Origin of the sequence: Yersinia rochesterensis (assembly GCF_003600645.1) — a bacterium.
Taxonomy (GTDB): domain Bacteria; phylum Pseudomonadota; class Gammaproteobacteria; order Enterobacterales; family Enterobacteriaceae; genus Yersinia; species Yersinia rochesterensis.
Genome location: NZ_CP032482.1, coordinates 576,716 through 807,401 on the forward strand (window position 1 = coordinate 576,716; position 230,686 = coordinate 807,401).

Sequence of the window (230,686 nt, forward strand, 5' to 3'; positions counted from 1 at the left end):
CGGGTGATGGTCATATCGCCCAGAATAAATCGGCGGCCAGTACCGCCCATCCGCGCCTGCAATTGGTTTAAACCAATTTCGGGAGCGCGAATGACTTGATATTGCGGTGATAGATTCAAAGGTTGCCAATGGGCAAGTAATTGCGCCGGTTGGCTGTGGGCCAACACTGACATCCAGCCTTGCCGCGTGTTCGAGGTACTTTCCATTTAGTGCTCCATGGTCAGTTCAATCATGTCAGCGCGGGTCAGACTGACGGAATACTCCGCCACCTGCTGGCTAGCAACTCCAATATTCAAGGTGCGCACACAGAGCAATGGGGCGTGGGTGGCGATTTCCAGCAAGCGGCTCTCTTTGGCTTGAGCACGGCGTGCGCTGATGCGAGTTTGGCTACGGCTTAATGGCTGTTGTAGATGTTGGGCGATGAATTGATGCAGTGAGCCGGAGTTAAACTGCTGTAATGCAGGCCACCAATTCAGGTCTGGCAGGTAGTGATCAATAACACAGACTGGGACACCATTGACTCGGCGCAAGGTGCGCAAATGAATCACTGTCGTCCCTTCATCCAAAGACAGAGCTTTGGCGACATGCTCAATACAGGGGCGTAAAACCGCGAGTAAGCGCTCACTGGTGGGGTCACTGCCCTGATCTAATAAGTTTTGGCTAAAGCGCGCATTGGCATGCAGCGGATAATCATAAGGGCGCATCAACACCAGAATGCCGATGCCCTGCCGGCGTTGCAGCCAGCCGCGCTCGACCAGTTCATCGACGGCGCGGCGCAGAGTATGGCGATTCACCTGATAGCGTTCAGCCAATTGTTGCTCGGAAGGCAGATAGTCGCCACAGCGATAAGCGCCGCGCAACTCTTGCTCTAACTGGGCCGCAATTTGTTGATAGCGGGTGGGATAACTGGTCGGTGGTCTAGATAAGTGCATGGCAGATAACCCTTCTCTGTGTATCAACACTCCCGACAGCCATCCACACTGAAACAACAAAAGTAGCAATATTGATGAGCAGGTGGCGGAGGGTCATGGTGATAGCCCGTAAGTTTTCTCACCGCTATGCTGGCGGTTTTTAATGACAGTAGGGTTAAGCTGAGATGGCAGAACGATGAAGTTTTACGCGGTTGATAACGCGATTTTTACAAGGGAAAGTGTATTTTGGGGGGAGATATGAACAGCGATAGCCACCACCATTCTGCGCATTGGAAAGCACAGAATGGAATAGTGAACAGAATGGCTAAAATAAATTACCGCAGGTGATGGATAACTTGGTTACCGCTGCCGCGCCAGATAAGTGAAGGGTCTTTTAGGTCTTGCACAAATTTACCATCGACCAGTACATTAATTAAATCAACCACTTGTAGCTGCTCGATGGTCAGTTCAGCCAGTGTATAGCCGGTCCAGACCCAAATATCTTTGCCGTCGCACTCTTGGCGTACACGTTTTACCAATTGCAGAATGGCGGGCAGATTTTGCGGATGTAGCGGATCACCGCCGGAGAGGGATAACCCTTGCCGATGGATGCGCGAGTCATTCAGATCCGCAACTATCCGATCTTCCATTTCTTGGGTAAATGGTTTACCCGAATTCAGTCGCCAGGTGCTTTTGTTATAACAGCCCACACACTCGTGCACACAGCCGGAGACAAACAGTGTGCAGCGGGTGCCGGGGCCGTTGATGACATCGACTGGATAATATTGGTGATAATTCAATGTGATAATCAGCCCAGTTGTCCGTTTGCCAAATGCTTAACGCGGCGCTTCACTTCTTCTTGTTTACCGGCGTTAAATGGCCGTGCATCCGGGCTGCCTAAATAACCACATACCCGACGGGTGACCGACACTTTCGACGGCTCATGATTACCACATTTCGGGCAGGTGAAACCCTTGCTGGTACAAGAGAATTCGCCGGTAAAACCGCATTCATAACATTCATCAATCGGCGTATTGGTGCCGTAATAAGGCACTCGGCTGTAGCTGTAATCCCAGACATCCTCTAGCGCTCTGAGGTTGTGCTGCAAGTTCGGGTATTCGCCGTAACAAATGAAACCGCCGTTAGCCAATGGTGGATAAGGCGCTTCGAAGTCCAGTTTGTCATACGGATTAACTTTCTTTTCAACATCCAGATGGAAGCTGTTGGTGTAATAGCCTTTGTCGGTGACACCCTCGACCACACCAAATTCTGCGGTATCCAGACGGCAGAAACGATCACACAGGTTTTCACTTGGCGTGCTGTACAAACTAAAGGCGTAGCCGGTTTCTTCTTTCCAGTTATCAGTGGCTTGTCTCATGCGTTCGACGATAGCCACGCCTTTTTCACGTAATTTTTCGTCATCAAAGACATGTGCATGATGACCAAACAGGGCATTAACTGTTTCATGAATACCAATGAAGCCCAGAGAGATAGATGCGCGGCCGTTTTTAAAGATTTCTGAAATATTATCATCCGCTTGCAAGCGCACCCCACAAGCCCCCTCCATATATAGGATAGGAGCCACGCGAGCTTTGATCCCTTCCAGACGCGCAATGCGGGTCATCAGGGCCTTCTTGGCTAGCAACAGGCGCTCATCCAGCAATTGCCAGAATTTTGCTTCATCGCCCTGGGCTTCCAATGCAATACGCGGCAGGTTAAGACTAATAACCCCAAGGTTATTACGGCCATCGTGGATTTGCTTGCCATCTTCTTCATACACACCCAAGAAGCTGCGGCAGCCCATTGGCGTTTTGAAAGAGCCAGTAACTTTAACCACTTGATCATAATTGAGAATATCTGGATACATGCGCTTGGTTGCGCACTCTAGCGCCAACTGTTTGATATCGTAGTTGGCATCGCCAAATTTATGGTTTAGACCATCACGGATAGCAAAAACCAGTTTCGGGAACACTGCGGTTTTGCGATTTTTGCCCAAACCGGCAATGCGATTACGCAGAATCGCCTGCTGAATCATGCGCGATTGCCAGCTAGTGCCCAGCCCGAAGCCGAAAGTGACAAACGGCGTCTGGCCATTGGCGGTATGCAGGGTATTGACTTCATATTCCAGTGATTGGAATGCGTCGTAGCACTCTTTTTCAGTACGCGACATAGCATAACCGGCGGCATCGGGGATCTGCCACTCTTCGGCTACCGCCTTATGTTTGTTAAAGCTTTCCGTGACAAATGGCGCCAGGACTTCATCAATACGGTTAATGGTTGTGCCGCCATAGATATGGCTGGCGACCTGCGCAATAATCTGAGCGGTCACTGCGGTGGCGGTAGAAATGGATTTTGGCGGCTCAATTTCCGCATTACCCATTTTAAAACCTTGGGTCAGCATGCCATTAAGGTCAATCAGCATGCAGTTGAACATGGGGAAGAACGGCGCGTAATCCAAATCGTGGTAGTGAATTTCACCGCGCTCATGAGCCAAAACCACATCCCGTGGCAAAATATGTTGTTTGGCGTAATGTTTCGCGACAATACCGGCCAGCAGATCCCGCTGAGTTGGGATGACTTTGCTGTCTTTATTCGCATTTTCGTTCAGCAGCGCTTGGTTACTTTGCTCTACCAGACCGCGAATTTCCTGATTCAGGCGACCACGCAGTTCGCGCGAGATATCCCGGTCATGGCGATACTCGATATAAGCTCGGGCGAGCTGCTTATATTGACCGGCCATCAGTTGGTTTTCTACCGCAGTTTGGATGTCGCGGATATCAACTTTCGACTGGTTCTCCATCGTCTGAGCGACCACACGAGCAACAGTTGCACAATAATCTGCGTCTACCACGCCAACTGCCAGCGCTGCGCGCTCGACCGCTTCCTTGATTCGCACCTCATCAAAAGGTACCTGACAACCGTCCCGTTTAATCACTACTGTTTTCACAATGTCGCTCCTGTTTACTGCCGCAAAGGTTATCCACAAGACAACCCGCAGCACATCAGGGTTGCGAGGGGGTGTGGATGATTTTGTGGATAACTACTACATATGGGTTTTTAAATCACTAGAAGCACTATATATAGGTGGCGGTAAACAAGTTTGACTTAGGACAAGGAAAACAGCGTTAGGTTACTCCCTGTTCAGAGCACCCCAAAATAGGCATTTTTATGCCGCCTTTTTGTACAGGACGACATAAGTCAGCGCCACTGCGGATTGGTGGCGGTGATTAAGGGGTTTTAGTTGATGTGATTGTGTGTACAAATTCAGTATAAATTTGATATTTCGCAAGCTGCTGTTAGCTTACTTGAAGCATGATTGGCAATTGAAGGAGAAATGTTACCCCATAAAATGTTCCGCTAACTCAAGATCCCGCCGCGTAAACTCTCTTACAATCTTCCCACTCTCCATCATGGCTGCGCGCTCGGACATGTGTGCGACCACATCACTGTCATGGCTAACCAGCAAATAGGTCATGCCGTGTTCGCGTTTCAAGTGATTGAGTAAGTTGAGAATTTCTGCCTGAACTGACATATCTAATGCTGAAGTCGGCTCATCCAGCAGCAACAGTTTGGGCCGCAATAACAGGGCGCGGGCGATGGCAATCCGCTGGCGCTGGCCGCCGGAGAATTGATGAGGGTAGCGCTGTGCCGCAGAAGCCGGTAAGCCCACTTGCTCTAAAGCTTGATCAATTCGCTGCTGAATATGTTGCTCGCCATGAATCTTTAGCGGCTCACCCAATGTGCGCTGAATATTATGCTGAGGATGGAGAGAAGCATAAGGGTCTTGGAACACCATCTGCACCTCTTTGCGCAGTTGGCCGGTAAAACGGTGCCCTGGTTGCAAAGGTTGGCCCAGCAAGGTTATCTCGCCTTGCCACTCGCGCTGCAAGCCCGCCAGAGTGCGTAATACGGTAGATTTACCACAGCCAGATGCGCCAATCAGACTGAAAGTTTCACCCTCTTCAACGGTAAAACTGACCGACTCAACCGCCGTTTTCAACTGATTTTTTTGAGCAAAACTGACCCGTAGATTTTTGACTTCAATCAGTGCCACGGGAACCTCCAGAGAAATCAGCGCTGCGATCTAATACTGGTAAATCAGTGCCATAGGTGCTGGCGTTCGGGCGGCAGGCCCACAAAGTATGGGTATAAGGGTGGGTTGAATGGGGTAAGTCAGCCGCCGCGCCTTGATCCACCAGTTTCCCCTGATACATCACTAACACCCGATGGCAATGCTCGGCAACCAGCGGAAGATCGTGGCTTATCAGCAACAAACTCATATTGCGCTGCTCAGTCTGCTCGACAATCAACTCCAATATTTGGTTGCGCAGTTTGGCATCCAATGCGGAGGTGGGTTCATCAGCAATTAATACCCGTGGGTTATTCACCAAAGCGATGGCTAACATCGCCCGTTGGCCCATGCCACCCGAAAGTTGGCCGGGATAACTGTGCCAGGCACTGGCATTTAGCCCGACCGAGGCGAGCGCATTTAATACCCGCTCGCGGGTATCCGCACCGGAAAGCGCATTATGCAGCAGCAGAGATTCTTCAATTTGTTTCCCCACGGTGCGCACCGGATTCAGTGCATAGCGCGGGTCTTGCAGCACCATGGCAATTTCACTGCCACGTAATGCGGCCCATTGCTTTGGTTTCAACTGCAGTAAATCGTGTTCAGTAACTTGACCAGCATTGCCCTGTGCGTCGGTGTTATCCGCATAATAACTCAGCTTTTTGGCACTGACTTTGCCCGGCGTGCGCACTAACCCCATCAACGCTCTGGCGGTAATGGATTTGCCCGAGCCGGACTCTCCCACCAACGCAACCCGCTCGTGGCCGAGATGGAATGAAATATTATCCACCACCCGCTGTTGTTGGAAATCGACACAGAGATTGTCGACGGCAAAAATTTTATCAGTCATGGTGAGGGTCCAAAATATCGCGCAGGCCATCGCCTAACAGATTAAATGCCATGCTGCTCAGTAAGATAGCGCAGCCCGGAATCGCGGCAATCCACCATTGGTCAAAAATAACCTGCATGCCGTCGGCGACCATAGATCCCCATTCTGACATCGGCGAGCGAGCACCTAACCCAAGGAAACCAAGCCCGGCAGCGGCTAAGATGATCCCGGCTAAATCTAATGCCAGCCGCACCACTGCCGAGGGGAGGCACATAGGCAGAATATGGCCCCACAGCAGCCGCAACCCTTTGATTCCCATCATTTCAGCGGCGGCCAGATAATCACTTTTACGCAGTAATTGAATCTCTGCTCTGGCCTGACGGGCATAGGCCGGCCAGGTGGTCAGCGCCAATGCCAGTGCGCCGTTAATTAAACCGGGGCCGAGCATGGCGACGAAAGCAAAAGCCAGAATCAGACGCGGCATCGACATCACCACATCAGTGACGCGCATCAGAATACGTTCGAGCCAGCCGCCGTAATAGCCGGAAAGCACCCCGACCAGCAAACCCAGCGGCAGGGTTATCACGGTCACCAGCAGCACCAGCCCCAAGGTTGGGCGCGTCCCGTAAATCAGGCGCGACAGCATATCGCGGCCATAGCTGTCAGTCCCCAACCAGTGGTCGCGACCCGGTGGTAGCAGGCGGTCAGCCGCGTTTTGCCAGTTGGGATCAAAGGGTGCCAGCCACGGGGCGAAAATCGCGATGAACACCAGCAAGGAGAGAATAAACAGCCCGATGCTGGTGGAGGGCGAACGTTTCAGTGCATGGAAGAATTTTGTCATTGGCATATCAGCGCGTTCTCGGATCCAGCAAGCGAACCAGCAGATCCGTCACATTGTTAATCAAAATAAAGCACATACCGAGCAACAGTGTCCCGCCCATAATGGCGGTGGTATCGCCGGCAAACAGCGCGCTGGTGAGGTAGCGGCCAATGCCCGGCCAGGCAAAGACAGTTTCGGTTAACACTGCGCCCTCCAACATGCTGGTATAGGCCAGCGCAATCACTGTCAGCAAAGTGCCGCGAATATTCGGCAACACGTGCGTGAGTAAAATGCGCATCTCACCCGCGCCTTTGGCTCTTGCCAACGTAATGTACTCTTTATTCAGCTCACTCAAGCAGGCCGAGCGCGTCAGGCGAGTAATACTGGCCAGCGCGTAGTAAGAGAGCAGGGCAACCGGCAAGATCAAATGAGCGACGGCATTGCCAAAGGCACCGGCATCACCGGAGCGCCAGGTATCAATCAGGGCAAAACCGGTTTTTGCTTCCACGGTATATTGATAAATATCATCGAGGCGGCCAGGGCCGGGGCTCCATTGCAGCCGGGCATAAAATAGCAACAGCATCAACAGACCGAGCCAGAAGATGGGCACGGAGTTCCCCAGCAATGTCATAAAGCGGATAGTGGCATCCAGCTTGCTACCGGCCCAGCGGGCGCACAACAAGCCGAGGATAACCCCCAGTGCGGCACCAATCACCAGTGATAATGTTGCCAGTTCCAATGAGGCTGGGAAAACGGTCAGCAAGTCTTGCAACACTGGCTGACCGCTAGCGCTGGCAATGCCGAGATCGCCATGAGCCAGCCGCTCGAGATAATGCCAGAACTGCACGGGTAGCGATTGATCCAGCCCAAGCTGGTGTTTAACTTGCTGATAAGTGGCTTCACTGGCGTGGTCGCCCACGATTTGCAACACCCGGTCCACCGGCGACAGCGCCGACAGGAAAAAGGTGATAACCAGTAGACCGAACAAGGTCAGGGCCAGGGTCAATAACCCCTGTAAAAACCCCCAAAGACGACGCCGGGATAGCGTTCCCGGCGTTTGATTTAGTGCTACAGACATTAACTAGCAACTCACTATTTCATGATTACATTTATCTATATATCAACCCGTTATGCCAAGTATGAAAGGCATAGGCTATTTGCTCACTCGATCATAATAGACCATATCGGCATTTAGACCTTGTTGATAGCCTTTTACGTTATCTCGCAGCACAACTTGTGCTTTGGCTTGATCAATAAAGATATATGGCGAGTTCTTTTGCAGTTCTTCCTGCAACTGAGTGTAAAGTTCGATACGTTTGGCCGGATCGGACTCGGCGACTGCCGCCAGTGTTTGTTTATTCAGCTCAGGAATAACCCAGCCGTTTAAACCGGCAACCGTGCTGCTCTTGCCGTCATTATAGGCAAAGGCACTGGCGTTAGAGTGCGCATCAAAATAATCCGGGATCCACAGACGGATAGCCGATTGATGCTGTTTGGCACGTACGCGGCCATAAACTTGGCTACCCGCGGCTGGCAGTAATACCAATTTCACGCCACCTTGGGCAAAGCTGGCTTGCAACGACTGAGCAATGGTAATGAATGGCGGTTTGTTCTCAACATCCAGTGTCAGCGTGGCATCTTTAATTCCGGCCTTTGTCAGAATCTCTTTGGCTTTAGCTGGGTCAAAGGTGTACGGATTGCTTTCCAACGCGCCCGGCAAACCGACTGGCAGGAAGCTTTGATGCACAAAATACTGGCCTTTCAGCAAATCTTTGGTAATGCCCTGATAATCAACCAAATAGCGGGCAGCCTGCCAGAATTCGGGTTTGCTTAACAGCGGATTCGCCTGGTTGGCGGTGTTAAAGACTAAATAGTTTTGTTCGGCAGACGGGATTTCGACAACTTTAACACCGGCCTGAGTTTTCAGTGCTGCGGTTTGGTCTGGCCCTAATTCACGGGCGATATCAGCATCACCTTGCTGAATCAGCAAACGGCGAGCACTTGGGTCGGGCACGTTTTTAATAATGATATTTTTAATCAGTGGCTTACCGCCAGGTGACGTCGGGTTAGCATCCAGTACGATGGCCTGATGCGGCTGATAAACACGCATTTTGAATGGGCCACTACCGGCTGAATGCATTTTCAACCAAGCATTGCCGTAATCGTCGTCTTTAACATTGGCGGTCACGGCTTTTTTATCAACAATGGAGGCGATCGGCGTTGATAAAATATTCAGTGCCACCGCAGGGCTGACATCTGCGCCCCAGCTCAGTTGCACGGTATTGTTATCGATCTTTTTCAAGTGTTGGTCGATATTACTCGGATCCCAGCCTAATACATTCAGGATAAAGGCAGGTGAACGGTTCATTTTGACCGCGCGAGTAAAGGAGAAAATCACGTCATCCGCTTTCACCGGATTACCGGATGAGAATACCGCGTCTGGACGCAATTTCACTGTGAGAGTTTTGGCGGCGGCATCACCCTGCCAACTTTCAGCAAGAATAGGCACGACTTTTGCCGGATTATCACGATCGGCTTGCACCAGGCGTTGATAGAGACTTGGCACGGTCTGAATACTGGAGAGTTCATTACTTTCAGCTGGATCAAGGCTAACAATATCATCCAGGGATTGCACGACAACCAGCGTATCTGGTGGCGTTGCTGCAAAGGCACTGCCAGATAGTGCTGTCAAAACCAATAATGACAGAATTTTAGCTTTCATTGAGACTCCCTGAAATGGATCATGACCATCGATATATAAGTATGGATAGCGGGTGGAAATTATAAACATTGCGCGGAACTTATTGTTTTTAAAACTATTTCATCGCATTTTCTCACGATAATAGCTTTGCTGTCTGTGGTCAAAGTCTCAACAGTTATTTGTTATAACAATTAGTGATAAAAAAACTTTACAAAAAAGTAATGATTCTGAGGTGATTCAAACCTGTGGTCGGTATGAATAAATGTCAGAGACTTCTCACTCAATAAAGAATGAAATGGTTATAATGAAACGTCATTTCATTTAATTTATAAGAAAGGGAATAGCATGATCACCGGAAACATTCATCATTTGGAATTAGTACCTTATTTACCTGCGCAATTAAAAGAAGCTATTGAATATGTGAAAAGCCACATCACCGCAGAAACCCCATTGGGCAAACTCGATATTGATGGCAATAATATGTTTGTATTGATTTCCAATGACTGCACCGACTATTTGGAAAATCGCCGAGCGGAATATCATGCTAAATACTTGGATATTCAAATCATCCTAGAGGGTGTCGAGGGGATGACTTTCAGTAGCTTACCTGCTGGCAAACCTGATACCGACTGGTTAGCAGATAAAGATATCGCCTTTTTACCGGCGGGGGTTGATGAGAAGCAGTTTGTGATGAAAACCGGTGATTTCGTGGTGTTTTACCCAGGGGAAGTGCATAAGCCATTATGTGCGGTGGGCGAACCGGCAAATGTGCGTAAAGCAGTAGTGAAGATATCTGTAAAATAAGCTATTTCACTTGCCAACTTGAGCTTCGGGCAGTGCTCGCCGCCGTCACATACTCCGTGTATGCTCCGTTGGCTGCGCGCTGTCCGCACTCAATCTGTCTGCGCCAATAACGCTTATTGATTAGGTGTGAAAATAATCAAAAGCCGGCACTTCGGATGGCCGGCCCTGTTATGTTTAGTGTTGACCCAATGTCGCAACCATCACGGCTTTGATGGTGTGCAGGCGGTTTTCTGCTTGATCAAACACAATACTATGTGTGGATTCAAACACTTCGTTGGTGACTTCCATGCCGCCCGGTAAGTCATAAAGCTCCGCCATTTGTTTGCCGACGGTGGTTTGGTCATCGTGGAATGCGGGCAAGCAGTGCAGGAATTTAACCTGCGGATTGCCGGTCAGTTTCACTACATCCATATTGATTTGATAAGGTTTCAAGAGAGCAACACGCTCTTGCCACACTTCTTTCGGTTCGCCCATTGAGACCCAAACATCGGTATACAGGAAGTCGGCACCTTTTACACCTTCGGCAATATTTTCTGTCAGTGTGATTTTACCGCCGGTCTTTTTGGCCTGCGCCTGACAAGCCGCCACCAGTTCGGCCTCCGGCCAGCATGCTTTTGGTGCCACTAACCGCAAATCCATCCCGACCAGTGCAGCAGCTTCCAACATAGTGTTACCCATGTTGTTGCGGGCATCACCCAAGTAGGCAAATGTCATTTCACTCAATGGCTTACCCGGTAAGTGTTCCTGCATGGTCAGCAAGTCGGCCAGTAATTGAGTTGGGTGAAATTCATTTGTCAGGCCATTCCATACCGGTACGCCCGCAAATTCTGCCAGTGTTTCAACCACTTTTTGGCCGTGACCACGATACTGAATGCCGTCATACATGCGGCCTAATACTCGGGCAGTATCTTTAATTGATTCTTTATGCCCAATTTGGCTTCCTCCTGGGCCGAGGTAAGTCACGCGCGCACCTTGATCATATGCGGCAACTTCGAAAGAGCATCGAGTACGAGTCGAGTCTTTTTCGAAGATGAGCGCGATATTCTTACCTACCAGTTTTTGTTGCTCACAGCCGGATTTCTTGGCTTTCTTCAGCTCAACAGCCAAATCGAGCAGAGCTATAATCTCGGTGGGAGTAAAATCTAATAACCTTAGAAAGTGACGTTTATAGAACTGACTTATCGTGTTCATCTTTTTCATCCTGAAGGGTTAAACTGAATTTAAATTCAATTTATACGGATAAATATTCAAATACAACCCTAATCAATAAATCTTTCTCGTTTATAGTGGAGGCAATAGCGTGGGTGTGGGAAAATAGCGCCATACTAAGCCCATTGACTGAGGATAAAGGCATGGCAAACCGCGAAATGCTTGACGAACAACGTGACGAAACCCGCCTGATCATCGAAGAACTGCTGGACGATGGCAGCGATCCAGATGCGCTGTACACCATTGAGCACCATCTTTCTGCGGAGAAATTCGAAGTTCTGGAGAAAGCGGCTGTTGAAGCATTCAAGCTGGGTTATGAAGTGACAGATGCTGAAGAGCTGGAAATAGAAGACGGCTCAATGGTGATGTGCTGTGATGTGATTAGCGAAGTTGCTCTAAATGCTGAAATTATTGATGCGCAGGTTGAACAGCTGATTGCTTTGGCTGAAACCTGTGGCGTGAATTACGACGGTTGGGGCACTTACTACGAAGATCCAAACGCAGAAGATGATGAAGACGGCGAGTTCGACGACGAAGAGTCGGTGGATGAGGATGACGACGGCAAGCGCCATTAATTCCCCGTCGTCCTTGACGCTATAGCGGTGTTAGCGGCACTCACTCACCCGAATCACTGACTTGTGTCAGCTCATCGGGATTTGCTTGTTTGCTGCCTTGCTATAGCGCCAATGACTTTGGGTCATGTGAAGCTATAGGTTTCCGCTAATTATTCAGGGCGCTTGATACGCCCTGAATTATCATAACGTTTTCAACATCGTGACTTCGCAATCAACATGACCGGTGTTTCCCATCGGGCCATTAATATGCTCAAAACCCAATCTTTCATATAAGCCGACAGCACTGGTCAGGCTCGCTGTCGTTTCCAGATAACAGTGACTAAAACCCTGCTGGCGGGCAAACTCAAGTGCTTGTAATGCCAATTGTTTTGCCAACCCTTGACCACGTAATATCGGCAGAAAATACATTTTCTGCAACTCACAAAGGGAAGCTTCGCCACCAGACAACGGTGCCACGCCACCGCCGCCCGCAATATTTCCATCCACTTCAATCACCCAGTAAGCACTGCGTGGCTGGCTGTACAGCTCATACAAGTGATCCAAATTAGGATCGGACACGGTATAGCCTTTGTCGGCGGTTAAGCCGAACTCAGCCGAAACGTCGCGGATGACATTAGCGATAGCGAGATTGTCTGCGGCGAGGATGGGGCGCACCAACAGGCGGATAGGTGTGGCTGTGGTCATGCTCTATAAACCCAAAGGTAATAACTTAGTTATAATCTGTAATACCATCTATACCCGCCATACTTCAAGTTGTATGTGCGTTGGCCGCCTTCCGACAACTCGAATTAAATGCAATGGCAAAAAAAAACTGGGGGCCAAATTATTATGGCCCCCAGTGAGTGCTTACTTCATGTCAGATTGAATTACAGTGCGGCGATAGTCGCCTGTTGTTCAATTAACTTCTGCTTAGCTTCGGCACAGGCCGCCATTCTTTCGCGCTCTTTGGCAACCACGGCTTCTGGCGCGCGCGCCACAAATCCTTCATTACTCAATTTACTTTCGATGCGTTCAATCTCGGCTTCCAGCTTCGCTACTTCTTTTGCCAGCCTCTCCAGTTCGGTGGCCTTATCAATCAGGCCAGCCATTGGGATCAACACCTCTGCACCTTCAACCAATTTGGTCACAGATATCGGGCCTTTATCACCGTCAGCTAACAGAGTGAGAGAAGACAAACGGGCTAGCGACTGGATGAAACTCTGGTTTTCCAGCACACGGCGTTGAGCTTCAGCATTGGCTCCGCGCAGCATCACTTCCAGCGGTTTACCTGGCGCAATATTCATTTCTGCCCGGATATTACGCACCGCAATAATGGTTTGCTTGATCCATTCCAAATCGCTCAGGGCTTTTTCATCCACCTGACTGGCATCATATTCTGGGAAAGGCTGCAACATAATAGTGTCCGCAGTAATGCCTTTCAGGGTTTTAACCCGCTGCCAGATAGTCTCTGTGATGTAAGGAATGATAGGGTGCGCTAAACGCAGCAATGCTTCCAGAACTTCAATCAGAGTATGACGAGTCCCGCGTAATTCAGCTTCAGAACCGCTGTTCATCACCGGCTTGGTCAGTTCCAAATACCAGTCACAGAACTGGTTCCAGGTAAATTCATACAGAATACCGGCCGCCAAATCGAAGCGGTAAGTGTCCATTGCTTCGCGGTAGGCTTTGATAGTCTGATTGAATTCGGCCAGAATCCAGCGGTCAGCCAGTGACAACACCATCTCGCCGCCATTCTGCCCGCAATCTTGCCCTTCGGTGTTCATCAGCACGAAACGGCTGGCGTTCCACAGCTTGTTACAGAAGTTGCGATAACCTTCCAGGCGCTTCATATCCCAGTTGATATCACGGCCAGTCGAGGCCAAAGCGGCCAGCGTAAAGCGCAGGGCGTCAGTACCGTGCGGCTCAATGCCGTTCGGGAACTGCTTCTCGGTGCGCTTGCGGATTTTGTCTGCCAATTGCGGCTGCATCATGTTACCGGTACGTTTTTCCAGCAACTCTTCCAGCGAGATACCGTCAACCATATCCAGTGGGTCGATAACGTTACCCTTCGACTTGGACATTTTCTGCCCTTCGTCATCGCGGATAAGGCCGGTCATATACACGGTTTTAAACGGCACCTGCGGCTTACCATTTTCATCTTTCATAAAGTGCATGGTCAGCATGATCATGCGGGCAATCCAGAAGAAAATAATGTCGAAGCCACTGACCACAACACTGGTCGGGTGGAAAGTTTTCAGTGCTTCAGTTTGCTCTGGCCAGCCCAGTGTGGAGAAAGTCCACAGGCCAGATGAGAACCAGGTATCCAGCACATCTTCATCCTGACGCAAGGCCACATCGGCGCCCAGATTATTTTCGCGGCGCACTTCGGCTTCATCGCGGCCGACATACACTTTACCCTGCTCGTCATACCAGGCCGGAATGCGGTGACCCCACCACAATTGGCGGGAAATGCACCAATCCTGAATGTCGCGCATCCATGAGTAATACATGTTTTCGTACTGTTTCGGTACGAATTGGATCTCGCCGTTTTCAACCGCTTCGATGGCCACTTTAGCCAATGGCGCGGTGCGAACATACCATTGGTCAGTCAGCATCGGCTCGATAACTACGCCGCCACGGTCGCCATAAGGTACGGTCAGGTCATGGGCTTTAACTTCTTCCAGCAGGCCGAGTTTATCGAATTCAGCCACTACAGCTTTACGGGCAGCAAAGCGCTCAAGACCTTGGAACTGTTCTGGAATTGCGCCGCTGCAAGCATCGGACGCTTCGCCATTAGTATCAAACACTTCGGCTTCTGAACGGATATCGCCGTCAAACGTCAGAATGTTGATCATCGGCAGCGCGTGGCGCTTACCCACTTCATAGTCATTAAAGTCGTGCGCTGGCGTGATTTTCACACAGCCGGTGCCTTTTTCCATATCGGCGTGTTCATCACCGAGGATCGGAATGCGGCGGCCCACCAGTGGCAGAATCACTTCTTTACCAATCAGATCTTTATAACGCGGATCTTCTGGATTTACCGCCACGCCGGTATCACCCAGCACCGTTTCCGGACGGGTGGTGGCGACCACCAGATAATCTTTGCCTTCGGCTGTTTTGGCACCATCGGCCAGCGGATAACGCAGATGCCACATAGAGCCTTTGGATTCGCGGTTTTCCACTTCCAAATCAGAAATAGCGGTGCGCAGTTTCGGATCCCAGTTCACCAGACGTTTGCCACGGTAAATCAGATCTTCTTTATGTAGGCGAACAAACACTTCTTTAACGGCATTGGACAGGCCATCATCCATGGTGAAACGCTCGCGTTCCCAATCCACAGAGTTGCCCAGACGGCGCATTTGGCGAGTAATGGTGCCGCCAGATTCGCCTTTCCACTGCCAAATTTTGTCGATAAATGCTTCACGGCCATAATCGTGGCGAGTTTTGCCTTCTTCAGCCGCAATTTTGCGCTCAACCACCATTTGGGTCGCGATACCGGCATGGTCGGTTCCGGCTTGCCACAAGGTGTTTTTGCCCTGCATGCGCTGGTAGCGAATCAAGGTATCCATGATGGTTTGTTGGAACGCATGACCCATGTGCAGGCTACCGGTCACATTCGGTGGCGGGATCATGATGCAGTAACTTTCTTTGCTGGTATCGCCGTTCGGCTTGAAATAACCCTGTTTTTCCCAGTGTTCATACAGCGGCTGTTCGATTTCCTGCGGGCTGTATGTTTTATCGAGGGACGGCTCAGTTTTGTCGGTATTAGAAGGTGTGTTTTCCATTTTCTTTTTATTTCAATTAGTTGGCGGCGTTGCCGTGGTCAAGTGGAAGCCGACGCTGCGATAAGACTTATATCGGTCGCGCGCCAACTGTTTTAAATTTTCTTCGTAAGGCACGAAGTCTACCACTTCATGGAAAGCGGTGGCAAAACCTGCGAACTCTGGCAGTAGGCTAATCAGGAGGTCGCGAGGAGAATTTCCACGTCGTTCCGGCCACGCCAGTTCGACTGGCGCACCATACTTTGGCCCTTCACCGGCTAGATTATGGGGCACAAATTGCTCAGGTGCCCGTTGCCACAGGGCTTCATCTAGCCGCTGGGCTTGTTCCTGACTTTCACAGGCGATCAACACCCGTTTGCCCGCCCGCCAACGTTCAGCCGCAACCTCGCAGGCCAATGCTTCATGAGCACGTAGCTCACCCGCGGGCGTGTCGTGTTCAAGCAGATAAAAGGTGGCGTTCTTCATAGGTTCTCAGCACCCTTCGTCCTTGACGCCGCAGGGGTGTTGGCTGCACTCACTCACCCGAATCACTTACTGATGTAAGCTCATCGGGATGAGTTCGTTTGCCGCCTACCTGCAACCCCAATTACTTTGGGTGTATATCAAATGGAATACATCAAACGATTAATCGTCGCCGTTTAGCCCTGCGCGGTTAAGCAAGAACTGGGATAGCAACGCGACCGGCCGGCCGGTTGCACCTTTGTTTTTGCCCGAACGCCATGCCGTACCCGCGATATCCAGGTGCGCCCAGCTATATTTACGAGTAAAGCGCGACAAGAAACAGCCCGCGGTAATGGCACCACCAGCACGGCCACCAATATTCGCCATGTCGGCAAAATTGGAATCCAACTGCTCATAGAACTCATCACCCAGCGGCAAGCGCCATGCACGGTCACCGGCCTGTTCAGACGCCCCAATCAGCTCGTGAGCCAGTGGATTGTGATTCGACATCAAACCGGTGATGTGATGGCCCAATGCCACAACGCAAGCACCGGTCAATGTCGCGATATCAATCACCAGTTCTGGATCGAAACGCTCGACATAGGTCAATGCATCACACAGCACCAGGCGGCCTTCGGCATCGGTATTCAACACTTCAACTGTCTGGCCAGACATGGTGGTGAGGATATCACCAGGGCGATAAGCACGGCCACCTGGCATGTTTTCACAGCCCGCCAGCACACCAATGACATTCAATGGCAATTGCAGCTCAGCCACCACGCGCATCACGCCATAGACAGTTGCAGCGCCGCACATGTCGTATTTCATCTCGTCCATACCTTCGGCCGGCTTAATCGAAATACCGCCGGAGTCGAAGGTCAACCCTTTGCCCACCAGCACAATTGGCTTAGCGTCCGGGTTTGGATTACCCTTATATTCTATCACTGACATCAATGATTCATTCTGCGAACCATGGCCAACAGCGAGATAAGAGTGCATTCCCAGCTCTTTCATTTGCTGCTCACCAATCACGCGGGTGATGATATTGGTGCTGAATGCATCGGCCAACTGGCGCGCTTGCGAGGCCAGATAGGCGGCATTACAAATATTGGGTGGCATATTACCCAAATCTTTAGCCGCTTTAATGCCGGATGCCACTGCCAGACCATGCTGGATAGCGCGCTCACCGCTGGTTAGTTCGCGGCGGGTTGGCACATTGAACACCATTTTGCGCAATGGGCGACGAGGCTCGATTTTATTACTTTTAAGCTGATCAAAGGTATAAAGCGTCTCTTTCGCTGTTTCTACCGCTTGGCGCACTTTCCAGTAAGTATTGCGGCCTTTAACATGCAGCTCAGTTAGGAAGCAAACAGCCTCCATTGAGCCGGTGTCATTAAGGGTATTGATGGTCTTCTGGATCACTTGCTTGTACTGGCGCTCATCAAGCTCACGCTCTTTGCCACAGCCAATTAACAAGATGCGCTCGGAGAGAATATTCGGCACATGGTGCAGTAATAGCGTCTGCCCGACTTTGCCTTCAAGTTCACCACGGCGCAGTAAAGCGCTGATGTAGCCATCACTAATTTTGTCGAGTTGTTCGGCAATGGGAGATAGACGGCGGGGTTCGAAAACGCCGACTACAATACAGGCACTGCGCTGTTTTTCCGGGCTGCCGCTCTTTACACTGAACTCCATGCACTCTCCTGAATCTTAAAGACAAAGGCGGGAGCTACCGCTAGAATGTAGCACTCCGCAACGATCTCTCTCCGTTGTGTTAACGACGTGTGTTAACCTTAACGGCATAAGTTGTTTTGTTTTGGCGACTATAAGCATGTTCCTATAGGACACCTAAACGCTAGATGTTGTAATACTATTTTAGCTGTGAAGGTTGCCATATGATGAGAATAAATGGCGGATTAACGATGAAACTATCGATTTTCCTGCAAAAAGACAAGTTTTCACAGGCGTATTAGCGTGATCATCATTAGATATCTGGTACGGGAAACACTTAAGAGCCAAATTGCGATTCTGTTCATCCTGCTATTAATCTTCTTTAGCCAGAAGTTAGTACGGATATTGGGCGCTGCGGTCGACGGTGAAATCCCAACAAACTTGGTTTTATCCCTTTTAGGGCTCGGTGTGCCTGAAATGGCACAACTTATCCTGCCATTAAGCTTATTCCTTGGCTTATTGATGACGCTAGGTAAATTGTACACGGAGAGTGAAATCACCGTGATGCATGCCTGCGGCATGGGCAAAAAGTCCTTGATTATGGCTGCATTAATTTTGGCACTGATAACTTCAGCGCTGGCGGTAGTCAATACTATCTGGCTTGGCCCTTGGTCTTCTAAACATCAAGACAAAGTGCTGAATGACGCCAGAGCTAACCCTAGCTTGGCTGCTCTGGCTGGTGGGCAGTTTAAGTCTTCAACTGATGGCAATTCAGCCTTATTTATCGGTAATGTGACGGGCAAAGAGTTTAACCGTGTATTTTTGGCACAATTGCGGCCAAACGGTAATCAACGCCCCTCGGTCGTGGTAGCAGACAGCGGCCATATGACTGAACGGCCTGATGGTTCGCAAGTGGTTATCTTAAATAAAGGTACCCGCTATGAAGGCACTGCATTGTTGCGCGACTTCCGTATTACTGATTTTGTCGATTACCAGGCTATTATCGGTCATCAGGAAGTACAGCAAAACAATAATGTCGCTGAGCAGATGACCATGAAACAGCTGTGGGACTCTACCAAACCTGATGCGCGTGCGGAGTTTCATTGGCGTTTAACACTGATTGTCTCTGTGGTCATTATGGCATTGCTGGTGGTGCCGCTCAGTGTAGTCAACCCGCGTCAGGGCCGTGTTCTGAGTATGTTGCCCGCCATGCTGCTCTATTTGATTTTCTTCCTGTTACAAAGCTCCCTGCGCTCTAATGCAAGTGGTGGCAAGTTGGACCCCTTGATTTGGATGTGGACTGTGAACGGTGTTTACTTTGCAGTGGCGGTGATATTGAACCTGTGGGATGGCCTGCCGGCTCGTAAGTTACGTGCTCGACTGAGAGGGGCTGCCTGATGTTTGGTGTATTAGACCGCTATATCGGACGGACTATCCTCAATACCATCCTGATGACCTTATTCATGCTGGTATCGTTGTCCGGCATTATCAAGTTTGTCGATCAGCTACGCAAAGTCGGGCAGGGCGATTACTCTGCGGTTTCCGCGGGTATGTACACCTTGCTAAGTATCCCTAAGGATATCGAGATATTCTTCCCGATGGCAGCGCTGTTAGGTGCCTTATTGGGCCTGGGCACCTTGGCCACGCGCAGTGAATTGGTGGTGATGCAAGCATCAGGTTTTACCCGCATGCAAATCGCCGCTTCGGTGATGAAAACCGCGATTCCATTAGTGTTGCTGACCATGGCTATTGGTGAGTGGGTTGCCCCGCAAGGTGAGCAGATGGCACGTAACTTCCGTGCACAGCAGATGTACGGGGGGTCATTGTTATCGACGCAATCTGGTTTGTGGGCAAAAGATGGCTCCGACTTTATCTATATCCAGCGAGTTTCGGGTGATAACGAGCTAACCGGGGTCAATATTTATCATTTTGATAAACAGGATCGCCTGCTTTCGGTGCGTTATGCCGCTACCGCGACGTTTGAAGACAATCTGTGGCGCTTATCGCAGGTTGATGAATCTGATTTAAGCAATCCAAATAAAGTGACTGGCTCACAGACACTAACCGGTGAGTGGAGAACTAACTTAACACCAGAGAAGTTGGGTGTGGTTGCTATGAACCCAGATTCACTTTCTATCAGCGGATTGCATGATTACAGCAAATACCTGCGACAAAGTGGGCAAGAGTCGAGCCGATACGAACTGAATATGTGGGGCAAGATATTTGCGCCATTCTCAGTTGCCGTGATGATGCTGATGGCGCTGTCATTTATTTTTGGTCCATTACGCAGTGTACCAATGGGGGTTCGGGTGGTTACCGGTATCTTCTTTGGTTTTGTTTTCTATGTATTGGATCAGATTTTCGGCCCACTTAGCTTGGTTTACAGCATCCCTCCGGTCATCGGCGCGCTGTTACCGAGTATACTTTTCCTCCTAATCAGTGTTTATTTGCTGCTAAAACGGCGTTGATGGCGGTTTTTTCAACACTTAGACTAAACTTAGTGGGATAACAGTTGCATGCGGACTTCGGGTAGGTATAATTCACCTCGTTCTCCGCATACTACTTCAGTGCCGAAGTGGCGAAATCGGTAGACGCAGTTGACTCAAAATCAACCGCCGCGAGGCATGCCGGTTCGATTCCGGCCTTCGGCACCAACAGTATGTAAATAGACCTCAACTGAGGTCTTTTTTTATGCCTAAAATCCAGTCCCCGCAAGGCTTCCCTCGCTTTTTCAGTCAACATAAGTCAACCTGATTCAATCTACATCAACTTACTGATGCGGGTACAAATGCGGGTATATCCCGGTTCGATAATGTTTGTACCCACACAGACCCCTTGAAAGGATACTCAACATGGCTCTGAGTGATGTGAAGGTTCGTACAGCCAAGCCTGAAGAAAAAGCCTATAAGCTTACCGATGGTGATGGCATGGTGTTGTTGGTTCACCCGAACGGTTCTAAATATTGGCGGCTGCGTTATCGCTTCGGCGGGAAAGAAAAGATGCTGGCATTGGGGAAATATCCTGAAGTGTCATTGGCTGATGCCAGGGCACGGCGTGAAGAAGCCCGCAAGCATTTAGCTAATGGTGTCGATCCCAGTGAGAATAAGAAAGCCGTTAAGGTAGAACAAGAGCAAGAAGCGATAACTTTTGAAGTGGTAGCTAGGGACTGGCACGCCAGCAATCAAAAGTGGTCTGAGTCGCACAGTGCTAGAGTGTTAAAAAGTCTGGAAGACAATTTATTTGCCGCAGTAGGGAAGCGAAATATAGTAGATATTGGTACTCGCGATTTACTGGTTCCAATTAAAGCTGTGGAGAAGTCAGGACGTCTTGAAGTAGCTGCGCGTCTTCAACAGCGGACAACGGCAATAATGCGCTTTGCGGTACAGAACGGTTTAATCGATTACAACCCCGCACAAGATATTGCTGGGGCGATAGCTACTGCTAAACGGCAGCATCGCGCTGCGCTAGACCTCAGTCGTATTCCTGAATTGCTTCATCGTATTGATACATATACTGGAAGACCATTAACTCGGCTGGCTGTGGAACTCACGCTGTTAGTTTTCATTCGTTCAAGCGAACTGCGTTTTGCGCGCTGGTCAGAAGTGGATTTTGAAACCGCTCTGTGGACGATTCCGGGAGAGCGTGAACCACTGGAAGGCGTTAAACACTCTCAGCGCGGTTCTAAGATGAAGACTCCGCATCTTGTTCCCTTGTCGCGACAGGCTCTCGCCATTTTGGAAAAGATCAAAAGTATGAGTGGAAACCGAGAGCTGATTTTCGTTGGCGATCACGATCCACGTAAGCCTATGAGTGAGAATACATTGAATAAAGCACTGAGGGTGATGGGTTACGACACTAAGGTTGAAGTATGTGGTCATGGTTTCAGAACCATGGCCTGTAGTTCACTGATTGAGTCAGGGTTGTGGTCGAGAGATGCGGTAGAGCGGCAGATGAGTCATCAAGAGCGTAGCTCTGTGCGGGCAGCTTACATTCATAAGGCTGAGCATCTTGGGGAGCGTAGGTTGATGGTGCAATGGTGGGCAGATTTTCTTGACGCTAATCGTGATAAGGGGATTAGTCCGTTTGATTTTGCGAAGTAGGGCAGCAGTGCTGGTCGATTAATGAAAATAATAGAAGAAATGTTAAGAATATGCTTTCCGTTATTCCCAAATAAAAACCATGACCGATAGACGCGGCTACTTACTATCAGTGAGCAGTAAATCATTAGTTTTTATAAAATAATCAATTTTATTGTGAACATAATAATTATACAGTCTTTACCCCCAAGAAGGGGGATGGTCTAAAGAGGCTATGTAGGATTAATTCAGACCATTTTGTCCCATATACTGGACCGGGACTGGCCCAGTATATGGTCATATTTTTATTAGCTATTAATTACTCAATGATTCGACAGGAACTACAACACCAAATTTTTCCAGCTTAAGGAATTTTGAACCCATAACTTGTGAAGGGATCTTGCGCTGAAGCAAACTAAAGAAGTTATCATCATGTGTTGAGATTATAATCTGCTTATTAAAACGAACAGAAATGCTTCGTAGGAGATCAATTGTGGCTAAGACATTAATTGAGTCCATTGATTGTATCGGGTCATCAATCATAATGACATCTATTGGATCACCATTATCATCCTTGGCATGAAGTGCACTAGCCAAAAATACGCTTAAACTGAGAATATTCAACTGAGCAGCGCTGAAAAAAAGAATTGGCGACACAGTTTTCCCTTCCTCATCGCTGAGGACAATATTTAATCCAGGACGATCTGATGTCTCAAAATCTGGACGGAACTCAACCTTTTTGAGGGATGGATGTGGATCGATTTTTCTGTAAATAGAATCAATAAGATCTTCATAGAAGAACTCTCTTATGAGCTTTCTAAGTTCATCAATAACATTTTCTCTCTCAGCCAACAGCACTTTATCAACTTGATTTCTCTGAGTTAAGCGTTTCTCCACGGTGGTAAGGTTTTCACGGAGCACTTGATTTGTTAAATACAACTCTGTTGCTTTCAATAGTTCTGATAACAGTTCAAATTTTTTCAGTTTGCTATCAATTCCTCGATATTCCAGTATCTGGAGATTAATGGTTTCGGTTATAGTATTTCCTATCTCATCGGCAGTCTTGCCATCCTGCGGGCCAATCATTTGATTTAAAGACGCAACGAAAGACTGTATAAATGATTCATACTCAGCGATATGATTCTCTGCCTGCTTTTTCTCTGCGGATAATACCTCAATATCAGTCACAGTTTCGTTAGCAATCATAGTCTCTTTCAGGGATTTTGACTGCTCAGCAATTTTTTTTGCATCAGATAAATTTTCTTTTCTGCATTTTTCAATTGCCGCTCGCTTTTCGACGTAATATTTTTTAAATTCATGTGGCTGCAAGCTATTTTCAATAAGGTAAACATTTACCTTTTGATAAGCTGATTTAGAGGAAGTGGTTTTAATTTGTAAATTGAGCATTTTAATCGATGACTCAATCTGCGTTATGAGCAATTTTTTTTCATCAATATTTTGGCTTAACACTGTTTTACTATTAAGCAATTCTTCTTTCTTTAAAGTAAGATCTTTGAGTTCGGCTTCTGTCCGAGATATGAGTTCTTCTTTAGTAAGTTCCCAGACAGAAAGTTGAAGGGATTTGATTTGCAACTGCAGAGAGTTGACCTGTGCCTGAAGTAATGATTTTTGCTCTTCTAGTTTAGATACTTGCAAACCAAGGTCGTTAAGTTTAGTTCTTAGATCAGAAAGGCGATCCATCTGAATCCTAACGGCCTCTTGGACGATTGCATCCATCTTGGCTTTGAGTAAGCTTTGTCGTTTAGTGGAAGCATTGAGTTTTTCTGCATTCTCCTTACTTAGAATTGACAATAGTTCTGTATTCTTTACTTCTTTTTGGAGAGCCGACTCAGAATCATGCGGCTTGTTACATAAAGGGCAAATATTAGTGGGCCATATACTCAGATACTCTAGACCAGAGGTAACCAGACGTTCATGAAGTCCCATTTGTTCGGCTAAAGAAATTTGAGTTTTCTTAACAGATTGATCGTGCAGCAGTAACGCATTCAGTTCTTCAGAAATGTGTCCTAATTCATCCAGTTTAAGCTTATCAAAATTAATTGCGCTTAAATCAGAATTAAGCAATGATTCCGCATTAACCGTGAGGGAAGATATCGTTGTTAACTCAAGCTGAATATTATCTCGCAGATTCTTATTTAGAGCTAATGACAAATTTGTATTTACAACTTGAGCACTAAGTTTTTTTAGCCGTTCTTGTTGTACATTTATTTCAGAGTAAATAGAGGAACAATTATCTAACGCTGTACGTAGAAGCAATGAGCGATTATCAGCCTCGGTTAAGTCTGAATCAAGTTTGCTGAGTGACTGCTGAAGATCAACAAGTATGGTTGCTTCATAAGTGTGTTGCCTAGAAAGCGAGGAGCATTTTTCAGTGACATTTGTTATTTCTGATTGAGTATCTAGAAAAATTTTTAAGTATTCAGCTACTTCATTTAGAGTTAGCAATTGCTGGCTTGCATACTGGTATTCGTTCTGAATAGTCGAGTATGAAGTTAATAATGACTGATATCGTTCGGCCTCCTGCAATCCTTTACTAAATTTAAGCAGCTTGTGTTGTTGCTCCTTGATTAGGCTAAGATTAAGTTTTAATTCTGGCAATTTAGAAAAATATTTAGTTAGTGATTCTCGCAAATTGATATTAGCAGAAGCTTGTTTTTTTAGTTCTTGAGTACGGGTTATGATGGCTGAAACCATGTCATGTTGAGTATTTAATGAGAATTGATCATCCACCAAGATCAAATTTTCATCGTTTTTATTCAATTCAGACACAATTTTATTAAATTGTTCGAACATATATACATCAACTGGTTCCTGTAGTTGATCTAGAAGTTTGTTTCTCTCTTTTTCCAGATCAGCTAGTACAACCTTGTTATCATTAATTAAAACTGTTAACTCCTGACGGGCAATCTCGGCATCACACCCAAAGCTTTCCATGAAACTATTATATCGATCCTGCGGTTTAGCCTCCCTTAAAAATCGATCAATTTCATCTTGGCTTAGGATAATCTTTCTAAAGTATTCATTTTCTTTATTCTTATTTACACCGATTCTGATATCACTTGAATTTGAACGTGGCGCTCTAAGGTTTCGGTTGAATGGTTTTGGGAGAGTGGTGGTAACTGTAACGCGTGTTGGTATACTGCTATCAACATCCTTATTGCGTAGGATTTTTTGAGCTATGCCTTTTTCTTTAGTACTTTTAGCTGCGAGTTCATGATTTGAACGATTATAGTCACCACCAAGCCTTTCCAAATGATTCGTAATCGCCCATTCAACTGCATCATAAAAGGAGCTTTTTCCAAAACCATTAGGAGCATAAATTGCAACAAAGTTAGAAGGCATTTCATCATCGTTTGTAAAATCGAAAATTCCATCCTCCTTATATTTGTAGGCACGGAAACCTTCGATCTCAACTTTTTTTATTTTCATTTTGGCTCAGAAATTCAATTATGTTATCGATTCTTCGGGCTCGAGTCTCTCTTGATTCAAAAGTTGAATCTAAAGGAGTACCTCGAACATAATCACCCAAAGATAAGGAAAACTCATCCTCTGTACCCTTGTTTCGTTCGGTAAGCTCCAGATCAGCACCTAACAAGTGGTTGTTTAGAAGAGTCAGGGATTCAGCATTAGGAAGAATGGTTCCAGTTCCATCGAGTACCAACTTTCTGACAGCATACTTATCATTTTCAATTTTATATTTCTCCCATATTGGAAGCGTTTCTGTACAAAAAAATGCCAGGTAAATATTCCATAGCGCTATATCCCCCGGGGGCTGATAAAAAACAGATAAATAGTTTTGGATGGCACTCCAGTTGTCAACAACTTGGGAAGCACTTTCACACCAACATGCAACACAAGAGATATATGAACCTTCATCATTTGAAACAAAAAGCTGAAAGCTCATCTCTTTGAATTTTGTATGCAGGAAATTTAAGTCGTGTTCTTTATTTAATAAATGCATTGAAGTACTCCTTAAACGCACGCAACTGAGCAATACCAGGTTCGGTATTTGCAAAAAGTCTTTCATTACGTACGACGCATTGTTTACGAAGTCCCTCGAGGTGCGTCAATACAAAACTTTTGTACATCGCCCGTTCAACCTGATCGATAGGGGCAAGAGGTCCGGCTCCCGGAACCAGTGCGATATTTTGTATAACTCTGTCCACTTCAAATCCATCTGGCAATAAATCAGCTCCCTGTTCTGGAGAAGCAACAATCACAGTTCCGTCTTTATCAAGAAATTTTCTAGCGGCTTTTAGAATTATGTCTAGCTTACCAACCCAGTTAGAACCATCATTTGTATATAGAATTCTTCGGCGTCGCTCTAATTCTTTAATATAGCGATAGTCAGTGGCGCTTACATTATCCAGAATTGCGCAAATTATCAAAAATTCGAAATAAGCAACCCATAACCTTTTATCTTTTATATCAGCAGGCTGAAAAGGTCCGATTATTAAGTCGTCTTTATATTTTGTCATGAGCTCGAACGGAGGCGGTATCCCTTGAGCGACAAGGCTATCAGCAAAGTTAAGTAACTCAGTCTTTAAACCAATAATAGTATTTTTATTAATAACATTAAAACTGAATATCTGTTCTCTCAGACGCGAAAAGCATTCCAAATAGGCTGGTATAATGGGAGCTTTGTTATTTGCCTCGATGATTTCTTCAAATCTCACTAGCCCTTGGCATTGAACACGGCCATATTGTTGATGCTTGTTGATACTATCCATACCAAATTCAACCCCCACCAAATAGGGACGTTCATTGGCTACATGATAAATACCACCACCAGACATACCTTCAATTGCATCTTTCCCTGGTGTGCCACTGACTGTGAAGACAATCAAATGGTCCCTTACGCTTGTCATATGTCCGTCTTGGACTTTCATTGGGTCTGTACTTCCTCTCTCTGTTCCCGGAAAACCGACAAGCTTTAGAGGTGCCATATCAGGCAATGATGAGGCTGGGAATGATTGTTGTGCAACTGTTGGAATATACTCAACCTGTATCACGGCACAGTCATATGTGTCTGAATGACTTTGATCGGTGTGATTCAGAACTGATAAAACCTTGAGCTCTCTACCTTGAACGTCTGTGACGACAAGTTTAGCGTTGGCCTCTGTTAACACGTGCCTTGCCGTAAGAACGTAAGAATAATCCTGAGACATAGCATTGACCAGAACGCCGCTGCCCTTATTTACAACGACGCAATAGGAAGCCATTAATTCTGATGCGGTCATTTTATAGCCTGATTTTTCCGTCAAGTGCTACGAGTCGTGAGGAATAGGTTTCGGTCTCATGTTCATGCAGTAATGGCGAAATAATTTCAGAGTAATTAAAGCATATATTCCCACTACCAGAGGCCAAAATTCGGGCGATAGTTCTTTTATTAGGTAGCCCGTGCATAGCTCCATTGGTAGATATAATGAACCGGTGTGTATTTATCAATGAAAGAAATTCTGAACTGGTATTGTATTGACTGCCATGATGAGAAATCTTTACAAAATCAAGCGGCAGTTTTCTCGTCTCACTATATCCAAGTGCCCGGAGACTACGCACAATAATTTTGTCATGAGCATCGCCGAGAAAAAGCATTCTTTTCCCCTCAGCTTCAAGAATGAAAGCAATAGAACTGCCATTGTAATCAGAAGGATCATTTTCAAATATATCATCAGCCAAAATTTCATCAAGGCTCAAGTCGTAATCAGTAGAATGCCCTGAGGTAGTAGTTGGCTCAGGGTCATCAGGCCACTTATGAAGAAGTTTCCTGAGTTTGTCTTCATCGGGAGATAATATAGTAAATGTGAAAGGACCTTTTATGATTTTTTGAGAAGCCATTACGACAGGTTGCCGCGCGCAACTGATTTCATTCAACAGTGTTTCCAGGTTTTTACCTTGCCTGACGCTCGTCAGGGGCGAATCGTCCCGGAGATGAATATCGTTGTCTGAAATTTCGGCAACATTGAAGTAGTCAGTAATGAACCGCGATGAATTGAACCAGATTGACGACACCATTTCACTCAGATAGCCCGGTGTCTCAAATGCTCTTAACAGGCCGCCAATGTGGTCATCATCGATGTGAGTTAAAATCGCTAAATCAATTTTTTGCCCTTTCTCCTTCAGTTCATCAAGCACACAGCGAAGAGCACCGCTATAACGACCTCTTTGGCCGAACTGAAAGGTAGCAGCGTTGCCTCCATCAATTAGTAAGTTCCATACGCCATTCAGACTTTCATGTGTTACTAGGATGCAGTCACCATGATTGGCTTGTAGAACTTGCACACTGATACCCATTTGAACTCCTTGTGTAATATCCAGATATCCCCGAATGACCACATTTTCACAATGACTTTAACATACCAGTTGTGCTGTTTATATTCCAAACTCTTGATTGTTAGACTACAGAGAAATTTACGGAGCCAATAGTAAATAATTCATCTGGATCTTACATTTAGAGAGCTCTGTCACTGATCTGCTCCCCGTTGATCAATACCCCCAGTGATTATAAGCCAAGGGCATCTTATTCAACTTAGCTCTGTGTTCACGCCAGTTCGGTAGGTACATATTCATCAGGCCGATAAAACGCTCGTTATGTTTGCGTTCGTGTAGATGAACGAGTTCGTGAACCACAATGAATTCAAGGCATTCAGGAGGCTTTTTAACCAGTTCGAGATTGATCCAGACACGCGCAGACTGAGGGTTACAGCTACCCCACTTAGTCTTCATACGCTTGATACCAACGAAGCTCGCTTCAACCTTCATCTCGGGCTGCCATTTGGCAATCAACTTGGGCAGTCTATGTTTTAAAATACTGCGATACCATTGGTTGAGAACTGCTTCCCGTTGGGCTGTGTCGTAATGTGGAGGTACTTTCATGCGTATCCAACCGCCCTGAAGTTTCACTTCAGAGGACTTATCTACCAAAACTACATCCAGCCGATATCCTCTTCCCCAGAGGTAGTGGGTCTCTCCACTGCACATCTCTCGTTCACTTTGGCGAGGCTGAGCCTGAAATTGTGCCTGTTGCTGGCGGATCCACACAAGCCTTCTGACAACAGCCATTCTGATTGCGGTATCTGATAGCGATACGGGGGCCGATACCCTTACTCGGCCATCCGGAGGTAGAACGCTGATATGCAGGTTTTTAATTTTTTTTCGCTGTAAATCCAAAGTGAGTTCACCAAAGGTAACCAATGGCATTAGCGGTACTCCTTCTGAGCTTTCACCAAGGCCATTACATCGGCGACTGTCACTGAATAACCTTTGAGCTCTTCCGCAATAGCGAAGCTGATCTCGCGCTCTTTAAAACGATCTCCATACCAGTCAGCTTTTTTTGTATGACGTACTGCAGTATCTATCTTTATTACTAACACTTCATCCTGCCCGAGGTTGTCATACAACGCTTTCTTGGCGAGAGTATCAATGCTCACTGGATAATTATTTTTATTACCTGACTGTGGATGTTTCACCTGCTTCGCTAGTTCACGTACGTGCTCCAGATACTCTTGATAGGAGATAGCCTGTTGACGGCGAAGAGCGATCAGTTCATCAAGCAACACCGACATTTTTTCGTAGTATTTCGGGTTGACCGGATTTTCATCAACAATGGTTCTGCGAACGTTATTTTCAATCGCTTCAGCCATGGCCTCCTGATTGCCACGCATGTCGGCTGGAAGTCCATCCAGTGCATCTTCTCCGCGTTCAATAATCAACTCAAGCAGCCCTAGCTGCTCAAAGTCCATCAGCGTTTCACTAGGATCGGCATCTACCCAAAGATCTAGCATCTGCCGCATACCTGGCTCGAACTGCTTCATATCCACGAGATCGCCACTGGCTATTTTGATTTCATCGCGAACTTTCGAGTAAAACTCAACTTCGAGGCGGATTTTCTCTGCCTGCTGCTCACTATAGCCAGCATCTGTCAGTTCACCTGCCAGACCAGTAAAAGTGCGGATAAGCCTCGCCACAGATTGATAAAGTGTTAGTCGTAACGCTTCTTTCTCGGATATTTGTTCTACTACTGCACCGGGTTCACCACAGAAATAGTGCTGATAATCTAGCTGATGTCGTGGCATGCGAACTGGTTCGCAAAGAGTGCGAACTGCATCAAGCGCGCCATCTAAATCAATTTTGGCCTGTTGCAAACGATCTTTCAGTAACCCGGCTACATCTTCTTTGTCGTAGCCATCAAAAGCTTCTGCAGTGTAGTCCTGAACTGTTTTTTCAAGTGAACGGAAAAGATCTTTATAGTCGACAATATAACCGTATTCTTTGTCCTCCCCATCCAGTCGATTAACCCGGCAGATCGCCTGGAAGAGGTTATGGTCAGCCATTTTTTTGTCGATATAAAGGTAAGTAGCAGAGGGGGCATCAAACCCCGTCAATAACTTATCAACGACTATCAATAGGCGCATCTGGCCAGGTTCTTTGATAAAGCGTTGTTTGACCTCTTTTTCAAAATCACTCACGCGTTTAGCTGCCTCAGCCTCCGGTTGCTCAAAATACTCCGCAAGCATTTTTCGATAGATGTTGTACTTGGCTAGTTTCTCAGTCAGCCCTTCACCACTTTCCTCGCCTTTAATCTCACTGGCATTTGGCTGGTAGCTCGTCACAATCGCACATTTACCGGCAAAACCAGCTTCGCTAAACATCTCATAGCATTTGCAGGCCTGATAGACGCTGGAACAAACCAACATGGCGTTACCTCGGCCGTCGGCGAGTCGCGGTTTTTGTTCGAAATCGAGAAGGATGTCAGCCACAATCTGTTCCAGCCGCGAGCGACTCGACAACAATTTCTGCATCGAAGCCCATTTCTGCTTGAGTTGCTGTTGACCAAGGCGAGAAAGTTTAGATGTCTTAGCATCAAACCACTGGTCGACTTTTTTCTGAGATTTCACTCGTTGATCGATGTCACGAGCCTCGTAGCGCAAATCCAGCACAACCCCATCATTCACTGCTTCGTCGAATTTATAAGTGTGAATATAGGGCCCGAAGATTTCGACTGACTTCTTCTTATCTTTCTTCATTAGTGGGGTGCCAGTGAAGCCGATAAACTGCGCATCTGGAAGTATGCTTTTCATTGCCGAATGCAATTTGCCGGACTGGGTTCTGTGGCACTCATCCACAAATACGAACAATTTTCCCTTCGGGCTAAAATCGGCAGGAATATTTCGTTTCATTTGTTCGATGAAATCGTCAGTGTCGGCCTCTATGTCATCCTCTTCGTGACGGCCAAATTTATGTACTAGCGAACATATAAGCCAGGGTTTGGTTTGATTAAGACGAGTTACCAAATCTGCTCCGCTTCGGGTGCGAAGGATTTCCTCTTCCACGCCGTTGAAGACTTTTTCGATTTGTTCATCTAGCTCTGTGCGGTCGGTTATGATCAGCACTCTACTATCAGTGATATTTTCTCTGATCCATTTTGCCAGCCAAACCATAGTCAGACTTTTACCGCTGCCCTGTGTATGCCAGATGATCCCGCCTTCATTGCGCTGAATAAAAGGTTTCGTTGCAGCGACACCAAAGTATTGGTTATGGCGGCAGGTTTTTTTCACCCCAGCATCAAAGACGATAAAGTCGTGGATCAATTCCAGCAGGCGCTGTTTATTACATATCTGGGCCAGATGACGATCTAGCATGTTGGAATGGGGGGACTCAGCGGCTTCTTTCCATTGGAGATAATATTTCTCCGGCGTTTCGATTACGCCATAGCGAAGCCCTTCTAAATCATTACCGGCCATCACCAATTGGATAGTGGTGAAGAAGTTACGGATAAATGCTTTTTGCTGGTTATCGAGGTTTTGGCGTATACCTTCTGAAACTGAAACTGTAGAACGTTTCAGCTCAATCACACCAAGTGCAATGCCGTTAACATACAGAACCAGATCCGGGCGTTTCTTATTTTCGCCTTTGTGTGTCACTTCTTCAGCAATAGCAAAATCATTCGCTTCTGGATTTTTCCAGTCCACCAGCCAGATGGTCTGGTTCTGCTCGCCTGCACCTTCCTTATCCTTCACACCGTAGCGCAACAGGCGATAGACCTCCTTGTTGGCATCATAGAGGATACGGCCTTCACCGAGACTTGCGGCTCGGTCAAGTTGTCGCAATACACGGTCGATAAGCACTTCTGAAACGCCACATTTTGTTAGCCAGGCAGAGACTAAGCTAGGTTCGATGTTGCGGTTGTCTTCGCGTTTATGCCAGTTTCCCAGATAGCGATAACCTAAGTGCTCGGTGAATAGTTGGATAACACGTTTTTGTGTTATGCGTTCACGCTGGCCGACATTATTCATAACACCTCCTTAAATACGCTATCCATACCACCGGCACCGGTTAACACTGCCAGCATTTCCGCTTCGTGAGTGACGATTTCCTCCTCGCCCCACTGATTGTTCTTCTTCATCAGCTCGATCATTGCGAGCAATTTCAGGCTATCAATTTCATTACGTTCAAGGCTCGCTTCGAAATGCTCTTGCTTTTGTTTTGGCTGGAAGTTGCTAAGTCGTGAATTTTTGCTGTGGCTAATCAGACTGAGGTTGCCGAAGGTATGCAACGATGTATCTGGAAATGTCCTGTAGCCATCCATGGGGTGCTGAGGATAGAAATGCTCTACCGAACTTCGGAAGGTAAATTCAAAACGTTTGACTATCTCAGCTTTATTTCTGTCACGACACCAGAGTAAGTAGTCTAGGTAATTGAATACCAAGTTGTTTGCTATCGTACCAAAGCGCATCTTCTTCTGAATCTGATCTGACAGTACAACAGGTTGGATATGTGACTCATTGCCGTAGATAATCTCAAAATATGATTTTGGCGTTTCTTCTGCCAGGAAGTTCTGAAAGACAAATGCGGAGGCAAGATGCTCCAGATATTCGAGATATTCCCTTGCTTCGATCTGGCTTACAGCGGAATGGGCATTAAACAGATAGAACAAAGCCCCATTCAACCAGTGTTTGTAAACCAGAGTAGGGGTTGAAACGTGGAATGCGGAAAGCAGCATCAAGATCTGTCGGTTGATGTCTACATAGCTACCATCATCTTCATTAAACGTATTGGTATAGCTGGTGCTCTTTTCCGAATACCAACGCAGGCGCTTAAGGCTCCACCCATCGCTACCTTTAGCGAATTCTCGTTTTATCACGAACTGATCAAAAAGATATTTGCATTTGAGAAGTGCAAAGGTGAAATTCTGTACCGCTTTAACCGGGTCATTCTGCTTTAATAACCGAAGTTCGAACTGGTCGATTAATTGTTTGTCATCAAGCGGAACATCCACTCTGTCCTTTCCAGTTTGCCTACAGACACGCAACACATGGAGCAGGAAGTTGGAGAAATTGATAACACTATTAAAACGCTCTGAGCTACCTTCATCTTCTTCACCTCTATCACCACTTATGGTTGAAGATGACTTGATAATGTCAGCCAGTGTGCGGTTTGTTTGGTTCTCTCTTGTGCCAAGCTCCGAAGCCGATGGGATAAGCATGTCAGCTAGAGAATTAAAATCAGCAGGCACAAATTGCCCCCAATTTTCCTGCCCAAATAATTGATGACGTTCGGCTGGCGAAAAACCGTATTGGACATAACGTTCCATGTTGGAGCAAGCATCCCAAACTCGTGAGAGGGTGTTCAGGCTGCTCTGCCGATCTTGCTGGTCCGTTATCTCGTTGAGCACAGCCATCAGTCGCGCTTTCACCACCTCATGTTTTTCAAGTTGCTCGCCTCGGTTGTTCATCACCTCAAAAAAATGATTGAGGTCGGTATCGGCAGGCACTTCTATTCGGGCAATTTGTACATAGTCGAATAGATAGGTACAAAAATGGTTTAATGGCTCTCCAACTAGCTTCAAGTCGCGCAGCACTTTGCCAATCAGCTCATAACCATTAATCAACCCTTCGTTAAACTCCTTGCTTCGAAGTTTATGTGGTTCGACGCCTTGCCAGAGGCGTGCAAAGGTCTCACTGGATTTTGGTCTACTCTCGAATCCCAGATTAATACCCTGGTACCAGCTCATATCCAGCGTGGATCCCGCATGTTTTTTTAACCAGTTAGCAAGAAGGGATAGGGTCGTGAAACGCTGCTGGCCGTCGATTATCTCTGACTGCCCATCAGGGCGAGTGAACACGACCAACGTACCGATGTAGTAAGTTTGAGGGTATGGGCTATGCAGGCTTTTTTGCTGGTAGTCGAGTATGTCCTGTACAAGTTGAGTGATTTCACCCTCTCCCCAGGCATAATTACGCTGGTACATGGGGATAAGATAACGAGATGCATCACCCAGTAATGATCTGACCGTAAAGGATGTTACCTGTGCATCACTCATAGTAGTTCATCTCCTTGAACAGCCTCACCAGCTCATCTTGCTCATGGTTACCGGTACGGCGGTTATTATTATTTTCTGAAGCCCGAATTGTGAGTAGCGGCATAGATAGTACATCACTAGGTATTCTGGCTTCTTTGATTACCCGGAGCAGATTATTTTCCAGCACATACTTATCCATGGTTGCAAGTTGTACCACTTGCTGCCGAATTCGGCATCTGTAGGCCCAGATAAAGCTTTTTTCAATCGCTGCAGATAAGGACTGCCCACCAAATTTGTCGATATAAAAGATCAGAGCACAATCAAACATAGTGCGTATATATTGATCTCCTGTGCGATAGCGATTTCTATAGCTATTTAACGTTCTTAGTATCTGACTTGCCATTTCACCAAGGATTACGCCCTGAATCATTAACGGCTTTTGAGTATGAGTGCTGACATGCTCACTGGCGATAATTGCCGATACCTGTTGCTGGTAGTGTTCTGCCATTTCGAAAAAGCGTCTTCCATTGATAATCATCTGATCGAGATGGAAAGGGAAACGCATTTTCTGGCCATCAATCTTGCGCTGGTACTGATTGTTATAGTCATCCACAAAATGGTGAGCCATGCGCAAAGATTCCACATAAGGGAACTGGCCAATCTGGTCAATATTGATCCCTTTAAATAGGCCGACTTCATCCTTACCAAAGAAACGAGCGGAATTCCCCTGCGACCACTGACGTACCCTGTAGAGATAGGATGCGAAAAGATTAGCTAGGTCATCACTGGGCAATCCTTCCCAATGGGCAACGGATGCAGCTTTTAATTCTACCTCATGGCTAGCGAATTCACGTAGATGGAAGGCTTTAAGCAGATCGTGAGGATCCAGATCCCGTCCACGGGCATTTTGTGAGTCGAAGAACTGAAAGGCTTCAGACAGATCCGTCAGCACAAAGACCACCATCTGGCAGCGATTGAGAAGAAAATCAATATGCTGCTCGCTGAATTCTCGGTGGTTAACCCTGCGTTTTAGCTCCTGATAATTTTGGTACAGATTGTATTCCGACACTTGGCTAGCAAAGCGTTGCCGTACCATAAAACCTTCAACGGAGGGCCTTAGCTGGGTTAGAGTTTCTTGCAAATCCTGACGTTCCAGCCCAGCAAGCCGGGTTTCGATAAGGGCCCATACGGCCAGTATTAATGTCAGTGTTCGTTGCTGGCCATCGACGATATCAAGTCTGTTTTCTTCATCGCCCTCAGCTTGATGAAACACTACTGAGCCCAAGCGGTAGGCCGATTTATCGAGATGACTGTTTATGTCCGCAAACAGTTCGCTGATATTTTTCACCGTCCATTTATAAGGGCGCTGATAGGCCGGAATTGTTACGTCAGTCAGGTTAAGAAGACCCTTGACCGACACAACTGTCTTATCAAGGGTATGTTTCATGGCTGCTGATCCAATGGCAGACGAATACGCCCAGTCAGCAGTTGTTGCATCATCCCTTGTTTTATATCGCGGACCTTGACTAGTTTTTGTTCCAATTTCGTGAGCTCCGCATCCATATCTGAGAGGATGTTGGCGATTGCGGTTTGTTCTTCATTTGTAGGTGGCATCAAGAATTTAAAACTTCTAATATCCTGAGGGCTTATATGGGGAATTGCTGTGACTGTTTTTACTGCGTCACAATGTTCAGTGAAAAATTGACTGCAAATCCATTCTTTTAAAAAAGCTTGATCAACGAAACTAGTTCTAACCCTAGCTACCCGCTGTAACAACACTGCAGGTAAATCGCTATCGGATAATTGAGCAAAGCTTCTGCCGACTAATGAACCATCCATGGAAATAACTATATCTCCAGCATACAGCTCATATTGTTTAATGTCGGCACTGATCTCAGGCCAATACTGAGTAATACCATCACTCCAATCAGTGATCCCACGCTTAACATTTGATCCGCGAAGTAATCTAATACCAGAGTCAGAATATTTATTGCTGGAGAAAGGGAATCCTGTTAGTAAATCGCATACCTGACCAACACTCAAAACTTTCCAATCTTCCGGAATCGACCCCATTTCGCTGGCCTTATAGCTTATGCTAGTACCATCAGGAAATTTAGTAAATTGTGGGAGGCGAGTGCGACCAGTCAGCAACTGCCGCATGGCGGCGGTTTTAATAACCCTTTTTTTGGTGATTAATTGTTCAAGTGCAGTAATTAGCTCGTCGGCATTGGAGAGCGCGTCTGCGATGGCTATTTGTTCTTTCTTTGTGGGACAAGGAATCAAATAAGGAGTTATATGTTTATTATTTATTTGAGGGATCGAAGTTGTATCCGCTACAGAGTCAAGTCCCAAGTAACTGAGTTGATTATATAAATATAGATTATTTAGCTCTGAATGACATGTAAGTGTCATCAGGTTTGTGTCCATATATGAATCTTGCTTCAATACTCTAATTTTATTAGAAAGTATTGATGCACCTCTTTTGGGAAATATTACACTTCCAGCCGGTATTGTTTTCGCTGTATGAATTAAGTACGGCGTTATAGCTGCATATACTCTGCCATTATTCAATTGTTCCACTTTAAAATATGGAATACCTGTAGTATGAAATTTGTACTTTGACGGGCTATCACCACTGCAAATTTCTACCAGCGTTCCTAACTGTTTTACCTCCCAGTCATCAGGGATTACCCCAACTTCCGTATGCTTATAGCCGACAGGAGTAGCTAACGGTGGCGCTTTTATCATCATCTCATTTAGCTGCTTGCTTTGCGCCGTCATAATGACCACTCCAGACCCATTGCTTTTAGATATGAGGAGACTTTAGTTTCTAACTCATCCACATTTTGGGATATTTCCTTCAAGGTAGAGCAATAGCGTTCTTCCAGTTCTTTCACGCGATCTGCCAACCGCTGCGTAACACGCTCAATCTCCGCGTCCAAGGCACTTGCCAGGCTGGCCTTCCATTTATCCTGTACCAGCAAAATTTTAATGTCGTTATCATTGAGCTTTGGATATTGAGCAAATACCGCAAGATCCAGTCGTTCCTGTGCTTCTTTATGCGCTTTTTTAGCTTTGATTTCAGCATCGAACAACGTCTGAGTGGCTTTCAGCATCGCCTTTTCTTCTTTATCCGTGGCGACCTTAAGTCGTGCTTTAATACTGGCAGCGGTCACTTTTTCTTTGTCGTTCATTGCATCAGCAAGTAATCCATCTTCGCCGCTGTTCTCTTCAAGGAAGCTTTCCAGCGCTTGAACAGCTTCGTCATAAGCGACTTGTAGTTGATCGAGCTCTTGCTGCTCGGTAGCAAAATAGCGAGCGACTAAAAGGGCTGTCGGCAACAGTTCAGCCTTATACTTCTTCTTACCAATTATCAGATCCGGTGTTTCTTTTAGTTTTTCGCCTTTTTCCACAACCAGCTCACGTAGCACTTTGCCTGCCTGCCAGCCATCTTGACTCAGAACATAAACATCGTCCTGCATGACATCCATCCAGTAGTCCATCAGTAACTGATAGATGGCGTAGTTCTCAAGCAGAGGGACGTCAGCTGTGGCTTCAGAAGCATAGGCAGCGAGGAGACTCTCGCCAATCTCTTCAATAAGCTGTTTCGGCGAATCACCACGAGCAATTTCATCAAGTCGACATTCTGCAAACCAATTTTCAAAGGGTATTAGTGCTGCAGTTCTGAAGGCGGCAAATTCCGGATGCGCCAGAATAGTGCTCTTAACTTTACCTGCTTCGACCCGAGCATTGTTGTAGCCAGGCCGGGCGGGTTCGAACAGATCCTGACATAAAGTTGGGAAAATTTTCCAGTAAGCACTAAGAGCATCAATATCGCGATCAGGGATACCACCAGCCAAATGGCCAGAAAGGTCGTGCAGATCTTCCGGATCACTGCTGTCGATATAGCGAGGGATATTGAGGTTGTAGTCGTTGGCAGCAATTTCAGACAGCAGCACCTGGCGGCTGAAGCGGGGAATTTCCTGCTCCCGATTAAATGCATCGACAATTTTGTGGATATCTTGGGCACGTAGGCGGTTTTTATTACCATCCTTAATAAAGCCTTTACTGGCATCGATCATAAAGATGCCTTGTTGACTATCGCCATTAGCGTTGAACGCTCTGGTTTGTGCGCATTCTTTATCGATGACGATGATGCATGCCGGGATGCCCGTGCCGTAGAACAAGTTAGCAGGCAGGCCAATAATGCCTTTAATGTAGCCCTGCTTGAGTAGATTTTCACGAATACGTGCTTCAGCATTGCCACGGAACAGAACGCCGTGAGGTAAGATCACTGCCCCCTTTCCGGTGCTCTTGAGGCTTTTGATAATGTGCAGCAAGAAAGCATAGTCGCCGTTCTTTTCTGGCGGTGTCCCCCAGACAAAGCGGTCAAATGGATCGTTCGCAGTATCCAGCCCGCTGGTCCAGTTTTTGTTGGAGAAAGGGGGGTTGGCTACAGCAAAGTCGAAGGTTCTCAGATTGTCGTTGCCATCTTTCCAGTGTGGATCGGCCAGGGTGTTGCCTTTCCAGATTTTAGCGGTAGCGTTGTCATGCAGGATCATGTTCATGCGTGCCAGTGCGCTGGTCGCATAATCCATCTCTTGGCCATAAATGGTCAGCCCCTTCGGGCCTGCTTCGTCACTAGCTTTTAACAATAGTGATCCTGAACCACAGGTCGGATCATAAACGGTAGCATCTTGTGGTGTCTGTTTGCTGATGCCAATCACTTTCGCCAGAATGCGTGACACCTCTGCAGGGGTATAAAACTGCCCCTTGGATTTACCTGACTCCGTAGCAAAGTGGCGCATAAGATATTCGTACGCATCACCCAGCAAATCATCTCCTTCAACGCGGTTGGCAGAGAGATCCAACCCTTCGAAGATTGCCACCAGCTTGGAAAGGCGGTCGATCATTTCCTTGCCTTTACCCAGCTTGTCTTCATCATTGAAGTCAGCGATGTCAATAACGCCCTTCAGGTCATTAGCTTCAGCCAGTAACCCGATAGTTTTGTTAATCTTCTCGCCAATTTCTTTATTGCCCTTGAGGGCCACCATATCGGCAAAACTCGCCCCTTCCGGAACTTCAATCATCGCGTAAGGGTTGCCTTTGGCTTTGTCAGAGACGTACTTCATAAACAGTAGAGTCAACACGTAGTCTTTGTACTGTGAAGCATCCATTCCGCCACGCAACTCGTCGCAGCTCGCCCAAAGGGAGGAGTAAAGTTCGTTCTTCTTGATAGCCATATGGTGTCCGGTGAAAACAATACGGAGAACGCGACAGGGTGGGTAACAAGCACCAGTGCTGAAACGCTGCCTGTCGCGTGAGAAATTGGGTGAGAGTTTACCAAGTTGGAAGCGTTGAGACTATGTCGGTGAGGGTAAAGTACGATGTAACAAGTGCATTAAACTTGGTCAAAACCAATGATTATCGTGTTGTAATATCGAGCCTATTAGCTTTGGCTGCATCCAAAAGACCGTTCCTCCCTGTTGTAATCTTTAGTGCGTTCTTTCGCAAAATAACTTAACCGAAACGTCAGTTGATCATAAACCTTTTTGTAGCCAGCGGAATTTACATCCAGGTAATAAAGCGGATTATCAGGAAAGCGGGCCAAAGTTCGGTATTCTGGCCCGTAACCCAACTGTAAGGCACTCAGCCAAGCTTCCCGTATCAGAGATGCTAACCCCGTTCCCTCTTCACCGTAACTACCCAGTCCATTGAAAGTATCGTTATTCACGAACAACACCATGTGGTAATGCGATTTCTGATTAATCTCACCCACTTCCCGAACCCAGGCATCGCGAAGGTGGCATGAATATGTTCGTTTACCCTGCTTCAACTTACTTCTGTAGCGCGCTGCAATCTTTGCATCAAGGGATTCATTGAAACGAGATATCAGACCCTGTCGGTTAATGAGAATATCGTCAGGAAGACGCAGGTCTACCCGAACAGCCATCGTCCGTGCGTGCTCTGCAGTCGCGTTATTTATAACGCGTAGAATACGCTGTAGGTAAGTGGTGTTGAATGGTGCATGCCGTCTATCGAGACAGATATTGTCAAACATATAATTTTCCTTGAGTCATGAATTACGGGCAGGGCAAAGCCTTACCCGTAAAGGGCTGTTAAAGGGATTAAGGATTTTAAGGGTGGAAATACCAGCCATTAAGGCTGTCGTGTATGAGTGACCGTATAGGGCGAGGTATTGAGATAATATTGCTTACATATCAGTTGGTTAATTAATATTACCAACCCGTCATGGACTACGAATGACCAGTCCACCAGCACCAGGGGCCAGATGATGGAAAGTGATTGATTTTTACTCCGAAGTTATATGCCCCATATAATAAAGTTCTGGTGCACCGACAAAAATCAGGAGTGACTGATTCGTTTGAATGCATTCAGGTCTCCCGGCGGTATATCCCTTTTCTGCATTGAAGGCTGCGTTTCTCGCCACAACATGACAGACCGCACATCGTGCAATGCCACCGGGGGAATGGCCGGAGACAATCATGTCAAGGGGCTCGCATTCCCCAGTCCTCACATCGGTCTAGTGGCCCGAATATAATTCTCAGTCAATGTTTTCAGTCCCCGATATGATTCTTGTTTTTCTGACATCCATTGCTTCAACATGTCAGGAAGCGGTAAGTGCAGCGTATACCATTCTTCTAGATCCCGGCCTGAGACCAGTTCACACCAGCACAGCAGCGTAAGTGTCTGTCGAAAGCCCGGTTGCGTATGCAGCCGGAATAACATTTGTAATTGTTCCGCCAGTCTGCTTTTCCCAAGACGGTAACATTCACTGAGCAACACCCCAGGCAACAGAGAATAGTCAGTACGTTTGTTCAGTCGGGGGATAACGGCACATTCTTCCTCCTGGGATGTTTGAGTGGCCTGTAGCAGACACTGTGGGACGACAATGATCGATGTCATATCGCCCGAAGATCGGCACGATGTAATCGCCAGCTTGTGCCAGTGCTCTATTTCCTGCTGGCACAAACCATGGAACAAATTGATGCGGGTAAAATCATTGAGCCAGGTTTGGTAATGGTTAAGTAATGGGATGTTTTTCATAGGTGATTTTCCTTGATTCTTAAATTTCAGGCAGCCGTAAGCCTCCGCAGAGAGCGGATAAACAGTCTGCTAGTCAGGAAGGTTGATTGATTAATAAGGTTAGGAGCTTAGTTGCGGGAATCATCAATACGTTTCTGTAGCCAGGCTTCCACTTCACTCTGTAGCCAGCGAGAGCTGCGTCCCAGCTTTATCGGTTTGGGGAATGCTCCGTCTTTGATTAGCTTAAACATCCACTTATCTGTCATCTGCAGTAGTTTGGTAATAAACGCCATATCGACAAGCTGGTCTTCAAGAAGAGATAGTTTAGTTGTCATGGTTTGATTCTCCGGTAGCTAAGTGGGAACCGGATACGGGTTTATTGTTGCTGCCCGCTCCGGCATAGCAACCGGTGGTGCTGTAAAAAAGTCGTTATATTATTTGCCCTTTCTGGGGCGGCCTTGTCTGGCTGGTTCTGGAACCTCATTACTTCCCCAAATCAGACAACCATTCTTCTGGGATTCTTTCGTCAGATAACTGGCAATACGTCTCAGACTATTAACATCTTCGTCGTTGTCATAATCAACGATGTTATTGATATCGTCCAGGTAGCAGTCCTTCGGTTTACAACGTTCGTATTTCCCTTCGTCGTTCGTTATCTTCAGCCACAATTCACCAGTCTGTTGAATAAACGGAAATGACTTCTGATGCTTCTGCCCTTTGAGATAAAAAATGGCATGAGCATGGATAGCATGTGTCTTTGTCCATTCCAGCACCCAGAAACAACCGCAGATTTGATGCATTTGCATCACAGCTTGTGTTAACTCCCGGAGGTCATCCTGTATTTCAAATGAGGAATTACGAATGAATCTGTTGGTACCTCGCTGGTAATCAAAATCCATTCGAAAGGCCAGTATTTTGGAGTGACAGGTTAGGATCTGATTCAGATGATGATTAATCATGTTCAAGAGAAAGTGATTGGGGGTGATTTTTTTAAAATATGGGTAATGCCTTTGCATTGTTTTGTTCCTCTGGATGAGTACAAAGGAACAGTGGGAACTGTTTTTTTAATATTACGACAGGGAATACCAGCCTGGCTGGTTTCAATTCGCTAATGTTAGCAATGTACCATCCCTTAATGGAATGGTTGTTATGCGCCAGGAACTACTTACCTATAATACCAATTAACCTTAATTATGTTTTTACCTGGTATTACTCCCCAATTCTCCCTCAGTTTTAACAGGCATCTTTCCTGCGACCCGTGATAGCAGTCGAGGGCATTGATACGGCAATTTTTGTTGTTCAGATGAATGGTGCTACATGATGAACTTCAAGGTTTCTCCATAAACGATACATTAAAGGCTTAAAACACCGATGGAATGGCTTCTGTCAATGACAAAGTTAACGTAACATACTACGTAGAGTGCTACTAAAATATTTACGATAATGGTTACGTTTGAGGTTATGATGAGTATAAAAAAACAAGCATCCAGACTCTACGAAAAAAGAGTAAACCTATGGCTTTTACAGACTATTTTTTACTCACAATTAATGCGTGATGACGAGTCTGAAGAGTTAAGAGTGAGTATAGGAAACACTCATCTTTTCAGAGAACTCTGCATTAAATATATTGATAAGAAAGAAATAAATAAATACTTTGAGGCAGATGATTATTTTGATAAATGCAGAAATAATATTGAGAGGCAAATGATTCCATTCAGTGATCTTGAATGGATTGGCTGTGAGCGAGCATTATCCTTTGCGGCAAATTTTATTCATGCTGATTATAAGCTTTACAAGCAAGGTGATAACCCTACTCTTCTGGATGTTATCGCTCCAGAATGGAGCCTGAGTAAGGATGGCAGTGGAATAAATTACGAGGGGTTAATCCTTTTAATTGATTATCAGTGTCGTGTGTCGGGCGTTAACCACATACGATCAGGCCTGGAGCAGTTAAAGGTTGCCTGGACCCGTATTTATAATAGTTTCAAAAAACCATTCTGGTTCCCATCGGATAGATATGAAAATAAATATTTTGAGGACTATCAGTGGATACTTTCTAGTTTTGAAAAAAATAATATGATAAGTGGTAATGTGGATATTTTTTTCAAAAAAAATCTAAACCTGAAGGTTCACTCCATTTTTGATCAATGGGCTGAGCGGAAAAATAACCCTGAGATAGAATTGTTCCTTATCAGATTAAAAAAAGCATGGCATCAGAAAAAATTCAGAGACAGCGTTGCAAATAAAAAAGTTCTGAATACTTACATTAGTAAAGAGTGCAAGAAACAACTTGATTATCTTGTTAATAAAAATGATACGAAAATAAATGAAATAATCGAGGTTCTAATACATGAAGCCTATGCAAAAGCCAAATTAAAAAGTTGGGAACAGTAGAAATATTTTCAGATATATATTATTTCCCTGAACATCTCTCATGAACGGCAAAACCACATGGTTTTGCCGTTTTGTTTTCTTTTTAAGAGGTACTGTAATGAAACATCCTGATGGGCTTCAGCCGCTGCAGAACTCGCTTTCAGCCTTGCCGCAATGGGCCTCAGAGCGGCTCATGCAGCAAATCCGTCAACTCATCAACTACGAGCCGGTTATCGGCATTATGGGGAAAACCGGAGCCGGCAAATCGTCGCTATGTAATGCCCTGTTTCAGGGCGAAGTTTCTCCCGTTAGCGATGTCAATGCCTGCACCCGTGAGCCCCTGCGCTTTCGCCTTAACGTAGGTGAGCGGTGTATGACGCTGGTGGACCTGCCAGGGGTTGGTGAAAGCCAGACTCGCGATGCTGAATATGCAAAATTGTACCGTGAACAGCTTCCCCGGTTCGACCTTGTGCTCTGGTTAATCAAGGCCGATGATCGGGCATTGGCGGTGGATGAGCATTTTTACCACCAAGTGATTGGCGAGGCATACCGGCACAAAGTACTGTTTGTTATCAGCCAGGCAGATAAGATTGAACCTGCGGATGATATCTGCCGTTTATCCTCAGAGCAGAAACGTAATATCAGCCGTAAAATCTGTCAGTTGCATGAGCTCTTTCAGCCTGTAAATCCGATCTGTGCAGTATCAATTCGTCTGGAATGGGGGCTTCGGGTAATGGCTGAACGGATGATCCGTTGCCTGCCACGCGAGGCCAGCAGCCCGGTAGCGGTACAGCTCAGTGCGTCATTTCGTACCGATGCCGTTAATAAAAAAGCCTGTGACGATTTTGGTGAAACGGTTGGCTCGGTGCTGGACACAGTAAGTTCCATGCCGCTGATACCAGCCCCGATCCGGGCAATCATTCAAGCTGTACGCAATACCGTGGTATCGGTCGCCCGTGCCGTCTGGAGTTTCTTCTTCTGAATTTTCTTCAACTCTTTGCTATTCCATGAGCCCTGTCGCCTATGCGACGGGGCTTTTCTTTATTTAATTTTCGTAGGAGTCTGCTTATGACCCGTCTGGCTTCGCGCTTTGGCGCAGCTGATGTTATCCGTCGTGATCGTCCGTTAACCCGTGAAGAGCTGTTCCGCGCGGTGCCCAGTGTCTTCAGCGAAGACAAACACGCTTCACGCAGCGCACGGTATACCTGGATACCAACAATTACCATTCTTGAAAACCTGCAGCGCGAAGGTTTCCAGCCGTTCTTTGCCTGTCAGACCCGGGTGCGTGATCCGGAGCGTCGCGAGCATACCAAACACATGCTGCGCCTGCGCCGTGAGGGCCAGATTACTGGCAAGCAGGTGCCAGAAATCATTCTGCTCAATTCGCACGATGGCTCCAGTTCGTACCAGATGTTGCCGGGGCTGTTTCGCCAGGTTTGCCAGAACGGGCTGATTTGCGGTGAGACCTTTGGCGAGGTACGGGTTCCGCATAAAGGAGACGTGGTGAGTCAGGTGATAGAAGGGGCTTACGAGGTACTGGGGATTTTTGACCGGGTGGAGGAAAAGCGCGATGCCATGCAGTCGCTGATGCTTCCACCACCAGCCCGACAGGCACTGGCGAAAGCGGCGATTACTTACCGGTTTGGCGAAGACCACCAGCCAGTGACCCCGGCACAAGTCCTGACACCACGGCGTTTTGAAGATTACAGCGATGACCTGTGGACCACCTATCAGCGCATTCAGGAGAACCTGATTAAAGGCGGTCTAAGTGGTCGTAGTGCTAAAGGCGGACGAACTCATACCCGCGCAGTACGCGGTATCGACGGCGACGTGAAGCTTAATCGTGCCCTGTGGGTGATGGCGGAAACCCTGCTTGAGCAACTGTAACAGAGCGAATTGTACTCTCCATAACCCAGGTATTGTTATCGCTGCGTTAATAATGGACACAACCTGTCCGTTACCCCTCAATGGGATTATTTGTAAAACAGTCTAATACTTCTGTGGACCGCGTCTGTTCTCGCATAATGCAGATGCAAAAAATAGTTCCCGCAGTGTCCATTCCCTGTCCGCCCCCCTCTGTAAAGTAATCACATTAATTTCAGTCAGTTAATCTTCACGGAGAATATTCCATGACACAGGCAGAGCGTCGCCATGACCGGCTGGCGGTCAGACTGTCACTCATCATCGGTCGCCTAGTGGCGGGCGAAACCCTGAGCGTGACGAAGCTTGCCGTCGAGTTCGGTGTGTCGGTTCGCACCCTGCGGCGGGATTTTCGTGAGCGGCTGATGTACCTGGACCTGGAGTACGGTCAGGGCCTCTGTCGCCTGCGTACCGGGGGCAGCGGTGCGCAGGGTGAGCTGGATGTGCTGACTTTTGCTCACCGCACCGGGCTCGCTGATGTCTTTCCGGGCTTTGACCGCAGACTGGTCAGTGCCCTGCTGGCATCGGATGATGCACCCTGTCTGGTGTGGCAACTACCACACGGGGTGAGTCCTTCCGGCTCACTGGTGTTTTACCGACTGGTAACCGCGATTACCTCCCGCCAGAGGGTGACGCTGCTGGCCGAGGGGCAACACTGTGAGGGCCTGGCTCCTTACCGGCTGATTTCGCAGTCAGGTTGCTGGTATCTGGCCGGTGAGTTTCGGGGACATATCACGGTCCATCCGCTGACGGACATTCACGCCGTCACGGTGCTGAACACCACTTTTACACCTAGAAAAACCATCAGCCAGTTGACCAGTCAGCCTGCTTTCATCCACGCACTTCCTCACTTTAGTTTCATTCGCGAAGCCCTGTTACTGACCTCTCCAGACAGAAGCTCAGCGGGCAGTGCTGCTTAATCAACCTCCGGCCTGTGCCGGTATTTCAGAAATAAGGAGAATCATGAACTGGCATTACGAGAAAAATGGCATCCGTCACGACGGTATCACCGAAGAAGAAATGACGGAGCGTGTTAAACGCGGCGAACTTACCGCCTCCACACTGGTGTGGCAGCCGGGGATGACAGACTGGCAGCCCTTATCCACCACCCCGCTGACGGTCGCGCTGGCGCAGTGCATCGCACCACCAGCACTGCCGGGTCACCGCATTCCGGGTGGTGTGGTCTGGACACTGGCTTTTGCCCCGTTCATTGGCTACACGCTTGAGCTCTGGACAGCGGGATTGAACGGTATGGCTTTTGAGGAGGCCTATGAAGCCGTATCGGGTGGGCAGTACTGGTTTATTACATTACTGCTCAATATCGCCCTGGGATACCTGGATGAAAGACGTTTGCGTAAGGCAGGGGTGAATACGGCAGCCTTCGGGAAAATGGCGTGGCTGGTGCCGTTCTATCTCTGGCGACGGGCTAAATCGCTGGGGCAGAAACCGGCTTACTTCTGGGTCTGGCTGGTCATGCTGCTCCTGACGCTGGTGGCCTGACATATTCCCACTGGCCTTCAACCGGTGGCTTCTCTTTTAAGGAAATTATCATGAAACAACTGTTCAGAACTCTACTGATAACCGGCAGTCTCCTGACCTGTGCCACAGTACAGGCTGCGCCTTATAACCGGGTATTACCCGCTGCGGTGAATAACAATAGTGGCAATATTTTCTGGTGCGACGCGCACCGTCAGGTCACAGGAAAGTGTGAAGCCATGTTTGCTGACCGTAAAGGTGGAATGGTGACCGTGCGTTCTGCGCCGAAGAAAGACTGTGAGGGTGGCCTGTGGGGCTGGATCACTATCATGCACGATGAGGCGTCGAAAGGCTTCACCATCACCCCGGACCAGAAATTCGGTGTCACCGTGAAAGACCTGTGTCGTCCCGGAACTATTGCCACCTTCATGCCTAACCATAAAAAGCCGGATTACGACGACCTTGTTGTGCTGTACCAGGGTAAAGAACTGTTCCGCTATAAACGCTTTTAATCATGCCATGACTGGCACCAACAAAATCTGCCGCAACCATGCGCCAATGATGATTCAGGGATTAAACCATGTTCAAGATGATTACTTCATTATCCGCCATTGTGTTGTCTCTTACCGCTTTCGCCGCCAGCGCAGCGCAGTTACCCGAACACCTGATGGATAAAGACAACCCGGGCGAGTCGTACTGGTGTCAGGGAAACGATATCAATAGCTCCGTCTGCTCGCTTACCGGTATCAGTGACGACCATAAATTTGCTTTAATTCAGGACTGGCCGGGCACTGCCTGTGCTGATAATAATTTTGGTGTTATCGACCTGGTACATGAGACCGGCATTAATGTGCCCTACGATGGTGGTGACTGTCAGGGTGATGTGAAGGCCAGTTTCGTGCGTCGTGCGAAGGATAACGCCCTGTATGTGAAGATTGTCCGGGGCAGCAAAACTTTGCTGATGTACAAAGTTAAAACCGGATACTGACACCACCATTAATACAACATAGGCCCAGCCCCTGCTGCTCACGCAATAGGGGCTTTTTGCATTCAATCGCAATACCGTTTTCTGTCTTTAGTCTCACCCGCTTTATAGCGGCATTTATTCATCACTTCACGCCAGCCCTGACCAGCTGGCTTTTTTATTACGGAGAAAAACCATGACCACACAAACTGATACCGCTTACGAACCGGTTAGTGATTCACAAATGACTAACGTCATTATGGCCAGCCAGGTACCCGATGAACAGCTCCTAGATTTCTGGCCGCTGCACTTCGGGTGTATCCCTCAGTGGATTTTTATCGAAACCCGTATCTTTGGCTGGATGGATCGCTTCTGTGAAGACTACAGCGGTGGTATCTGGCATTTCCACACACTCAGTAACGGCGGTGCCTTTATGGCACCCGAAGCTGAGAATGATGAGAAATGGACATTGTTAAACAACATGAATGGCAACAGCGCGGAAATGAGCGCGGAAGCAGCGGGCATTGTTGTGTGCCTGATCGAATACAGCCATCACGCCTGTCGCACCGAATGCGATGCCATGACGGAGCACTATTACCGCCTGCGGGATTACGCTCTGCAGCACCCTGAATCCAGCGCCATTCTGCGCATCATCGACTGAACGGAGGAACCGATGAAACAGCTTTCCTTTTTACCCGGCGAGATAACGCCACAGGACCGGCATCTCATTCAGCGGGCACTCAGGGTTCTGGACCGGCACCTGCATGAGCCCGGGGTAGCCTTCACCTCCACCCACGCCGTACGTGAATGGCTGCAACTGCATATGGCTGCACTTGAGCGGGAAGAGTTCCGGGTGCTGTATCTGAACAATCAGAATCAGTTGATTGCCCATGAGACGCTCTTTAGCGGCACGATTAACCGTACCGAGGTCCATCCCCGGGAGGTGATTAAACGCGCTCTGTACTTCAACGCGGCGGCGGTGATACTGGCGCATAACCATCCTTCCGGTGAGACGACCCCCAGCCAGGCCGATAAAGCCCTCACGCAGCGGCTGGTACAGGTACTTCAACTGGTGGATATCCGTGTCCCTGACCATCTGATTGTTGGTGGCAGGAACATATTCTCCTTCGCCGAACATGGTCTTCTTTAAGAGGAATAAAATGATGAATAAAGCTACCCAAACATGCGGTCTTAAACGAGATACCACACCGTGTTTCGGAGCCCGGCTAGTGCAGGAAGGTCATCGTCTGCATTTTCTGGCGGACCGGGCAGGATTCACCGGCACGTTTAGCGTGATTCAGGCCAGATATCTGGATGAAGCCTTCCCGCATTTTGTCGCACACCTAGAGCTGAGGCTGCTCTCCGGTGAGCTGAATCCCCGGTACGCGCACTGCGTTACGCTGTACCGTAACGAGCTGACTTGTGAAGCAGATACGCTGGGAAGTCATGGGTATGTGTATATCGCCATTTATCCCTCAAATCAGGTTAAAGACTAACCTTCAGCATCATCTCAGTTTTGTAAGCCTTCAAATCTTCCGTTCCTTTATTTAAGAGACTCAACACATGCAAATCTCAACTGTATCGGCCACGGTGCCGGTTTCGTCACGCCTGTCGCCCGTGCAGGTCTGGCAGCAACTTTTAACGTATCTGCTGGAACACCATTACGGCCTGACGCTTAACGATACGCCATTTCATGACGACGCGGCCATTCAGGAGCATATCGAAGCGGGAATAACGCTTGCTGATGCAGTGAATTTTCTGGTGGAACGCTATGAGCTGGTACGCACTGACCGCAAAGGGTTTACGTGGCAGGAGCAGACACCATTTCTGACCGCTACCGATATTCTCAGAGCAAGGCGAGCTACCGGATTAATGAATACTTAAATTCTTCGAGTCTCATTCCTGATTTTTACCTCTGTACTTTCCACCCTTTTTATTCATCGCATAATGCGCTTGCCATTACCGGTTGGCGTGCTTGCATTTAGCGACGGTTCCTCTCTTCACTACTGGAGTGAGACATTTAATTAAGACAATGAAATCAATAAAGAAGGGAGGGCTCACTTTTTATAGGATTAATATCCCATAAAATTTGCGTTCAAGGGCAACCTCTAATTGGAAAAAAAATTACTAATGGGAGAATTACGATATGACTAGATGCACAGCACCAGTGCGCGGACATACCTCAGCGGCAGCGGCTGCAGCATGTCCTGCATGTCGTTATCGCAGTAGAAGTTATGGTTCTTACGGTCCCTCCTACTCTTCGTCGGGCAGTAGTGGGGGAAATAGTGGCGGCGGTGCCAGTTCCAGCAGCCCAAGACCCCGCTGGTCGAAATCAAGTTCATCCGTGTCGTATACATCAGCCCAAGTGCAGTCACTCACGCCAATCCGACAAACTATTGAAACACGTGCAGTGGAGCAACCAGATCTCCGTGATGTCTTCCTTTGCCACGCGTGGGATGACCGACAGGGCGTAGCCAAAGAGCTGCACGATTTACTCGTGGCTGCTGGTGTCAAAGTCTGGTTCAGCGAGAAGGACCTCGGTCTTGGAGTTCCTATGATGCGGGCTATCGACAAGGGATTAGCAAATTCGAGAATCGGGTTGGTATTGGTGACGCCAGCGTTATTGAGCCGTCTCCCCAAGGAGGGTGTTGCTGACAAGGAGCTTTCGGCACTTCTGGCGGGTAATCAACTAGTTCCAATTGTACATAACACAACGTATCAAGCTCTCCGCAATATCAGCCCCTTGCTTGCATCACGAAGCGGCTTGGATACAGGAGAAGATTCAATGAAAGTTGTCGCGACTAAAATCGCGGAGTTGGTAAGTCTTTAGCGCAGTGGCTAACACAGTTTCTTAATTCAGTTAGTGTTGTTTGTAAAAATTCGATCTAACCCTTTGGTGATTCTGGCCTGTCGTTGGCAGGCCAGACACCTTCATCGTTAATAGCCCGTAGCTGTGACTGCGAACCGTATAGAGCTGTGAGTCAAACGTTGCCGATTTAATTGTAAGCCTCAGAGACGAAACGTTGATGATGAAAAAAGGGAGTGATGAAATTTAAAATCTTTGGAATTAGAAATAGAACACTTCAGTTTGATAAACTTTGTGTCTTGGTATCTTTGGTAGAAAGGAGCAATGATGACTAAGGTAAGCTATAGACGTTATACGGATCTTCCGGCACTAATACATATTTTGACAAACAGAACTCTGACTCTTCTCGATCCTTCTTTTTGGGACGATAAGAATGACTCTTACTTTCTTGCGACTTATAAGGAGAAGAAGGAATTACAGTCAGTGCTTGCCTTATGCTTCACAAAGGAATCAGAGACATACCATCATTGGCGGGTGTTTTCATCTGGAGCATCTGGAGCATGTATTAACTTCAATCCTGAACAACTAGAAACAGCTTTCGCTAGGGCCAAAGGAGTTAAATTTAAAGAGGTAAACTACCTCGCATTGAAAGAACTACGTGAAAATCGCCCAACAATCGCTCAATTACCATTTGTTAAACGAATACCTTATAAGCATGAGAAAGAGTTCAGAGCATTATGGGAGTCAGAGTCCGATAAAGTAGGTTTCCTAGATGTTCCTATTGATATTGCTTCAATTACAAGAATAACCCTTAGCCCGTGGATGCATCCTAGCTTGAGGGAGGATGTTGTGAAACTTCTAAAAATGATAGATGGATGTAAGAGCATCCCTATTGTGAGATCAACGTTGACTGAAAATGCGAGATGGAAATCATATGGAGCAAGCGCGAGGTAAGAATCGAATAACCATATGTTTTGGTGTATGACATAACGAACCAATATTGTTTTTGAAGTGCCAATGTCCGCTTCATGCTTTGAGACATATATGGTTTTCATACAGGCGGATTAGTTAAGAGGCATTCGATAAGACAGATTACTTTACGATTCCTGTGACTCTTTTGACATTTGATAATCATATCTGTGCGCCCCTAGAAAATTATTAGCAGGTCGATATCGAGACCAAGCTTTTGGTGCCTCTGAAGAAAACGTTCTTACCTGCTTTGTTCTTGTCTTGACCACTATATTGGTGTTGTACTTATGTTATTTTGTACCTACTCGCGGTGTCTGATTTTTGTACGGATTTCTGTTTGTGGGTACAGGTGCGGGTACAAGTTCTAATTGATAAAAATAAATAACATTGATATCAGTAAGTTGTCTGTCATATGCGAGTCCGGCCTTCGCACCATTAGTATGTAAATCAAGTCACCACAGGGTGGCTTTTTTTTTGCCTGTCGTTCAGCAAAGTCCATTATCTTCCGTAAAAGTCTATATAAAACAGCATGTAACATTCTGGTGATTTTTGCCACTTCTCCATTCTGGTATTTCTACGTCCATTAGCAGCCATCATCACTGGGGGTCAAAATGGGGGTCAGCTCGATTCGGAAAATTTGTGACCCCCAAATATGCACCAGATATAGGTGGTATCAGCCTTTGTGACGATCTTAGCGGGGTAGGTTGTAGCATCGGGGGGTATCTCTTTACAAAGGACATTTTGGGGGTGTCCTTGGTGCAGAGATAATTAGGCACTATCGTTTTCTGTAATGCCATTGATTAACATAATGTTGTTGTAGAGAAGCCAGCTTGAATTTTGCCTTTATCACCCGTTGACAGCCATAACACTCCAATAGCATAGTGAGCGCTTTCTGGGTTCTATAAGGATGTGACCCCAATGGCACTGACTGATGCCGCAATTCGAAATGCCAAACCTCGCGATAAAGCTTATAAACTCACTGATGCTCAAGGACTCTATCTACAGATACAACCTCGTGGAACTAAGCTCTGGTACCTTAAATTCCGTATCAATGGAAAGGAAAGCCGCATTGCTTTTGGTGGTTATCCTGCTGTCAGCTTACTCATAAGGCTGAGCACTTCGATGAGCGCAGACTGAGGGTCCAGTGGTGGATAGATTATCTGGATGCGAACCGGGAGAAGGGGTTAACCCGTTTGATTTCGTGGAGATTAATAATCAGTTAAGGTAAAAGGCACTTTTCTTTTGCAGCTTCTTTCTCTGAAAAGTCTCATATAAATGGTGTTCTCCACTAGCCTTTTGACGTTGGAGGGGAATGGCGTGTCTTTTGTCATCGTTACTGTCTGAATGTGTTTGCATTAGTATGTTACCCAGGGTACAGCAATGAGCCTTGTATAACGAAAGCTCAACATTCTATTAAAGTATAAAATCATGTTCGGGCTTACGGCTGTTATAAAGTTAGGCTTTGAAGGATACCTGGCTATTTTAAGTTGTAACGGTCGAATGCTGGCCGTAGGTTAAGTGATTATTTAGTCTCGGTATTCATTTCTTTGCCCTGTATCGTTTGCGATAGTTTTCGTTACGGGTATTATTTTGCGAATTGCATTTCAAAAACTGCATTTTTGCTTGGGCACATTTGCTCTATAGCTACGATTTATCCTGAGGATTTTCATGACTAACACTAACTTCTCTCAAACGGCTGCCTTTATCTGGTCGGTGGCTGACCTGCTTCGCGGTGATTTTAAGCAATCCCAGTACGGGCGTGTGATTCTGCCTTTTACCTTACTGCGCCGTCTTGAGTGTGTGTTAGCGCCAACCAAAGATGCAGTGGTGGCAGAGGCTGAAAAGCTGAAGACTAGTCCGCTGCCCGAAGAAGGAAGAGAGAAGTTTCTGTTACGTGCCACCAAGGGCCTGTCGTTCTTCAATACCTCGCCGATGGATCTCGGCAAAATGGGTCAGAACGATATTAAGGCCAATTTGGAGAACTATGTTCAATGTTTTTCGAAGGATGCGCGGGAAATCTTTGAGCACTTCAAATTCACCGAATTTGTTGGTTTGTTGGATGATGCCAACCTGCTGTTCAAAATCGTTAAGAAATTTGCTACCACTGACTTAAGCCCAAATGCTATTTCTAACTATGAAATGGGGCTGGTGTTTGAAGAGCTAATTCGGCGCTTTGCGGAAAGCTCGAATGAAACGGCGGGTGAACACTTTACCCCACGCGATATCGTGCGTTTAACTACCTCTCTGGTGTTTATGGAAGATAATGATGCCTTGTCAAAGGATGGCATCATTCGCACCATTTATGATCCAACGGCCGGTACGGGTGGCTTCCTCTCTTCCGGTATGGAGTACGTGCACGAACTTAACCCGAACGCGGTAATGCGTGCTTTTGGGCAGGAACTGAACCCCGAGTCCTACGCCATCTGTAAAGCCGATATGCTGATTAAAGGGCAAGATGTCAGCCGCATCAAACTGGGCAATACCCTTTCTAACGATCAGTTACCGCAAGATCAGTTCGACTACATGCTGTCTAACCCGCCGTTTGGTGTGGACTGGAAAAAGATTGAAGGTGAGATTAACGGCGAGCATCAACTGAAAGGTTTTAATGGGCGTTTTGGCCCAGGTCTGCCGCGTGTATCTGATGGTTCACTACTGTTCCTGATGCATCTGATCAGCAAAATGCGCGATAACCACAACGCCGATGGCTCGGTGAGTAACGGCGGGCGGATCGGCATTATTCTGAACGGCTCACCACTGTTTACCGGCGGGGCGGGTAGTGGCGAGAGTGAAATCCGTCGTTATATTCTGGAAGCTGATTTGTTGGAAGGGATTGTCGCGCTGCCGACCGATATGTTCTACAACACCGGGATTGCCACTTATGTGTGGATTTTGTCGAACAAGAAAGCACCGGAGCGTAGGGGCAAAGTTCAACTGATTGACGGCACCAATCTGTGCGGCAAGATGCGTAAGTCTTTAGGTTCCAAACGTAACATCATGGGCGAGGATGATATTAAGCTTATCACTCGTACCTTTGGTGATTTTGAGGTGGTGGAAGCGACTGCTCTTGAAACATTAGGTCTTGAGAAAGCGCCTGAGCAGAAATCTAACCGTGGCCGTCAGTCGGCAACGGCGAAAATCGAAGCGCCAAAAACCTTCGCCAGTAAAATTTTTAACAGCACGGATTTTGGCTACCGCCGCCTAACCATTGAGCGCCCGCTGCGTTTGTCTGCTCAAGTTACTGATGAATCGATTGCCACACTGCGCTTTGCTCCGAAGCCGTTTAACGTGCCGATGGAGCGCCTATATGACGAGTTCGCCGCGCAATGGCAAGACGATAATTACGGCGATTTTACCGGGCTGCAAGTTGAAGCGCGCGCCATTATCAAAGCTGAATTTGCTGAGCTGAAAGAGAAGCAAATTAAAGACCTGCTGGACAGCAAATTGTGGCTGGCACAGCTTGCATTGATGGATAAAGCACAGCAAATCCAAACCGCATTGGGTGTGAAAACCGGCGGCAAAGAGCGAGTTAGTGATGACTTTAATGAGTTCCAACTCACCTTAAAAGGCGCGATTAAAACCGCGGGCGTGAAGCTGGATACTAAAGAAAATAAACAGTTTATCGACGCTATCACCACTAAAAACCCGGATGCCGAGCCGGTGGTGAAAAAGGTACTAAAAGAAGCCGCCCAGCCGCTGTATGGTGCATTTGAATATAAAGGCAAAGTGGTGGAGTTCGAGCAGGATGGCGATCTGCGTGATAACGAAAATGTGCCGTTAAACCCGGTTATCGCTACCAGCGATTTGATTGAGAACTACTTTAAAGCCGAAGTGCTGCCGCACGTTGCCGATGCCTGGATTAACGCCGATAAGCGCGATGCCAAAGACGGTGAAATAGGGATTGTCGGTTATGAAATCCCGTTTAATCGCCATTTCTACGTTTATCAGCCGCCGCGCCCGTTAGAAGAGATTGATGCGGATTTAGATGCGGTGAGCGCCGAGATTATGAAGCTATTGCAGGAGGTACATTCCTGATGGCTAAATATAAGGCTTATCCGGAATATAAGGATTCTGGTGTGGAGTGGCTGGGAGAAATTCCCAAAGAATGGAAAGTCAGTAGAGTAAAATATATAGCGCCATTTCAGGTTGGTTGGACTCCTCCTGTAAGTATCCCCTCAAAACGGCCCATTCACTTTTAGAGATCTTCCGACATACTGATTATGTCATCTGAGGAGATCACTATGCGTAAGATCCGATTCACCGAGCACCAGATCATCGCCGTACTGAAATCAGTCGAAGCGGGTAGGACCGTCAAAGATGTGTGCCGTGAGGCTGCTATTTCCGAAGCCAGCTACTACAACTGGAAGGCGAAATATGGCGGAATGGAAGCCGCTGATATCAAAAAAATCAAAGATCTTGAAGACGAGAATCGTCGTCTGAAGCAGATGTTTGCCGATCTGAGTCTGGAATGCCGGGCGCTGAAAGACGTCATCGAAAAAAAGCTTTAAAACCAGCGATAAAGCGTGAGCTCGTCAACTATTTGACCGCGCAGTTTACGATGAGCGTACGCCAGGCATGCAGGACGTTATCGCTGAGCAGGACGGTGTTTCGTTACCAACCGGATACGCGACGTGATGAACCGGTGATCCAAATGCTGACAGAGGTGGCCGAGCGCTATCCCCGCTACGGTTTTAAGAAGCTTTTTCAGGTGCTTCGCAGGCAGGGGCACGTCTGGAATCACAAGCGCGTACACCGGATTTACTGTCTGTTAAAACTGAATTTTCGTCGTAAGGGTAAACAACGCCTGCCGGTGCGCAATCCGGCTCCGCTGGCAACGCCGGAAGCCCTGAACCAAAGTTGGTCGATTGATTTTATGCACGACGCGCTGACATGTGGCCGACGTTTTCGGACCTTCAATGTCGTCGATGATTTTAACCGTGAAGCTCTGGCTATCGAAATTGACCTAAATATCCCGGCACAGCGTGTCGTCCGAGTGCTGGACAGGATAGTAGCAAACCGTGGATATCCGCTGAAGATGCGGATGGATAATGGGCCAGAACTGATATCACTGGCTCTGGCGCAATGGGCCGAAGAGCATGGCGTGATGCTGGAATTTATCAAGCCGGGCAAACCGACGCAAAACGCATTTATCGAACGGTTTAACAGGACGTACCGGACAGAAATACTGGATTTTTACCTGTTTAGAACGTTGAACGAAGCACGGGAAATTACGGAACGTTGGCTGAATGAATATAACAGTGAGCGGCCCCATGAATCCCTGAATAACCTGACACCGGAAGAATACCGGCTGATGGCTGAAAACCCGGAAATCTCAAAAAGTGCGTGGAACTAAAGCTGGGATACTTACACCACCAAAGCCGCGTTTGAAGAATCTGGCATAAAAGCCAAAAAGTGGCGAATCGATCTGGTGCTGTTTGTTAACGGCCTGCCGGTGACAACGCTGGAGCTGAAATCTGAGTTCAAACAGGCGGTGCAAAACGCCATCAAACAATATAAAAAAACGCGTTTGCCCAAAGACCCGATAACCAATAAACCTGAGCCGCTGCTGACCTTTAAACGGGGCGCGTTGGTGCATTTTGCTGTTAGCCAGTATGACGTGTTTATGGCGACCAAACTGGCCGGCGATGACACTTTCTTCCTGCCGTTTAACAAAGGCACCAAAGACGGCGGTGCAGGTAATGATATTCCCGAAGATGAAAACGAGTACGCCACCAGCTACTTGTGGAATGAAGTTCTACTGCCCGACAACTTACTGAAAATCCTCGCCAGTTTTGTGCATCTACAAATTGAAGAAAAAGAAACATGGAACGGGTTGAAAGGAAAAAAAGAGAGCCTTATTTTCCCGCGCTATCACCAGTGGGATGTGGTGAATAAGCTGATTAGTGCCGCCGTGGTTGAAGGTACAGGGCATAAATATCTTATTCAGCACAGCGCGGGTTCCGGTAAATCTAACTCCATTGCCTGGACTGCTCACCAGCTTTCAACTCTCTACGATGAGCAGGGTGAAAAGCAGTTTCATTCGGTGATTGTGGTCACTGACCGCACGGTATTGGACGATCAGCTACAGGACACTATCTACCAGTTTGAACATGCGGACGGCGTTGTCGGGCGCATCAATAATAAAGAAGGCGATGGCTCCAAATCAGAAAAACTCGCCAGCGCGCTGGAAAACTCACAGCCGATTATTATCGTCACCATCCAGACTTTCCCGTTCGTGCTGAAAGCCATCGAAAACAGCGTCAGCCTCAAACAGCGTAAATATGCGGTGATAGCTGATGAAGCGGACTCATCGCAAAGCGGCTCCACAGCGCGTCAGCTTAAAGAAGTGCTGATGACCGACGAGGTAGATGACGATGTGGTGTTGTCATCGGAGGACATTATCGATGCCACTGTCGCCGCCCGTAAAGGCAGCAGCAACCTTAACTACTATGCATTTACCGCCACGCCCAAAGCGAAAACCCTTGAGCTATTTGGCCGCCGCCCTAACCCGCTAGAACCCGCATCGAAAACCAACAAGCCCGAAGCCTTTCATGTTTACTCCATGCGTCAGGCGATTGAAGAGGGCTTTATTCTTGATGTCCTGAAGAACTACACCAACTACAAAGTAGCCTATCAGCTGCTGCAAAAACTGGCAGATGCCGACCGGGAAGTCGACAGTAAAAAAGCCAAAATTAAACTGAACCAGTGGGTTACATTGCACGATCATAATGTTGCGCAAAAAGTAAAAGTGATTGTTGAGCACTACCGCAAACATGTGATGCATTTACTCGGTGGGCAAGCCAAGGCGATGGTGGCCACCAGTTCGCGTAAAGCCGCAGTGCGCTATAAGTTGGCATTTGATCAATACATCGCCGAAAAAAACTATCCGAAGATTAACGCAATGGTGGCGTTTTCTGGCGAGGTGGAATTTCTTGAGAGTGACCACAATAGCCTGGCACTGCTCAACCAGAAGTTCACCGAAATCAATATGAATCCGGGGCTGAAAGGCCGGGATATGCGTAAAGCTTTTGATAGTGATGATTATCAGGTCATGTTAGTGGCGAATAAATTCCAGACTGGTTTTGACCAGCCGAAATTATGCGCCATGTATGTGGATAAAGCTCTCGGTGGTGTGGAGTGTGTACAGACGCTCTCGCGCCTGAATCGTATCTATCCGGGTAAAGCACAGTCGGGCACCTTCGTACTCGATTTCTATAACAAACCGGATGATATTTTGGCAGCTTTCCAGCCTTACTATCAAACTGCTGAGTTGACAGATGTCAGTGACCCACAGCTAGTCTTTGAGTTGTCACAGAAACTTCGCGCTAGCGGTATTTTTCTCTGGAGCGAAGTCGAGCAATTCTGCGAGGCATTTTTCACTAAAAACAAATCCAACGCCGCGATCAGTAATATCTGTAAACCCGCCGTTGAGCGCTGGAAGAAGCGTTATACCTCGGCGATTGATGCTTATGTGCTGGCAAAAGAAATTTTTGAGCGAACCAAAAAAACCCACGATGTGGTGCTTATCACTAATGCCGAAAACAGTTTTAAAGAGTGCAAACAAGAGAAAGACAAACTGGATATCTTCAAGAAAGATCTTGGCAGTTTTGTTCGTTTCTACGAGTTTATGTCGCAAATCGTTGAGTACGATGACAAAGAACTGGAGAAACTTAGCCTATTTGCCCGCCATTTGCGTCCGCTGCTGCATGAACAGCGCGTTGAAGAAGATGAGATTGATTTAAGCAATGTGGAGATGAGCCATTACCGCTTATCGAAAATCCACGAGCAGCATCTCAAGCTGCAGGAAGATGCCGGAGAATACAAAATCGAACCAGGCAATGACATCGGCACCGCCAAGCCAAAAGATAAGAAAGAAGAGTTCCTGTCGAATATTCTGGCACGTCTAAATGACCTGTTTATTACTGATAATCTCAGTGATAAAGACATGATTAACTATGCTTTTACCGTGCGCGACAAGTTATCGGAAAACCAGGCAGTCATGACGCAAATTGCCAACAACACCCGTGAACAAGCTATGCTGGGGGATTTCCCTAAAGCCATTGATGACGCGGTAATGGATAGCAATGATGCTCAGCACGAAATGATGATGCAGTATTTGTCTAATCCGGAGTTGGCGAAAGGGTTTGCCCGGGTAGTGTTTGATATGTTGAAAGGGGCTTGAGTTTTTAGCTGGTCGGGAGTGGGGTTATTTTTAGTCTTTGTCTGGGAAGGCTAGTGCTTAAATGTCCCCTTATTGAAATTCTGAGATTCGCAGTACTGATGGCGGGTTAGGCTACGTGCCAGTCATGATTCAACGTGGTTTTTTTGAGGACTCAGTACGCTGCCGGTGTCGTATTCGCATCATAATTATCGCTGTCTTGCTGTCTTGCTGTCTTGCTGGCTTTGCAGCAGCAGGTCGCGGCCGACATCCACCTTGACGCTTTCGCCGCTGGCCTGCGCGCCGATGAGTGAAGTATCGCGGCCGCTGTTGAGCGACAGGGTGCCGCCGCTGTCGAGGGTGGTTTCAGTCCAGGTGGTGCCGTTGCCGTGTTCATTGCCCTGGCCCTTGTTGGCGTTGGCAAAGATGCTCAGGCCACTGCTGGCACCATTCAGGCCCAGACTGACCCCTACGCTGCCGCCGCTGCTGCTGTTACTGCCGTCGGTTTTCTGCGTGTTGGCGGCACCGAGTAACAGCAAGTCGCGGGCGGCATCTAAGGTGGTATCACCGCCGGCTTTAAGCTGGCTGCCTTGCACCAGAATATCGCCGCTGTTCCCCTCGCCGGTGGCTGTCACCGTCAGGTTGTTGCCCGCCGTCAGGGTCGAGCCGGTCACGCTGGTCTGTTCCTGATGCTGCTGTGAGGACGATTTTTGTGAGCCTAATGAGGCGCTGACACCGAACATGCTGGCGGCATCGCCCCCTTGCGCCTGCACCAGTTGGCCGGCCTGCACCGCCTGCGCGCCACTGAGTGCGGCTTTCACCCCTTGCAACGCGGCTAATCGGCCATTGCTCTCGTCGCGGGCCTCTTTGGCGGTGGTATATCACCTTAGGCGTTATTGACCAGTATCACTATAATTTCATCCGGTGAAGCTCCATTTTGAAACATGAAAGCGCCAAGCAAAGCCTGCGATATGCCTTTACCAAAATTAAAGTTATTATTCTCCATGAAAATAAAATCCCGCCGTGAAAGATGGGATTTTTATCATTCAACAGCCGTTGCTACATATTGTTCAATAAGATGAACATCTTCAACATTACATTCTGGATAGATCCATTTTTCCCAGTTGTTAATAATCCACGTTGTACTTAAGGCTCGGCCCTCCTTCGAACCACTATCGGCAGGTAGCTCTATTAATATTAAACCTGCTTTATGGCCGGTAGACACAACTAGGCCATGAGTATCAAAAAGATCAATGACCATAAAATCTACCAATGATTCATAAGGCCAAACTGCAGGTAATCTAAAAACTGAACCTCTCTTGATGGATTCATTCTTATAATCAACTAGTCTCATTATTTCACCTTCAAATTGTGGGAACCCGATTTATCTTGGCTGTTAGGTATTTTTTGCATAGAGAAATCAACTTCACCTAAATGTTTACCTTTCGGGCTGACAACTTCAAATCGGCCATGCTGCGTATCAAGTGCATAAAGATTTCCATCTTGTCCTCGATACACATCGCGCCCATTATTTTTAGTTAGCTGATTATCTTTAACCATGCCGTATTCTGCTGCAACTTTCGGGGCTGTTTGTTTTATAATCGCGACACGCTCTCCCGGAGGAAGTCCGACTAAACTTTTTTCGAAAGTACCAACAGTTACACCCGTTACAATTTTGATGTTTGAATCAATAAGTTTAACAACATCAGGTAATTTCTTACCCGGCAGGAAAAGGCCCGCCAGCATTCCGCCCGTGGCTTCCAGTGCAAGCTGGTTACCTTGTGCAGCTTCTTTCACCTGTCCTGCAACCGCTGTCCAGGTTTCACTCTTCATCAGGGTTTTCAGCGTATCTGCTGCAGCTTGATTTTTACCCGCCAGATCGTTTAATGCCTGAGTGCAGTAACTGTCTCCGGCAGCACATGAAGCCAGTGCCATCGCTGCATCGGCTACATAATCCACTGATCCCAACGTCGCATCGCCGGTATCGGCAAGAGCATTAATAATACCGTTCGCAATGGAAGAGGTTGTGCCCTCACCAAGCTTATCCCTAACCTGATTTTTCAGGGATTCCGCGGCCTGTTTAACCGTTTCACGGGATTTGTCACCACTCAGGGAGTTATTCTCAACCGCATTTTTCCCAGCCTGTGCACCGGCAACCGTATCAGCGGTGCTGTCGCCGGTCAATCCACCGGCTAATCCTGCCGCCAGTGTACCCAATGCGCTGATGGTTTGTCGTTGCTCTTCTGTCAAGTCTTCACGTTTGATACCAGGATACATCTGCTGGGCGATATACTCACCCATCGCTGCACCCGAAGCGCCCGCCAGCGCACTGTTGCCGTTTATCTGCGCCACGACCGCACCCAGTACCGCATGGGCCATTAGGTTGGCTTCAGTGTTGACCTTGCCGTTGGCATCGGTTGTCATATTGTGAATCACTTCAGCCAGATAGGGCGCGGAAGCCCCTGCCAGCGCTTGCGCCATATTCCCGCCCGCCAGCCCTTGAATAGCGGCGGTGGCGGCCTGAAGCCCCTGTTGCAGTGCGCTGCCGGTGCCGTATTTCTGCATTTCGGCTTTGTATTCGGGTGTTTCGCGTAAGGCATCCGCATCGCCTTTCAGCTCAGGATGGCGTTTCAACGCTTCCTCAAGCCCGAGAATATCCCCCTGCGTCCGCGCAATATCCATCGCCTGACCGCCTATCTCGCCAATCAGCTGTGCTTCTTTGAGGCGGTTTTGCTCTTTCTCTTTATCAAATATCGGGCCGATGCTGCCGTTGGCATGGTCGGTGTCGCGGCTCAGGTCATCGACATTCTGCTGTTGTTTATCGGTATCACGGAGGGTGATGTTGCCCTCACTGACCGCCGCCTGTGTGGTGCCCCCGGCATGACCGTCATTACCCAGCCCCGACAGCACCACGCCGCCCAGATTGCTCAGCAGGTCAGACCCCACCGGGCCGCCGCTGCTCAGGCTGCCGCCCTGATGCTCGGCGTTGAAATCGGCTTTATTCTCAATATCACTGAAGCCCAGTGTGCCGGTGTCCAGACTATTTTTACTCTGGTCTGCGGTGCTGGCAATCACTGCGCCATCCAGCTGAGTATGCTCGCCGACGGTGATATCAAAGCCGCCAGCGCCCGCAAAGATGCCGGTCTGTTCCTGCACCGAGTCATAATTGCTGTGCAGTTTGTCCTGACTCATGCTCAGGTTGGCCGAGCCGCCGCCGGTCACCGCCACGCTGACACCGCCGCTGCTGCTGGTCTGCTTCGCATCATAATTATCGCTGTCTTGCTGGCTTTGCAGCAGCAGGTCGCGGCCGACATCCACCTTGACGCTTTCGCCGCTGGCCTGCGCGCCAATCAGCGAGGTATCGCGGCCGCTGTTGAGCGACAGGGTGCCGCCGCTGTCGAGGGTGGTTTCAGTCCAGGTGGTGCCGTTGCCGTGTTCATTGCCCTGGCCCTTGTTGGCGTTGGCAAAGATGCTCAGGCCACTGCTGGCACCATTCAAACCGAGACTGACCCCTACGCTGCCGCCGCTGCTGCTGTTACTGCCGTCGGTTTTCTGCGTGTTGGCGGCACCGAGTAACAGCAAGTCGCGGGCGGCATCTAAGGTGGTATCACCGCCGGCTTTAAGCTGGCTGCCTTGCACCAGAATATCGCCGCTGTTCCCCTCGCCGGTGGCTGTCACCGTCAGGTTGTTGCCCGCCGTCAGGGTCGAACCGGTCACGCTGGTCTGTTCCTGATGCTGCTGTGAGGACGATTTTTGTGAGCCTAATGAGGCGCTGACACCGACCATGCTGGCGGCATCGCCCCCTTGCGCCTGCACCAGTTGGCCGGCCTGCACCGCCTGCGCGCCACTGAGTGCGGCTTTCACCCCTTGCAACGCGGCTAATCGGCCATTGCTTTCGTCGCGGGCCTCTTTGGCGGTGGTGGCCGCGGTATTGAGAGCGCTGCCGACCGCACCGGACAGCGCCAGTGTCAGGCCGCTGCTTTTTTGCTCGACGCTATGAGTCTGGCTGCTGTGATTTTCCGCCGCCAAAATACTGACGCTCTTACCGCTCAGATTAATGTCTTTACCGGCCAACACGTCGGAGCCTTGCACCGTCAGGTCTTCACCGGCGGTCATGCTGACATTGCCCAGTACGCTGCCGACGGTGCTGCCGACGTTGGAGAGGGATTTGCCCGTATCGGTGACTTTGGTGCTGCTGCTGCCGGCCATGACACCCATGCCGCCGGCGCTCATCAGGCCGGATTTTGTCTGCTCATACAGGTGAGATTCACTCTCGCTCTGCTGCGCGCTGCCGACGGTGAGGTTCTCTTTTGCCCGCAGGTTGATATCCTTGTCTGCCACCACATTGCTGCCGATGACCGCGATATTTTTGCCACTGACATCAAGAGAACCGGCAGACAGCATGGAGCCGACCGCCAGCGTCTGGCTAATACTGTCTTCGCTGCGGGTGGTGGTGCTGGAGGCCAGCCCTTTTTTAGTGCCGGTATGATTGCGCTGCTCATCATGCTGTTCAGTCTGGGCGGTGAGGGTGACATCGCCGCCCGCCGCCAGTGTCAGCGCGCCGTCAGTTTGTATCGCGCTGGCGCTGAGGGTGATGTCTTTTGCCGTCTGCAAATGGATATCGCCGGTGGCGTTTAACTGGCTGCCGCGCAGGGTTTCATCATAAAGCTCCACTGAGCTGGTATGGCGTTTGCTTGAGGATTCACCGCTGACCTGCAGGCTGTCGGTGGCGGCGCTGAGGTTAATATTTTGCGCCTGCACATCAATAGTGCCGGCATTGATATTGGCCCCCACCGCGGTCAGATTATTGACATTGGCGGTTAGCGCACCGCCGACATTGACCTCACTGCCCAGATGGCGGATATGCTCACTGCTCGCGCTGCCACTGCCATAATTTGCACTTATCTGGTCGCGGGTTTGTACCGTATTGAGCAGCCAGTCACCGCCGGTATTGACCTGCAAATCCTGACCGACATTGAGGCCGGCACCTTGTAGGATAAAATCGCGCCCGGTATTAATCACCGCGTTATTGCTGACATTGATACTCGCCAGCGGCCCCAAAATGGTTTGATTACGCAGCACTGAGCCATTGCTGCTACTGAGTTGTTCACTGCTGGTGCGCAGGATGACATCGCGGCCACTGTCCAGTTGCAGGTTGGTGGCATTGAGTCGCGCACTGGTCAGGTCAATATCAGTGTTCAGGGTACTGAGCAGCATAGTATTGCCCGCCTGAAGCAGGCCGCCACGGTTATTGAGCGTGATGTCTTGCGCCATACTGATTTGCAGGTCATTGGTGGCTTTAATCGCCCCCGAGTTAGTGAAACCCTGCACATTCGTTAAGGTGATATTGTCAGCCGCAATCAATGCGCCGTTGGCATGCAACTCACCCGGTTTAATCCCCGCCAGATAGACCACTGGGACTAATACGGTTTGTCCGGCGACTTCACGGGTTTCCATGAGGATGATATTGCTGGTCAGTGCCGCCATCTGCTCGGCACTGAGGTGGGTACCGAGGGCAATATTGAACGCCTTGCTGTACTCAAGCCCCGCCGCAAACAGTTGCTCGAACTGCTCCTGGGCGCTGCGGTAATCACTGGCGACCGCCTGACCGGTCAATGCCAGCACTTGGTCGCGCACCAGACGTTGTTCATAGGCATTATCCCCCAGACGTTTGAATATCACATCGGGGTTGTTATTGAGCTGCTGGAGCACATAGTCCGAGCCGCGCCAGTTATTCAGATTGGCAAATGCCGGGTGGGTTTCGACCAGATAGCCGCCGCTCACCGCACGATCAGGGGCGGAGAGGCCAGATCTGTCCACATTGGCGGATGGGTTATTGATAGCCTCAAGCGAGAGTTCCCCGTCAGGATCCGGCGCGTATTGACCTTGGTCAGTGTTGAGCTGATATAGCCCACCGCTGGGGAGTGTCAGGGAAATACCGTTAAATTCGATGGCGATATTTTTCCCGGTACTGTCGCTGCCACTCGGTGGGGCGATCGCGCCGGGGTTGGCGCCATTATGAATAATCGTGCCACTGCCGCTGAGGGTTTTTGCGGTGATACTCGAGGCATATTGGTGGGTGGCCAGCTCACTCACCTCCGGCCCCCAACCGATGCCCCACAAATCGCCTTTGTAGGTACGGTAGCGCCACTCACCGCTGGAGGTGGTTTTTTCTATCAGACGTTGTGCGCTGCCCCAACCATCTTGTTGCAGGGTGACACCGGAGAGATCAATCTCGCCTTGCGCGCTCACTTTGCTCCAGAAGTTTTCCAGCGTGCCGACCTGCGGGGTCAGGTTTCCACCGGCTAACAACTGTGCTTCCGGGCTGATTTGATCGATGCCGTTATAGGCAATGGTCGACGTATAATTCGTGCCGATATAATCGCTGTTCATCGAGCCGCCATGAGGCGGTTCTGCATAGCGCCCACCTGGAATATCGGGGTTTTCGGCTGTCCAGTAAGCAGTCCCATTCACCGTATCCGCGACGACAAAGTCAGTATTGGCGGTGAGAATATGACGACGATTGGTCAGTGTCGTGGCGTAAATCAACATATCTTTGCCGGATTCAATCAGGCCAGAAATATTGAGTACCTGAGCGGCCGACAGATAATTACCACTCTGGTCCAGAGCGCCCGCCAGGATAATCTTGCCCATGCCTAACAGGGTGGTGCTCGGGGCGGTGTCGGTGTTGGTGACGGTATCACTGTTTTCAATCACCGGAGCCAGCAAGGCTAAGGTGCCGTTCTCATCGGTCGCGCCGATCAAGGCGTTAGGGCCGGAGTTAGTGATGCTTTGACGTGCTTTGAGTGTGGCTTCTGCGCTAATAATGGCGCCGCTATTGAACAGGGTGGTGGAGTCGGTATCGAGCCGCCCGCTGGTTAATATTTCGCCGTGATTAATCAAGGCACCTGTGGTGGTTAGCCCGGCTTGCGTCGCGATAATATTGCCGTTATTCAGTAAGCTGCTCGAACGGGTGCTGAGTTTGCCACCCGCCAATAACTGCCCGTCGTTGGTTAAAGCCCCATTGGTGATAAAGGTTAAATCACGCCCAGCCTGAAGTGTTGAATCGGCCAGATGATTGAAATCGCTCTGTAAGCCAATAGTCAGATCCTGACTGGCGGTCACCTTGCCGCTGCGGTTATCAAACTGACCCAAATTTAATTGGATATTATTTGCTGCCAGCGTGCCACTCTGGTTATTGAGGGTTTGCCCTGCATTTGCACCGGCATTCATGGTCAGCGAGCCAAGGGAGAGGATATTGGCGCGCTGCGTGCTGACATTCCCCTTGTTGGCGGTGATGTTTATCTCTCTGGCTTGTGTTTGGCTGCCGGTTAAATCAATCCGGCTACCCGTTAGCGTCATCGCCCCTGCGGCGATATTTTGCCCTTGCGCCACTAACTCCTGACGGGTGGTCACCCGCAGATCACCGGCATCAGTCAGGCGGCCATTACTCTGCACTCCCGCCCCCAATAGACTGTCGCCGTCGCTATCCAGACGCTCCGCCTGTACTGTCACGTGACCTTTGGCAAGCAGCGTGCCGGCGCGGTTATCCAGATAACCGGCCAGATTGAGAGTGAAATCCATGATACCGGTTTGTGCTATCACCCCGCCGAGGTTGGAGAGTGCTTGCGCGGCGAGTGTTATCTGCTCCGCCATCAGGTTAGCTTTATCGCTGCGCAGCAGGCCGTTAGTGCTGGCAGACAGGCGCATGACGGCTTTAACCACTGCCCCAGTTAAAGTGATATCCCCGGATTTAGCTGTGAGGGTAATGGCGTTGGCCTGAGTTTGGCTGCCGGTTAAATCAAGCTGGCTACCCGCCAGCGCCAATGCCCCTGCGGCGATATTTTGCCCTTGCGCTATCAAAGCGTGCTCAGTATGGATAGCCAAATCGCCACTATTGGCAAGGTTACCATCCGCTTTCAATCCAGCTGCTATCAGGGATTGATGGGTGCTGAGTAAATCATTAGCCCGCAGTTGGAGGTCACCCAGCGCGGCGATGGAACCGCTGTTCTGTGCTCGCCCAGCTATCTGCCACTGGAGCGTGCCTTGGGTGTAAATCGAGCCGCTGTTAAGTACGTTCCCCTGAGTCGTAAACAGACTGTTCCCTGCGCCATAGAAGCTACCGCTGTTATCCAGATTGCCGTTGGTCAACAGCAGCAGGTCGCCATTGGCGGCGTGCAACTTGCCTTGGTTGGTCAGGTCGCCGGTGACTGACAGTTGCATCTGGTCACCAGCGCTGTACAGCGTGCCACTGTTATTGAGGTCGCGCTGCGTCGATAACTGCATATTCCCGCGAGTTTGCATCACACCGCGGTTATCCAAATTGCCGGTGGTGGTGAAAGTTAACTGCTGTTCGGTGTAAATCTCACCGCGGTTTTCAGCCTTGCCATTAACCGTCAATTGCCCGACACCGGCCGCATAAATAGCGCCGCTGTTAAACAGGCCATTGGTGCTTAATGACAAGTTCCGACCGGCCAGCAGGGCGCTGCTGTCATTGGTGTTGCTGATGCTGAGCGCGGTGAGCTGCATATCGCGCCCGGCTTCCAGTTTATACTGGTTAATCAGTGTGCCACTGGTGTTAAAGACCAGGTCACGACCTGCCGTGACACGCGCGCCGGTCTGGTGAGTGAAATCACTTTGCAGCCGTATCCACAGGTCGGTCGCCGCCGCTATCTCCCCGTTGCTGTTATCTAATTTAGCCAGCTTGAGTTCGAGGGTGTCGGCATGTAATTTGCCGCCGTTGTTATTCAGCGTTTGTGCAGGATTTACCGCTGCAGTGATGGTAAGAGCGCCGGGAGTGAGCACCGTCGCTTTTTGCGTAGAAATATCGCCGTCACGCGCAGTGATGGCGATATTGCTCGCAGAAGTCTGGCTACCGGTGAGATCGACACGGCTACCGGATAATGTCATGGCCCCCACCGCCACATTTTGCCCCTGAGCAATCAAAGCTTGCCGCGTGGTGACATTAAGATCTCCACTTTGGGCCAGTTTGCCATTGCTCTGTACACCTGCGCCCAGCTGGCTATTGCCGTTGCTGTTCACGCTTTCGGCTTGCAGCAAGAATTTACCGGCAGACAGGAGGGAGCCGCCACGGTTATCGACATAACCCGGAAGATTCAGGTTGAAATCGGTGGTGCCGGTTTGCGCGATCAGGCCGCCGACATTGGAGAGTGCTTGGGCGCTAAGCTTGAGCTGATCCGCAATCAGGCTGGCGTTATCCGTTCGTAACAAAAAAGCCGTCGAGGCAGACAGCTGACGGCTGGCGGACAGATTTGCGCCAGTGAGATTAATGTCTCCATTTTGGGCGGTGAGTGTCAGGTCTCGGCTCTGAGTTTGGCTGCCACTCAGATCAATACTGTGCGCAGTGAAATTCTGCGTCGTGCCGCTAATATTTTTCCCTTGGGCGGTTAACTTCCCACTGGCGTCAACGCGCAAGGTGCCGCTGGTAATGTTGCTGTTGTCCGACTTGACCCCTGCGCCCAACATAGAGTTGCGGTTGCTGTTCACCTCTGCCGCACGCAATGAGGTATCACCCGCCGCCGCGATAGTGCCACTGTTACTCAGCTTACCCGCAGTAGTGAGCTGGGTATTGCCCTGCGCATAGAGCACCCCGGCATTCTCTATGCCCGCAGCGGCATTCACCGCCAAGTGCTGGACACTGTTGATCTGGCCGCTGTTCATCAGCATGCCGTCAGCCGTAATGGTGATATCGCCCGCTGATGCGCCTATTTCACCGGCATTACGCACACCAACACCGCTTTCAGTGCCGATCAAGCGAATTTTACCAGCGTACATGCCACCCAAATTGGCAACATCCACCGCCACAGTAGGGCGGGCGCTGCCATCGGCGGCTTTGGCGTTACTATTCTGATGGGCGGCATCTACCTGATTGCGCCCGGTGGTGACTTTCAAATCATTGGCCCAGATACCCGCATTCACTTTGACAGAGCGGGCGATAAGATCGGTATGGTCTTGACGGCTGCTGTCTAGACCTTTGCCTTGAATAACAATTTCACCGCGATCCACATCAAAGCCGGTGAGCTGGCCATTATTAAGCTGCGTCTGACCGGTGGTTAAGGTCGCACGGTTGGCGTTGATAAAGCCGCAGCCCTCACAGGTAATGCCTGATGGGTTGGCAATAACCACCTGCGCTTTGCGGCCTGCAACTTCGATATAGCCATTGAGTTTACTCGGGTCACGGCTGTTGACTTCGTTGAGAATAATGCTGGCTTCACCGCGCGCCAGCGACGGGTTACCGTTGATAAAACCGCCGAGCTGGGTCTGGTTGACACCCTGGCCGTTGTTGAGGATCACGCCGCGATTATCGACATCAAATTGGCTGTAAAGGTTACGCGAAACCCCGCCACTGCTGGGCGTCTGAATATTGACCTGCGGCGTACCGTTGGCGCTGCTGATAATGGTTGGCTGCTGATTCCCCGGCGCACTGGCATCGGCGACAATCGCGGACAGGGCGGGTAAAGAGACACAACCCAAAGCCAATAGCAGACTGAAACTCAATGTTGATAAGGCACTGAGACGGCGGCTTTGAGTATGCCCAACACCTGACGAGGGCGAGGAAGCCGCCCGACCGGAGGCGGCGATATCGGCCACCACCATCAACAAGCCACGCGCCTTGTTGAACACGATACGGTATAGGTTCTTATTCATAACTCATCCCAGAGAGTAAAGCGCTAATTGGGCGCATCAGTATTGCCAGTTCAGGTTAAAGCCGACGGTCACCGAATCGGTTTTGAAACCATCGGGTTTAGACAGCGGTTTGCCAGCAAACAGGTCATAGCGGGTATTCAGCACGTTGCCGCGCACACCCAAAGCCGCGCCTGCCAGATGGTGGCCCAGTAAGTAAGGATCACTGCGACCACCGACCTCGCCGTAATCCACACCGACATACAGTTCATGGCCTGGTAGCGGGGTATACCAGCCGAGATCATTGCGCACCGTCCAGCCGCGATCGGCATTCAATGTGCGTTCGCCATCAAAACCGCGTACTGACCAGCGGCCACCGATACTGAATTGATCCTGTGGTGTCAGTGGCGTGTTGGTGCTTTGCCGCTGATATTGCAGGTTGTAATGGAAGTTTTGTTTTTGCAGGGCAAAAGGAATATCCAGTTGCGCATTCAGCCGCAGAATTTTGCTCAGAGCAGTGGCTTCGCCGACATACTCTTCTTGTGCCGGTACTGCACCAAACCAGCGAGTGCCGCGCTGGTAACTGACACCCGCGTCCAGTATGGCTTGTGAGATAAAGTGGCGATGCTCTAAACCAACACGCCAGGCCGAGGTGCGGCGACGTTGCACTTCCACTTCAGTATCATTGATGTAGTTTTTCGACGAGCGAGTCAGCACATCGTAGGTCAGAGTGGTTTTTTGGCTGGCATTGCGGTGTAGCAGGCGGCTGAGTTGCAGCGACACATTTTCACTTTCGCCGCGATAGCCGTAATCGCCATTGAGACCCGCCACCGTCTGGTGATAGTCATAGCTGCTGGCGGTCATGCCGAGAGTCCAATAGCCGAAAGGTAGCGAGTAATGGCCGGTCAGGTTATTGGTGCCTTTATCGCCGCGATTTTTTATTGAGCCACCGGCAGAGACATAAAATAGGTCACTCAGAGAGAGCGGGTTATCCAGAAACAGGGTCGCGCCGCCTTGATAGCGGCCAGTGCTGCGGGTGCCAGAGTCATCCAGCGAGGCCGCCAGCCGCCACATTTTGCTCTGTTTCCAGCTCAGGGCGATATCGGTCTCGCCGGGGGCCTCACCGGGGATCAACTCCATGTTGGCCTGCACCGTGGGGACGCGCTGTAGGTTCTCCAGCCCTTGCTCAATATCACGTAAATCCAACAGGTTACCGGGGCGGGCAGGGAAAGCACTCAACAGCGTCACATGGCGGTCACTGTCGGGGGTCAGCTCAACATGGCGTATTTTGCCAGGCACCACTTGTAACGCCAGCGTACCCCTGTTCAAGTCCTGTTGCGGGGCCAGCACTCGGGTAGTGACATAGCCGTGATCAATCAGGCGGTTTTGCATCTGGCTCATCAGCAGATTAATGCCCTGTCCTCCCAGACAGTGGCCTTGCGCTTGATCGGCAATGCGTTGCAGTGGCAACCAGCGAGGTAACGGCTCGGTTCCGCTGAGGGTAATATGGTCAATGACAAAGCAGGGTGTCTCCACCGGGAAAGCCAGACGGCCTAAAGAGACTGGCGGCGCAGATAAGCGCACATCCGGCGTTGAGGAGGCCAAACGCTCTTCCAGTGCGCGTTGCCGTTCCTGTTGATGAATACTTTGTTGAATAGGAGGCAATTCCGCGCCATGACTGGCGAACGGAATAATCAATGCTGGTGATAATACGCCAACAATTAATGTAAAATAACAGGAACGCGACACAATAAAGACCCTTCCCCAAATAGGTTGGGGTAGATAAATATAAGATGATTGATGCGCATTATGACTGCAAAAGCGTTATTTTCAATGTGTTTTTGTCGATAAAATAAGCTTGCAAGAACTTTCCATTGCAAGGGTGGGAAATATCCTACAGAAAACTCAAAGGTGGAATTGTCTTAGTAGATTATTATATTTAAATTAAACAGGAAATAACATCATCTGGATGTTTGCCATGACTTATAAAACATTATCTCATTATTTTTATATTATGTGTGCGATCTGGAATTAATTAAGTCCCTTTCGATACAAAATGAGCAAGTAAAAATCATCATGCGTTTTCATGGCGAAGAATAGGGGATAGTCATATCATGAATAACGTAAAGCCAATAAAATGCTGAAAATATTGATGCCGATTCGAGGAGTAAAATGTGTCTCTGAATAAGATTGATTTATGTCCGGCTGGATCTATCCAGGCAAGGTTGGGGGGTGGGTTACTTTCGGCTTTCATTTTGCTGCTTTCTGGGCTGATGCTCTACTCAGTTAATCTGCACGCGGTACCTTCCCTTTCCCAGAATGACTTACAGGCTAAATCTGGCGATATTATTCAAATCAAACTCAGTGAGTTGCACCCGACCCAAATCGCGGTAGGTAAACTCCAGATTGCGGGCGATTTGGCTGATTATGCCCAGGATTATAAGCGTCTATTCAATGAGTTATGTAAAGTTCAAGGGGCTGGGAAACTGGCTGAAATGAATGCGTCATCAACACCCAAAGATCCCTCTTCATATAGGTGTAAACTGGCTATCGGCACTAAAAAAGCGGATATGAATACAGTCGATATCGGGCCAACGGGCAAGCTTTATCTGACTGATGGACATCATGCGTTTAACAGTTTTTGGGATGTACCCGGTGGTGGTGGCGATGTGGCCTTAAGTGTCTTGGTGGGGCAAAATGTTAGCCGTGACAGCAACGGAAAGGCGCTGACTCAAGCTCAGTTTGAACAAAAGATGACGGAACTCAAACACTTTCTTCCTATTGATGCTGAGGGAAAGTCCATCACTTTTTCTCAATTGCCTAACACCTTGGGCATTAGCGGTTTTCAGGACGATCCGTATCGCTCAATGCTCTATTATTTACGCGGTATCTCTTACGATAAGTCAGATAAAAACCTCAATCCTGAAACCGGTAAGCCTTATCCGGCAGTCCCTTTCCTCGAGTTTTATTGGGGCCAGTTATTACAGAGCAAAATGGATTTAAAACGTTATAACCTGCATAAACAGGATGATTATATCAAGGCGCTGAAAGACGCGGCAGTATTGATGGTCAATGTCCCTAAGCAACAGCTAATAGGGCATTCAGGTCAAACAGCGGCGGCTTTAGGGCAGATGAGTCACATAGATGAAAAACGTTTAAATAAGTTGGCAAAACCAGATTCTAAATTGGCTAAGGCGCTTGAATATCAAGCCAGCCATTAAGTTTGCCGAGATTATCGGGAAGTAAAAAGACTCAAATCATCAATTGAGGATCCTGCTGAGCGCCCACGCGGATCGCCACATCAGCACCGCTACCAATCAAATTCTGAGTGTAATTATTCAAGTCGGACTTCGGGGTATCGTGTCAAAAACGACACCCAGATTATCATTGGCTAAATCCGCCGGGCGTTGGTGCAGCATAAAATTATACCCGTCATTGATAGCGTTTTTCCTTTTGCCGAAGCTAAACAGGTCTGGCAGCGCTTCAATTCACGCCAGAACGTGGGGAAAGTTGTTATTAGTCATTAGCCGCCACCCACTTTGGTAGACTGAATTAGCGAGTCAGATAATTCTTATAATTCAATCAATTGGAATTAACGGGTGAGTATTATTTTCGCATGATAAAAATGAAAAGAAAGTCACCCTAAAGTGCTTTTTTAGTTCTTGCTCCGCAGAAATTCATTCTTGGCTAAAGGGGCAATATTAAGAAATAAACTTAATGCATTGGAAGAGAGATGAGCGGCTCCCCCTATGGCAAGTGACTCTTGCTCTGTGGGTGGAGCCGTGAATTATGAATAGATTTCCCTGATGAGACCCTGGTGAGGCGATATCAGCATTTGCAGACAGAACAAGAAAGAAAGGTTGCCATTGCACTACATAATGGTATTTTTTAGCCCTGTCACAGTAAATATAAACACTTAAGGGGGGGGTGGGAACGGGTGAAAACCACTCTTGTAACACTTTAAGGAAAATGATATTACAGACAGTTGTGTTCGATTAATCTGATGGCAATTTTAACTCTTGAGATAGGAAGGTATGTTCCGAAAATGAATATCAACGTTACCGATAAACCAAACCCAGAGGATGAAGAGTATGTTATTGATGGTCTTTGGGCTCACAATAATAAAACACAACCGGTAGATATCCATCCGCTATTCTTAACCGTGACGGATGATAATGGCAAAATTGTGGCGGGATTGGTTGCCAGAACCTGGTGGGGTGGGCTTGAAATTCAATACCTTTGGGTCAGTGACGAATATCGTAAAAGCGGTTATGGCCGCCAGCTAATGGAAAAATCTGAAGAAGAGGCTTTAAAGCGCGGTTGTCACATGGCTTATGTCGATACTTTCGATTTTCAAGCCAAAGGTTTTTATGAAAAATTAGGCTATCGCGCATATGGCAATTTAGACGGGTATGCTAAAAAGCATACGCGGCACTATCTGGCAAAAGAAATTTAACCCATTCTTCATCGGCGAGGTTGCCATGGATTTGCCCGATAAAAATAATGAAATTTATTTCAAGGGCCTTATTGCCATGATGGAAAACTTAAGTGAACCATGGGGCATTAAAGATCTGCACTCCCGCCATATTTATATGAATAAGGCCGCTTACCTCTACACCAATACACCTTTGGATTTTGAGGTTGAGGGGAAGATGGACCATGATTTCCCAGGGGATTGGACTGAATTTTCTCTCGATCTGATAGAGCACGACAAACAAACAGAGGAAACTCAGGATCGGGTTACTGTCATAGAAACCCATTATTGGTATGGGAAAAATACTCTGACTCCGTATATCAGCGAGAAACTGCCCGTCTATAACGATAGAAAAGAAGTTATTGGCGTAATGTGGAATGCTAAGCCACTTAATACCTTATCCCCACTAAAATATATTAATCAACAAAAGCCCAGTATTCTGACAACTGAAATTAATAACAGTATTTTCACTCGAGCTGAACTTGATGTTATATTTTTAATGCTGCAAAGATTTTCTGTTAAAGAAATTGCAAAGATATATAACATCAGCACTAAAACGATAGAAAACAGAATATATACAATTTATCAGAAGGCTGATGTCCACACGCTGCAACAGTTTGAGGAGTTTTGCAAACTGGCGCATTTGGATAATTACATTCCCGATCGCCTGGTGGCAAAAGGAATCCAATTTATCTGAACAACAAGCTATCTGGACAATAATCTATCTGGACAACAAGGTACACCTCATCGTGATCAAAATTGAAGATTATCCATTAAGTCGGGTACCGCAAGATAAAAGAGTTTCATTTCTAAGTGTCGCTATTGTTCATATGGGTATGCTGACCGCGCTAGATCAATTTATGCTCGGCGCTGTACTCGGTAATTCTATGACGCTAATTGATGCATTTACCGCAATTCTTATCGGCAGCATTATATTTGGTGTCGTGACTTACGGCCTGGGGCTGGCGGGGATGCGCGAAGGGATTTCCGGTAGTTTACTGGCCCGTTGGTGTGGGTTTGGTCGCCTGGGATCGGTACTGATTGGGATTGTCGTGGCAGTCAGTTTGCTGGGGTGGTTTGGTATTCAAAACGCTATTTTTGCCAAATCACTCGATTTCGCCCTCGGTAATAAACTGGGATTCGGATTAGCGGCTGCATTATCGGGGAGCTTATTGACCATCCTGGTTGCCTTTGGTTTTAAAGCATTACGCATTGCAGCGCGAATTGCGGTGCCGATGTTTATTTTACTGGTGGCTTATATCTCCATTAGCACATTATCTGGCCATAATTTGAATGAAATCATTCAGTTGATCCCGCCGGGTGAATCTTTGTCTATTAGCGCGGGGATTACTATCGTGGTTGGGGGCGCTATTGTGGCAAGCTTGATGACGCCAGACCTGACGCGCTACTCCAAAAATGGTAAACATGTTCTGGGTGTGACGATTTTCACTATTGTTGCGGGCGAGTTTGTGGTCAATGGGTTGGCCATCCTGATTGCGAAAACCTTGGGGACGGCAGATGTCGTGACGATCATGTCTCAAGCCGCAGGTGGCGCAGGTTTGCTGGTCGTGGTGTTCTCTACCTTAAGGGTGAATGACCTTAATTTGTACTCTTCTTCACTCGGTATTGTTAATGCGGTCGAGGGGTTAACGGGCAAAAAACTGAAATATATATCCACCACACTGGTTATTGGTGTGTTGGGTACGACATTATCAGTGTTGGGGATACTCGACCGGTTTGTCGATTTCCTGACGGTGCTCGGCGTAGTATTCCCACCGATTATTGGCATCATGTTGGTGGATTATTATGTGCTGCGCTCCCATCGCAAAATTCTGGATAAAAGTCGAGAAGAAGGGAAATTACCTGATGAAAAACAAACGCCTGTCATTGGCTGGGTCGCGATTATAGCCAGCATAGTTGGCAGTGTTGTCGGGCTAGTGATCGAGTGGGGAATCCCAACTATCAACTCATTAGTTGCTGCCAGCTTTATCTACTGGGTGTTCAAAGTGGTCGTCAGTCGTAATCAAAAGCCGCTTGAATCAGAAGAAACGGTTTAATTTATATCAAATAGCTCACTCCTCTATTTGAGAGGTGTGAGCTTTGGTCCGACACATTATTCTCGCTTCGCCGTACAGTAAGCATACAGTGATTTTAATTTATATTATTTAATTCTGCCATAATAAATATGAATACTTAATGTGATGAGGGGGATGGATGAAAAATATTATTGTAAAGTTTTAATAAAGGTGATGTTAGAATAAGGAACGTTGAATGGGCTATTAATCTAATTTCAACTTCAATCATTAATATAATAGGAGGTGAATATCCATACTATATATAAAGAAAGTATTATAGCAGTGTTGTCATTGAAGTGAATAAATCAATAAAAGCTCCACGATTAGCAGTGTGATTATATTAATCAATGTCAAAACGATATTTAGTAAATAGTTAAATTATATTAAACATAATTTAACTTATTTATAGGAAATATAATGACAATTATTAATGGTTTGAGTGGTTTGGTAATAATACCCTAAATAATTCGAGTTGCGGGAAGCCCGCCAACGCACATGCAACTTGAGGGTATGACGGGGATATTTACGCTGTGAAAGTTAATCGTTATACGATTGATCGATTAGTGGCAAAAGGGATTTAATTTATCTGAATAATAAAGGGACACCTCATCATGATCAAAACAGAAGATTACCCGTTAAGTCGAGTTCCACAGGATAAAAGAGTGTCACTTTTCAGTGTTGCTATCGTTTATATGGGTGCGCTGACTTCGCTGGATCAATTCATGCTTGGTGCAGTACTGGGTAATTCTATGGAGTTAGCCGATGCTTTTATCGCGCTTTTCATCGCGAGCATAATATTTTGTGTGGTGACCTATGGCCTTGGCATGGCAGGTATGCGTGAGGGGATCTCTGGCAGTCTTTTGGCCCGTTGGTGTGGTTTTGGGCGCTTGGGATCGGCACTGGTCGGGATCGTCGTCGCAGTCAGTCTGCTTGGTTGGTTTGGTATACAGAATGCTATTTTCGCCAAATCCCTGGATTTCGCTTTGGGCCATAAACTGGGCTTTAATTGGGCTGCAATTTTATCCGGTAGTCTGTTGACGATATTGGTAGCCTTTGGTTTTAAGGCGTTACGCATAGCGGCTCGAATTGCTGTACCGACGTTCATTTTACTGGTGATTTATATCACCTTTAAAATTCTAACTGAGCATAATATTTCTGATATCAATCAGTTGACAGCAGCAGGCGACACTCTGTCTATCAGTGCGGGTATCACCATCGTGATGGGAGGAGCCATCATGGCGAGCTTAGTGACGCCTGACCTGACGCGTTATTCCAAAAATGGTAAGCATGTGCTGGGTGTGATATTTATTGGCATCATAGTGGGGAAGTGTGCGGTCAACGGCTTGGCCCTCCTGATTGCTAAGGCTCTGGGTACGGCAGATGTTGTTAGCATTATGTCTCAAACCGTGGGGGTCACGGGCCTGCTGGTGGTCGTATTTTCTACGTTGAAAGTCAATGATCTCAACCTGTACTGCTCATCACTGGGTATTGTCAATGCAGTCGAAGGGCTAACCGGTAAGAAACTGAAATATCTCTCAACTACGCTAGTGATTGGAGCGCTGGGAACCACGCTTTCCGTGTTAGGTATTTTGGATCGATTCATTGATTTCCTGAGCCTGCTAGGAGTGGTGCTTCCACCGATTATTGGCATCATGCTGGTGGATTATTATGTGCTGCGCTCCCATCGCAAAATTCTGGATAAAAGTCGAGATGAAGGGAAATTACCTGATGAAAAACAAACGCCTGTCATTGGCTGGGTTGCGATTATCGCCAGCATAGTTGGCAGTGTTGTTGGGCTAGTGACCGAGTGGGGGATCCCAACCATCAACTCATTAGTTACTGCTAGCTTTATCTACTGGGCGCTCAAAGTAGTCGTCAGTCGTAATCAAAAGCGGCTTGAATCGGAAGAAACGGTTTAATGTTGCGGTGAATAATATAAATCCTCCCCCGATGTGCGGGGGAAATTTATTGATAATCAATCGACTGTTTTGCTCAAGATTTAATAATCCCGCTTTCTCCTTTTTAGTGCCGCAATAATATCTGCCGGATGCCAGTCTTGTTTATCCATAATATTTATCTCTCCATGTGATGTGTTCGGGGGGGCACCCCATAGCCATTCCCTCCCACACCTGGCATAGTTAGCTCATTCAATAAGGCGGTTCACTCATTCTGGATGGCGATGTATGGCGGCGGCAAATCACTGGACCCGGGATCAACTGTTAGTGGCATTTACGCTGTATAGCCAAATTCCTTTTGGCAAATTACATTCCAAGAATCCCGATATTATTCATTACGCTGCATTAATTGGCCGAACACCCTCGGCATTGGCGATGAAATTAGTTAATTTCGCCAGTTTGGACCCCTTTATTATCGACTCGGGCCGAAAAGGGCTGAGTGGTGCATCTAATGCAGATCGTGCCTTATGGCTGGAACTGAATGAAAATGCTGAAGTTTTTGAGCAGCAATGTCAGCAGGCCATAGGCCAGTTAGAAAAACCGGTGACCAAACTCTTTGATAGCGGTATTAAAGATTTCAGTGGCAAAGAAAGAACCGCCATTATTAAAGCGCGGGTTGGCCAGCAGCTATTTCGTAAAAACGTATTACAAGTTTATGAGAGCCGCTGCTGTATTACGGGGTTAGAAGAACCTGCATTATTAATTGCCAGCCATATTCGCCCCTGGAGCCAGGGTGCAGAGCATCGGCTTAATCCCAGTAATGGCCTCTGCCTGTCGAGCTTGCATGACCGGGCTTTTGATCAGGGATTAATAACCTTTAATGAACATCTGGAAATGGTGTTATCTCCTCAGATCAAAAAACTCAAAAGCAGTATCAGTGAAGAGAATTTCGCTAAATATGAAGGGCGAAAACTGCGGTTACCGATTCAGTTCTTCCCCGATGAAGGGCAAATGGCCTATCACCGCCAGAATATTTTCTTAAGCGGTAGATAAATACCCAGTAAAAATATTCATCCTGAACCGGTGAAAAAATAAAAACATATTTATCTCCGATTAGCTGGCTATCTCAGTATAAAAAAAGCGCAGCCGCAAGCTGCGCTCGGTTATTCCTCATCCCGTTATTTCAACAAGAATGACTGACCCTGTTTCAGCACTAAATCGCAGGCCTTAGTTTTAATTTTTTCGGTGATTTGCTCACTACCCAGGTCATTCAAATTCAGTTGCTTTCCTTCACCGGTTTTCAGCAATCCACCGAGGCCTTCCTGATAGTCTTGGCTCTTGGCATTCTCAGTGCTGGTGATGCCCAATTTACTCATCAATTGGTCTTTAATCGCTGTAGTGCCATTGGCCGACAATACATTATTTTGCACACAATATTGCAAAATACCGGCAGCATTGGTCATGGTGCTGGCGCTGAGGGCTTTATCGCCGCCATTGAGTAAACCGGTCAGTGATGACAGTGAAGATGAGCTGTCGCCTGATTTACTGTACTGATCTGCGGCACTTTTTACTGAGTCTAATAAGCTGTTGGCGTTAGCAGAACTGGCTAACAGAGTGCCGGAGAAAGCCAAAGTGAGCATGAGGCGATGAGTCATATTCATAGAAACTCCTGTTTACGGTGGGTATTACAGCACCGAGTGAGCAATACCGTCATTATTATCTTCGGCACTAAGAATAACGCAAAGCAAACATTTTATTGATAGGTGTTATCTGATAACGCGGATATTGCTGGTATTGATCTTCAACTTATTAGCTCGCCGATAATAAACCTCTACTAAGCGCAAATTGAGTATTTTATTGAGCAGAATGTTTTTATTGAGCAAGAAGTAAGAAACAAGAAATAGAAGAAAGGGCAGCGCGAGGGAGCCGCTGCCCGGATGGATTAAGGCATCAGGCAATTAAAGACAGTTTTCTTGCGCGGGCCGGTCATCAACCCCTCTAGCTCTTCGACACATTTTAGATAATGGGCCGTTTTCTTATGAGCGGCGACCGCGTGTTCATCAACATAAGCTTCATAGATATAAAAGCGTGTTGGGATAGATGCATCCTGCAAGACATCAAAACGCAGGTTGCCCGGCTCTTGGATCGAACCCAAGTGATTAGCGCGGAAAACCGCAATAAACTGCTCAACTTTGCCATCTTTAACATTAATTTCGACGAGGGTGACATGCATACCTTTCTCCTTGTCATCATGGGCCAGTTAACGGCCAGCTGACTCAACCTTTTTCATGTAAAAACAGCTTATAGGCCGTTTCTGCATTTTCATTTTTATGCACCACGGCATGAACCGCTTTCAGCATGGCAATCGGGGCGTCTGATTGGAAGATATTGCGGCCCATATCCACCCCAGATGCGCCCTGATCAATCGCCTGATAGCACATTTCCAGCGCATCCCGTTCCGGGAGTTTTTTACCACCCGCTATCACGATAGGCACCGGGCAACCGGCAGCAATGCGCTCAAAGCCACTGTCGACATAATAAGTTTTAATCACCTGAGCGCCCATTTCTGCGGCGATACGGGTCGCCAGAGAGAAATAACGCTGGTCGCGCGCCATATCTTTACCCACCCCCGTCACTGCCATGGTCGGCATTCCGTAGCGAATGCCCTGGTCGACTAACTGGATGATATTTTTAATAGATTGATGCTCGTGCTCGGTGCCAATGTAAACCTGTGCTGCCACGGCACAGGAGTTGAGCCGTAGGGCATCTTCCATTGCCACCGCCACCGCTTCATTGGATAAATCCGTCAGAATTGAGTTTGCGCCAGAGGCGCGCAGTACAATCGGGCGATTGGCCGCGGCGGGCACGATGCTGCGCAAAATGCCACGAGTACACATTAAGACATCGGCATATTCAAACAGTGGGGCGATATTGATATCAATCCGCTCCAGACCGGTGGTCGGCCCCTGAAAATAGCCGTGGTCAAATGCCAGCATCACTGTGCGGTTAGTTTTCGGATTAAAAATCCGCGCCAGACGAGATTGCATCCCCCAATCCAGCGAACCGCAGCCTTTAAGTGTAAATGCAGGATTTTGCTGGGGTACGCCAATACCGAAATCCTTACCGTCTTTGATATCGTCTAAATCAGCCATCTGTCATTACTCCCTTAGGTCTGTTTAGACCCGCCGGTAGGGGCGGGCCGCCGAGATTAGAAATCGTATTTGTCGATGTTCTCTTTGGTGAAAATGACCCGCTGTGGCAGTAACACAATGCCGTTGCCTTTAGCTTCATGGTCATAGCCCTGAACACTGTTGGGCACCACCTCGACCACACCAATGTTCGGGATATCAATTTTATCGCCGACATTCAGGTCGCCTTTTTTCAGCATCTCATTGGCGACATACACTGAGATTTTGCCTTGGTTAACCACGTCCCATAGGCCGAATTCTTTGACCGTGCCGCGTTGAACATAAGGGCGCATCACATTCGGGGTGCTGAAGCCGACAATCGCCACATTGTCGCGTTTGAGGTTTTCTGCTGCTTGCGCCGCAGCGGGCAGGGCGTTGGCATCTGGGGCAATAATCGCGTCCAAATCGCTGTAGGCTTTCAAAATACCCTCAGCGGTTTGCAGTGATTTGGTGGCGTCGTTATAGCCAAACTGGGTGGTGACAATTTCCCAGCCGGGGTGTTCTTGCTGGATTTTCTTTTTCGCCTCATTCACCCATTGGTTTTGGTCGGTGACTGTCGGGCTGGAATAGAAAAATGCGACTTTGGCTTGGTCTTTTTTCACCTGATTGGCCGCCATATCAACCAGCATTGATCCCAGTTGATTGGGCGTTCCCTGGTTGATATACAGCGAGCGACATTCGGGTTTGGTGTCAGAGTCCCAGGTCAGGATTTTGACCCCCCGCTGCATCGCGCGTTTTAATGCCGGACACAGGCCATCGGGTGAAACCGCAGAGACCACAATGGCGTTATAGCCCTGATTAACAAAGTTATTAATTAACTGAACCTGACCGGAGACACTGGGTTCGGTCGGGCCATCATAGGTGACATCCACCCCCAGCTCTTTCCCGGCATCGACGGCACCTTTACCGCCGCTGGTAAAGAAGCCCACCCCGACTAATTTCGGGATAAATGCGATGCGTTCCGCGGCTTGCGCGGCATTTATAGCGCTAAAAGTGATACCGGCAAATCCGAGGGCACAAATCAGCGCCAGCTTTTTTAATCTTGGTGTTTTCATGGCTATCTCCGATATGGGATCGAGGTGTTGGAAATTTCAATAAAAACAACAGGTTAATTAACGATTTTTCTGCGACGTTGCAGCCATTCATAAATCAAATGCCGATGCAGGCTAATGGATCGCCCGACCACCACCAGAATCAGCAATGCGCCAGACAGCGCACTGGATATCTGGTTGGGCGTGCCAATCATTTGCAGGCCTTGTTGCAAGTAACCCACCAGTAATACCGCCAGTGCCGTGCCGAGGATGGAGCCGGATCCACCATAGATATTGGCCCCGCCCAACACCACGGCGGTGATAGCAGGCATCAGGAATGATGCCCCTAAATCAGATCGTGCCGAGCCGAAGTAAGAAACTAACAGCACCGCGGCAATGGCGGAGGCCACGCCGGTCAAGGCATACAAGATGCATAAGGTACGTGCGACGGGCAGGGCGTTGTATCGTGCCACCCGGCTGTTTTGCCCGATAAGAAAAACATTACGGCCACTGTGGGTGCGGTGCATCAGCAACCAGAACAGCAACACGCAGACCATAAAGATGACCAGCGGCACCGGCAGGCCGAATAAAGTTTGATTGGCGAAATCGGTAAAGGCGGTTGGGAAGCCACCGATGCCTTCATAACCGGTTGTGCCGGAAATACCGGATAACAACAAGGCGCTGCCGCCGAACAGGTACATGGTGCCGAGGGTGATGACCAGCGGGTTGACGCCGGTATACAGAATCAGTCCGGCGTTAATCAAACCGCAGAGTGCGCCCACCGCCAGTGTCAGCGGGATAGCGAGGCTCATCGGAACGCCCGCTTGAAACATCACTCCGAGGAATATTGAGCACAAGCCAATAGTGGAGCCAAATGAGATATCAATGCCGCCACTGACAATCACCATGGTGAGCGGCAGGGCGACGATGCCGATGCAGATAAAATCACTGGTACTGAACAGCAGCACATTGATGTCCCACATGCGCGAATTGGATAAACCAAACAGCCCAATTTCCAACACTAACAAGGCGGCCAGTGTCAGCTCCCATCCATAACGCCGGTAAATATTCATCGTGCCGCCTCCTTCTTAGTAAATGATTTACTACTCGGTGCTTTGTTATTGTTCGGTTTCGCTTTCTTATCCGGAGCAACCGGGCGGGCGGTAAAGCGGGCATATTTCTGTTGGCGAATATTGCGCTCGACGGCGCAACGCAGGCGGCCATCGAATACCAGCACCGCCAACAGCACCAAGCCAGCGATAAAGTCATTCCACCACGCCGGTAGGCGCAGCAGCACTAACACGCTGTCGATTTGTGTCAGTAAATAAGCCCCGAGGATCGCGCCAATGATGGTGCCGGTGCCGCCGAGCAAGCTGATGCCGCCGAGAACACAGGCGGCAATGGCTTTCATTTCCAGGCCGCTGCCGGTTTGATTGGGAATAAAGCCAATTTGTGAGGCGAACACAATCCCCGCCAGAGCCGCCATCACGCCATTCATCGAGAAAGCAAAAATACGAATGCTATCAGTGCGGATCCCCAATTGGCGTGCGCCCTGCAAGTTATCGCCGGTCGCATAGAAGCTGCGGCCAAAGGCGGTTTTACCCAGCAGTAAAGCCATGGACACAATCAACAACATAATCAGCCAGCCAATGGGTGAGATGGAAAACAGAATTGGCGTCGATAGGCTTTTGAGGTCAGCGGGTAGCCCCTCAATCCATTTACCGCCGGTCAGCAACAGCATCAGGCCGCGATACAACCCCAATGTGCCCAGTGTGGCGACAATCGCCGGAATGCGCAGCCAGGTCACCAGGATGCCATTAAACAAACCGGCCATCATGCCGACCAGCAGAGCAAACAAGCAAGATAGCGCCAGCCCGAAACCGGCATTGAGCGCCATGCCGACTGTCACCGCACACAAGCCGGTGATTGAGCCGACGGAGACATCAATATTGCGGGTCAGCATCACCATAGTCGCGCCGATCGCCAGCAGGATCAGGATCTGTGCGCTACTGAAGATCATGGTGAAAGTTTGCAAATTGAAGTAATTACGATCAATCACACCGAGCAGGGCAAATAAGGCGAGGATCGCCAGCAGGGCGGTGCCTTCGCGATTGTTTTGAATGAATTTCAACATGATACGCCCTCATTTTCAGCAGACTGATGGGCATCGGTCTGATGTTCACCAAAAGCGGCCTGTTCACCAAAAGATAAGTGCATAATGGTGTCGACATTCATTGCACTGCCCTCCAGCGCGCCACTGATTTCCCCCTGGTGCATGACCAACACGCGATCCGCCATTTGCACCACTTCTTCCAGATCCGATGAGATAAAAATGATCGCCACATGCTGCGAGGCAATGCTGCGGATCAATTGATAAATATCACTGCGGGCCGACACATCCACACCACGGGTCGGTTCATCAATAATCAGTAGCAGCGGGTTGGCTTCCAGACATTTAGCAATCAGCAGCTTTTGTTGGTTACCACCGGATAGCGTCCGAACCGGCTGTTCGAGGTGACTAAATTTGATGTTTAGCGCGCGGCGATAGCGCTCCAAAATAGCGGCTTCCTGCGCCGGATGAGTCCATATCCCTTGGTTGCCCTGAGTGAGCGAACAGACATTCCAGCTCAGCGGGGCATCCAGATAGAGGCCGGAGGCCTGCCGGTCTTCTGGCAGATAAACCAGGCCGGTTGCCAGCCGATTGACGGTTTTCATGGCGGTGATGTCTAGCTCTTCCAACATAACGCGGCCACTGCTGGCGTGCCGTAAGCCATAGAGCGTTTCGGCCAGCTCGGTTCTGCCCGCGCCGACTACCCCCGCCAGCCCGAGAATTTCACCGGCGCGCACCTCAAAAGAAATATGGGCAAAGCCCTCGCCGCTCAAGTCGCTCACTTGTATCACCGGCTGATTGGATTGCGCCCGTGCTTGCGAGCGGCGGTTACCGGGCAGCTCGAGCCATAACTTCTGGGTATCGGTTAATTCACTGTTTTTAGCTTGCGGAGTCATCGCCTGAATAATGGCCTCGGTGGAGAAATCAGCGGTCGCGCCACTCAGGGCCATCCCGCCATCGCGCATCACACTGACCCAATCTGCTAATTGGCGAATTTCCGGCAGTTTGTGGGAGATAAACACCACCCCGACCCCTTGCTGCAATAACATTTTGATTTGGCTAAATAAACGGTGAGTTTCCGCGGGTGTTAGCGAGGCGGTGGGTTCATCAAGAATCAAAATATGCGAGTCGCGCATCAGGCCGCGCATGATCTCGACTAACTGCTGGTCAGCCACATCCAGCGAACCGGCACTGACCGACAAATCTAAATGGCAGCCCAAACTGTGCAGCAACTGCGCCATTTTCTTTTTATCAGCCTGATGTTTCGGCAAGCGGAACAGAATGTTTTCCTGAACCGACAAATTAGCGAACAGCATGGGTTCCTGTGGCACCAGATAAATACCGAGCTGGTGGGCCTTGGCTGGAGTGAGGTTGGAACAAAGTTGCCCATCTATTTCAATAGTGCCGCTGTCGGGAGGCAGCACACCGGCGATGATCTTCATCAGTGTCGATTTCCCCGCGCCATTTCCGCCGAGCAGGGCATGAACCTGACCCGGTAGCAGAGTAAAATCGATACTTTTCAATACCACGACGCCGGAAAACTGCTTGCTGATACCACGAACCTGGAGCAGGGGGGACGGATTAATCTGTGGCATCAGTAGCTCCCGCGATGTGAACAAAAATAAATTAAAATTAAAAGTGTTCAAAAAAGATAGCCGCATAATCCCATTTATGGCGTAATCAAGATCACAAAATCGTGAATAAAAAAATTTAAATTAAAATATGTTCAAATGTGTCATTTAAGCTGTTAGCGTAGTTACCAATTCAGACCGTGGATTTCTGATCGATGATGAATTAATGAAGAATGGAAAAGCGGCAATAGGGATCGCGGCTAATGATGAAAGAAAAACTTATGTCGTCCAACGATGAATACAAATATCCGGGTAATAGCATGAGTGAAGAGGAACTGCTCGCTCGCATTGCGTGGTTTTATTATCACGATGGCTTAACACAAGGGGATATTGGCGAACTGCTGGGGCTGACCCGATTGAAGGTCTCCAGATTGCTGGAGAAAGGCCGTCAGTCTGGGGTTATTCGGGTACAGATCAATTCGCGCTATGAGGGTTGTCTGGAACTGGAAAACGCGCTGCAACAGCATTTTGACCTCAAGCATATCCGCATTTTGCCGTCACTGGCTGACCTCAGTATTAGCAGCCGGTTGGGGATTGGTGCGGCACATTTATTGATGGCATTGATACAACCGCAGCAGCTATTAGCGGTCGGTTTTGGCGAAACCACCATGTGCGCCTTGCAGCATTTGAGCGGCTTTATTGCCTCTCAGCAGGTGCGTTTAGTCACTCTTTCCGGTGGGGTGGGGTCTTATATGACGGGGATTGGGCAGCTTGATGCGGCCTGTCAGGTCAGTATTATCCCTGCGCCGTTGCGGGCTTCCAGCGCTAAAGTCGCTGAAACATTCCGCCAGGAAAATAGCGTGCGCGATGTGATGCTGGCGGCGTGTGCAGCGGATGTCGCCGTGGTGGGGATTGGCTCGGTCAATCAACAAAAAGAAGCCACTATTTTGCGCTCTGGCTATATCAGCGAAGGTGAACAGCTGATGTTTAGCCGCAAAGGTGCCGTGGGCGATATCCTCGGTTACTTTATGCAGGCCGATGGCGCGCTGGCCGCAGATATGCAGATTCACCAGGAATTAATCGGTATTTCGCTGACAGACTTGACCAACATCCCGACAGTGATTGGGGTCGCGGGTGGCGTTGAAAAGTCAGAGGCGATTGTTGCAGCGCTGAAAGGCCAGTATATGAACGCGTTAGTGACGGACGAATTGACGGCAAGAGCTATTATCAAACTGATTTAATTGGCTATTTTACTTACCGGTTTGAGGTTGAGCAGTGCTCAATCTGACCGCGACAATCACGCCAATAGTTTTTATTTTTTCGAGAAAAAGCAGTAGAGGACAGATTTATTCATAAATTTAGATAAAACAGAGGATAGCGTAATGAGTCAATTCTCTACGACCACATCGGGTGATTATCTGATGGCTTTGGATGCAGGCACCGGCAGTGTTCGGGCTGTGATATTTGACCTTAATGGTCATCAGATAGCCGCCGGACAGGCTGAATGGCTACACCTGCCAGTACCCGATGTCCCAGGGTCAATGGAGTTTGACTTAACCACCAACTGGAAGTTGACCTGCCAGTGCATCCGTCAGGCGCTGCATCAGGCCAACCTACCCGCCAGTGCTATCCGTGCGGTAGCGGCATGCTCAATGCGCGAGGGCATCGTGCTCTATGATCGCAGCGGCAAACCTATCTGGGCCTGTGCCAATGTGGATGCGCGTGCTAGCCGCGAAGTCAGCGAATTAAAAGAGTTACACAACAATGGATTTGAACTCGAAGTCTATCAATGTTCTGGTCAAACACTGGCCTTGAGTGCCATGCCACGGTTACTGTGGCTGGCGCATTACCGCCCAGATATTTATCGTCAGGCCGGGACATTGACTATGATAAGTGACTGGCTGGCAAATATGCTCAGCGGCGAGCTGGCGGTTGACCCCTCCAATGCGGGCACCACCGGAATGCTGGATTTAGTCACTCGCAACTGGCAACCGAATTTGTTGGAAATGGCCGGATTACGCGCCGATATCTTATCGCCGGTCAAAGAGACGGGCACTTTACTCGGGCATGTCACCGCGCAAGCGGCAGAAGAGAGTGGTTTGCAGGTCGGGACGCCAGTCATCATGGGCGGTGGCGATGTCCAACTCGGCTGCTTGGGACTTGGCGTGGTAAAACCGGGCCAAACCGCGGTGTTGGGCGGCACTTTCTGGCAGCAAGTCGTTAACTTGCCCAAGCCGATTACTGACCCCAATATGAATACGCGCATTAACCCGCATGTCATTCCTGGCATGGTGCAAGCGGAATCCATCAGCTTCTTTACTGGCCTGACTATGCGCTGGTTCCGTGATGCATTTTGCGCCGAAGAGAAATTACTCGCCCAACGGCTGGGGATTGATACTTACAGTTTGCTGGAAGATATGGCGGCGCGGGTGCCCGCTGGCGCTTACGGGGTGATGCCGATTTTCTCTGATGTCATGCGCTTTAAATCTTGGTATCACGCCGCCCCTTCCTTTATTAACCTGTCGCTCGACCCTGAAAAATGTAACAAAGCGACCTTATTCCGTGCGCTGGAAGAGAACGCCGCGATTGTCTCGGCTTGTAATTTGGCCCAAATTGCAGAGTTCTCCGGCGTCAAAGCTTCTTCGGTGGTATTTGCCGGTGGCGGTTCAAAAGGCAAACTGTGGAGCCAGATCCTGGCCGATGTGACCGGCATTCCAGTCCGTGTACCGGTAGTTAAAGAGGCCACGGCATTAGGTTGCGCCATTGCGGCGGGGGTGGGGGTCGGGCTATATGAAGCGCTCGATAAAACTGGCGAGCGTCTAGTGCGCTGGGAGCGGGAATATCAGCCCAATCCTGAACATAAAGCACTTTATCAGGCGGCTAAAATCAACTGGCAAGCGGTGTATACCGACCAACTGACATTAGTAGACAGTGGGCTGACGACCTCCCTGTGGAAAGCCCCTGGCCTCTAAAATTGGCTATCTTACTGGCCAGCTTGAGCTTCGGGGCAGTGCTCGCCTCCGTCACGTACTGCGTGTACGCTCCGTTGGCTGTGCGCTGTCCGCACTCAATCTGCCTGCGCCGATGACGCCAATTGGTTATATTGTTTGATAAGGGCAAACAGCCCAAATGTGAAACGGCGGGGAAACGTGCCGTTGGGGTCGTAGCGACGTGAGTCGCCGGAGCGCCCCTAGGTACGGTCAACTCGCCGCTCTCGGTGTATTGTATAATCAAATAAAAAATTGCCATGCAGTAAACGGCTGGTATAGCATTACAGCCCCTCTTTCGTTGCCGATGATGGCGCATCCTATGATGAATACATCAAATAAGACAGAATCACCTGCCGGGCAACTTTCTGCTCCTGCTCCTGCCGATAATTTATCGGTCATACTGCGGGAGAAAGAGAATGTTAAGCGCATTTTAGTGATTAAATTACGCCATTTCGGCGATGTTCTCCTGACAACTCCTTTGCTGAATACGTTGAAAGCCAACTATCCACAGGCGAAAATCGACGTGTTGCTGTATGGCGGAACGCAAGAAATGTTGCGAGAGAACAAAACAGTTAATCATGCATTTATTGTCGATCGCGGCCTCAAACATGCGGGCTTAAAGGCGCAAATTAGCGGTGAAAAAGCGCTGTTTAATGCATTGAAAGCACACCATTATGATCTGATCCTCAATTTATCTGATCAATGGCGGGCCGCAGCCTATTGTCGTTTATTAAAACCGGGCTTTAGTATTGGTTTTCATTATCCGAAACGCGATACCTGGTTATGGCGCTACTGTCATTCCACATTAGTCGATATTCCCAATGCAGCCGAACGGCACACTGTTCTCAATAATTTGGATATTCTCGCGCCGTTACATCTCACGGATATCAGCACTGACGTCACGATGGCTTATGGCCCGCATGACATTGAGCGGGTAAAACAACTGTGTCAGCAACATAACATTGCTGATTACATCTTGATTCAACCCTCTGCGCGCTGGAAGTTCAAAACCTGGGCCAGTGAGTCATTCAGCCAATTGATAAACCATCTCACCGAACAAGGTGAAACTGTGTTGCTAACTGGCGGTAAAGACAAAGCTGAACTGGATTATATCGCCGACATCATTGCAGGCTGCACACAGCCTGAAAAAGTGATTAATTTATCCGGCCTCTTGGCACTGCCAGAACTTGCTGTCTTGATAGATAACGCTAAGCTATTTATTGGTGTAGATTCTGTGGCAATGCATATGGCGGCTGCATTACAAACCTCGGCAGTGGTGTTATTTGGCCCCAGCAACCTTAACCAATGGCACCCATGGCAAGCCCCACATACCCTTTTATGGGCCGGACATTACCGCACTTTGCCGCATCCTAATGAGATAGATACCGACACCACCGATCGTTATTTGAACGCGATCCCGGTGAACGATGTCATAGATGCCGTTGATGATTGGCGGACTCAAAGCCAGTGATGAGCCAATAGACGACTTGTTTTTAATAACAGACTGTTTTTAATAACGGCCTGTTTTTAATAACATATTTGTATCAGCCAATTTTTGGCTTCCAACCAGCTTAAGCTGAGAGAATTATGATAACCCCAACGACTTCTGCGCCGGGCATGTCCCCGGCTCACCTGCGCAGTGAAATACTGAGCGGTTTTGCTGCATTGCTGTTAGGTATTGCCCTGCCGACGTCGAATCCACTGATTAATATATCTCTGGTTTTAATCCTTATTAGCCTGATTATTAACCGTAAATCACTGCAATTAAAGCCTTTACTGACGAATCCATTAGTCTATCTGCCCGCCGCCATGTTTGCGCTATTGGCACTGTCACTGCTGTTTCATCACAATAGCTATGGCCCAGAAATGGTGAGTAAGGATAAGAAATTTCTTTATATCTTGCCGCTGGCTCTGTTCTTTATTAACCAGCCACAGCGGGTAAAACTATTTTGTATTGGTTTCCTGGCCGCTAACACCGTGGTGTTGGCAGGTTCATTGGCTGTTGGGGTGTTACACATACCAATCGGACATATCGACCCCGCCAATCCAACTCTCTTTAAACTGCAAATTACCCAGAACTTCTTCTTGGCCTTGTCGGCGATACTGTGGCTGATGTTGGCCTTCAAAAATCAGGGCTGGAAACGCTGGGGCTATGGTCTGCTTGTGGCAGCCGCCTGCTACAGTGTTCTGTTTGTGGTCTTGGGCCGCACAGGATATGTCGCACTGGTTGTCGGGCTAGGTGTGTGGCTGTTCTTTTCGCTGGGTCGCTGGCAACGCTGGCTATTCGTCGTGCTGGGGGCCATTGCATTTGTTGCCGTGCTGCTGATTCCCAATAAAACCACGCAGCGGATAACTCAGGGCATTGATGAGATTAAAGTCTGCATGGCCGCGCCTGCGGCTAATGCCACTGGCGCTTGTCGCACGTCGATGGGGCAACGCTCGGCTTTTGCTATTGAGGCCGTCAGGTTAATTAAAGACGCCCCTATTCTGGGTCACGGTGCCGGTGGTTTCTATTACGAAGATCCGGCAATAAATTACAAAATCAACAATCCACATAACCAATATCTGTTGGAAACTATCCAGTCCGGTGTGGTGGGCTTAATTATTTTCCTGGCCTGGATTGTCTGCTGTTACCGTGTTATTTGGCAACAGACACCGGCTCTGCGTAATGTCTTGCTGGCTGTATTGACCAGCTATATGGCGTGTAACTTCTTTAATTCATTCCTGCTGGATTCTTCGGAAGGCCATCTGTTTATGATTTTTGTCGCCATTCTGGCAGGGTATTCTGTAGCAAACACTCAGCAAGGTTCGGATAAGCGGCTAACCGAGTGATAAGCATATTCGATATTACTGGCTAACTCGCGGCTCCTTATGGGGGCCGTTTTTTTACCCCTATCATTATCATGGATTATATCATGATAGAGGTTCTAAAATTTAAGATATTTCTTTAATGAGAACGCCAAAATGTATATTGGAATAGTAAATTATTTAATGAAATGTGAGCTTGCAAACTAAATTAACCCGTTTTATTTACGTTATTTTTTTATAGTGTGAGAATAATGCCCCTTAAATGGGGATAATTCCTACATGATTTTCATCAGCATAGTCTTTCACTTTGGCAGACATTTCAACATGAAACATCAATCTTTCTAATCTTACTATTAAGATAATTCAGTTTTTATTTATTAAAATTAATCCGTTACAGCAGTGTTTTATGCTGATTTGTTTGTTTTATTAAAAGTAAAACACTCACTTTTATCTTTTTTGTGGCGTTAGATTTCCATGGTTTCTGTTAAGGAGGATGAAAATTTAAAAATTAACGTTTTAATAACAATATCAAGGATGAATCTAAATGGATATTGAATGAAATACAAATAATTATTATTTAATCACGTATTTTATTGATTTTTAAGATCAGAGTTGCTAAGCGATATGGTGATAAAAAAGGTATATGGCTTTGTTTTATAAAAACCAAAGTACAAGTTATAAGCCCAGTATTTGTTTGGTTATTTCTGTGATTAAAAGGGCTGTTATAAGCTCGAAAATGAGAAAATGCAGAGAATTCTTCTAAGAAATGGACTATTTTTTTACAAAGAATGGATTGTTTAACTTTTTGAATTTAAAGGTTTTTTTAATTAAATTTTTAAGGGGTAATCATTAAGCTTAGACGATGAAGTTAGCAAGTGCAACATAGCATGAATTCTATTTGTGCTTGCATAATTGAAAGAGTGACATTCTTGGAATCATCCTAAATGGCTTCTATAAATAAAACAGATTTCTATGCTAATGGAATGGCTTTTATTCAGTGAATTAAACTGGGAAGTTTTTCTCTGAATATATAAAATGATGACTCAGATCACTATTAGAAAATTCTGATGTATGTGATAATTTTTGCAACAATTTACATATTGTCATGTTTGGTCTACTTTTCGGACATAATGCAATAGTTTTAAAGGAAGCTATGATAAGTATGTATTTATATCGGTAAGTGGGTCCTGGTGAATCTGTTTTTAGGGTAAACAGAATCTACATTTAACTTAATTTATCCAACGTCATTGAGAACATCATGGCCAATTCATCTACGAATAAATTATCTCTACCGGCCCTAACGTCTTTAGTGGTTGGTTCAATGATCGGTGCCGGCATATTTTCATTACCAGCAACTTTCGGGCGGGCAACGGGGGGGTTTGGTGCGCTTATCGCCTGGTGTATCGCTGGTGGTGGTATGTTAATGCTGGCGTTTGTTTTTCAAACATTAGCGCAGCGCAAACCTAATCTGGATTCCGGTGTATTCATTTACGCCAAAGAGGGCTTCGGGGATTATCTTGGTTTTGCAGCAGCATTAGGGTTTTGGGCCGGTACTTGTATTGGTAACGTTTCTTACTTTGTGCTTATCAAATCAACTTTAGGGGCATTCTTCCCACTATTTGGTGACGGTAATACTATCCCCGCCGTATTGGTGGCCTCCGTTATTTTATGGGGATTTCATATCCTGATATTGCGAGGAGTTAAAGAAGCCGCAGCAATTAATACCATCGCCACTTTCGCAAAAATAATTCCTATCTTCATTTTCGTCATCGTGCTGATTTTTGCCTTTAAAGGTGATGTATTTGCACTGAATTTCTGGGGCACGCCAGATGTGGTTAAGAGTGTTGATTTATCCCATCTGAATGACTACGGCTATGTCGGCCATGCTGCGGCAGTGATGCCAGTGGTTGCGGAACCTGAATCATTATTCTCCCAAGTCCGTAGCACCATGTTGGTGACGGTATTTGTGTTCTTAGGTATTGAAGGCGCGAGCGTTTATTCGCGTTATGCCAAAGAACGTAGTCATGTTGGTATCGCCACTGTTTTGGGCTTTATTGGAGTGCTGTGTCTGCTGGTGCTGATCACCATGTTGTCTTACGGTGTGCTGCTACGTCCTGACCTTGCGGCATTACGTCAGCCATCCATGGCCGGTGTACTGGAAGCTATTGTCGGGCGCTGGGGCGCAATTTTCATCAGCGTGGGTCTGATTATCTCTGTATTAGGCGCTTATTTATCTTGGTCATTGCTGGCAGCCGAAGTGTTGTTCTCAGCGGCTAAGAGTAAAAGCATGCCAAAAGTGTTCGCGACTGAAAACCGTAATTCTGTCCCTTCAGCGGCGGTATGGTTGACCAATATCTTTATTCAAGTGTTCTTAATTCTGACACTGTTTACTGATTATGCTTTCCAGCTAGCATTAGAATTAACCAGCTCATTAACCTTGATCCCTTATTTGTTGGTCGGGGCTTATGGGTTAAAACTGGCCTGGACCGGTGAAACTTACGAAACAAATAAACAAGGTCACAAAAAAGATCTTATTTTTGCCATTATCGCGACCTTCTACTCTGCGCTGATGATTTACGCAGGTGGCATGAAATACTTGCTGCTGTCGGCCATTATTTACGGCCCAGGCACGATTTTGTATCTGATTGCCAAACGTGAACAGCATCAAAAAGCGTTTAATACCTACGAAAGAATACTGTTTATTGTTCTTATTGTGGCTGCGGTCGCGGCGATTTATAGCATCGCCACCGGAATTATCACCATATAATTTATTGGAGCTCTTATGTCAGATAAAGCTAAGAAAACTCATGGCAAGACAAAATTCGGCGTTCATTCTGAAGTTGGCAAGTTACATAAAGTTATGGTCTGTGCGCCAGGGCGCGCCCATAACCGCCTGACACCGAGTAATTGTGATGAATTATTATTTGATGATGTTCTGTGGGTAGAGAGAGCTAAACGCGATCATTTTGATTTCATGACTAAAATGCGCGAACGCGGTGTTGATGTGGTTGAAATGCATAATCTGCTGGCTGAGACCGTAGCTATTCCGGCAGCGAAAAAGTGGATTCTGGATCAGCAAATTGTGCCAAATGAAGTGTCATTGGGCATTCTGCAAGAAACCCGCAACTATCTGGAAAGTCTGGAACCGCGCTTGTTAGCTGAAGTATTGATTGGTGGCTTGTCTACCACTGAACTCCATAAAGATGGCAAATGTGACAAAGAAGAACTGAAGTTGATCCGTGAAGCGGTTGGTATCACGGAATATCTGTTGCCGCCGTTGCCGAATACCCTTTATACCCGCGATACCACCTGCTGGATTTATGGTGGTGTGACCCTGAATCCACTGTATTGGCCAGCGCGTCATGAAGAAACTATCCTGACCACGGCTATCTATAAATTCCACCCTGATTTTGGCGACGCCAATGTGAAAGTGTGGTGGGGTGACCCAACACAGCATCACGGTAGCGCGACCTTAGAGGGGGGCGATGTGATGCCGATTGGTAACAAAACCGTGTTAATCGGTATGAGTGAGCGCACATCTCATCAGGCCATTACTCAGTTAGCTCAATCGCTATTTAAAGATAGCGCAGGGCAAGTTGAGCGCGTGATGATTGCTGCCATGCCAAAACTGCGTGCTGCTATGCACTTGGATACCGTGTTCACTTTCTGTGACCGTGATGTAGTGACCCTCTATCCGGCGATTGTTAATCAGATTCAAACTTTCTCACTGCGCCCAGATAATGGCCCCACCGGCATTAAATTAAGCCGCGATAAAGGCACTTTTGTCGAGGCGGTGGCAGGGGCATTAAACCTGAAAAAACTGCGGGTAGTTGAAACTGAGGGGAATGATTACGACACCGAGCGCCAGCAGTGGGACAGCGGTAATAACATGGTCGCACTGGAGCCGGGTGTGGTGTTGGCTTATGACCGTAATACCAAAACTAATACCCAGTTGCGTAAAGAAGGGGTAGAAGTCATTGAGATCGTCGGCAGTGAGTTAGGTCGCGGGCGCGGGGGCGGTCACTGTATGACTTGTCCAATTATCAGAGAGCCTGTGGACTACTAATCCCCTGCGGCCTTGAAGCCACAGGGTTGTTAGCTGCTCGCACTCACCCGAATCACTGACTTGAGTCAGCTCATCGGGATTCGTTTGCTGGCTGCCTACTTGTGGCTCCAATGACTTTGGGGATGCTCTGCGGCCTTGAAGCCACAGCGGAGTTTGATTAAAAAATAGCCGATAGTGAGTAGCGGAGTCATGCTATTTCGCTATTGGCTATTTCTCCATTAACTTATCTTTACTTTTCATGTAAATAATACTACCCATTTCAGCACTAATTGTGCTGATCTACTTTTAGGAATATCTACAGGGAGATTATTAATCACACGATTAAAAATGCTGGTGCGCCGTATGTCACATATGTCACAGAAAAGTAGCCCAGAAAACAGTAGTCCAGAAAATAAATCGAAAGTGTGAATAACTAATCTGCAATAATTTTGAAAACCTGACTCAACGAGATCTTATAGTGAAGATAAAAACAGTCGTCACCTTGCTTTTAACGTTTCTTCTCGCAGCTTGCGACCGAACTCCCCCAGAAGTCGTGGAAAGTGTGCGCCCGGTAAAAATATTTATCGTCGAAGACAGTGGGCAAAATGGGACTCGTTATTTCCCGGCACGGTTACAGGCGGGTGATGAAACCCAGCTCTCCTTTAAACGCAGTGGGCAGCTGCAACAGTTATTGGTTCGCGAAGGCGAGCAGGTGAAAAAAGGCCAGGTGATTGCCAAACTGAATGACACTGACCTGAGATTGAGAGTCAGGGATCGTCAATCCACCTTTAACCTGGCACGAGATCAATTTAACCGATTCAATACCTTACAAGGGCAAAGAGCAGTCTCACGCGCCGAGTTGGATGTTCGCCGCGCCGAGATGGAATCGGCACGTGCGGGATTAGAAATTGCGCAAAAAGAACTCAGTGACGCCACTATTACCGCCCCGTTTGATGGCATTATCGCCAATGTTAATGCGCGTAACCATCAGGTCATGGCCCCAGGCCAAGCAGTGGCGACATTAAGCGCCTTGGATACGTTGGATGTGGTCTTCAGTGTGCCAGAGCGCCTGTTTACCACGCTCGACATCAGCAACCGCAACTATAAGCCGACGGTATTGCTTAACCATATGCCGGGGCGTGAATTTATTGCTGAATATAAAGAACATACCACCTCGACAACTTCGGCTTCCCAGACTTTCCAGGTGACACTGACGATGAAGCGCCCGGCGGATATGCCATTGCTTTCTGGTATCAGTGGGCGGGTAAGAATTAACTCTGGCAATCTGTCAGGCACTGACCACCCGACCATCGTCGTGCCAGTCGAAGCAGTATTTAACCCTGATAGCACCCAGTTGAATGATGCTCGGGTTTGGGTCATCAAAAATGATGAAGGCCAGTTACACGTTGAGGAACGCAAAGTACAAGTGGGCCAATTGACCGCGAACGGCATTCAAATCACTTCTGGATTGGCTGATGGTGAGCAGATTGTCGCCGCAGGCACCGGTGAGCTTCGTCCAAATCAAGTTGTTCGGGCTTGGGTACGTGAGCGGGGTCTCTAATGAAACTGCTTGATAACTATATCAATAATAGTACCCGTATCTGGCTAACAATTTTGTTGCTGGGTATTGGGGGTGTTATTGCCTATCTCAATATAGGCAGGTTGGAAGACCCGGCTTTTACCATCAAAACGGCGGTAGTTGTTACCCGCTATGATGGCGCGTCGGCGCAGCAGGTTGAGGAAGAAGTCACATTACCTCTGGAGAATGCCATTCAGGAACTCTCTTATGTTGATGATGTGACCTCCATTTCCAGCGCGGGTTTGTCGCAAATCACCATCAATATTCGTGCGCAATATGGTGCGAATGAATTACCGCAAATCTGGGATGAATTGCGGCGTAAGATCAATGATAACAGCGTGCGATTACCGCCGGGTGCCAGTGCGCCGATGGTCAATGACGACTTCGGCGATGTTTACGGCTTCTTCTTCTCGCTCACCGGGGACGGCTACAGCAATCAGGATTTACGCAACTTCGCTGAGCAACTGCGACGTGAGCTGGTACTGGTGCCGGGTGTCGGTAAAGTGGGGATCGTCGGTATTTTACCTGAAGAAGTTCAGGTCGAGATTTCTCGCGCCCAGATGACCGCGGCGGGCATTACGCCACAGCAGTTATCCGATTTGCTTGCCCGTCAGAATGTGGTGTCCGATGCGGGCCAGCTACAAGTGGGCAGCGAGTCGATTCGTTTGCATCCAACCGGTGAATTCCAAAGCGTCCAAGAACTGGGGAATTTATTAGTTAGTCAGCCCGGTAGCCCGAAAAGCGTCTATTTACGTGATATCGCGACTGTAACACAAGGTTTTGGCCATTCACCGACCAATATTTACCGCGCTAATGGTAAGCCTGCATTGGCACTGGGGATCTCATTCGCTCCGAACGTCAACGTCGTGAATGTGGGGAATGCCATTAAAGCTCGACTGGCGCAGTTGGAAGGAGAGCGCCCGTCAGGCATGCATATTAATGTGTTTTATGACCAGTCCCATGAAGTCGAAGGGGCCGTCAACGGCTTTATCCTTAACTTCCTGTTAGCGCTGTTGATTGTTGTTGTCACCTTGTTGATTTTCATGGGGGTGCGCAGTGGTATTGTCATTGCCATCTCGCTGGCACTGAACGTACTCGGCACCTTGCTCATTATGTGGCTGTTTAATATTGAGCTACAGCGGGTATCCTTAGGGGCGCTGATTATCGCGCTCAGTATGCTGGTGGACAACGCCATTGTGGTGGTGGAGGGGATTGTAGTTGGCCGCCAGCGCGGCGAAAGTCTCTCGACGGCGACCGGCAATGTCGTGAAGCGCTCGATGATGCCGCTGTTAGGCGCGACTGTGATTGCCATTTTAGCTTTTGCCCCTATTGGCTTGTCCAACGATGCAACCGGTGAATATTGTAAATCGCTATTCCAAGTGTTGCTGATCTCGCTGATGTTGAGCTGGATTACTGCACTGACGCTGACGCCGGTATTTTCCAAGTGGGCATTCCAGAACCAAAAGCCAGCGAAAGTGGATGCCGATAAACCCGCTAAGCAACCTTATGATGGCTGGTTGTTCCGCTATTATCGTGTGGTATTGAATAAGTTACTGCAATACCGTGCAGTCACTTTGATCCTACTGGCGGCAATGTTAGTGGCGTCGGTGGTGGGCTTTGGCAATGTTCGTCAGAGCTTCTTCCCACCATCAAATACGCCTATCTTCTTTGTTGATATTTGGCTGCCGAATGGCACGGATATCAGTTATACCGAAGGAGTAGCCAATAAGGTCGAGCAGTATATCAAGCAGCAAAAAGGGGTGGCTGACACCATGGCGACGATAGGTCAGGGCGCGATGCGCTTTATGCTGACCTATAACGCCCAGCGTCATTATCCTAACTATGCGCAGGTGATGGTTCGGACTGAACAGCTAGACCAAATCCCAGGTTTGATTGATGAAATCGAAGCCTATATGCATGACGAATACCCGCAAGTTGATGCACAAATAAAACGCATCATGTTCGGGCCGTCAAACAACAGTTCCATTGAAGCCCGCTTTATTGGGCCGGACCCAGAGGTATTACGCAGTTTGGCCGCACAGGCGGAAAAAGCGATCATTGCTGATCCGATGGCGGATGGTGCGCGGCATGACTGGCAAGATCGTAGCAAAATGATCCGGCCACAATTCTCGGACTATCTGGGCCGCGAGTTGGGTGTGGATAAACGCGAGGTTGATGGCACCTTGCGCATGAGCTTTGGTGGCTTGCCTGTCGGGTTATACCGCGATGGCACCCGCCTGATGCCGATTGTCCTGCGCACGCCGGATTCCGAGCGCCTCAATGCCGAACGGTTAAATGACGTGATGGTTTGGAGTCAGGCGCGTCTTGCCTTTATCCCGATCGATAACGTCGTCACCAGTTTTGAAACTGAGTGGGAAGACCCGCTGATTATGCGTTTGGATCGCAAACGGACATTGACGGTGCAAACGGATCCGACCCAGCAGGGCGGCGAAACTTCAGCTGAGTTATTGCAGCGTATCAGACCGGGTGTTGAAGCTGTTCAACTGCCACGCGGCTATGAACTTGAATGGGGTGGTGACTACGAAAGTACCAAAGAAGCACAACGCGGTATTTTCATCAGTTTACCGATAGCATTCCTGATTATGTTTGTGGTGACCGTCTTGATGTTTAGCTCAGTGCGTAACGCGCTGGCTATCTGGCTGACGGTGCCATTAGCGCTGATTGGTGTGACAGTGGGCTTCTTGCTGACCGGTATTCCTTTTGGCTTTATGGCTTTATTGGGGCTGTTAAGTCTGAGTGGAATGTTGATCCGTAACGGTATTGTGCTGGTGGAAGAAATTGGCTTACAGCGGCAGGAAAAACCGCTGCGCGACGCCATTATTGATGCTTCCACCGCGCGTTTGCGTCCTATTATGCTAACTGCATTTACCACTGTATTGGGGCTGGCTCCGCTGCTTAGCGATGCTTTCTTCCAAAGTATGGCGGTGGTGATTATGTTCGGTCTGGGCTTTGCTACCGTGCTGACATTACTGGTGCTGCCAGTGATTTACAGCTGTATGAATCCAGAACCTAAAACACCTTCGCATGACGAGCCAGTCAGTGAATAACGGGTGCAGTGAATAACAAATGGATAGTGGCGTGTTACCGCGCCTGAAATAACCTTAACAGCCCCATTATTGGGGCTGTTTTTTTTTGCGCGACACCCAATGGCCTTGATTCCTTTTGATGTCGCCAAAGCATTCTGTGCACTACCTCTCTTCCTCCTCAGATTACGCACAATTTTGTTCCATAATGAAACGTCATCCACCTATCTACGTTTCATTATGGAACGTTTTCACATTCGATTCTCAGCTTGTTTTTTGCGCTTATAGTGGTTCCAGTTTCATTAAATTGACCCTAAAAAATAGTCATTCTTACATTATATCTACGCAACAGGAGCAAGATATGCTGAAAGTCATTCAATCTCCGTCTAAATATATTCAAGGTGCTAATGCACTACAGTCTATTGGCCAATTCGCTAAGTTACTGGCTAATAACTATTTTATTATTGCTGATGATTTTGTAATGAAGCTAACGGCAGATGCGGTTGGCACCAGTCTACAAGCGAGTGAGCTAGAAAATCATTTTAGCCGCTTTAATGGCGAATGTTCCCGCCACGAAATTGAGCGGCTGACGGTTGAGCTGAAAAAACATCACTGCAATGGTGTGATTGGTATTGGTGGCGGGAAAACCCTCGATACAGCTAAAGCGATTGCTCACTATCAGCATATTCCGGTGATTGTGGTGCCCACCATTGCTTCTACCGATGCGCCAACCAGTGCGTTATCAGTAATTTATACCGAACAGGGCGAATTCGCTGAATATCTGATTTACCCTAAAAATCCTGACATTGTATTGATGGATACCGCGATTATTGCCAAAGCGCCAGTGCGCTTGCTGGTCGCCGGTATGGGCGACGCGCTCTCGACTTACTTTGAAGCTCAAGCTTGTTTCGATGCCAAAGCTATCAGCATGGCCGGCGGCGCTTCGACATTAGCCGCAGTGACTCTGGCCCGTTTATGCTACGAAACCCTACTGGCAGAGGGCTACAAAGCCAAGTTGGCGGTGGAAGCCGGCGTGGTCACCGAAGCTGTAGAACGCATCATCGAAGCCAATACTTATCTGAGCGGCATTGGTTTTGAAAGTAGTGGTTTGGCGGCGGCCCACGCCATTCATAACGGTTTCACTGTATTGGAAGAGTGTCATCACCTGTATCACGGTGAGAAAGTGGCTTTCGGCACCTTGGCGCAGCTCGTGCTTCAGAACAGCAGTATGGAAGAGATCGAAACCGTGCTCTCATTCTGCCAACAATTAGGTCTACCAATCACATTGGCGGAAATGGGTGTTTCACAGGATATCGAGCACAAAATTCGTGCGGTCGCCGAGGCCAGCTGTGCCGAAGGTGAAACTATTCACAACATGCCGTTTGCCGTCACAGCAGACAGCGTTTATGCCGCTATTATTGTGGCTGACCGTTTAGGCCAGGCTTTCCTCGATTAAAGCGTGTGGCAAATTGATAGACAAACTAACTGACTGAGTTTGCCGGTGTTCCTCAGCATCGGCAGCCCTATTTTCCAAGCATTCCCGTTCGCGGAGCATAAAATGAAAAAATTAATTAACAGCGTTGAGAGTGTATTGCAGGAACAAATTAAGGGATTGGTTGAAGCCCATCCGGAGCTGGCATTGCATCAGGAACCGCTTTTTATCACTCGGGCAGATGCGCCGGTGAAGGGCAAAGTCGCCTTGATGTCGGGGGGGGGCAGTGGCCATGAACCCATGCATTGTGGTTTTATCGGCGAAGGTATGCTGGATGGGGCTTGCCCCGGTGAGATTTTCACCTCACCGACGCCAGATCAAATGTATGAGTGTGGCCAAGCCATTGATGGCGGGCAGGGCGTGCTGATGCTAATTAAAAATTACACCGGCGATATTCTGAACTTTGAAACGGCGGCAGAGCTACTACATGCCGGTGGAACGGCGGTTGGCACCGTGGTGATTGATGATGATGTTGCCGTCAAAGACAGCCTGTACACCGCCGGGCGGCGCGGGGTAGCCAATACGGTCATTATTGAAAAACTACTGGGTGCCGCTGCGGTTCGTGGTGATTCACTGGATGAATGTGTGGCGCTCGGTCAAAAAATTAATAATCAAGGGCATTCAATCGGTGTCGCGCTTGGAGCCTGTACGGTGCCAGCAGCGGGTAAACCGTCCTTTATCTTAGCTGAAAACGAGATGGAATTTGGGGTTGGGATCCATGGCGAACCCGGTATCGAACGGCGGCCATTTATTTCTTTGAATGATACTGTGGATGCGATGTTCCAGACCCTAATTGACCACGGCAGCTACCAGCGCACATTGCGTCATTGGGACAGACAGGCAGAAGACTGGAGTGAAACGCGCCAGAGCAAACAACCACTGGCGAAAGGCGATCGAGTCATTGCTCTGGTCAATAATTTGGGTGCGACGCCGCTATCAGAACTTTATGGTGTTTGGCATCGTCTAGCGGCCTGTTGCGCCGACTTTGGTTTGACCATTGAGCGCAAATTGATTGGCTCTTATTGCACCTCACTGGATATGCAGGGCATGTCCATCACGCTTTTGAAAGTGGATGATGAGCTGCTGTCATTGTGGGATGCCCCGGTGAATACACCGGCGCTGGTTAAAAAATAATGCATCAGGAGAAAACCATGGGACTTACCAAACAACAAATTGTCAGTTGGTTACAGCTCTGCGCTGAGGTTTTCAGCGAACAGCGGGATTTCCTGACACAGTTGGATACCGACATCGGTGATGGCGACCACGGCCTGAATATGAATCGCGGCTTTAATAAAGTGGTCGAAAAACTGCCCTCCTTTGCCGATAAAGACATTGGTTTTATCTTGAAGAATACCGGCATGACCCTGCTTTCAAGTGTCGGGGGAGCCAGCGGCCCCTTATTCGGGACTTTCTTTATCCGTGCAGCCCAAAGTACCAATGCTAAACAAAGCCTTGATCTTCCAGCAGTTTGTCAGATGTTTAAAGACGGGGTCGAAGGGGTGGTGATGCGCGGTAAAGCTGAGCCGGGCGATAAAACCATGTGCGATGTTTGGTGGGCAGTGGTCTCGCAACTTGAGCAAGCTAATCAACAGGGTGTGCCGCTGGTGGATGCTTTGCAGCAAACCGTCGCAAGTGCCCAGCAAGCATTGGCAGGGACTATTACTATGCAGGCCCGCAAAGGCCGCGCCAGTTATCTTGGCGAGCGAAGTATTGGTCATCAAGACCCTGGGGCGACATCAGCGATGTTGATGATGCAAGCGCTATGGCAGGTTGCCAGTCACTAATGTGGCTCAGCCGATAAGGTTATCAGGAGGAAAGATGGTCAATCTCGTTGTAGTTTCTCATAGCGCGCTGCTGGCTCAGGGTGTGGCCGAACTGGCACAGCAAATGACACAAGGGGGCTGCCAGTTAGCGGTAGCCGCCGGTGTAGACGATGTGGATCATCCTATCGGCACGGACGCCATTAAAGTGATGAAAGCCATTGAATCGGTTTACTCTTCCTCGGGTGTATTAGTGTTGATGGATTTAGGCAGCGCATTACTCAGTGCTGAAACGGCGCTGGAGTTATTAGACCCAGAGATGGCAAAAAATGTGCAGCTTTGCGCAGCTCCGCTGGTCGAAGGGACTTTGGCTGCGGTGGTTGCCGCCTCGTCCGGGGCCTCATTGAGCGAGGTTCGCGCTGAAGCCATGGAAGCTTTGGCCGCTAAAGCCGCGCAACTCGGTGAAAATGTCAGCACACCTGGTACCAACCAGACTGAAGCTATCAAGGTGACCCCTGATGCACAGAGTGTCAGTTGGGTGGTGCGCAATCCTAATGGATTACATGTCCGGCCAGCGGCTAAATTGGTTGAAGTATTAGCGCCATTTACAGCGGATTTACTGCTAGAAAAAAATGGTCAATGTGTGAATCCACGTAGCCTGAATCAGCTCGCCATTTTACAAGTACGCAAAGGCGATACTATTCGTTTGCTAGCCAGTGGCGAGCAAGCGGGTGAAGCCTTGGATGCTTTTATGCTGCTGGCGCATCAGCACTTTGGCGAATTGGTCACCACCACTGACAGCGGATTTACTGGTGTAATGGTTCCGCGTGGGATTATCACCGCGCCAATATTCCAGTGGCTACCTGCTATTCCGGTATTCTTACCGCAGACAATTAATGCTGGGCAAATTGCTAACGAGCAACTGCGATTACATCAGGCTCTGGCGCATACCATGGCTGATTTACAGCAATTGGCGCAGCAGGCAGAACACCAAATTAGTGCTCAGGCGGCGGCTATCTTTAATGCGCATGCCATGCTAATTGATGATGAAGAACTCTATCTGGCGATGGATCGGCGGATAGAACAGCAGTTAGTGTGTGCAGAGTCGGCATTACAGGATGAGTTAATGAGCATGGCGGCAGACTATTTGGCTCTGGATGATGACTATCTGCGCGTCCGCGAACTGGATATTCGCGATATTCTGAATCGTACTCTGGGCCATTTGACGGGGCTACCGCCAGTCGCCCTTACCCTAGACCGTGAAATTTTGTTATTAGCTGAGGAGCTATTCCCGTCACAAATGATTGGGCTGAATCGCCAGCAAGTAAAAGGAATTTGTTTAAGTAAGGGAAATATTTTCTCTCACAGCGCCATTTTGTCCACCGAATTAGATATTCCGATGTTAGTGGGTGCTACTGGTTGCCTTGAAAGCCGCCATAATGGCCAAAAAGCCCTATTAGATACCGCCACTGGAGAACTCAAACTCCAGTGAGCGGTATTGCCCTGAGTCAACTTAACGCTTTGAAATGGCAGCCTTAATTTAGGGCTGCTATTTGTGGAATTAAACTACGCAGTGGCGTCAAAATCTGGGTTTTCCAGTTATATTGCTCTTCTATTAGTGTGGCGCTTGCATGCCGGATGGTCTCTATTTCAAACTCCGTTAATTGGCCGATATGGTGGATGACCTCCGCTAAATGAGCAGCATCTCCTGGAATATGTAGGAACCCATTAATACCGTGCTCAACTTGCTCACTCAGCCCCCCTGAGTCGGCGACAACTAATATAGCCCCCTGCTTTCTGGCTAACCAGCGTGATTCCATAGGAATTAATCCATTCGGTTCATTTTCGGCAGAAAGAACGCACACGCGGGTATTACGCCACTGAATTAGGCAAGCCATCAGTTCGCGATCAAACGAATTTATAATCGAAGTGCGTACATCCAACTGGCTAGCTAATACTGATAATTCCGGTAAAACAGGATCACTCACGATTACGGCATGGATATCATTACCCAGGTAATTGGCTGCCTTCAGTAACAAATCATAGCGCTTATAATACACGCCTCTCCCTAACGTAATAGCCAGTGGGTATTCGAGTGATATTCCATAAGAAGATAGAGTGCTGCAGATTTCTTGTTCACTGCGTATTCGGAACCAGGGGTCATTGATATTTATCCCGGCGGGAACCGGTATAAATGTGTGTGGATCGGCACCATATTGTGAAACTAAATGATTAGCCAAAAAGTTGCTGATAGCACCGATTTTAATATTAGCATCAACCTTTGCCCATTGAATGGGTAATGATTCAGCCATAAGCCGTTCGGGATTGGGTAGTGGCATTTCATGATTAAATGCGGTGCCGTGAGAAACATAAATAACCTTTAAATTTATCTCTTCTGCTGCGGTATGTAAGCTGGCAATTAAAGGCGTAAATGAGAATGGCAGTTCATGACAGAATGCCAGGGTAATATCGTAATTTTCGCTGATATCAATAATTTTTGCAGCAGCAGCGGCCGAGGATATTTTCCAGTTTTGTATGTCGCCAAGAAAAGCATCACCGTAGGGCCATAAACACCCCGTCGCATTCCCTAATGTCATGTTTGGTACAGTAGAGAATGTACCGCCCATTTCATGAATTTTCTCTATATAATGGGCGTGACTATCAGCATCAAAAAAAATATTATATTTGCTGTATGCAATCTCAATAAAATGTGGCTCTAGCCAGATGTCATGAATAGACAATAAATCTACAATATCAGGAAGTGCTTGAATTTGCCCTCTAATATAAGAGCCGACACCACCAACAAAAATTTGAACCCCTTCTGTAGATAGATGAATAACACCTATTTTAAAGTTGTTTTTTTTGTGAAGTGGAAATATGTTTCCTTGCATATAACCCTCGGAATTTTAACGAGAAATATGATTTATAGATATGTAATTATTAGTCAGGAACTTATCTTCTTCGATACTCTATAATTATTGATAAATAAAAGATCTAAACCACAATTCAAAAATAAATCAATCGCATCCTTTGGCGTTTCTACTATGGGCATACCTTTAGTATTCAGTGAGGTGTTAAGCAAAATAGGTATTTTAGTCTCTTCAAAAAAACAGGTTATCAATTTATGAAATTTTCTATTGATATCCTTTTTAACAGTTTGAACACGAGCACTGCCATCGACATGGACAATTGAGGGGAGGTCAGCTCGGTATTGTTCTTTTACCTCGGCAATATATAGCATGTAGTCACTGTCATGACTCAAATGGAAATAGTCATGCACTTTCTCACACAACACCGCGGGAGCAAAAGGTCGGAAATCCTCGCGAAACTTCACATTGGCATTAATGTGATCTCTCATCTGTGAGCTGCGGGGGTCTGCTAAAATACTTCTATTACCTAAGGCGCGTGGCCCAAACTCTGACTCCCCCTGAAACCAGGCAATGACCTGACCAGATGCAATGGAATCGGCCGCCATGGTTTCAATATCTTCACAATAAGTGTATTCAATTTTATCAGTATATTTTTCAAGTTCTGTCACTACGCTAATATCATTATAGTTTTTTCCAAAATATGTTGAACCAGAATGTTTAACCCGCTCTTTCTTGAGGACTTCCAGCCAACCATAATAACAACACCCGATAGAAAGCCCATTATCACCAGCCGCAGGTTGGATATATAAATTATCGAACTTACATTCATTAATGAGTTTTTCATTCGCCGTGGCATTTAACGCAACTCCACCGGCATAAGCAAAGTTCGCCATAGGATGAAGTTGGTAATAATAGTTAAACAGGTAAAATAAGGCTTCTTCAAGTTTATTTTGTGCCCAATGCGCCAGATCTGCATAATATTGGAAGTTATCTTGAAAATGTGTCGGATGAGTATTCAGGAATGGGTCTATATTTGTCCACCAATCATTACGCAGTATCACTTTCCCTGAATTGAAAAAGAAAGGTTGCCAGCTAATAATATTTGCTCTTCCATAGGGAGCTAGGCCCATTAATTTACCAGCACAGTCAAGTTCACCAAAAATATACAAGGCTATTCCTTCGTAAAATTCCCCAATAGAGTTTTCTATTTCCCATGTTGAAACGGGATAGGTTTTTCTGTCCTTTCTGTTAACCCAGCGAGAAAAGTCTTTAAATATCGGCATCATTTTCCCATTTTGATAGACATAATAACTACATGTTTCCCAGTAGCGGTACCGATTATTAATATGAATATTACCTGTACCGGAGATACTCGTAATCATGTCATTACAATTATCTACACTGCCACCATGTCCATCAATAACGACAACACCCATATCATCATATGGGGATGTGCCTATTGCACTATAAGCATGAGCTAAATGATGGGAAAGTGTTACAACAGGAACCATGGGGGGGAGTTCCCTGTTTTTTCTATATTCTAATTGATCGCTAAAAAGTGGGTTGTGAGAGTTTTGTTCTACAATTAATGAAAGATCATTATATTCAATACCTGCGGCATCTAAACAATACTGAATAGTCATATTGTCATTAAATCCATCATGCTTTATTCTTGATATTCTTTCTTTTTCAATTGCAAATATAATCTCCCCATCCTTCATTAGACAGGTTGAGCCATCGTGGGATAAAACTGTACCAAGAATGTAAATTGGTTTTTTCATAATTAATATCCTTATTAATTTATAACAGAGTTAGTTAAGTCGTTAGTTAAGTCGTTAGTTAAGTAAATAAGCGAGCCTACGTGATATCGCGAGTGTTGTTAATGATGGATTAGCTGCGCCTGGTCGTGGGAATGTACTTGGGCCGATAGCAAATAGATTCTTAATATGATTAAATTCATGATTGTTATTTAATATTTCACCTAAGGGTAAAGTGCTACTTTCATGATTTTCTGTCCCTAGAGGGCTAATCCAAGTTATGGGCACATTGTAATTGGCGATCCTTGATGGTGAAAAAAACTGGTTGTGCACATCTCCCATAGTGCGGGCATGAATAATAAATCCCGCTTCAAAATCTAAAGGTTCAAATGGGATTTTTGTATCATTACATACATCACGCCAAAATATATTTAATTCATCTTTTTCTTTTTGTATTAGACTGTTGTCAACATCACTGAAATCACACGCAATAGTTAATGGCATGACGTCATCACTTGTCTCTACACTGATATTCCCGTGATTGGAGGGTATTTGCTCACCCATTGTCCATACTTCTAATTCAATGCCAAAATCTGATTCACTGACAGTAAAAAATAAATTAAATCTCTCCCCAGATAAACTAGGGCTAAAAAATATAGTGTCGGGATGACTCTCAATTAACTTCCCAATTCTTTCCGGGGCTTTATTGTATTCAAAGGTGACATTAAATCCCTGTACTATATGATCAACAACGCCTGTTATTTTTTTCTCGATTAAATTACCAGAGTCGTAAAGTGCTTGAATGGCTAAGCGTGAATTTTCAATGGTGCCTAAAGCAAGAACGCATTTATCCGCTAGCACATCGTATATCCTATTGTTCTTTATATTTCTTAATTTAGCCCCTATACATTTACCATTTCTAATAATAAGGGATTCAGCTTCATACTCAGATATGATAAGAGGGAGGTCACTGTATGGGGTGTCTTCTTTCCAATAGGATAATGGGGAGTAAGCCTCCCAACGGCCAGATTCCCCCAATATTTTAGTGACTTGAGGGGTTATCTTAAATTCAAAGCCAGCAAAATTTAAAGAATAGTTAGCATCATAGCTCTTTTCTGCCCATGCTAATATTTCGGACTGTACCTGTGTATAGAGAGGGGGGCCTTCTAACCAGCTTTCTGTTAAATCACTGACAATTTTTGCAGGCCAATATTCGAGAATTTCGGCTTCTATTGGTAAAATAACACCATGCCAATAGAGTGATCGGCCACCCACTCTTCGTCGTAAGCATGTTCCTTTTGAAAAATGAGGTTCACTTAAGGAGCACCATGAGCGGTAAGCATATTTATCTAAGTCTTCATTCTTCCAAAACTCATTAGCTCGTTGATATTCTTCGCCTGCATTTATATGATTGCAATCGTCAGCGGGGCCGGCCTCTATAACAACAACATTTTCAACTTTTCTATTGTTTAAATGTTTGGCTAATTCTAATCCTGACATTCCTCCACCTAATATCAGAATATTAACTCTGTCAGGGATCTCTGTCATCTTTGTGGGTGTTATCGAATCTATATTTTTCATTATGCATCCTCTAGTAGGAAAGTTTTTATTTAAAAACCAATGGTTTTAAATTAAAACCATATAATTCTCTTTGTAATTTATATATAAACTCTAGCCATGGGCCTTTAGGGAATTTTGATTGAATAAGAATTTTATTTTTGTCTAAACGCATTTTAATAGCTGCATCTCCAGCCGCATGCATGCGCATCCATTCAAATAACTGTTGTGCGGCATCTTCAGGGGAGGCCGGATTGACTTTTATATGGTGATATTCGGAACCATAGAATTCAGTGAACGCGGTATATTCTGTCACAGCACAAGGGACACCAGCGATGGCTGCAAGCGCGGGTCCTAAACCGACACTTTCAACATTTTCTACATTTGGAGTAAATAAAACTGCACCCGATAGAACATGACATATTATGAGTAAATCTATTTCATCTAAAAACCATTTATTATTTTTATTCTTATAAGTTTGCAATGGGACTTCATCTAAAAAAATAATGTCATCATTAAGATGCAATACATCAACTTGTTCCTTTAGGAAATTTGCATATTCAGGATCTTCGTTAATACTTCCAAATATAAGTAGCTTAGGAGAGCATAAATTTTTTGATTTATAAATCTCAATGAGTGCGCCAAATAGATTAATTGATATCTCTATACCTTTGACTCTAAATACCCTTACAGGAACAATAATAACAGATGAACCTTTGGTTATGTTATGTTGATTTAAAAACTCACTATGAGTTTTATTGAAAGAATATTTATCTATAGAAGGTAATATATTGGGGATAATGTCTGCTGTCAGTTCCGTTGGATAGTTTCTACATTCATTCTCCAGTGCCTCAGATGCGACTATCCATTTAGTGTGGGAGTTATTCTGAGGTATTGGAGTCAAAATATTAGGGTTTTGGGGATATAATCGTTTGGTATTCTCATAAATAGCATAGCTACCAAAAATATCATGTTCCCAGAAAATGACACCGCCATGGCCTTTTTTTTCAAAATAATTTTTTGCAGCATTATGGATAGCCAAGTTAACCGGGACTGCATCAGAGAGTGTCATATTCAAACAAAAAACCCAGTCAACACTATTATCCTCAAGCCAATTAATAAAATAATCCTTATAGTATTCAGAAATTAAATTTATTTTCTTTTGAACATCAATTATCTCTGCTTCAGTTAAATGCTCATATTTAGCTACTTTTTTCCTTATATTGATTAAATCACTACCAAAGTCCTCATTACACATTGAGTATTGATAAAAAGAACTGAGTTTCATCCATGTTGGGTAGTGTGACTCAGCATTACCGTGAGGGAAAAAATTAACTTTATCTGGTCGCCATGAAAACCCAAGATCTGTGGGTATTTCATTCATTATCATATTATGCTTTATAGCTATTTCAGCCGCATTTCTAAAAATGGTTAATAAACCGCTTGTTGGCAGACCATCTCCGGATATAACTGCCCATTTCATTTTGTCCATTATCTTTTCCTAATATCAACTATCCAGTCGAATTGATTTTTCTGCTAAAATATTAATTAACGAAAATATTAATACACAAACAATCAGTATGGCGATAAAAGCTATTCTCAGTGATGTCAAATCTGCTAATAAGCCGATTAAAGGAGGCGTAATCAGTAAACCAACTCTTGACATCCAAGTGGCGAAAGTAATCCCACTTGTTGCATTTATATTAGGTAATTGTCCAATAAAAGATATTGTTAGCGGGAATATAACAGATATTCCTAATCCAATGAGAGAAAAACCAAGGATTGTAATGATTGTGGAATAAAAGCTTATTATTAAAATTATCCCAAGTATAGATAATATAAGTCCATATCTTAAAATGGTCATTTTACCAAATTTATTTGTAAAGTGATCGCCGAAAATACGACCAATCACTATACATATTTGGCAAGTAAGGTAAGGTAAACCAGAAATGACTGATGAAACATTATAAATTTCCTTCATATATATTGCACCCCAGATACTCGCGGTTTCCTCTATACTGCATGTAAATACCAGTATAATTAAGGCTATGATATAGAGTTGTATTTCTGATAGTCTTGTCCCTCTTGAGGTATTTTTACGAAGAGAAAACTTACTCTGTAAATATTCTGTTTTAAATAATAGAATATAAATAACTAACATTATTAAATTTAAAGTGAGTAATGTAAGGTTAAATTCCTCCATTGAAAACCCTAACCCAATGGCCGTTACTGCAATAAGTCCTCCCCAGATTGTACCAATACTGCCAGCACCATGAAGCCGATTAATCAAACTTTTCCCATAAGATTGTTGTATATTGAGAGCCTGTACATTGATACAAGTGTCTCCCCAAGAGTCAAAAACGCCGAATATAAAAAGTAATAATGTTATTTCATACCATGATGATGAAAATGCGACTGTTGATATGAAAATGATTAAAAATAGAAAAGTTACATTTGTTGCTAAATATAACCCAATGAAATTTATAAATTTCTTGGCGAATAATCCAAAAATTATTGATCCGGCTGGAATAGCTGAGATCATAATGCCAACCATATAATTACTGAGATTGAATTTTTCTTTTAAATCTGGAATCCATGGAACCAAGCTGGCATAAGTGACACCATGGATAAAAAAGAGTAACGATAATATGATACTTTGTTTTTTTTGCATTTTATATAGTCATTAAATTTATTTTGCATGAGGTTATAATTACAATATATAATTAAAATCAAATCCTAATATATTTCTATATCCTGTTTTTATTGATGGTTTCTTTAACTTTATAGGTGTTACCTGATGCCAAATAGTTGAGTTTTTATCTATGTGGAATAGCCCCTCACCCGGTTCTAATGTGTGTGATTTAATAACTTCATCTTTTTCTGTACAGTAAAGTTTGCTCGCCCCGCCTTCAATATTATATTTATCAATAACTAATGCGGATACAATATAGTCGCTACCATCCTGATGTAAACCTTCAGGTGAATTGGACACTGAGTGTATTGAGCTATCAATAATCAACGATACTTGATGACAAGTGACTTCAATTTTTTTTATTTCTCGCTTAGGTTCACATTCACACAGCATTTCTACAAAACTCTTAATCAGTATCTTTAATGTCGGAGATTCGGCTGCGGCCTGATCCATAGGAGGAAAGTGACGTATTAATTGCCTTAAATCTAACTGATGGTCAGCATGTTGAGTAAAGTTGATTAATGCGGGCAGGTCAATATTATTGATCACCCATTTATTATCGATATATTCAACAATGAATTGACAGATTCCTCTTTTTCTAAAGGCCTTATAGGCGTAAAAGATTTTTTTATCAGGTACCGATAAAGTAGATATCAGTGCCTGGATACCCTTGGGGGGCAACTTGTCATCAAGATAGCGTTGTGCCTCCTGAAGAATTACTTTTCTATTTCCAAAACATTTACTGATAAGAAATCTCAATTGAGATAATTTTATATCATTAGTGTCCCAATCTAGTTTTTCAAATGATAGTTCCTTTTGAATTGATTTTATATTCACACCAAAGTCATTTATATTAAATTGAATTATTTTATATTTAATTCCCATGATAAAAATATCCTGCCTTACTGGGTTGTTATTGATGAATGATATTAATTTAAATAAATAATACAAAATTATATATATTAATTAATTTGTTTTATAAGGGTGTGTTAAATTTTTTTATTTCTCTTTTTTTATATCTCAAAGATCTCTTTTCAGCAAGCTTTTATAAATGCGCATCGGTATGCATGTTTATCAAACTATGTTTTTTTGATGTTTTTTATCGGTGAATTTATAAAGACATATTTAATGATTAACGGTTATCAATAACGGATTTTATTTATTCATCTGCATATTTAATATCATCTTTAATTTCTGTAAATCATGTTAAAAAGATAAGTAATTATTTTATTTTCTCAATAATAATTTAAACCCCATTCATCAAAATGGAATTAATTCTAACTTTTGTCTTATGCTCTGTTAACGCAAAACTTATCCAAAATTGATAGTAATGTTGTGTGGGTTTAATCTGGTGCTGATTTGTCACTGAGGGGGATTTATAGAGGTTAAACTGGCAACGATTCACCACCCTTGAATTGGTGAATATCCAATCGGTGGAATTTTATTTTTCGCCATAATGTTGTACGGCCTATTCCCAATAAAACGGCCATTTCATTCAGTTGTCCTTGGCAGACTAATGCGGCGCGAATAATAGCCTGCCTTTCTAATTCTTGTAGTGATAATACTGGCTGAGGTTGCGGCATATCCGGCTCCAACAATAATTTTTCACCTAGCAGATGTTCTGGCAAGTCATTGAGATTGATACGGTTGTTGCGGCAGGCCATGGCGGCTCGCTCAACCACACTTTTCAGCTCCTGATCATTACCAGGCCATGGGTATTGGCACAATTGGCGAATCACATTTTCGTCTGGCTGATATTGGCAGTGAAAATGTTGCCCAAGACTTGCCAGCGTATGCTGAACCAGCAGTGGAATATCTTGCTGACGTTGGCGCAAAGGGGGGATATGGAGCTCGAAAGATTGCAAGGTATAGAACAGTTGGCGGCGAAAATGCCCTTGTTTCACTAGCAAAGGTAGATCAGCGCCAGTGGCCGCAATGATCCGCACATCAACCGGGATCACCCGATTGGAGTTTACCCGCATGACTATGCCGGTTTTGACCATTTGCAGCAGAGCCGACTGCATTTCTGGTGATAAGTATTCGACTTGCTCCAGATATAAAGTGCCGCCGTTGGCTAATTCAAATTTGCTGGGCTGCCCTGATTCGCCTTCACTGGCATCACAGCCAAGAAATTCTCGGGCCATAAGATTTTGTGGCAATGCCTGACAATTCAATACGATATATGGGCCAGCGGCTCGATTGCTGGCATTATGAATTGCCTGCCCCAATTGTTGCTTCCCGACACCTTCTTCCCCATGCAGTAAAATGGGATGTCGGCCTTTGGCAGCCTGTTTGCCATAACGAATCAAGCGGCGCATTTCTAGAGACGCGACGGGCATGTCATCAAAGGTATAACTGGCTCGGCCTAATTGGTTATGAATCATTTGCCGAAGTAATTCTTGCGGATGTAAAAGTGCAATAAAACCACAGCGATCGCCATCGGGAATGGGTTTGAGAGTCAATAAGGCAGAAATAAATTGCTGCTGATTTTCAAAGGTCACTTCCACATGGCTGAGAGGATTGCGGTGCAAAATAGCTTGGGTCAGCAAGGCGGGGAGGGTGAGTAAATCTGTGACGGGCTTGCCGAGGCTGCTGGTTTCATCGAGTTGCAAAATAGCGGCCGCACGGCGGTTAAGATACAACAGACACCCCCGTTGATCCCAAGCCATGACACCATCTTCAACCCCATCAAGCAGGGCATTGAGTTCATTCAGATGACGGTTAGTTTCTGCCAATAAGGTGTCGGCGTGGAGGTAATTGCCAATTTCTCGGGCAATTGCCAGTGTCAGCGGCAAGTCACTGGCGGCGTTATCAACCAGTAAACTTCCCAGAACAATCACAGCCCGTTGACGGCCACTATTGTCATACACCGGGGTGGCACAAAATTGCCACGGATGCAGCGCCTGCTTGAAATGTTGCTGGCCGCTGACCTGTATTGGATGTCCTTCAGCTATTGCCAGAGCGGGGGCATTGGTGCCGATTAATCCCTCAGCCCAATAACTACCACTATCAATGCCCAATTTTTGTAACTGACTGATGGTCTGTGGATGGCCGCATTGCCACAAGGTGCAGCCACTTTCATCAAGAATTAGCAGAACACAGTGGCGCGATTCCATGTATTCATAGGCATCTTCCAGTGCGGCTTGGCCTAACACCAGTAAGTCATTTTTTCGCTGACAAATTGACTGAAAAGTTGCTCCCACCGCACGGTGAGGAATCCGCCATTGCTGGGCTTGCATCAGTTTTTGGCAGCGTTGCCACGACCCTACTAGCGCCGGAGTCGCAAGCGGCTTAGTACTGCTCATTGAGGAAAAAACCGGAGAAAATTCTCTTCGATACCATCAGCCGATTTGGCAATGTCATTGATGCTAATACGTTTATTGGTTTTCACAGATTAATGCTTTCACCGAGTGAATTAGTCACTATTAACTCATTCTAACTGGCCTTGATAGATAGCCGCAATACGCGGAGTCACGTAATACGCAGTTCTCAAGTTATGTGAAATGACCCAATAAGCCCTATTTCCCCTCTTGAAAAGAATTTATCGTCACACCGCAGACAATGATTTAGTTTCTCAAAAGATATGGATTATCATAGCGTTCAACTTTACCCAAGAAAATTTCATGCTCGGTCGCATTGTTAGCCGGTTTTTATCATTAGTCGCTGTGTATCTGGCGATCACCGCATCATTTTCTGTTTTAGCTGCTCCGATCATGGTGACAGATGTTGCCAACCGGCGGTGACATTAGCTCAGACGGCTTGGTCAAACCTGACCTTGGGCGCAGGGGGTGAAAAAACCTGTTTGATCAGCGCTATTTCACTCGCTCCAATGATAATAACTCAGGTATGTATATCGGTGAGCCACGGACTTTCTTTGTCCAGGGGCTGTTGCTTTCTAATTTAGCTGCTTAGGATAAACCCTGTAAGAGAGTCATTTGCCGGGCTTATGTGTCCTCTTCTCGTTCCATTTTGCGCACTTTCCCTTAGTTATCTCTATATAATATAAATGATAATCATTACTTATATTCCCGTATTGATTTTATCAACACGGGGGCTTCATTGGGAGGAGTAATAGGCACTAAGATGGGAATAATAGAGTCAATCACAAACTCATTATTTTTTGATTGGAAAAGTTAGAATGATTAGCTTAAATAATTCGAGTTGCAGGAAGGCGGCAATAGCTCGAGTCCCCAAAAGTTTACACAGTTATTGATTGGTGGGAATGAAGCAGCTAACACACATGTAGTCTGAAGTATGACGGGATAGATGTTATCTATCACCAGATGCGTTAGAAGGCTATTTTTGTATATGCAATGAAAGAGTTTAATAACAAAATAAAAGAAAAATATAATACCGCAGTATTCAACCCATGCATTTACATGAGAATTAATCATTAAGCGCCACTTTCAGTCATTTTGTCAGGGTGAAGATTCAAATTTTGATAATTCATCTTTGGCAAACGCAACCTTATTCCGGCCATCTTTTTTAGCCCGGTAAAGTGCCTCATCTGCGGCTTTGAGTGAAGATGCTAAATCATAGGATTGCAACGGCGAAATCCCTGCACTTAAAGTGACGGTTGTAGACACTTTATGATTGAAAACATGTGGAATATCAAGCCCTAAAACTCTCTGTCTTACACGTTCAGCTAACTGTGTGGCATATTCTTCACTTACATGTGTCAGCAACACTAAAAACTCTTCGCCACCATAGCGCACCACGATATCGCGCGAACGGACAGCATCACGAATAGCGACCGCTACGCGCACCAATGCTTGGTCTCCCATAGTATGGCCATAGTTATCGTTATAAGCTTTAAAGTGGTCGATATCGAGTAGCAGCACGTAATGATTACCGGGAGACTGTGCGAGTAGTGTCTCAAGCTTATTTTCCAATCCCCGGCGATTATACAAACTGGTGAGCGGGTCTATCATGCTTAAATCGCTGAATTTTTCTCTTTCGTTATAAAGGTGTGCCACGAGTTTGCGGGTGAAATCATCACTGCGGCGCAGCATCAAATGATGTAAAGAAAAGCCAATCAGAGGCAACATGACGGTGAATATGATGCGGAAAATATTTTGAAAATCATCCAGAAAAATAACAGTAAGTGCAGGCGGGGCGGTATGTAGACAAAAGGCGAGAAAGTTATCGGACAGCGCAATAGTGCTGATAAAGAAAATGGTAAACAGGCTGAGCAATAAGTAGTTATTTTCATTAGTGCCCAGATATTCGTATTTAAGAATGATTTGCCAAGCCCAGAGCACACCCAGAGTAATTGAAAATAAATTCAATTTATCGGCATAATTATTCGAAATAAAAACCAAATACCCCACTGCACTGAGACTGATAAACGTGATCATAAGGATAGGTAATGTCACTGCCGGTGTTTCAGGGGCGGGTAATATCATACTAAAAATAGCTGACGACGCATTAAGAAATAGAAAAAGCAACAAAGAGAGCCGATGCTTACTTTTCAGAAGCTGATCGTAGGAATGGCTATTCATATTCAATTCACTCTGCATAATGCCGCGTTGTCAGTAGACAAATAAACAATATCCTCATGAAGCCCTTTTATTTAAGCATCACGATAAATAGTCATTTTAAGTAATTATTTTTGTTTGAAGCGTTTTTACATTGATTTGGGAATTTTCTTAATCAAAATTACCATTTTTGTTTCACCCTGTCATCATGATGTCGATCGACTAATCAATTTACTCCTCTAAATCTGATGTATAGATGGTGTCAATGGCATCGGATCAGTCCAATCAGGTGTTTTCTTGCAATAACTTCATGATGCAGATTGTGCCAGAGTGATATATGCTATTGGTTATCATTATCACTTGGGTGGGCGATATTATGACTACAGCCAGATTTGCAGTTTACCGTTCATGGGGGATAAGCGGTTTATTGAGTCGTGGGATGTCCAGTGGTTGGGGGATGTTACTGCCTTTTGCTTTGTTACCGGTGCTGGGGTGGGCTGATATCACTGTGGGCCAGTTGCGGGTTTTGATTATAGTTGCCATGCTGGCGACTGTGAGCATGCTGTATCACGCACGGTTACGGCATTTTCTATTATTGCCATCTTGTCTGGCGCTTTTGGCGGGTATAGTCGCAGTATTGATGCACAATTAATTTTACGTGGCGGTATTAGTACGCATTGAAAAAATATTGCTATAGGGAAGGGGAAGTTAGGTCGTGCTGAAATTAGAAATCATCGTGGTGCGAAGGGAGGGACTTGAACCCTCACGTCCGTAAGAACACTAACACCTGAAGCTAGCGCGTCTACCAATTCCGCCACCATCGCCCAAATGATTTCTTACTGCATATACCCGTTATACTTCAAACTGCATGTTTGTTGGCTACTTTTATTCACTCCAGTCACTGACTTATGTAAGTTCTTGGAGATTTACTCAGTTACCGCTTTTCTGCAACTCGAACTATTTAGGGTATGTCTTGAAAAGAGTAAAACTTAGGATTTATATCACCAGCTTGGTGCGAAGGGAGGGACTTGAACCCTCACGTCCGTAAGAACACTAACACCTGAAGCTAGCGCGTCTACCAATTCCGCCACCATCGCATGTGCTGTGCAATATAAATCTGTACTACGGAGGCGAATTCTAGAGATTTTCGCGTTCAGGTCAATACTTATTTCCCCTCATTTGGGTGTTTGCTGTAAAAAGCATCATATGTTGAGCAATTGATTTGATTACTGAAGTCTTTCTGATTTTATGTTTTGTCCCCAAAGTCATCTGATTTGGGCGGATAATGGGCGAATAGTTCGATTAGCCAGTCAATTAGCACCCTAACTCTTGGGGCCAAAAAACGGCCCGGAGGGTACATGATAAATAGCGGCATTACCGGCGGAGGTAAGTGGGAAAGCACTTCAATCAATTCGCCTTGTGCTAATTGATGCTGAATTCCCGCCGTTGGCGCTTGAATCAACCCCAAACCTGCAACTCCAGCCGCAATATAAGCATCTGCGCCACTGACACTCAAAATACTGGGCAAAACACGGTTTTCAACCTTCCCTTGATAAACAAACTCCAGCGGGTAATCGCGGTTATTTAACTGTGAGAAATAGCCCACGGCTTGATGACCCGCTAAGTCATCCAGTGACATTGGAATACCGTATTTTTCCAAATAAGCCGGGGACGCACAGGTAATTTGTGGTTGCTGACCAATATTACGTGCAGCTAATTGTTCATCGTGGGGCAACCAGGCGCGCAATACACAATCGACTCCTTCGCGTAGCAGGTCGATGGTGCTGTCATTTGCGCCAAGAATCAGTGTGATATGAGGATAGCGCTGATAGAAATCACTTAAAGCCGGGATGACCACATTGCGCGCCAGTGAGTGTGGCATATCAATGCGAACTTTCCCCTCCGGTTGCAACCGCTGGTGGCTGAACAGCGAGTTTGCCTCTTCAAATGCCGACAATAATTGCAGGCAACGGTGATAATACAGTGTGCCTTCGGCGGTGATATTCACTTGCCGGGTGGTGCGCACCAGTAAGCGAACTCCTAACCGCTGTTCTAACCGCTTTAGGGTGTGGCTGACCGTGGCTCGCGGCAATTGCAGTTTTTCTGCTGCGCGACTGAAACTGCCCAACTCAACAATCCGTACGAAAATCTGCATGGCTTGTATTTGGTCCATAACTGCGCTCGCCTATTGTTGGTGTTTTTTGAACAGTGATGAGTGATCTGCATTATTTATCTTTCCTCATGAAACAACCACACTTTCTTCCGACACCACTAATGGGGAGTATCGCAATGCAACAACGTCAATTAGGTTCAAATGGCCCGCTGGTTTCTGCTTTGGGCCTTGGCTGCATGGGAATGAGTGATTTTTACTCGACTAATCAGGATGTTAATGAGTCCATTGCTACTTTGCACCGGTCACTGGAGTTGGGCGTCACTCTGCTGGACACCGCTGACATGTATGGCCCCTTTACTAATGAAGAGCTGGTGGGTCGGGCGATTAAGGGCAAGCGAGATCAGGTCTTTTTAGCCACCAAGTTTGGCATTGTGCGCGACCCAACAGATCCAAGGGTTCGCGGTGTTAGCAGCCGCCCGGATTACATTCGCCAATCTGTTGAGGGTAGTCTCAAGCGCTTAGATGTTGATGTTATTGACCTTTATTATCAGCATCGGGGCGACCCGACGGTTCCCGTCGAGGATGTCGTTGGGACTTTGGCTGATTTGGTCACCGCGGGTAAGATTCGCTACATTGGCTTGAGTGAAGTCTCGGCAGCAACATTAGAAAAAGCCCATCAGGTACACCCGATTACTGCGGTGCAGAGTGAATACTCACTGTGGACACGAGATGTGGAAACTTCCGTCTTGGCGACCTGCGAAAAATTAGGGGTAGGATTTGTTGCCTATAGCCCATTAGGCCGTGGTTTTCTGACCGGTGCAATACGCAGCCCGAATGATTTAGCCGCTGATGATTTTCGCCGTAATAATCCACGTTTTCAAGGTGATAACTTTGCTCTGAATCTGGCATTGGCCGATACAGTAACAAAAATGGCGCAAGACAAGGGGGTTAAGCCGTCACAATTAGCATTAGCTTGGGTGTTGGCGCAGGGGAAATACATCGTGCCAATCCCTGGAACCAAGCGGCGCACTTATCTGGAGGAGAATTTGGGGTCATTGGATGTGGTGCTCAGTGAGCAAGAGTTGGCGGCTTTAGATGCAGTCTTCCCATTCCAAGCCGCAGCAGGGGAACGCTACGGCGCGGAAGGGATGGTTTATCTTAACGCTTAACATTACTGATTGATAATATTAACGTTTTTTCTTAGTATCGCGTGGCGGACGCCCGACAGTTGCCTGATAGACCTTAAAACGGCCATTCTGCGCCAGCACTTCATGGCTACCAAAGGCGGCATCCAGTAGAGCAGGGTACGGCAAGAAGGAGTTCGCCACGATACGCAATTTACCGCCCACATGCAGGTGCGCGGTAGCCCCGCGGATCAGCAACTCAGCCGCAGTCAGGCTAGTTTGAATCCCATCATGGAAAGGCGGGTTTGAAATAATCATCTCGAAGCGGCCTTTAATGTCAGAATAGACATTGCTGGCAATCACTTGTGCGTCGATATTATTTGCCGCCAATGTTGCCCGGCTGGATTCAATCGCGGCTGCGGATACATCACTCAGAGTCCATTTGATTTTTGGCATTTTTGGCGCTAACACCGAGGCCAACACGCCGGCACCACAACCCACATCCAGTATGTTGCCTTTAAACGACTCACTGAATGTAGATAGCAGCAGATGGCTGCCAGAATCCAGCGAATCACGGCTGAAGACCCCAGGTAAGGTTTTTACGATGACATCGCCAATCTGATAGCTTTCCCACCAAGCATCGGCATCAAATTCTGGCTGTTTATCCAAACGGCCATGGTAAAGACCACACCGGCGGGCGCTATCAATTTTGGTCAATTGTGCGAAATCTGACAGCATTTCTTCTGCACTGCGCACGCCGCTGCGGTTCTCACCCACCACAAAAATATCGGTGCCGACGGGCAGTAAAGACAGTAAATTCGCCAGTTGGAACTGGGCTTCCTGTTTGCTTTTTGGCCAGTAATACACCAGCGTATCGCAGGTTGCTACTGTTTCAGGGGTCGCCACAAGACCGAATTGAACATTCTCTTCCAGCGTATTGCTCAGTAATTGCCAGTGGTGATATTGATTGGTGTGAACCCGTATCCCGGCTGCATCAAATTGCGCTGGCAGCGCATCTTGTAAATCACCGGCAAACAACACGTGGCGGGCTATAAATTCATCACTATGGCGCAGTATCACTTCACTGGCTGGGGTTAATGCAGACATCAGTCTTTGGCTCCTTAAGAATATAATCGGCGATTATAGAGGTTTGTTGGCGCATGTTCGATGGGTTTGCTAGCATAGCGCTGAAATTCGGGTCGCTTTGACAGGAAAGGGCATGGCATCAAGACGAGACTTGCTGTTAAAACAGCTTGGAATTACGCAGTGGACATTGCGCCGCCCGGCCGTTTTACAGGGCGAAATCGCCATACGTTTACCCGACGATACCCGCCTGTTGATTGTAGCAGACCCGCTTCCTGATCAGGATGATCCGTTGTTGTGCGATGTGTTGCGCAGCCTCGGGCTGACTTCCGGTCAAGTTTATGCACTGACGCCGGAAAGGGTAGCGATGTTACCCGAAGAGACACAATGCAACAGTTGGCGATTGGGCATCAGTGAACCGCTTGCGGTCGCGGGTGTGCAGTTACACAGTCCGGCATTGACCGGACTTTATCAAGACGCGAGCGCTAAGCGCACACTTTGGCAGCAGATTTGTCATCATGAAGCAGATTTCTATCCTGACGCCAGCCGATCTGGCCACCGCGTACCAAATTGAGCAAGCCAGCCATGCTTTCCCGTGGACGGCGAAAACCTTAGCCAGCAATCAAGGCGAGCGCTACCTCAATTTCAAGCTGAATATTGGCGAGCAAATGGCGGGTTTTGCTATCACCCAAATTGTATTGGATGAGGCAACTTTATTTAACATTGCTATTGATCCGCAGTATCAGCGCCAAGGCTGTGGCCGTTTGCTGCTTGAGCATGTCATTGCGCAGTTGGAAACGCGTAATATTGTCACGCTTTGGCTTGAAGTCCGGGCTTCAAATACACGTGCAATAGCCTTGTATGAGAGCCTCGGGTTTAACGAGGTTTCCGTGCGCCGCAACTATTATCCCAGTGCGGATGGCCGTGAAGACGCGATTATGATGGCCTTACCGATGGGGTAGCGCCTTTTTGCCGATTTTCTGTCTTGAATAACGACTGTTTGTCTTGAAAAAATTGTCTATCCCGCATAAATCAGGGAAAATACCGCGCTATAACCACTTATACCCAAAAGTGATAGAAATCGCTGCTGATAACGCGGCTTTTCACGTAAAGGGGTATAGCGCCATAATCAATGCCTTGCTTTGCTTGGGCCGCGTATCAATAAGATGTGTGGCCCAGAGCAGGGCGGCCTAAAAGTAGAATTTCAAACTATGTCTCCAAGTGAATACGCACTGGAAGTTGCGAAAAGACGTACTTTCGCCATCATTTCCCACCCCGATGCCGGTAAAACCACCATTACCGAAAAAGTGTTGTTGTTCGGCAACGCCATTCAGACCGCCGGTACAGTAAAAGGCCGTGGCTCCAGCCATCATGCCAAATCTGACTGGATGGAAATGGAAAAGCAACGCGGTATTTCCATCACCACTTCTGTGATGCAGTTTCCTTATGGCGGCTGTTTGGTGAACTTGCTCGATACCCCAGGGCATGAAGACTTCTCCGAAGATACTTACCGTACTCTGACCGCCGTTGACTGCTGTTTGATGGTGATTGATGCGGCTAAAGGGGTCGAAGACCGGACCCGCAAGCTGATGGAAGTTACCCGCTTGCGCGATACGCCGATCCTGACTTTTATGAACAAATTGGACCGCGATATTCGCGACCCGATGGAAGTGCTGGATGAAGTGGAGCGCGAGCTGAGAATTGCTTGCTCGCCAATTACTTGGCCGATTGGTTGCGGTAAGTTGTTTAAAGGGGTTTACCACCTTTATAAAGATGAAACCTATCTGTACCAGACCGGTAAAGGCCACACCATCCAGGAAGTACGCATTGTTAAAGGGCTGAATAACCCGGATCTGGATATTGCCGTAGGTGAAGACTTGGCTAAACAGTTCCGCCAAGAGCTGGAGCTGGTTCAGGGGGCATCTCATGAGTTTGATCATGAAGCTTTCCTGTCGGGCGATTTAACCCCGGTATTCTTTGGTACAGCATTAGGTAACTTTGGTGTCGACCATATGTTGGATGGCTTGGTTGAGTGGGCACCAGCGCCAATGCCACGTAAAACTGACACTCGCGAAGTCGTGGCTGCTGAAGAGAAATTCACCGGTTTTGTCTTTAAAATTCAAGCCAATATGGATCCGAAACATCGCGACCGTGTGGCTTTCTTGCGCGTGGTTTCTGGCCGCTTTAACAAAGGCATGAAACTGCGCCAGGTGCGCACCAAGAAAGATGTGGTGATTTCAGATGCATTGACCTTTATGGCCGGTGACCGTTCCCACCTTGAAGAAGCCTATGCAGGAGATATTATCGGCCTGCATAACCACGGTACCATTCAGATTGGTGATACTTTCACTCAAGGTGAAGATATGAAGTTCACCGGTATTCCGAACTTTGCCCCTGAATTGTTCCGCCGTATTCGTCTGCGTGATCCATTGAAGCAGAAGCAGTTGCTCAAAGGATTGGTTCAGTTGTCAGAAGAGGGCGCGGTGCAAGTGTTCCGTCCCCTGACCAACAATGATCTGATTGTTGGCGCTGTTGGTGTGTTGCAGTTTGAAGTGGTTTCTTCACGGCTGAAAAGCGAATACAACGTGGAAGCGGTGTATGAATCCGTTAACGTATCAACCGCGCGTTGGGTTGAATGTGACGATGTGAAGAAATTTGAAGAGTTTAAACGTAAGAATGAGGTTAACCTGGCATTGGATGGTGGTGATAATTTGAGCTATATCGCGCCAACCATGGTTAATCTTAATATTACGCAAGAGCGCTATCCGGAAGTTCGTTTCCGTAAAACGCGCGAGCATTAATCAAGCCGCAAGCTGCATTCTATCGGGGTACTCCGTGCCCCGATTCATAAATTTTCCTCATTATTACCTCTCTAAGATAACTCCTACTTAATAGCAATATTCTGATTTTAGGGCGATTCCGACAGTAGTTCTCTTGGGATGCTCTATCTTTATAGGTACTGGCAGGACAGGCTTGTACTAAATTCGAGTCAGTTAACCTGCAATAATCGTAAAGTATTCATCAAATGTCCGCCCATATAAGGTGGCGTAAGAATCCGAAATCTGGGGGCGTTATTCCTGTTTTTGGATTCCAAACAAAAAGGAAGAAATCGATGACAAACACAAAATTTGCTCGTTCAATGATGGCTGTTGTTTTAGGTACCGCACTGATAAGTGGTAGCGTGTTCGCTGAAGAAACGATGCTTAATAAGGCTGACAACGTTGTGGACAGCGCCGGTGAGAAACTCGATAGCTCGATGAAGAAAGTCGATAATTACATGGGTGACAGCGCCGCAACAGCTAAAGTAAAAAGCGCATTGCTGGAAGAGAAAACCCTTAAAAGCACTGATATTTCAGTTGAAACCAACCATGGTGTGGTGACGCTGACTGGTTTTGTCACTTCTCAAGCTGAAGCTGAAACCGCAGTTGATATCGCCAAAAATGTTGAAGGCGTTAAATCTGTCAGTGACAAGTTACATGTGAAAGATCAGAAAACCCAATCAGTTAGCGAATATGCTGGTGATGCGGCAACCACCAGTTCAATTAAAGCCAAATTACTGGCAGATGACATCGTACCGTCACGTAAAGTTAAAGTAGAAACGACTGATGGCGTGGTGCAATTGTCCGGTAATGTTGAGAATAAAGCTCAGGCCGAACGTGCCGAAAGTATTGCTAAAGCCGTTGATGGCGTAAAAAGCGTTAAAAACGACCTCAGCATCAAGCCTTAATTATTACCTGGCTGATGAGTATTTCGTGGGGCAACAATATAGCCCGCGAAATACTCGTTAATAAGTCAGTTAGTCAGCCAAATAACTTATCCAATAAATCCAAATAATACGACTTCTGTCAAATACGCTACTGTTAAATAGACAGAAGAGTTAAAGAGTGATTTTTGAACGTGAGTTTACGAAGTCATTTTTTCAAACGGGAAGGAGAAGCTTATGTTTCGCTGGGGCATTATATTTCTGATTATTGCACTAATCGCGGCAGCATTAGGTTTTGGTGGGTTAGCCGGTACAGCAGCTTGGGCCGCAAAAGTTGTTTTTGTCGTCGGTATTATTCTATTTCTCATCAGCTTGTTTACAGGACGTAAACGCCTTTAGACCGGGGCGAGGGTTACAGTACAGGCAAGAAGAGGTATCCTCAACACCTGTTGTAACGGAATTAAGGATGGATGGTGGGATACAGAATACCTATCACGCTCGGCAATATAGAGCCACTCGCCTATAAACCATACCAACCCGGTAAAATGGCATTGGTTTGCGAGGGGGGCGGGCAGCGGGGAATTTTTACAGCCGGTGTGCTGGATGAATTCCAGCGCGCCCGCTTTAACCCTTTTGATCTGATGATTGGCACCTCCGCTGGCGCACAAAATCTCTCTGCTTTTATCTGCGGCCAACCTGGCTATGCGCGCCGTGTCATTACCCGTTACACCACCACTGCCAACTTCTTCAATCCACTGCGTTTTGTTCGTGGTGGGCACCTGATTGATCTCGATTGGCTGGTGGATATCACCTCCCAGCAATTGCCGCTGGCGATGGATCAAGCCGAACAGCATCTACGTGAGGGCCGCGAGTTTCTCATGTGCGCTTGCCGCAGTGATGATTTCGAACCTACCTATATATCCCCCACTCGAGAAAGTTGGTTGCCGGCAATTAAAGCCTCCAGTGCTATTCCGGGTTTATATCGTCAAGGGGTTGATTTAGATGGCGTTAGTTATCTGGATGGCGGTATTAGTGATGCTATCCCGGTCGAAGAAGCTTATCGCCGTGGGGCCGATACAATAGTGGTCATCCGCACTGTACCTTCGCAGGCTTATTATACGCCGCAATGGATGAAGCGGATGGAGCATTGGCTGAGTGAAAGTAGCTTGCAGCAATTGGTGCGAATTATGCAGCAGCATGAGCAGAGTTATCATCGTATTCAGCAATTTATTGAAAAACCGCCGGGTGACTTGCGCATTTTCGAAATTTTCCCGCCTAAGCCGCTGGCCAGTAATGCTTTAGGGAGCCGGATCCCTGCGTTGAATCGTGATTATCATTTAGGGCGTCGTTGTGGCCGTTATTTTCTGGCCACTGTCGGCCACTGGCTGCTGCCTCGGGATCAGTTGGCTCAGTCTGAGATCCACGGTGAGAAAGCTTCGATTTCTCTTTCTCGTCGTATTATTCAGCCGCAAGATATTAACCAACCAGATATGGCCGAGTTGATTGATAATGATGATTTTTCATTTGATGTCATTCAATCGCCGGATATTACCGCGCCAGCCGACGCCGCAAAAATCTCACATCATGCTCTTCCGCCACAGATGACAGTGGCAGACAGTGGGCTGATTATTCCGGCAGCGACACGAAGCAAAAAGAAGTCACTGCAAGCGGAGGTTATCTTGCCGCCGGATGATGTGGCGAGAACCAAAGGTGATAGCGCGTAATGGCATTGATTAGCGGGCAAGTGTCGAATGTCATCAATACACATTATTTTATCGATACATCCTATTTTATCGATACACACTGCCATTTTGATTTTCCGCCCTTCAGCGGCGCGGAAACGGTCAGCTTAATGAGTGCGGCAGCGGCGAATGTCCGGCAAATTATTGTGCCCGCCGTCAGTGCGAATTATTTCCCACGTATTCTCGAGTTGGCGGCTAACTATCCGCCATTATTTGCCGCGCTGGGTCTGCATCCATTATATATTGCGCAGCATCAGGAAGCTGATTTAGCCACTCTGGCCACAGCGCTGGCGGATAAAACAGAAAAACTGGTGGCGGTGGGGGAGATTGGCCTGGATCTCTATATGGATGAGCCGCAGTTACCACGCCAATTGGCATTTTTAAACGCCCAGTTGAAGCTTGCCAAGCAGCATGGTCTCCCGGTTATTTTGCATTCACGCCGTTCGCATGATCAACTGGCCTCAGCATTGCGTAAAGCTGCGGTACCACGCACGGGGGTGATACACGGTTTTGCGGGCAGTTTAGCGCAGGCACAAGCATTCATTCGCTTGGGTTATTACATTGGTGTGGGCGGAACCATCACTTATGAACGGGCGCAGAAAACGCGAAATGTCATGGCTGAATTACCGCTGTCTACATTATTACTGGAAACGGACGCGCCGGATATGCCTCTCGCCGGTTTTCAGGGCCAACCTAATCGGCCAGAGCAAGCAGCTAATGTGTTCGCTGCATTGTGCCAGCTACGGCAAGAAGAACCAGAAGAGATTTCTGCTCACCTTTTGCACAATAGTCAGCGCTTATTTCAATTGCCGCCAGCCGATAAATCCGCACGCTAATTTTGGATTTCACTGAATAAATCGCACTAATAGTTAGCGAGCTACACTTTGCTTGCTACTTTAATGTGATTCCTGTCACGATAATTACCTTACGGTTACTTTTAGTTGTGTTTATTTGTGACCGAGATTGTTTGAACGCCAGATCATACCGGTATAATCCATCCCACATTATTTTAATACAAATCATTAACAGGATTATCAGCATGCTCATGAGTTTGGTCGGAATGGCAGTACTGATATTAATAGCTGTAATTCTTTCAAGTAATTTTAGGGCGATTAATATCCGCACTGTAGTTGGGGCGTTTATTCTCCAGGTGGCTATCGGTGCGCTGGTGTTATATGTACCGCTAGGGCGTCGTATCTTGGGCGGGATGTCCGAAGGTGTCGCGAATGTTATTGCTTATGGCAATGAAGGGATTTCATTTATGTTTGGCGGTTTGGTTTCCGACAAAATGTTTGAAGTCTTTGGCGGCGGCGGTTTTGTATTTGCCCTGCGAGTATTGCCCGTTATTGTCTTCTTCTCTTCATTAATTGCCGTTTTATATTATCTCGGCGTGATGCAATTGGTGATTAAAGTATTAGGTGGTGGGCTACAAAAACTGCTAGGGACTTCGCGTACTGAATCTCTTTCTGCAACGGCCAATATTTTTGTTGGACAAACAGAAGCTCCGTTGGTTGTGCGCCCCTATATTGCGACCATGACGCAATCTGAATTGTTCGCAATCATGTGTGGCGGTTTAGCTTCAGTCGCCGGTTCGGTATTAGCCGGTTATGCGCAAATGGGCGTGCCGCTGGAATATCTGATTGCTGCCTCCTTTATGGCCGCACCCGGTGGGCTGCTATTCGCAAAATTAATGGTGCCAGAAACTGAAACAACCCGCGATAATGTGGATGCGGCCACCTTAATTGCTGAAGATGACCGGCCGGCTAACGTCATTGATGCTGCGGCATCGGGCGCGGCTTCCGGTCTGCAACTGGCACTGAATGTTGGGGCGATGTTACTGGCCTTTATTGCCTTGATTGCATTGCTAAACGGCATTCTCGGTGGGATTGGCGGCTGGTTTGATTATCCACAACTCTCTATGGAGCTTATCCTCGGCTGGGTGTTCTCTCCTATTGCCTATCTGATCGGCATTCCCTGGAGCGAGGCGATGGTGGCTGGTTCCTTTATCGGCCAGAAGATTATTGTGAACGAATTCGTGGCATTCATGAATTTCGGTCAGTATCTACAAGCCGAAGAGTTGGTGCGCGCGGCTGGTTTACAGGTACTTTCTGACCATTCGAAGGCCATTATCTCCTTTGCATTGTGTGGTTTTGCCAACTTGTCTTCTGTCGCCATTTTGTTGGGTGGATTAGGCAGTATGGCACCGAACCGCCGCCATGATATCGCGCGTTTTGGACTGAAAGCGGTGGCCGCAGGGACTCTGTCTAATTTGATGAGTGCCACTATTGCCGGTTTCTTCCTGGCCCTGTAATTTTGCCACAGGGCCGTCTTGATAAGATGGCCCATAATCCTGCGTATTTCTGCCCATAAGCTATCCTTGATGCAAGTGGGCATTTACTGGCATAAAGCCATAAATCAGGTTATTTTGTGATTCCAATCACATATAATCTCGTTTCGTTACAAGTTACTATTGATTAGTGTGAATTCGAACACATCTCATGTGCTGATAACGTGTTCAAATAGAGCGACAAGTTAGTGCGGTGAGATGGATCTCAATTGCCACCCATACGGGGCTATCTTCAAGGAACCAAGTCCGCTCGCCAACGTATTGAGCCAGAGCTATACCCTAAATAATTTGAGTTGCAGGAAGGCGGCAACTGAGCGAATCCCCAAGAGCTTACACCAGTAAGTGACTGGGGTGAACGACGGCAGCCAACGCACATGCAGCTTGAAGTATGACGGGTATATACGGCTCATAAATAAATGCTCAGCTTTGGCAAGGTGCCGGGGCTGAAATAGTGTTGGAGAGTTTTATGACCGATTTAACCGCCTGTGCGAATCTCAACGGCTATGCCAAACGCGCACTGAGTTTGATGGATTTAACCACCCTGAATGATGACGATACCGACGATAAGGTTATTGCTCTGTGTCATCAGGCTAAAAGTCCTGCCGGTAATACCGCGGCAATTTGTATTTATCCTCGCTTTATTCCTATTGCGCGTAAAACATTACGTGAACAGGGAACACCTGAAATCCGCATTGCCACGGTCACCAATTTCCCTCACGGCAATGATGATATAGCCATCGCTCTGGCTGAAACCCAGGCGGCGATCGCCTACGGTGCTGATGAAGTGGATGTGGTTTTCCCTTACCGCGCCTTAATGGCGGGTAATGATAAAGTCGGTTTTGAACTGGTGAAACAGTGCAAAGATGCTTGTGCAGCGGCCAATGTGCTGCTGAAAGTTATCATTGAAACCGGTGAGTTAAAGCAAGAACATTTGATTCGCCAGGCTTCCGAGATTGCTATCAAAGCCGGGGCAGATTTCATTAAAACCTCCACGGGTAAAGTGCCGGTAAATGCCACGCTGGAAAGTGCCAGTATCATGATGCGCACCATCCGTGACTTGGGCGTGGCGAAAACCGTGGGCTTTAAACCGGCGGGTGGCGTGCGTACTGCGCAAGACGCGGCGGAATTCCTACAGCTGGCTGATCAATTAATGGGTGAAGGTTGGGCTGATGCGCGCCATTTCCGTTTTGGCGCATCCAGTCTGCTAGGTAGCTTATTGACGACGTTAGGTCATCAGAGCAACAGCAAAACCACCGGCTACTAATCATTATCTCAGTCATTGAACTGAGCAGATGCACTGCGGGCTATGTTGTCTGCTGTGCTGCTTTTATTTCATAAGCAGGGGGATACCTTGTTTCTCGCACAAGAAATTATCCGTAAAAAACGCGACGGCCAGACACTGAGCGAAGAAGAAATTCGTTTCTTTATCAATGGCATTCGCGATAACGTGGTTTCCGAAGGGCAAATTGCTGCTCTGGCGATGACTATTTATTTCCATGATATGAGCATGCCCGAACGTGTGGCGCTCACCATGGCAATGCGCGATTCGGGCACAGTTCTGAACTGGAAAAGTTTAAATCTTAACGGCCCGATTGTGGACAAGCACTCCACCGGCGGCGTGGGTGATGTGACTTCCTTGATGCTCGGCCCAATGGTGGCGGCTTGCGGCGGCTATGTACCAATGATTTCGGGCCGTGGTTTGGGCCACACCGGCGGGACTTTGGACAAACTGGAAGCTATCCCCGGTTTTGATATTTTCCCCGATGACAGTGCATTCCGCAAAATTATTCAGGATGTCGGCGTCGCCATCATTGGCCAAACCAGTTCACTGGCACCGGCAGATAAACGTTTTTATGCAACGCGCGATATCACCGCCACGGTGGATTCCATTCCGCTGATTACCGCCTCTATTCTGGCTAAAAAGCTGGCTGAAGGGCTGGATGCGCTGGTAATGGATGTCAAAGTGGGGTCGGGTGCATTTATGCCGACTTATCAGCTATCTGAGGATTTAGCCAAGGCCATTGTCGGTGTCGCGAATGGGGCGGGTTGTAAAACTACCGCGCTGCTGACCGACATGAATCAGGTTTTGGCTTCCAGCGCCGGTAATGCGGTTGAAGTGCGTGAAGCGGTGCGCTTCCTGACGGGTGAATATCGCAATCCGCGTCTGCTGGAAGTGACCATGGCGCTGTGTGTCGAGATGCTGTTGTCCGGTGGTTTGGCGCAAGATGATGCTGATGCCCGTGCTAAGTTGCAAACTGTATTGGATAACGGCAAAGCGGCGGAAATCTTTGGCCGCATGGTCGCGGCGCAAAAAGGCCCGAGCGACTTTGTCGAGCGTTATGACAGTTATTTACCCGCCGCGATGTTAAGCAAACCGGTATTTACCGAACAGTCAGGAATCATCACTGCCATGGATACCCGAGCATTAGGTATGGCCGTGGTTTCTCTCGGCGGTGGTCGCCGCCGGGCAACTGACCCGATTGATTACAGTGTGGGCCTTACCGATATGGCCCGTTTGGGCGCTACTGTTGATGGCCAGCAGCCATTAGCCGTGATTCACGCCAATAATGAAGATGACTGGCAGCAGGCGGCTGATGCGGTGCGGGCAGCAATCACTCTGGGCGACAAAAAGCCAGAAGAAACCCCGGTAATTTATCGCCGTATCACTGAATAAACACCCTATTTAAAGGTGCCGCACAGCGTGTGAACCTATGCAGGAGAAAATGATGAAACGTACATTTATTATGGTATTAGACTCATTTGGTATTGGCGCGAGTGCTGATGCTAAGAAATTTGGCGACGAAGGAGCCGATACACTGGGCCACATCGCCGAGGCCTGCGCCCGTGGCGAAGCTGATGTCGGCCGTAGCGGCCCATTGAAGCTGCCGAACTTGAGCCGCTTAGGGTTAGGTAAAGCCGCCGAAGAATCTACCGGTAAATTCCCGGTAGGGCTGGATAAAAATGCAGACATCATTGGCGCTTATGGGTATGCCAGCGAATTATCTTCTGGCAAAGATACTCCATCGGGCCACTGGGAAATTGCCGGTGTCCCCGTCTTGTTCGATTGGGGTTATTTCAGTGATGTGGAGAATAGCTTCCCACCAGAATTACTGGAAAAACTGGTTAAACGCGCCAATTTGCCGGGCTATTTGGGTAACTGTCACTCTTCTGGCACCGTGATTCTTGATCAACTGGGCGAAGAGCATATGAAAACCGGGAAACCGATTTTCTATACCTCTGCGGACTCAGTGTTCCAGATTGCTTGCCATGAAGAGACTTTTGGCCTCGATCGCCTGTATGAACTGTGCGAAATCGCCCGCGAAGAGCTGACTGAAGGCGGCTACAATATTGGCCGTGTGATTGCGCGCCCATTCATTGGCGATAAGCCCGGTAACTTCCAGCGTACCGGTAACCGCCATGATCTGGCTGTTGAACCGCCAGCGCCAACTGTGTTGAAAAAACTGGTAGAAGAAAAGAGCGGCGAAGTGGTTTCTATCGGTAAAATTGCCGATATCTACGCCCACGTCGGGATCACGCAGAAAGTGAAAGCTACTGGTCTGGATGCTCTGTTTGATGCCACCATCGAAGAGATGAAAAAAGCCGGTGACAACACCATAGTTTTCACTAACTTTGTTGATTTTGACTCTTCTTATGGTCACCGTCGCGATGTTGCGGGTTATGCCGCCGCGTTGGAATTGTTTGACCGCCGTCTGCCAGAGTTGATGGCGCTGGTAAAAGAAGATGACATTTTGATCCTGACTGCTGACCATGGTTGTGACCCAACTTGGCCGGGCACCGACCATACTCGTGAGCATATTCCGGTCTTGGTTTACGGCCCGAAAGTGAAACCTGGCTCATTGGGGCATCGTGAGACATTTGCTGATATCGGGCAGACGGTTGCCAAGTATTTCGATCTTTCCCCAATGGATTACGGGAAGAATATGCTTTGATTGCCGATGGATAGTTCGGTAATATAAATTTTAATTATATGATTTTTAAGGAAAATAATTATGGCAACGCCACATATTAATGCTGAAATGGGTGATTTTGCTGACGTTGTACTGATGCCAGGGGACCCGCTGCGTGCGAAATTCATCGCCGAAACTTTCCTGCAAGATGTACGCGAAGTGAACAATGTGCGTGGCATGTTGGGTTTCACTGGCACCTATAAAGGGCGCAAAATTTCAGTCATGGGTCACGGCATGGGTATCCCATCTTGCTCCATTTACACAAAAGAATTGATCACTGATTTTGGCGTGAAGAAAATCATCCGTGTGGGTTCCTGTGGTGCGGTTCGTGCTGACGTTAAACTGCGCGATGTGGTTATTGGCATGGGCGCTTGTACTGATTCCAAAGTAAACCGCCTGCGTTTTAAAGACCACGATTATGCGGCGATTGCTGATTTCGACATGACTCGCAATGCTGTTGATGCGGCAAAAGCGAAAGGTCTGAATGTCCGTGTGGGCAACATCTTCTCTGCGGATCTGTTCTATACACCAGACCCACAAATGTTTGATGTGATGGAGAAATACGGCATTCTGGGTGTGGAGATGGAAGCGGCTGGTATCTATGGTGTTGCTGCTGAATTCGGCGCGAAAGCCCTGACTATCTGCACCGTGTCTGACCATATCCGCACCGGTGAGCAAACCACTGCCGCTGAGCGCCAGACCACGTTCAATGACATGATTGAGATTGCATTGGAATCTGTTTTGCTGGGCGACAAAGAGTAATTTATTACTGAGTTTTTCTCTTCAGCGGCAGAACTCTCTGCCGCTGAATCTATTTATCATCCGGTTTCTTATCTGACTCCGCCGTTTCATCCTCACTTTCATCTTCTTTCACTGGCGTATTGGCGGTCAGTAGATAGGGCGATTGCTGCCAGCGGCTACGGCGACCTTGCAGCAAGGTGCGAGCCAGAATAATGCCGACAGCCAACGCCACCAGTATCATCAGCCGCAGTAAATTGGTGGTATTATCCACTTGCTTGGATTCTGTGGCGAGCACGTGGGTGTCGAGCGTCATGCGCAGAAACCCGGTTGGCCCACTCTTCCCAGGAATTAATTCCACAATCTGGTGATTGAAATAACTGCCAGGGCGCTTACCATCCAAAGCCAGTCTGTCACGAATTTTGACATTCTCTCCCGCGCTGGCAACCAAAGTACCGTCAATCTGATATACACTGGCATCTAATATGCGGCTTGACTGAGTCAATTGTTGCAGAATTTCATCGACTTTCTGGCTATCAATATCATCATCACTGGTATCCATCAGCGGCGACAGGCTGAAAGTGACTTGTTTTGCCAACGTTTTTGCCAGCTCTTCAACCTGCTCCGAGCGGGCGAGTTGATGACTGAGGCTGAAATAGGATGCACCTTGCATAAGCAAAACCAATAATGCCAGGCAAATCAACACAATGGCGGTGCGGTGCAATCGGAATTTTAATTTAGCCTTAGCCATGCAGGTTCCTTGCCGTATTTGATGACTTTATGTTGCCAGAAGCAAGGGCGATAGGATAGCTTGATGCGTCCTTTTGTCTTGCCTTTACCCCGTTTTTTACAGGAGCCATTCATGTCTAATAGTCTGACCTATTGCGATCTTCCCGCCGAGATCTATCAATGGCCGGGTCTGCCACTTTCACTCAGTGGCGATGAAGTTATGCCGCTGGATTATCGTGCTGGTCATACAGGTTGGCTGTTGTACGGCAGAAAACTGGATAAAAAGCGCATTACTGATTTCCAACGTCAACTGGGCGCGGCAATGGTGATTGTCTCTGCCTGGTGTGTGGAGGATTATCAAGTTATCCGTTTGGCGGGTAGTTTGACTCCGCGCATTAAAACGCTGGCCGATGAAAGCGGGCTGGATGTGGCTCCCTTGGGCGCGATTCCGCATTTGCGCACACCGGGCCTGTTAGTGATGGACATGGATTCCACCGCCATCCAAATTGAATGTATTGATGAGATTGCCAAGTTGGCCGGTGTTGGTGAAGAAGTGGCAGCGGTCACGGAGCGCGCGATGCAAGGCGAGTTGGACTTCTCCGCCAGTTTGCGCCAGCGCGTCGCGGCCCTGAAAGGGGCGGATGCCAATATTCTCAAACAGGTGCGTGACGAATTGCCATTGATGCCGGGGCTGACCAGCTTAGTGTGCAAGCTTCAGGCGTTAGATTGGCATGTGGCGATTGCTTCCGGCGGTTTTACCTATTATGCCGAATATCTGCGCGATAAACTGCGGCTGGTCGAAGTGGCCGCCAATGAGCTTGAAATCAAAGACGGCAAACTGACGGGCAAAGTGCTGGGGCCGATTGTCGACGCGCAATACAAAGCCGACATCCTGCTCAAGCTGGCCGAAAGATTGAATATCCCGGTGGCGCAAACCGTGGCAATCGGTGATGGTGCCAACGACCTGAAAATGATGAAAGCCGCCGGTCTGGGTCTGGCTTTTCATGCTAAACCAAAGGTTTATGCCAAAGCAAAAGTAGCTATCCGCCACGGCGATTTGCTGAGTGTGCTGTGTATCCTGACCGGCAGTCTAAAGCGTGACGAAAAATAACTGCAGATGTTGATTATTTGATTGAGGTGAAACGTGGCTAAAGCACCAAAACGGGCATTCGTCTGTAATGAATGTGGCGCTGATTACCCGCGCTGGCAGGGGCAATGCAGCGCCTGTAATGCCTGGAATACCATTACCGAAATTCGGCTGGCGGCGGCAACATCCTCGACCCGCAATGAACGTTTTGGCGGCTATGCCGGTGATGCCGGAGTCAGTCGGGTTCAGAAATTATCCGACATCAGTCTGGACGAATTACCGCGCTTCTCAACCGGTTTTCTTGAGTTTGATCGGGTGCTGGGCGGCGGCGTGGTGCCCGGCAGTGCCATTCTGATTGGCGGCAACCCCGGTGCGGGGAAAAGTACTCTGCTGCTGCAAACACTGTGTAAACTGTCCGAAACCATGAAAACCCTGTATGTCACTGGCGAAGAGTCATTGCAACAGGTGGCGATGCGCGCGCACCGTCTAGGATTACCCACTGCTGGGCTGAATATGCTGTCTGAAACCAGCATTGAGCAGATTTGCCTGATTGCCGAACAAGAACAACCGCGGCTGATGGTGATCGACTCCATCCAGGTGATGCATATGGCGGATATCCAATCATCACCGGGCAGTGTGGCGCAAGTGCGTGAAACCGCAGCTTATCTTACCCGTTTTGCCAAAACTCGCGGGGTTGCCATCGTGATGGTAGGCCACGTGACCAAAGACGGTTCGCTGGCGGGGCCGAAAGTCTTGGAGCACTGCATTGACTGCTCGGTGATGCTCGATGGCGACGGCGACTCACGTTTTCGCACTTTGCGTAGCCACAAAAATCGCTTTGGTGCGGTCAATGAATTGGGCGTATTCGCCATGACCGAGCAAGGTCTGCGCGAGGTCAGTAACCCGTCGGCGATCTTCCTGAGCCGAGGGGATGAAGTGACGGCGGGCAGCTCAGTGATGGTGGTGTGGGAAGGGACGCGCCCATTATTGGTCGAGATTCAGGCGCTGGTGGATCACTCGATGATGTCGAACCCGCGCCGGGTGGCGGTCGGGCTGGAGCAGAATCGGCTGGCAATTTTACTGGCCGTGTTACACCGTCATGGCGGTTTGCAGATGTCGGATCAAGATGTATTCGTCAATGTGGTCGGCGGCGTAAAAGTGACAGAAACCAGTGCCGATCTGGCCTTGCTGATGTCGCTGGTTTCCAGTTTGCGTGACCGCCCACTGCCACAGGATTTAGTGGTCTTTGGCGAAGTCGGGCTGGCTGGCGAAATTCGCCCGGTGCCCAGTGGTCAAGAGCGTATTTCCGAGGCCGCCAAGCACGGTTTTAAACGCGCTATCGTGCCTTATGCCAATATGCCGAAGAAACCGCTGCCTAATATGCAGGTTTTCGGGGTGAAAAAACTGGCCGATGCGCTGGCGGTGTTGGAAGATTTATAGCGCTCATTAATTATATACATCAATGAGGTTTATTTTTATGGATGAAAATTTGGGTAAGCGGTACAAAATCACTTTTGCTATTCTTTGTTTATCTTTGTTATCTTCGTGTGCAACAAAAAAAGAACAGCAATTATTAGTATACAAAATCAATGATGAATATTTTTCTCTGGATAAAGAATGTGTTGAACGCGTATACCTGCGCGAAAACAGGCCTATATTTTATTTAAATGATAATGTAATTATAGAACTGGATAACAAAAAAGAGTGTGTACAACAATTCGCTGATTTTATCAGTTCGAATATTGGTGAGAAAATGAGTATGTTATTTAGGGGCACTGAAATAACGCCTGCTACTAGAATAATGACTGCAATGCCCTTTGACAGTGGGATCCTTTCTCAGGGAGTTACTAAAAGGGAGATAGCATTAGAGATAGTCAAGGGATATGCTCATTAAAAAATCCCGTGGTGTTTATATAAATGAATTTCATTATTTATAAACATAAATAAGTCATGGGATTTTATTTTACTTAATAGTTAACTCTAATGACCTGACCGACAGAATGACTTTTAAATCGTATTCTGTCTGTCCCGGCCCCACTCGCTTTAATCTGATAATTACCAGACCCCATAGTAAAGACCTGCTCAAGATGTGATTCTGTCGCGTATTCTATTTCCACATCAAAGGATGAGGGCGTATCTGACTCCGTGTCAAAACTCACGGTGTAGACATCGCTGTCACCAAAATGCCCGGCTAAATCTACCCACGGCCCCCAAAATAATGGTGCGGCCTATGCTTGTACTGTTGACGTATAAAACTCCTTTTAAATTATCATCGCCATACATGGCTGATATAATTGATTTAAACTGCATGGATATATACCCGTCATACTTCAAGCTGCATGTGCGTTAGCTGCTCTCGCTCACCCGAATCACTTACCTGAGTAAGCTCATCGGGATTAATGAGCCTCATCCTTGAGGCTCACCCTGCGGGCTAGCATAAATGCTGTTCAAATCGGTTCCCGACCGATTTGTTGCTCAATTGCCGCCTTCCCGCAACTCGCATTATTTAGGGTATAAAATAACTTATTTATCGGATATATAATTAATATATTTCCTCTTTGACATATATAATAAAATACTTATCGCATATCACCGTTCTAGAATGGCGAAAGCAATAATTGCACATCACTCTCCAGTTTCGCATAATAATTTTTATTGGTTGGAACTTACCTTGTTGATATATAAAGGCCACGACAATATTTAATGATTAAATGCAAGGGGGATGAATCAATATGAAATGTATTAAAAACCTATGTCTTTTATATAAACCAGAAACAATCATGAGAAACAGTAAGCTGCATGTGTCCAGAAACTCGAATTACTTTGATTATAGTCGTGTTCATTTTGCCGCATACTGTGTTATTTTTGTTTAGTGCGCTAAACAAGGAGGCGGTATGCTGCAATTCGACTATCTCAAAACAGCAATTAAGCAAAAAGGCTGTACTTTACAGCAGGTGGCTGATGCCAGCGGCATGACCAAAGGTTATTTAAGCCAGCTACTCAATGACAAAATCAAAAGCCCCAGTGCACAAAAGCTAGAAGCCCTACACCGCTACCTTGAGCTGGAATTTCCGCGCCGCGAGAAAAAAGTCGGCGTAGTGTTTGGTAAATTTTACCCACTGCATACTGGCCATATCTATCTTATTCAGCGCGCTTGTAGCCAGGTTGATGAGCTGCATATTATCCTTTGCTTCGATGAACCCCGTGATCGCGAGTTGTTCGAGAACAGTTCTATGTCGCAGCAGCCGACAGTCAGCGACCGCTTGCGCTGGTTATTACAAACTTTTAAGTATCAGAAAAATATCCATATTCATTCATTTGACGAGCATGGTATTGAGCCTTATCCCCATGGTTGGGATGTCTGGAGCCACGGCGTCAAAAAGTTTATGAATGAGAAAGGCATAGTACCGAACTTCATTTACTCCAGTGAAAGCCAAGATGCGCCGCACTATAATGAGCAGTTTGGCATTGAAACTATTCTGATTGATCCGCAGCGCTCCTTTATGAATATCAGTGGCCGCCAGATCCGCCGTGATCCTTTCCGCTATTGGGATTATATTCCGACCGAAGTGAAGCCCTTTTTCGTGCGCACCGTGGCGATATTGGGGGGCGAATCCAGTGGAAAATCCACCTTAGTCAATAAGTTAGCAAACATTTTCAACACCACCAGTGCGTGGGAATATGGCCGTGACTATGTTTTCTCTCATTTGGGCGGCGATGAGATGGCGCTGCAATATTCCGACTATGACAAAATTGCACTGGGGCAGGCGCAATATGTTGATTTTGCGGTAAAATATGCCAATAAAGTAGCATTCATTGACACCGATTTTGTCACCACGCAGGCATTTTGTAAGAAATATGAAGGGCGGGAGCACCCATTTGTCCAGGCGCTGATTGATGAATATCGCTTTGATCTGGTGATTTTGCTGGAAAACAATACGCCGTGGGTGGCTGATGGTTTGCGGAGCTTGGGCAGTGACCGCGACCGCAAATCTTTCCAGACCTTACTCGAGCAGATGCTACGCAGCAATAACATAGAATATGTCCATGTTGAATCGGCGGACTACGATACGCGCTTCCTGCGCTGTGTTGAACTGGTGCAACAGTTATTGGCCGCCGATTTGCAAAGACTTGCCCGCCCCTCAGTATTGACTGAAGCGCGGGAAGGGTAGGATCATTAATAGGCAATCACGATTTTACCCTGCATATGCCCGCCTGCGACTTGCGCGTGGGCAGCTTTCAAATTCTCAACCGTCAGGCCATGCAGTGTTTCACTCAGAGTACCTTGCAGTTTACCCTCATCCACTAACTGACTGACTTGCTTTAAAATTTCCCCTTGCTGGGCAATATCCGGCGTCGAAAACATGCTACGGGTGAACATAAATTCCCAATGCAGGGCGGCGCTTTTCAGCTTCAATTGATTCTGATCCAGCGGTTTTTCGTTTTCCACAATGGTACAGATTTGCCCCAGCGGCGCGATCAATTCACTGATAGCGGGCCAGTGCCCGTCGGTATCATTCAGGCAAAGAATATAATCAACTTTATCGATGCCTTCTTTTGCTAACTGTGCTTTCAGGTCGCGGTAATCCACTGTCAGGTCGGCACCGCGTTCAAGACACCAGGCGGCTGACTCTGGGCGTGATGCAGTCGCAATCACTTTGACCGGGCTGCGCAAGGCCGCCAGAGGGATTGCCAGGGAGCCAACGCCACCGGCTCCACCAATAATTAGCAGACTTTGATCCGCGCTAGCCTGTTGAATTTTCAGGTGTTCGAACAGCGCTTCCCACGCGGTGATGGCGGTTAGCGGCAGGGCGGCGGCCTGTGCCCAATTCAATGAGCGCGGCTTATGGGCGGCAATGCGGGCGTCGACCAACTGCTGAGTGGCGTTGCTGCCGGGGCGGGTGATATCACCGGCATACCAAACTTGGTCACCGACACGGAAACCGGTGACTTTCTCACCCACACTGACCACCACACCGGCGGCATCCCAACCCAGAATGCGCGGCTGTGGCAGACCATTTTTCTTCAGACCGCCATGAACCTTGGTATCCACCGGATTGATGGAAGCGGCTTTGACCTCAACCAGCAAATCAAATGCGCCGGGCGTGAGGGAATCTAAAGTGATTTCAATAAAATCAGCGGGTTGTTGCGGATTTACCGCAATAGCTTTAATTGACATGGTGATTTTCCTGCTCCTGTTTAGCCTATCCACTGAGTCTAGACCTTTCTAAGCAGAGTGATAAGATGGACAATCAATAACGCAGTGTTCGCCTGAGATAAACAATTATGTTTAAGCAACTCAATTATGTTTAAGCAATTACAGGATATGGCGCTGTTCGCCAAGGTCGCGGAATGCGGCAGCTTCACCCGCGCCGCCGCAATGGTGGGTTTACCTAAATCTAGCGTCAGCCAGCGGGTGAGTCAGCTCGAGCAGAATTTGGGGATTCGCTTATTGAACAGAACCACCCGTCAGTTGAACCTGACTTTTGCCGGTGAGCGCTATCTGGTGCATTGCCAGGAGATGCTGCAAGCCGCCGAACGTGCGGACTTGGCACTGCAACGGCTGAAAGACAACCCCAGCGGCCGTCTGCGTATTTCGACCCCCGCAGGGCTGGGAGCAACGTTGTTGGCACAGTTGGCGACAGATTTTCAGCAGCAATATCCTGATGTTCTGCTGGAGGTTTTGGTGTCAGATACTATGGTTGATTTGGTCGAGGACGGCTTTGATGTGGCGCTACGCACCGGTAAACCGCAGGATTCGTCACTGATTGGTCGGCGATTAGGATACGCGCCGCGTTATCTTTTGGCTTCCTCCGCTTATCTGGCCCAACACCCGCCATTGCTTCATCCACGTCAGCTCGATACCCACCGCTGCATTGCCCATCGTGCCTGGCAGGCGCTGATTTTACGCTATGAAGATGAGTTTTATCGCTGGCAGGTTCCTGCGCTGCATGTGACTGATAATTTGTTATATGCCCGTGAGTGTGCGCTGAATGGCGGGGGGATTACGCTATTGCCCGCATTTCTAAGCCGCGAAGTGGTCGCCAGTCGGCAGTTAATTGAAGTTTTGCCACAGTGGCAAGCGGAGGGAAATGAGCTGTATTTGGTCTACCCGAGCCGCAAGCTGAACTCTCCAGCACTCAGTTGCTTTATAGATGTGGTGATTGGGCACCCGGTATTTGAGGATTATGTGCAAGGGCTGGAAATATCTTGAGTGATAGATAGGCCCCTTTCCTATGAAAAAGGCCTGCAATTGCAGGCCCTTAGTCTAGATAATAATCAAAAACTATTTGGTCATTTTCTTATACTTAATACGGTGTGGTTCCAGTGCTTCGGCACCCAGAGTGCGTTTTTTCCACTCTTCGTATTCAGTAAAGTTACCTTCGAAGAATTCCACTTTACCCTCATCTTGATAATCGATGATGTGAGTGGCAATTCGGTCAAGGAACCAGCGGTCATGGGAAATAACCATGGCGCAACCTGGGAATTCCAGTAAGGCGTTTTCCAGCGCGCGTAAGGTTTCGATGTCCAGATCATTGGTCGGTTCATCGAGCAGCAACATGTTGCCGCCCACCTGGAGCAATTTGGCCAAATGGATACGGCCGCGCTCACCACCGGACAGTTCGCCCACCCGTTTGCCCTGATCAATGCCTTTAAAGTTAAAGCGGCCAACATAGGCGCGGCTTGGAATTTCAAAGTTGCCGATCTTCATGATGTCCTGACCGCCGGAAACTTCTTCCCACACGGTTTTACTGCCATCCATGTTGTCACGGAACTGATCAACCGAGGCCAATTGCACGGTATCACCCAGTGAGATTGTGCCGGAGTCCGGTTGCTCCTGGCCCGATAACATGCGGAACAGGGTGGATTTACCCGCACCGTTCGGCCCGATGATCCCGACTATCGCGCCTTTTGGCAGCGCAAAGGTCAAATCGTCAATCAGCACACGGTCGCCGTAAGACTTGCTCAGATGCTCAACTTCCAGCACTTTATCACCTAAACGTGGGCCAGGCGGAATAAACAACTCGCTGGTTTCGTTACGTTTTTGGTATTCAACGCTGTTAAGTTCTTCAAAGCGAGCCAGACGCGCTTTACCTTTCGCCTGACGGCCTTTAGGGTTTTGGCGAACCCATTCCAGCTCTTTCTCAATAGATTTACGACGAGCAGCTTCAGAAGAGGCTTCCAACGCCAGACGGGCGTCTTTTTGTTCCAGCCATGAGGAATAGTTGCCTTCCCATGGAATACCTTCACCACGGTCCAACTCCAGAATCCAACCCGCGACGTTATCGAGGAAGTAACGGTCATGGGTGATGGCGACCACAGTGCCTTCATAATCATGCAGGAATCGCTCCAGCCATGCCACGGATTCAGCATCCAAGTGGTTGGTCGGTTCATCCAGCAGCAGCATGTCTGGTTTTTCCAGCAGCAGGCGGCAGATGGCGACACGGCGGCGCTCACCACCGGATAAATTGGCAATTTTTGCATCCCAAGGTGGCAAACGCAGAGCATCAGCCGCACGTTCTAACTGGTTATCCAGATTATGACCGTCGTGGGATTGAATAATGGCTTCTAGCTCACCTTGCTCTTTCGCTAACTTATCGAAATCAGCATCAGGATCGGCATAGAGCGCATAAACTTCATCTAAACGGGTCAGGGCGCGCTTCACTTCGCCGACGGCTTCTTCAACCGACTCGCGCACTGTTTGTTCAAGATTCAGTTTTGGTTCCTGTGGCAGGTAACCGATTTTGATGCCGGGTTGTGGGCGCGCTTCACCCTCAATGTCAGTATCAATGCCAGCCATAATGCGCAACAGGGTGGATTTACCGGAGCCGTTAAGACCCAGCACACCAATTTTTGCCCCAGGGAAGAAACTCAGGGAGATGTTTTTCAGAATATGCCGTTTCGGTGGAACTACTTTACCGACACGATGCATAGAATAGACGTATTGAGCCACGTTGCCTCAGCCTCTCTAGATCAGTTTTTATTAGGATATCTGGTGCGGAGTGTAGCCCGTTTTACTATACCCGTCATCTTTCAAGTCGCAGGGGTGTTGGCTGCTCTCACGCACCCGAATCACTGACCAGTGTCAGCTCATCGGGATTTCCTCGTTTGCCGCCTTCATTTTTTGCGCTTCCCGTTGGTGGCATCCGCAATGTGAGATTTATCTTAAGTTATCTTTGCGATGCATAAAAAAAGCCCGGCGGAATAGCCGGGCTTGATTGGATAACTGATTGATATCAGATAGGATTCTAGCCGCGTTTGAAGCGCCCGATGACCCATTTTTCGACTTCTACAATTAAGAAGATGGCGATAGAGACCAACAGTGTGATGCCCCAGTAATAAGCCGGTAATGGCTCGGTACCGAAAGCGGTGTTCATAAACGGCAGATAGATAATAGCTAACTGCAATAGAATCAGCACACCAGAAACTAACCACAATCCCTTGTTAACAAACACTTCTTTGTTCAGCGGGAATCTATCCATCACACGGCAGTTAAACATGTAAATCCACTGCGCGGTTACCAAGGTTTGCATCAACACGGTGCGGATAAATTCAGTGCTGTAGCCGCGTGGTTCCATATAGGCTTCCAGGGCGAATGCACTGCACGCAATCAAGGTGCCGACAAACGCGATACGCCAGATGGCATGGCCGTCTAACACGTGTTTTGATGGGTCACGTGGGTTGCGGCGCATGATGCCTCTTTCTGCCGGTTCAAAGGCCAAACCGAAGGAAAGTGTGGTGGAGGTGGCCATGTTTATCCACAGGATTTGCAGTGGCGTTAGCGGAATCACCGCACCAGCCAAGATAGCAAAAATGATTAACATCCCTTGCGCCAGGTTAGTCGGCAACACAAACAGAATGGTTTTTTTCAGGTTATCGTAGACCCGGCGGCCTTCTTCAACCGCGTGGGCTATGGTGGCGAAGTTATCATCTGACAGCACCATATCGGCGGCTTCTTTTGTTACCTCGGTGCCTTTGATACCCATGGCAATGCCCACATCGGCTTGTTTCAGCGCCGGTGCATCGTTCACGCCATCGCCGGTCATCCCGACGATTTCGCCTTTCTCTTGTAATGCTTTGACCAGACGCAGTTTATGCTCAGGGCTGGTGCGGGCAAAAATATCATAGCGAACGGCTGCTTCGGCCAGTTCTTTATCATCCATATGCTCCAACTGGCCACCGGTAATGGAGTCTTTCCCATTGCCTATGCCCAGCATGGCACCAATCGCCATCGCGGTTTCCTGATGGTCGCCGGTGATCATCTTCACGCGAATCCCCGCCTGTTGGCAGGTAGCAATGGCGTCGATAGCTTCAGGGCGCGGTGGGTCCATCATGCCAGCGATGCCGACAAACACCATGCCTTGCTGGATATCACTGTGTTCTAACTCGCTGACAGTCTGTTCTGTTGGGCGGTAAGCCGCCGCCAACATGCGCAGGCCCTGCTGGGTGTAGCGCGTCATCTCGGCATCCCAGTAATCACGACGGAAAGGAATTACGCCCTTATCCGTCAGTTCTTGCTGGCAGAAAGTAAACAGCACATCGGGTGCGCCGGTCAGGAAGATACAGCTTTCAGACTCAACCTGATGGCTGGTTGCCATGTATTTATAGGCAGAATCGAAAGGAATTTTACCGTGCTGAGTCACCTGGCCCAGTTCAATACCTGATTTGGCCGCCAAGACTTTCAGTGCGCCTTCGGTGGGGCCGCCCACAATAATCCAATGGCCTTGGTCATTCTTTTGAATCTGGCTGTCATTACATAAATTCACCGCAGTGATAAATGTTTTTAACGGCCCGGCGAGAACGGCTTGTTGGTCACTGCCTTCCGGATAAATGTTACCCACTGGCTCATAGCTTTCACCGGTGACCCGGTAGCAATTGTCAGCCAGAATCACCGCTTTGACGGTCATTTCATTCATCGTCAGGGTGCCGGTTTTATCGGAACAGACGACGGTCATGGCACCCAAGGTTTCTACCGTTGGCAGCTTGCGAATAATCGCGCGGTTACGCGCCATTGCTTGCACACCCAAAGACAGAATAATCGAAATAATGGCCGGTAACCCTTCAGGAACCGAGGCCACAGCCAGGCTTATCAGCGCCAGCAACAACTCATCCACTGGCAGGTCGCGCAGGATAAAGGCGAAGACAAATAAGAATGCCATCATCACCAGAATCAGGATGAAAATCGCTTTACCCAGGCGGTCCATTTGTTGCAGCAGTGGGGTGCGGGTGGCTTCAACCGTCGACATCATTTGGTTGATATGACCCAGTTCGGTATCACCGCCACTGGCGATGACCACGCCTTTTGCTGTACCGGCACTGATAGTGGTGCCCGAGAACAACAGGTTTTTGCGGTCGCCAATCACTGATTCATTTTCAATCACCCCAATTTGCTTCTCAACCACGGTTGATTCACCGGTCAGGATAGCTTCTTCAATCTGGAGGTTGTGAGCTTCGAGTAACCGTAAGTCAGCCGGGATTTTATCCCCCGGTTTCAATGTGACGATATCCCCCGGCACCAAATCCTGTGCATCAATGGTTTTTGCATTGCCATCACGGATGACCACAGCTTTACTGGAGAGCATATTTTGGATGCTTTTCAGTGACTTCTCGGCTTTGTTTTCCTGAACATAACCAATTAATGCGTTAATGACGGCGACACAAAGAATGATAATGGTATCGACCGAGTGGCCCATAAGGCCTTTGACTAACGCAGCAGCTAATAGAATGTAAATCAGGACATCATTAAAATGAGCGAGAAATTGCAGTAGCGGGTGCTTACTTTTTTTTGCGGGTAGTGCATTGGGGCCGTATTGTTTAAGGCGTTCTTCGGCTTCTTGTTGGCTTAACCCTTCTTCGCGGCTTTTTAGCTGCTGCAAAGATTCTTCCACAGTGAGTTGATACCAAGCCTGGCCTTCTGGCGGCGAGGCGGGTTTGGGGTTTGATGAATTTTGCATTGAAAGAACCTTCTTAAAAATTAAAAATCTGAAATCTATCTGTTTTTCATCTCATTACCGTCGAGGTAACGGCGCAGGGCAGCAAATGCTCTTCCGTGAAAAATCCTGCTCCTAAATTATTTGATTTTTATTAAAAGACAAAAAAATGATTCTGAATGATATGTTTATATCAACATAGTTATATTAAGCAAGGATAGTAGATTTTTATCAAAATAGCGTCTTGATCTGAGATAATAAAATCGAAATTATCGGTCATAATTATCTAATAACATATTGAATAATAAGTTAATTCTAAGAAAATTTTTCTGTGACTTATATTTCCCAATGTCCTGAATATCATCCATCATTTCAATCATCACTCAGAAAGATTAATTATCCTTGCCCATTTGTAGGTGTAATCGCTGGCTATCAGGTGAAACTCTTAGTTAGTATGTCCTGCTGCCGGAACTAATCATGACTATGCTAATCAGAAGTTGCGGTAAGCAAAATGCAGTAGCCAACAACCAGTGAGGAAACAGTGAGTATGGACAAGTGGCGATATCTGGCGATTGGCGTGTGTCTGGTGACGACCTCAGGAGTGGCATTTGCCGACTCCATTGATGCCCAACGGCAACGCTATCAGCAAGTTAAACTGGCTTGGGACAGCAATCAGATGGATACCGTGGCGCAACTGATGCCCACATTGCGTGAATATCCGCTGTATCCGTATCTGGAATACCGCCAGTTAACGCAAGATTTAAGCCAATTGAGTGCGGCGCAAGTGACCGATTTTCTGACTCGGAACCCCACATTGCCGCCAGCAAGTTCGCTATCATCCCGTTTTGTTAACGAGCTGGCGCGTCGTGAGGATTGGCGCGGGTTATTGGCGTTCAGTCCACAAGCCCCTAAACCGGCGGTAGCTCGCTGTAATTATTACTATGCCAAATGGGCCACTGGCGAGCAGCAAGTCGCCTGGGATGGTGCCAGCGAGATTTGGCTCAACGGCCAGACGCTACCGGGTAGCTGCGATAAATTATTCAGTGTCTGGCAACAAGCCGGGCATCAAACCCCATTGGCAACATTGGCGCGTATGAAGCTGGCGCTGAAAGAAGGTAATGCCAGTTTGGTGAGTTACTTACTCAAGCAACTGCCAGCCGATTATCAGACCATGGGCACGGCACTGGCAAAATTGCAAAGTGACCCGGCCAGTGTCGAAAGTTTTGCTCGAACTGTCGGGCCGACAGATTTTACCCGCTCAGCCACTATCATTGCCTTTACCCGGCTGGCACGGCAGGACGTGGAAAATGCGCGTGCGATGATCCCAACGCTGGCGCGGCTGCAAAAAATGAGTGACAGCGAGAAGCTGGAACTGGAAGAAGCAGTGGCCTGGCGTCTAATGGGCAATGATGCGAATTACGAGCAAGCCAAATGGCGTGATCAAGTCACTTTGCGTAGCCATTCCACCCCGTTGCTGGAGCGCCGCATCCGTATGTCGCTGGGCACCGGCGATCGCCAAGGATTAGCGGCCTGGATGGCCCGTTTACCGGCAGAGGCACAAAATAAAGATGAGTGGAGCTACTGGCGTGCCACATTGTTGCTGGAGCAGGGTAAGAAAGCCGAGGGCGAAGCCATTCTGCGTAGCCTGATGCAGGAGCGCGGTTTCTATCCGATGGTCGCCGCGCAAAAACTGGGGGTGCCTTACCCGATTAATGTTGAAGTGGCCACCAAACCTGATGCTTCACTGGCGCAGCGGCCTGAAATTGCCCGGGTGCGCGAGTTAATGTATTGGAATATGGACAATTTGGCCCGCAATGAGTGGAGCTATTTGGTCGCCAGCCGCAGCAAACCGGAGCAGGAAGCACTGGCGCGCTATGCATTTGACCAAAAATGGGCTGACTTGAGTGTTCAGGCGACCATTGTGGCCAAATTATGGGATCATCTGGAAGAGCGCTTCCCACTGGCTTGGCCAAAAGAATTCCGTCAGGCGACTGAAGGCAAAGGAATAACTCCAAGTTATGCAATGGCAATAGCTCGTCAGGAAAGTGCCTGGAACCCGAAAGCACAATCGCCCGTCGGGGCGGCAGGTCTGATGCAGGTGATGCCGCGGACTGCGGAACACACGGTCAAACTGAATAACATCCCCGGTTATGTGAACAGCAGCCAGTTGCTCGACCCTGTCACTAACATTGAGATTGGCACCAGCTATCTGGAAGAGGTTTATCAGCAATTTGGGCGCAATCGGATTTTATCCAGTGCAGCCTATAACGCCGGCCCATCGCGGGTGAATACCTGGTTGGGAAATAGCAGTGGACAGGTGGATGCCGTGGCATTTATCGAAAGCATTCCGTTCTCAGAAACGCGCGGCTATGTAAAAAACGTCTTGGCGTATGATGCTTTTTATCGTCACTTTATGAATCGCCCGGCTAAGGTGCTGAGTGATGCCGAGTGGCAGCGGCGCTACTGATCCTCTTCGTCCTTGACGCTGCGGCGGTGTTAGCAGCGCTTGCTCACCCGAATCACTTACTGGAGTAAGCTCATCGGGGTTTGCTCGCTTGCTGCCTTGCCGCAACGCCAATGACTTTGAGGGGGCTAGTCGTCCTTGACGCTGCGGCGGTGTTAGCTACACCTGCCGCAACGCCAAGTTCTTTGGCTATATCTGAGGTTATGATAAGCTGTTGTACTAGTTAAATAGTATGGCGGCTTTTCCTATCATGACAAAACTACGATTGACCGATCCGAATCTGTCGACTGAAGATAATCAGCACTGGCTGACTTTTGTTGCGTTGCTACAAGACGCCATTGCGCAAGACCTCCATTTACCGCTACTGCAATTGATGCTGACACCTGATGAGCGCACTGCTTTAGGGACGCGAGTGCGTATTATTGAGGAGTTAATGCGGGGGGAATTAAGTCAGCGGGAACTCAAGAATCAGTTGGGCGCAGGGATTGCGACTATTACGCGCGGCTCCAATAGCCTGAAAGCCGCACCTCCAGAGTTAAAGAGCTGGCTTGAAGCCCAGTTATTAACCAATAAATAGTTAACAAAGTAAGTCGTTAACAAATAAGCCGCAGACCAATACTTAACCCTACAGCGCTGGGCGCTGGTAAATCTCATTATGAAAGGGAACCAGCGCCAGCAGCAGCGCTTGATGGTAAACACTGGTGCGAGTCAATTTGCCGTCGGTAAAAATGCCGATGGCACCACCTCGGTGTTTTACATTCGATATTCCGGTTAAATCTGCCATTTCGTCGCCCAGCTCACGGCCTTGGCGAATCCCTTGCAATATAATATCGGGCAGCATCAAGCTGGCAGAACGGGATTCTCCCCGCAACTGCAAGTGTTCAATTACCATCCACGCAAAGGTCATATTATCTTCAATACCGGCTTCAACCCCAACCCAAAAATCAGCATCAGGACGCACTTGACGGGCATTGTGCACGCGCTGTCTGGCGCCAGTGCGCGTCTCAGGGCTGCCTATGGGTTGTAAGGGAACACCGCTATCGACATTGACACCCTCAATGCGATACTGACTGGGGCCATAAACGTCATCGAAAGCGAGGCTGATAGCCTTAATCTTTGCAGGGTTGGTAGTTGCGGCAACAACATGGTACATAATGAGTTAAGAATCCATGTGAAAGTTTTGTGTTTATTTCACGCAGTATAACGGAAAAATGACATGTTACAGGTATATCTCGTGCGCCACGGCGAAACTATATGGAACGCGGCACGCCGCATTCAGGGCCAATCGGACAGTCCACTGACCGACACTGGAGTTCGTCAGGCAGAGTTGGTGGCGCAACGGGTTCGCAGCCAAGGGATCACCCATATTATTACCAGCGACCTTGGGCGCACAAAGCAAACGGCCCAAATTATTGCCGATGCTTGTAGGCTCACGATAGTCGAAGATCCACGTCTGCGTGAACTGAACATGGGCGTGCTGGAAACGCGCCCGATAGAAAGTTTAACGCCGGAAGAAGAGCAGTGGCGCAAGCAGATGGTCAATGGCACAGAAGGTGCTCGAATTCCTGAAGGTGAGTCGATGGCCGAATTAGGGCGGCGGATGCATGCGGCCCTGAATAGTTGCCGAGAGTTACCTGAGGGTAGTAAGCCATTACTAGTCAGTCACGGTATGGCGCTGGGCTGCTTATTGAGCACTTTGCTGGGGTTGCCCGCACATGCTGAACGGCGGCTGCGTTTGCGCAACTGTTCGCTATCACGGGTTGATTATCAGGAAAGCCCATGGCTGGCTTCGGGTTGGGTCATTGAAAGTGCTGGCGATACCGCCCACTTGGATATGCCAGCACTGGATGAGCTACAGCGTTAACGCTTGATAGGAATGAGATATTCACACTTGAGTGAGGCCGGAGGCCCATCTTTCGGCTTCCCTTGAGGGAAGAATCGCTCGATATCGTATCCACGCCGACGGGTTAATTCTAACTGTGGTAAACAGGTGCCATACAGTGTCAGGATGAAGTTCTGCAACCCTTCTAGTGGCCCGTCATAGCTAAACTGCACATATTCGCCACCTTGTAAGATAACCGGTTGCCCTTCCTGCACATTACCCGGCACATGTTGTGGCTCAATGGCGGTAGTGTAGAAAATCTCTTGCTCATCATCTTTCTCCTGATTTGGTCGGGAGTGATGTAAGCCATAAAGTACGGGCGGCAAATGGTCTGCGTCACCAAGATACTGTTGCCAGAAATGCGATCGCAATTGAGTACGATGAGTCGATATTTGCTCAAGAGTACAAGAATAGCTCTGTGTTAGCCCCACCAAATGCTGCTCAGGTAAAGTAATGAATTCTGGTTGAGGTAGCGTATATTCCCCTAGCCGAATCGGTGGACATATTCCGGCTGAATGCCAATCTTCAGCCCGGCGGTACAACGCAGGTGTTTGCGCAAACTGTTTCTTAAAAGCACGAGTGAAAGTTTGCTGTGAGTCAAAACGATATTGCAGAGCAATATCCAGAATAGGGCGGCTGGTTAATCGCAATGCGACAGCGGCTTTAGACAGCCTTCTGGCACGGATATACGCACCGATAGCATTCCCGGTGACATCTTTGAACATTCGCTGTAAATGCCATTTTGAATAACCTGCTTTGGCGGCGACATTGTCCAATGCTAAAGGCTGGTCTAAATGACTTTCTAGCCAGCTAAGCAAATCACGAATGATACTGGCTTGATCCATAGATCTTCCTCGTAAAGCGGCCTAAATTTAGGGTATTAGTCATATGAAAAGAATAGCTCTGGCGCATAGTAGCAACTTTTTATGTTCCCGACTGCTTAAGAATTTACTGCCATTGTGTGTTAAAAAAGCATCTAAGATTTATAAAGTGACTTTTTAACCAGTATTTTATTATTAGCGAAATCTTTTAACATTAGATAACGTTATTCAGTGGTTTGGAGTAAGTGTATGAAAAAAAATTGGATATTCCTTGGTTGCATACTTTCTTTGGGATCAATAATGGCCCATGCAGAGGAAATTGGCTCGGTTGACACGGTATTTAAATTACTGGGGCCTGACCATAAGATCGTGGTTGAGGCCTTTGATGACCCCGATGTTAAAAATGTAACTTGTTATATCAGCCGGGCAAAAACCGGTGGTATCAAAGGGGGCTTAGGGTTAGCTGAAGATACTTCTGATGCGGCAATCTCTTGCCAGCAAGTGGGGCCGATTGAGTTAAGTGACAAAATTAAGAACAAGAAATCTGACGGTACTGTAGTTTTCCAGAAGCGAACTTCATTAGTCTTTAAAAAGCTACAGGTAGTTCGTTTCTATGACCCGAAACGTAATGCCTTAATTTACCTGACTTACTCCGACAGAATTGTTGACGGTTCACCGAAAAACGCCATAAGCGCGGTGCCTATTATGCCGTGGGAAGATAAGAAATAGGGAGTATATACACTAAATAATTCGAGTTGCAGGAAGGCGGCAATTGAGAGACAAATCGGTCGGGAACCTATTTGAACAGCATTTATGCTAGCCCGCAGGGTGAGCCTCAAGGATGAGGCTCATTAATCCCGATGAGTTGACGCCAGTCAATGATTCGGGTGAGCGAAAGCAGCCAACACACATGCAGCTTGAAGTAGGACGGGTAAAAAAGCCAGCATGTGAGTGCTGGCTTTTTATTGTAGACATGTCAGAGAGTTACTCTTCCAGGTCACCACAGAAACGATAACCTTCGCCGTGGATAGTCGCGATGATCTCTGGGGTGTCCGGCGTAGATTCAAAATGCTTACGAATACGACGGATAGTCACGTCAACAGTACGGTCATGCGGTTTCAACTCGCGACCGGTCATTTTCTTCAGCAATTCGCCACGGGATTGGATCTTGCCCGGATTTTCGCAGAAGTGAAGCATGGCGCGGAACTCACTACGTGGCAGTTTATACTGCTCGCCAGTAGGGCTTATCAGTGAACGGCTATTAATATCCAGTTCCCAGCCATTAAATTTATAGCTCTCAACCAAGCGGCGCTCTTCGCCAACATTACCCAAATTCATGGTACGTGACAGCAAGTTGCGTGCCCGAATGGTTAATTCGCGCGGGTTGAAAGGTTTGGTGATGTAATCATCAGCACCAATTTCCAAGCCAAGGATCTTATCTACTTCGTTATCACGACCGGTCAGGAACATTAGGGCAACACTTGCTTGTTCACGAAGTTCCCGTGCCAGCAACAGGCCATTTTTGCCCGGCAGATTGATGTCCATGATAACTAAGTTGATATCATTCTCAGACAAAATGTGGTGCATTTCTGCGCCGTCATTGGCCTCATGAACAACATAGCCTTCCGCCTCGAAAATGCTCTTCAGGGTGTTACGAGTAACTATCTCGTCTTCTACGATCAGAATGTGCGGGGTCTGCATGTTTGCTACCTAAAATTGCCAACAAAATAGAAATAGGAAGTACAAAAGTCTTTGTTATATTAGGATTTTTATTGACTAGTTACTCGTCATCCCGTTCATCACATGACTAAAGTACGTAAACGCGTTCTTGATGCACTTTCCATCAACGTCAACAACATCACTAGCTTGGTCGGGGTGTTACTCCCTACAGCCCCAAAGGTGACAAAAGCGGCGCATATCCTAACCCTATTAACAGCAATATAACAGTGTGAGCCGAATGTACCACCCAACAAAACTACGCTTTGTTGACATATATCAAATTCAATTGTAGCACGTTAACACTTTTGTGAAAAAGACTTACAAGAATACCAGCTTAAGCCAAAGTGGGTTAAATTATGTGGTCGATTCAGTGTTATTAATATTAAAAATCGCAGGCCAGACGTAACAAAAAAATGAATTTTCTAATTTGTTGATTTTTATTGTTAAAAATCAATATTCTTTCGTCATAGTACCAATGAGCCTACTTTTCTTATCAATGGTCTATTTCGACTAAAAACATTAGAAGAATTATCATCAATGTTAGTTAAATGTAAAGGGCGGTGGCGAGGTTTTTATTTTTGTTTCTTTTTTAATCACTTGGGTGAAAAGCGGCCCTGTAAAAGATAGCGTTGTTGCTCGCTTTAAAAATTATATCAATTATCTGTCACCGTCTTCTCTATCTTAGTTAAGTGAAAAGCTCTCAGCTAAGTAAAAAAAACCGCAAAATATATTATGTTGGTTAAATGTAGTTTCATGGTTTTATTGTCTGCATTATTTGTTTTTTATTTGTGCATATAACCGAATTCTGCTGTCATGATGAAATAATAACTCACCTAGGAATGGTTAGTTTCTTGAGCTGGGCGACTGAAAAAATTTGACTTGAGAGGCCGATTGCTTTAACCAATAGAGGTAGAGACATATTATTAATGAGACAGACAGACGAAATGCTATACATCAGCCTGAATACAACAATTATTACCACCACCGAAACCACAGGTTACGGGGCGGGCTGACGCGTACAGGAAACAACAGAAAAAAGCCCGCACCTAGACAGTGCGGGCTTTTTTTTTCAATCAAATCTTTGCAAAAAAGTTTGCGATAAAAAAAGCGCGAAAGCGGGAGAGAATCAGAAATGCGAGTGCTGAAATTTGGCGGGACATCAGTAGCAAATGCAGAACGCTTTATGCGGGTTGCCGATATCATCGAAAGTAATGCGCGGCAGGGACAAGTGGCGACGGTATTATCCGCTCCCGCGAAAATTACCAACCATCTGGTCGCGATGATCGACAAAATGGTGGCCGGGCAAGATATCTCGCCGAACATCAGCGATGCTGAGCGAATTTTTTCCGAGTTGCTGCGGGGATTGGCTGATGCTCAACCGGGCTTTGACTATGAGCGTTTAAAAGCGCTGGTGGCCCATGAGTTTGCGCAACTCAAACACGTCCTGCATGGTATCTCGTTGCTTGGCCAATGCCCTGATAGCATCAATGCCGCCATTATCTGCCGTGGCGAAAAACTCTCTATCGCTATCATGGAAGCATTATTCCAAGCCAAAGGTTATCAGGTTAGCGTAATTAATCCGGTCGAGAAATTGCTGGCACAGGGCCATTATCTCGAATCTACGGTTGATATCACTGAATCTACCCACCGCATCGGCTCTAGCAAGATCCCAACTGACCATATCATCCTGATGGCCGGTTTCACTGCCGGTAATGACAAAGGGGAGTTGGTGGTGCTGGGGCGCAATGGTTCCGACTATTCTGCTGCTGTGTTGGCTGCTTGTTTACGCGCTGATTGTTGTGAAATCTGGACTGATGTTGATGGGGTCTATACTTGCGACCCACGGGTGGTACCTGATGCCCGATTATTGAAATCGATGTCATATCAGGAGGCGATGGAGTTGTCCTATTTTGGCGCTTCGGTTCTCCATCCCCGCACTATCGCCCCTATTGCTCAGTTCCAAATTCCTTGCTTGATTAAAAATACCTCTAACCCGCAAGCCCCCGGCACCCTCATTGGTGGTGAAAGCAGTGATGACGGCTTCCCGGTTAAAGGCATCACCAACCTGAATAATATGGCGATGATTAACGTGTCTGGCCCTGGAATGAAAGGCATGGTCGGTATGGCGGCCCGCGTCTTTGCCGTGATGTCACGCAGCGGTATTTCAGTGGTGCTTATCACCCAATCTTCTTCTGAGTACAGCATCAGTTTTTGCGTGCCACAAAGCGAGTTAATCCGCGCCCGCAAAGCATTGGAAGAAGAGTTTTATCTGGAATTAAAAGACGGCCTCTTAGAGCCATTGGATGTTATGGAGCATCTGGCGGTTATCTCGGTCGTCGGTGATGGCATGCGCACCCTGCGCGGTATTTCAGCTCGCTTCTTCTCGGCGTTGGCTCGCGCTAATATTAATATCATCGCGATTGCGCAAGGCTCGTCCGAGCGCTCTATCTCTGTGGTGGTCAGCAATGATTCCGCCACTACCGGGGTGCGTGTTTGCCACCAAATGTTGTTCAATACCGATCAGGTGATTGAAGTGTTTGTCATTGGTGTCGGCGGGGTCGGCGGGGCATTAATCGAACAAATCTATCGCCAGCAGCCATGGCTGAAACAGCGTCATATAGATTTGCGCGTGTGCGGCATTGCCAACTCCAAAGCCATGTTGACCAATGTGCACGGCATTGCGCTGGATAACTGGCGTCACGAGCTGGCCGAAGTGAAAGAGCCGTTTAATCTCAGCCGCTTGATTCGCTTGGTAAAAGAGTATCATTTGCTCAATCCGGTGATTGTCGATTGTACCTCTAGCCAAGCCGTGGCGGATCAATATGCAGATTTCCTGGCGGACGGTTTCCATGTCGTCACGCCAAATAAGAAAGCCAATACCTCATCAATGAATTACTACCGTCAGATGCGCGCAGCAGCAGCAAAATCATGCCGTAAATTCTTGTATGACACCAACGTCGGCGCGGGCCTGCCTGTTATCGAAAACTTACAGAATTTGCTTAATGCTGGTGACGAACTGATGCGTTTTTCTGGCATTCTGTCAGGGTCGCTGTCCTTTATCTTCGGCAAGTTGGACGAGGGGATGACATTATCCGAGGCCACATTGCAGGCCAAAGCTCTGGGTTATACCGAGCCAGACCCGCGCGATGACCTTTCTGGGATGGATGTCGCCCGTAAATTGTTGATTTTGGCCCGCGAAGCAGGGTACAAACTGGAGTTGGCAGATATTGAAGTTGAATCAGTTCTGCCAGCCAACTTTGATGCCAGCGGCGATGTAGATAGCTTCCTCGCTCGCTTGCCGTCACTGGATGCCGAGTTTAGTCGCCTGGTGGCAAATGCCGCCGAACAGGGCAAAGTGCTGCGTTATGTCGGGGTGATTGAAGAGGGGCGCTGTATCGTCCGGATGGATGCCGTAGATGGTAACGATCCGCTGTATAAAGTTAAAAATGGCGAGAATGCGTTGGCTTTCTATACCCACTATTATCAGCCAATTCCGTTGGTGCTGCGCGGGTATGGCGCGGGGAATGACGTGACAGCGGCCGGGGTATTTGCTGATCTTTTACGCACATTATCATGGAAGTTGGGAGTTTAAATATGGTTAAGATCTATGCTCCGGCATCGATTGGCAATGTCAGCGTTGGGTTTGATGTGCTGGGTGCGGCAGTCTCTCCGGTCGACGGCACTCTGCTGGGCGATTGTGTCAGCGTGACCGCGGCGGACAGCTTCAGTTTGCGCAACGAGGGCCGCTTTGTCAGCAAATTGCCCGATGACCCAAAAGAAAATATCGTTTACCAGTGCTGGGAGCGTTTTTGTCAGGAAATGGGCAAAGAGATCCCGGTAGCGATGGTGCTGGAAAAAAACATGCCGATTGGCTCAGGGCTGGGTTCCAGCGCCTGTTCAGTGGTGGCCGGTTTGATGGCGATGAATGAGTTTTGTGGCCAGCCGCTGGATAAAGTGACACTGTTGGGCATGATGGGCGAGCTGGAAGGGCGAGTGTCCGGTAGCGTCCATTTTGATAATGTTGCACCGTGCTATTTAGGCGGGATGCAGCTGATTCTCGAGCAGCCCGGCTATATCAGTCAAGGAGTCCCCGGATTTGACGACTGGCTGTGGGTAATGGCTTATCCGGGCATTAAAGTCTCTACCGCCGAGGCCCGCGCGATTTTACCGGCACAATATCGCCGTCAGGATTGTATCGCGCATGGGCGCAATTTGGCTGGATTCATTCACGCCTGCCACACTCAGCAGCCAAATCTGGCTGCTAAAATGATGAAAGATGTGATTGCCGAGCCTTACCGCACTCAATTGTTGCCGGGCTTTGCTGCGGCACGGCAAGCCGCGCAGGATATTGGTGCGCTGGCCTGTGGTATTTCCGGTTCTGGCCCAACACTGTTTGCGGTCTGCAATGATACCGAAACCGCACAGCGTATGGCTAACTGGCTACAAAATCATTACCTGCAAAACGACGAAGGTTTTGTTCATATTTGCCGTCTGGATACCGCAGGCGCACGACTACTGGGATAACGCATGAAACTGTATAACCTTAAAGATCACAACGAGCAGGTCAGCTTCGCGCAAGCGATTAAGCAAGGCCTGGGCAAGCAGCAAGGGCTGTTTTTCCCGTTGGAGTTGCCAGAGTTTGAGCTGACAGAAATTGATAAACTGTTGGATCTGGATTTTGTCACGCGCAGCAGCCGTATCTTGTCTGCATTTATCGGCAATGAAATTGCGCCGGAAGTCTTAACTAAGCGCGTCCAGGCTGCTTTTGAGTTCCCAGCTCCGGTTGCTCAGGTTGAGAATGATATCGCGGTACTGGAGCTGTTCCACGGCCCAACATTAGCCTTTAAAGACTTTGGTGCCCGTTTTATGGCGCAGATGTTGGCTGAAGTGGCAGGCGATCAGCCGGTGACTATCTTGACAGCAACCTCCGGTGATACCGGGGCGGCAGTGGCCCATGCATTTTATGGTCTGAAAAATGTTCGTGTGGTCATTCTTTATCCGCGTGGCAAAATCAGCACGCTGCAAGAAAAACTGTTCTGTACGCTGGGTGGCAATATTCACACCGTGGCCATTGAGGGTGATTTTGATGCTTGTCAGGCGCTGGTCAAACAAGCCTTTGATGATGAAGAACTGAAACAAGAACTGAGCCTTAACTCTGCTAACTCGATTAATATCAGCCGCTTGCTGGCACAGATTTGCTATTACTTTGAAGCGGTGGCTCAGTTACCGCAAGAAGCACGTAACCAGTTGGTTATCTCCGTGCCGAGTGGCAACTTTGGTGATTTGACCGCCGGTTTGCTGGCGAAATCCTTAGGTTTGCCGGTAAAACGCTTTATCGCCGCCACCAATGCCAATGACACCGTGCCGCGCTTCTTGGTTAATGGGCAGTGGCAGCCGAAACAGACGGTAGCGACCTTATCGAATGCCATGGATGTCAGTCAGCCGAATAACTGGCCGCGTGTTGAAGAGCTTTATCGTCGCAAAATCTGGCAATTAAAAGAATTGGGCTACGGCGCGGTCAGTGATGATATCACCAAAGACACCATGCGCGAGCTGGCGGAGTTGGGCTATATCTCAGAACCTCATGCTGCCATTGCTTATCGTGTGTTGCGAGATCAGCTACAAGACGGGGAGTTTGGATTATTCATCGGGACGGCACATCCGGCGAAATTCAAAGAAAGTGTTGAAGAGATTTTGGGCCAAGAATTACCGCTGCCAAAACCACTGGCGGTGCGGGCGCAATTACCTTTGTTATCTCATGATTTACCGGCAGATTTTGTGCAACTGCGGACTTTCTTGATGGCATTACCGAAATAATTGCTCTCATTGAGAGATAAAAATCAGAGGGCCACATACTGGCCCTTTTTGCATTTTAGTGCTGTTCAGCCCGCTTAAAAACTAACTCATTTTTCGCCGATAACCCAGCATCAAACTCATAACCTTCCAGATTAAAATCAACCAGTTGCTCTGGTTTTGTTAGCTTGTTCTGAATAATAAATCGGCTCATCAGGCCACGGGCTTTTTTGGCGTAGAAACTGATAATTTTATATTTGCCATTTTTCTCATCTAAAAAGGCCGGTTTAATCAGTGAGCCGGCCAGTTTGGCGGGCTTCACGGCCTTAAAGTATTCATCAGAGGCGAGGTTAATCAGCACGTTATCGCCTTGCTGCTCCAGTGCTTGATTCAGTTTCTCAGTTATCTGGTCGCCCCAGAATGAATAGAGATCTTTGCCGCGCGGATTAGCCAACTTGATCCCCATCTCCAGCCGATACGGCTGCATTAAGTCTAGCGGGCGCAATACGCCATAGAGGCCAGAAAGCATGCGCAAATGCTGTTGGGCAAAATCAAAATCAGCAGCGCTGAAATCCTGAGCTTGCATACCGGTGTAGACATCGCCTTTAAAGGCCAAAATGGCCTGACGCGCATTGTCTGGGGTAAAATTGGGTTGCCATTCGCCGAAACGGGCGGCATTCAAGCCGGCCAGTTTGTCGCTAATTCCCATTAGGCTGCTAATTTGCACTGGGGTCAGTTCACGGCAGATCTCGATAAGCTGTTGTGACTTATCCAACATTTCTGGCTGAGTAAATTTCTTGGTTGCTAACGGACTTTGATAATCAAGGGTTTTAGCCGGGGAAATTACAATAAGCATAACGACATCCTAATGAGCCAAATAAGACACTGTAGCAAAAAGCGCCAGCCAGCGAAAAGAAGATTGGGCGATTGCAGAGATAGATGGGCTGCTTTGTCAGAGATGCTATAGTTTAGCTAAATCGTCTCAGCACGTTAGGAATGGATAAAGTTGCTATTAACCTACCGGTTTCACGCTGTTTTGAAAGGCGAAAACGGTTGCGAACCGAATACTGCGCTTTTGCGGTTTTTTTAATCAGTTTAACTGCCTTGCACCAAGGCTTACGCATGTTATTATCAAGACAAGGCAGGTGTCGAAATCGCTAATATTGCGAAACGGCTAACATTCCGAATGAGATAAAGCGCCATTTCGGCAATATACTCTTTCGACAAGCATAAAAGTTGCGACATGCCAAAAGTTCATGCACAAACGATGAGAAACGACAACATGACCGATAAACTTACTTCCCTACGTCAAATCACCACTGTAGTAGCAGATACTGGGGATATCGCGGCAATGAAGCTGTATCAGCCGCAAGATGCAACTACCAACCCATCATTGATTCTGAATGCTGCTCAAATTCCTGAATACCGCAAGCTGATTGACGACGCTATTGCTTGGGCGCGCGAACAAAGCAGCGATCACGCTCAGCAAATCGTGGATGCCACTGACAAACTGGCGGTTAATATTGGTTTGGAAATCCTGAAACTGATCCCAGGCCGTATTTCTACTGAAGTAGATGCCCGCCTGTCTTACGACACCACTGCCAGCGTGGCAAAAGCTAAGCGCTTGATCAAACTGTATAACGAAGCTGGTATCAGTAATGACCGCATTCTGATCAAATTGGCCTCTACCTGGCAGGGTATCCGTGCTGCAGAGCAGCTGGAAAAAGAAGGCATTAACTGTAACCTGACTCTGCTGTTCTCCTTCGCTCAGGCGCGTGCTTGTGCTGAAGCAGGTGTGTTCCTGATTTCACCGTTTGTTGGCCGTATTCTTGACTGGTACAAAGCCAATGGCGACAAAAAAGAGTTCGCACCACACGAAGATCCAGGTGTTGTTTCTGTGACCGAGATTTACCAGTATTACAAACAACACGGCTATAAGACTGTCGTTATGGGCGCAAGCTTCCGTAATCTGGGTGAAATCATCGAACTGGCTGGTTGTGACCGTCTGACTATCGCGCCATCGCTGCTGAAAGAGTTAGCAGAAAGCGAAGGCCCGGTAGAACGTAAATTGTCTTATACCGGTGAAGTTCAGGCTAAACCTACGCCACTGACTGAAGCTGAGTTCTACTGGCAGCACAATCAGGACCCAATGGCGATTGATAAGCTGGCTGATGGCATTCGCAAATTTGCTGTTGATCAGGGCAAGCTTGAGAAAATGATCTCAGACCTGCTGTAATTTGACTGGCGGTGATTGATTCTCCGCAGTTATTTGACGAAAAAGGTGGCGTAAGCCGCCTTTTTTATTGCCTATACCCTAAATAATTTGAGTGGCAGGAAGTTGGCAACTGAGTGAACCCAATGGGTTGAGATAACTCAATGATTTGGGTAAACAAGGGCAGCGAACACACATGAGATTTGAAGGATGACGGGTATATAACCTGAGGCTAGCAGCAGTTCCAGTAACATGGGGTATGCTATTATTCGCCACAGATAAAGGGTTTTCGTCGAGGTAGTTATATGAATACATTGCGTATAGGTTTAGTTTCCGTCTCTGATCGCGCATCAAGTGGGGTATATCAGGATAAAGGCATTCCAGCACTGGAAGAGTGGTTGGCAAGCGCGTTAACCACTCCTTTTGACATAGAAACCCGCCTTATCCCCGATGAGCAAACTCTGATTGAACAAACCCTGTGTGAATTAGTTGATGAGATGGGGTGTCACTTGGTATTGACCACCGGTGGTACAGGCCCGGCAAGGCGTGATGTCACCCCTGATGCCACCTTGGCTATCGCCGATCGGCAAATGCCGGGTTTTGGTGAACAAATGCGCCAAATCAGCCTTCATTTCGTCCCTACCGCTATATTATCCCGGCAGGTAGGGGTTATCCGTAAGCAGGCATTGATTATCAACTTACCGGGGCAGCCTAAATCTATCAAAGAGACCCTTGAAGGAGTGAAAGATGCTCAGTCGAAGGTTGTCGTTGCGGGTATTTTTGCCAGTGTGCCTTATTGCATTCAACTACTGGATGGGCCTTATATAGAGACCAATGCTAAAGTGGTAGCGGCTTTTCGTCCGAAGAATGCAATTATCGATATAAAAAGCTAAATTAAAACTTTTTACAACATAAGATACCATTCTGTGAGTGTGGGGAATTTTGTACGGTATAGTCATATTTACTTTACAAAAAGCTGAAAATATTTTTCTTCCCCTACTCTGGTTTATTACGGTGTCATATGTCTCAAGAACACAGTCTATCTCAAGTCGACTTATCGCAACCTCATGTTGCCCAACAAGATAATCATAATCGTCGGCTAAATAAGCAAGATTATAAAACCCTCACCTTGGCTGCGTTAGGTGGGGCGCTTGAGTTTTACGATTTCATTATTTTCGTCTTCTTTGCTGCGGTTATCGGCGATCTTTTCTTCCCAGTCGATATGCCTGAGTGGCTGCGTCAGGTACAGACATTCGGTATTTTTGCGGCGGGTTACCTGGCGCGTCCGCTGGGCGGCATTATCATGGCGCATTTTGGTGACTTGGTTGGCCGTAAGAAGATGTTTACTCTCAGTATTCTATTAATGGCATTGCCAACACTCGCGATTGGTATGCTGCCGACGTATGCTTCTATCGGCATTGCAGCTCCGCTGCTGTTGCTGCTAATGCGCGTATTGCAAGGTGCGGCAATTGGTGGTGAAGTTCCCGGTGCATGGGTATTTGTCGCGGAACACGTACCGCGTCGGCGCATTGGTATTGCTTGCGGTACTTTAACTGCGGGTTTGACGGCAGGGATCTTACTGGGGTCACTGGTGGCCACTGCGATGAACACGACCTTAAGTCCTCAGGCTATTTTAGATGGTGGTTGGCGTGTACCGTTCTTCCTCGGCGGGATTTTCGGCTTGTTCGCCATGTATTTACGCCGTTGGTTACAGGAAACCCCAATCTTTAAAGAAATGCAGGCACGTAAAACTTTAGCTGAGGAGCTGCCACTGAAATCTGTGGTGGTCAATCATAAGAAAGAAATAGTGGTTTCGATGCTGCTGACTTGGTTGCTGTCTGCCGGTATCGTAGTCGTTATCTTGATGACCCCGACTTATTTACAGAAGCAATTCGGCGTACTGCCAGCACTGGCATTACAAGCAAACAGTCTGGCTATTGTCGCGTTGGTATTTGGTTGTGTGATTGCGGGTCTTGTTATTGACCGTTTCGGTGCGAGTAAAACCTTTATTGTTGGTAGCCTGATGTTGGCGGTGTCGACATGGTCGTTTTATCATACTAATCTGACTGACCCTGGTCAGTTATTTACACATTATATGTTGGCTGGATTCTGTGTCGGTATCGTCGGCGCAGTGCCATATGTCATGGTGCGCGCATTCCCGGCTGAGATTCGTTTTACTGGAATTTCTTTCTCCTACAATGTGGCGTATGCCATTTTTGGTGGGTTGACACCTATCGTGGTGACCTTATTGATGAAGGTGACTCCTATGGCCCCCGCGTATTACATGTTGTTGTTATCGCTGGTGGGATTCTTGTTAGGAATCTATCTACGCAATGATATTAATAGTGATGTGAAAATTCAGATGTCAAAGAAAGCCTTGGCTGAGTAAAGGCCGCTCAGAAATAAGTACAAAGCCAATTTTAATAAAAAGAGCTCAAAAATTATGAGCTCTTTCGATATTCATGTTCTTATAATTCATCGTTGAAAGCGGCCCCAATGAACGTAAATCCGACCTTTTGTTTAACGCGAGCTGAGGGCTGGGAAATAACTTCCGAATATAATGTTCTGGCGCTTTGCTGCTGTAAATATCGAGCCAATTCTCTGACTGCAGCCGTTCCTGCTCCTCTCACTGTTCCGTCTCTATCGGGTGATAATACAAAATTTGGAAATGTTGCAGATGCCACTAGTTCAACCTCATTTCGACTATTGAACCTATCTGCGACAATTATCGTGACAATTTGTCCCCGCAATTTGACGACTACATATATTTCCCCAGGACGCTGAATGAGTAACCTACGGTGAATAATACTGGTAACTATGTGTCCGGCATGTAGCAGTTTACTGAGTGAGGTATTTGTATCGCTCGCACTGGCCGCGCTAGCTTCTTCCATATGAGTGCCTTGATACTCTTGTCCCCATTGAGCTATTGTTTCCCTGAGTTTTTTTCGCATAGCTTGTGAATTGGCAATTTCGATATCCGACAGTCTTTTTTCCTCCTCGGGAGAGAGTGTGGGGATAATTTCCACTTCAAATTCTAATTCAGGGTGTTCTACTGCAATACCTTGTTCCATAATGGTTGGTATTGTTGGGGTATAAATAAAGGTATCGAGTAACAACTCATAAATACCAAGTGGTAATAGTTCTACTGCGGACGGATTTTCACTGGATGAGTAATAAATACTATAATTAATATAACTCAGTTGTGCATAATCAAAAGCACTTTTAACATTTCTGATAGAGTTTTCATGACTGTTATCTGTTATCTTTTCTCTGATATTTTTAATTAATCGACTTTCTAACTCTGTGTTTTGCACTGCAACTCCAGTGCTTCCTGTTCTTATAGTAGAGTCTATCACCCTACCAAAGAAATCCGAATTCCAAGTTTCTAAACTATTGCCAAATAATAAAGTGAAGTCAGTCATTATATCTAATGTCCAGTCTATGCACGGAGGCCTTACTTGTCGTATTTGGCGTGAACTCAGAATAGAATAGATAGAAATATTGCAAGCTTTTATTGTGGCCGGTAGGCTGAGGGATTGGCTATAAGTTGTGTTGTCGATATAAGTGAGATTCATGTTGTTGCTTATGCTATCGGATATTTCTTTATCTACAAAATCATTATTTTTTAGTGGGGTGCTCTTTCCTGCAATATGTAATGTTTTCCCTTTTGTATTACTGTGAAAAAATTTATCCGCACTGAATACGATACTATCCAATTGTTGGCACTTGTCTTGCGTAATATAATTATAGATATTCAAAAAAGGGGTGAAAAAACAGATGATCTGACTTATTTGTGTTAAGTCTCTTTTTTCCCATCTTTTATCACCAGTATCTGCGGTAAGTATCGATTTTTCAAGAATTAATGGAGTATCTTCATTGAAGTTATTTATTATTATTTCTGGTTGTATGTTAGTTTCGGAATCCCAATTAAAGGATATAATGGGTGACGTATCCACAACGTTATGTTTCAGTGTTTGAACGAATTGAGTTTGTACCGTATCTTTTTGTATTTGTATAATGAATGATAGATTATCGATATTAATATAACGGTCAAAATAAAATTTATTAGTCATTTTATGATCAGAGAGTATAATTTGTCTTTTATTTAAAGTAATGTTCGGGCCGTTATATAAATTAAGCGTATAATTATCGTGTTCCCCAAGATCGCTTGTGTTAAAAACAAGTAGAATCTGTTTGTTTTTTAAACGCTCGTCATCCCAATACTTACCAAAAGCATCGATAAGATCTATTCTATAGCTGTCGCTAATAACGCATTGTTGATCGCAACTAAGGCCTTCATTTTTTGATACTCTGATGCTAGTAATGGCATCACTCATTCGTAGGGCTTTTAAGCTATGATTAGCCATGCTCTCTGTTAATGAAAAAAAAGGAGAATGGAAATTATCATTCTTATATATCTTAGCCATCATTCCTTGGGGGACTGTTATGGATTTAATACTATCATTATGAATGGGTAATACTTCTCGGCCAGACTCAATGAGGGGTTCGCTATCATTATATAAATCTATCTGTTGGTTTGATGCTAAACAGGTGCTATCCCCTTGGAATTTATCTTCTGTATAAAAACAGATGGCAGGTTCTATTTCGTATGAGTTTATTGTGTTATATAACCCAGATAACTTTAATTCTGGCAGATTAATATCATTCTTTAATGTTGTTTTTTTTCCAGAAAAATCGACGCCATCATAAAGGGTCACAATCATCCCGGGCGGGACAGAGATTGATTCTATTTTATTATTAAAACCATCATTGAAAACTGAGTTTGATTCACTTTCTGCGGAGCAAAATGATTCTCCACCAAAATCCGCTAGTTCATAAAAACAAACTTTAGCTTTATATGAATAGGCTGGTTGCGATATTATTGATACAATCATTATTAATAGTTTTATGACTATTCGCATAGGCGAATCCTTAATTTTAGGCATTGCGTTATCTATAGGGGGCGATGTTATATGATGCTATCCCTCTTCACATTATTTATTTTTATTGTTCTTATTTATTATTTTATTGTATTGATTTTAATGAGGCTATTTATTTTTTAGAACTAATGTATAGATATAAAAAAACACTCTGAATATAAATGTTCAGAGTGTCATTAAATATAAACTTTCTCAGTGGACTGTAATTAAGCTACAGATTGCACATGCAAAGTCTGGTTTGGTTCACCAATTGGCAGGACCGTACGGCCATATTGTTCGTTCAAAACTTCAGCCATGGCCAGGTAAATAGCGCTGGCACCACAAATAATGCCTTCGAAACCGGCGAAAACCAGCAGCGAATGGTTGCCGGTGAAGTTACCGACCGCCAACAGAGCAAACAGTAGCGTCAGGCTACCGAAAACAAACTGCAAAGCGCGGTTCGCTGGCAAGGTACCGAAGAACATAAACAGTGTGAAGATACCCCATAGACCTAAATAAACGCCGAGGAACTGTGCGTCGGTGGCTTCTGCCAGACCCATTTTGGGTAACATCAGCAAACCGACCAGGCTCAGCCAAAATGCGCCATATGAGGTAAATGCAGTTGCAGCAAAAGTATTGCCTTTCTTATACTCCAGCATACCTGCCAGAATTTGTGCCAAACCGCCATAAAAAATCCCCATACTCAAAATAACAGAGGTTAAAGGGAAGAAGCCTGCATTGTGCAGGTTAAGCAAGACGGTAGTCATCCCAAAACCCATCAGGCCTAATGGGCCAGGATTCGCCAACTTGGTGGTGTTCATAAGTCCTCTGCAAGTAACAGAATGCTAAAAAAAATGGATAATTATCCGAATAAGTATAAATCGCCTGAATGACCAAGAAGTCGTCGATATCCCTCAGTGCGCGCGGCATCATAATGATCCGCGCGGTTGGAAACAATGATCTGGAGAGTAATAAAAAGTAATTTTTTTTCATCTCCCCCCTTGATGCTGCGTTTCGTGGCCCCATCTTATTTCCAACCGCAGGGACTAATTACTCTTCAATGGAGACATACATCAGCAGAATGCTGGGTATGAAAGCATTGATTATGAAAATACGGGCAGTTGAAAATCAACAATTCGCCCACATATAGATTAGTAACTTGACCGAATATGACTTTTTAGTGGAGGCGTTTTAGATGGGTAAAATTATTGGTATCGACTTGGGTACTACCAACTCTTGTGTAGCAATTATGGATGGTACTAAAGCACGTGTGCTGGAGAACAGCGAAGGCGATCGCACCACGCCTTCTATTATTGCTTATACCCAAGATGGTGAGATTCTGGTTGGTCAACCGGCTAAACGTCAGGCTATTACTAACCCGCAAAATACACTGTTTGCGATCAAGCGTTTGATTGGCCGTCGTTTCCAGGACGAAGAAGCACAGCGTGATAAAGACATCATGCCGTACAAAATCGTGGCAGCTGACAATGGTGATGCGTGGGTTGAAGTAAAAGGCCAGAAAGTTGCACCGCCGCAGATTTCTGCTGAAGTGCTGAAGAAAATGAAGAAAACAGCTGAAGATTTTCTGGGTGAACCAGTTACTGAAGCGGTTATCACTGTACCTGCATACTTTAACGATGCTCAGCGTCAGGCAACTAAAGATGCTGGCCGTATCGCAGGTCTGGAAGTAAAACGTATCATTAACGAACCAACAGCGGCTGCATTGGCTTATGGTTTGGACAAAGAAGTCGGTAACCGTACTATCGCGGTTTATGACCTCGGTGGTGGTACTTTCGATATCTCAATTATCGAAATCGATGAAGTCGACGGCGAAAAAACCTTTGAAGTTCTGGCAACCAACGGTGATACCCACTTGGGGGGCGAAGACTTCGATAGCCGCCTGATCAACTATCTGGTTGATGAATTCAAGAAAGACCAGGGTATGGATCTGCGTACCGATCCACTGGCCATGCAGCGCCTGAAAGAAGCCGCTGAAAAAGCAAAAATTGAGCTGTCTTCCGCTCAACAGACCGACGTTAACCTGCCGTACATTACGGCTGATGGTAGCGGTCCAAAACACATGAACATCAAAGTGACCCGCGCTAAGTTGGAGTCACTGGTAGAAGATTTGGTCAACCGTTCTATTGAACCACTGAAAGTGGCTCTGCAGGATGCTGGCTTGTCTGTTTCCGATATCCAGGACGTTATCCTGGTCGGTGGTCAGACTCGTATGCCAATGGTTCAGAAAAAAGTAGCTGATTTCTTCGGTAAAGAACCACGTAAAGACGTTAACCCAGATGAAGCTGTAGCTATTGGTGCGGCAGTGCAGGGTGGTGTTCTGTCTGGTGAAGTGAAAGACGTTTTGTTGTTGGACGTGACTCCACTGTCACTGGGTATTGAAACCATGGGTGGTGTGATGACTCCGCTTATCACCAAAAACACCACTATCCCAACTAAGCACAGCCAGGTGTTCTCTACTGCGGAAGACAATCAGTCTGCGGTAACCATCCATGTGCTTCAGGGTGAGCGTAAACGTGCTCAGGATAACAAGTCTCTGGGGCAGTTCAATCTGGATGGTATCCAGGCGGCACCTCGCGGCATGGCGCAAATCGAAGTGACCTTCGATATCGACGCCGATGGTATTTTGCATGTGTCTGCTAAAGACAAAAATACCGGTCGTGAGCAGAAGATTACCATCAAGGCATCTTCTGGTTTGAACGAGGAAGAAATCCAGAAAATGGTTCGCGATGCTGAAGCAAACGCTGAAGCAGACCGTAAGTTTGAAGAACTGGTACAGACTCGTAACCAAGCTGACCACCTGATTCACGGTACTCGTAAACAGTTGGAAGAAGCCGGTGACAAACTGCCAGCAGAAGACAAAACTGTCATCGAAGATGCAGTGAAAGCGCTGGAAGCGGCTTTGAAAAGCGAAGATAAAGCTGAGATCGAAGCCAAAACTCAGGCTCTGGTGCAAGTTTCTGGCAAATTGCTGGAAATGGCTCAGCAGCAGCAAGCAGCCGCAGGCGGTGATGCTGGTGATACCAGTGCTAAGAAAGAAGACGACGTCGTAGACGCCGAATTCGAAGAAGTAAAAGACAAAAAATAATAGCCCTTAAGCGGGCACTGCAACAGTAGGCCTTACTGTTGCTGGGAACCAGCACGGGCGTCGAGGAAACTCTACGCCCGTGCACGCATGTTAAGGGTAGGAAAAAAAGAGAATGGCGAAGAGAGATTATTACGAGGTTTTAGGCGTTGCAAAGGGTGCCGATGAACGTGAAATCAAAAAGGCCTATAAACGCCTGGCAGTAAAGTATCATCCGGACCGTAATCAGGATGAGAACGATACCGGCGAAAATTTCAAAGAAGTTAAAGAAGCCTATGAAATTTTGACCGACCCACAAAAGCGCGCAGCATATGATCAGTATGGTCATGCAGCCTTTGAACAAGGTGGCATGGGCGGCGGTGGTTTTGGTGGTGGCGGTGCTGATTTTAGCGATATTTTTGGTGATGTTTTCGGTGATATCTTCGGCGGTGGCCGTCGTCAGCGAGCTTCCCGTGGTTCAGATTTGCGCTATAACATGGATCTGACACTGGAAGAAGCGGTGCGCGGTGTAACCAAAGAAATCCGCATCCCAACGCTAAATGAATGTGATGTTTGCCATGGTAGCGGTGCTAAACCGGGCAGCTCACCAGTGACTTGCTCGACTTGCCGTGGTGCAGGTCAGGTGCATATGCGCCAAGGTTTCTTCACCGTACAACAGGCGTGTCCGACTTGTCATGGCAGCGGCCAAATTATTAAAGATCCGTGCAACAAATGTCATGGGCATGGTCGCGTTGAGAAATCAAAAACACTGTCGGTTAAAATTCCGGCGGGCGTTGATACCGGTGACCGCATTCGTTTAAGTGGTGAAGGTGAAGCCGGCGAACACGGCGCACCAGCAGGCGATTTATATGTTCAGGTACAGGTTAAAGCGCACCCAATCTTCGAACGTGAAGGCAATAATCTGTATTGTGAAGTGCCGATTAACTTCGCTATGGCGGCCTTAGGTGGCGAGATTGAAGTCCCGACGTTGGATGGCCGCGTTAAACTGAAAGTGCCTGCGGAAACGCAAACCGGCAAACTGTTCCGTATGCGCGGGAAAGGGGTTAAATCTGTTCGTGGTGGTAGCCAAGGTGACTTGCTCTGCCGCGTTGTAGTTGAGACTCCAGTCCACCTAAGTGAAAAACAGAAACAATTACTGCGCGAACTGGAAGAAAGTTTTGTTGGCGCTGCGGGTGAGAAAAACAGCCCTCGCTCTAAAAGCTTTTTAGACGGTGTTAAGAAATTCTTTGATGACTTGACCCGCTAATCATGGCTAAGCAGTTAACCTGCTAATAAAAATGAAAATTAAAAATCCTCGATAAATATCGGGGATTTTTTTTCATTATTTGGTGTAAAAATATGTGATGCATATGCTCAATTGATCGGTTTTTTCGAGTATTACTTGCCATAAAAACGACTTTTTTCGAGTTAAGGGTTATCCTAAAATTCATGAATTGATTTGTCGAGCAGCAGCTCATTGTCTGATGTAAGGAGCTATTCATTGTGACAAACATTATTCGTCAATTTTTACGCCAAGAGGCCGCGGGCGGTCTGATTTTAATTTTTGCCGCCATCGTCGCCTTATTTATGGCTAACAGCGCTCTTCAAGGGGCTTATCAATCATTTTTAGATGTCCCGGTATCGATAAAAATTGCGTCACTGGATATCAGCAAACCGCTGCTGTTGTGGATTAATGATGGCTTAATGGCCGTATTCTTCTTGGTTGTCGGCTTGGAAGTTAAACGGGAGCTGATGGAAGGCTCACTGGCGGGGCGCGATAAAGCCGTTTTTCCGGCGATTGCTGCTTTGGGCGGTATGCTCGCCCCGGCCTTGATTTATCTACTGTTTAATGGGGCTGATGAAGTCACTCGCCAAGGTTGGGCAATTCCAGCTGCAACCGATATTGCTTTTGCATTGGGTGTGATGGCATTACTGGGGAACCGGGTTCCAACCAGCCTAAAAGTCTTTTTACTGGCATTGGCCATTATTGATGACCTGGGCGTCATCATTATTATTGCATTGTTCTATACCCATGAGGTTTCTCTGCAAGCTTTAGGGATTGCCGCCGCCGCTATTGCTTTGCTGGGCTATATGAACTGGCGTGGGGTGGGGAAAACATCCGCCTATCTGCTGGTCGGATTGGTTCTGTGGGTCTGTATTCTTAAATCAGGAGTACACGCGACCTTAGCTGGTGTGATTGTCGGCTTTATGATCCCGCTGCACACCAAAGATAAGCGCTCGCCTTCGGAATCATTGGAGCATGGTTTGCACCCGTGGGTTGCCTATTTGATTCTGCCGTTATTTGCTTTTGCCAATGCGGGAGTTTCGTTGCAAGGCGTTTCAATCGCTGGATTGACATCGCTATTGCCTTTGGGGATTGCGAGCGGCCTGTTTATTGGTAAACCACTGGGGATTTTTCTCTTTAGTTGGCTCGCGGTTAAGTTAGGGATTGCTAAACTGCCCGATGCCATCAACTTTAAGCAAATTTTTGCGGTGTCAGTGTTATGCGGTATCGGCTTTACTATGTCGATATTTATTGCCTCGCTGGCATTCGATGGGGCCGATCTTGCTTTGCTTACCTATTCTAAGTTGGGCATATTACTAGGTTCCACCACCGCAGCTATTGTGGGTTATAGCTTGTTGCGCCTGGCTTTGCCGGCAAAGAAGAAATAACTTATTGATTAATATTTGAATGGCCAGTACCGCTCGTCAAGGTACTGGCGTTCTACCTGATGGATTTCTAGGCTAAGTCTCGGAACAGGGAATGTTTAGTCGTGCATAGGGCTGTATCTACTCTAAATAATTCGAGTTGCAGGAAGGCGGCAATTGAGTGAATCCTGATGAGCTTACACAGATAAGTGATTCGGGTGAGCAAGAGCAGCCAACGCATATGCAGCTTGAAGTATGACGAGTTTATAGCTCGCCGATATGTTAAGGAGATAACAACATGCGAATGTCGCACATCAATTTCAATCATCTTTATTATTTTTGGCAGGTCTGCAAGGAAGGCTCTGTCGTAGGCGCGGCTGAGGCTCTGTTTTTGACGCCACAAACGATTACCGGGCAAATTAAAGCATTGGAAGAGCGTCTGGGCGGTAAATTGTTTAAGCGCCAGGGGCGTGGGCTGGTGCCATCAGAATTGGGGCAATTGGTCTTTCGCTATGCTGATAAGATGTTCATGCTCAGCCATGAAATGCTTGATATCGTTAACTATCGTAAAGAATCTAACTTGTTATTTGATGTTGGCGTTGCTGATGCTTTATCCAAGCGCTTGGTTAGCCAGGTGCTGGAAACTGCCGTGGTGGATCATGAAAAAATTCATTTACGCTGTTTTGAATCGACCCACGAAATGCTGCTGGAGCAATTAAGTCAGCATAAGTTGGACATGATACTGTCTGATTGCCCGGTGGATTCCAGTCAGCAAGAGGGGCTATTTTCGGTGAAGCTTGGCGAATGTAGTGTGAGTTTTTATTGTCGCCAGCCCATTCCAGATTTGCCTTTCCCGGCTTGTTTGCAACAAAAACGTTTGTTGGTGCCCGGTCGCCGTTCAATGTTGGGGCGTAAATTATTAAACTGGATTAACAGCAAAGGCCTACAAGTGGAAATTCTGGGAGAATTTGATGACGCGGCGTTGATGAAAGCCTTTGCTATCTATAACAATGCTATTTTCGTTGCGCCAACTCTGTATGCCGCAGATACCTATGCCAAAGATGACGAAATTGTAGAAATTGGCCGTTTAGATAATGTGCAGGAAGAGTATTACGTTATTTTTGCCGAGCGCATGATTCAACATCCTGCGGTGCAGCGGGTATGTAACAAGGATTTTTCCGCACTTTTTAGCGGTTAAACCGATTGATTCGAATCGTAAGTGGCATAGCTATCAGCTATTCGTAGCTAGCATTAGCTTTACGATTTGATGAGTTAGCCAAATTTTAGATATAAAAAAACCGGCCTAGGCCGGTCTTTTTACGAAGCAGCCAACATAATGCAATTACTGCATTGCGTTGATTTGCGCTACTAAGTTTGACTTATGGCGCGCTGCTTTGTTTTTGTGGATCAGACCTTTACAGGACTGACGATCCACGATTGGTTGCATCTCATTAAATGCTTTTTGCGCTGCGTCTTTATCGCCAGCTGCGATTGCCGCATACACCTTCTTAATGAAGGTACGCACCATTGAGCGACGGCTAGCGTTATGCTTGCGGCGTTTCTCAGACTGTACGGCGCGTTTCTTAGCTGATTTGATATTAGCCAAGGTCCAACTCCCAAATATATTCTATTGAGGACAATTCAAAGGCCGAGGAATATGCCCTTTTAGCCTTCGTTTGTCAATGGATTTGTGCAAATAAGCGCCGTTTGTACGGGCGGCACTTGCTACGTTGTGATGGAGCGGGATTTTACCAGCTTCGCGCTGCGGAATACAGTCTTTCGAAAGAAAATTCCACAGTTCACTGCCTCGAAGGGATTCGACGGTGGTTCTTGTAAAAATCTCAGCCTGCTTCTGTATTCAACGGCGTGCGTATTCTACAGGATAAAGTGAGTAAAAGGGATTTTACCTGCGTATTTTTAGCAAAATGGCATGACTTTCGGTTAAAGGTACCAATCGCGGGTTAACCTTAACCGCGGTACAAGGTATAATCCGGCGATTTCCACTGTTTTGAGCCAGCTATGGAGCTAATTCGCGGTATACATAATATCCGGGCACGCCACCATGGTTGCGTGCTAACTATCGGTAACTTTGATGGTGTCCATCGCGGACATCAGGCCTTATTGGAGCAGTTAAAGCGCGAAGGTCAGCGCTTGGGGCTGCCCGTTATGGTGATGATATTTGAACCGCAACCACTGGAATTGTTTGCAGCGGATAAAGCACCGGCTCGACTGACGCGTTTACGCGATAAAGCCAGATATCTGAGCGATGCCGGTGTTGACTATTTATTGTGCGTTAAATTTGATCCGCGTTTTGCTGCTATTACTGCGCAAGCTTTTGTTGCTAAGTTGCTGGTAGAGAAGTTGGGTGTTAAGTTTTTAACTGTTGGCGATGATTTCCGCTTTGGCGCAGAGCGTCAGGGGGATTTTCAGCTATTACAACAAGCGGGTGCTGAGTTTGGCTTTGATGTCATCAGCACTGACAGCTTTTGTGATGGTGGTCTGCGCATTAGCAGCACCGCGATTCGTCAGGCACTTCATGACGACAATTTGGTGTTGGCTGAGACATTGCTGGGTCACCCATACAGTATTTCCGGCCGAGTGGTTCACGGGGACGAACTGGGACGGACGATAGGTTTCCCCACGGCGAATTTGCCGTTAAAACGTTTAGTTGCTCCCGTAAAAGGAGTGTATGCGGTTGATGTGTATGGCTTAGGTCCAAAGCCATTGCCCGGTGTTGCCAATATTGGCACTCGGCCTACCGTTGCTGGTGTCCGCCAGCAGCTAGAGGTTCATCTGCTTGATATAACTATGGATCTTTATGGGCGTCATATTGATGTGGTGCTCCGCGCGAAACTGCGCAACGAACAGCGTTTTGCTTCGCTCGATGCTTTGAAGCAGCAAATCGCCCATGATGTGGTGACGGCCCGAACATTTTTCGGGCTAAAGACACCGGTTTAATATTTCTAGCCGAAACGGAACCGAGAATCTAATGAGTGACTACAAGAATACCCTGAATTTGCCTGAAACAGGGTTCCCGATGCGCGGCGATCTGGCTAAGCGTGAACCTGACATGCTGAAACGTTGGTATGAGCAGGATCTGTACGGGATTATTCGTACGGCCAAGAAGGGTAAAAAGACCTTTATTTTGCACGACGGCCCTCCTTATGCGAACGGCAACATTCACATTGGTCACTCTGTTAACAAAATTCTCAAAGATATTATTGTTAAATCGAAAGGAATGGCTGGCTACGACTCACCTTATATTCCAGGTTGGGACTGCCATGGTTTGCCGATCGAGTTAAAAGTTGAACAATTAATTGGTAAGCCAGGCGAAAAAGTCAGCGCCGCGGAATTCCGTACTGCGTGCCGTAAATACGCAGCTGAGCAGGTCGAAGGCCAGAAGAAAGATTTCATCCGCTTGGGTGTGTTGGGCGATTGGGACCATCCTTATCTGACGATGGATTTCAAAACTGAAGCCAATATCATTCGCGCATTAAGCAAAATCATTGATAACGGCCACTTGCACAAAGGCGCGAAGCCAGTGCATTGGTGTACAGACTGCGGCTCGTCACTGGCTGAAGCCGAAGTTGAATATTACGATAAAACCTCCCCCTCCATTGATGTGCGTTTTAACGCGGTCGATGTGGCTGCAGTGTGCGCTAAATTCGGTGCAGCAAATGCTAACGGCCCGATTTCACTGGTTATTTGGACCACCACGCCGTGGACTTTGCCAGCGAACCGCGCCATTTCACTGAATGCTGAATACATTTATCAGCTTGTACAGATCCAAGGCGAATACCTGATTCTGGCGGAAGATCTGGTTGAAAGCGTTATGAAGCGCGCTGGCATTACGGAATGGACGGTATTAGGCAGTTGCAAAGGTTCTGATCTGGAACTGCTGCGCTTCAATCATCCGTTTATGGGCTTTGATGTCCCAGCAATCTTGGGCGATCACGTAACACTGGATGCCGGTACCGGCGCAGTTCATACCGCCCCTGGCCACGGCCCGGATGACTTTGTTATTGGTCAGAAATACGGTTTGGAAGTGGCTAATCCGGTCGGCCCGAACGGCTGCTATTTGGCGGGGACTTACCCGACGCTGGACGGCATGTTCGTGTTTAAAGCCAACGATGTGATTGTTGAGCTGCTGCGCGAAAAAGGCGCATTGCTGAAAGTTGAAAAACTGGTTCACAGCTACCCATGCTGCTGGCGTCACAAAACGCCAATTATCTTCCGTGCTACACCGCAGTGGTTCATCAGTATGGATCAAAAAGGTCTGCGCAAGCAGTCGCTGGAAGAGATAAAAGGCGTGCAGTGGATCCCCGAGTGGGGCCAGGCGCGTATTGAAACCATGGTCGCAAACCGCCCAGATTGGTGTATTTCGCGCCAGCGTACCTGGGGTGTGCCGATGTCTCTGTTTGTTCATAAAGAGACCGAAGCGCTTCACCCGCGCAGCACTGAGCTGATGGAAGAAGTAGCCAAACGTGTTGAACAAGATGGCATTCAAGCATGGTGGGATCTAGACCCGGCTGAGATCTTAGGTGCCGATGCTGCTGATTATGTCAAAGTGCCAGATACATTGGATGTGTGGTTTGACTCCGGTTCAACCCACTCTTCTGTGGTTGACGTCCGCCCAGAGTTTGGTGGTCATAGCCCGGATATGTATCTGGAAGGTTCTGACCAGCACCGCGGCTGGTTTATGTCTTCATTGATGATTGCGACCGCGATGAAAGGCAAAGCGCCTTATCGTCAGGTATTGACTCATGGATTCACCGTTGATGGTCAGGGGCGTAAAATGTCCAAGTCCATCGGTAATACCATCAGCCCGCAAGATGTCATGAACAAATTGGGTGGCGATATCCTGCGTTTGTGGGTGGCTTCTACCGATTACACTGGCGAAATCGCGGTTTCTGATGAAATCCTGAAGCGCTCTGCGGACTCTTATCGCCGTATCCGTAACACCGCGCGTTTCTTGCTGGCTAACCTTAATGGCTTCGATCCAGCATTGCATCAGGTGGCCTCAGAAGAGATGGTGGTGGTAGACCGCTGGGCCGTGGGCCGCGCGCAAGCCGCACAAGCCGAGATCATGGAAGCGTACGAAAATTACGATTTCCACTTAGTTGTGCAGCGTTTGATGCAGTTCTGTTCGGTCGAGATGGGTTCTTTCTACCTCGATATCATTAAAGACCGTCAATACACCGCCAAAGGCGACAGTGTTGCCCGTCGTAGTTGCCAGACCGCGCTGTTCCATATTGCAGAAGCATTGGTTCGCTGGATGGCACCAATTATGTCATTCACCGCAGATGAAATCTGGAACCAACTGCCAGGTGAGCGCCCGCAGTATGTCTTTACTGAAGAGTGGTATGAGGGGCTGTTCGGGTTGGCGGGCGATGAGAGTATGAACGATACTTTCTGGGCCGAGCTGTTAAAAGTTCGCGGCGAAGTGAATAAGGTGTTGGAGCAAGCCCGTAGCGATAAACGTATCGGTGGTTCGCTGGAAGCTGCCGTGACTTTGTTTGCCACACCTGAATTGGCAGCGCGTTTGAACAGCTTGCAAGATGAGCTGCGTTTTGTGTTGCTGACATCGGCTGCGAAAGTCGCAGATTATGCTGATGCCGGTGATGATGCGCAGCAAAGCGAGCTAATCTCTGGGCTGAAAATTACCTTTAATAAAGCTGACGGTGAGAAGTGCCCGCGTTGCTGGCATTACACTCAGGATGTCGGTTTGGTGGCGGAACATGCTGAATTGTGCGGCCGCTGTGTCACTAACGTTGCCGGAGACGGCGAAGAGCGTAAGTACGCCTGATGAGTAAACCTATTTGTTCGACCGGATTGCGCTGGTTATGGCTGGCTGTACTGGTGGTGATTGTGGATCTCGGCAGCAAACAGTGGGTTATGACCCACTTTGCACTGTATGAGTCCGTGCCACTGATTCCTTTTTTCAACCTGACCTACGCGCAGAATTTTGGCGCGGCATTTAGCTTCCTTGCGGATAAAAGCGGCTGGCAGCGTTGGTTCTTTGCAGGGATAGCTATCGGTATTTCAGTCCTATTGATGGTGATGATGTATCGGTCTACGGCCAAACAACGTCTGCTTAATTGCGCTTATGCCCTAATTATTGGTGGGGCATTAGGTAACTTATTTGATCGTATGGTACATGGCGCGGTAATCGATTTTATCGATTTTCACGTCAATAACTGGCATTTCCCAACATTTAACTTCGCCGATACCGCCATCTGTATCGGTGCTGCGCTGGTTATCTTTGAAGGCTTCTTAAGCCCGGCTGAAAAAACCGCGATGAATAAAGGGGAGTGATATGTCTGAACAGGTAGAAAGTCATCAAGTACAAGACCATTTTGTACAAAACAGTAGTGCCGTATTAGTGCATTTCACTCTGAAATTGGAAGATGGCTCAACGGCCGAATCTACCCATATTCACGGGAAGCCCGCGCTATTCCGCTTAGGCGATAACAGCCTAAGCGACGCGCTGGAGCAACAGTTAATTGGTTTGACAGTGGGTGATAAACACACTTTTACTTTACAACCTGAAGATGCATTTGGCTTGGAAAGTCCTGATTTGATTCAGTACTTTACACAGCGTGACTTTGCGCAAACTGGCGTACCGGATGCGGGCACTATTATGCTGTTTACCTCCCGTGATGGCAGTGAAATGCCGGGCGTAGTGCGGGAAGTAGCAGAAGAGTCCATTACTGTTGATTTTAATCACCCGTTGGCCGGGCATGTCGTCAGCTTTGATATTGAAGTGCTGGAGATTGACCCCCAACAGGAGGCTATGCATGCAGATATTGCTGGCTAATCCACGCGGCTTTTGTGCCGGAGTTGATCGGGCTATCAGTATTGTTGAACGCGCGATCGAAATGTACGGCGCGCCAATTTATGTGCGCCATGAAGTGGTGCATAATCGCTATGTGGTTGATAGCCTGCGCGATCGCGGGGCTATTTTTATCGAGGATATCTCTGAGGTACCTGATGGTTCCATTTTGATTTTCTCGGCCCATGGTGTGTCACAGGCTGTTCGTGCCGAGGCGCGCGCGCGCGAATTGACGATGCTGTTTGATGCAACCTGTCCATTGGTCACTAAAGTTCATATGGAAGTTGCTCGAGCCAGTCGCAAAGGGAAAGAAGCTATCCTGATAGGCCATGCTGGCCATCCGGAAGTGGAAGGGACTATGGGCCAATATAACAACCCGAAAGGGGGGATGTATTTGGTCGAGTCACCTGATGATGTTTGGAAACTGAACATTAAAGACGAGAATAACCTCTGCTTTATGACCCAGACCACTTTGTCAGTTGATGATACTTCCGCCGTGATTGATGCCTTGCGCCAGCGTTTCCCGAAGATTATCGGCCCGCGTAAAGATGATATCTGCTATGCCACAACCAACCGGCAAGAAGCGGTACGGAATTTGGCGAATGATGCCGATGTGGTTTTGGTGGTAGGGTCGAAAAACTCGTCCAACTCGAACCGCTTGGCTGAGCTTGCGCAGCGCATGGGGAAAGCGGCATATCTGATTGATTCTGCAGCTGATATCCAAGAGTCCTGGTTACAGGATGCGGCATGTATTGGTGTGACGGCTGGCGCTTCGGCACCGGATATTCTGGTACAGCAAGTCATTGCTCGCTTGAAAGATCTCGGTGCGGATGCGTCTGTTGAACTGCGTGGCCGTGAAGAAAATATCATTTTTGAAGTGCCAAAAGAATTGCGTGTTGAGGTTAAGCAGGTCGACTGATTTCAGTTAGGTGTTAATCGGCAATATCAAGCAGCCCTAAGTGGCTGCTTTTTTATGGGTGTATTTCGCCATAACTGCATGAATATGCGAAATAACCACAGGACGCCAGATGAAGTGTTACCGAGTATTATATAAGGAATTAAGTGGTTTCACTGATAAAAGTGAGCGTATATCATTTTTTTCTAATACAGATTAAATAGGCTGGCAGAGTGCATGGCGGGCGGCTAATCTGAAACCTTGTCAGGGTAGATGACACAATATTGGGAGAACTCATGACTGATTCAACAATTCGTATCGCCGTCGTTGGCGCGGGTGGCCGTATGGGCCGGCAACTTATCCAGGCCATTACACAGACTAAAGGTGTTGTATTGGGGGCTGCTGTAGAGCGCGCGGGGTCCACCTTGGTGGGAAGTGATGCGGGTGAACTGGCCGGAGTAGGATTGCTAGATATCACAGTAAGTGATGATTTATCTAAAGTAATCGATCATTTTGATGTTTTGATCGACTTTACGCGGCCAGAGGGCACTCTGGAACATTTAGCGATTTGTCATACACATAGCAAGGCCATGGTGATTGGAACAACCGGTTTTGATGATGCCGGCAAAGCCGCCATCAGTGCCGCGGCATCTGATATTGGCATTGTGTTCGCCGCTAACTTCAGTGTTGGGGTCAATGTGGTGCTTAAGCTGCTTGAAAAAGCGGCCAAAGTCATGGGCGATTACACTGATATCGAAATTATTGAAGCGCATCATCGCCATAAAGTTGATGCGCCGTCAGGTACCGCGTTGGCCATGGGGGAGGCGATAGCTGAATCTTTAGGGCGCTCACTGAAAGATTGCGCGGTTTATACCCGCGAAGGCCACACTGGAGAGCGCAAACCCGGCACTATCGGCTTCGCCACCGTGCGCGCGGGTGACATTGTGGGCGAGCATACGGCGATGTTTGCTGATATCGGCGAGCGAGTAGAAATCACTCACAAAGCCACTAGCCGTATGACTTTTGCCAATGGAGCGGTTAAATCTGCCATTTGGGTCTCTGAGCGTGATAATGGTTTGTTTGATATGCGCGATGTGCTGAATTTGAACGAACTTTAAAGGTGTAAAGCACAACCCGTGATGTGGTTGTTTTTATCATAATCATATGATAACAGGGCAATATTTTATTGTCCTTTTTTATACTTGTTGTAAATAATGGATTTGATTTATTTTATTATCATTATCCTGTTTTTTATTGTGTTTTCTCACTTTTTTTTATCTTTTCCTCTCTCTATTAAGTGATAATGTTTGATTTCATTACGCCAGAACGATTTTTTCCAGTCACTTACCCTCGCAACCGTTTACTATGTTAAGTTAGCATGTGTTTTTGCCACTACAATCCACTCATTTCAATGAAAACGGTAAAAAACAGAGAAAAAAAGGCACTTTGGCTAGACAAAAGCGTCACTCATCATTAAAATGCGCCCAATTTGCCAAAAATTGGCTCTGAGGGCGGTTTTTGCATTGATTTAGATCGCTAGATATGAATTAATATGCAAATAATGTGACTGTTTATTCCCTGGAGGATGTTTTGATTAAGTCAGCGCTATTGGTTCTCGAAGACGGAACCCAATTTCACGGTCGGGCCATCGGGGCAGAAGGTACGGCAGTGGGGGAAGTGGTCTTCAATACGTCGATGACCGGTTATCAAGAAATCCTTACTGATCCTTCCTACTCCCGCCAGATCGTCACTCTTACTTATCCTCATATCGGCAATGTCGGCACTAATGCCTCCGATGAAGAATCCTCCGCAGTACACGCCCAAGGTCTTGTTATTCGCGACCTGCCATTGATTGCCAGCAACTATCGTAATGAAGAAGGCTTAGCTGAGTATCTCAAGCGTCACAACATTGTTGCGATTGCAGATATCGATACGCGTAAGCTGACACGGTTGCTGCGCGAGAAGGGCGCTCAAAACGGCTGTATTATTGTGGGTGACTTATCTGATGCTGCGCTGGCGCTGGAAAAAGCCAAAGCATTCCCCGGTTTGAAAGGGATGGATCTGGCCAAGGAAGTTACCACCAAAGAAGCTTATCACTGGCTGCAAGGTAGCTGGACTCTGGAAGGTGACTTACCTGCGGCGAAGCCAGCGGAAGACCTGCCATTCCATGTTGTGGCTTATGACTACGGTGTAAAACGCAATATTCTGCGCATGTTGGTTGATCGCGGTTGCCGCCTGACGGTGGTTCCGGCCCAGACCCCGGCTGAAGAGGTTCTGAAGCTCAATCCAGATGGCATTTTCTTATCCAACGGCCCTGGTGACCCAGAGCCATGCGATTATGCCATCGCGGCGATTAAACGCTTCCTCGAAACCGACATTCCGGTGTTTGGCATCTGTTTAGGTCATCAACTGCTGGCATTGGCTAGCGGCGCAAAAACCATCAAAATGAAATTTGGTCATCATGGTGGCAACCATCCGGTGAAAGATTTGGGTGCTGATTGTGTGATGATCACCGCGCAGAACCACGGTTTTGCTGTCGATGAAAGCACATTGCCATCTAACTTGCGCACTACACACGTTTCTTTGTTCGATGGTTCCCTGCAAGGGATTCACCGCACTGATAAAGCAGCATTCAGTTTCCAAGGTCACCCGGAAGCCAGTCCTGGGCCGCACGATGCCGCCCCGCTGTTTGATCACTTTATTGAGTTGATTGAAGCTTACCGTGCGACGGCTGCTAGCCATACCCATAAATAATCAGGAGCGTCAAACCATGCCAAAACGTACAGATATAAAAAGCATCCTGATTTTGGGCGCTGGCCCCATTGTTATCGGTCAGGCCTGTGAATTTGACTATTCCGGTGCTCAGGCTTGTAAGGCACTGCGTGAAGAGGGTTACCGCGTTATTCTGGTGAACTCTAACCCCGCCACTATCATGACCGACCCAGAGATGGCCGATGCCACTTATATCGAGCCGATTCACTGGGAAGTTGTGCGCAAAATCATTGAAAAAGAGCGCCCGGACGCAGTATTGCCGACCATGGGCGGCCAAACCGCACTGAACTGCGCATTAGAATTAGAACGCGAAGGTGTTCTAGCTGAATTCGGTGTCACCATGATTGGTGCTACCGCTGATGCTATCGATAAAGCGGAAGACCGCCGTCGCTTTGATATCGCGATGAAGAAAATTGGTCTGGATACCGCCCGTTCAGGTATCGCGCACAATATGGAAGAAGCATTGGCTGTTGCAGCTGACGTCGGCTTCCCTTGCATTATCCGCCCATCCTTTACCATGGGCGGCACCGGTGGCGGCATTGCGTATAACCGCGAAGAGTTTGAAGAAATTTGCGAGCGCGGTCTGGATTTATCGCCAACTAAAGAGTTGCTGATTGATGAGTCACTGATTGGTTGGAAAGAATATGAGATGGAAGTTGTCCGCGACAAAAATGACAACTGCATCATCGTTTGCTCCATCGAAAACTTCGATGCCATGGGCATTCATACCGGCGACTCCATCACTGTTGCACCGGCGCAGACCCTGACTGACAAAGAATATCAAATCATGCGTAACGCCTCGATGGCGGTATTGCGTGAAATTGGCGTAGAGACCGGCGGCTCTAATGTGCAATTCTCGGTGAACCCGAAGAATGGCCGTTTGATCGTGATCGAAATGAACCCGCGCGTGTCCCGCTCCTCCGCTCTGGCCTCTAAAGCCACTGGCTTCCCGATCGCCAAGATTGCCGCCAAACTGGCGGTGGGCTATACGCTGGATGAGTTGATGAATGACATCACCGGTGGCCGTACTCCGGCTTCCTTCGAGCCATCCATCGACTATGTTGTCACCAAAATCCCGCGCTTTAACTTCGAAAAATTTGCTGGCGCTAATGACCGCCTGACCACACAGATGAAATCTGTGGGTGAAGTGATGGCGATTGGCCGCACATTACAGGAATCACTGCAAAAAGCATTGCGGGGTCTGGAAGTTGGCGTGACCGGTTTTGATCCTAAAGTCAGCCTTGATGATCCAGAGGCCCTGACTAAGATCCGCCGTGAATTGAAAGAAGCGGGTTCTGACCGAATTTGGTATATCGCCGATGCATTCCGCGCCGGTATGTCTGTTGATGGCGTCTTTAACCTGACTAACGTCGACCGCTGGTTCCTGGTGCAGATTGAAGAACTGGTGCGCTTAGAAGAAAACGTGGCGGAGTGCGGTATCAATGGCCTGAATGCTGAGTATATGCGCCAGTTGAAACGCAAAGGTTTCGCCGATGCCCGTCTGGCGAAATTGGTCGGCGCGGCTGAAAGCGAAGTGCGCAAATTACGTTACAAACAGGGTTTGCACCCGGTTTATAAGCGCGTAGATACCTGTGCGGCTGAGTTCTCCACCGACACCGCTTACATGTACTCGACCTATGAAGAAGAGTGCGAATCCAACCCAACCAGCGATCGCCCGAAAGTGATGGTGCTGGGCGGCGGCCCGAACCGTATCGGCCAGGGGATTGAATTCGACTATTGCTGTGTACATGCATCACTGGCACTGCGTGCAGATGGTTATGAAACCATCATGGTGAACTGCAACCCAGAAACGGTTTCCACTGATTACGACACTTCTGACCGCCTCTATTTTGAGTCAGTGACACTGGAAGATGTGTTGGAGATCGTCCGTATCGAGAAACCGCAGGGCGTTATCGTGCAATATGGTGGTCAAACACCACTGAAATTAGCGCGTGAGTTGGAAGCGGCCGGTGTACCTATTATCGGCACCAGCCCGGATGCTATTGACCGTGCCGAAGACCGCGAGCGTTTCCAACAGGCGGTTAATCGTCTGGGTTTGAAACAGCCGGCAAACGCCACGGTAGCGACTATCGAGCAAGCTGTTGAAAAAGCAGCGGGTTTGGGTTACCCGCTGGTGGTTCGCCCCTCTTATGTGTTGGGTGGCCGCGCGATGGAAATCGTGTATGACGAAGTCGACCTACGCCGCTACTTCCAAAATGCTGTCAGTGTGTCAAATGATGCGCCGGTGCTGCTCGACCGCTTCCTTGATGATGCAGTAGAAGTGGATGTTGATGCCATTTGTGACGGCGAGCGCGTGTTAATCGGCGGCATTATGGAACACATCGAGCAAGCAGGGGTTCACTCCGGTGACTCAGCTTGTTCATTGCCAGCTTACACCCTGAGCAAGGAAATTCAGGATGTTATGCGCCAGCAAGTAGAAAAACTGGCCTTTGAGCTTTGTGTTCGTGGCTTGATGAACGTGCAGTTTGCGGTGAAGAATAACGAAGTTTATCTGATTGAAGTTAACCCTCGTGCGGCGCGTACTGTGCCATTCGTCTCTAAAGCAACTGGCATGCCACTGGCAAAAATTGCCGCTCGTGTGATGGTGGGGCAGACATTGGCACAGCAAGGGGTTCTGGAAGAAATTATCCCGCCTTACTACTCGGTCAAAGAAGTGGTGCTGCCATTCAACAAATTCCCTGGTGTTGACCCGATTTTAGGGCCAGAAATGCGCTCTACCGGTGAAGTTATGGGGGTTGGCCGTACCTTCGCTGAAGCTTTCTCTAAAGCGATGCTGGGCAGCCAGTCTGGTATGAAAAAGAGTGGCCGCGCACTGTTATCTGTACGCGAGGGGGATAAGCATCGGGTGGTTGATTTAGCCGCGAAGCTGCTGAAACAGGGCTTTGAATTGGATGCAACTCACGGTACAGCGGTGGTGCTGGGCGAGGCGGGGATAAATCCGCGCTTGGTCAACAAGGTGCATGAAGGCCGTCCGCACATTCAGGATCGCATCAAGAATGGCGAATACACTTATATCGTGAATACCACAGCCGGGCGTCAGGCGATTGAAGACTCTAAGCTGATCCGCCGTAGTGCATTGCAATACAAAGTGCATTACGACACGACCTTGAATGGCGGCTTCGCGACGGCAATGGCGCTGAATTCTGACCCAACCGAGCAAGTGATTTCAGTACAAGAGATGCACGCCAAGATTAAGAATATGAAAGGTTAATTTAGATTGTAAGAAAGCGGGCGATGGAAACATCGCCCTTTTTTATGCTTATTATTTATAAAATCGCGCTTTTTACTCACCGATACAGTGTTTCTTATACGCAGAAGTATTATTCATAAACGATAGTATTGTTCATAAACAACATTGGTGAAGATCAATGTTCGTGCGGGTTGTGGGGAGTAGCTTATAGTCCGGCGGCTCACAGCCGGTTTAACTAGCTTAAAGCGACTTTGATACCCAAACCGATTAATAGCCCACCGAGTAGCTTATCGACAACTTTTTGCGCTTTCGCCAAACCACGGCGTACTGGTGCACTTTGAATCAGAATAACCAGCAAAGGCCACCAAATGACGGCCAGTACCCAGATGATTGAGGCGTACCACAGTTTTTCACCCACGCCGGAGTTAATCTGCAATATTTGGGTGAAAACGGCGAGGAAAAAGAGAGTTGCTTTGGGATTCAATAAATTGCAAAGGTATCCCTGCAAGAATGCGGCTTTCAGTGTAATGGGGGAGAGAGTGGTGCTACCGATGCTGAGTTTACTTTCTCCGCGCGACAGCAGTGCCTGGATACCAATCCAGATTAAATAGCAGGCCCCGGCATATTTCAGGAAATTGAACAGCCACGGTGTGGTGGTGATAACCACGGCCAGGCCAGCTACGCAATAAGACATATGTGTAGCGACGCCCAAAATGACGCCGAGTGCTGTCATCATTGCTGCGGGGCGACGATAGCGGGCGGCGTTTTTAATCACCAGAAAAAAATCAGGGCCGGGGGAGAGCATCCCCAATGTAGCAATAGTTGCGACGAATAAAGAGGTTTCAAGCATAAGGGATACCCAGTGAGAGTGGCGCGTTCTGACGATAATAGCGCTACCGGGGTTTCCCTGCATTTATCTTTTACTCTTTTGATGGATAGTGATGCGCGAATATGAGTCTGGACAATGTGATAAGCAGTGACGTACCAAATCAGAAACAGCGGGAAATCACACGCTTGTGTATCAAGTGTGCATTGCTGCTGCTACAACACGGTGCAGAAAGTATGCTGGTTGAGCAGCTATCCGCGCGCCTTGGTATCGCTTTGGGGATGGACAGTGTCGAAAGTTCCATTTCAGCTAATGCCGTGGTGTTAACCACCATCAGCCAGGGCAATTGCCTGACATCTACCCGCAAAAATATTGACCGTGGCATCAATATGCATGTCGTGACGGAGGTGCAGCATATTGTGATTATGGTGGAACATCATTTGTTAGATATAAAAGATGTGGAAAAACGCCTTGAGCATATTAAGCCGCTGCGGTATCCGCGCTGGCTAGTGGTGGTGATGGTCGCCTTATCATGCGGCTGTTTTAGCAAGTTAAATGGCGGCGGTTGGGATGCATTTTCCATCACTTTCTTAGCCAGTGGGCTGGCGATGTTTGTGCGCCAAAGCTTAACGGCACGCCATATGAACCCGCTGATTAACTTCTGTATTACCGCGTTTGTCGCAACATCCGTTTCTGGGCTATTAATGCGTTTACCGTTTTTCCACGAGGCTTCCAGTGTAGCAATGGCGGCGAGTGTGCTGTTGTTAGTTCCCGGATTCCCACTGATCAATGCAGTCGCCGATATGTTTAAAGGGCACGTGAATACGGGTCTTGCTCGTTGGGCAATGGCCAGTTTATTGACGTTATCAACCTGTATTGGGGTGATATTCGCGATGGCGGCGTGGGGATTACGCGGATGGTGATGAATTTACTCTGGGCATTATTGCAAGATATGGTGTTGGCGGCTATTCCGGCGCTGGGTTTTGCTATGGTATTTAATGTGCCGGTGCGGGCATTACGCTACTGCGCATTGCTGGGGGCTGTTGGGCACGGCTCGCGCATGCTGATGATTCATTTTGGTATGAATATCGAGCTAGCTTCATTATTGGCTTCAGTTATGATTGGCGTCATCGGAATTAATTGGTCGCGCTGGTTGTTGGCGCACCCGAAAGTCTTCACTGTTGCTGCCGTCATTCCGATGTTCCCTGGGATTTCTGCTTACACCGCGATGATATCAGTCGTAGAGATTTCTCATCTGGGTTACACCGAGGCATTAATGTCCACGATGGTGACTAATTTCTTGAAGGCATCATTTATTGTCGGTGCGTTGTCGATTGGTTTATCCTTGCCTGGATTATGGTTATATCGCAAACGTCCTGGTGTATAAGGGTTTTTTTCTTCCCTGTCTTTTGCATCGGGCTAGGAGCAGTCTTATATGTGTGATTAGTCTGCTTATCGCTATCGACGCTGGATTAGGCTTTCCGTATAGTGTGAGCAATTTTTCGGGACTGGCTCTCGCAGCCTACAGGGTTTAATAATGATTATCAGCCTGATCGCTGCATTGGCAGCAGATCGCGTTATTGGTATGGAAAACGCCATGCCATGGCACTTACCGGCTGACTTAGCGTGGTTCAAACGTAACACGCTAAATAAACCGGTAATTATGGGTCGCAAGACATTCGAATCTATCGGCCGCCCTCTACCTGGGCGGTTGAATATTGTTATCAGTAGCCAACCGGGCACTGATGACCGCGTGACATGGGCTACCTCTATTGATGATGCGCTGGCCTTGGCGGGGAATGTAGAAGAAGTGATGGTGATGGGGGGGGGGCGTGTCTATAAGCAATTTTTAGACCGCGCTAACCGCATGTATCTCACTCACATTGATGCTGAAGTTGGTGGTGATACTCATTTCCCAGACTATGAGCCTGATGAATGGGAAAGCACCTTTAGTGAGTTCCATGATGCAGACGAGGCTAATTCACACAGCTATTGCTTCGAGATCCTTGAGCGCCGCTAATTGCGATAACAATATGATCAGACAGAAAGGCTCATTATTAATTGATGAGCCTTTCTTTTTTTGGAATACTACTTATTAATTAATAATGATATTTTATTATTATTTGATGTTTTCAATTCTCTCATGAATGTTAATCTTTTAATCGTAGCGATAGCTATATGAATAGAGATAATGAAACCAACCTAATATTGCATACCTAAAACATGAGAGAGTAAGATGACAACTAAACTAGTAGCGCTATCTTTGTTTTTATTTAGTCAATATATATTAGCGGATGAAAAATTTTCATGTCCCAGTAAATCTGAAATTAACCATCAGCAAGGTGTTTACACCAGTAATGATGGTAAATGGCTGGGAGTTTCTCTTGGTACTGAAAATAATGGGTATATTAATTCTTTTATGCATGTTATTTATATCCCATATAAAAACCTCGATCAGAAAATTGGCACATTAACCAGTTGTAAATATTCTCTGGAGTTTGGTTCAGTTGATATGTATTTTCGAGATGAGGATAGCTTGGGTGATGGCGGAATGTATCTTTCGATTGAGGGGGAAATAAATTGGTTAAAAAGCCCTGAGTTATTATATGGTAGCGAAGCTTATATGTGTACTGCGACTCACACTAACCAATGTATTTTAAAGCGGCTTACCCATGATATTGTATCGGCTTATAAAGCAACATTCTGATAACGTATTGTAGTTCTGATAACATATTGTAGTTCTGATAACGTATCGTCACAATGATATTTTATTCTACATTTTAATGTCATATTTCCTTCATGATCTATTCTTATTATTAGGATGTCTTCATTTTTTTAACTGTTTAATGGCGATGTCTTGGTGTGATGAAAAGAGAAATCATAATATGACTAACAGTAAATTGAACGTTGATAGATTATGTCATGCTGAGCGGCGTGAAATTTGTGATTTTAGTATGAGTGATATGGGATTGGTCGGACTACTCAGTGGCGTAATTGGGTTGGTTTCGGCGGAAATTGAAATGTTAGAAAATAATATTGACGACACCCTAATAAAAGATAAAGGTACATTTTAGTATGCACCTTTATCTTTGTTGTAATTTATAAATAGTTGGGAGGATTCTCTGCTGTTGGCGATAATTCATCAGCATGACTTATTCCAGCTTCAACTTTGAAAGCAGGTTGTGTGAAATAACATTTATCTTCCCAACGGAGCAAGGTTAAATTGCCTCCCCAACAACAACCGGTATCCAGCCCATAAATTCCTTCAGGGACACCTTTTCCTTCCAGCGATGCCCAGTGACCAAAGATAATTGAATACTCAGGGCTGACCAGTCGCGGTAGCTCAAACCAAGGTTTAAGTGGGGCAGGGGCATTTTCTGGCGTGTCTTTACAGATCATATCCAGTTGCCCATTTGGGAAGCAAAAACGCATGCGGGTCAATGCATTAGTGCTAAAACGCAAACGCGCTAACCCCGTCAATTCTGGTGACCAGTTGTTGGGCATATCACCGTACATTGCATCAAGGAATAGCGGGTAACTATCACTACTTAAGACGGCCTCGACTTCACGGGCACACATCTGGGCTGTTTCTATATCCCACTGAGGGGTAATACCGGCATGGGCCATAATCAATTTTAATTCGTCATCAACCTGCAAAACCGGTTGGCGGCGTAACCAATTAATGAGTTCGTCAGCATCCGGGGCTTCAAGCAGCGGAGTGATGCGGTCTTTGGGTTTATTGCGGCTGATGCCAGCATAAACCGCCAGCAAATGCAGGTCATGATTCCCCAGAACCATCCGTACGGCTGGCCCTAGTGAGCGGACGTAACGTAATACATCCAGTGAGGCCGGGCCTCGGGCAACTAAGTCACCGGTCAGCCACAAGGTATCTTGCTGCGAGTCAAAGTTCACTTGCGCTAATAGCGCGAGTAACTCATCAAGGCAGCCATGAACATCGCCAATAAGATAAGTAGACATAGTTGAGGTCAGGGTTAATGGATAAGTGCGGGGATCGCTAAACGGAACACCGGAATCACAGTACGGAAAGCCTGACCGAGGTGGTCAACCATCTCATAATGCCCTTCCATGGTACCCAGCGGCGTTTCTAGAACAGCTCCGCTGGTGTATTGGAACTCGTTACCTGGCAGGATCAACGGCTGTTCGCCAATGACTCCTTCGCCCTGAACTTCTGTCTGTCGGCCATTGCTATTGGTAATTAACCAATAGCGGCCAATAAGTTGCACATTTGAACGGCCTAAATTACGAATTGTCACGGTATAGGCGAAGACAAAACGCTCTTCATCAGGTATCGACTGAGTTTCCACATAGATACTTTGTACCTGTACACAAACGCGGGGCTGTTCAATCATAATGTGCTCCTGCTTATTCTTGTGGTGCCGATTGAGCTGAAAGCCAGTTAGCCAGCTTACAGTATTGTGCTACCGAGATATTCTCTGCCCGCATTATCGGGTCAATACCTAATTCGATTAATTGCTCTGAAGTGAATAGGTCACCCAAGCTATTACGCACGGTTTTTCTGCGCTGGTTGAATGCTTGCGTGGTAATGCGGGTCAGCATTCGCACATCACCCACTGGATTTGACATATTCACATGAGGAATAAGACGCACCACGGCCGAATCCACTTTCGGGGCCGGGGTAAATGCAGTTGGCGGCACTTCCAGCACAGGGATGACGTTGCAATAGTATTGCGCCATTACTGTCAGACGGCCATAAGCTTTACTGTTAGGCCCTGCAACCAGGCGGTTAACCACTTCTTTTTGCAACATGAAATGCATGTCGCGGATTGCATTAGTATAGCTGAAAAGATGAAACATCAGCGGGGTAGAGATATTGTAGGGCAGGTTACCAAAGACCCGTAATGATTGCCCTGCTTGCTCTGCTAGCTCAGAAAAATTGATTTTCATCGCATCTTCTTGATGAATAGTGAGCTTGTCTTTCAGTTGAGGATGGCTGGCCAGACGAGCAGCCAAATCGCGGTCTAGCTCGATGACTGTCATATGATCCATACGAGCGGCAACTGGTTCAGTCAATGCGCCTAAACCGGGGCCAATCTCAACTACCGCTTCACCGGGAACCGGATGGATAGCGGAGACAATGCTGTCGATGACAAACTGATCGTTTAAAAAGTTTTGTCCAAAGCGTTTGCGGGCAAAGTGCCCTTGGTGGACTCTATTATTCATTGCTATTATTTATCATTTTAATGGCTAAGTTTAATGCCGTAATGAAACTGCCGACATCGGCAGAACCGGTTGCGGCGAGTTCTAAAGCGGTACCGTGATCCACAGATGTGCGGATATAAGGTAGTCCAAGTGTGATATTGACAGCTCGGCCAAACCCTTGATATTTCAGTACTGGCAGCCCTTGATCATGGTACATGGCAAGAACGGCATCCGCATGTTGCAGATATTTAGGCTGAAATAGTGTGTCTGCGGGGAGCGGACCGATAAGGTTTATTCCTTGCTGACGCAATGCATCTAACGCGGGAATAATGGTATCGATCTCTTCATGGCCCATATGGCCACCTTCACCCGCATGCGGATTAAGCCCACACACATAAATCTGTGGTTGGCTAATACCAAATTTGGTTTTCAAGTCATTATCAAGAATGGTGATAACTTCATGCAGACTCGCCTGAGTGATAGCCCCCGGCACTGCCAGTAAAGGCAAGTGAGTGGTTGCCAGCGCGACCCGCAACTCTTCTGTTGCCAACATCATCACCACCCGTGGGCAGAGACTACGGTCAGCAAAGAACTCAGTGTGCCCGATAAAGGGGATACCCGCATCATTGATAATACTTTTCTGTACCGGGCCGGTGACCAATGCAGCAAATTCGCCACTGATTGCACCATCACAGGCTTTAGCCAGTGTCTCCACCACATAGTGGCTATTTCTGACATCAAGCTGACCGGGAATCACCTCAACGACAGTTTTCACCGGCAAGATAGTCAGAGTGCCCGCTTGTTGCGCCAATGCGGGCTTACCTTGCTGATATTCACGTAGCTGCAATGGCAGGTTAAGTTGACTGGCACGAGCAAGTAGCAAGGCCGGATCAGCGCACACCACCAGCTCAACAGGCCAATCCTGCTGCGCTAAGGCGACGACTAAATCCGGCCCAACCCCGGCAGGCTCGCCGGGGGTGATAACAATCCGATTATTGTGTTTTCGCATCACTACCATCAAGAATTTTCACATAAGCTGCGGCGCGTTGCTCTTGCATCCAGGTTTGAGCTTCTTCTGCAAACTTACGGCTAAAGAGCATACGGTACGCCCGATCTTTCTGTGCTGCATCAGTTTTGTCTACCTGACGGGTATCAACAACCTCAATTAAATGCCAGCCGAAAGAAGAATGAACCGGTGTACTGATTTCGCCTTTTTTCAGTTTCATCAGCGCATCACGGAATGCGGGATCATAAATATCTGGCGAAGCCCAACCCAAGTCACCGCCTTGCATAGCAGAACCCGGATCCTGAGAAATTTCTTTGGCGATAGTGGCGAAGTTGGCTTTTCCGCTCTTAATATCCGCAGCCGCAGCCGCTAATTTGGCACGAGCTTGATCGTCAGTCATAAGAGGTGACGGTTTCAACAAGATGTGGCGGGCGTGAACTTCGGTAACGGAAACCGTGTTATCAGCCCCACGGATATCATTCACTTTCAGAATATGGAAGCCGACACCGGAACGGATTGGACCAACAACATCACCTTTGTTAGCCGATTGCAGTCTTTCCGCAAACAAAGAAGGTAATTCCTGCAATTTACCCCAACCCATCTGGCCGCCTTTCAACGCCTGAGAGTCAGCTGAGTTGGCAATAGCCAATTTACCAAAATCAGCTCCGCCTTTAATGTCAGATACTAACTTGTTAGCCACATTTTCAGCCTGATCAACCTGTTGTTGCGACGGATTTTCAGGTAATGGAATCAGTATGTGGCTGAGGTTCAATTCCGCATCACCGCTAGTTTGGTTACCCACTTGCTTGGCCAGCGATTCAACTTCTTGCGGCAGAATAGTAATGCGACGGCGCACTTCATTGTTGCGCACTTCTGACGTCAGCATTTCTTTGCGGATCTGTTCACGGTAAGTGTCGTAATTCAGACCGTCGGCCGCTAAACGGCTACGCATCTGGTCAGGAGTCATTCGGTTTTGCGCGGCAATATCAGCAATAGCTTTATCCAGCGCTTCGTCGCTGATGGTAATGCCCATCTTCTTAGCCATCTGTAATTGGATATTATCCATAATCAGACGCTCAAGAATTTGATGACGCAAAGTCGCATCATCCGGCACTTCTTGTCCGGCTTGCTGTGCATTCAGTTTCACTGATTGTAACAGACCGTCGACATCGCTTTGCAGGACGACGCCGTTATCAACCACTGCGGCAACTTTATCAACTTCTTGTGGTGCTGCGAACGCGGTATTGGCACAGACAACCAATCCGAGAATAAGCGTTCTCCAGTTCTTCATACCTTTTCCATTTATGTAATCCGCTTTTGCGGGTTAAAATTCACTGTATTCAGTGTGTTACACAGTATCAGAATGCACTTTGATAAGGCAGAATACCTGAGCCTAGCATCTGCGTAGTCCCCAGGCTATGGTCGCTGCTCAGACCACGTAATTCGATGTTAAAGCTAACTCTGTTGTCATACTTACTGGTTTCATTTTGCGCATTCCAGCCCGTAATTTTCCGCTCATAACCTAAGTTAATTGCCCAACAGCAAGTATTGTATTGTACGCCAACCAATTGACTTGCAGGCTGATTGGCTTTGGTATCGTAATAATAAGCTCCAACCAATGCCCAGCGGTCAGCAATTGGCCAACTGGCCGTAGTACCAATCTGAGAAATACCCTGTTGGTAGCCTGGGCTTCTCACGTTAGGAACTGTTGCTTGAATATATTCCGGGCTGGCATAGCGATAATTCAATTGAATCATACGCTCTGAGTCTTTCCTATACTCCATTACCGCATTACCCTGAGTCAAACTCCCCAAGCGGGTATCATACTGCGCGCCGCCTTTCATACCCAGTTGATCACTAATGCGCCAGAAGCTATCACCCGCCCAAACCAAGCTACCGGTATCATCACTATTATCAATGCTTTCGATTTTACCGGTACGCGAACGGCTAAAGTAATAGATTTGACCCACTGAAACGTTAAAACGTTCAACCAGTTCATCATCATAAATGCGAGAAGTTAAACCGGTAGACACCTGATTTGCTGAAGCTATGCGGTCCAGACCACTATAAGTACGGTCACGGAACAGGCCGGAGTAATCCGACTGCATCAACGTGGTGTCGTAAATATAGATATCATCCTGATTTCGGTAAGGAACGTAAAGATACTGTGCGCGCGGCTCCAAGGTTTGGGTGAAACCTGTCGCCCAGTCCATTGGCCGGTCAAAGACCACTTTACCGTCCACTTTAAACTGTGGCATCACGCGATCAACCGAGTCTTTCAAGTTTGGCGGGGTTGCACCACCATTTTGCCTTTTATAGTAGTTGGCAAAACCGTCTGGCACATCTTGCTGATAATGTGTCGCCAGTAATTTAGCTTCAGTATTTAAGCTACCCCAACCATTGGACAAGGGCAGATTAACTGAGGGTTCGAGATGGAAACGGCTGGCTTCCGGATTATACGGACTGACACTGGTGAATTTGACCGCTTGGCTATAGACGTGTAAATCAAATGGACCAATATCATTTTTATAGTAGTTCATGTCCAGCTGCGGCTGGGCGCGGTAAGCATTACTGTTACCACCGGTAGCAAATACCTGGAACTGTTTGGAGGCCAAGGTGGCATCCCAGTTTTGGTTTGCATAACCCACACTGAAAATTTGTGTGGCATAGCCGTCAGTCGTCGAACCGTATTGTGAGGTTAAATCGGTAAAGTAATCTGGGTCACTGACACGGGTATAGTTGACGTTGAAGCGCCAGACTTTATCCATCACCCCTGAATGGCTCCAGTAGTACAACCAGCGGGTCGCATCTTTATCGGTGCCGTCAGCGCCGTGATATAAGCGGTCATTCGGTAGCCAATCCAACGCCATGGTGCCAGAACCGGGAGCCAGCAAATAGCGGAACTCATTTTGCCATTGCAAACCACGCCGCTCCATATAATGAGGGGTGATGGTGGCATCAAAGTTTGGCGCAATGTTCCAGTAATACGGCAGTATAAATTCAAAGCCGTTATTATTGGTGTAATTAGCATTTGGGATCAGGAAACCAGACCGGCGTTTGTCGCCCACCGGTAATTGCATGTACGGACTATAGAACACCGGTACTTTGCCAATTTTAAAACGCGCATTCCAGATTTCTGCGACTTGTTCTTCGCGGTCATGGATCACTTCGGAGCCCACTACGCTCCAGCTATTATCGCCAGGCAAGCAAGAGGTGAATGTCCCATTTTCTAAAATGGTATAGCGGTTTTGGCCACGTAATTTCATCTGGTCTGCTTCACCACGCCCCTGACGACCAACCATCTGATATTTGCCTTTATCCATATCAGTGTCTTTGGTATTCAGGTTTGACCAGCCTTTCGGCCCTTCCAGCTTAATTTGCGGATCGTCATAATTAACGTCACCGGTCGCGGTGACGGTACGCACCGGGATAGCTTCGCCCGGTTTCTGTACTTGATTGAGTTCGACCTGATTAGCCGTCAGGGTTCTATTGCCTTGCTGGACAATAACATTGCCGATAAACAGGGCATTATCCGGGTAATTGGCTTCGGTTTTATCCGCATTAATACGGACCGGCAGCTGATTCGGATCGCCAGTGACCAAAGGTTGGTCATAGGTCGGTACCCCAAGCATACATTGCTCGGAAAGGTCAGCCAGAGTGTGCTGGCTATATAGTGCCGTCCATATCAATGTGGCCAGCAGTGTTGGGAATCTTTTTTTCATACGCGGTTTTGGTGTTCCGTCATCGGGGGGCATCATGCCGGCAAACGGTCTGAGACTATATTACTCATCACAGTTGCGCTAGTGTTAAATCCGGCCGTTTACACGTCTCGTTGTTAGGCGCTGAGCTGAATGCCGAGTATGATAATGCAAATTTTGACTGACGGCATGATGAATTGAGGAGTATATGCGGTATTGGGGAAAACTGCTCGGTCTGATATTGGGCTTTATGTCCGGTGGCGTCTGGGGTGCAATCTTGGGGTTGCTTGTTGGCCATATGGTCGACAAGGCGCGTAGCACAAAGCGCCGCGGCTATTTTGCCGATCAACAAACACGACAATTAATTTTTTTCCGCACCACTTTTCAGGTCATGGGGCATTTAACCAAGGCTAAGGGGCGCGTGACGGAGGTCGATATTCAACTTGCCAGCCAATTGATGGATAGAATGCAATTGCATGGCGAGGCGCGAACAGCGGCACAGCAAGCGTTCCGCGAGGGGAAAGAGAGTGGGTTCCCGTTGCGTGAAAGATTGCAGGAACTCCGTGGTGTTTGCTTTGGTCGTTTTGATTTAATTCGGATGTTTCTGGAAATTCAGTTACAAGCCGCATTTGCTGACGGCTCTTTGCATCCTAATGAACGGCAGGTTTTGTATGTCATTGCTGAAGAATTAGGGATCTCCCGTGGTCAGTTTGATCAGTTCCTGAGCATGATTGAGGGCGGGCGTCAGTTTGGTGGTGGCGGTTGGCAGGGCCAACAGAGTGGTTATTCTCAAGGAGGCTATCAGCAAGCGCCACAAGGCCCGACATTAGAGGACGCCTGCAAAGTGCTGGGGGTGAGTAGCACGGATGATAGTGTGACCATCAAACGGGCTTACCGTAAGCTTATGGGAGAGCATCATCCAGATAAGCTGGTGGCGAAAGGTTTGCCGCCGGAAATGATGGAGATGGCTAAGCAAAAAGCCCAAGAAATTCAAGCCGCGTATGATTTGATTAAGCGCGAGAAAGGATTTAAGTAAGGATTGTGGTGTTAGCAAAACCAAAACTAGATCGGATCTTCTGTTCCGATCTAGTTTGATTCTGGTGCGATCTTCTAGTGAAAAGTTAAAACTCGGGATCGCATTTAAAATGCATTGCTGTGCCAAATTCCGGGTGAGTAATACATAACTCTTGAGCATGTAACTGCAACCGGGGGGCCATGGCTTTTGCTTCGGGATGGGCATAGAAGCCATCGCCGAGGATCGGATGACCCATCGCCAGCATATGAACCCGTAATTGGTGTGAGCGGCCTGTAATGGGGGATAACTTCACTCGCGTACTGCCGTCAGCATCCCGAGACAGCACTTGATACTGAGTTTGCGAGGATTTACCGGTTTCGTAACACACTTTTTGTTTGGGCCGGTTCGGCCAGTCGCAAATTAAAGGCAAGTCAATCAACCCTTCATCTTGCGCCAAATGGCCCCATACCCGCGCAATATAAGATTTTTTCGGTTCGCGCTCGCGAAATTGCCGCTTCAGCTCGCGCTCAGCCGCTTTGGTCAACGCCACGACAATCACGCCACTGGTCGCCATATCCAGCCGGTGAACAGATTCCGCCGTAGGATAATCCGCCTGAATACGCGTCATGATGCTGTCTTTGTTCTCCGGCGCACGACCAGGTACAGAAAGTAATCCGCTCGGTTTATTGACCACCATGATGTGCTCATCCTGAAACAGGACGAGCAGCCAAGGGTTGCGTGGGGGATTATAGGGTTCCATTACTGGTGCGTCACCACGACTAAACGAATAGCATCCAAACGCCAGCCCGCCTGATTCAGGTTTTCCAGCACCATTTTACGGTTATGTTCCAGAGTCTCTATTTCGTCATCACGAATATTGGGGTTAACCGCTTTTAGGGCTTCCAGACGTGAAAGTTCAGTGCTCAGTTTGTCATCCGCTTCATGTTTAGCCGCTTCAATCAGTAAACGCGCCTGTTCTTCAATCAGGGCTTCTGCTTGCTGCAACATTGCATGAACTTCTTGCTGAACCGCATTGACCAATTTGCTGGAGGTATGGCGATTGACGGCATTTAGTTGGCGATTAAAGCTTTCAAATTCAACCTGCGCGGCCAAATTGGTGCCATTTTTGTCCATCAGCATCCGCACCGGCGTCGGCGGTAAGAAGCGAGTCAGTTGCAAGTGTTTTGGCGCTTGTGCTTCGACCACATAGACCAACTCCGCGAGCAGAGTACCGACCGGCAATGCTTTGTTTTTCAACAAAGAAACTGCACAACTGCCGGTGTCGCCGGATAAGATCAGATCCAAGCCGTTACGGATGATCGGGTGCTCCCAGCTGACAAACTGAGCATCTTCACGCGATAACGCCTGTTCGCGATCGAATGTCACTGTGCAGCCATCTTGCGGCAGCCCTGGGAAGTCCGGCACCAGCATGTGGTCAGAGGGGGTCAGCACAATCAAATTGTCGCTGCGATCTTCTTGGTTAATCCCAACAATATCAAACAGATTCAGGGCGAAACTGACTAAATTGACGTCATTGTCTTGGTCGGCAATGATTTGCGCCAGTTCTTGCCCATGTTCGCCGCCGTTGGAGTGCATTTCTAGCAGGCGGTCACGACCCTGTTCCAATTGGAGCTTCAGGCCTTCGTGCTGCTGGCGGCAGGCGTGGATAAATTCATCCAAACCTTCCTGCTCATTCGGCGTCGCCAGATAGGTAATCAATTCCTGATAGCCACTGTCATAAATGGTGCGACCGGTCGGGCAGGTGTGCTCGAAAGCATCCAAACCTTCGTGATACCAGCGCACCAGCACCGCTTGCGCAGTATTTTCCAGATAAGGCACCATGATTTGAATTTCACGGTTTTGACCAATCCTGTCCAGGCGGCCAATACGTTGTTCGAGCAAGTCCGGGTTAAAAGGCAAATCGAACATCACCAATTGGCAAGCGAACTGGAAGTTGCGCCCTTCGGAGCCGATTTCTGAACACAGCAATACCTGCGCGCCATCTTCTTCAGAAGCAAAATAGGCCGCCGCACGGTCGCGTTCAATCAGTGACAAACCTTCATGGAATACGGCTGCGCGGATAGCTTCGCGCTCGCGCAATATTTGCTCAAGCTGCAAGGCGGTGGCGGCTTGGGCGCAGATAACCAGCACTTTCTCACTGCGATTCGCTGTCAGGTAGTTAAGCAGCCATTCAACTCGCGGATCAAAGTTCCACCAAGTGGCATTTTCGCCCTCAAACTCTTGGTAGATTTGTTCTGGGTAAAGCATGTCTTTGGCGCGTGCTTCCAGGGTTTTCTTCGCCGACATAATGCCAGAGACTTTAATGGCTGTTTGGTATTGGGTCGGCAGCGGCAGCTTAATCTGATGCAAAACACGGTGTGGGAAGCCTTTCACCCCATTGCGGGTGTTGCGGAACAAGATACGGCTGGTGCCGTGTCTGTCCATCAGCATGGTCACCAGCTCTTGGCGCGCGGCTTCGCTGTCTTCAGTTTGACTGTTTGCTGCTTTCAGCAGCGGTTCAATATCCTGCTCATTAATCAGCTCACCGAGCAGATTCAGCTTGTCATCAGTTAAGCGCTCACCGCCCAGCAGCAATGTCACTGCATCGGCGATTGGGCGGTATTTTTGCTGCTCATTAACGAATTCTTCGTAATCGTGGAAGCGGTCGGGATCAAGCAAGCGCAAACGGGCAAAGTGACTTTGTTGGCCTAATTGCTCTGGGGTGGCGGTCAACAGCAACACGCCGGGGATATTCTCGGCCAGCTGTTCAATAACTTGATATTCGCGGCTTGGGGCTTCTTCACTCCAGGCCAGATGGTGTGCTTCATCCACCACCAGCAAATCCCAAGAGGCATCCGCCAGCTGTTCCAGACGCTGTTTATTACGGCGCACAAAATCCAGTGAGCAAATGACCATTTGTTCAGTTTCAAACGGATTGGTGCTGTCGAGCAAAGATTCGGAATAGCGGCTGTCATCAAACAGCGAGAAGCGCAGATTGAAGCGGCGCAGCATTTCGACCAACCACTGATGTTGCAAGCTTTCTGGCACCACAATCAGGATGCGTTCAGCACGGCCTGACAGCAGTTGCTGGTGGATAATCATCCCGGCTTCGATGGTTTTACCCAAGCCGACTTCATCAGCCAGCAATACACGTGGTGCATGGCGCTGGCCCACTTCATAAGCAATATGTAATTGGTGCGGGATCAGGCTGGCGCGGATGCCGCGCAGGCCACTCCACGGCAAGCGGAACTGCTCACTTTGATATTTACGGGCGCGGAAACGCAGCGCGAATCGATCCATACGATCGATTTGTCCAGCAAATAACCTATCCTGCGGTTTGCTAAAAGTCAGTTTGCTATCGAGCAACACTTCACGCATAGAAACGCCGGTTTCTTCGGTATCCAGGCGGGTGCCGATATAGGTAATCAGCCCATTCTCCTCAGACACCTCTTCCACTTTCAGCTGCCAGCCTTCGTGGTGAGTGATGGTATCACCCGGATTGAACATGACACGGGTAATTGGCGAGTCATTTCTGGCGTAAAGGCGGTTTTCACCGGTGGCGGGAAACAGTAAGGTGATCATGCGTACGTCAATGGCAACGACGGTACCCAATCCAAGTTCGCTTTCTGTATCGCTGATCCAGCGTTGACCAAGTGTAAAAGGCATAAATTATCGGCTCGATTTTTTTGTTGGACAGTTATTAGTAAAAAGGCTTTTGTAAATTTAAGAGCGTATAGAGAACAAAAATAAAATGACTGGCAATAGTTTACCGCCCACGCAGCTTACGTGGCTGACGAGTCTGTCTGAAAATGACAGGATTCGATTACACGGTTAATTATAACCAGTCGGTTATGTAAATGTGATTGATGCGAATTTTGGCAAGGGCGCTATGGTAATGGAAGCAGAGCCTTTCGTCACCCGTAAAAAAACGTTATTACGATTAAAATAGCCCCATCTGACCGGTTATTAGTGTCGTGAAGTCATCATGCATAAAGGGCAGTATAGCATCGGCCACGGGCTGGAGCTGCCGAGTCAGGTAGTGATCGTAATCAATCGGGGACTGTCGGGTTTCGAGGGGTTCGGGGCCAGCGGTGGTCATGACATAACTTATCCAACCGCCATTCTGATATTGCAATGGCCGCCCAAGCTTACGGTTGAATTCATCCGCCAGGCGCGCCGCTCTGGCATGTGGCGGGACATTGCGCTGGTAGTCGTCGAGCCGGCGGCGCAGGCGCTTGCGGTAAATCAGTTGTTCATCCAGCTCGCCATTGAGGGTTCGGGCGACATAATCGCGCACATAGTCTTGATAGGGTTGTTGCTGAAAAATCCGCAGGTACAGCTCGCGCTGGAATTGCTGGGCCAATGGTGTCCAGTCAGTGCGTACCGTTTCCAGCCCCTTATAGATCATTTGATCGCCCGTCGGGGTGGAAATTAGCCCGGCATAGCGCTTTTTACTGCCTTGCTCCGCGCCCCGGATGGTGGGCATCAAGAAGCGCCGATAATGAGTTTCAAATTCTAATTCCAGCGCGCAGGGCAAATCATAGGTTTCACGGATATGGGTTTGCCACCATTGATTGACATACCGCACCAGCTCTTGGCCAATGCGCGAAGCTTGTTCTTCACTGTGGGCGCTTTTCAGCCAAACAAAGGTTGAATCGGTATCGCCATAAATAACCTGATAGCCCCGTGCTTCAATCAATTCACGGGTTTGGCGCATGATGTCGTGGCCGCGCAGGGTAATTGAGGATGCCAGCCGGGGATCAAAAAATCGGCATCCGCTGGAACCCAATACACCATAAAAGGCATTCATGATTATCTTCAGTGCTTGGGATAATGGCTTGTTTTGTTGGCGTTTTGCGGCTTCGCGCCCCTGCCAGATCTGGTTAACAATCGCCGGTAGACAGTGTTTTTCGCGTGAGAACCAGGCACCACGAAAACCCGGCACCGAATGTTGTTCATCGGGTTGAGACATTCCCTCAACCAAGCCAACTGGATCAATCAAAAAAGTGCGGATAATCGAGGGATACAGACTTTTGTAGTCGAGCACCAGCACCGAGTCATACAAGCCCGGCTGAGAGTCCATCACAAAACCGCCGGGGCTATGTTCCTCCGGCAACTCACCTAAGTTGGGCGCAACATAGCCAACACGGTGCATCCGTGGCATATAAAGGTGGGTAAATGCCGCCACTGACCCGCCACTGCGGTCCGCCGCCAGACCGGTGACGGTCGAGCGCTCAAGTAAGAAACTCAGCAGCTCGGTTTTGGCAAAAATCCGCGTCACTAACTCGCAGTCTTTCAGGTTGTAGTGGGCCAGCGCCGGTTTATCATGAGCAAAACGGTGGTTGATTTCATCCATTCGCTGATAGGGGCTATCACTGGCTTTTCCCTCGCCCAGCAAGGTCTGGGAGACAGATTCCAGACTAAATGACGGGAAATTCCAGGTGGCAGATTTCAATGCTTCAATCCCATCGATAATCAACCGCCCGGCAGCAGAAGCAAAAAAATGCCCCTGTTTAAAACCGTGTTCCCGCCACTCTAGCAGGTTGCCGCCCCGGCCAAAGCGCAATGGGATTTGATAGCGGTCGGCGTGCTTTTGTAACACACGCAAATCAAATTGCACCAGATTCCAGCCGATGATGGCATCGGGATCATGCTGTTCCAGCCATTGATTCAGTTTTTCCAGTAACAGCGGGCGGCTGGCGACATATTCCAGCTTGAAATCCAGTGCGGCTTCATCGGCCTGATTGCCATTGGGTGGCCCCAGCATGTAAACCTGCCGCTGGCCGCAGCCCTCCAAACCAATGCAATAAAGCTCGCCGTGTTCACTGGTTTCGATATCCAGTGACAGCAGTTTTAGGATCGGGCGGTAGTCATCGGCCGGTTTCATTTGGGTATTGAGCAGCGGCCCGTTGCCATTATCTTCGCCGCTAAACCAGACCGGTGCGGTAATAAAACGCTCCATTAAAAAGCGCTCTGGTGGGCGAATATCACCTTCGTAGACATTCACGCCACTTTCTCTGAGCAGTTTCTCCAGGCGGATTAATTGGCGATGTTGGCTGCAATACAGCCCCAAAACCGGGCGCTGATGGAAATCGGTCAGTTCAAGTGGGCGCAGTTGCCAGCGGCGTTCATTGCGCAGCACGGTTTCAGCCCGTTGCCGTTGTTCGGCCGGGATAAATGCCACCGAGGGTTGAGGCGGCAGCCTGACTTGCTGCGGGCCATCATCGGTGGCTAACCAGAATTCAACTTCGGTGCCAGCCTGCGTGTCGCGCCAGTGGCGGGTGAGCAGGAAGCCCTGACGGGTTTTCCCCACGGTGCTAACCTTTAATAATGAATAACGTCTGAGAGTTTATGCTATCTTAGTATGGGTATTTATACAGTGTTTGTCTATTTTAATGATGATTTACCATTAATTCACACAATTCCCTGATTGACTCATTTCATGGGGCACTGGACAATCTCCCGCGCCTGAACCCAACGGACAAATCTATGGAAGCCTATTTATTACATTTATTGACGCAATCGCTGGCTTTCACGCTATTTGTCGTCATGTTAGTCACTTTTCTCGAATCTTTAGCTTTGGTGGGGATGTTGCTGCCTGGCACGGTGATGATGACCACGGTGGGCGCGTTGATTGGCAGCGGGGAAGTGGGCTTTTATTCTGCCTGGGCCGCAGCGACTGTGGGCTGTCTGGTGGGGGATTGGGCTTCGTATTTTATTGGCCGCCGCTTCAAAGAGCCGCTGCATCGCTGGTCTTTCCTGAAAAAGCATAAATCGCTGTTGGCGAAAACTGAGCATGCTTTGCATAACCACAGCATGGCAACGGTGCTGTTGGGGCGCTTTATCGGCCCAACGCGGCCTATCGTCCCGATGGTGGCGGGGATGTTAAACCTGCCGCCAGTAAAATTCGCGTTGCCGAATGTGATTGGTTGCCTCACCTGGCCGCCGCTTTATTTCTTCCCTGGCATACTGGCTGGCGTCGCCATAGATATCCCGCCGAATGCCAACAGTTATATGTTTAAGTGGCTATTATTTGCCGTGGTGGTACTGATTTGGCTGGCATTGTGGTTGGCATGGCGCTGGTGGCGCTTTGGTAAACGCAGCCCAGACCGCCTGAGCAAATGGCTGCCTTTGGCCCGCTTGCGCTGGGTGACGGTGCTGTCCATTATGCTGGCGATAGCCAGTTTTGTCTGGCTCCATATGCAACCCATCATGCCGCTTTATCGTCATCTATTATGGAAGGTTCTTGCTGGGTAATCCCCTTCGGCCTTGACGCCGCAGGGGGTTAGCGGTTCCATCAACTACCGCTGGGGAGTAATCCCTAGCACCCTGGCTTCCGGCGCAGTGCCGTTGACCAGTGCCTGAGTGGGGCCGTCATAGTAAATACGGCCATCCACCACCAATAAAGTGCGCTCAGCAATGCGGGCGGCGTCATCCAGATTGTGCGACACCATCAACAAGGTCAATTGGCGATTTTCGCAGACGTTTTCGACCAATTGCAGCATTTCATTGCGCAGTGCCGGGTCTAATGCGGAAAAGGGTTCGTCCAGCAGCAGGATGGGTTGGCTGCGCACCAGACAGCGCGCCAGTGCTGCCCGTTGGCGTTGGCCGCCGGAAAGCTGTGCCGGTAGCCGGTCAAGACACTCTTCCAACCCAACTTGTTGCGCAATCTGGCCGAGCAGTAATTTTTGCTCATGATTGAGTTTTAGCCCCGGATGCAAACCCAGCCCAATGTTTTGTTCGACATTCAAATGCGCGAACAGATTATTTTCCTGAAATAACATGGATACCGGCCTTTGGGCGGGCGGTGTTAGGGTATGATCTTGATTATTCAGCAGCATTTGACCACTGGCCGGAGCTAAAAAGCCCGCAATTAAGCTCAATAGCGTGCTTTTACCCGCCCCACTGGGGCCAAGAATAGCCACCCGCTCACCGGCTTGCATGCGCAAATCAAAACGCATCGGTAAGTGGTCGTATAAATAGGTGATTTTCTCAAGCTTTAGCATGGCGGCTCGGCAGTTTTTCAATCAGAGTAAACAGCAGGAAACACAGTAACAGCAGCAGCAGGGCGGTCACCGCGCCATCATTGCTGCGATAAGACCCTATCTGTTGATAGAGATAAAATGGCAGGGTGCGGAAATGTTCGTTACCAAACAGCGCGACCACGCCAAAATCCCCGATAGAAAGCACACTGGCGAAGGCCAACGCTTGAGCCAGCGGGCGTTTCAGCGCCCGTAACTCAATGTGGCGCACACGGTGCCAGCCGCGAATATCCAGTGATAAACACAGCGGCGTATAGCGCTCAGCCAAGTCTCGCATCGGGTTATCCAACACTTTTAATGCATAGGGCACCGCCATCAGCGCATTGGTCAGAATCACCAGTGCATAAGGCGATTGCGGCAAGCCCAGAGTGTCATTGAGCAATAAGAAAAAGCCGGTTGCCAGCACGATCCCCGGCATCGCCAGAATCACCATGCCGCTGATGTCCAATACTTGCCCGTAAGCCGTGTGGTGGCGCAGTTTCAGCTCACGGCTGCTCCATAACAGCATCATAGTCAGAGTGACACACAATAATCCGGCCCCAATAGCGATAGTTAGTGAGGTAAAGAAAGCTTGCCACAGCGCCGGTTGTTGTAGCACGGTCAATATCGTTTTATTGCTGCCATCAATTACAACAGCCAGCAATGGTGGCACCATCAATAATAACGCCGCCCCGATTAACAAGGTATCGCTAATGCGCGACCAGGTACTATCCTGCTGACTGCGCCACTCCTGAGCATGGGTATTCCCCACCGCCAACACTGAACTTAGCCGTTGGCTCAGCACCACCAATCCCAGACAGCAACCCAGTTGAATCAGTGCCAATAATGCGGCGCGCCCTAAATCATAGTCATAACTAAGTGCCTGATAAATAGCCAGTTCGATGGTGGTAGCTTGCGGCCCGCCGCCCAGAGAGAGCACGGTGGCAAAGCTGGCAAAACACAGCATGAAAATCAGCGCGGCAGTCGGCAGAATTTGGCGGCGCAGATAGGGCCACTCGATCCAGCGAAAATGCTGCCAGCCGTTCATGCCCAATTGGGCGGCTAACTGGCGCTGCTCAACGGCAATGCTTTCCAATGACTGCAATAACAAGCGGGTTGCCAGCGGCATATTAAAGAAAATATGCGCCAGCAAAATCCCTTGTAAACCATAGGGCGAGAAGCGGTAATCCACTCCTAGCCAGCCCAATAGTGCCGCCAGCCAACCTTGGCGGCCATAAACCGTCAGGATGCCGAAAATGGCGACCAGCACCGGCAGCACCAATGTCATGGCACATAAGCGCAGCATCAATTGGCGGCCGGGGAAGCGGCGGCGATATAAGGCGCGCGCCAAAAAAATCGCCGGAATAACGGACAGCAGCGCAGAGAGAAACGCCTGCCAGAAAGTGAAGCGAATCACATGCCACAGATAACTGTCATGCCAGATGCTTTGCCAGTCTGCCGCTGGCGCGTGACGCCAGATAGCGGTGAACGCCAGTAAGGCGACACCGGTTATCAGCAAGGCGGCCAGTAGCCCCGGCCATAGCCACGCGGGGATTAGTGGCTGACGGCGGATTGCCATGCTTGAATCCATTTACCGCGATTATCAGCCACGTCTTTTGCATCAAACTGCAAAGCTTTTTGCGGCACGGTGAGTGTTTCAAATCCAGCCGGTAAGTCCATTTTGATTACCGGATACATCCAGTTGCCGGTCGGGATATGATTCTGGAATGCAGGAGTGACCATAAATTGCATAAAGCGCTGGGCCAGTTCCGGTTGTTTGCTGGACGCGACCACACCGGCCACTTCCACTTGCAGATAGTGGCCTTCACTGAAATCAGCCGCCGCATAGTTGTCTTTCTTCTCTGCAATCAGATGATAAGCCGGAGAAGTGGTGTAGCTCAGCACGAAATCCCCTTCACCTTTCAGGAACAAGCCGTAAGCTTCACTCCAGCCTTTGGTCACGGTGACGGTTTTTTTCGCTAATTTCTGCCAGGCTTGCGGGGCTTGGTCGCCATAGACTTTTTGCATCCACAACATTAAACCGAGGCCCGGGGTACTGGTGCGCGGGTCTTGATAAATCACTTTCCACGGTTCTTTGCTGTCGACTAATTCTTGCAGGCTTTTCGGCGGGTTTTTCAATTTATTTTTGTCATACACAAACGCAAAATAGCCATAATCGTAGGGGACGAAAATTTTATTCTGCCATTTTTCTGGCAAAGTCAGATGGCTGGTATCTACCTGACTTGGTACGAATAATCCGGTTTGCTCTGCCGCTTGCAGCAGATTGTTATCTAAGCCCAACACCACATCGGCCTGGCTATTTTTACCCTCCATCCGCAGGCGGTTCAGCAGGGAAACACCATCTTCCAGCGCCACAAATTTAAGCTGACAATCACACTCGGCTTCAAAGGCTTTTTTAATCGACGGCCCCGGGCCCCAATCAGCCGCGAAAGAATCATAGGTATAAACAGTCAAGGTGGGTTTATCAGCAGCGACGGCAGCGGCAGACAGAAAAAACAAGCAGGAAATCATGCGTTTAAACACTTTGCACTCCTTAAAGATAAAGGTGGCAAAGGTATCTGAGGCGGTAAATAACATGAATATCAAGAAGATACAGCGTTATTTTTCTCAAATCCCTCCGCCGGTGTTAACCGGATCAGGTTCGACGGGTTTGCTCTCAGCGAAAAAACTTGCTGCGGTTAGGTTGATCCGGTGTTGGGCAGTACTCGAAATCCTCACGTACTACGTGTACGCTCCGGTTTCTGCGTGCTGTCCGCTTCCGGCTGAACCTACCTCGCGACGTTTTTGTTTCATTGTTAATGGAACGAACCAGTATAAATTCTGGACACGACCACAACAGTTTTTCCGCACCCCGTTGAGACGGCGCTATTGTAGAGTTTAATTGCAGTGGGCGAAAGCGGGTTTAATCCTCTGGTGGCGTAAACCAGGCCGATTTGAAGTCAAACCAGCCGAGTGTGTTCATGCGCACCCCGCGCATACTGTGCTGCCCATATAATTCTAGCCAGTGATGGAACAGTGGGTGAAATTGATTCTGGCTGACCAAACGCTGGCTCCATTCCGCCATTGGCAGAGTATTATTTCGCCATAATTCAACATCTTGGTGCAGTTTTTCATCCAGGCAATATTGCAGCAGCGGCAGCTCATACAAGGTGGCAAACAGGGAAAATTCCAGCGGCAGATAAAAATTGGCGCTGCCGAGCCAGATGTCGCTCTGTGCATCCCCTTGATACCAACTGGCATAATCCACCACATTTATGATCAATTTGACCCCATGTGCCGCTAATAATGTGGCCAATGTTTGGCTGATAGCATCAAACTCTGAATGGTGACTATAAAAAGTCAGTGTCAGTTCGGTCAAACCTTCCGGTTTCGCTTCCAGTACCCTGAGCCGGTTATGGTGCCAGCGCGGTAACATGCCGTAAGCCGGTGACCAGTAGCGTTGGTAAAAAGGGTCGGCATGGCTGAGTAGGGCGACGGGGGTGATGAGTTCACAGAGCCAACGGCGGATATCAGGATTGCAGGTTTGGGGAGATCGCTGGTCGAATAGCAGAAAATAACAGCCTTCTTCCAGCCGGCTTTCCAGCTCATTTTTACTGGTATCATCAGCTTGCAATTGCACACCGGAATAAACCAACTCTTCGGACAGCTCCGGTAATACCCAAATATTGACCTCATCAATAAGTGCGCGAAAACCAAAATAATTATCAAATGCCTGAATTTTCAATTGGCTATGATGATTTCGAATCACGGAATAAGGGCCAGTCCCAATAGGTTGTCGGCGGAAATCCGGCTGATTCTCCCACTCTTGCGGCAAGATCATGGCGTGTACACTGCCCAACAACCACGGCAGCCAGCTGTCCGGGGTACTGAGATGCACATCAATCACATACGGGGTGGGTGAGCGCACCGCGGTGATATGTGAAAACAGCGGTTGGGGGATTAACCGAGTCAGGCTGGTCATCACATCATTCATTTCCAGCTCACGGCCATGGTGAAAATGAATCGCCGGGCGCAAATAAAAGCGCCAATGCAATGGGCTAATGGCTTGCCAGTGATGAGACAAATCCGGCTCCAGTTCCCCATTTTCCTCATTTATCCGCGTCAGACCATTAAAAATCTGCCGCACCATATGGGTTTCTGAGCGGCGCAGCGCGGTGCCGGGTAATAGATTTTGTAAGGGGCGATAATAGAGCACCCGCAGAATATGTTTACCTTGCCGGAAGCTGCGCCCTAACTGAGAGAGCAGCATTTGGCGCACCGCTTTTTTATCCCCGACCAACTGCACCAGTTGATCAATACTTTCTTGTTCCAGTAACTCTTCGGCCCGCTGTTGCTGTAAGGCCAGGCCGGAGCAGAGGAAAGTCAGTTGTGAGCGCTTACCTCGGCCAGCTTCCGCCTGCCAGCTCAGCCATCCCTCTTGCTGCATACTGCCCAATAAGGAACGCACATGGCGGCGCGAGCAACAGAGCACGTCAGCCAGCTCCTGCAAGGTGGTTTCTGTGGGCAAACCGCTAAAACGTTGCCAAAGGCGAATGAACTGCTGTTGCAAGCGGGAGGTAGACATAAAAGGGGAACTCCTCGGCAAACTTCATCAATTTTTCTTTCCCTATATTACGCGGATACTGCTTGTTAATGAAAGCGGGTTAGTCAGCGAATGGGAGGAATAAGATGATTTTTAATTTACAACGTTATTCCACTCATGACGGCCCCGGCATTCGTAGCGTGGTGTTCCTCAAAGGCTGTTCGTTGAGTTGTCGCTGGTGCCAAAACCCCGAAAGCCGCTCACGTGAGCCGGAGATGTTATTTGACCCGCGCCTGTGTTTATCCGGCTGCGATTTGTGTCATCAGACTTGCCCACAAGCAATCCAACATATTGATAATAAAATTGTTATTCATCGCCAGCTATTGGCTGAAGACGACTTTCAAGCACTGAAAACGCGCTGCCCCAGTGGTGCGTTGACGGTGTGCGGTGACCCCATTGATATTGACGGCACTATGGCGATATTGCTGCGCGATTTGCCATTTTATCGGCGCAGTGGTGGCGGGGTGACATTATCTGGCGGCGAACCTTTTATGCAGCCGGAAGTGGCCGCTGAATTATTGCAGCGCTGCCATCAACTGGGCATCCATACCGCGGTTGAATCTTGTTTGCACACCCCGTGGCGCTATATCGCCCCCTCTTTGCCGTGGCTGGATTTGATGCTGGCAGACTTGAAACACACCGATGAGCGCCGTTTTCAACAGTGGACTGGCGGCTCTGCCAAACGGGTGATGGATAACTTCCGCAAATTAGCGGCCGCGGGCACCGATATCACGGTGCGGGTGCCTTTAATCCCGGATTTCAATGCTGACCGCCGCTCGGTACAAGGAATTGTCGATTTTGCTGCGGATGAGATTGGCATGAAAGAAATTCATTTTTTGCCTTATCACACTCTGGGCATCAATAAATATTCGCTGCTGGGTGAAAAGTATCTGGCGGCAAGTACACCTTTGGACTCTCCTTCCCTGCTGGCCTTCGCGGAAAGTTATGCCCGTGAAAAGGGCCTGACGGCAATCTTAAGAGGATGACGCAATGACCACTCTCGATTTGGTAACCTTAAGCGAACGGACAAAACAGCATAAAAACGCGCTGATTCATATTGTAAAACCGCCGGTTTGTACTGAGCGGGCGTTGCATTATACCGAGGCTTATCAACAACATCAGGATAAACCGCTGCCGGTTCGGCGGGCGCTGGCACTGGCCCATCACTTACAGCAACGCACTGTTTGGATTAAAAATGATGAGCTAATTATTGGTAATCAGGCCAGCCAATTACGCGCCGCGCCGATTTTTCCTGAATACACCGTGGGCTGGATTGAGAGTGAAATTGACGCGTTAGCCGACCGCCCCGGTGCCGGTTTCTCAGTCAGTGAAGCCGACAAAACGGTATTACACCAGCTGTGCCCATGGTGGCGCGGGCAAACAGTGCAAGACCGCTGCTACGGCATGTTTACTGATGAGCAAAAAGCGCTGTTGGCGACCGGCATTATAAAAGCCGAGGGCAATATGACCTCCGGCGATGCGCATTTGGCGGTTAACTTCCCGTTATTGCTAGAAAAAGGGCTGGATGGTCTGCGCAGTAAAGTGGCCAGCCGTCGCTCTCGGCTGCAACTGACTGACTGGAGTGACCTGCACAAAGAACAATTCCTGAAAGCGATTGATATCTCGCTGGCGGCTCTGAGCGCACATATTGAGCGCTATGCCACAGTGGCCCGGCAAATGGCGGAAGAAGAAACGCGTGAATGGCGGCGCACTGAACTACAAGAAATCGCCGAAAACTGTGAGCTGATTGCTCATCAGCCGCCGCAAACTTTCTGGCAAGCTCTGCAATTGTGCTATTTCATTCAACTGATTTTGCAAATTGAATCCAATGGTCATTCCGTCTCGTTTGGCCGTTTGGACCAATATCTGTATCCATGGTATCGCCGCGATGTTGAGTTGGAAAACACCCTCAGCCGCGAGCATGCTATTGAGATGCTGCATAGCTGCTGGCTGAAATTGCTGGAAGTGAACAAAATCCGCTCCGGTTCGCACTCCAAGGCCTCGGCGGGTAGCCCGCTTTATCAAAACGTCACTATCGGCGGGCAAAAATTGGTGCAGGGCAAAGCCATTGATGCGGTGAATCCGCTCTCTTATGCGGTGTTGGAATCCTGTGGGCGCTTACGTTCAACCCAGCCGAATCTCAGTGTTCGCTATCATGCCGGTATCAGTGATGATTTCCTCGATGCTTGCGTGCAAGTCATTCGCTGTGGTTTTGGTATGCCTGCATTTAATAATGACGAAATTGTTATTCCCGAATTTATCAAACTGGGTGTCGAGCCGCAGGATGCCTATGATTACGCGGCGATTGGCTGCATTGAAACCGCCGTCGGCGGCAAGTGGGGCTACCGCTGCACCGGTATGAGTTTCATTAACTTCGCCAGAGTGATGTTGGCTGCGTTGGAGCAAGGTCGCGATGCCACTTCCGGCCAGGTGTTCTTGCCACAAGAGCAAGGATTGTCGAAAGGTAACTTTAGCGATTTCTCTCAAGTCATGGCGCAATGGGATGCGCAGATTCGCTATTACACCCGCAAATCCATTGAAATAGAGTGTGTGGTGGACACTATCTTGGAAGAAAACGCCCACGATATCGTCTGTTCAGCGCTGGTGGATGATTGCATTGAGCGCGGCAAAAGTATCAAACAGGGCGGGGCGCGCTACGACTGGGTTTCTGGCTTGCAAGTCGGGATTGCCAATTTGGGTAACAGTCTGGCGGCTGTGCGCAAATTGGTATTTGAACAACAACTTATCAGCCAAAAACAGCTGGCCACTGCATTAGCCAATGATTTTGCTGGTCTGAATGGCGAGCAGCTACGCCAGCATTTGATTAATTCAGCGCCGAAATACGGCAATGATGTTGATGATGTCGACCAACTGTTAGTGCGGGCTTATCAGACTTACATTGATGAGCTGAAGCAATATCACAATACGCGTTTTGGTCGCGGCCCGATTGGCGGCACTTATTATGCGGGAACCTCGTCTATCTCTGCCAACGTGCCATTTGGCGCGGCGACCATGGCAACACCCGATGGCCGTAAAGCGCACAGCCCATTGGCGGAGGGGGCAAGCCCCGCTTCTGGCACTGACCATCTGGGGCCAACGGCGGTGTTTAACTCATTGTCAAAATTGCCAACGGCTTCGATTCTGGGCGGCGTGTTGCTCAATCAAAAGTTGAACCCGTCCACATTGGATAATCCGCGTGACCGCGAAAAGTTGATGATGATGCTGCGCACTTTCTTTGAGGAGTATTTGGGCTGGCATGTGCAATACAACATTGTGTCGCGTGAAACCTTGCTGGAAGCCAAGCAGCACCCGGATCGCTACCGTGATTTAGTGGTCAGAGTTGCCGGTTACTCGGCATTCTTCACCGCGCTGTCGCCGGATGCACAGGACGATATTATCGCCCGCACTGAACATACTTTGTAATTTAGTCTTGCTTTACCGAGTAGCAAAAGTTTCTGAGTAATGGTGTATTTCACCAGCCAGTGGTTTATGCCACTGGCTTTTTTTATTACCTTTCGCACTCGAAGCTGTGGCGTTGTTAGCGACGTTCGCGCACCCGAATCATTGGGATGTGAAATTTATGCGGCTTTTATATTTTTCTCTATATAAATCTGCGCGCTTCTGTAGCATAGCGTTTAATAGCTGTTTCTGGCGCTGGAGCCTGGAATGAAATCTGCATTAACCTTTTCCCGCCGTATCAACCCGGTTTTTCTCGCTTTCTTTGTGGTGGCTTTTCTTTCTGGTATTGCGGGTGCCTTGCAAGCTCCGACCTTAAGTCTGTTTTTAAGCACCGAAGTCAAAGTGCGGCCACTATGGGTTGGGCTGTTTTACACTGTGAATGCTATTGCCGGGATTACCGTCAGCTTTGTGCTGGCCAAGCGCTCGGACTCGCGCGGGGATCGGCGCAAACTCATTATGGTTTGCTACTTAATGGCGGTGGGGAACTGCCTGTTATTTGCCTTTAATCGTGATTATCTGACCTTGATCACCGCCGGAGTGGTGTTGGCCGCCGTGGCTAACACCGCCATGCCGCAAATTTTCGCTCTAGCGCGTGAATATGCTGATAGCTCGGCCCGAGAAGTGGTGATGTTCAGCTCCATTATGCGTGCGCAGCTCTCATTGGCTTGGGTTATCGGGCCGCCGCTGTCATTTATGCTGGCGCTGAATTATGGCTTTACCCTGATGTTCAGTATTGCGGCCGGTATTTTTGTGCTGAGCGCGCTGGTGGTGTGGTTTATTCTGCCGTCGGTGCCGCGGGCAGAGCCGGTAGCGGATGCCCCTGCGGTGGCGCAAGTGAGCTTGTTTGCTGATAAAAACGTGTTGTTATTGTTTATTGCTTCAATGCTGATGTGGACTTGCAATACCATGTATATCATTGATATGCCTTTATATATCACCGCAAACTTGGGGTTACCTGAGCGGTTAGCGGGTTTATTGATGGGGACGGCGGCCGGGCTGGAAATTCCTATCATGTTGTTGGCGGGGTATTCAGTCAGACGTTTTGGTAAGCGCAAAATCATGTTGTTTGCGGTGCTGGCTGGCGTGCTGTTTTATACCGGATTGGTGCTGTTTAAATTCAAAACCGCCCTGATGTTATTGCAGATTTTTAATGCCATTTTCATCGGCATTGTCGCCGGGATTGGTATGCTTTATTTTCAGGATTTAATGCCCGGCAGGGCAGGAGCCGCTACCACGTTGTTTACCAACAGTATTTCAACCGGGGTGATTCTGGCAGGGGTGCTGCAAGGGGTATTAACGGAAACTTGGGGACATGATTCGGTGTATGTCATGGCGATGATTCTCGCCATTCTCTCACTTATCATTTGTGCGCGAGTCAGAGAAGCTTAGCACCCCGCAGGTTCGGGCAGGATAGGGGCGATGGTGTTAATCGCCCGGACAGTTAAACCAATATAATCATGAGAATACCCCCAAAACCCAATGCAGTGATCTTGGGGGAAATTGTTGTTTATTCGACCGGTTTTAATCGGGCCACAAAGTGGCGTAGAACTGGCGGTTCGTAGGTGAAAGTCAAACCTTTGATTTCCTCGGCGCGTGATTTGAGTGAAATCAGTGCATCCGCAATATAGTCCATATGGTCATTGGTATAGACCCGGCGCGGGATGGTCAAGCGCAGCAATTCCAATGGCGATGGTTTTTGTTGGCCGGTTTCCGGATCACGGCCTAGCAACAATGAACCAATCTCCACACTGCGGATTCCCGCCTCCAGATACAGGGCATTATTCAGGGCTTGTGCTGGGAATTGTTCGGCTGGAATATGTGGCAGCAGGATTTTGGCATCAACAAATACGGCATGACCGCCAGTCGGATATTGAATGGGGATGCCGCCAGCCCGCAGGCGCTCGCCCAAATATTCGACCTGACCAATACGGTAAGTCAGGAAGTCTTCATTCATTCCCTCTTCCAGCCCAATCGCCAGCGCTTCCATGTCGCGGCCAGCCAAACCACCATAAGTCACAAAACCTTCCATTGGCACACAACGGATGCGAACGTCGTTGAACAGGTCTTCATCGGCACGGAAACAGCATAAACCGCCAATGTTTACCAGCGAGTCTTTTTTGGCTGACATGGTGAGCATATCGCCATACTGATACATTTCCAGAATGATCTCTTTGATCGACTTATCGCCATAACCCGGCTCGCGCTGCTTGATAAACCAGGCGTTTTCACAGAAGCGGGCGGAGTCAATCACCACTGGAATATTATGCTGTTGAGCAATTCGATATACTTCGCGCATATTACTCATTGAAACTGGCTGCCCGCCGGAGCTGTTGCAAGTGACGGTGGTAATAATTGACACCACATTGTCAGCACCATGCTCGGCAATAGTGGCTTTCAGTTGGTCTAAATCGAAATCCCCTTTCCAGTCATAATAAGTCACAGTATCAAAGGCTTTCGGGGTGACCACGTTGATAGCTTTCGCCCCATTGATCTCAACATGGGCGGCGGTGGTATCAAAGTGGAAGTTGGAAATAAAAACGGGATTCTTGGCTCCCCCTGCTTTTTGTTTTTTGGCAATGAGGCAAGGGAATAGAATTTGTTCCGCGCCGCGGCCCTGATGTGTTGGGATAGTAAATGGGTAGCCAATCAGTTTTTTAACCTGGTCACACAAGTGATAATAGTTACGCGAGCCAGCATAGGATTCATCGCCCATCATTAAGCCAGCCCACTGGCGGTCACTCATCGCCCCAGTGCCAGAGTCAGTCAGTAAATCAATATAAATATCTTCACTGGGGAGTAAGAATGGGTTGTAGCCCGCCTCAATCAGTGCTTTCTCACGATCCTCCCGGTTAGTCATCCGAATATTTTCTACCATTTTAATACGGAAAGGTTCAGGAATGCGTTTCATGGCTTATAACTCCAAATACCCGTCGTACTTGAAACCGCAGGGGCGTTAGCTGCCGACCTGCAACTCCAATGACTTTGGCTATATATTAAAAATGCTGTCATTTAGTGACGAGCGAAAGTCATTATTCGCATCACCTATGACGGCAAAAAAATAAAGAAATGAGATTTTCAGCCGAAGCTGAATAAGCAATGGGGGAATTAACGCGGGAAATCGTTGGCGAGGCGGTAATCTATATTAAACCAAGCTCGGCTATCGCCGGAGATACGTGCTTCGTAACGCAATATAATGCGTGTCATAAGGCGACCTCTAGGGAGGAAATAGTCAATTACAGCATAGCGTTGTTGAGGAAATAAAAAGTGACCGTCAGCACAAATTACAATCAATGCAGAATATATTATAATTATTAATGTTTATGCAATTGTATAGATTAAGGTGCTGATTTGTATTCTGTTGATTATCATCATATTTTTATTATTTCTCGGGTGAGGGATAAAATGGTAATGGGTTTTTTATTAGGGTTTTTGATTTTTTTTTTTTTGATTAGAGTTTAGATGGGGTTTGAATTGTTGGGTCAGGGAACCTGACACCAACAATATACTCACAAAATGAATTAAAAATAATTAACGTAGGAATTCTGGCTGTTGTTTTTCGTAGGCTGAAATATTACTTTCATGCTGTAGTGTCAGGCCAATGCTGTCTAAACCGTTAATCATACAATGACGGCGGAAACTATCAATTTCGAAAGAATAACTTTTTCCACCGGCATTTACCGTCTGGTGCTCTAAATCGACAATAAATTCGATGCCTTCATTTTCTTTAACCAATTGAAATAAAGTATCAATATCCGCTTCATTTAATGTGACCGGCAATAACTGGTTATTAAATGAATTGCCGTAAAAAATATCAGCAAAACTTGGGGCGATAACCACTTTGAAACCGAAATCTGTCAGTGCCCAAGGCGCATGTTCGCGTGATGAGCCGCAGCCGAAGTTTTCGCGGGCTAACAAAATGGTCGCGCCCTGATAGCGCGGTTGGTTCAGCACAAATTCAGGGTTGGGCACTTTGCCAGCATCATCGAGAAAACGCCAGTCGTTAAACAGATGTTGACCAAAACCGGTGCGCGTCACTTTTTGCAAAAACTGTTTCGGGATAATCGCGTCAGTGTCGACGTTTGCCGCATCCAATGGAACGACCAAACCCTTATGTTGAACCAAACCCGTTTGTTGAGCCAAACCAGAGTGTTGAGTAAATTTTGTCATGGTGGTGTCTCCGATTAGTGGGTGGCGGCGGATAAGTCGCGGACATCAGCAAAGTGACCACTGACTGCCGCTGCGGCAGCCATTGCCGGGCTAACCAAATGGGTGCGGCCTCCACGGCCCTGACGCCCTTCAAAATTCCGGTTGCTGGTGGAAGCACAGCGCTCGCCTGGCTCCAGGCGGTCATTATTCATCGCCAAACACATAGAGCAGCCGGGTAAACGCCACTCAAAACCGGCTTCGATAAAGATTTTATCCAAACCTTCTGCTTCGGCCTGCGCTTTCACCGGGCCGGAGCCGGGCACCACAATCGCCTGTACGCCGGTCGCCACTTTGCGCCCTTGCGCCACGGCGGCAGCGGCACGTAAATCTTCAATGCGCGAGTTGGTGCAAGAGCCGATAAAGACTTTATCAATCGCCACTTCGGTCAACTTGATACCAGGGCGCAAGTCCATATAAGCCAAGGCTTTTTCTGCCGAGGCGCGCTCAACCGGATCACTAAAGGATTCCGGTGCCGGGATGATTTCATTCACCGCGATGACTTGGCCCGGATTGGTGCCCCAAGTCACTTGTGGCGCTATCTCGGCAGCATCTAAGGTGACGACAGTATCGAATTTGGCGTCAGCATCAGATTTCAAGCTGCGCCAGTAAGCCACACCTTGCTCCCATTGCTCGCCAGTTGGTGCAAATTGTCGGCCTTTCAGATAGTTAAAAGTGGTGTCGTCCGGTGCAACTAAACCGGCTTTAGCGCCCATTTCAATCGCCATATTGCACAAAGTCATCCGGCCTTCCATGCTCAGCGCTTCAATCGCACTGCCGCAGAATTCCACCACATGGCCAGTACCCCCGGCGCTGCCGGTTTTGCCGATAATTGCCAGCACGATATCTTTAGCGGTAATACCGGGGCCAACATCCCCATTAACTTCAATTTTCATGGTCTTGGCGCGGCCCTGTTTCAGGGTTTGGGTGGCCAACACGTGCTCAACTTCTGAGGTGCCGATACCAAATGCCAATGAGCCAAATGCGCCGTGAGTCGCGGTGTGGGAGTCTCCGCACACAATCGTCATCCCCGGCAGAGTCATTCCTTGCTCTGGGCCAATCACATGCACGATGCCCTGGAATGGGTGATTCAAATCATATAAAGAAACGCCAAATTCAGCACAGTTTTTGATCAACTCTTGCATCTGAATGCGCGCCATTTCGCCGCTGGCATTGATATCTTTGGTTTGCGTCGAAACGTTGTGATCCATGGTGGCAAAGGTCTTACCCGGCTGACGTACCGGGCGGCCCATGGCGCGCAAGCCGTCAAAGGCCTGCGGCGAGGTCACTTCATGCACTAAGTGGCGGTCGATATACAACAGCGGGGTTTCATTTGGCGCTTCGTGCACGATATGCGCATCATACAACTTTTGATATAACGTCTTGTTTTGATATAACGTCTTGCCCATGTTAAACCCCCTCCGCCACAAATTTAGCGATGATATCGCCCATTTCATTGGTGCCGATTGCTTTGCCATCACCGGCTAAATCAGTGGTGCGATAGCCTTGTTCCAATGCTTGATTGATGGCGTTTTCAATCGCGTCAGCCGCGTCGTCTTTACCCAAACTAAAGCGCAACAACAGGGCCAAAGACAGAATTTGCGCAATAGGGTTGGCAATATTTTGGCCCGCGATATCCGGTGCGGAGCCGCCAGCGGGTTCATACAAACCAAAACCTTGCTCATTCAAACTGGCGGACGGCAGCATGCCCATCGAGCCGGTTATAATCGCGCATTCATCGGACAAAATATCGCCAAATAAGTTGGAGCACAGCAACACGTCAAACTGGGATGGATCTTTAATTAACTGCATGGTGGCGTTATCAATATACATATGGGATAACGCAACATCTGGATAATCGGAGGCAATGGCGGTGACCACTTCGCGCCACAGAATTGAACTTTGCAACACATTGGCTTTATCAATAGAGGTCACTTTGCCACGGCGTTTACGTGCAGATTCAAAAGCAATGTGGGCGATGCGTTCAATTTCAAAGCGGTGATAAACTTCAGTATCAAATGCACGTTCGTGCATACCTTGGCCTTCACGACCTTTGGGTTGACCGAAATAGATACCGCCGGTTAATTCACGCACGCACAGAATATCGAAACCTCGAGCAGCAATATCACTGCGCAATGGGCAGAAATCTTCTAAACCTTGATACAAACGCGCAGGGCGTAAGTTGCTGAATAATTTAAAATGTTTGCGCAAGGGTAACAATGCACCGCGCTCAGGTTGTTCCGCTGGTGGCAAATGTTCCCATTTGGGGCCGCCCACGGAGCCAAATAAAATGGCGTCAGCTTGCTCGCACCCGCTCACGGTAGCCGGTGGCAATGGGCTGCCATGACGGTCAATGGCAGCACCGCCCACATCATATTTGCTGGTGGTGATTTTGATGCTGAAGCGCTGGCGCACCGCATCCAATACTTTTTCCGCCTGAGTCATTACTTCAGGGCCAATACCGTCTCCGGGTAAAACGGCAATATGATAAGTCTGAGTCATGTTCACACCATTTCCTGATTATTTTGTTGCAAGCGCTGCTTCTCGATTTCGACCTGATGAGCGCGCCAGATGTTATTTAATACGTGAACCAATGCTTTTGCGGATGACTCGACAATATCTGTTGCCAGGCCCACACCATGGAAACGGCGGCCTTTGTGGTCAACCACGATATCAACCTGACCCAATGCGTCTTTACCCTGACCATTGGCAGACAGTTGATATTTCACCAGTTCAATCGGGTAGTCGGTAATGCGGTTGATGGCCTGGTACACTGCATCGACCGGGCCATTACCGGTGGCCGCTTCTGATTTAACTTCTTCACCACAGACCAATTTTACTGATGCTGTCGCCATCACGCTGGAGCCAGACTGCACACTGAAATAGTCCAAACGGTAATGTTCTGGCTCTTCCTGCTGCTTATTAATGAAAGCCAATGCTTCCAAATCGTAATCAAAAACCTGGCCTTTCTTATCCGCTAATTTCAAAAAAGCGTCATATAAGGAGTCCAAATTATAGTCTTTATCCTGATAACCCATCTCTTCCATACGGTGTTTTACGGCGGCACGACCCGAGCGGGAAGTCAGATTCAACTGCACTTCTTTCAAGCCGATGGACTGCGGGGTCATGATTTCGTAGTTTTCGCGATTTTTCAGCACGCCATCCTGATGAATACCGGATGAGTGGGCAAAAGCATTGCTGCCGACAATGGCTTTATTGGCAGGTATTGGCATGTTGCATAACTTACTGACCAATTGGCTGGTGCGGTAAATTTCTTGATGATTAATATTGGTATGCACGCCTAACATGTTTTCCCGCACTTTAATCGCCATGATCACTTCTTCCAGTGAACAGTTACCTGCGCGCTCGCCCAAACCATTTATAGTCCCTTCGACCTGACGCGCCCCGGCTTGCACCGCGGTAATGGAGTTGGCTACTGACATGCCCAAGTCGTCATGGCAATGGACAGAGATAATGGCTTTATCAATATTTGGCACCCGATTATACAAGTCAGTGATGATTCCACCGAACTGATAAGGCGTGGTGTAGCCGACAGTGTCAGGGATATTGATGGTTGTGGCACCGGCATTGATCGCGGCCTCTACAATGCGGCACAAGTTATCAATGGGGGTGCGCCCCGCATCTTCGCAAGAGAATTCCACATCATTGGTATAGTTGCGGGCGCGTTTTACTGAGTGAACGGCCATCGCCAACACATCGTCAAACGAGCGCTTTAATTTGGATTCAATATGTAAAGTGGAGGTCGCCAAAAACACATGAATTCGGAATGCTTCAGCAATACGCAAAGCTTCAGCAGCAACATCTATATCTTTGTCTACACAGCGTGCCAAGGCGCAAACCCGGCTGTTTTTTACTTGCTGAGCAATGGTGCGGACTGACTCAAAATCGCCAGGAGAGGAAACCGGGAAACCGACTTCCATGACATCGACACCCATTCTTTCCAATGCTAACGCAATTTGCAGCTTTTCTTTAACACTCAAGCTGGCTTGTAATGCTTGTTCACCGTCGCGCAAGGTTGTATCGAAAATAATGACTTGTTGGCTCATGGGTTGTTCCTTGTCGTGTTTACATTTGCGCTTAGCGGGTAAAAAAAAGCCCGCGCATTTGCGCGGGCTTGTTAATCTTGATGGCTGAATCAGTTCTGATTTCCGTCCACCAACATACCGCGCAAGTGAGATGCGTTGAGTAGTAGGCCTAGTAGACGGGTTGAGTAGAACATAATTTTTCAGTTTCTCATTAGTTAAAATATTGCGTTGCCTAAATTGATACGTGAATTCTATGGTTGTGTCAACATTTGTTTAAAATGGCGTGTTCAACTGGTTACGAGGATACTGAATTCAGTATGACGGCACAAAAAACTTAAAAATTAATTTTTAAAGATTTTTAATCTAACTATCTAAACTGTGGATTTTGCATTATTTGGCATAATACTCAAAATGCGGGGGATTGTGCTTTTTGTCTATGTGATGAATTGATAGCCTGTTTACTTTCTCTCTGTGGCTCTGATGAGTTGTTTTTCAACTCTGTTCAGGGATAATTAAATTAACAGGTTAATAATTAACCACAAGCAGTCTTATTTTTTATACAGATAGTGAATTTACACAGCAGTTATTTTATCTTAATGTATATCTTTGCTCTTGTTTTTTATACTTCATGACTATTTATATTAATTATAATTAGATTTAGTGAGGTATTTTATGTTTTTTGTGTTTTTCTTAATATAATTAAGAGTTAATAAGTTATAAGTGAAGAATTTATTATTCATTAATGTCATAGTTGTTAATCCTCTCATTTTGTGATGTGAACATGTCAAAAGTTCTATTATTAATATTGATGAGGTATGGCCTTAATATTGACAATTTAGATTGATTTTATTTACCATGCAAAATATTTTGCATATTCTTCTTGTTTATATATTTGTCTATGGGTTTTACTGATCACCAAATGCATTAGGTGTGATTTATATTTTCACACTTATACAAGGATGAGACTCGATTTTACCTCTTAAGGTATTAAAGAGAATATTGGTATTATTAATGATAAGTGTTCAAAGATATTTTGAAACAATAATGAATATCTATGAGATTATTTATTAATCATACCATCTGCATAAAGCTTAGTGGAGTTAAGCATGTTTGAACACAACTTAGGAATCGACAGTCAAGTCACTAAAAAGGAAGGGAGCGACGTCCATTTACGCAGTGTCGACCTCAATCTATTAACTGTTTTCGATGCTGTGATGCAAATGCATAATGTGACACGTGCTGCACAGTCACTGGGGATGTCCCAGCCTGCAGTGAGCAACGCCGTTGCTCGTCTCAAAGTGATGTTTAATGACGAGCTGTTTGTTCGCTATGGCCGAGGTATCCAGCCAACCGCCAGAGCGCGCCAGCTTTTTGGGCCGGTACGACAGGCATTACAATTAGTGCAAAATGAGTTGCCAGGTGCGGGGTTTGAAGCCAAAAGTAGTGGGCGAGTATTTAATTTATCTATTTGTAGCCCTCTGGATATTAGGCTAACCGCACAAATCATACAGCAGGTTAATCAATTAGCACCCAGTGTTCAGCTCATTATTAGATCTTATCTTAATGAGAATATTGAACATCAGTTACGTTATCAAGAAACCGAATTTGTTATCGGTTATACCAAGTTCGAACGCTCCGATTTTCATGATATATCATTATCCTTGGATGAATCCGTTTTGGCAGTGTCTAAAGATCACCCGCGTATTGATAATTCAATCACTCAAGAACAACTTCTTTCTGAATTACATGCGGTGGTGTCCTTAGATAAAGTAGGTTCTTTCAGTGAGCTTTATTATGATTCGACCATCAGTAGCCAAACTATCGCTTATGAAAGCACGGATATGAACAGTGTGCTGAATATTGTCTCTCAAACTAGCCTTGTTGCAATTGCGCCTCGTTGGTTAGTTCAAACATACAGCGAGGCCCTTAATCTGAAACTTATCCCGTTACCGTGGGAGGAAACATGTCGCTCATGTTATCTCACTTGGCATGAATCAACGGATAGAGATAAGGGACATCAATGGATGAAAGAATTACTCGGCCAGCTTAGTATTCCTTCTTAATTATTATCGTTAAGTCCTGCTACTGAAATGGTTTTATTCTCAGTGGCAGGCAAGGGCCACAGCCTAATTTAAAATGAATCTTTTTGTATCCCATCCAGCAAAATATTTTTACCCATCTTGATTCCCTTTCCGTCGTCCTGAATGCTGTATTTTTCGTCAAAATCTATTTCAGCTCACACTTCTGCGCTGAATTTTGTTTGCCATAAGCGATAGAGTGGGTAGACTGCGCGAAAAAAGTGAACGACTGTAAGCTGAAAGCCCATAAGCAAAAGCGGTAGTACACTTTAACAAATGATTTCTCAGCGAGCTGCGATGTTATGACTCAACTATTAGATAAATATCACCTTGTGCGCCGGTTGCGCCAACAAATAAGCCAGAGAGCTGACAAGGTCGCGTTCCGTGAATGGTCGCCAGAAGGCGAAAATCAACTGACCTGGCGGCAGATTGATACTCATGTGACGCGAATTTCAGCGGCTTTGTTGTCTTTGGGTGTTGCAATCCAAGAGCGTGTTGGGATTTTTGCTAATAACAGCATGGCTTGGTCATTAGCCGATTTAGCTATTTTACAAATTCGCGGTGTGAGCGTGCCGTTGTACGCCACCAATACAACCGCTCAAGCTGTTTATGTAATGAATGATGCTGATGTGCGCATTTTATTTGTCGGTGGACAAGCGCAGTTTGATGTCGCAATTACACTCAAGCCGCTATGCCCACAATTGAGCCAAATTGTGGTATTAGACCCCCATGTAGATTTACGTGGCTGTGAATATGCCCAACATTTAGCTGATTTTGAACAGCAGCCAGATGCGGTTCTGCAACATTTATTAACCGCACGTATAGATGGTTGCGATTTAAGTGATTTATTCACATTGATTTATACTTCGGGCACGACCGGCGAGCCGAAAGGGGTGATGCTGGAGTACCGGAATATGGCCGCTCAGCTCTATTTGCATGACCAGCGCTTGACCCTGACACCTGAAGATACCTCTCTTAGTTTCCTGCCGCTGTCTCATGTGTTTGAGCGGGCCTGGAGTTTCTATGTCATGCATACCGGCGCGCAAAATGTGTATATCAGTGACACCAATTGGGTGCGAGCCGCGATGCAGGCAGTAAAACCGACGGTTATGTGTGCGGTTCCGCGCTTCTACGAAAAAGTGTTCAGCGCTATAAATGATAAAGTTGCCTCGGCAAAATGGCATCGCCGGATGTTATTTAACTGGGCGGTTCGGTGCGGCGAGCGCAAATTCCAAGCTTTGCAAAGTGGGCAAACCTCCTCGTGGCTCTCAGAGCAGATGTTTAAGCTGGCGGATCGTCTGGTATTGAGTAAATTGCGCGACCTGCTGGGGGGGAAAGTGCGTTTCTTACCGGCCGCCGGTGCACGGCTGGATGACAATATTATTCTGTTTTTCCAGGCCATTGGCGTCAATATCAAGTACGGCTATGGTATGACAGAAACCTGCGCCACGGTTTCTTGTTGGGAGGATAAAGACTTCCGGTTTGGTTCTATCGGTAAGCCATTACCGGGGATCGAAGTGCGTTTGGGCGCTGAAAATGAAATTCAAGTGCGCGGCCCGGTTGTCATGCGCGGCTATTTCAATAAACCTCAAGAGACCGCAGAATCTCTCACTGAGGATGGTTGGCTCAAAACCGGTGATGCCGGTGCGCTAGATGCTCAGGGGAATTTATTCATCACCGAGCGGCTGAAAGATTTGATGAAAACATCGGGCGGAAAATACATTGCGCCGCAGATGATTGAGGGCACTCTCAATCAGGATCGCTTTATCGAGCAAGTTGCGATTATTGCCGATACCCGCAAATTTGTTTCGGCGCTGATTGTCCCGTGCTTCGAATCGCTGGAAGAATATGCGCATTCGATAAACCTGAAATATCACGACCGGCTCGAACTGTTACGTCATAGTCATATTGTCAGTTTGTTCGAGCAACGGCTGAAAGATATGCAAAAAGAGCTGGCAAAGTTCGAGCAAGTTAAGCGCTTTACTCTGTTGCCGCAGGCTTTCACGATGGAAACAGGTGAATTGACACCTACTATGAAATTACGGCGTAAAATCATTCTCCAGAACTATCAGAATGAAATTGACTCCATGTACCGCGATTAACCCATCCACGTTTTCACTACATTGGCCGGTATTTGTCTGACGATACCGGCCAGTTTTGCTGTTTTTCTAACCAGCCGTTTCTCTTCCCCTCCCTACATGCGTAACAGCGATTATTTTGCTGTAGCCATGGATAAAAATTATCAGCCTGATTTAGTTCTATAATTTGGTGTTAATGCGACGTTAAAAACAAGAATTCCTATCATCATGCAGTGTTTTATTTTCAGAATGAAGTCAAATACAGGGTGTGGCCGACAGAATTGACTTTAGTTGAGAGAATTGTTGTTTGCCTGCCAGAAATTCTGACGTTATGTTAATGAGTTAGTTACGTTAATAAATATCCCAATACTTATAAGCAAAGAATAACAAGCAAAGAATAGGAATACGGGGCGTTGTGCCTCTCCTACCGGGTTTCGTGGAAATGATTTCCCGTTATCCAATGAGCAAACTAAGCCTGGAGGCAAAACCCATGGAGATGTTGTCAGGAGCCGAGATGGTTGTCCGATCGTTAATCGATCAGGGCGTTAAGCATGTATTCGGTTATCCCGGCGGGGCCGTACTTGATATCTACGATGCCCTGCACACGGTCGGAGGCATCGATCACGTGCTGGTGCGCCACGAACAAGGTGCAGTTCACATGGCCGATGGTTATGCACGAGCTACGGGCGAGGTTGGTGTGGTGCTGGTGACGTCCGGCCCCGGTGCAACCAATGCGATTACCGGTATTGCGACGGCGTATATGGATTCAGTGCCGATGGTGGTGCTTTCTGGTCAGGTACCTAGCTCACTGATTGGCTATGATGCTTTCCAGGAGTGTGACATGGTTGGGATCTCCCGCCCGGTGGTCAAACACAGCTTCCTGGTCAAGCGCACCGAAGATATTCCAACTGTATTGAAAAAAGCATTTTATCTGGCGTCGACAGGCCGCCCTGGGCCGGTAGTCATTGATCTGCCAAAGGATATTGTTGGCCCAGCAGTCAAAATGCCTTATGCCTATCCAGAGCAGGTCAGCTTGCGCTCTTATAATCCGACGGTGCAAGGTCATCGCGGGCAGATTAAACGCGCGCTGCAAACTATTCTGGCGGCTAAAAGGCCGATTATGTATGTCGGGGGCGGGGCGATTAACTCGGCTTGCCACCAAGAGCTACTGACATTCGCTGAGAAGCTGAATTTACCGGTCACCAGTTCTCTGATGGGGCTGGGGAGCTTCCCTGGGACTCATCGCCAAAGTGTCGGCATGTTGGGGATGCATGGGACGTTTGAGGCCAATATGGCCATGCACAATACTGATCTGATTTTTGCTGTGGGCGTGCGCTTTGATGACCGCACCACCAATAATCTGGCGAAATATTGCCCGAATGCGACTGTGGTACACATTGATATCGACCCAACATCTATATCAAAAACTGTGGAAGCTGATATCCCGATTGTCGGCGATGCCAAACAAGTTTTGACGCAAATGCTGGACTTATTGCCGCAGATTGATTGCGCACAAGATTTCGATAGTTTGCGTGATTGGTGGCAATCCATTGAACAATGGCGTGCCCGTGATTGTCTTGGCTACGATAAAAAGAGTGGCAAAATTAAACCGCAGGCGGTGATTGAAGCACTGCATCGCCTGACCAAGGGTGACGCTTATGTCACGTCAGATGTCGGCCAACATCAAATGTTCGCTGCACTTTACTATCCTTTTGATAAACCACGCCATTGGATCAACTCCGGCGGTTTGGGCACCATGGGCTTTGGTCTGCCCGCAGCCCTTGGGGTGAAACTGGCTTTACCTAATGAAACCGTGGTGTGTGTTACCGGTGATGGCAGTATCCAAATGAATATTCAGGAATTATCTACTGCGCTGCAATACAACTTGCCAGTGTTGGTTTTGAACCTGAATAACCGCTATCTCGGCATGGTGAAACAATGGCAGGATATGATTTATTCTGGCCGACATTCACAGTCTTACATGGATTCTCTGCCTGATTTCGTCAAATTGGCGGAAGCTTATGGTCATATTGGTGTTTCCATTCGGACACCGGATGAGTTGGAAAGCAAACTGGCCGATGCTTTGACACAATTATCCAAGACTGAACGTCTGGTATTTGTGGATGTGACTGTCGATGAAACAGAGCATGTTTACCCAATGCAGATTCGCGGTGGTGGCATGGACGAAATGTGGCTTAGTAAAACGGAGAGGACATAATTATGCGCCGCCGGATTTTATCAGTTCTGCTGGAAAACGAATCAGGTGCCCTATCAAGAGTGGTCGGCCTGTTTTCTCAGCGCGGTTATAACATTGAAAGTTTGACGGTTGCGCCGACCGATGACCCGACACTGTCCAGAATGACCATCCAAACTGTGGGTGATGCTAAAGTTCTGGAACAAATTGAAAAACAGCTACATAAGCTGGTGGATGTCTTGCGGGTTAGCGAGCTGGTTTCGGGGTCACATGTTGAGCGCGAAATCATGCTGGTGAAATTGCAGGCCAACGGCTACGGGCGTGAAGAAGTAAAGCGCTGCGCTGAAATCTTCCGTGGGCAGATTGTGGATGTTACCGCCACGCTTTATACCGTGCAGCTTGCCGGTACCAGCGACAAACTGGATGCATTTTTGAATGCCGTGCGGGAAGTGGCCGAAATTGTTGAGGTTGCTCGCTCCGGTATTGTCGGTGTCTCCCGTGGCG

Annotated in this window: 178 protein-coding genes, 3 tRNA genes, 5 pseudogenes and 1 other annotated feature (2 of these 187 cut by a window edge); of the genes and pseudogenes, 101 read left to right on the forward strand and 85 right to left on the reverse strand. The window is 47.7% G+C overall.

Annotated features, from left to right (window positions below; genetic code table 11):
• From phnG to DXZ79_RS02840, 9 genes are all read right to left on the reverse strand, one after another.
• Nucleotides 1-206: the 5' portion of a phosphonate C-P lyase system protein PhnG gene (gene phnG, locus DXZ79_RS02800; protein ID WP_038636719.1), read on the reverse strand. It extends 271 nt beyond the left edge of the window; 206 of the gene's 477 nt are visible here — the first part of the coding sequence; the start codon lies at nucleotides 204-206; its stop codon lies beyond the left edge, outside the window.
• Nucleotides 207-932 (reverse strand): phosphonate metabolism transcriptional regulator PhnF, encoded by a 726-nt coding sequence (gene phnF / locus DXZ79_RS02805; protein WP_038636716.1) that lies wholly within the window; start codon nucleotides 930-932, stop codon nucleotides 207-209.
• Nucleotides 933-1,246: 314 nt separating this feature from the next.
• A complete protein-coding gene (nrdG, locus tag DXZ79_RS02810) occupies nucleotides 1,247-1,711 on the reverse strand; it encodes an anaerobic ribonucleoside-triphosphate reductase-activating protein (protein ID WP_120011074.1) in 465 nt (154 codons plus the stop codon).
• Nucleotides 1,712-1,719: 8 nt separating this feature from the next.
• Complete coding sequence (gene nrdD / locus DXZ79_RS02815; protein ID WP_038636712.1) at nucleotides 1,720-3,858, reverse strand: anaerobic ribonucleoside-triphosphate reductase; 2,139 nt, start codon at nucleotides 3,856-3,858, stop codon at nucleotides 1,720-1,722.
• Nucleotides 3,859-4,248: 390 nt separating this feature from the next.
• On the reverse strand, nucleotides 4,249-4,965 hold the full coding sequence (locus DXZ79_RS02820) for an ABC transporter ATP-binding protein (protein ID WP_038636708.1): 717 nt from the start codon (nucleotides 4,963-4,965) through the stop codon (nucleotides 4,249-4,251).
• The gene (locus tag DXZ79_RS02825; RefSeq protein ID WP_038636705.1) at nucleotides 4,952-5,830 is read right to left on the reverse strand and encodes an ABC transporter ATP-binding protein; all 879 of its coding nucleotides are present in this window, start codon (nucleotides 5,828-5,830) and stop codon (nucleotides 4,952-4,954) included. Before DXZ79_RS02825 ends, DXZ79_RS02820 begins: the two co-directional genes overlap by 14 nt.
• On the reverse strand, nucleotides 5,823-6,656 hold the full coding sequence (locus DXZ79_RS02830; RefSeq protein ID WP_120011075.1) for an ABC transporter permease: 834 nt from the start codon (nucleotides 6,654-6,656) through the stop codon (nucleotides 5,823-5,825). Before DXZ79_RS02830 ends, DXZ79_RS02825 begins: the two co-directional genes overlap by 8 nt.
• A gap of 1 nt (nucleotide 6,657) precedes the next feature.
• Nucleotides 6,658-7,707 carry an ABC transporter permease gene (locus DXZ79_RS02835; RefSeq protein ID WP_038636698.1) on the reverse strand — a complete coding sequence of 350 codons (1,050 nt, stop codon included), beginning with the start codon at nucleotides 7,705-7,707 and terminating at the stop codon, nucleotides 6,658-6,660.
• Between the two features lie 75 nt (nucleotides 7,708-7,782).
• Entirely contained in the window at nucleotides 7,783-9,351 is a 1,569-nt protein-coding gene (locus DXZ79_RS02840; RefSeq protein WP_050291556.1) for an ABC transporter substrate-binding protein, read from the reverse strand.
• A 324-nt stretch (nucleotides 9,352-9,675) separates the two neighbouring features.
• Between DXZ79_RS02840 and DXZ79_RS02845 the strand changes: the two genes are divergently transcribed.
• On the forward strand, nucleotides 9,676-10,134 hold the full coding sequence (locus DXZ79_RS02845; protein WP_038636692.1) for a NanQ anomerase/TabA/YiaL family protein: 459 nt from the start codon (nucleotides 9,676-9,678) through the stop codon (nucleotides 10,132-10,134).
• A 174-nt stretch (nucleotides 10,135-10,308) separates the two neighbouring features.
• Here the strand turns inward: DXZ79_RS02845 and argF are convergent, their stop codons facing one another.
• Nucleotides 10,309-11,325 carry an ornithine carbamoyltransferase gene (gene argF, locus DXZ79_RS02850; RefSeq protein WP_038636690.1) on the reverse strand — a complete coding sequence of 339 codons (1,017 nt, stop codon included), beginning with the start codon at nucleotides 11,323-11,325 and terminating at the stop codon, nucleotides 10,309-10,311.
• Nucleotides 11,326-11,486: 161 nt separating this feature from the next.
• Between argF and rraB the strand changes: the two genes are divergently transcribed.
• Complete coding sequence (rraB, locus tag DXZ79_RS02855) at nucleotides 11,487-11,918, forward strand: ribonuclease E inhibitor RraB (protein WP_038636687.1); 432 nt, start codon at nucleotides 11,487-11,489, stop codon at nucleotides 11,916-11,918.
• Nucleotides 11,919-12,098: 180 nt separating this feature from the next.
• Here rraB and DXZ79_RS02860 read toward each other — a convergent pair whose 3' ends face one another.
• From DXZ79_RS02860 to pepA, 4 genes are all read right to left on the reverse strand, one after another.
• Nucleotides 12,099-12,602: a GNAT family N-acetyltransferase gene (locus DXZ79_RS02860; protein WP_038636683.1), complete on the reverse strand. Its 504-nt coding sequence runs from the start codon at nucleotides 12,600-12,602 to the stop codon at nucleotides 12,099-12,101.
• A gap of 182 nt (nucleotides 12,603-12,784) precedes the next feature.
• Entirely contained in the window at nucleotides 12,785-15,682 is a 2,898-nt protein-coding gene (locus DXZ79_RS02870; protein WP_120011076.1) for a valine--tRNA ligase, read from the reverse strand.
• A 12-nt stretch (nucleotides 15,683-15,694) separates the two neighbouring features.
• A complete protein-coding gene (locus tag DXZ79_RS02875; protein WP_033852822.1) occupies nucleotides 15,695-16,144 on the reverse strand; it encodes a DNA polymerase III subunit chi in 450 nt (149 codons plus the stop codon).
• A 159-nt stretch (nucleotides 16,145-16,303) separates the two neighbouring features.
• Nucleotides 16,304-17,815 carry a leucyl aminopeptidase gene (gene pepA / locus DXZ79_RS02880; RefSeq protein WP_038636675.1) on the reverse strand — a complete coding sequence of 504 codons (1,512 nt, stop codon included), beginning with the start codon at nucleotides 17,813-17,815 and terminating at the stop codon, nucleotides 16,304-16,306.
• A gap of 279 nt (nucleotides 17,816-18,094) precedes the next feature.
• Between pepA and lptF the strand changes: the two genes are divergently transcribed.
• The 4 genes from lptF to DXZ79_RS02900 all read left to right on the forward strand — a co-directional run bounded on the left by lptF (nucleotide 18,095) and on the right by DXZ79_RS02900 (nucleotide 21,891).
• A complete protein-coding gene (lptF, locus tag DXZ79_RS02885; protein ID WP_038636672.1) occupies nucleotides 18,095-19,189 on the forward strand; it encodes an LPS export ABC transporter permease LptF in 1,095 nt (364 codons plus the stop codon).
• Entirely contained in the window at nucleotides 19,189-20,259 is a 1,071-nt protein-coding gene (gene lptG, locus DXZ79_RS02890; RefSeq protein WP_038636669.1) for an LPS export ABC transporter permease LptG, read from the forward strand. The genes lptF and lptG overlap by 1 nt, the downstream gene beginning before the upstream one ends.
• Before the next feature lie 101 nt (nucleotides 20,260-20,360).
• Nucleotides 20,361-20,445, forward strand: a tRNA-Leu gene (locus tag DXZ79_RS02895).
• 198 nt (nucleotides 20,446-20,643) lie between these two features.
• A complete protein-coding gene (locus DXZ79_RS02900; protein ID WP_120011077.1) occupies nucleotides 20,644-21,891 on the forward strand; it encodes a tyrosine-type recombinase/integrase in 1,248 nt (415 codons plus the stop codon).
• A gap of 291 nt (nucleotides 21,892-22,182) precedes the next feature.
• On the opposite strand, the gene DXZ79_RS20880 is transcribed toward DXZ79_RS02900, so the two are convergent.
• The 15 genes from DXZ79_RS20880 to DXZ79_RS02970 all read right to left on the reverse strand — a co-directional run bounded on the left by DXZ79_RS20880 (nucleotide 22,183) and on the right by DXZ79_RS02970 (nucleotide 42,036).
• Nucleotides 22,183-25,317 carry an AAA family ATPase gene (locus tag DXZ79_RS20880; protein WP_244942314.1) on the reverse strand — a complete coding sequence of 1,045 codons (3,135 nt, stop codon included), beginning with the start codon at nucleotides 25,315-25,317 and terminating at the stop codon, nucleotides 22,183-22,185.
• Complete coding sequence (locus DXZ79_RS02910; protein ID WP_120011078.1) at nucleotides 25,298-25,849, reverse strand: ABC-three component system middle component 1; 552 nt, start codon at nucleotides 25,847-25,849, stop codon at nucleotides 25,298-25,300. Before DXZ79_RS02910 ends, DXZ79_RS20880 begins: the two co-directional genes overlap by 20 nt.
• Nucleotides 25,833-27,128, reverse strand: a complete 1,296-nt coding sequence (locus DXZ79_RS02915) for an ABC-three component system protein (protein ID WP_120011079.1) — start codon at nucleotides 27,126-27,128, stop codon at nucleotides 25,833-25,835. The genes DXZ79_RS02910 and DXZ79_RS02915 overlap by 17 nt, the downstream gene beginning before the upstream one ends.
• Before the next feature lies 1 nt (nucleotide 27,129).
• Nucleotides 27,130-28,182: a ComEC/Rec2 family competence protein gene (locus tag DXZ79_RS02920; RefSeq protein WP_120011080.1), complete on the reverse strand. Its 1,053-nt coding sequence runs from the start codon at nucleotides 28,180-28,182 to the stop codon at nucleotides 27,130-27,132.
• Between the two features lie 192 nt (nucleotides 28,183-28,374).
• Nucleotides 28,375-29,088, reverse strand: a complete 714-nt coding sequence (locus tag DXZ79_RS02925) for a M48 family metallopeptidase (RefSeq protein ID WP_120011081.1) — start codon at nucleotides 29,086-29,088, stop codon at nucleotides 28,375-28,377.
• Nucleotides 29,088-32,183, reverse strand: coding sequence for a type I restriction endonuclease subunit R (locus DXZ79_RS02930; protein ID WP_120011082.1), 3,096 nt, complete (start codon nucleotides 32,181-32,183; stop codon nucleotides 29,088-29,090). Before DXZ79_RS02930 ends, DXZ79_RS02925 begins: the two co-directional genes overlap by 1 nt.
• Nucleotides 32,180-34,210 (reverse strand): DUF262 domain-containing protein, encoded by a 2,031-nt coding sequence (locus DXZ79_RS02935; protein WP_120011083.1) that lies wholly within the window; start codon nucleotides 34,208-34,210, stop codon nucleotides 32,180-32,182. Before DXZ79_RS02935 ends, DXZ79_RS02930 begins: the two co-directional genes overlap by 4 nt.
• Complete coding sequence (locus tag DXZ79_RS02940; protein WP_120011084.1) at nucleotides 34,203-35,636, reverse strand: DUF262 domain-containing protein; 1,434 nt, start codon at nucleotides 35,634-35,636, stop codon at nucleotides 34,203-34,205. Before DXZ79_RS02940 ends, DXZ79_RS02935 begins: the two co-directional genes overlap by 8 nt.
• On the reverse strand, nucleotides 35,633-36,970 hold the full coding sequence (locus DXZ79_RS02945; RefSeq protein ID WP_244942315.1) for a restriction endonuclease subunit S: 1,338 nt from the start codon (nucleotides 36,968-36,970) through the stop codon (nucleotides 35,633-35,635). The genes DXZ79_RS02940 and DXZ79_RS02945 overlap by 4 nt, the downstream gene beginning before the upstream one ends.
• Nucleotides 36,967-39,432, reverse strand: a complete 2,466-nt coding sequence (locus DXZ79_RS02950; RefSeq protein ID WP_120011085.1) for a type I restriction-modification system subunit M — start codon at nucleotides 39,430-39,432, stop codon at nucleotides 36,967-36,969. Before DXZ79_RS02950 ends, DXZ79_RS02945 begins: the two co-directional genes overlap by 4 nt.
• A 206-nt stretch (nucleotides 39,433-39,638) precedes the next feature.
• The gene (locus tag DXZ79_RS02955; protein WP_120011086.1) at nucleotides 39,639-40,250 is read right to left on the reverse strand and encodes an inovirus Gp2 family protein; all 612 of its coding nucleotides are present in this window, start codon (nucleotides 40,248-40,250) and stop codon (nucleotides 39,639-39,641) included.
• 334 nt (nucleotides 40,251-40,584) lie between these two features.
• Nucleotides 40,585-40,659 carry a hypothetical protein gene (locus tag DXZ79_RS21370; RefSeq protein ID WP_483409859.1) on the reverse strand — a complete coding sequence of 25 codons (75 nt, stop codon included), beginning with the start codon at nucleotides 40,657-40,659 and terminating at the stop codon, nucleotides 40,585-40,587.
• A gap of 64 nt (nucleotides 40,660-40,723) precedes the next feature.
• Entirely contained in the window at nucleotides 40,724-41,257 is a 534-nt protein-coding gene (locus DXZ79_RS02960; protein ID WP_120011087.1) for a secretoglobin family protein, read from the reverse strand.
• 107 nt (nucleotides 41,258-41,364) lie between these two features.
• Nucleotides 41,365-41,571 carry a helix-turn-helix transcriptional regulator gene (locus tag DXZ79_RS02965; RefSeq protein ID WP_120011088.1) on the reverse strand — a complete coding sequence of 69 codons (207 nt, stop codon included), beginning with the start codon at nucleotides 41,569-41,571 and terminating at the stop codon, nucleotides 41,365-41,367.
• A 99-nt stretch (nucleotides 41,572-41,670) separates the two neighbouring features.
• Entirely contained in the window at nucleotides 41,671-42,036 is a 366-nt protein-coding gene (locus tag DXZ79_RS02970) for a hypothetical protein (protein WP_342353628.1), read from the reverse strand.
• A gap of 144 nt (nucleotides 42,037-42,180) precedes the next feature.
• Here DXZ79_RS02970 and DXZ79_RS20640 point away from each other — a divergent pair, with 144 nt between their 5' ends.
• From DXZ79_RS20640 to DXZ79_RS03025, 12 genes are all read left to right on the forward strand, one after another.
• A complete protein-coding gene (locus tag DXZ79_RS20640; protein ID WP_162928705.1) occupies nucleotides 42,181-42,348 on the forward strand; it encodes a hypothetical protein in 168 nt (55 codons plus the stop codon).
• Nucleotides 42,349-42,697: 349 nt separating this feature from the next.
• Nucleotides 42,698-43,630 (forward strand): hypothetical protein, encoded by a 933-nt coding sequence (locus tag DXZ79_RS02975; RefSeq protein ID WP_244942316.1) that lies wholly within the window; start codon nucleotides 42,698-42,700, stop codon nucleotides 43,628-43,630.
• A gap of 97 nt (nucleotides 43,631-43,727) precedes the next feature.
• Entirely contained in the window at nucleotides 43,728-44,591 is an 864-nt protein-coding gene (locus tag DXZ79_RS02980) for a GTPase family protein (RefSeq protein ID WP_120011090.1), read from the forward strand.
• A gap of 86 nt (nucleotides 44,592-44,677) precedes the next feature.
• Nucleotides 44,678-45,496, forward strand: coding sequence for a DUF932 domain-containing protein (locus DXZ79_RS02985; RefSeq protein WP_120011091.1), 819 nt, complete (start codon nucleotides 44,678-44,680; stop codon nucleotides 45,494-45,496).
• 242 nt (nucleotides 45,497-45,738) lie between these two features.
• Complete coding sequence (locus tag DXZ79_RS02990; RefSeq protein WP_120011092.1) at nucleotides 45,739-46,449, forward strand: DeoR family transcriptional regulator; 711 nt, start codon at nucleotides 45,739-45,741, stop codon at nucleotides 46,447-46,449.
• A 43-nt stretch (nucleotides 46,450-46,492) separates the two neighbouring features.
• Nucleotides 46,493-47,029 (forward strand): DUF4339 domain-containing protein, encoded by a 537-nt coding sequence (locus DXZ79_RS02995; protein WP_120011093.1) that lies wholly within the window; start codon nucleotides 46,493-46,495, stop codon nucleotides 47,027-47,029.
• Nucleotides 47,030-47,079: 50 nt separating this feature from the next.
• The gene (locus DXZ79_RS03000; RefSeq protein WP_120011094.1) at nucleotides 47,080-47,517 is read left to right on the forward strand and encodes a hypothetical protein; all 438 of its coding nucleotides are present in this window, start codon (nucleotides 47,080-47,082) and stop codon (nucleotides 47,515-47,517) included.
• Between the two features lie 68 nt (nucleotides 47,518-47,585).
• Entirely contained in the window at nucleotides 47,586-47,993 is a 408-nt protein-coding gene (locus DXZ79_RS03005; protein ID WP_120011095.1) for a hypothetical protein, read from the forward strand.
• Between the two features lie 172 nt (nucleotides 47,994-48,165).
• Nucleotides 48,166-48,630 carry an antirestriction protein gene (locus tag DXZ79_RS03010; protein ID WP_120011096.1) on the forward strand — a complete coding sequence of 155 codons (465 nt, stop codon included), beginning with the start codon at nucleotides 48,166-48,168 and terminating at the stop codon, nucleotides 48,628-48,630.
• A 12-nt stretch (nucleotides 48,631-48,642) separates the two neighbouring features.
• Complete coding sequence (locus tag DXZ79_RS03015) at nucleotides 48,643-49,119, forward strand: JAB domain-containing protein (protein WP_120011097.1); 477 nt, start codon at nucleotides 48,643-48,645, stop codon at nucleotides 49,117-49,119.
• Nucleotides 49,120-49,132: 13 nt separating this feature from the next.
• Nucleotides 49,133-49,465 carry a type IV toxin-antitoxin system YeeU family antitoxin gene (locus DXZ79_RS03020; protein WP_120011605.1) on the forward strand — a complete coding sequence of 111 codons (333 nt, stop codon included), beginning with the start codon at nucleotides 49,133-49,135 and terminating at the stop codon, nucleotides 49,463-49,465.
• Nucleotides 49,466-49,532: 67 nt separating this feature from the next.
• Entirely contained in the window at nucleotides 49,533-49,853 is a 321-nt protein-coding gene (locus tag DXZ79_RS03025; RefSeq protein WP_120011098.1) for a TA system toxin CbtA family protein, read from the forward strand.
• 369 nt (nucleotides 49,854-50,222) lie between these two features.
• Here the strand turns inward: DXZ79_RS03025 and DXZ79_RS21100 are convergent, their stop codons facing one another.
• Nucleotides 50,223-50,348: a hypothetical protein gene (locus DXZ79_RS21100; protein WP_261370210.1), complete on the reverse strand. Its 126-nt coding sequence runs from the start codon at nucleotides 50,346-50,348 to the stop codon at nucleotides 50,223-50,225.
• 31 nt (nucleotides 50,349-50,379) lie between these two features.
• On the opposite strand from DXZ79_RS21100, the gene DXZ79_RS21105 reads away from it, so the two are divergent.
• From DXZ79_RS21105 to DXZ79_RS03060, 7 genes and pseudogenes are all read left to right on the forward strand, one after another.
• Nucleotides 50,380-50,799 carry a toll/interleukin-1 receptor domain-containing protein gene (locus DXZ79_RS21105; RefSeq protein ID WP_253272186.1) on the forward strand — a complete coding sequence of 140 codons (420 nt, stop codon included), beginning with the start codon at nucleotides 50,380-50,382 and terminating at the stop codon, nucleotides 50,797-50,799.
• 300 nt (nucleotides 50,800-51,099) lie between these two features.
• The gene (locus tag DXZ79_RS03035; RefSeq protein ID WP_073991475.1) at nucleotides 51,100-51,729 is read left to right on the forward strand and encodes a hypothetical protein; all 630 of its coding nucleotides are present in this window, start codon (nucleotides 51,100-51,102) and stop codon (nucleotides 51,727-51,729) included.
• A gap of 933 nt (nucleotides 51,730-52,662) precedes the next feature.
• A pseudogene (locus tag DXZ79_RS03045) lies at nucleotides 52,663-52,845 on the forward strand (Arm DNA-binding domain-containing protein); the annotation flags it as partial.
• 2 nt (nucleotides 52,846-52,847) lie between these two features.
• Nucleotides 52,848-52,972: pseudogene (locus tag DXZ79_RS21280) on the forward strand (tyrosine-type recombinase/integrase); the annotation flags it as partial.
• 440 nt (nucleotides 52,973-53,412) lie between these two features.
• The gene (locus DXZ79_RS03050) at nucleotides 53,413-55,776 is read left to right on the forward strand and encodes a type I restriction-modification system subunit M (protein ID WP_038636616.1); all 2,364 of its coding nucleotides are present in this window, start codon (nucleotides 53,413-53,415) and stop codon (nucleotides 55,774-55,776) included.
• A gap of 206 nt (nucleotides 55,777-55,982) precedes the next feature.
• Nucleotides 55,983-57,094, forward strand: a protein-coding gene (locus DXZ79_RS03055; protein ID WP_120011099.1) for an IS3 family transposase whose coding sequence is annotated in 2 segments (ribosomal slippage) — nucleotides 55,983-56,244 and nucleotides 56,244-57,094 — 1,113 coding nt in all. Because the reading frame shifts where the segments join, the coding sequence is not laid out codon by codon here.
• A gap of 21 nt (nucleotides 57,095-57,115) precedes the next feature.
• Nucleotides 57,116-59,923 (forward strand): annotated as a pseudogene (locus DXZ79_RS03060) (type I restriction endonuclease subunit R); the annotation flags it as partial.
• A gap of 206 nt (nucleotides 59,924-60,129) precedes the next feature.
• On the opposite strand, the pseudogene DXZ79_RS03065 reads toward DXZ79_RS03060, so the two are convergent.
• From DXZ79_RS03065 to DXZ79_RS03080, 4 genes and pseudogenes are all read right to left on the reverse strand, one after another.
• A pseudogene (locus tag DXZ79_RS03065) lies at nucleotides 60,130-60,777 on the reverse strand (hemagglutinin repeat-containing protein); the annotation flags it as partial.
• 164 nt (nucleotides 60,778-60,941) lie between these two features.
• Nucleotides 60,942-61,253: an Imm45 family immunity protein gene (imm45, locus tag DXZ79_RS03070; RefSeq protein WP_038636609.1), complete on the reverse strand. Its 312-nt coding sequence runs from the start codon at nucleotides 61,251-61,253 to the stop codon at nucleotides 60,942-60,944.
• Nucleotides 61,253-70,567 (reverse strand): hemagglutinin repeat-containing protein, encoded by a 9,315-nt coding sequence (locus DXZ79_RS03075; RefSeq protein WP_167335062.1) that lies wholly within the window; start codon nucleotides 70,565-70,567, stop codon nucleotides 61,253-61,255. The genes imm45 and DXZ79_RS03075 overlap by 1 nt, the downstream gene beginning before the upstream one ends.
• 36 nt (nucleotides 70,568-70,603) lie before the next feature.
• Nucleotides 70,604-72,292 (reverse strand): ShlB/FhaC/HecB family hemolysin secretion/activation protein, encoded by a 1,689-nt coding sequence (locus tag DXZ79_RS03080; protein ID WP_038636606.1) that lies wholly within the window; start codon nucleotides 72,290-72,292, stop codon nucleotides 70,604-70,606.
• A gap of 425 nt (nucleotides 72,293-72,717) precedes the next feature.
• Between DXZ79_RS03080 and DXZ79_RS03085 the strand changes: the two genes are divergently transcribed.
• The 7 genes from DXZ79_RS03085 (at nucleotide 72,718) to DXZ79_RS03125 (ending at nucleotide 80,040) form a co-directional block, all read left to right on the forward strand.
• Entirely contained in the window at nucleotides 72,718-73,764 is a 1,047-nt protein-coding gene (locus DXZ79_RS03085) for a ParB/Srx family N-terminal domain-containing protein (protein ID WP_038636603.1), read from the forward strand.
• A 189-nt stretch (nucleotides 73,765-73,953) separates the two neighbouring features.
• The gene (locus DXZ79_RS03095; protein WP_230852368.1) at nucleotides 73,954-74,070 is read left to right on the forward strand and encodes a zinc-binding dehydrogenase; all 117 of its coding nucleotides are present in this window, start codon (nucleotides 73,954-73,956) and stop codon (nucleotides 74,068-74,070) included.
• Nucleotides 74,071-74,588: 518 nt separating this feature from the next.
• On the forward strand, nucleotides 74,589-74,999 hold the full coding sequence (locus DXZ79_RS03100) for a GNAT family N-acetyltransferase (RefSeq protein ID WP_050291560.1): 411 nt from the start codon (nucleotides 74,589-74,591) through the stop codon (nucleotides 74,997-74,999).
• Nucleotides 75,000-75,024: 25 nt separating this feature from the next.
• Nucleotides 75,025-75,714: a helix-turn-helix transcriptional regulator gene (locus DXZ79_RS03105; RefSeq protein WP_050291621.1), complete on the forward strand. Its 690-nt coding sequence runs from the start codon at nucleotides 75,025-75,027 to the stop codon at nucleotides 75,712-75,714.
• Nucleotides 75,715-75,766: 52 nt separating this feature from the next.
• Complete coding sequence (locus tag DXZ79_RS03110) at nucleotides 75,767-77,074, forward strand: cytosine permease (RefSeq protein WP_038636598.1); 1,308 nt, start codon at nucleotides 75,767-75,769, stop codon at nucleotides 77,072-77,074.
• 629 nt (nucleotides 77,075-77,703) lie between these two features.
• The gene (locus DXZ79_RS03115; protein ID WP_120011100.1) at nucleotides 77,704-79,011 is read left to right on the forward strand and encodes a cytosine permease; all 1,308 of its coding nucleotides are present in this window, start codon (nucleotides 77,704-77,706) and stop codon (nucleotides 79,009-79,011) included.
• A gap of 264 nt (nucleotides 79,012-79,275) precedes the next feature.
• Nucleotides 79,276-80,040: an HNH endonuclease gene (locus DXZ79_RS03125; protein WP_038636592.1), complete on the forward strand. Its 765-nt coding sequence runs from the start codon at nucleotides 79,276-79,278 to the stop codon at nucleotides 80,038-80,040.
• A gap of 125 nt (nucleotides 80,041-80,165) precedes the next feature.
• On the opposite strand, the gene DXZ79_RS03130 is transcribed toward DXZ79_RS03125, so the two are convergent.
• From DXZ79_RS03130 to lsrA, 7 genes are all read right to left on the reverse strand, one after another.
• Complete coding sequence (locus DXZ79_RS03130; protein ID WP_038636590.1) at nucleotides 80,166-80,648, reverse strand: YjjA family protein; 483 nt, start codon at nucleotides 80,646-80,648, stop codon at nucleotides 80,166-80,168.
• Nucleotides 80,649-80,929: 281 nt separating this feature from the next.
• On the reverse strand, nucleotides 80,930-81,220 hold the full coding sequence (gene lsrG / locus DXZ79_RS03135; RefSeq protein WP_050094954.1) for a (4S)-4-hydroxy-5-phosphonooxypentane-2,3-dione isomerase: 291 nt from the start codon (nucleotides 81,218-81,220) through the stop codon (nucleotides 80,930-80,932).
• Nucleotides 81,221-81,263: 43 nt separating this feature from the next.
• Nucleotides 81,264-82,139, reverse strand: coding sequence for a 3-hydroxy-5-phosphonooxypentane-2,4-dione thiolase (lsrF, locus tag DXZ79_RS03140; RefSeq protein ID WP_004389332.1), 876 nt, complete (start codon nucleotides 82,137-82,139; stop codon nucleotides 81,264-81,266).
• Nucleotides 82,140-82,195: 56 nt separating this feature from the next.
• Nucleotides 82,196-83,230 carry an autoinducer 2 ABC transporter substrate-binding protein LsrB gene (gene lsrB, locus DXZ79_RS03145; RefSeq protein WP_038636583.1) on the reverse strand — a complete coding sequence of 345 codons (1,035 nt, stop codon included), beginning with the start codon at nucleotides 83,228-83,230 and terminating at the stop codon, nucleotides 82,196-82,198.
• Nucleotides 83,231-83,283: 53 nt separating this feature from the next.
• Nucleotides 83,284-84,279 carry an autoinducer 2 ABC transporter permease LsrD gene (gene lsrD, locus DXZ79_RS03150; RefSeq protein WP_120011101.1) on the reverse strand — a complete coding sequence of 332 codons (996 nt, stop codon included), beginning with the start codon at nucleotides 84,277-84,279 and terminating at the stop codon, nucleotides 83,284-83,286.
• A complete protein-coding gene (lsrC, locus tag DXZ79_RS03155; protein ID WP_038636578.1) occupies nucleotides 84,276-85,340 on the reverse strand; it encodes an autoinducer 2 ABC transporter permease LsrC in 1,065 nt (354 codons plus the stop codon). The genes lsrD and lsrC overlap by 4 nt, the downstream gene beginning before the upstream one ends.
• Nucleotides 85,334-86,911 carry an autoinducer 2 ABC transporter ATP-binding protein LsrA gene (gene lsrA, locus DXZ79_RS03160; RefSeq protein WP_038639853.1) on the reverse strand — a complete coding sequence of 526 codons (1,578 nt, stop codon included), beginning with the start codon at nucleotides 86,909-86,911 and terminating at the stop codon, nucleotides 85,334-85,336. Before lsrA ends, lsrC begins: the two co-directional genes overlap by 7 nt.
• 239 nt (nucleotides 86,912-87,150) lie before the next feature.
• Here lsrA and lsrR point away from each other — a divergent pair, with 239 nt between their 5' ends.
• The 12 genes from lsrR (at nucleotide 87,151) to dhaM (ending at nucleotide 106,097) form a co-directional block, all read left to right on the forward strand.
• Entirely contained in the window at nucleotides 87,151-88,128 is a 978-nt protein-coding gene (gene lsrR, locus DXZ79_RS03165; protein WP_038636576.1) for a transcriptional regulator LsrR, read from the forward strand.
• A 141-nt stretch (nucleotides 88,129-88,269) separates the two neighbouring features.
• The gene (lsrK, locus tag DXZ79_RS03170) at nucleotides 88,270-89,859 is read left to right on the forward strand and encodes an autoinducer-2 kinase (RefSeq protein WP_038636574.1); all 1,590 of its coding nucleotides are present in this window, start codon (nucleotides 88,270-88,272) and stop codon (nucleotides 89,857-89,859) included.
• 337 nt (nucleotides 89,860-90,196) lie between these two features.
• Nucleotides 90,197-91,348 carry a putative lipopolysaccharide heptosyltransferase III gene (gene rfaQ / locus DXZ79_RS03175; protein ID WP_038636571.1) on the forward strand — a complete coding sequence of 384 codons (1,152 nt, stop codon included), beginning with the start codon at nucleotides 90,197-90,199 and terminating at the stop codon, nucleotides 91,346-91,348.
• A gap of 116 nt (nucleotides 91,349-91,464) precedes the next feature.
• Nucleotides 91,465-92,709 carry an O-antigen polysaccharide ligase WaaL-ps gene (gene waaL-ps, locus DXZ79_RS03180; RefSeq protein WP_050291568.1) on the forward strand — a complete coding sequence of 415 codons (1,245 nt, stop codon included), beginning with the start codon at nucleotides 91,465-91,467 and terminating at the stop codon, nucleotides 92,707-92,709.
• A gap of 1,234 nt (nucleotides 92,710-93,943) precedes the next feature.
• Nucleotides 93,944-95,452 (forward strand): amino acid permease, encoded by a 1,509-nt coding sequence (locus DXZ79_RS03185; RefSeq protein ID WP_050291569.1) that lies wholly within the window; start codon nucleotides 93,944-93,946, stop codon nucleotides 95,450-95,452.
• Between the two features lie 15 nt (nucleotides 95,453-95,467).
• A complete protein-coding gene (arcA, locus tag DXZ79_RS03190; protein ID WP_038636562.1) occupies nucleotides 95,468-96,751 on the forward strand; it encodes an arginine deiminase in 1,284 nt (427 codons plus the stop codon).
• A gap of 457 nt (nucleotides 96,752-97,208) precedes the next feature.
• Nucleotides 97,209-98,291 carry an efflux RND transporter periplasmic adaptor subunit gene (locus DXZ79_RS03200; protein ID WP_050291571.1) on the forward strand — a complete coding sequence of 361 codons (1,083 nt, stop codon included), beginning with the start codon at nucleotides 97,209-97,211 and terminating at the stop codon, nucleotides 98,289-98,291.
• Nucleotides 98,291-101,377 carry an efflux RND transporter permease subunit gene (locus DXZ79_RS03205; RefSeq protein ID WP_038636558.1) on the forward strand — a complete coding sequence of 1,029 codons (3,087 nt, stop codon included), beginning with the start codon at nucleotides 98,291-98,293 and terminating at the stop codon, nucleotides 101,375-101,377. Before DXZ79_RS03200 ends, DXZ79_RS03205 begins: the two co-directional genes overlap by 1 nt.
• 337 nt (nucleotides 101,378-101,714) lie before the next feature.
• On the forward strand, nucleotides 101,715-102,809 hold the full coding sequence (locus tag DXZ79_RS03210) for a glycerol dehydrogenase (protein ID WP_038636555.1): 1,095 nt from the start codon (nucleotides 101,715-101,717) through the stop codon (nucleotides 102,807-102,809).
• A gap of 102 nt (nucleotides 102,810-102,911) precedes the next feature.
• Nucleotides 102,912-103,979: a dihydroxyacetone kinase subunit DhaK gene (dhaK, locus tag DXZ79_RS03215; protein ID WP_162928725.1), complete on the forward strand. Its 1,068-nt coding sequence runs from the start codon at nucleotides 102,912-102,914 to the stop codon at nucleotides 103,977-103,979.
• Nucleotides 103,980-103,996: 17 nt separating this feature from the next.
• Nucleotides 103,997-104,629 carry a dihydroxyacetone kinase subunit DhaL gene (dhaL, locus tag DXZ79_RS03220; protein ID WP_038636552.1) on the forward strand — a complete coding sequence of 211 codons (633 nt, stop codon included), beginning with the start codon at nucleotides 103,997-103,999 and terminating at the stop codon, nucleotides 104,627-104,629.
• Between the two features lie 34 nt (nucleotides 104,630-104,663).
• On the forward strand, nucleotides 104,664-106,097 hold the full coding sequence (gene dhaM, locus DXZ79_RS03225) for a dihydroxyacetone kinase phosphoryl donor subunit DhaM (protein ID WP_120011104.1): 1,434 nt from the start codon (nucleotides 104,664-104,666) through the stop codon (nucleotides 106,095-106,097).
• Between the two features lie 43 nt (nucleotides 106,098-106,140).
• Here dhaM and DXZ79_RS03230 read toward each other — a convergent pair whose 3' ends face one another.
• From DXZ79_RS03230 to DXZ79_RS03270, 8 genes are all read right to left on the reverse strand, one after another.
• Nucleotides 106,141-107,496 (reverse strand): glycosyltransferase family 4 protein, encoded by a 1,356-nt coding sequence (locus DXZ79_RS03230; RefSeq protein ID WP_172667609.1) that lies wholly within the window; start codon nucleotides 107,494-107,496, stop codon nucleotides 106,141-106,143.
• 53 nt (nucleotides 107,497-107,549) lie between these two features.
• Nucleotides 107,550-109,256, reverse strand: coding sequence for a carbamoyltransferase family protein (locus DXZ79_RS03235; protein WP_120011105.1), 1,707 nt, complete (start codon nucleotides 109,254-109,256; stop codon nucleotides 107,550-107,552).
• A gap of 54 nt (nucleotides 109,257-109,310) precedes the next feature.
• Nucleotides 109,311-110,813: an oxidoreductase gene (locus DXZ79_RS03240; protein WP_042562596.1), complete on the reverse strand. Its 1,503-nt coding sequence runs from the start codon at nucleotides 110,811-110,813 to the stop codon at nucleotides 109,311-109,313.
• 25 nt (nucleotides 110,814-110,838) lie between these two features.
• Entirely contained in the window at nucleotides 110,839-112,281 is a 1,443-nt protein-coding gene (locus tag DXZ79_RS03245) for a glycosyltransferase family protein (RefSeq protein WP_120011106.1), read from the reverse strand.
• A 15-nt stretch (nucleotides 112,282-112,296) separates the two neighbouring features.
• Nucleotides 112,297-113,460 carry an MFS transporter gene (locus DXZ79_RS03250; protein ID WP_038636543.1) on the reverse strand — a complete coding sequence of 388 codons (1,164 nt, stop codon included), beginning with the start codon at nucleotides 113,458-113,460 and terminating at the stop codon, nucleotides 112,297-112,299.
• Between the two features lie 39 nt (nucleotides 113,461-113,499).
• A complete protein-coding gene (locus DXZ79_RS03255; RefSeq protein ID WP_038636541.1) occupies nucleotides 113,500-114,366 on the reverse strand; it encodes a 2OG-Fe dioxygenase family protein in 867 nt (288 codons plus the stop codon).
• A gap of 500 nt (nucleotides 114,367-114,866) precedes the next feature.
• Complete coding sequence (gene dhaR, locus DXZ79_RS03260) at nucleotides 114,867-116,786, reverse strand: dihydroxyacetone kinase operon transcriptional regulator DhaR (RefSeq protein WP_038636538.1); 1,920 nt, start codon at nucleotides 116,784-116,786, stop codon at nucleotides 114,867-114,869.
• 1,113 nt (nucleotides 116,787-117,899) lie between these two features.
• On the reverse strand, nucleotides 117,900-119,000 hold the full coding sequence (locus DXZ79_RS03270) for a GGDEF domain-containing protein (protein WP_120011107.1): 1,101 nt from the start codon (nucleotides 118,998-119,000) through the stop codon (nucleotides 117,900-117,902).
• A gap of 334 nt (nucleotides 119,001-119,334) precedes the next feature.
• Here DXZ79_RS03270 and DXZ79_RS03275 point away from each other — a divergent pair, with 334 nt between their 5' ends.
• Entirely contained in the window at nucleotides 119,335-119,610 is a 276-nt protein-coding gene (locus DXZ79_RS03275; protein WP_038639840.1) for a DUF1435 domain-containing protein, read from the forward strand.
• A gap of 85 nt (nucleotides 119,611-119,695) precedes the next feature.
• Here the strand turns inward: DXZ79_RS03275 and DXZ79_RS03280 are convergent.
• The 3 genes from DXZ79_RS03280 to DXZ79_RS03300 form a co-directional block, all read right to left on the reverse strand.
• Nucleotides 119,696-119,782, reverse strand: a tRNA-Leu gene (locus tag DXZ79_RS03280).
• A 186-nt stretch (nucleotides 119,783-119,968) separates the two neighbouring features.
• Nucleotides 119,969-120,055, reverse strand: a tRNA-Leu gene (locus DXZ79_RS03295).
• A gap of 149 nt (nucleotides 120,056-120,204) precedes the next feature.
• Complete coding sequence (locus DXZ79_RS03300; RefSeq protein ID WP_050291575.1) at nucleotides 120,205-121,131, reverse strand: LysR family transcriptional regulator; 927 nt, start codon at nucleotides 121,129-121,131, stop codon at nucleotides 120,205-120,207.
• A 116-nt stretch (nucleotides 121,132-121,247) separates the two neighbouring features.
• Between DXZ79_RS03300 and DXZ79_RS03305 the strand changes: the two genes are divergently transcribed.
• Entirely contained in the window at nucleotides 121,248-122,240 is a 993-nt protein-coding gene (locus DXZ79_RS03305; RefSeq protein ID WP_038636529.1) for an aldo/keto reductase, read from the forward strand.
• 18 nt (nucleotides 122,241-122,258) lie between these two features.
• On the opposite strand, the gene rsmC is transcribed toward DXZ79_RS03305, so the two are convergent.
• On the reverse strand, nucleotides 122,259-123,302 hold the full coding sequence (rsmC, locus tag DXZ79_RS03310; RefSeq protein ID WP_038636526.1) for a 16S rRNA (guanine(1207)-N(2))-methyltransferase RsmC: 1,044 nt from the start codon (nucleotides 123,300-123,302) through the stop codon (nucleotides 122,259-122,261).
• A 112-nt stretch (nucleotides 123,303-123,414) separates the two neighbouring features.
• On the opposite strand from rsmC, the gene DXZ79_RS03315 reads away from it, so the two are divergent.
• The 12 genes from DXZ79_RS03315 (at nucleotide 123,415) to deoD (ending at nucleotide 135,800) form a co-directional block, all read left to right on the forward strand.
• Entirely contained in the window at nucleotides 123,415-123,852 is a 438-nt protein-coding gene (locus DXZ79_RS03315) for a DNA polymerase III subunit psi (protein WP_038636522.1), read from the forward strand.
• Nucleotides 123,797-124,240, forward strand: coding sequence for a ribosomal protein S18-alanine N-acetyltransferase (rimI, locus tag DXZ79_RS03320; protein WP_050291577.1), 444 nt, complete (start codon nucleotides 123,797-123,799; stop codon nucleotides 124,238-124,240). Before DXZ79_RS03315 ends, rimI begins: the two co-directional genes overlap by 56 nt.
• A gap of 249 nt (nucleotides 124,241-124,489) precedes the next feature.
• On the forward strand, nucleotides 124,490-126,079 hold the full coding sequence (gene prfC, locus DXZ79_RS03325; RefSeq protein ID WP_038639837.1) for a peptide chain release factor 3: 1,590 nt from the start codon (nucleotides 124,490-124,492) through the stop codon (nucleotides 126,077-126,079).
• A 311-nt stretch (nucleotides 126,080-126,390) separates the two neighbouring features.
• Complete coding sequence (osmY, locus tag DXZ79_RS03330; protein WP_038636516.1) at nucleotides 126,391-127,005, forward strand: molecular chaperone OsmY; 615 nt, start codon at nucleotides 126,391-126,393, stop codon at nucleotides 127,003-127,005.
• 213 nt (nucleotides 127,006-127,218) lie between these two features.
• Nucleotides 127,219-127,380, forward strand: a complete 162-nt coding sequence (locus DXZ79_RS03335) for a DUF1328 domain-containing protein (RefSeq protein ID WP_011191683.1) — start codon at nucleotides 127,219-127,221, stop codon at nucleotides 127,378-127,380.
• A 71-nt stretch (nucleotides 127,381-127,451) separates the two neighbouring features.
• Nucleotides 127,452-128,705, forward strand: coding sequence for a patatin-like phospholipase family protein (locus DXZ79_RS03340; RefSeq protein ID WP_038636513.1), 1,254 nt, complete (start codon nucleotides 127,452-127,454; stop codon nucleotides 128,703-128,705).
• Nucleotides 128,705-129,559: a TatD family hydrolase gene (locus DXZ79_RS03345; RefSeq protein WP_120011109.1), complete on the forward strand. Its 855-nt coding sequence runs from the start codon at nucleotides 128,705-128,707 to the stop codon at nucleotides 129,557-129,559. Before DXZ79_RS03340 ends, DXZ79_RS03345 begins: the two co-directional genes overlap by 1 nt.
• A 203-nt stretch (nucleotides 129,560-129,762) precedes the next feature.
• Entirely contained in the window at nucleotides 129,763-131,034 is a 1,272-nt protein-coding gene (locus DXZ79_RS03350) for a NupC/NupG family nucleoside CNT transporter (protein WP_072089064.1), read from the forward strand.
• A gap of 502 nt (nucleotides 131,035-131,536) precedes the next feature.
• The gene (gene deoC / locus DXZ79_RS03355; protein WP_038636507.1) at nucleotides 131,537-132,334 is read left to right on the forward strand and encodes a deoxyribose-phosphate aldolase; all 798 of its coding nucleotides are present in this window, start codon (nucleotides 131,537-131,539) and stop codon (nucleotides 132,332-132,334) included.
• An 87-nt stretch (nucleotides 132,335-132,421) separates the two neighbouring features.
• Entirely contained in the window at nucleotides 132,422-133,744 is a 1,323-nt protein-coding gene (gene deoA / locus DXZ79_RS03360) for a thymidine phosphorylase (protein ID WP_050291623.1), read from the forward strand.
• Between the two features lie 52 nt (nucleotides 133,745-133,796).
• The gene (gene deoB / locus DXZ79_RS03365; RefSeq protein ID WP_038636504.1) at nucleotides 133,797-135,020 is read left to right on the forward strand and encodes a phosphopentomutase; all 1,224 of its coding nucleotides are present in this window, start codon (nucleotides 133,797-133,799) and stop codon (nucleotides 135,018-135,020) included.
• 60 nt (nucleotides 135,021-135,080) lie between these two features.
• A complete protein-coding gene (gene deoD / locus DXZ79_RS03370) occupies nucleotides 135,081-135,800 on the forward strand; it encodes a purine-nucleoside phosphorylase (protein ID WP_038636501.1) in 720 nt (239 codons plus the stop codon).
• Between the two features lie 49 nt (nucleotides 135,801-135,849).
• Here the strand turns inward: deoD and DXZ79_RS03375 are convergent, their stop codons facing one another.
• Nucleotides 135,850-136,527 (reverse strand): YtjB family periplasmic protein, encoded by a 678-nt coding sequence (locus tag DXZ79_RS03375; RefSeq protein ID WP_038636498.1) that lies wholly within the window; start codon nucleotides 136,525-136,527, stop codon nucleotides 135,850-135,852.
• A 111-nt stretch (nucleotides 136,528-136,638) separates the two neighbouring features.
• Here DXZ79_RS03375 and serB point away from each other — a divergent pair, with 111 nt between their 5' ends.
• From serB to DXZ79_RS03390, 3 genes are read left to right on the forward strand one after another with little or no spacing between them, the layout of a single operon-like run.
• Nucleotides 136,639-137,616, forward strand: a complete 978-nt coding sequence (gene serB / locus DXZ79_RS03380) for a phosphoserine phosphatase (RefSeq protein ID WP_038636495.1) — start codon at nucleotides 136,639-136,641, stop codon at nucleotides 137,614-137,616.
• A 33-nt stretch (nucleotides 137,617-137,649) separates the two neighbouring features.
• Entirely contained in the window at nucleotides 137,650-139,032 is a 1,383-nt protein-coding gene (gene radA / locus DXZ79_RS03385) for a DNA repair protein RadA (RefSeq protein WP_038636492.1), read from the forward strand.
• Between the two features lie 37 nt (nucleotides 139,033-139,069).
• Nucleotides 139,070-139,486: a hypothetical protein gene (locus DXZ79_RS03390; protein WP_120011110.1), complete on the forward strand. Its 417-nt coding sequence runs from the start codon at nucleotides 139,070-139,072 to the stop codon at nucleotides 139,484-139,486.
• A 73-nt stretch (nucleotides 139,487-139,559) separates the two neighbouring features.
• Here the strand turns inward: DXZ79_RS03390 and DXZ79_RS21110 are convergent.
• Nucleotides 139,560-139,760 (reverse strand): annotated as a pseudogene (locus DXZ79_RS21110) (colicin Z C-terminal domain-related protein); the annotation flags it as partial.
• 726 nt (nucleotides 139,761-140,486) lie between these two features.
• On the opposite strand from DXZ79_RS21110, the gene nadR reads away from it, so the two are divergent.
• A complete protein-coding gene (nadR, locus tag DXZ79_RS03400; protein WP_038636487.1) occupies nucleotides 140,487-141,764 on the forward strand; it encodes a multifunctional transcriptional regulator/nicotinamide-nucleotide adenylyltransferase/ribosylnicotinamide kinase NadR in 1,278 nt (425 codons plus the stop codon).
• A 5-nt stretch (nucleotides 141,765-141,769) separates the two neighbouring features.
• On the opposite strand, the gene DXZ79_RS03405 is transcribed toward nadR, so the two are convergent.
• Entirely contained in the window at nucleotides 141,770-142,771 is a 1,002-nt protein-coding gene (locus tag DXZ79_RS03405; protein WP_038636484.1) for a zinc-binding alcohol dehydrogenase family protein, read from the reverse strand.
• Nucleotides 142,772-142,897: 126 nt separating this feature from the next.
• On the opposite strand from DXZ79_RS03405, the gene DXZ79_RS03410 reads away from it, so the two are divergent.
• Nucleotides 142,898-143,806: a LysR family transcriptional regulator gene (locus DXZ79_RS03410; RefSeq protein ID WP_038636481.1), complete on the forward strand. Its 909-nt coding sequence runs from the start codon at nucleotides 142,898-142,900 to the stop codon at nucleotides 143,804-143,806.
• 72 nt (nucleotides 143,807-143,878) lie between these two features.
• On the opposite strand, the gene ettA is transcribed toward DXZ79_RS03410, so the two are convergent.
• The gene (ettA, locus tag DXZ79_RS03415) at nucleotides 143,879-145,546 is read right to left on the reverse strand and encodes an energy-dependent translational throttle protein EttA (protein ID WP_038636479.1); all 1,668 of its coding nucleotides are present in this window, start codon (nucleotides 145,544-145,546) and stop codon (nucleotides 143,879-143,881) included.
• 295 nt (nucleotides 145,547-145,841) lie between these two features.
• Nucleotides 145,842-148,547, reverse strand: coding sequence for a cation-transporting P-type ATPase (locus tag DXZ79_RS03420; protein WP_038636475.1), 2,706 nt, complete (start codon nucleotides 148,545-148,547; stop codon nucleotides 145,842-145,844).
• 523 nt (nucleotides 148,548-149,070) lie between these two features.
• Here DXZ79_RS03420 and sltY point away from each other — a divergent pair.
• Nucleotides 149,071-150,990, forward strand: a complete 1,920-nt coding sequence (gene sltY, locus DXZ79_RS03425; protein ID WP_120011112.1) for a murein transglycosylase — start codon at nucleotides 149,071-149,073, stop codon at nucleotides 150,988-150,990.
• A 247-nt stretch (nucleotides 150,991-151,237) separates the two neighbouring features.
• A complete protein-coding gene (trpR, locus tag DXZ79_RS03430) occupies nucleotides 151,238-151,564 on the forward strand; it encodes a trp operon repressor (protein WP_038636470.1) in 327 nt (108 codons plus the stop codon).
• 48 nt (nucleotides 151,565-151,612) lie between these two features.
• Here the strand turns inward: trpR and yjjX are convergent, their stop codons facing one another.
• Nucleotides 151,613-152,140, reverse strand: a complete 528-nt coding sequence (yjjX, locus tag DXZ79_RS03435; RefSeq protein WP_038636466.1) for an inosine/xanthosine triphosphatase — start codon at nucleotides 152,138-152,140, stop codon at nucleotides 151,613-151,615.
• 63 nt (nucleotides 152,141-152,203) lie between these two features.
• Between yjjX and gpmB the strand changes: the two genes are divergently transcribed.
• Entirely contained in the window at nucleotides 152,204-152,851 is a 648-nt protein-coding gene (gene gpmB / locus DXZ79_RS03440; RefSeq protein ID WP_038636464.1) for a 2,3-diphosphoglycerate-dependent phosphoglycerate mutase GpmB, read from the forward strand.
• On the opposite strand, the gene robA is transcribed toward gpmB, so the two are convergent.
• Nucleotides 152,848-153,714, reverse strand: coding sequence for an MDR efflux pump AcrAB transcriptional activator RobA (gene robA, locus DXZ79_RS03445; protein ID WP_038636461.1), 867 nt, complete (start codon nucleotides 153,712-153,714; stop codon nucleotides 152,848-152,850). The two genes, gpmB and robA, sit on opposite strands and share 4 nt — an antisense overlap.
• Before the next feature lie 225 nt (nucleotides 153,715-153,939).
• On the opposite strand from robA, the gene creA reads away from it, so the two are divergent.
• A complete protein-coding gene (creA, locus tag DXZ79_RS03450) occupies nucleotides 153,940-154,419 on the forward strand; it encodes a protein CreA (protein WP_038636458.1) in 480 nt (159 codons plus the stop codon).
• A gap of 255 nt (nucleotides 154,420-154,674) precedes the next feature.
• Here creA and arcA (DXZ79_RS03455) read toward each other — a convergent pair whose 3' ends face one another.
• Complete coding sequence (gene arcA, locus DXZ79_RS03455) at nucleotides 154,675-155,391, reverse strand: two-component system response regulator ArcA (protein ID WP_004389406.1); 717 nt, start codon at nucleotides 155,389-155,391, stop codon at nucleotides 154,675-154,677.
• 102 nt (nucleotides 155,392-155,493) lie between these two features.
• On the opposite strand from arcA (DXZ79_RS03455), the gene yjjY reads away from it, so the two are divergent.
• The 5 genes from yjjY (at nucleotide 155,494) to thrC (ending at nucleotide 161,226) form a co-directional block, all read left to right on the forward strand.
• A complete protein-coding gene (gene yjjY / locus DXZ79_RS20890; protein WP_004706054.1) occupies nucleotides 155,494-155,634 on the forward strand; it encodes a YjjY family protein in 141 nt (46 codons plus the stop codon).
• A 719-nt stretch (nucleotides 155,635-156,353) separates the two neighbouring features.
• On the forward strand, nucleotides 156,354-156,422 hold the full coding sequence (thrL, locus tag DXZ79_RS03460; protein WP_099528731.1) for a thr operon leader peptide: 69 nt from the start codon (nucleotides 156,354-156,356) through the stop codon (nucleotides 156,420-156,422).
• Nucleotides 156,361-156,479 (forward strand) — a sequence feature (Thr leader region). Its footprint overlaps the gene before it by 62 nt.
• A 62-nt stretch (nucleotides 156,480-156,541) precedes the next feature.
• Nucleotides 156,542-159,001, forward strand: coding sequence for a bifunctional aspartate kinase/homoserine dehydrogenase I (gene thrA, locus DXZ79_RS03465; RefSeq protein ID WP_038636454.1), 2,460 nt, complete (start codon nucleotides 156,542-156,544; stop codon nucleotides 158,999-159,001).
• Nucleotides 159,002-159,003: 2 nt separating this feature from the next.
• The gene (thrB, locus tag DXZ79_RS03470) at nucleotides 159,004-159,933 is read left to right on the forward strand and encodes a homoserine kinase (RefSeq protein ID WP_038639828.1); all 930 of its coding nucleotides are present in this window, start codon (nucleotides 159,004-159,006) and stop codon (nucleotides 159,931-159,933) included.
• A gap of 3 nt (nucleotides 159,934-159,936) precedes the next feature.
• A complete protein-coding gene (gene thrC, locus DXZ79_RS03475) occupies nucleotides 159,937-161,226 on the forward strand; it encodes a threonine synthase (RefSeq protein ID WP_038636451.1) in 1,290 nt (429 codons plus the stop codon).
• Nucleotides 161,227-161,281: 55 nt separating this feature from the next.
• Here thrC and yaaA read toward each other — a convergent pair whose 3' ends face one another.
• The gene (gene yaaA / locus DXZ79_RS03480) at nucleotides 161,282-162,058 is read right to left on the reverse strand and encodes a peroxide stress protein YaaA (RefSeq protein WP_050291582.1); all 777 of its coding nucleotides are present in this window, start codon (nucleotides 162,056-162,058) and stop codon (nucleotides 161,282-161,284) included.
• A 426-nt stretch (nucleotides 162,059-162,484) separates the two neighbouring features.
• Here yaaA and tal point away from each other — a divergent pair, with 426 nt between their 5' ends.
• From tal to DXZ79_RS03500, 3 genes are all read left to right on the forward strand, one after another.
• Nucleotides 162,485-163,438: a transaldolase gene (gene tal, locus DXZ79_RS03490; protein ID WP_038636445.1), complete on the forward strand. Its 954-nt coding sequence runs from the start codon at nucleotides 162,485-162,487 to the stop codon at nucleotides 163,436-163,438.
• Nucleotides 163,439-163,719: 281 nt separating this feature from the next.
• Nucleotides 163,720-164,307, forward strand: a complete 588-nt coding sequence (gene mog, locus DXZ79_RS03495) for a molybdopterin adenylyltransferase (protein WP_038636442.1) — start codon at nucleotides 163,720-163,722, stop codon at nucleotides 164,305-164,307.
• A 128-nt stretch (nucleotides 164,308-164,435) separates the two neighbouring features.
• Entirely contained in the window at nucleotides 164,436-165,803 is a 1,368-nt protein-coding gene (locus DXZ79_RS03500) for an MFS transporter (protein ID WP_038636439.1), read from the forward strand.
• 79 nt (nucleotides 165,804-165,882) lie between these two features.
• Here the strand turns inward: DXZ79_RS03500 and DXZ79_RS03505 are convergent, their stop codons facing one another.
• Entirely contained in the window at nucleotides 165,883-168,336 is a 2,454-nt protein-coding gene (locus tag DXZ79_RS03505) for a peptidase inhibitor family I36 protein (protein ID WP_038636435.1), read from the reverse strand.
• 224 nt (nucleotides 168,337-168,560) lie between these two features.
• On the reverse strand, nucleotides 168,561-169,154 hold the full coding sequence (gene satP / locus DXZ79_RS03510) for an acetate uptake transporter (RefSeq protein ID WP_038636432.1): 594 nt from the start codon (nucleotides 169,152-169,154) through the stop codon (nucleotides 168,561-168,563).
• 374 nt (nucleotides 169,155-169,528) lie between these two features.
• Here satP and dnaK point away from each other — a divergent pair, with 374 nt between their 5' ends.
• The 4 genes from dnaK (at nucleotide 169,529) to nhaR (ending at nucleotide 175,262) form a co-directional block, all read left to right on the forward strand.
• Complete coding sequence (gene dnaK, locus DXZ79_RS03515) at nucleotides 169,529-171,439, forward strand: molecular chaperone DnaK (protein ID WP_050291585.1); 1,911 nt, start codon at nucleotides 169,529-169,531, stop codon at nucleotides 171,437-171,439.
• A 112-nt stretch (nucleotides 171,440-171,551) separates the two neighbouring features.
• Nucleotides 171,552-172,682: a molecular chaperone DnaJ gene (gene dnaJ / locus DXZ79_RS03520; protein ID WP_038636426.1), complete on the forward strand. Its 1,131-nt coding sequence runs from the start codon at nucleotides 171,552-171,554 to the stop codon at nucleotides 172,680-172,682.
• A gap of 236 nt (nucleotides 172,683-172,918) precedes the next feature.
• Nucleotides 172,919-174,088: a Na+/H+ antiporter NhaA gene (gene nhaA / locus DXZ79_RS03525; RefSeq protein ID WP_038636423.1), complete on the forward strand. Its 1,170-nt coding sequence runs from the start codon at nucleotides 172,919-172,921 to the stop codon at nucleotides 174,086-174,088.
• A 274-nt stretch (nucleotides 174,089-174,362) separates the two neighbouring features.
• On the forward strand, nucleotides 174,363-175,262 hold the full coding sequence (gene nhaR / locus DXZ79_RS03530; protein ID WP_038636420.1) for a transcriptional activator NhaR: 900 nt from the start codon (nucleotides 174,363-174,365) through the stop codon (nucleotides 175,260-175,262).
• Nucleotides 175,263-175,406: 144 nt separating this feature from the next.
• Here nhaR and rpsT read toward each other — a convergent pair whose 3' ends face one another.
• Nucleotides 175,407-175,670, reverse strand: a complete 264-nt coding sequence (gene rpsT / locus DXZ79_RS03535) for a 30S ribosomal protein S20 (RefSeq protein WP_002220715.1) — start codon at nucleotides 175,668-175,670, stop codon at nucleotides 175,407-175,409.
• Between the two features lie 413 nt (nucleotides 175,671-176,083).
• Between rpsT and ribF the strand changes: the two genes are divergently transcribed.
• The 8 genes from ribF (at nucleotide 176,084) to carB (ending at nucleotide 187,795) form a co-directional block, all read left to right on the forward strand.
• Entirely contained in the window at nucleotides 176,084-177,022 is a 939-nt protein-coding gene (gene ribF / locus DXZ79_RS03550; protein WP_038636415.1) for a bifunctional riboflavin kinase/FAD synthetase, read from the forward strand.
• Nucleotides 177,023-177,053: 31 nt separating this feature from the next.
• Nucleotides 177,054-179,870 carry an isoleucine--tRNA ligase gene (gene ileS, locus DXZ79_RS03555; RefSeq protein ID WP_038636413.1) on the forward strand — a complete coding sequence of 939 codons (2,817 nt, stop codon included), beginning with the start codon at nucleotides 177,054-177,056 and terminating at the stop codon, nucleotides 179,868-179,870.
• On the forward strand, nucleotides 179,870-180,379 hold the full coding sequence (gene lspA, locus DXZ79_RS03560; protein WP_032820783.1) for a signal peptidase II: 510 nt from the start codon (nucleotides 179,870-179,872) through the stop codon (nucleotides 180,377-180,379). The genes ileS and lspA overlap by 1 nt, the downstream gene beginning before the upstream one ends.
• A 1-nt stretch (nucleotide 180,380) precedes the next feature.
• Nucleotides 180,381-180,881 (forward strand): FKBP-type peptidyl-prolyl cis-trans isomerase, encoded by a 501-nt coding sequence (fkpB, locus tag DXZ79_RS03565; RefSeq protein WP_038636410.1) that lies wholly within the window; start codon nucleotides 180,381-180,383, stop codon nucleotides 180,879-180,881.
• A complete protein-coding gene (ispH, locus tag DXZ79_RS03570) occupies nucleotides 180,862-181,815 on the forward strand; it encodes a 4-hydroxy-3-methylbut-2-enyl diphosphate reductase (protein WP_038636406.1) in 954 nt (317 codons plus the stop codon). Before fkpB ends, ispH begins: the two co-directional genes overlap by 20 nt.
• 272 nt (nucleotides 181,816-182,087) lie before the next feature.
• Nucleotides 182,088-182,909 carry a 4-hydroxy-tetrahydrodipicolinate reductase gene (gene dapB / locus DXZ79_RS03575; RefSeq protein ID WP_038636403.1) on the forward strand — a complete coding sequence of 274 codons (822 nt, stop codon included), beginning with the start codon at nucleotides 182,088-182,090 and terminating at the stop codon, nucleotides 182,907-182,909.
• A gap of 472 nt (nucleotides 182,910-183,381) precedes the next feature.
• Nucleotides 183,382-184,545, forward strand: coding sequence for a glutamine-hydrolyzing carbamoyl-phosphate synthase small subunit (gene carA, locus DXZ79_RS03580; protein WP_038636400.1), 1,164 nt, complete (start codon nucleotides 183,382-183,384; stop codon nucleotides 184,543-184,545).
• A gap of 16 nt (nucleotides 184,546-184,561) precedes the next feature.
• Nucleotides 184,562-187,795 (forward strand): carbamoyl-phosphate synthase large subunit, encoded by a 3,234-nt coding sequence (carB, locus tag DXZ79_RS03585; protein ID WP_038636397.1) that lies wholly within the window; start codon nucleotides 184,562-184,564, stop codon nucleotides 187,793-187,795.
• A gap of 214 nt (nucleotides 187,796-188,009) precedes the next feature.
• On the opposite strand, the gene DXZ79_RS03590 is transcribed toward carB, so the two are convergent.
• On the reverse strand, nucleotides 188,010-188,624 hold the full coding sequence (locus DXZ79_RS03590; RefSeq protein ID WP_038636395.1) for a LysE family transporter: 615 nt from the start codon (nucleotides 188,622-188,624) through the stop codon (nucleotides 188,010-188,012).
• A 101-nt stretch (nucleotides 188,625-188,725) separates the two neighbouring features.
• Here DXZ79_RS03590 and DXZ79_RS03595 point away from each other — a divergent pair, with 101 nt between their 5' ends.
• The 5 genes from DXZ79_RS03595 (at nucleotide 188,726) to DXZ79_RS03615 (ending at nucleotide 191,674) form a co-directional block, all read left to right on the forward strand.
• On the forward strand, nucleotides 188,726-189,523 hold the full coding sequence (locus DXZ79_RS03595; protein ID WP_120011113.1) for a threonine/serine exporter family protein: 798 nt from the start codon (nucleotides 188,726-188,728) through the stop codon (nucleotides 189,521-189,523).
• Nucleotides 189,523-189,987: a threonine/serine exporter gene (locus DXZ79_RS03600; protein ID WP_038639826.1), complete on the forward strand. Its 465-nt coding sequence runs from the start codon at nucleotides 189,523-189,525 to the stop codon at nucleotides 189,985-189,987. The genes DXZ79_RS03595 and DXZ79_RS03600 overlap by 1 nt, the downstream gene beginning before the upstream one ends.
• 150 nt (nucleotides 189,988-190,137) lie before the next feature.
• A complete protein-coding gene (gene folA, locus DXZ79_RS03605) occupies nucleotides 190,138-190,620 on the forward strand; it encodes a type 3 dihydrofolate reductase (protein WP_038636391.1) in 483 nt (160 codons plus the stop codon).
• Nucleotides 190,621-190,836: 216 nt separating this feature from the next.
• The gene (locus tag DXZ79_RS03610) at nucleotides 190,837-191,307 is read left to right on the forward strand and encodes a DUF3757 domain-containing protein (protein WP_050291589.1); all 471 of its coding nucleotides are present in this window, start codon (nucleotides 190,837-190,839) and stop codon (nucleotides 191,305-191,307) included.
• Between the two features lie 178 nt (nucleotides 191,308-191,485).
• Nucleotides 191,486-191,674 carry a hypothetical protein gene (locus DXZ79_RS03615; protein ID WP_038636386.1) on the forward strand — a complete coding sequence of 63 codons (189 nt, stop codon included), beginning with the start codon at nucleotides 191,486-191,488 and terminating at the stop codon, nucleotides 191,672-191,674.
• A 25-nt stretch (nucleotides 191,675-191,699) separates the two neighbouring features.
• Here DXZ79_RS03615 and apaH read toward each other — a convergent pair whose 3' ends face one another.
• From apaH to lptD, 6 genes are all read right to left on the reverse strand, one after another.
• Nucleotides 191,700-192,578 carry a bis(5'-nucleosyl)-tetraphosphatase (symmetrical) ApaH gene (apaH, locus tag DXZ79_RS03620; protein WP_050291590.1) on the reverse strand — a complete coding sequence of 293 codons (879 nt, stop codon included), beginning with the start codon at nucleotides 192,576-192,578 and terminating at the stop codon, nucleotides 191,700-191,702.
• Nucleotides 192,579-192,592: 14 nt separating this feature from the next.
• Nucleotides 192,593-192,970, reverse strand: coding sequence for a Co2+/Mg2+ efflux protein ApaG (gene apaG, locus DXZ79_RS03625; RefSeq protein WP_032820792.1), 378 nt, complete (start codon nucleotides 192,968-192,970; stop codon nucleotides 192,593-192,595).
• Between the two features lie 13 nt (nucleotides 192,971-192,983).
• Complete coding sequence (gene rsmA / locus DXZ79_RS03630) at nucleotides 192,984-193,802, reverse strand: 16S rRNA (adenine(1518)-N(6)/adenine(1519)-N(6))-dimethyltransferase RsmA (protein ID WP_038636379.1); 819 nt, start codon at nucleotides 193,800-193,802, stop codon at nucleotides 192,984-192,986.
• The gene (pdxA, locus tag DXZ79_RS03635; protein ID WP_050291624.1) at nucleotides 193,795-194,790 is read right to left on the reverse strand and encodes a 4-hydroxythreonine-4-phosphate dehydrogenase PdxA; all 996 of its coding nucleotides are present in this window, start codon (nucleotides 194,788-194,790) and stop codon (nucleotides 193,795-193,797) included. Before pdxA ends, rsmA begins: the two co-directional genes overlap by 8 nt.
• Nucleotides 194,774-196,078, reverse strand: coding sequence for a peptidylprolyl isomerase SurA (gene surA, locus DXZ79_RS03640; protein WP_038636376.1), 1,305 nt, complete (start codon nucleotides 196,076-196,078; stop codon nucleotides 194,774-194,776). The genes pdxA and surA overlap by 17 nt, the downstream gene beginning before the upstream one ends.
• A gap of 67 nt (nucleotides 196,079-196,145) precedes the next feature.
• Complete coding sequence (gene lptD / locus DXZ79_RS03645) at nucleotides 196,146-198,509, reverse strand: LPS assembly protein LptD (RefSeq protein WP_038636373.1); 2,364 nt, start codon at nucleotides 198,507-198,509, stop codon at nucleotides 196,146-196,148.
• A 184-nt stretch (nucleotides 198,510-198,693) separates the two neighbouring features.
• Between lptD and djlA the strand changes: the two genes are divergently transcribed.
• Nucleotides 198,694-199,521, forward strand: a complete 828-nt coding sequence (gene djlA, locus DXZ79_RS03650) for a co-chaperone DjlA (protein ID WP_038636370.1) — start codon at nucleotides 198,694-198,696, stop codon at nucleotides 199,519-199,521.
• Between the two features lie 85 nt (nucleotides 199,522-199,606).
• On the opposite strand, the gene rluA is transcribed toward djlA, so the two are convergent.
• The 3 genes from rluA to DXZ79_RS03665 all read right to left on the reverse strand — a co-directional run bounded on the left by rluA (nucleotide 199,607) and on the right by DXZ79_RS03665 (nucleotide 205,813).
• A complete protein-coding gene (gene rluA / locus DXZ79_RS03655) occupies nucleotides 199,607-200,227 on the reverse strand; it encodes a bifunctional tRNA pseudouridine(32) synthase/23S rRNA pseudouridine(746) synthase RluA (RefSeq protein WP_235895415.1) in 621 nt (206 codons plus the stop codon).
• Nucleotides 200,228-200,259: 32 nt separating this feature from the next.
• Nucleotides 200,260-203,166, reverse strand: coding sequence for an RNA polymerase-associated protein RapA (gene rapA / locus DXZ79_RS03660; protein ID WP_120011115.1), 2,907 nt, complete (start codon nucleotides 203,164-203,166; stop codon nucleotides 200,260-200,262).
• A 274-nt stretch (nucleotides 203,167-203,440) separates the two neighbouring features.
• A complete protein-coding gene (locus tag DXZ79_RS03665; RefSeq protein ID WP_038636362.1) occupies nucleotides 203,441-205,813 on the reverse strand; it encodes a DNA polymerase II in 2,373 nt (790 codons plus the stop codon).
• Between the two features lie 176 nt (nucleotides 205,814-205,989).
• Here DXZ79_RS03665 and DXZ79_RS03670 point away from each other — a divergent pair, with 176 nt between their 5' ends.
• Entirely contained in the window at nucleotides 205,990-206,757 is a 768-nt protein-coding gene (locus DXZ79_RS03670) for a DedA family protein (RefSeq protein ID WP_050291592.1), read from the forward strand.
• 44 nt (nucleotides 206,758-206,801) lie between these two features.
• On the opposite strand, the gene thiQ is transcribed toward DXZ79_RS03670, so the two are convergent.
• From thiQ to sgrR, 4 genes are all read right to left on the reverse strand, one after another.
• Entirely contained in the window at nucleotides 206,802-207,506 is a 705-nt protein-coding gene (thiQ, locus tag DXZ79_RS03675) for a thiamine ABC transporter ATP-binding protein ThiQ (RefSeq protein ID WP_038636357.1), read from the reverse strand.
• Nucleotides 207,493-209,100: a thiamine/thiamine pyrophosphate ABC transporter permease ThiP gene (gene thiP / locus DXZ79_RS03680; RefSeq protein WP_038636354.1), complete on the reverse strand. Its 1,608-nt coding sequence runs from the start codon at nucleotides 209,098-209,100 to the stop codon at nucleotides 207,493-207,495. Before thiP ends, thiQ begins: the two co-directional genes overlap by 14 nt.
• A complete protein-coding gene (gene thiB, locus DXZ79_RS03685) occupies nucleotides 209,076-210,065 on the reverse strand; it encodes a thiamine ABC transporter substrate binding subunit (protein ID WP_050291593.1) in 990 nt (329 codons plus the stop codon). Before thiB ends, thiP begins: the two co-directional genes overlap by 25 nt.
• 379 nt (nucleotides 210,066-210,444) lie before the next feature.
• Nucleotides 210,445-212,106: an HTH-type transcriptional regulator SgrR gene (sgrR, locus tag DXZ79_RS03690; RefSeq protein WP_120011116.1), complete on the reverse strand. Its 1,662-nt coding sequence runs from the start codon at nucleotides 212,104-212,106 to the stop codon at nucleotides 210,445-210,447.
• A gap of 104 nt (nucleotides 212,107-212,210) precedes the next feature.
• Between sgrR and DXZ79_RS03695 the strand changes: the two genes are divergently transcribed.
• From DXZ79_RS03695 to DXZ79_RS03705, 3 genes are all read left to right on the forward strand, one after another.
• Nucleotides 212,211-213,110: a glycyl-radical enzyme activating protein gene (locus tag DXZ79_RS03695; RefSeq protein WP_038636345.1), complete on the forward strand. Its 900-nt coding sequence runs from the start codon at nucleotides 212,211-212,213 to the stop codon at nucleotides 213,108-213,110.
• Between the two features lie 4 nt (nucleotides 213,111-213,114).
• The gene (locus DXZ79_RS03700; protein ID WP_050291596.1) at nucleotides 213,115-215,547 is read left to right on the forward strand and encodes a formate C-acetyltransferase/glycerol dehydratase family glycyl radical enzyme; all 2,433 of its coding nucleotides are present in this window, start codon (nucleotides 213,115-213,117) and stop codon (nucleotides 215,545-215,547) included.
• Between the two features lie 243 nt (nucleotides 215,548-215,790).
• Entirely contained in the window at nucleotides 215,791-216,972 is a 1,182-nt protein-coding gene (locus DXZ79_RS03705) for a sugar efflux transporter (protein WP_038636339.1), read from the forward strand.
• Nucleotides 216,973-217,090: 118 nt separating this feature from the next.
• Here the strand turns inward: DXZ79_RS03705 and tnaA are convergent, their stop codons facing one another.
• From tnaA to leuA, 6 genes are all read right to left on the reverse strand, one after another.
• A complete protein-coding gene (tnaA, locus tag DXZ79_RS03710) occupies nucleotides 217,091-218,491 on the reverse strand; it encodes a tryptophanase (RefSeq protein ID WP_038636336.1) in 1,401 nt (466 codons plus the stop codon).
• A 197-nt stretch (nucleotides 218,492-218,688) separates the two neighbouring features.
• Nucleotides 218,689-218,787: a tryptophanase leader peptide gene (tnaC, locus tag DXZ79_RS03715; protein ID WP_071841742.1), complete on the reverse strand. Its 99-nt coding sequence runs from the start codon at nucleotides 218,785-218,787 to the stop codon at nucleotides 218,689-218,691.
• 324 nt (nucleotides 218,788-219,111) lie between these two features.
• Entirely contained in the window at nucleotides 219,112-219,750 is a 639-nt protein-coding gene (gene leuD, locus DXZ79_RS03720) for a 3-isopropylmalate dehydratase small subunit (protein ID WP_038636333.1), read from the reverse strand.
• Between the two features lie 14 nt (nucleotides 219,751-219,764).
• Nucleotides 219,765-221,195 (reverse strand): 3-isopropylmalate dehydratase large subunit, encoded by a 1,431-nt coding sequence (gene leuC, locus DXZ79_RS03725; RefSeq protein ID WP_050113688.1) that lies wholly within the window; start codon nucleotides 221,193-221,195, stop codon nucleotides 219,765-219,767.
• Between the two features lies 1 nt (nucleotide 221,196).
• Nucleotides 221,197-222,288, reverse strand: coding sequence for a 3-isopropylmalate dehydrogenase (gene leuB / locus DXZ79_RS03730; RefSeq protein ID WP_120011117.1), 1,092 nt, complete (start codon nucleotides 222,286-222,288; stop codon nucleotides 221,197-221,199).
• A 2-nt stretch (nucleotides 222,289-222,290) separates the two neighbouring features.
• Nucleotides 222,291-223,853 carry a 2-isopropylmalate synthase gene (leuA, locus tag DXZ79_RS03735; RefSeq protein WP_004388981.1) on the reverse strand — a complete coding sequence of 521 codons (1,563 nt, stop codon included), beginning with the start codon at nucleotides 223,851-223,853 and terminating at the stop codon, nucleotides 222,291-222,293.
• Between the two features lie 1,085 nt (nucleotides 223,854-224,938).
• Here leuA and leuO point away from each other — a divergent pair.
• The 4 genes from leuO to ilvN all read left to right on the forward strand — a co-directional run.
• The gene (leuO, locus tag DXZ79_RS03745; protein ID WP_050291598.1) at nucleotides 224,939-225,895 is read left to right on the forward strand and encodes a transcriptional regulator LeuO; all 957 of its coding nucleotides are present in this window, start codon (nucleotides 224,939-224,941) and stop codon (nucleotides 225,893-225,895) included.
• 317 nt (nucleotides 225,896-226,212) lie between these two features.
• Nucleotides 226,213-228,012, forward strand: coding sequence for an AMP-dependent synthetase/ligase (locus DXZ79_RS03750; protein WP_038636322.1), 1,800 nt, complete (start codon nucleotides 226,213-226,215; stop codon nucleotides 228,010-228,012).
• A 466-nt stretch (nucleotides 228,013-228,478) separates the two neighbouring features.
• Nucleotides 228,479-230,206: an acetolactate synthase 3 large subunit gene (gene ilvI, locus DXZ79_RS03755; RefSeq protein WP_038636319.1), complete on the forward strand. Its 1,728-nt coding sequence runs from the start codon at nucleotides 228,479-228,481 to the stop codon at nucleotides 230,204-230,206.
• A 2-nt stretch (nucleotides 230,207-230,208) separates the two neighbouring features.
• A protein-coding gene (gene ilvN / locus DXZ79_RS03760; RefSeq protein WP_038636316.1) for an acetolactate synthase small subunit crosses the window boundary here: on the forward strand, nucleotides 230,209-230,686 show its 5' portion. Its footprint extends 17 nt past the window's final position; only the first 478 of its 495 coding nucleotides appear in the window; the start codon lies at nucleotides 230,209-230,211; the stop codon falls past the right edge of the window.

Bases quoted from the DNA above. Each gene is read 5' to 3' on its own strand.
- DXZ79_RS03390 (WP_120011110.1), top strand. From the start codon at position 139,070: ATGGATGAAAATTTGGGTAAGCGGTACAAAATCACTTTTGCTATTCTT.
- rsmC (WP_038636526.1), bottom strand. From the start codon at position 123,302: ATGTCTGCATTAACCCCAGCCAGTGAAGTGATACTGCGCCATAGTGAT.
- thiQ (WP_038636357.1), bottom strand. From the start codon at position 207,506: ATGCTAAAGCTTGAGAAAATCACCTATTTATACGACCACTTACCGATG.
- folA (WP_038636391.1), top strand. From the start codon at position 190,138: ATGATTATCAGCCTGATCGCTGCATTGGCAGCAGATCGCGTTATTGGT.
- DXZ79_RS02830 (WP_120011075.1), bottom strand. From the start codon at position 6,656: ATGCCAATGACAAAATTCTTCCATGCACTGAAACGTTCGCCCTCCACC.
- DXZ79_RS02900 (WP_120011077.1), top strand. From the start codon at position 20,644: ATGGCTCTGAGTGATGTGAAGGTTCGTACAGCCAAGCCTGAAGAAAAA.
- lptG (WP_038636669.1), top strand. From the start codon at position 19,189: ATGTTTGGTGTATTAGACCGCTATATCGGACGGACTATCCTCAATACC.
- arcA (WP_038636562.1), top strand. From the start codon at position 95,468: ATGTCAGATAAAGCTAAGAAAACTCATGGCAAGACAAAATTCGGCGTT.
- mog (WP_038636442.1), top strand. From the start codon at position 163,720: ATGAATACATTGCGTATAGGTTTAGTTTCCGTCTCTGATCGCGCATCA.
- DXZ79_RS03205 (WP_038636558.1), top strand. From the start codon at position 98,291: ATGAAACTGCTTGATAACTATATCAATAATAGTACCCGTATCTGGCTA.
- yjjY (WP_004706054.1), top strand. From the start codon at position 155,494: ATGACTAAAGTACGTAAACGCGTTCTTGATGCACTTTCCATCAACGTC.
- ispH (WP_038636406.1), top strand. From the start codon at position 180,862: ATGCAGATATTGCTGGCTAATCCACGCGGCTTTTGTGCCGGAGTTGAT.
- rraB (WP_038636687.1), top strand. From the start codon at position 11,487: ATGGCAAACCGCGAAATGCTTGACGAACAACGTGACGAAACCCGCCTG.
- DXZ79_RS02975 (WP_244942316.1), top strand. From the start codon at position 42,698: ATGATGAGTATAAAAAAACAAGCATCCAGACTCTACGAAAAAAGAGTA.
- thiP (WP_038636354.1), bottom strand. From the start codon at position 209,100: ATGGCAATCCGCCGTCAGCCACTAATCCCCGCGTGGCTATGGCCGGGG.
- tnaA (WP_038636336.1), bottom strand. From the start codon at position 218,491: ATGAAACGCATTCCTGAACCTTTCCGTATTAAAATGGTAGAAAATATT.
- lsrR (WP_038636576.1), top strand. From the start codon at position 87,151: ATGATGAAAGAAAAACTTATGTCGTCCAACGATGAATACAAATATCCG.
- DXZ79_RS03020 (WP_120011605.1), top strand. From the start codon at position 49,133: ATGAATAAAGCTACCCAAACATGCGGTCTTAAACGAGATACCACACCG.
- leuC (WP_050113688.1), bottom strand. From the start codon at position 221,195: ATGGGCAAGACGTTATATCAAAACAAGACGTTATATCAAAAGTTGTAT.
- DXZ79_RS03075 (WP_167335062.1), bottom strand. From the start codon at position 70,567: ATGAATAAGAACCTATACCGTATCGTGTTCAACAAGGCGCGTGGCTTG.
- DXZ79_RS02995 (WP_120011093.1), top strand. From the start codon at position 46,493: ATGAACTGGCATTACGAGAAAAATGGCATCCGTCACGACGGTATCACC.
- yjjX (WP_038636466.1), bottom strand. From the start codon at position 152,140: ATGTACCATGTTGTTGCCGCAACTACCAACCCTGCAAAGATTAAGGCT.
- DXZ79_RS03130 (WP_038636590.1), bottom strand. From the start codon at position 80,648: ATGAATATGACTCATCGCCTCATGCTCACTTTGGCTTTCTCCGGCACT.
- tnaC (WP_071841742.1), bottom strand. From the start codon at position 218,787: ATGACACGCATTATATTGCGTTACGAAGCACGTATCTCCGGCGATAGC.
- satP (WP_038636432.1), bottom strand. From the start codon at position 169,154: ATGAACACCACCAAGTTGGCGAATCCTGGCCCATTAGGCCTGATGGGT.
- lspA (WP_032820783.1), top strand. From the start codon at position 179,870: ATGAGTAAACCTATTTGTTCGACCGGATTGCGCTGGTTATGGCTGGCT.
- lsrK (WP_038636574.1), top strand. From the start codon at position 88,270: ATGAGTCAATTCTCTACGACCACATCGGGTGATTATCTGATGGCTTTG.
- rapA (WP_120011115.1), bottom strand. From the start codon at position 203,166: ATGCCTTTTACACTTGGTCAACGCTGGATCAGCGATACAGAAAGCGAA.
- DXZ79_RS03305 (WP_038636529.1), top strand. From the start codon at position 121,248: ATGCAACAACGTCAATTAGGTTCAAATGGCCCGCTGGTTTCTGCTTTG.
- DXZ79_RS03350 (WP_072089064.1), top strand. From the start codon at position 129,763: ATGCTCATGAGTTTGGTCGGAATGGCAGTACTGATATTAATAGCTGTA.
- lsrG (WP_050094954.1), bottom strand. From the start codon at position 81,220: ATGCATGTCACCCTCGTCGAAATTAATGTTAAAGATGGCAAAGTTGAG.
- yaaA (WP_050291582.1), bottom strand. From the start codon at position 162,058: ATGCTTATTGTAATTTCCCCGGCTAAAACCCTTGATTATCAAAGTCCG.
- DXZ79_RS03005 (WP_120011095.1), top strand. From the start codon at position 47,586: ATGTTCAAGATGATTACTTCATTATCCGCCATTGTGTTGTCTCTTACC.
- lsrD (WP_120011101.1), bottom strand. From the start codon at position 84,279: ATGAATATTTACCGGCGTTATGGATGGGAGCTGACACTGGCCGCCTTG.
- dhaR (WP_038636538.1), bottom strand. From the start codon at position 116,786: ATGAGCAGTACTAAGCCGCTTGCGACTCCGGCGCTAGTAGGGTCGTGG.
- DXZ79_RS03315 (WP_038636522.1), top strand. From the start codon at position 123,415: ATGGCATCAAGACGAGACTTGCTGTTAAAACAGCTTGGAATTACGCAG.
- DXZ79_RS02860 (WP_038636683.1), bottom strand. From the start codon at position 12,602: ATGACCACAGCCACACCTATCCGCCTGTTGGTGCGCCCCATCCTCGCC.
- DXZ79_RS03255 (WP_038636541.1), bottom strand. From the start codon at position 114,366: ATGGGAATTAAATATAAAATAATTCAATTTAATATAAATGACTTTGGT.
- deoD (WP_038636501.1), top strand. From the start codon at position 135,081: ATGGCAACGCCACATATTAATGCTGAAATGGGTGATTTTGCTGACGTT.
- pepA (WP_038636675.1), bottom strand. From the start codon at position 17,815: ATGGAGTTCAGTGTAAAGAGCGGCAGCCCGGAAAAACAGCGCAGTGCC.
- DXZ79_RS03000 (WP_120011094.1), top strand. From the start codon at position 47,080: ATGAAACAACTGTTCAGAACTCTACTGATAACCGGCAGTCTCCTGACC.
- creA (WP_038636458.1), top strand. From the start codon at position 153,940: ATGAAAAAAAATTGGATATTCCTTGGTTGCATACTTTCTTTGGGATCA.
- leuB (WP_120011117.1), bottom strand. From the start codon at position 222,288: ATGACTCAGACTTATCATATTGCCGTTTTACCCGGAGACGGTATTGGC.
- DXZ79_RS03015 (WP_120011097.1), top strand. From the start codon at position 48,643: ATGAAACAGCTTTCCTTTTTACCCGGCGAGATAACGCCACAGGACCGG.
- DXZ79_RS03115 (WP_120011100.1), top strand. From the start codon at position 77,704: ATGATCAAAACAGAAGATTACCCGTTAAGTCGAGTTCCACAGGATAAA.
- DXZ79_RS20880 (WP_244942314.1), bottom strand. From the start codon at position 25,317: ATGAAAATAAAAAAAGTTGAGATCGAAGGTTTCCGTGCCTACAAATAT.
- carB (WP_038636397.1), top strand. From the start codon at position 184,562: ATGCCAAAACGTACAGATATAAAAAGCATCCTGATTTTGGGCGCTGGC.
- DXZ79_RS03100 (WP_050291560.1), top strand. From the start codon at position 74,589: ATGAATATCAACGTTACCGATAAACCAAACCCAGAGGATGAAGAGTAT.
- DXZ79_RS20640 (WP_162928705.1), top strand. From the start codon at position 42,181: ATGATGATTAATCATGTTCAAGAGAAAGTGATTGGGGGTGATTTTTTT.
- djlA (WP_038636370.1), top strand. From the start codon at position 198,694: ATGCGGTATTGGGGAAAACTGCTCGGTCTGATATTGGGCTTTATGTCC.
- nhaR (WP_038636420.1), top strand. From the start codon at position 174,363: ATGCGAATGTCGCACATCAATTTCAATCATCTTTATTATTTTTGGCAG.
- DXZ79_RS02985 (WP_120011091.1), top strand. From the start codon at position 44,678: ATGACCCGTCTGGCTTCGCGCTTTGGCGCAGCTGATGTTATCCGTCGT.
- DXZ79_RS03410 (WP_038636481.1), top strand. From the start codon at position 142,898: ATGTTTAAGCAATTACAGGATATGGCGCTGTTCGCCAAGGTCGCGGAA.
- DXZ79_RS03050 (WP_038636616.1), top strand. From the start codon at position 53,413: ATGACTAACACTAACTTCTCTCAAACGGCTGCCTTTATCTGGTCGGTG.
- DXZ79_RS03590 (WP_038636395.1), bottom strand. From the start codon at position 188,624: ATGCTTGAAACCTCTTTATTCGTCGCAACTATTGCTACATTGGGGATG.
- ribF (WP_038636415.1), top strand. From the start codon at position 176,084: ATGGAGCTAATTCGCGGTATACATAATATCCGGGCACGCCACCATGGT.
- serB (WP_038636495.1), top strand. From the start codon at position 136,639: ATGTCTAATAGTCTGACCTATTGCGATCTTCCCGCCGAGATCTATCAA.
- DXZ79_RS02955 (WP_120011086.1), bottom strand. From the start codon at position 40,250: ATGTTTGACAATATCTGTCTCGATAGACGGCATGCACCATTCAACACC.
- DXZ79_RS03010 (WP_120011096.1), top strand. From the start codon at position 48,166: ATGACCACACAAACTGATACCGCTTACGAACCGGTTAGTGATTCACAA.
- DXZ79_RS02940 (WP_120011084.1), bottom strand. From the start codon at position 35,636: ATGAAACATACCCTTGATAAGACAGTTGTGTCGGTCAAGGGTCTTCTT.
- rsmA (WP_038636379.1), bottom strand. From the start codon at position 193,802: ATGAATAATAGAGTCCACCAAGGGCACTTTGCCCGCAAACGCTTTGGA.
- nadR (WP_038636487.1), top strand. From the start codon at position 140,487: ATGCTGCAATTCGACTATCTCAAAACAGCAATTAAGCAAAAAGGCTGT.
- DXZ79_RS03270 (WP_120011107.1), bottom strand. From the start codon at position 119,000: ATGCAGAGTGAATTGAATATGAATAGCCATTCCTACGATCAGCTTCTG.
- DXZ79_RS03230 (WP_172667609.1), bottom strand. From the start codon at position 107,496: ATGCAAGGAAACATATTTCCACTTCACAAAAAAAACAACTTTAAAATA.
- DXZ79_RS02965 (WP_120011088.1), bottom strand. From the start codon at position 41,571: ATGACAACTAAACTATCTCTTCTTGAAGACCAGCTTGTCGATATGGCG.
- DXZ79_RS03300 (WP_050291575.1), bottom strand. From the start codon at position 121,131: ATGGACCAAATACAAGCCATGCAGATTTTCGTACGGATTGTTGAGTTG.
- DXZ79_RS02875 (WP_033852822.1), bottom strand. From the start codon at position 16,144: ATGAAGAACGCCACCTTTTATCTGCTTGAACACGACACGCCCGCGGGT.
- arcA (WP_004389406.1), bottom strand. From the start codon at position 155,391: ATGCAGACCCCGCACATTCTGATCGTAGAAGACGAGATAGTTACTCGT.
- thrA (WP_038636454.1), top strand. From the start codon at position 156,542: ATGCGAGTGCTGAAATTTGGCGGGACATCAGTAGCAAATGCAGAACGC.
- dnaJ (WP_038636426.1), top strand. From the start codon at position 171,552: ATGGCGAAGAGAGATTATTACGAGGTTTTAGGCGTTGCAAAGGGTGCC.
- dapB (WP_038636403.1), top strand. From the start codon at position 182,088: ATGACTGATTCAACAATTCGTATCGCCGTCGTTGGCGCGGGTGGCCGT.
- DXZ79_RS03700 (WP_050291596.1), top strand. From the start codon at position 213,115: ATGACCACTCTCGATTTGGTAACCTTAAGCGAACGGACAAAACAGCAT.
- lsrB (WP_038636583.1), bottom strand. From the start codon at position 83,230: ATGAAAACACCAAGATTAAAAAAGCTGGCGCTGATTTGTGCCCTCGGA.
- DXZ79_RS03595 (WP_120011113.1), top strand. From the start codon at position 188,726: ATGAGTCTGGACAATGTGATAAGCAGTGACGTACCAAATCAGAAACAG.
- ileS (WP_038636413.1), top strand. From the start codon at position 177,054: ATGAGTGACTACAAGAATACCCTGAATTTGCCTGAAACAGGGTTCCCG.
- DXZ79_RS03250 (WP_038636543.1), bottom strand. From the start codon at position 113,460: ATGCAAAAAAAACAAAGTATCATATTATCGTTACTCTTTTTTATCCAT.
- DXZ79_RS03210 (WP_038636555.1), top strand. From the start codon at position 101,715: ATGCTGAAAGTCATTCAATCTCCGTCTAAATATATTCAAGGTGCTAAT.
- DXZ79_RS03345 (WP_120011109.1), top strand. From the start codon at position 128,705: ATGGCATTGATTAGCGGGCAAGTGTCGAATGTCATCAATACACATTAT.
- sltY (WP_120011112.1), top strand. From the start codon at position 149,071: ATGGACAAGTGGCGATATCTGGCGATTGGCGTGTGTCTGGTGACGACC.
- DXZ79_RS03615 (WP_038636386.1), top strand. From the start codon at position 191,486: ATGACTAACAGTAAATTGAACGTTGATAGATTATGTCATGCTGAGCGG.
- DXZ79_RS02980 (WP_120011090.1), top strand. From the start codon at position 43,728: ATGAAACATCCTGATGGGCTTCAGCCGCTGCAGAACTCGCTTTCAGCC.
- DXZ79_RS03185 (WP_050291569.1), top strand. From the start codon at position 93,944: ATGGCCAATTCATCTACGAATAAATTATCTCTACCGGCCCTAACGTCT.
- pdxA (WP_050291624.1), bottom strand. From the start codon at position 194,790: ATGCGAAAACACAATAATCGGATTGTTATCACCCCCGGCGAGCCTGCC.
- DXZ79_RS03275 (WP_038639840.1), top strand. From the start codon at position 119,335: ATGACTACAGCCAGATTTGCAGTTTACCGTTCATGGGGGATAAGCGGT.
- DXZ79_RS03035 (WP_073991475.1), top strand. From the start codon at position 51,100: ATGATGACTAAGGTAAGCTATAGACGTTATACGGATCTTCCGGCACTA.
- DXZ79_RS02835 (WP_038636698.1), bottom strand. From the start codon at position 7,707: ATGTCTGTAGCACTAAATCAAACGCCGGGAACGCTATCCCGGCGTCGT.
- dhaM (WP_120011104.1), top strand. From the start codon at position 104,664: ATGGTCAATCTCGTTGTAGTTTCTCATAGCGCGCTGCTGGCTCAGGGT.
- deoB (WP_038636504.1), top strand. From the start codon at position 133,797: ATGAAACGTACATTTATTATGGTATTAGACTCATTTGGTATTGGCGCG.
- lsrA (WP_038639853.1), bottom strand. From the start codon at position 86,911: ATGCCACAGATTAATCCGTCCCCCCTGCTCCAGGTTCGTGGTATCAGC.
- DXZ79_RS02960 (WP_120011087.1), bottom strand. From the start codon at position 41,257: ATGAAAAACATCCCATTACTTAACCATTACCAAACCTGGCTCAATGAT.
- sgrR (WP_120011116.1), bottom strand. From the start codon at position 212,106: ATGTCTACCTCCCGCTTGCAACAGCAGTTCATTCGCCTTTGGCAACGT.
- fkpB (WP_038636410.1), top strand. From the start codon at position 180,381: ATGTCTGAACAGGTAGAAAGTCATCAAGTACAAGACCATTTTGTACAA.
- ilvI (WP_038636319.1), top strand. From the start codon at position 228,479: ATGGAGATGTTGTCAGGAGCCGAGATGGTTGTCCGATCGTTAATCGAT.
- lptD (WP_038636373.1), bottom strand. From the start codon at position 198,509: ATGAAAAAAAGATTCCCAACACTGCTGGCCACATTGATATGGACGGCA.
- DXZ79_RS03245 (WP_120011106.1), bottom strand. From the start codon at position 112,281: ATGGACAAAATGAAATGGGCAGTTATATCCGGAGATGGTCTGCCAACA.
- DXZ79_RS03335 (WP_011191683.1), top strand. From the start codon at position 127,219: ATGTTTCGCTGGGGCATTATATTTCTGATTATTGCACTAATCGCGGCA.
- DXZ79_RS03610 (WP_050291589.1), top strand. From the start codon at position 190,837: ATGACAACTAAACTAGTAGCGCTATCTTTGTTTTTATTTAGTCAATAT.
- DXZ79_RS03025 (WP_120011098.1), top strand. From the start codon at position 49,533: ATGCAAATCTCAACTGTATCGGCCACGGTGCCGGTTTCGTCACGCCTG.
- lsrF (WP_004389332.1), bottom strand. From the start codon at position 82,139: ATGGCTGATTTAGACGATATCAAAGACGGTAAGGATTTCGGTATTGGC.
- DXZ79_RS03235 (WP_120011105.1), bottom strand. From the start codon at position 109,256: ATGAAAAAACCAATTTACATTCTTGGTACAGTTTTATCCCACGATGGC.
- DXZ79_RS03500 (WP_038636439.1), top strand. From the start codon at position 164,436: ATGTCTCAAGAACACAGTCTATCTCAAGTCGACTTATCGCAACCTCAT.
- DXZ79_RS03750 (WP_038636322.1), top strand. From the start codon at position 226,213: ATGACTCAACTATTAGATAAATATCACCTTGTGCGCCGGTTGCGCCAA.
- DXZ79_RS03695 (WP_038636345.1), top strand. From the start codon at position 212,211: ATGATTTTTAATTTACAACGTTATTCCACTCATGACGGCCCCGGCATT.
- leuO (WP_050291598.1), top strand. From the start codon at position 224,939: ATGTTTGAACACAACTTAGGAATCGACAGTCAAGTCACTAAAAAGGAA.
- DXZ79_RS02915 (WP_120011079.1), bottom strand. From the start codon at position 27,128: ATGACCGCATCAGAATTAATGGCTTCCTATTGCGTCGTTGTAAATAAG.
- DXZ79_RS02925 (WP_120011081.1), bottom strand. From the start codon at position 29,088: ATGCCATTGGTTACCTTTGGTGAACTCACTTTGGATTTACAGCGAAAA.
- rfaQ (WP_038636571.1), top strand. From the start codon at position 90,197: ATGATGAATACATCAAATAAGACAGAATCACCTGCCGGGCAACTTTCT.
- DXZ79_RS02845 (WP_038636692.1), top strand. From the start codon at position 9,676: ATGATCACCGGAAACATTCATCATTTGGAATTAGTACCTTATTTACCT.
- apaH (WP_050291590.1), bottom strand. From the start codon at position 192,578: ATGTCTACTTATCTTATTGGCGATGTTCATGGCTGCCTTGATGAGTTA.
- apaG (WP_032820792.1), bottom strand. From the start codon at position 192,970: ATGATTGAACAGCCCCGCGTTTGTGTACAGGTACAAAGTATCTATGTG.
- DXZ79_RS03420 (WP_038636475.1), bottom strand. From the start codon at position 148,547: ATGCAAAATTCATCAAACCCCAAACCCGCCTCGCCGCCAGAAGGCCAG.
- DXZ79_RS03375 (WP_038636498.1), bottom strand. From the start codon at position 136,527: ATGGCTAAGGCTAAATTAAAATTCCGATTGCACCGCACCGCCATTGTG.
- argF (WP_038636690.1), bottom strand. From the start codon at position 11,325: ATGAACACGATAAGTCAGTTCTATAAACGTCACTTTCTAAGGTTATTA.
- dnaK (WP_050291585.1), top strand. From the start codon at position 169,529: ATGGGTAAAATTATTGGTATCGACTTGGGTACTACCAACTCTTGTGTA.
- tal (WP_038636445.1), top strand. From the start codon at position 162,485: ATGACCGATAAACTTACTTCCCTACGTCAAATCACCACTGTAGTAGCA.
- DXZ79_RS03105 (WP_050291621.1), top strand. From the start codon at position 75,025: ATGGATTTGCCCGATAAAAATAATGAAATTTATTTCAAGGGCCTTATT.
- thrC (WP_038636451.1), top strand. From the start codon at position 159,937: ATGAAACTGTATAACCTTAAAGATCACAACGAGCAGGTCAGCTTCGCG.
- thrB (WP_038639828.1), top strand. From the start codon at position 159,004: ATGGTTAAGATCTATGCTCCGGCATCGATTGGCAATGTCAGCGTTGGG.
- DXZ79_RS03340 (WP_038636513.1), top strand. From the start codon at position 127,452: ATGGTGGGATACAGAATACCTATCACGCTCGGCAATATAGAGCCACTC.
- DXZ79_RS03505 (WP_038636435.1), bottom strand. From the start codon at position 168,336: ATGCGAATAGTCATAAAACTATTAATAATGATTGTATCAATAATATCG.
- DXZ79_RS02930 (WP_120011082.1), bottom strand. From the start codon at position 32,183: ATGAATAATGTCGGCCAGCGTGAACGCATAACACAAAAACGTGTTATC.
- DXZ79_RS03705 (WP_038636339.1), top strand. From the start codon at position 215,791: ATGAAATCTGCATTAACCTTTTCCCGCCGTATCAACCCGGTTTTTCTC.
- DXZ79_RS02950 (WP_120011085.1), bottom strand. From the start codon at position 39,432: ATGGCTATCAAGAAGAACGAACTTTACTCCTCCCTTTGGGCGAGCTGC.
- gpmB (WP_038636464.1), top strand. From the start codon at position 152,204: ATGTTACAGGTATATCTCGTGCGCCACGGCGAAACTATATGGAACGCG.
- prfC (WP_038639837.1), top strand. From the start codon at position 124,490: ATGTCTCCAAGTGAATACGCACTGGAAGTTGCGAAAAGACGTACTTTC.
- dhaL (WP_038636552.1), top strand. From the start codon at position 103,997: ATGGGACTTACCAAACAACAAATTGTCAGTTGGTTACAGCTCTGCGCT.
- DXZ79_RS03125 (WP_038636592.1), top strand. From the start codon at position 79,276: ATGGCGGCGGCAAATCACTGGACCCGGGATCAACTGTTAGTGGCATTT.
- trpR (WP_038636470.1), top strand. From the start codon at position 151,238: ATGACAAAACTACGATTGACCGATCCGAATCTGTCGACTGAAGATAAT.
- DXZ79_RS02970 (WP_342353628.1), bottom strand. From the start codon at position 42,036: ATGCATCAAATCTGCGGTTGTTTCTGGGTGCTGGAATGGACAAAGACA.
- DXZ79_RS03405 (WP_038636484.1), bottom strand. From the start codon at position 142,771: ATGTCAATTAAAGCTATTGCGGTAAATCCGCAACAACCCGCTGATTTT.
- DXZ79_RS02870 (WP_120011076.1), bottom strand. From the start codon at position 15,682: ATGGAAAACACACCTTCTAATACCGACAAAACTGAGCCGTCCCTCGAT.
- rimI (WP_050291577.1), top strand. From the start codon at position 123,797: ATGAAGCAGATTTCTATCCTGACGCCAGCCGATCTGGCCACCGCGTAC.
- osmY (WP_038636516.1), top strand. From the start codon at position 126,391: ATGACAAACACAAAATTTGCTCGTTCAATGATGGCTGTTGTTTTAGGT.
- dhaK (WP_162928725.1), top strand. From the start codon at position 102,912: ATGAAAAAATTAATTAACAGCGTTGAGAGTGTATTGCAGGAACAAATT.
- surA (WP_038636376.1), bottom strand. From the start codon at position 196,078: ATGAAGAACTGGAGAACGCTTATTCTCGGATTGGTTGTCTGTGCCAAT.
- DXZ79_RS02840 (WP_050291556.1), bottom strand. From the start codon at position 9,351: ATGAAAGCTAAAATTCTGTCATTATTGGTTTTGACAGCACTATCTGGC.
- DXZ79_RS02945 (WP_244942315.1), bottom strand. From the start codon at position 36,970: ATGACGGCGCAAAGCAAGCAGCTAAATGAGATGATGATAAAAGCGCCA.
- phnF (WP_038636716.1), bottom strand. From the start codon at position 932: ATGCACTTATCTAGACCACCGACCAGTTATCCCACCCGCTATCAACAA.
- leuD (WP_038636333.1), bottom strand. From the start codon at position 219,750: ATGACAAAATTTACTCAACACTCTGGTTTGGCTCAACAAACGGGTTTG.
- DXZ79_RS03600 (WP_038639826.1), top strand. From the start codon at position 189,523: ATGAATTTACTCTGGGCATTATTGCAAGATATGGTGTTGGCGGCTATT.
- waaL-ps (WP_050291568.1), top strand. From the start codon at position 91,465: ATGATAACCCCAACGACTTCTGCGCCGGGCATGTCCCCGGCTCACCTG.
- deoC (WP_038636507.1), top strand. From the start codon at position 131,537: ATGACCGATTTAACCGCCTGTGCGAATCTCAACGGCTATGCCAAACGC.
- DXZ79_RS03240 (WP_042562596.1), bottom strand. From the start codon at position 110,813: ATGAAAAATATAGATTCGATAACACCCACAAAGATGACAGAGATCCCT.
- DXZ79_RS02825 (WP_038636705.1), bottom strand. From the start codon at position 5,830: ATGACTGATAAAATTTTTGCCGTCGACAATCTCTGTGTCGATTTCCAA.
- leuA (WP_004388981.1), bottom strand. From the start codon at position 223,853: ATGAGCCAACAAGTCATTATTTTCGATACAACCTTGCGCGACGGTGAA.
- DXZ79_RS02935 (WP_120011083.1), bottom strand. From the start codon at position 34,210: ATGAGTGATGCACAGGTAACATCCTTTACGGTCAGATCATTACTGGGT.
- DXZ79_RS02990 (WP_120011092.1), top strand. From the start codon at position 45,739: ATGACACAGGCAGAGCGTCGCCATGACCGGCTGGCGGTCAGACTGTCA.
- DXZ79_RS02920 (WP_120011080.1), bottom strand. From the start codon at position 28,182: ATGGGTATCAGTGTGCAAGTTCTACAAGCCAATCATGGTGACTGCATC.
- DXZ79_RS03670 (WP_050291592.1), top strand. From the start codon at position 205,990: ATGGAAGCCTATTTATTACATTTATTGACGCAATCGCTGGCTTTCACG.
- lsrC (WP_038636578.1), bottom strand. From the start codon at position 85,340: ATGTTGAAATTCATTCAAAACAATCGCGAAGGCACCGCCCTGCTGGCG.
- robA (WP_038636461.1), bottom strand. From the start codon at position 153,714: ATGGATCAAGCCAGTATCATTCGTGATTTGCTTAGCTGGCTAGAAAGT.
- DXZ79_RS02910 (WP_120011078.1), bottom strand. From the start codon at position 25,849: ATGCATTTATTAAATAAAGAACACGACTTAAATTTCCTGCATACAAAA.
- imm45 (WP_038636609.1), bottom strand. From the start codon at position 61,253: ATGAGACTAGTTGATTATAAGAATGAATCCATCAAGAGAGGTTCAGTT.